At 51.3% G+C, this 193,276-nt stretch carries 184 protein-coding genes, 2 riboswitches and 1 other annotated feature; of the genes, 124 read left to right on the top strand and 60 right to left on the bottom strand.

The window, feature by feature from the left end:
• Window positions 1–961: 961 nt before the first annotated feature.
• Window positions 962–1,207 (top strand) — a binding site (T-box leader).
• A gap of 112 nt (window positions 1,208–1,319) precedes the next feature.
• Entirely contained in the window at window positions 1,320–2,306 is a 987-nt protein-coding gene (gene trpS, locus AC0YOB_RS30590) for a tryptophan--tRNA ligase (RefSeq protein WP_475795987.1), read from the top strand.
• A 57-nt stretch (window positions 2,307–2,363) separates the two neighbouring features.
• Here trpS and AC0YOB_RS30585 read toward each other — a convergent pair whose 3' ends face one another.
• Window positions 2,364–2,540 (bottom strand): DUF5325 family protein, encoded by a 177-nt coding sequence (locus tag AC0YOB_RS30585; protein ID WP_210038372.1) that lies wholly within the window; start codon window positions 2,538–2,540, stop codon window positions 2,364–2,366.
• A 115-nt stretch (window positions 2,541–2,655) separates the two neighbouring features.
• Here AC0YOB_RS30585 and AC0YOB_RS30580 point away from each other — a divergent pair, with 115 nt between their 5' ends.
• Window positions 2,656–2,880, top strand: coding sequence for an alpha/beta-type small acid-soluble spore protein (locus AC0YOB_RS30580; protein ID WP_210038373.1), 225 nt, complete (start codon window positions 2,656–2,658; stop codon window positions 2,878–2,880).
• Window positions 2,881–3,027: 147 nt separating this feature from the next.
• On the opposite strand, the gene AC0YOB_RS30575 is transcribed toward AC0YOB_RS30580, so the two are convergent.
• Complete coding sequence (locus tag AC0YOB_RS30575) at window positions 3,028–4,014, bottom strand: metal-dependent hydrolase (RefSeq protein ID WP_210038374.1); 987 nt, start codon at window positions 4,012–4,014, stop codon at window positions 3,028–3,030.
• A 489-nt stretch (window positions 4,015–4,503) separates the two neighbouring features.
• Between AC0YOB_RS30575 and AC0YOB_RS30570 the strand changes: the two genes are divergently transcribed.
• The gene (locus AC0YOB_RS30570; protein ID WP_475795986.1) at window positions 4,504–4,794 is read left to right on the top strand and encodes a hypothetical protein; all 291 of its coding nucleotides are present in this window, start codon (window positions 4,504–4,506) and stop codon (window positions 4,792–4,794) included.
• On the opposite strand, the gene gerQ is transcribed toward AC0YOB_RS30570, so the two are convergent.
• Together gerQ and AC0YOB_RS30560 are read right to left on the bottom strand one after the other, a co-directional pair.
• On the bottom strand, window positions 4,778–5,533 hold the full coding sequence (gene gerQ, locus AC0YOB_RS30565) for a spore coat protein GerQ (protein WP_475795985.1): 756 nt from the start codon (window positions 5,531–5,533) through the stop codon (window positions 4,778–4,780). The genes AC0YOB_RS30570 and gerQ overlap by 17 nt on opposite strands.
• Window positions 5,534–5,603: 70 nt before the next feature.
• A complete protein-coding gene (locus tag AC0YOB_RS30560) occupies window positions 5,604–6,026 on the bottom strand; it encodes a cell wall hydrolase (RefSeq protein ID WP_475795984.1) in 423 nt (140 codons plus the stop codon).
• A 271-nt stretch (window positions 6,027–6,297) separates the two neighbouring features.
• Between AC0YOB_RS30560 and cyoE the strand changes: the two genes are divergently transcribed.
• Genes cyoE through AC0YOB_RS30545 form a run of 3 tightly spaced genes read left to right on the top strand, consistent with a single transcriptional unit; the run spans window position 6,298 to window position 8,748 of the window.
• Window positions 6,298–7,161, top strand: a complete 864-nt coding sequence (cyoE, locus tag AC0YOB_RS30555) for a heme o synthase (RefSeq protein WP_475795983.1) — start codon at window positions 6,298–6,300, stop codon at window positions 7,159–7,161.
• A gap of 40 nt (window positions 7,162–7,201) precedes the next feature.
• The gene (locus AC0YOB_RS30550) at window positions 7,202–7,816 is read left to right on the top strand and encodes an SCO family protein (RefSeq protein ID WP_475795982.1); all 615 of its coding nucleotides are present in this window, start codon (window positions 7,202–7,204) and stop codon (window positions 7,814–7,816) included.
• A gap of 5 nt (window positions 7,817–7,821) precedes the next feature.
• Entirely contained in the window at window positions 7,822–8,748 is a 927-nt protein-coding gene (locus AC0YOB_RS30545) for an AEC family transporter (protein WP_475795981.1), read from the top strand.
• A gap of 9 nt (window positions 8,749–8,757) precedes the next feature.
• Here the strand turns inward: AC0YOB_RS30545 and AC0YOB_RS30540 are convergent, their stop codons facing one another.
• The 3 genes from AC0YOB_RS30540 to AC0YOB_RS30530 all read right to left on the bottom strand — a co-directional run bounded on the left by AC0YOB_RS30540 (window position 8,758) and on the right by AC0YOB_RS30530 (window position 10,756).
• A complete protein-coding gene (locus AC0YOB_RS30540) occupies window positions 8,758–9,126 on the bottom strand; it encodes a DNA primase (protein ID WP_475795980.1) in 369 nt (122 codons plus the stop codon).
• A 221-nt stretch (window positions 9,127–9,347) separates the two neighbouring features.
• Window positions 9,348–9,458, bottom strand: coding sequence for a YjcZ family sporulation protein (locus tag AC0YOB_RS30535; RefSeq protein WP_379113948.1), 111 nt, complete (start codon window positions 9,456–9,458; stop codon window positions 9,348–9,350).
• A gap of 119 nt (window positions 9,459–9,577) precedes the next feature.
• Complete coding sequence (locus tag AC0YOB_RS30530) at window positions 9,578–10,756, bottom strand: MFS transporter (protein WP_475795979.1); 1,179 nt, start codon at window positions 10,754–10,756, stop codon at window positions 9,578–9,580.
• Window positions 10,757–11,015: 259 nt separating this feature from the next.
• On the opposite strand from AC0YOB_RS30530, the gene AC0YOB_RS30525 reads away from it, so the two are divergent.
• The 13 genes from AC0YOB_RS30525 (at window position 11,016) to AC0YOB_RS30465 (ending at window position 25,443) form a co-directional block, all read left to right on the top strand.
• Window positions 11,016–11,459 carry a hypothetical protein gene (locus AC0YOB_RS30525; protein ID WP_475785867.1) on the top strand — a complete coding sequence of 148 codons (444 nt, stop codon included), beginning with the start codon at window positions 11,016–11,018 and terminating at the stop codon, window positions 11,457–11,459.
• Window positions 11,460–11,601: 142 nt separating this feature from the next.
• Window positions 11,602–12,762, top strand: a complete 1,161-nt coding sequence (locus tag AC0YOB_RS30520; protein WP_475795978.1) for a transglutaminase domain-containing protein — start codon at window positions 11,602–11,604, stop codon at window positions 12,760–12,762.
• Window positions 12,763–12,789: 27 nt separating this feature from the next.
• Window positions 12,790–14,811 (top strand): peptidoglycan D,D-transpeptidase FtsI family protein, encoded by a 2,022-nt coding sequence (locus AC0YOB_RS30515; protein ID WP_475795977.1) that lies wholly within the window; start codon window positions 12,790–12,792, stop codon window positions 14,809–14,811.
• A 139-nt stretch (window positions 14,812–14,950) separates the two neighbouring features.
• Entirely contained in the window at window positions 14,951–15,703 is a 753-nt protein-coding gene (locus AC0YOB_RS30510; protein WP_475795976.1) for a Cof-type HAD-IIB family hydrolase, read from the top strand.
• Between the two features lie 6 nt (window positions 15,704–15,709).
• A complete protein-coding gene (locus AC0YOB_RS30505) occupies window positions 15,710–16,186 on the top strand; it encodes a DUF456 domain-containing protein (protein ID WP_475785871.1) in 477 nt (158 codons plus the stop codon).
• 21 nt (window positions 16,187–16,207) lie between these two features.
• The gene (locus tag AC0YOB_RS30500) at window positions 16,208–16,930 is read left to right on the top strand and encodes a ThuA domain-containing protein (RefSeq protein WP_475768666.1); all 723 of its coding nucleotides are present in this window, start codon (window positions 16,208–16,210) and stop codon (window positions 16,928–16,930) included.
• A 33-nt stretch (window positions 16,931–16,963) separates the two neighbouring features.
• The gene (locus AC0YOB_RS30495; protein ID WP_475795975.1) at window positions 16,964–18,631 is read left to right on the top strand and encodes a putative polysaccharide biosynthesis protein; all 1,668 of its coding nucleotides are present in this window, start codon (window positions 16,964–16,966) and stop codon (window positions 18,629–18,631) included.
• Window positions 18,632–18,707: 76 nt separating this feature from the next.
• Window positions 18,708–20,342, top strand: a complete 1,635-nt coding sequence (locus AC0YOB_RS30490; RefSeq protein WP_475795974.1) for a copper amine oxidase N-terminal domain-containing protein — start codon at window positions 18,708–18,710, stop codon at window positions 20,340–20,342.
• Between the two features lie 36 nt (window positions 20,343–20,378).
• A complete protein-coding gene (locus AC0YOB_RS30485; RefSeq protein ID WP_475795973.1) occupies window positions 20,379–20,735 on the top strand; it encodes a thioredoxin family protein in 357 nt (118 codons plus the stop codon).
• A gap of 404 nt (window positions 20,736–21,139) precedes the next feature.
• On the top strand, window positions 21,140–22,069 hold the full coding sequence (locus AC0YOB_RS30480; RefSeq protein WP_475795972.1) for a COX15/CtaA family protein: 930 nt from the start codon (window positions 21,140–21,142) through the stop codon (window positions 22,067–22,069).
• Window positions 22,070–22,072: 3 nt separating this feature from the next.
• Window positions 22,073–23,839, top strand: coding sequence for a UbiD family decarboxylase (locus AC0YOB_RS30475; RefSeq protein WP_475795971.1), 1,767 nt, complete (start codon window positions 22,073–22,075; stop codon window positions 23,837–23,839).
• A gap of 77 nt (window positions 23,840–23,916) precedes the next feature.
• Entirely contained in the window at window positions 23,917–24,627 is a 711-nt protein-coding gene (locus AC0YOB_RS30470) for a Cthe_2314 family HEPN domain-containing protein (protein WP_475795970.1), read from the top strand.
• Between the two features lie 30 nt (window positions 24,628–24,657).
• Window positions 24,658–25,443 carry an SDR family oxidoreductase gene (locus tag AC0YOB_RS30465; RefSeq protein ID WP_475795969.1) on the top strand — a complete coding sequence of 262 codons (786 nt, stop codon included), beginning with the start codon at window positions 24,658–24,660 and terminating at the stop codon, window positions 25,441–25,443.
• Between the two features lie 208 nt (window positions 25,444–25,651).
• On the opposite strand, the gene AC0YOB_RS30460 is transcribed toward AC0YOB_RS30465, so the two are convergent.
• Window positions 25,652–25,897 carry a NifU family protein gene (locus tag AC0YOB_RS30460; RefSeq protein WP_210038394.1) on the bottom strand — a complete coding sequence of 82 codons (246 nt, stop codon included), beginning with the start codon at window positions 25,895–25,897 and terminating at the stop codon, window positions 25,652–25,654.
• A gap of 92 nt (window positions 25,898–25,989) precedes the next feature.
• On the opposite strand from AC0YOB_RS30460, the gene AC0YOB_RS30455 reads away from it, so the two are divergent.
• Entirely contained in the window at window positions 25,990–26,262 is a 273-nt protein-coding gene (locus tag AC0YOB_RS30455; protein WP_475795968.1) for a YuzB family protein, read from the top strand.
• Between the two features lie 20 nt (window positions 26,263–26,282).
• Here the strand turns inward: AC0YOB_RS30455 and AC0YOB_RS30450 are convergent, their stop codons facing one another.
• Both AC0YOB_RS30450 and mqnE read right to left on the bottom strand, forming a co-directional pair.
• Window positions 26,283–27,350, bottom strand: coding sequence for an NAD(P)/FAD-dependent oxidoreductase (locus AC0YOB_RS30450; RefSeq protein ID WP_475795967.1), 1,068 nt, complete (start codon window positions 27,348–27,350; stop codon window positions 26,283–26,285).
• 70 nt (window positions 27,351–27,420) lie between these two features.
• Window positions 27,421–28,524, bottom strand: coding sequence for an aminofutalosine synthase MqnE (gene mqnE, locus AC0YOB_RS30445; protein ID WP_210038397.1), 1,104 nt, complete (start codon window positions 28,522–28,524; stop codon window positions 27,421–27,423).
• Window positions 28,525–28,803: 279 nt separating this feature from the next.
• Between mqnE and trhA the strand changes: the two genes are divergently transcribed.
• The 3 genes from trhA (at window position 28,804) to AC0YOB_RS30430 (ending at window position 30,734) form a co-directional block, all read left to right on the top strand.
• Window positions 28,804–29,445, top strand: a complete 642-nt coding sequence (gene trhA, locus AC0YOB_RS30440) for a PAQR family membrane homeostasis protein TrhA (protein WP_210038398.1) — start codon at window positions 28,804–28,806, stop codon at window positions 29,443–29,445.
• A gap of 102 nt (window positions 29,446–29,547) precedes the next feature.
• A complete protein-coding gene (gene erpA / locus AC0YOB_RS30435) occupies window positions 29,548–29,901 on the top strand; it encodes an iron-sulfur cluster insertion protein ErpA (protein ID WP_210038399.1) in 354 nt (117 codons plus the stop codon).
• A 575-nt stretch (window positions 29,902–30,476) separates the two neighbouring features.
• Complete coding sequence (locus tag AC0YOB_RS30430; protein ID WP_210038400.1) at window positions 30,477–30,734, top strand: hypothetical protein; 258 nt, start codon at window positions 30,477–30,479, stop codon at window positions 30,732–30,734.
• A 100-nt stretch (window positions 30,735–30,834) separates the two neighbouring features.
• On the opposite strand, the gene AC0YOB_RS30425 is transcribed toward AC0YOB_RS30430, so the two are convergent.
• Together AC0YOB_RS30425 and AC0YOB_RS30420 are read right to left on the bottom strand one after the other, a co-directional pair.
• On the bottom strand, window positions 30,835–31,599 hold the full coding sequence (locus AC0YOB_RS30425) for an SDR family NAD(P)-dependent oxidoreductase (RefSeq protein WP_475795966.1): 765 nt from the start codon (window positions 31,597–31,599) through the stop codon (window positions 30,835–30,837).
• Between the two features lie 31 nt (window positions 31,600–31,630).
• A complete protein-coding gene (locus AC0YOB_RS30420; RefSeq protein ID WP_475795965.1) occupies window positions 31,631–32,581 on the bottom strand; it encodes an aldo/keto reductase in 951 nt (316 codons plus the stop codon).
• A gap of 352 nt (window positions 32,582–32,933) precedes the next feature.
• Here AC0YOB_RS30420 and AC0YOB_RS30415 point away from each other — a divergent pair, with 352 nt between their 5' ends.
• The 10 genes from AC0YOB_RS30415 to sda all read left to right on the top strand — a co-directional run bounded on the left by AC0YOB_RS30415 (window position 32,934) and on the right by sda (window position 40,954).
• The gene (locus AC0YOB_RS30415; RefSeq protein WP_475795964.1) at window positions 32,934–33,596 is read left to right on the top strand and encodes a hypothetical protein; all 663 of its coding nucleotides are present in this window, start codon (window positions 32,934–32,936) and stop codon (window positions 33,594–33,596) included.
• On the top strand, window positions 33,586–34,110 hold the full coding sequence (locus AC0YOB_RS30410) for an accessory gene regulator B family protein (RefSeq protein WP_475795963.1): 525 nt from the start codon (window positions 33,586–33,588) through the stop codon (window positions 34,108–34,110). The genes AC0YOB_RS30415 and AC0YOB_RS30410 overlap by 11 nt, the downstream gene beginning before the upstream one ends.
• The gene (locus AC0YOB_RS30405; protein ID WP_210038405.1) at window positions 34,107–34,238 is read left to right on the top strand and encodes a cyclic lactone autoinducer peptide; all 132 of its coding nucleotides are present in this window, start codon (window positions 34,107–34,109) and stop codon (window positions 34,236–34,238) included. The genes AC0YOB_RS30410 and AC0YOB_RS30405 overlap by 4 nt, the downstream gene beginning before the upstream one ends.
• Window positions 34,239–34,625, top strand: a complete 387-nt coding sequence (locus AC0YOB_RS30400) for a LytTR family transcriptional regulator DNA-binding domain-containing protein (protein ID WP_210038406.1) — start codon at window positions 34,239–34,241, stop codon at window positions 34,623–34,625.
• A 317-nt stretch (window positions 34,626–34,942) separates the two neighbouring features.
• Window positions 34,943–35,659 carry a response regulator transcription factor gene (locus AC0YOB_RS30395; RefSeq protein WP_475795962.1) on the top strand — a complete coding sequence of 239 codons (717 nt, stop codon included), beginning with the start codon at window positions 34,943–34,945 and terminating at the stop codon, window positions 35,657–35,659.
• A gap of 11 nt (window positions 35,660–35,670) precedes the next feature.
• On the top strand, window positions 35,671–36,825 hold the full coding sequence (locus tag AC0YOB_RS30390) for a sensor histidine kinase (protein WP_475795961.1): 1,155 nt from the start codon (window positions 35,671–35,673) through the stop codon (window positions 36,823–36,825).
• A gap of 108 nt (window positions 36,826–36,933) precedes the next feature.
• On the top strand, window positions 36,934–37,710 hold the full coding sequence (locus AC0YOB_RS30385; RefSeq protein ID WP_210038408.1) for an ABC transporter ATP-binding protein: 777 nt from the start codon (window positions 36,934–36,936) through the stop codon (window positions 37,708–37,710).
• Entirely contained in the window at window positions 37,685–39,631 is a 1,947-nt protein-coding gene (locus AC0YOB_RS30380; protein WP_475795960.1) for an FtsX-like permease family protein, read from the top strand. Before AC0YOB_RS30385 ends, AC0YOB_RS30380 begins: the two co-directional genes overlap by 26 nt.
• Before the next feature lie 216 nt (window positions 39,632–39,847).
• Window positions 39,848–40,522, top strand: coding sequence for a YheC/YheD family protein (locus AC0YOB_RS30375; protein WP_475795959.1), 675 nt, complete (start codon window positions 39,848–39,850; stop codon window positions 40,520–40,522).
• Between the two features lie 288 nt (window positions 40,523–40,810).
• Window positions 40,811–40,954 (top strand): sporulation histidine kinase inhibitor Sda, encoded by a 144-nt coding sequence (gene sda, locus AC0YOB_RS30370; protein ID WP_210038411.1) that lies wholly within the window; start codon window positions 40,811–40,813, stop codon window positions 40,952–40,954.
• A 252-nt stretch (window positions 40,955–41,206) separates the two neighbouring features.
• On the opposite strand, the gene AC0YOB_RS30365 is transcribed toward sda, so the two are convergent.
• Window positions 41,207–42,181, bottom strand: coding sequence for an NAD(P)/FAD-dependent oxidoreductase (locus AC0YOB_RS30365; RefSeq protein WP_475795993.1), 975 nt, complete (start codon window positions 42,179–42,181; stop codon window positions 41,207–41,209).
• Window positions 42,182–42,504: 323 nt separating this feature from the next.
• Between AC0YOB_RS30365 and AC0YOB_RS30360 the strand changes: the two genes are divergently transcribed.
• Both AC0YOB_RS30360 and AC0YOB_RS30355 read left to right on the top strand, forming a co-directional pair.
• Window positions 42,505–43,698: an NAD(P)/FAD-dependent oxidoreductase gene (locus AC0YOB_RS30360; protein ID WP_475768683.1), complete on the top strand. Its 1,194-nt coding sequence runs from the start codon at window positions 42,505–42,507 to the stop codon at window positions 43,696–43,698.
• Complete coding sequence (locus AC0YOB_RS30355; RefSeq protein WP_210038413.1) at window positions 43,698–43,955, top strand: hypothetical protein; 258 nt, start codon at window positions 43,698–43,700, stop codon at window positions 43,953–43,955. Before AC0YOB_RS30360 ends, AC0YOB_RS30355 begins: the two co-directional genes overlap by 1 nt.
• A gap of 161 nt (window positions 43,956–44,116) precedes the next feature.
• On the opposite strand, the gene hemQ is transcribed toward AC0YOB_RS30355, so the two are convergent.
• Window positions 44,117–44,860 (bottom strand): hydrogen peroxide-dependent heme synthase, encoded by a 744-nt coding sequence (hemQ, locus tag AC0YOB_RS30350; RefSeq protein ID WP_475795958.1) that lies wholly within the window; start codon window positions 44,858–44,860, stop codon window positions 44,117–44,119.
• Between the two features lie 173 nt (window positions 44,861–45,033).
• Here hemQ and AC0YOB_RS30345 point away from each other — a divergent pair, with 173 nt between their 5' ends.
• The 16 genes from AC0YOB_RS30345 (at window position 45,034) to AC0YOB_RS30270 (ending at window position 60,542) form a co-directional block, all read left to right on the top strand.
• Window positions 45,034–45,339 carry a YuiB family protein gene (locus tag AC0YOB_RS30345; protein ID WP_379113955.1) on the top strand — a complete coding sequence of 102 codons (306 nt, stop codon included), beginning with the start codon at window positions 45,034–45,036 and terminating at the stop codon, window positions 45,337–45,339.
• A gap of 138 nt (window positions 45,340–45,477) precedes the next feature.
• Complete coding sequence (locus AC0YOB_RS30340; protein ID WP_210038415.1) at window positions 45,478–47,028, top strand: replication initiation and membrane attachment family protein; 1,551 nt, start codon at window positions 45,478–45,480, stop codon at window positions 47,026–47,028.
• A 25-nt stretch (window positions 47,029–47,053) separates the two neighbouring features.
• The gene (gene dnaI, locus AC0YOB_RS30335; protein ID WP_210038560.1) at window positions 47,054–48,007 is read left to right on the top strand and encodes a primosomal protein DnaI; all 954 of its coding nucleotides are present in this window, start codon (window positions 47,054–47,056) and stop codon (window positions 48,005–48,007) included.
• 203 nt (window positions 48,008–48,210) lie between these two features.
• Window positions 48,211–48,573: a hypothetical protein gene (locus AC0YOB_RS30330; RefSeq protein WP_475795957.1), complete on the top strand. Its 363-nt coding sequence runs from the start codon at window positions 48,211–48,213 to the stop codon at window positions 48,571–48,573.
• A 286-nt stretch (window positions 48,574–48,859) separates the two neighbouring features.
• Complete coding sequence (locus AC0YOB_RS30325; RefSeq protein ID WP_475795956.1) at window positions 48,860–49,354, top strand: cation:proton antiporter regulatory subunit; 495 nt, start codon at window positions 48,860–48,862, stop codon at window positions 49,352–49,354.
• Window positions 49,355–49,358: 4 nt separating this feature from the next.
• A complete protein-coding gene (locus AC0YOB_RS30320; RefSeq protein ID WP_475795955.1) occupies window positions 49,359–50,597 on the top strand; it encodes a cation:proton antiporter in 1,239 nt (412 codons plus the stop codon).
• 59 nt (window positions 50,598–50,656) lie between these two features.
• Entirely contained in the window at window positions 50,657–51,121 is a 465-nt protein-coding gene (locus AC0YOB_RS30315) for a hypothetical protein (protein ID WP_475795954.1), read from the top strand.
• Window positions 51,122–51,470: 349 nt separating this feature from the next.
• Complete coding sequence (locus AC0YOB_RS30310) at window positions 51,471–52,610, top strand: sulfate ABC transporter substrate-binding protein (protein ID WP_475795953.1); 1,140 nt, start codon at window positions 51,471–51,473, stop codon at window positions 52,608–52,610.
• A gap of 25 nt (window positions 52,611–52,635) precedes the next feature.
• Window positions 52,636–53,481: a sulfate ABC transporter permease subunit CysT gene (gene cysT, locus AC0YOB_RS30305; RefSeq protein ID WP_210038420.1), complete on the top strand. Its 846-nt coding sequence runs from the start codon at window positions 52,636–52,638 to the stop codon at window positions 53,479–53,481.
• A 13-nt stretch (window positions 53,482–53,494) separates the two neighbouring features.
• Window positions 53,495–54,382: a sulfate ABC transporter permease subunit CysW gene (gene cysW, locus AC0YOB_RS30300; RefSeq protein ID WP_475795952.1), complete on the top strand. Its 888-nt coding sequence runs from the start codon at window positions 53,495–53,497 to the stop codon at window positions 54,380–54,382.
• Entirely contained in the window at window positions 54,379–55,443 is a 1,065-nt protein-coding gene (locus tag AC0YOB_RS30295; RefSeq protein WP_475795951.1) for an ABC transporter ATP-binding protein, read from the top strand. The genes cysW and AC0YOB_RS30295 overlap by 4 nt, the downstream gene beginning before the upstream one ends.
• Before the next feature lie 43 nt (window positions 55,444–55,486).
• A complete protein-coding gene (locus AC0YOB_RS30290) occupies window positions 55,487–55,732 on the top strand; it encodes a YezD family protein (protein ID WP_475795950.1) in 246 nt (81 codons plus the stop codon).
• 229 nt (window positions 55,733–55,961) lie between these two features.
• Window positions 55,962–57,017: a FecCD family ABC transporter permease gene (locus AC0YOB_RS30285; protein ID WP_475795949.1), complete on the top strand. Its 1,056-nt coding sequence runs from the start codon at window positions 55,962–55,964 to the stop codon at window positions 57,015–57,017.
• The gene (locus AC0YOB_RS30280; RefSeq protein ID WP_475795948.1) at window positions 57,018–58,049 is read left to right on the top strand and encodes a FecCD family ABC transporter permease; all 1,032 of its coding nucleotides are present in this window, start codon (window positions 57,018–57,020) and stop codon (window positions 58,047–58,049) included. It begins immediately after the preceding gene.
• Between the two features lie 36 nt (window positions 58,050–58,085).
• Window positions 58,086–59,804, top strand: a complete 1,719-nt coding sequence (locus tag AC0YOB_RS30275; RefSeq protein ID WP_475795947.1) for an ABC transporter ATP-binding protein — start codon at window positions 58,086–58,088, stop codon at window positions 59,802–59,804.
• A 156-nt stretch (window positions 59,805–59,960) separates the two neighbouring features.
• Window positions 59,961–60,542 carry a hypothetical protein gene (locus AC0YOB_RS30270; RefSeq protein WP_475795946.1) on the top strand — a complete coding sequence of 194 codons (582 nt, stop codon included), beginning with the start codon at window positions 59,961–59,963 and terminating at the stop codon, window positions 60,540–60,542.
• Window positions 60,543–60,575: 33 nt separating this feature from the next.
• On the opposite strand, the gene rsgA is transcribed toward AC0YOB_RS30270, so the two are convergent.
• The gene (gene rsgA / locus AC0YOB_RS30265) at window positions 60,576–61,667 is read right to left on the bottom strand and encodes a ribosome small subunit-dependent GTPase A (RefSeq protein ID WP_475795945.1); all 1,092 of its coding nucleotides are present in this window, start codon (window positions 61,665–61,667) and stop codon (window positions 60,576–60,578) included.
• Between the two features lie 533 nt (window positions 61,668–62,200).
• Complete coding sequence (locus AC0YOB_RS30260) at window positions 62,201–62,347, bottom strand: YqzM family protein (RefSeq protein ID WP_210038428.1); 147 nt, start codon at window positions 62,345–62,347, stop codon at window positions 62,201–62,203.
• Window positions 62,348–62,556: 209 nt separating this feature from the next.
• Between AC0YOB_RS30260 and uvrC the strand changes: the two genes are divergently transcribed.
• Entirely contained in the window at window positions 62,557–64,611 is a 2,055-nt protein-coding gene (gene uvrC / locus AC0YOB_RS30255; protein ID WP_475795944.1) for an excinuclease ABC subunit UvrC, read from the top strand.
• Here uvrC and AC0YOB_RS30250 read toward each other — a convergent pair.
• Window positions 64,580–66,217, bottom strand: coding sequence for a CPBP family intramembrane glutamic endopeptidase (locus AC0YOB_RS30250; protein ID WP_475795943.1), 1,638 nt, complete (start codon window positions 66,215–66,217; stop codon window positions 64,580–64,582). The genes uvrC and AC0YOB_RS30250 overlap by 32 nt on opposite strands.
• 243 nt (window positions 66,218–66,460) lie before the next feature.
• Window positions 66,461–66,663: riboswitch (cyclic di-AMP (ydaO/yuaA leader) on the top strand.
• Between the two features lie 77 nt (window positions 66,664–66,740).
• On the opposite strand from AC0YOB_RS30250, the gene AC0YOB_RS30245 reads away from it, so the two are divergent.
• From AC0YOB_RS30245 to AC0YOB_RS30235, 3 genes are read left to right on the top strand one after another with little or no spacing between them, the layout of a single operon-like run.
• Window positions 66,741–68,093: a TrkH family potassium uptake protein gene (locus tag AC0YOB_RS30245; RefSeq protein ID WP_475795942.1), complete on the top strand. Its 1,353-nt coding sequence runs from the start codon at window positions 66,741–66,743 to the stop codon at window positions 68,091–68,093.
• 16 nt (window positions 68,094–68,109) lie between these two features.
• Window positions 68,110–68,772, top strand: a complete 663-nt coding sequence (locus AC0YOB_RS30240) for a potassium channel family protein (RefSeq protein WP_210038432.1) — start codon at window positions 68,110–68,112, stop codon at window positions 68,770–68,772.
• A gap of 47 nt (window positions 68,773–68,819) precedes the next feature.
• Window positions 68,820–70,061, top strand: a complete 1,242-nt coding sequence (locus AC0YOB_RS30235) for a cation:proton antiporter (RefSeq protein ID WP_475795941.1) — start codon at window positions 68,820–68,822, stop codon at window positions 70,059–70,061.
• A 108-nt stretch (window positions 70,062–70,169) separates the two neighbouring features.
• Here the strand turns inward: AC0YOB_RS30235 and AC0YOB_RS30230 are convergent, their stop codons facing one another.
• The gene (locus tag AC0YOB_RS30230; protein WP_210038434.1) at window positions 70,170–71,072 is read right to left on the bottom strand and encodes a LysR family transcriptional regulator; all 903 of its coding nucleotides are present in this window, start codon (window positions 71,070–71,072) and stop codon (window positions 70,170–70,172) included.
• A gap of 220 nt (window positions 71,073–71,292) precedes the next feature.
• Between AC0YOB_RS30230 and AC0YOB_RS30225 the strand changes: the two genes are divergently transcribed.
• From AC0YOB_RS30225 to AC0YOB_RS30210, 4 genes are all read left to right on the top strand, one after another.
• The gene (locus tag AC0YOB_RS30225; protein WP_210038435.1) at window positions 71,293–71,964 is read left to right on the top strand and encodes a succinate dehydrogenase cytochrome b558 subunit; all 672 of its coding nucleotides are present in this window, start codon (window positions 71,293–71,295) and stop codon (window positions 71,962–71,964) included.
• Between the two features lie 24 nt (window positions 71,965–71,988).
• Complete coding sequence (sdhA, locus tag AC0YOB_RS30220; RefSeq protein WP_475795940.1) at window positions 71,989–73,731, top strand: succinate dehydrogenase flavoprotein subunit; 1,743 nt, start codon at window positions 71,989–71,991, stop codon at window positions 73,729–73,731.
• A gap of 15 nt (window positions 73,732–73,746) precedes the next feature.
• Window positions 73,747–74,511: a succinate dehydrogenase iron-sulfur subunit gene (gene sdhB, locus AC0YOB_RS30215; RefSeq protein ID WP_210038437.1), complete on the top strand. Its 765-nt coding sequence runs from the start codon at window positions 73,747–73,749 to the stop codon at window positions 74,509–74,511.
• 180 nt (window positions 74,512–74,691) lie between these two features.
• Complete coding sequence (locus tag AC0YOB_RS30210) at window positions 74,692–75,795, top strand: citrate/2-methylcitrate synthase (protein ID WP_475795939.1); 1,104 nt, start codon at window positions 74,692–74,694, stop codon at window positions 75,793–75,795.
• Window positions 75,796–75,861: 66 nt separating this feature from the next.
• Here AC0YOB_RS30210 and AC0YOB_RS30205 read toward each other — a convergent pair whose 3' ends face one another.
• On the bottom strand, window positions 75,862–76,140 hold the full coding sequence (locus AC0YOB_RS30205; RefSeq protein WP_475795938.1) for an ArsR/SmtB family transcription factor: 279 nt from the start codon (window positions 76,138–76,140) through the stop codon (window positions 75,862–75,864).
• A 79-nt stretch (window positions 76,141–76,219) separates the two neighbouring features.
• Entirely contained in the window at window positions 76,220–76,528 is a 309-nt protein-coding gene (locus AC0YOB_RS30200; protein WP_379113961.1) for a winged helix-turn-helix transcriptional regulator, read from the bottom strand.
• A 276-nt stretch (window positions 76,529–76,804) separates the two neighbouring features.
• Here AC0YOB_RS30200 and AC0YOB_RS30195 point away from each other — a divergent pair, with 276 nt between their 5' ends.
• Complete coding sequence (locus AC0YOB_RS30195; protein ID WP_475795937.1) at window positions 76,805–77,641, top strand: DUF695 domain-containing protein; 837 nt, start codon at window positions 76,805–76,807, stop codon at window positions 77,639–77,641.
• Window positions 77,642–77,657: 16 nt separating this feature from the next.
• On the opposite strand, the gene AC0YOB_RS30190 is transcribed toward AC0YOB_RS30195, so the two are convergent.
• The 4 genes from AC0YOB_RS30190 to AC0YOB_RS30175 all read right to left on the bottom strand — a co-directional run bounded on the left by AC0YOB_RS30190 (window position 77,658) and on the right by AC0YOB_RS30175 (window position 81,481).
• Window positions 77,658–78,572 (bottom strand): EamA family transporter, encoded by a 915-nt coding sequence (locus tag AC0YOB_RS30190; protein ID WP_475795936.1) that lies wholly within the window; start codon window positions 78,570–78,572, stop codon window positions 77,658–77,660.
• Between the two features lie 37 nt (window positions 78,573–78,609).
• A complete protein-coding gene (locus tag AC0YOB_RS30185) occupies window positions 78,610–79,560 on the bottom strand; it encodes a cation diffusion facilitator family transporter (RefSeq protein WP_210038442.1) in 951 nt (316 codons plus the stop codon).
• A gap of 196 nt (window positions 79,561–79,756) precedes the next feature.
• A complete protein-coding gene (locus AC0YOB_RS30180) occupies window positions 79,757–80,566 on the bottom strand; it encodes a histidinol-phosphatase (RefSeq protein ID WP_475795935.1) in 810 nt (269 codons plus the stop codon).
• 12 nt (window positions 80,567–80,578) lie between these two features.
• Window positions 80,579–81,481, bottom strand: a complete 903-nt coding sequence (locus tag AC0YOB_RS30175) for a LysR family transcriptional regulator (protein WP_210038444.1) — start codon at window positions 81,479–81,481, stop codon at window positions 80,579–80,581.
• A gap of 193 nt (window positions 81,482–81,674) precedes the next feature.
• On the opposite strand from AC0YOB_RS30175, the gene AC0YOB_RS30170 reads away from it, so the two are divergent.
• The gene (locus tag AC0YOB_RS30170) at window positions 81,675–82,970 is read left to right on the top strand and encodes an MFS transporter (protein ID WP_475795934.1); all 1,296 of its coding nucleotides are present in this window, start codon (window positions 81,675–81,677) and stop codon (window positions 82,968–82,970) included.
• 168 nt (window positions 82,971–83,138) lie between these two features.
• On the opposite strand, the gene corA is transcribed toward AC0YOB_RS30170, so the two are convergent.
• On the bottom strand, window positions 83,139–84,074 hold the full coding sequence (gene corA, locus AC0YOB_RS30165) for a magnesium/cobalt transporter CorA (protein WP_210038446.1): 936 nt from the start codon (window positions 84,072–84,074) through the stop codon (window positions 83,139–83,141).
• A gap of 467 nt (window positions 84,075–84,541) precedes the next feature.
• A riboswitch (SAM riboswitch) is annotated at window positions 84,542–84,649 on the top strand.
• Window positions 84,650–84,766: 117 nt separating this feature from the next.
• Between corA and metA the strand changes: the two genes are divergently transcribed.
• The 4 genes from metA (at window position 84,767) to mqnC (ending at window position 89,420) form a co-directional block, all read left to right on the top strand.
• Window positions 84,767–85,684 carry a homoserine O-acetyltransferase MetA gene (metA, locus tag AC0YOB_RS30160; protein ID WP_475795933.1) on the top strand — a complete coding sequence of 306 codons (918 nt, stop codon included), beginning with the start codon at window positions 84,767–84,769 and terminating at the stop codon, window positions 85,682–85,684.
• Between the two features lie 40 nt (window positions 85,685–85,724).
• Window positions 85,725–86,885 (top strand): aminotransferase class I/II-fold pyridoxal phosphate-dependent enzyme, encoded by a 1,161-nt coding sequence (locus tag AC0YOB_RS30155; protein ID WP_475795932.1) that lies wholly within the window; start codon window positions 85,725–85,727, stop codon window positions 86,883–86,885.
• Between the two features lie 8 nt (window positions 86,886–86,893).
• A complete protein-coding gene (locus tag AC0YOB_RS30150) occupies window positions 86,894–88,078 on the top strand; it encodes an aminotransferase class V-fold PLP-dependent enzyme (protein WP_475795931.1) in 1,185 nt (394 codons plus the stop codon).
• A gap of 205 nt (window positions 88,079–88,283) precedes the next feature.
• Window positions 88,284–89,420 carry a cyclic dehypoxanthinyl futalosine synthase gene (mqnC, locus tag AC0YOB_RS30145; RefSeq protein ID WP_475795930.1) on the top strand — a complete coding sequence of 379 codons (1,137 nt, stop codon included), beginning with the start codon at window positions 88,284–88,286 and terminating at the stop codon, window positions 89,418–89,420.
• A gap of 84 nt (window positions 89,421–89,504) precedes the next feature.
• Here mqnC and AC0YOB_RS30140 read toward each other — a convergent pair whose 3' ends face one another.
• Window positions 89,505–90,617, bottom strand: coding sequence for a GGDEF domain-containing protein (locus AC0YOB_RS30140; protein WP_475795929.1), 1,113 nt, complete (start codon window positions 90,615–90,617; stop codon window positions 89,505–89,507).
• Window positions 90,618–90,784: 167 nt separating this feature from the next.
• Between AC0YOB_RS30140 and AC0YOB_RS30135 the strand changes: the two genes are divergently transcribed.
• The 7 genes from AC0YOB_RS30135 to AC0YOB_RS30105 all read left to right on the top strand — a co-directional run bounded on the left by AC0YOB_RS30135 (window position 90,785) and on the right by AC0YOB_RS30105 (window position 97,785).
• Window positions 90,785–91,789, top strand: coding sequence for a putative sporulation protein YtxC (locus AC0YOB_RS30135; RefSeq protein ID WP_475795928.1), 1,005 nt, complete (start codon window positions 90,785–90,787; stop codon window positions 91,787–91,789).
• Between the two features lie 365 nt (window positions 91,790–92,154).
• Window positions 92,155–94,092, top strand: a complete 1,938-nt coding sequence (thrS, locus tag AC0YOB_RS30130) for a threonine--tRNA ligase (RefSeq protein ID WP_475795927.1) — start codon at window positions 92,155–92,157, stop codon at window positions 94,090–94,092.
• Window positions 94,093–94,281: 189 nt separating this feature from the next.
• Window positions 94,282–94,908 (top strand): 3D domain-containing protein, encoded by a 627-nt coding sequence (locus AC0YOB_RS30125; protein ID WP_475795926.1) that lies wholly within the window; start codon window positions 94,282–94,284, stop codon window positions 94,906–94,908.
• A 121-nt stretch (window positions 94,909–95,029) separates the two neighbouring features.
• Window positions 95,030–95,575, top strand: coding sequence for an RNA polymerase sigma factor (locus AC0YOB_RS30120; protein WP_379113962.1), 546 nt, complete (start codon window positions 95,030–95,032; stop codon window positions 95,573–95,575).
• Window positions 95,576–95,639: 64 nt separating this feature from the next.
• Window positions 95,640–95,780, top strand: coding sequence for a hypothetical protein (locus tag AC0YOB_RS30115; protein ID WP_210038455.1), 141 nt, complete (start codon window positions 95,640–95,642; stop codon window positions 95,778–95,780).
• Window positions 95,781–95,907: 127 nt separating this feature from the next.
• On the top strand, window positions 95,908–97,308 hold the full coding sequence (locus AC0YOB_RS30110; RefSeq protein ID WP_475795925.1) for a methyl-accepting chemotaxis protein: 1,401 nt from the start codon (window positions 95,908–95,910) through the stop codon (window positions 97,306–97,308).
• A gap of 99 nt (window positions 97,309–97,407) precedes the next feature.
• Window positions 97,408–97,785: a hypothetical protein gene (locus tag AC0YOB_RS30105; RefSeq protein ID WP_210038457.1), complete on the top strand. Its 378-nt coding sequence runs from the start codon at window positions 97,408–97,410 to the stop codon at window positions 97,783–97,785.
• Window positions 97,786–97,827: 42 nt separating this feature from the next.
• Here the strand turns inward: AC0YOB_RS30105 and AC0YOB_RS30100 are convergent, their stop codons facing one another.
• Window positions 97,828–99,123, bottom strand: coding sequence for an ammonium transporter (locus tag AC0YOB_RS30100; protein WP_475795924.1), 1,296 nt, complete (start codon window positions 99,121–99,123; stop codon window positions 97,828–97,830).
• Window positions 99,124–99,377: 254 nt separating this feature from the next.
• On the opposite strand from AC0YOB_RS30100, the gene liaF reads away from it, so the two are divergent.
• The 12 genes from liaF (at window position 99,378) to serC (ending at window position 112,979) form a co-directional block, all read left to right on the top strand.
• Entirely contained in the window at window positions 99,378–100,538 is a 1,161-nt protein-coding gene (gene liaF / locus AC0YOB_RS30095; protein ID WP_475795923.1) for a cell wall-active antibiotics response protein LiaF, read from the top strand.
• Between the two features lie 8 nt (window positions 100,539–100,546).
• Window positions 100,547–101,593, top strand: coding sequence for a sensor histidine kinase (locus AC0YOB_RS30090; protein WP_210038459.1), 1,047 nt, complete (start codon window positions 100,547–100,549; stop codon window positions 101,591–101,593).
• Window positions 101,580–102,248: a response regulator gene (locus tag AC0YOB_RS30085; protein ID WP_210038460.1), complete on the top strand. Its 669-nt coding sequence runs from the start codon at window positions 101,580–101,582 to the stop codon at window positions 102,246–102,248. Before AC0YOB_RS30090 ends, AC0YOB_RS30085 begins: the two co-directional genes overlap by 14 nt.
• Window positions 102,249–102,310: 62 nt before the next feature.
• On the top strand, window positions 102,311–102,724 hold the full coding sequence (locus AC0YOB_RS30080; RefSeq protein ID WP_475795922.1) for a YugN family protein: 414 nt from the start codon (window positions 102,311–102,313) through the stop codon (window positions 102,722–102,724).
• Between the two features lie 177 nt (window positions 102,725–102,901).
• Window positions 102,902–104,533 (top strand): S1C family serine protease, encoded by a 1,632-nt coding sequence (locus AC0YOB_RS30075; RefSeq protein ID WP_475795921.1) that lies wholly within the window; start codon window positions 102,902–102,904, stop codon window positions 104,531–104,533.
• A gap of 178 nt (window positions 104,534–104,711) precedes the next feature.
• On the top strand, window positions 104,712–105,404 hold the full coding sequence (locus tag AC0YOB_RS30070) for a response regulator transcription factor (protein ID WP_210038463.1): 693 nt from the start codon (window positions 104,712–104,714) through the stop codon (window positions 105,402–105,404).
• Between the two features lie 5 nt (window positions 105,405–105,409).
• Complete coding sequence (locus AC0YOB_RS30065; RefSeq protein ID WP_475795920.1) at window positions 105,410–106,909, top strand: sensor histidine kinase; 1,500 nt, start codon at window positions 105,410–105,412, stop codon at window positions 106,907–106,909.
• A 217-nt stretch (window positions 106,910–107,126) separates the two neighbouring features.
• Window positions 107,127–108,077 (top strand): 4-hydroxy-3-methylbut-2-enyl diphosphate reductase, encoded by a 951-nt coding sequence (locus AC0YOB_RS30060; protein ID WP_475795919.1) that lies wholly within the window; start codon window positions 107,127–107,129, stop codon window positions 108,075–108,077.
• Complete coding sequence (locus AC0YOB_RS30055) at window positions 108,074–108,610, top strand: DUF2062 domain-containing protein (protein ID WP_475795918.1); 537 nt, start codon at window positions 108,074–108,076, stop codon at window positions 108,608–108,610. Before AC0YOB_RS30060 ends, AC0YOB_RS30055 begins: the two co-directional genes overlap by 4 nt.
• Window positions 108,611–108,734: 124 nt before the next feature.
• Window positions 108,735–109,796 carry a 3-deoxy-7-phosphoheptulonate synthase gene (gene aroF / locus AC0YOB_RS30050; protein WP_475795917.1) on the top strand — a complete coding sequence of 354 codons (1,062 nt, stop codon included), beginning with the start codon at window positions 108,735–108,737 and terminating at the stop codon, window positions 109,794–109,796.
• A gap of 359 nt (window positions 109,797–110,155) precedes the next feature.
• Window positions 110,156–111,580, top strand: a complete 1,425-nt coding sequence (glnA, locus tag AC0YOB_RS30045) for a type I glutamate--ammonia ligase (protein WP_210038467.1) — start codon at window positions 110,156–110,158, stop codon at window positions 111,578–111,580.
• A gap of 310 nt (window positions 111,581–111,890) precedes the next feature.
• Window positions 111,891–112,979, top strand: coding sequence for a 3-phosphoserine/phosphohydroxythreonine transaminase (gene serC / locus AC0YOB_RS30040; RefSeq protein WP_475795916.1), 1,089 nt, complete (start codon window positions 111,891–111,893; stop codon window positions 112,977–112,979).
• A gap of 91 nt (window positions 112,980–113,070) precedes the next feature.
• Here the strand turns inward: serC and AC0YOB_RS30035 are convergent, their stop codons facing one another.
• A complete protein-coding gene (locus AC0YOB_RS30035) occupies window positions 113,071–113,796 on the bottom strand; it encodes a response regulator (RefSeq protein ID WP_210038469.1) in 726 nt (241 codons plus the stop codon).
• A gap of 135 nt (window positions 113,797–113,931) precedes the next feature.
• Here AC0YOB_RS30035 and trmL point away from each other — a divergent pair, with 135 nt between their 5' ends.
• The 3 genes from trmL to AC0YOB_RS30020 all read left to right on the top strand — a co-directional run bounded on the left by trmL (window position 113,932) and on the right by AC0YOB_RS30020 (window position 116,716).
• Window positions 113,932–114,396, top strand: coding sequence for a tRNA (uridine(34)/cytosine(34)/5-carboxymethylaminomethyluridine(34)-2'-O)-methyltransferase TrmL (trmL, locus tag AC0YOB_RS30030; RefSeq protein ID WP_475795915.1), 465 nt, complete (start codon window positions 113,932–113,934; stop codon window positions 114,394–114,396).
• A gap of 195 nt (window positions 114,397–114,591) precedes the next feature.
• Window positions 114,592–114,843: an AbrB/MazE/SpoVT family DNA-binding domain-containing protein gene (locus tag AC0YOB_RS30025; protein ID WP_210038471.1), complete on the top strand. Its 252-nt coding sequence runs from the start codon at window positions 114,592–114,594 to the stop codon at window positions 114,841–114,843.
• Between the two features lie 676 nt (window positions 114,844–115,519).
• Window positions 115,520–116,716 carry an aminotransferase-like domain-containing protein gene (locus tag AC0YOB_RS30020; RefSeq protein ID WP_475795914.1) on the top strand — a complete coding sequence of 399 codons (1,197 nt, stop codon included), beginning with the start codon at window positions 115,520–115,522 and terminating at the stop codon, window positions 116,714–116,716.
• A gap of 84 nt (window positions 116,717–116,800) precedes the next feature.
• Here the strand turns inward: AC0YOB_RS30020 and AC0YOB_RS30015 are convergent, their stop codons facing one another.
• Both AC0YOB_RS30015 and AC0YOB_RS30010 read right to left on the bottom strand, forming a co-directional pair.
• Complete coding sequence (locus AC0YOB_RS30015; protein WP_475795913.1) at window positions 116,801–117,139, bottom strand: Rieske (2Fe-2S) protein; 339 nt, start codon at window positions 117,137–117,139, stop codon at window positions 116,801–116,803.
• The gene (locus tag AC0YOB_RS30010) at window positions 117,120–117,884 is read right to left on the bottom strand and encodes a DUF2161 domain-containing phosphodiesterase (RefSeq protein ID WP_475795912.1); all 765 of its coding nucleotides are present in this window, start codon (window positions 117,882–117,884) and stop codon (window positions 117,120–117,122) included. Before AC0YOB_RS30010 ends, AC0YOB_RS30015 begins: the two co-directional genes overlap by 20 nt.
• A gap of 578 nt (window positions 117,885–118,462) precedes the next feature.
• On the opposite strand from AC0YOB_RS30010, the gene AC0YOB_RS30005 reads away from it, so the two are divergent.
• The 5 genes from AC0YOB_RS30005 (at window position 118,463) to AC0YOB_RS29985 (ending at window position 125,128) form a co-directional block, all read left to right on the top strand.
• Window positions 118,463–120,358, top strand: coding sequence for a PrkA family serine protein kinase (locus AC0YOB_RS30005; RefSeq protein ID WP_475795911.1), 1,896 nt, complete (start codon window positions 118,463–118,465; stop codon window positions 120,356–120,358).
• Window positions 120,359–120,569: 211 nt separating this feature from the next.
• A complete protein-coding gene (locus AC0YOB_RS30000) occupies window positions 120,570–121,583 on the top strand; it encodes a protoglobin domain-containing protein (RefSeq protein ID WP_475795910.1) in 1,014 nt (337 codons plus the stop codon).
• A 182-nt stretch (window positions 121,584–121,765) separates the two neighbouring features.
• Window positions 121,766–123,223: a circularly permuted type 2 ATP-grasp protein gene (locus AC0YOB_RS29995; RefSeq protein WP_475795909.1), complete on the top strand. Its 1,458-nt coding sequence runs from the start codon at window positions 121,766–121,768 to the stop codon at window positions 123,221–123,223.
• A 34-nt stretch (window positions 123,224–123,257) separates the two neighbouring features.
• Window positions 123,258–124,262: an alpha-E domain-containing protein gene (locus tag AC0YOB_RS29990; RefSeq protein ID WP_210038478.1), complete on the top strand. Its 1,005-nt coding sequence runs from the start codon at window positions 123,258–123,260 to the stop codon at window positions 124,260–124,262.
• Window positions 124,259–125,128, top strand: coding sequence for a transglutaminase family protein (locus AC0YOB_RS29985; protein ID WP_475795908.1), 870 nt, complete (start codon window positions 124,259–124,261; stop codon window positions 125,126–125,128). The genes AC0YOB_RS29990 and AC0YOB_RS29985 overlap by 4 nt, the downstream gene beginning before the upstream one ends.
• Window positions 125,129–125,312: 184 nt before the next feature.
• Here the strand turns inward: AC0YOB_RS29985 and AC0YOB_RS29980 are convergent, their stop codons facing one another.
• Window positions 125,313–125,654 carry a hypothetical protein gene (locus tag AC0YOB_RS29980; RefSeq protein WP_475795907.1) on the bottom strand — a complete coding sequence of 114 codons (342 nt, stop codon included), beginning with the start codon at window positions 125,652–125,654 and terminating at the stop codon, window positions 125,313–125,315.
• Between the two features lie 168 nt (window positions 125,655–125,822).
• Window positions 125,823–127,259: a SpoVR family protein gene (locus AC0YOB_RS29975; protein WP_475795906.1), complete on the bottom strand. Its 1,437-nt coding sequence runs from the start codon at window positions 127,257–127,259 to the stop codon at window positions 125,823–125,825.
• 371 nt (window positions 127,260–127,630) lie between these two features.
• Here AC0YOB_RS29975 and AC0YOB_RS29970 point away from each other — a divergent pair, with 371 nt between their 5' ends.
• A complete protein-coding gene (locus AC0YOB_RS29970; RefSeq protein WP_475795905.1) occupies window positions 127,631–128,368 on the top strand; it encodes a DUF1906 domain-containing protein in 738 nt (245 codons plus the stop codon).
• Between the two features lie 38 nt (window positions 128,369–128,406).
• Here the strand turns inward: AC0YOB_RS29970 and AC0YOB_RS29965 are convergent, their stop codons facing one another.
• The 12 genes from AC0YOB_RS29965 to AC0YOB_RS29910 all read right to left on the bottom strand — a co-directional run bounded on the left by AC0YOB_RS29965 (window position 128,407) and on the right by AC0YOB_RS29910 (window position 143,576).
• A complete protein-coding gene (locus tag AC0YOB_RS29965; RefSeq protein ID WP_475795904.1) occupies window positions 128,407–129,033 on the bottom strand; it encodes a C40 family peptidase in 627 nt (208 codons plus the stop codon).
• 153 nt (window positions 129,034–129,186) lie between these two features.
• Window positions 129,187–131,037, bottom strand: a complete 1,851-nt coding sequence (locus AC0YOB_RS29960) for an LTA synthase family protein (RefSeq protein WP_475795992.1) — start codon at window positions 131,035–131,037, stop codon at window positions 129,187–129,189.
• 126 nt (window positions 131,038–131,163) lie between these two features.
• Complete coding sequence (locus AC0YOB_RS29955; protein WP_475795903.1) at window positions 131,164–131,712, bottom strand: GDYXXLXY domain-containing protein; 549 nt, start codon at window positions 131,710–131,712, stop codon at window positions 131,164–131,166.
• On the bottom strand, window positions 131,699–132,931 hold the full coding sequence (locus tag AC0YOB_RS29950) for a DUF2157 domain-containing protein (RefSeq protein ID WP_475795902.1): 1,233 nt from the start codon (window positions 132,929–132,931) through the stop codon (window positions 131,699–131,701). Before AC0YOB_RS29950 ends, AC0YOB_RS29955 begins: the two co-directional genes overlap by 14 nt.
• Before the next feature lie 286 nt (window positions 132,932–133,217).
• Window positions 133,218–134,063: a carbohydrate ABC transporter permease gene (locus AC0YOB_RS29945; RefSeq protein WP_475795901.1), complete on the bottom strand. Its 846-nt coding sequence runs from the start codon at window positions 134,061–134,063 to the stop codon at window positions 133,218–133,220.
• Between the two features lie 24 nt (window positions 134,064–134,087).
• Window positions 134,088–134,990 carry a carbohydrate ABC transporter permease gene (locus AC0YOB_RS29940; protein ID WP_475795900.1) on the bottom strand — a complete coding sequence of 301 codons (903 nt, stop codon included), beginning with the start codon at window positions 134,988–134,990 and terminating at the stop codon, window positions 134,088–134,090.
• A 102-nt stretch (window positions 134,991–135,092) separates the two neighbouring features.
• Window positions 135,093–136,487 carry an ABC transporter substrate-binding protein gene (locus tag AC0YOB_RS29935; protein WP_475795899.1) on the bottom strand — a complete coding sequence of 465 codons (1,395 nt, stop codon included), beginning with the start codon at window positions 136,485–136,487 and terminating at the stop codon, window positions 135,093–135,095.
• A 138-nt stretch (window positions 136,488–136,625) separates the two neighbouring features.
• Window positions 136,626–137,921 carry an extracellular solute-binding protein gene (locus AC0YOB_RS29930; protein WP_475795898.1) on the bottom strand — a complete coding sequence of 432 codons (1,296 nt, stop codon included), beginning with the start codon at window positions 137,919–137,921 and terminating at the stop codon, window positions 136,626–136,628.
• A gap of 14 nt (window positions 137,922–137,935) precedes the next feature.
• Window positions 137,936–139,714: a cache domain-containing sensor histidine kinase gene (locus AC0YOB_RS29925; RefSeq protein WP_475795897.1), complete on the bottom strand. Its 1,779-nt coding sequence runs from the start codon at window positions 139,712–139,714 to the stop codon at window positions 137,936–137,938.
• 1 nt (window position 139,715) lies between these two features.
• Window positions 139,716–141,338 carry a response regulator transcription factor gene (locus AC0YOB_RS29920; protein WP_475795896.1) on the bottom strand — a complete coding sequence of 541 codons (1,623 nt, stop codon included), beginning with the start codon at window positions 141,336–141,338 and terminating at the stop codon, window positions 139,716–139,718.
• A gap of 359 nt (window positions 141,339–141,697) precedes the next feature.
• On the bottom strand, window positions 141,698–142,852 hold the full coding sequence (yhbH, locus tag AC0YOB_RS29915) for a sporulation protein YhbH (protein ID WP_475795991.1): 1,155 nt from the start codon (window positions 142,850–142,852) through the stop codon (window positions 141,698–141,700).
• A gap of 277 nt (window positions 142,853–143,129) precedes the next feature.
• Window positions 143,130–143,576 (bottom strand): hypothetical protein, encoded by a 447-nt coding sequence (locus AC0YOB_RS29910; RefSeq protein ID WP_475795895.1) that lies wholly within the window; start codon window positions 143,574–143,576, stop codon window positions 143,130–143,132.
• A 112-nt stretch (window positions 143,577–143,688) separates the two neighbouring features.
• Between AC0YOB_RS29910 and AC0YOB_RS29905 the strand changes: the two genes are divergently transcribed.
• Window positions 143,689–144,042, top strand: a complete 354-nt coding sequence (locus tag AC0YOB_RS29905) for a DUF423 domain-containing protein (protein WP_475786621.1) — start codon at window positions 143,689–143,691, stop codon at window positions 144,040–144,042.
• Between the two features lie 157 nt (window positions 144,043–144,199).
• Window positions 144,200–146,113: a putative bifunctional diguanylate cyclase/phosphodiesterase gene (locus tag AC0YOB_RS29900; protein ID WP_475795894.1), complete on the top strand. Its 1,914-nt coding sequence runs from the start codon at window positions 144,200–144,202 to the stop codon at window positions 146,111–146,113.
• A gap of 66 nt (window positions 146,114–146,179) precedes the next feature.
• Here the strand turns inward: AC0YOB_RS29900 and AC0YOB_RS29895 are convergent, their stop codons facing one another.
• A complete protein-coding gene (locus AC0YOB_RS29895) occupies window positions 146,180–146,698 on the bottom strand; it encodes a hypothetical protein (RefSeq protein WP_475795893.1) in 519 nt (172 codons plus the stop codon).
• A gap of 186 nt (window positions 146,699–146,884) precedes the next feature.
• Between AC0YOB_RS29895 and AC0YOB_RS29890 the strand changes: the two genes are divergently transcribed.
• Window positions 146,885–147,190 carry a YunC family protein gene (locus AC0YOB_RS29890; protein WP_475795892.1) on the top strand — a complete coding sequence of 102 codons (306 nt, stop codon included), beginning with the start codon at window positions 146,885–146,887 and terminating at the stop codon, window positions 147,188–147,190.
• 106 nt (window positions 147,191–147,296) lie between these two features.
• On the opposite strand, the gene mtnA is transcribed toward AC0YOB_RS29890, so the two are convergent.
• Together mtnA and mtnK are read right to left on the bottom strand one after the other, a co-directional pair.
• Entirely contained in the window at window positions 147,297–148,352 is a 1,056-nt protein-coding gene (gene mtnA / locus AC0YOB_RS29885; protein WP_475795891.1) for an S-methyl-5-thioribose-1-phosphate isomerase, read from the bottom strand.
• An 18-nt stretch (window positions 148,353–148,370) separates the two neighbouring features.
• Complete coding sequence (gene mtnK, locus AC0YOB_RS29880; protein ID WP_475795890.1) at window positions 148,371–149,591, bottom strand: S-methyl-5-thioribose kinase; 1,221 nt, start codon at window positions 149,589–149,591, stop codon at window positions 148,371–148,373.
• 313 nt (window positions 149,592–149,904) lie between these two features.
• On the opposite strand from mtnK, the gene AC0YOB_RS29875 reads away from it, so the two are divergent.
• The 6 genes from AC0YOB_RS29875 to sufB all read left to right on the top strand — a co-directional run bounded on the left by AC0YOB_RS29875 (window position 149,905) and on the right by sufB (window position 155,828).
• Complete coding sequence (locus tag AC0YOB_RS29875) at window positions 149,905–150,483, top strand: DUF1802 family protein (RefSeq protein WP_475795889.1); 579 nt, start codon at window positions 149,905–149,907, stop codon at window positions 150,481–150,483.
• A 162-nt stretch (window positions 150,484–150,645) separates the two neighbouring features.
• On the top strand, window positions 150,646–151,425 hold the full coding sequence (sufC, locus tag AC0YOB_RS29870) for a Fe-S cluster assembly ATPase SufC (protein ID WP_475795888.1): 780 nt from the start codon (window positions 150,646–150,648) through the stop codon (window positions 151,423–151,425).
• Window positions 151,426–151,443: 18 nt separating this feature from the next.
• A complete protein-coding gene (gene sufD, locus AC0YOB_RS29865; RefSeq protein WP_475795887.1) occupies window positions 151,444–152,751 on the top strand; it encodes a Fe-S cluster assembly protein SufD in 1,308 nt (435 codons plus the stop codon).
• Entirely contained in the window at window positions 152,748–153,974 is a 1,227-nt protein-coding gene (locus tag AC0YOB_RS29860; RefSeq protein ID WP_475795886.1) for a cysteine desulfurase, read from the top strand. Before sufD ends, AC0YOB_RS29860 begins: the two co-directional genes overlap by 4 nt.
• On the top strand, window positions 153,961–154,389 hold the full coding sequence (gene sufU / locus AC0YOB_RS29855) for a Fe-S cluster assembly sulfur transfer protein SufU (RefSeq protein WP_210038500.1): 429 nt from the start codon (window positions 153,961–153,963) through the stop codon (window positions 154,387–154,389). The genes AC0YOB_RS29860 and sufU overlap by 14 nt, the downstream gene beginning before the upstream one ends.
• A gap of 41 nt (window positions 154,390–154,430) precedes the next feature.
• Window positions 154,431–155,828 (top strand): Fe-S cluster assembly protein SufB, encoded by a 1,398-nt coding sequence (gene sufB, locus AC0YOB_RS29850; protein WP_210038501.1) that lies wholly within the window; start codon window positions 154,431–154,433, stop codon window positions 155,826–155,828.
• A 58-nt stretch (window positions 155,829–155,886) separates the two neighbouring features.
• Here the strand turns inward: sufB and AC0YOB_RS29845 are convergent, their stop codons facing one another.
• From AC0YOB_RS29845 to AC0YOB_RS29835, 3 genes are all read right to left on the bottom strand, one after another.
• Entirely contained in the window at window positions 155,887–156,942 is a 1,056-nt protein-coding gene (locus tag AC0YOB_RS29845; RefSeq protein ID WP_475795885.1) for an HD-GYP domain-containing protein, read from the bottom strand.
• Between the two features lie 171 nt (window positions 156,943–157,113).
• Window positions 157,114–158,205: a ThiF family adenylyltransferase gene (locus AC0YOB_RS29840; protein ID WP_475795884.1), complete on the bottom strand. Its 1,092-nt coding sequence runs from the start codon at window positions 158,203–158,205 to the stop codon at window positions 157,114–157,116.
• Window positions 158,206–158,377: 172 nt separating this feature from the next.
• On the bottom strand, window positions 158,378–159,103 hold the full coding sequence (locus AC0YOB_RS29835) for a molybdenum cofactor biosynthesis protein (RefSeq protein ID WP_475795883.1): 726 nt from the start codon (window positions 159,101–159,103) through the stop codon (window positions 158,378–158,380).
• 100 nt (window positions 159,104–159,203) lie between these two features.
• On the opposite strand from AC0YOB_RS29835, the gene moaA reads away from it, so the two are divergent.
• The 12 genes from moaA to AC0YOB_RS29775 all read left to right on the top strand — a co-directional run bounded on the left by moaA (window position 159,204) and on the right by AC0YOB_RS29775 (window position 170,803).
• Window positions 159,204–160,205 (top strand): GTP 3',8-cyclase MoaA, encoded by a 1,002-nt coding sequence (gene moaA / locus AC0YOB_RS29830; RefSeq protein ID WP_475795882.1) that lies wholly within the window; start codon window positions 159,204–159,206, stop codon window positions 160,203–160,205.
• Window positions 160,206–160,256: 51 nt separating this feature from the next.
• Window positions 160,257–160,730 carry a molybdopterin-dependent oxidoreductase gene (locus AC0YOB_RS29825; RefSeq protein ID WP_475795881.1) on the top strand — a complete coding sequence of 158 codons (474 nt, stop codon included), beginning with the start codon at window positions 160,257–160,259 and terminating at the stop codon, window positions 160,728–160,730.
• Between the two features lie 24 nt (window positions 160,731–160,754).
• Window positions 160,755–162,221, top strand: a complete 1,467-nt coding sequence (locus AC0YOB_RS29820) for a bifunctional metallophosphatase/5'-nucleotidase (protein WP_475795880.1) — start codon at window positions 160,755–160,757, stop codon at window positions 162,219–162,221.
• Window positions 162,222–162,258: 37 nt separating this feature from the next.
• On the top strand, window positions 162,259–163,104 hold the full coding sequence (locus tag AC0YOB_RS29815; protein WP_210038508.1) for an undecaprenyl-diphosphate phosphatase: 846 nt from the start codon (window positions 162,259–162,261) through the stop codon (window positions 163,102–163,104).
• Between the two features lie 181 nt (window positions 163,105–163,285).
• Entirely contained in the window at window positions 163,286–164,401 is a 1,116-nt protein-coding gene (locus AC0YOB_RS29810) for an HD-GYP domain-containing protein (RefSeq protein ID WP_210038509.1), read from the top strand.
• A gap of 226 nt (window positions 164,402–164,627) precedes the next feature.
• The gene (gene yfkAB, locus AC0YOB_RS29805; RefSeq protein WP_475795879.1) at window positions 164,628–165,764 is read left to right on the top strand and encodes a radical SAM/CxCxxxxC motif protein YfkAB; all 1,137 of its coding nucleotides are present in this window, start codon (window positions 164,628–164,630) and stop codon (window positions 165,762–165,764) included.
• Between the two features lie 27 nt (window positions 165,765–165,791).
• Window positions 165,792–167,138, top strand: a complete 1,347-nt coding sequence (locus AC0YOB_RS29800) for a hemolysin family protein (RefSeq protein ID WP_475795878.1) — start codon at window positions 165,792–165,794, stop codon at window positions 167,136–167,138.
• A 337-nt stretch (window positions 167,139–167,475) separates the two neighbouring features.
• Entirely contained in the window at window positions 167,476–167,694 is a 219-nt protein-coding gene (locus AC0YOB_RS29795) for a spore coat associated protein CotJA (RefSeq protein ID WP_210038512.1), read from the top strand.
• An 8-nt stretch (window positions 167,695–167,702) separates the two neighbouring features.
• The gene (locus AC0YOB_RS29790; RefSeq protein WP_210038513.1) at window positions 167,703–167,963 is read left to right on the top strand and encodes a spore coat protein CotJB; all 261 of its coding nucleotides are present in this window, start codon (window positions 167,703–167,705) and stop codon (window positions 167,961–167,963) included.
• A gap of 66 nt (window positions 167,964–168,029) precedes the next feature.
• A complete protein-coding gene (locus tag AC0YOB_RS29785) occupies window positions 168,030–168,599 on the top strand; it encodes a manganese catalase family protein (protein WP_210038514.1) in 570 nt (189 codons plus the stop codon).
• A gap of 247 nt (window positions 168,600–168,846) precedes the next feature.
• Window positions 168,847–170,004 (top strand): phosphodiester glycosidase family protein, encoded by a 1,158-nt coding sequence (locus AC0YOB_RS29780; RefSeq protein ID WP_475795877.1) that lies wholly within the window; start codon window positions 168,847–168,849, stop codon window positions 170,002–170,004.
• Window positions 170,005–170,113: 109 nt separating this feature from the next.
• Complete coding sequence (locus tag AC0YOB_RS29775; protein ID WP_475795990.1) at window positions 170,114–170,803, top strand: HAD family hydrolase; 690 nt, start codon at window positions 170,114–170,116, stop codon at window positions 170,801–170,803.
• Window positions 170,804–170,881: 78 nt separating this feature from the next.
• Here AC0YOB_RS29775 and AC0YOB_RS29770 read toward each other — a convergent pair whose 3' ends face one another.
• From AC0YOB_RS29770 to AC0YOB_RS29745, 6 genes are all read right to left on the bottom strand, one after another.
• Complete coding sequence (locus tag AC0YOB_RS29770) at window positions 170,882–172,024, bottom strand: YheC/YheD family endospore coat-associated protein (RefSeq protein ID WP_475795876.1); 1,143 nt, start codon at window positions 172,022–172,024, stop codon at window positions 170,882–170,884.
• A gap of 11 nt (window positions 172,025–172,035) precedes the next feature.
• Window positions 172,036–172,581, bottom strand: coding sequence for a GNAT family N-acetyltransferase (locus AC0YOB_RS29765; protein WP_475795875.1), 546 nt, complete (start codon window positions 172,579–172,581; stop codon window positions 172,036–172,038).
• A 175-nt stretch (window positions 172,582–172,756) separates the two neighbouring features.
• A complete protein-coding gene (locus AC0YOB_RS29760; RefSeq protein ID WP_475795874.1) occupies window positions 172,757–173,914 on the bottom strand; it encodes a YheC/YheD family endospore coat-associated protein in 1,158 nt (385 codons plus the stop codon).
• Window positions 173,914–175,290 carry a YheC/YheD family endospore coat-associated protein gene (locus tag AC0YOB_RS29755; protein ID WP_475795873.1) on the bottom strand — a complete coding sequence of 459 codons (1,377 nt, stop codon included), beginning with the start codon at window positions 175,288–175,290 and terminating at the stop codon, window positions 173,914–173,916. The genes AC0YOB_RS29760 and AC0YOB_RS29755 overlap by 1 nt, the downstream gene beginning before the upstream one ends.
• Window positions 175,287–176,516 carry a YheC/YheD family endospore coat-associated protein gene (locus AC0YOB_RS29750; protein WP_475795872.1) on the bottom strand — a complete coding sequence of 410 codons (1,230 nt, stop codon included), beginning with the start codon at window positions 176,514–176,516 and terminating at the stop codon, window positions 175,287–175,289. The genes AC0YOB_RS29755 and AC0YOB_RS29750 overlap by 4 nt, the downstream gene beginning before the upstream one ends.
• 19 nt (window positions 176,517–176,535) lie before the next feature.
• Complete coding sequence (locus tag AC0YOB_RS29745; protein ID WP_475795871.1) at window positions 176,536–177,903, bottom strand: YheC/YheD family endospore coat-associated protein; 1,368 nt, start codon at window positions 177,901–177,903, stop codon at window positions 176,536–176,538.
• 430 nt (window positions 177,904–178,333) lie between these two features.
• On the opposite strand from AC0YOB_RS29745, the gene AC0YOB_RS29740 reads away from it, so the two are divergent.
• Window positions 178,334–178,669: a YlbF family regulator gene (locus tag AC0YOB_RS29740; RefSeq protein ID WP_210038522.1), complete on the top strand. Its 336-nt coding sequence runs from the start codon at window positions 178,334–178,336 to the stop codon at window positions 178,667–178,669.
• A gap of 115 nt (window positions 178,670–178,784) precedes the next feature.
• Here the strand turns inward: AC0YOB_RS29740 and AC0YOB_RS29735 are convergent, their stop codons facing one another.
• Complete coding sequence (locus AC0YOB_RS29735; protein WP_475795870.1) at window positions 178,785–180,137, bottom strand: sensor histidine kinase; 1,353 nt, start codon at window positions 180,135–180,137, stop codon at window positions 178,785–178,787.
• Between the two features lie 208 nt (window positions 180,138–180,345).
• Between AC0YOB_RS29735 and AC0YOB_RS29730 the strand changes: the two genes are divergently transcribed.
• Window positions 180,346–181,641 (top strand): DRTGG domain-containing protein, encoded by a 1,296-nt coding sequence (locus AC0YOB_RS29730; protein WP_475795989.1) that lies wholly within the window; start codon window positions 180,346–180,348, stop codon window positions 181,639–181,641.
• A gap of 32 nt (window positions 181,642–181,673) precedes the next feature.
• Here AC0YOB_RS29730 and AC0YOB_RS29725 read toward each other — a convergent pair whose 3' ends face one another.
• The 3 genes from AC0YOB_RS29725 to AC0YOB_RS29715 all read right to left on the bottom strand — a co-directional run bounded on the left by AC0YOB_RS29725 (window position 181,674) and on the right by AC0YOB_RS29715 (window position 183,016).
• The gene (locus tag AC0YOB_RS29725) at window positions 181,674–181,970 is read right to left on the bottom strand and encodes a YtpI family protein (protein ID WP_475795869.1); all 297 of its coding nucleotides are present in this window, start codon (window positions 181,968–181,970) and stop codon (window positions 181,674–181,676) included.
• Between the two features lie 203 nt (window positions 181,971–182,173).
• On the bottom strand, window positions 182,174–182,686 hold the full coding sequence (locus AC0YOB_RS29720; RefSeq protein WP_475795868.1) for a sporulation membrane protein YtrI: 513 nt from the start codon (window positions 182,684–182,686) through the stop codon (window positions 182,174–182,176).
• A gap of 3 nt (window positions 182,687–182,689) precedes the next feature.
• Window positions 182,690–183,016 (bottom strand): YtrH family sporulation protein, encoded by a 327-nt coding sequence (locus AC0YOB_RS29715; protein WP_210038526.1) that lies wholly within the window; start codon window positions 183,014–183,016, stop codon window positions 182,690–182,692.
• A 137-nt stretch (window positions 183,017–183,153) separates the two neighbouring features.
• Here AC0YOB_RS29715 and AC0YOB_RS29710 point away from each other — a divergent pair, with 137 nt between their 5' ends.
• The 8 genes from AC0YOB_RS29710 (at window position 183,154) to AC0YOB_RS29675 (ending at window position 192,947) form a co-directional block, all read left to right on the top strand.
• Entirely contained in the window at window positions 183,154–186,867 is a 3,714-nt protein-coding gene (locus tag AC0YOB_RS29710; protein ID WP_475795867.1) for a DNA polymerase III subunit alpha, read from the top strand.
• 216 nt (window positions 186,868–187,083) lie between these two features.
• Entirely contained in the window at window positions 187,084–187,569 is a 486-nt protein-coding gene (locus tag AC0YOB_RS29705) for a phosphatidylglycerophosphatase A family protein (protein WP_475768776.1), read from the top strand.
• A gap of 332 nt (window positions 187,570–187,901) precedes the next feature.
• Window positions 187,902–188,090 (top strand): glutamate decarboxylase, encoded by a 189-nt coding sequence (locus tag AC0YOB_RS29700; protein WP_188993185.1) that lies wholly within the window; start codon window positions 187,902–187,904, stop codon window positions 188,088–188,090.
• A gap of 41 nt (window positions 188,091–188,131) precedes the next feature.
• Window positions 188,132–189,004, top strand: a complete 873-nt coding sequence (accD, locus tag AC0YOB_RS29695; protein ID WP_475795866.1) for an acetyl-CoA carboxylase, carboxyltransferase subunit beta — start codon at window positions 188,132–188,134, stop codon at window positions 189,002–189,004.
• Window positions 188,994–190,004 (top strand): acetyl-CoA carboxylase carboxyltransferase subunit alpha, encoded by a 1,011-nt coding sequence (locus AC0YOB_RS29690; RefSeq protein ID WP_475795865.1) that lies wholly within the window; start codon window positions 188,994–188,996, stop codon window positions 190,002–190,004. The genes accD and AC0YOB_RS29690 overlap by 11 nt, the downstream gene beginning before the upstream one ends.
• A gap of 104 nt (window positions 190,005–190,108) precedes the next feature.
• Window positions 190,109–191,863 carry a pyruvate kinase gene (gene pyk, locus AC0YOB_RS29685; RefSeq protein WP_210038531.1) on the top strand — a complete coding sequence of 585 codons (1,755 nt, stop codon included), beginning with the start codon at window positions 190,109–190,111 and terminating at the stop codon, window positions 191,861–191,863.
• A 174-nt stretch (window positions 191,864–192,037) separates the two neighbouring features.
• On the top strand, window positions 192,038–192,553 hold the full coding sequence (locus AC0YOB_RS29680) for an acyl-CoA thioesterase (RefSeq protein WP_475795988.1): 516 nt from the start codon (window positions 192,038–192,040) through the stop codon (window positions 192,551–192,553).
• Window position 192,554: 1 nt separating this feature from the next.
• Window positions 192,555–192,947: an FxsA family protein gene (locus tag AC0YOB_RS29675; RefSeq protein ID WP_210038533.1), complete on the top strand. Its 393-nt coding sequence runs from the start codon at window positions 192,555–192,557 to the stop codon at window positions 192,945–192,947.
• The last annotated feature ends 329 nt before the right edge of the window (window positions 192,948–193,276 follow it).

Raw genomic sequence — 193,276 nt, 5'->3', positions numbered from 1 at the left:
CAGATGCCCCTTCGGGGCCGGAATAACGTGGGAGGGACACAGCCGCGCGTTAGTTGATTCATGCTAAGCTCGTTTTCGTCCCTACGGGACACACTCTAATACTGGTGCACCGTGGCACCAGATGCCCCTTCGGGGCCGGAATAACGTGGGAGCGACACAGCCGCGCGTTAGCTCATTTGTGCTAAGCTCGTTTTCGTCCCTACGGGACACACTCTAATATTGGCGCACCCGTGGCACCAGATGCCCCTTCGGGGCCGGAATAACGTGGGAGGGACACAGCCGCGCGTTAGTTGATTCATGCTAAGCTCGTTTTCGTCCCTACGGGACACACTCTAATACTGGTGCACCCGTGGCACCAGATGCCCCTTCGGGGCCGGAACAACGTGGGAGGGACACAGCAGCGCGTTAGCTCATTTGTGCTAAGCTCGTTTTCGTCCCTACGGGACACACTCTAATATTGGCGCACCCGTGGCACCAGATGCCCCTTCGGGGCCGGAATAACGTGGGATGGACACAGCCGCGCGTTAGTTGATTCATGCTAAGCTCGTTTTCGTCCCTACGGGACACACTCTAATACTGGCGCACCCGTGGCACCAGATGCCCCTTCGGGGCCGGAACAACGTGGGAGGGACACAGCAGCGCGTTAGCTCATTCGTGCTAAGCTCGTGTTCATCCCTACGGGACATAAACGCAAATATTGTTGCTGGCAGTGACTGAAGACGGATCTCTGATCCGTCAACGTTATTCAGGGATGAAGTCCACCAGGTACCACGCGAGCGTGGCAAGGAAGTGTGTCCCGCGAGGGACGAAAACGCTCCTACGCAAAAAGCAGCTAAACAACGTTCCTCTTCGCCTCCCACGTTATTCCATTCCGGGAGTCCAGAGGGGCGGCCCTCTCTGGGGTCCCCCTCAGGGGGATTTAGGGGGGATTGACATTCATTAAGGGAAGAGTATAATCATCATAAATGCAATGAAGGGAACAAGTAAGCATGAGATGAGCGCTTCAGAGAGCCGGTGGGTGGTGCGAACCGGTGCAAGCGTCTGTGTCGAATGGGTCCTGGAGCCGAGATGAGGAAAGCGAGCGTACGATCGTCCGTATGCATCTCCGTGTCGTTCCGCGTTAGGGAACTTGAAGGCTTGTTCTGCGCGGATATTTTCAGGCGCTTACAAGCAAATTAGGGTGGCACCACGGTCCTTCGTCCCTTTCGGCGTAGGGTCTTTTTTGTGTTCATTTTGAGGCTGCCGACCCATGAATAAGTTGATAAAACAATGAAGGAGCGCATAGCAGCGCTGATTTGAAATAACAGGAGGGTATAACGATGCCGCGAGTCCTATCAGGTATTCAGCCGAGCGGCCAATTAACGCTCGGAAACTACATTGGCGCCATACAAAATTTTGTGAAGCTGCAGGAGACCCATGAATGTTTCTTCATGGTCGTCGATCTGCATGCCATTACGGTACCGCAGGAGCCAGCTGCGCTTCGCGAGCATATTGAATCCGTAGCATCGCTGTTTGTTGCGGCCGGGATTGATCCGTCCAAAGCGAGCATTTTTGCGCAATCGCAAGTGCCCGCCCATGCCGAGCTGGGCTGGTTGATGACGACGCTGGTCTCGATGGGCGAGCTGGAGCGGATGACCCAGTTCAAGGACAAATCGGCCGGCAAGGAATCGGTTGGAGCGGGGCTGTTTGTTTACCCGGCGCTGATGGCGGCCGATATTCTGGTGTATAATGCCGATCTTGTACCGGTGGGCGATGACCAGAAGCAGCATTTGGAGCTGACACGCGACTTGGCCCACCGCTTTAATGGGCGTTTCGGAGATTATTTTACAATTCCGGAGCCGTATATTCCAAAACTTGGCGCCCGCGTGATGTCGCTTGACGACGTATCGAAAAAAATGAGCAAAAGCAATCCGAATCCGGCCAGCTATATCGCTTTGCTGGATCCTCCGGATGTGATCCGCAAAAAATTCAGCCGGGCTACAACAGATTCCGGCCGCGAGGTGCAGTTCAACCCGGCCGAGAAGCCGGAAGTGAGCAATCTGATGACGATTTACTCCTATTGTGCGGACATTTCACTTGATGATATCGAAGCGCGCTACGAAGGACAAGGGTATGGAGCCTTCAAGAAGGATCTGGCCGAGCATGTGGTTGCGAAGCTTGAACCGCTCCAGAAGAAGTATGCGGAGATCCGCAGCTCGGGAGCGATTCACGATATTCTGAAGCAGGGAGCAGAGCAGGTATCGGTGATCGCGAACCAGACAGTGCGCGATGTGAAGCAGCGGATGGGTTTCCTTCTGCCCCGCTGAAGGAAGCAGGCAATAAGGGAAGAAGATAAAGACAGATAACGCCGCCAGCCAGGGCTCTCACCCTTGCTTGCGGCGTTTCATTTTGGCGCTGACGACGAATCCGAGGCCGATACTGCCAATCATCAGGACAAACAAGAGAGCGGCTATCCATCCATTATAGCTGATGGCGATAGCGGTAGCGCTCATAAGCAGCACCGAAAAGACGGCAAAAAAAAGGGCTAGCGATTTGGGCATTGTGTCATTCTCCTTGGAAAAAAAGAAATTCTTAAAAGTAAGCATATTCTTCTCACTATCGTATCATAATAAGTTTGCAACACACCATTGTTAGAGGACGAAAGGAGAAATTCACATGGCAGGACAATCTCGCAGCAGCAATACATTGGTCGTACCTCAAGCAAGCGCAGCTTTGGATCAAATGAAATATGAGGTAGCGCAAGAGCTTGGCATCCAAATCCCGCAAGACGGTTACTATGGCAACATGGCGACTCGTGACGCTGGTTCGCTGGGTGGCTACATCACCCGCAAGCTTGTGCAAATCGCTGAACAACAACTGTCTGGTGGTCAAGGCCGCTAGGTCCGAAAGGTCTTAGCTGATTTCGATCTCCACAAAGTATCAAGCTCAAGGGAAACCTTGAGCTTTTTCTTTTGTGTTTCTTTCCTCGAACATCAGCGTCCCGCAAAACAAGGACCCCTCCTATTGTGCAAGAAGGGGTCCGTCCCGTCAATACGTGTTCATCCGCAGCCGCTTTTGCAGGCGCTCTTCGCTAAGCCAGCCCACATAGGAGCCCAGTGTGCGATAATCATTGTCCATCAGCAAAACGCCGACAAAAGGATATTGTTTGCGATGGCGGTAACGAACATCGCACCAGCGTACTTCATACCCCCAGGAGTGCTCCTTCACCTCTGCACATGCGTAAGAGGTGAAGTAAAGGAAAGCATCAATGGACGGATCGTTCCGCGAAGCGTCAACCGCCGGATGCTCGGTACCCTTGGCCCGGTCAACCCAACGGAGCTGGCCGCGGCGGAAGTCGCCGATCATGTAACAGCCGTCAGCCCTTTTCTTGACCACATTCCATTCATGTATGGAAACCGTTGGAATCAGGGTGAAACGATCGCCTTCATGACAATCGGTATCGATTTGCCGCATTCGTTTCGTGAGAAGGCGATGGGCTACGGTACGCCAAATGTAGTAAATAATCAGAACCCCGTAAAGAAAGGGGAAAATATAAGCGGGATCGGCCAACTGCAGCGCCCAGATCAGAATAGCGATGACATGCGTTGTGAAAATAAATGGATCGAATATATGGATGATGTTCCATGATATCCATTTTTCCGTAAACGGACGCATCGCCTGCGTGCCGTACGTATTAAACAAATCTACAAAAACATGGACTACAACAGCCAGCAGCACCCAGCCTCCCAGATGAAGCCATGGGATGTTGAAGCTGAAGAATGATTGTATCAACAGGGTAATGAGAATCGTCCAAATCGCGATCGCCGGCAGGGAATGGGACATTCCGCGATGATTTTTAATATAAGTGGCATTGTTTTTGAGTCTGAGAAATCCATCGAAATCCGGTGCTTGCGACCCGACTACCGTACCGATGAGAACGGCGGCATAAATCGTATGATCGGAGGCGACGACCGGGTCGATGGAAGCGAGCCCGGCAAGTCCGAGTCCCATGACCAAATGCGTCCCACTATCCATGAACATTCCTCCTAAAAGGTTTCTGCGTGACTTCCAGGGTGGCAAACTTTGTAAGAGCAGAAAACTACATCGGAAGCATAAACTAAGGTTTCTGCGTGACTTCCAGGTCATTTCATCTCTGTGAGCAGAAAACTGGCATCGGAAGCATAAACTAAAGTTTCTGCGTGACTTCCAGGTCACTCATTTCATCATTATTGAATGGTCATTGTGAATTCCAAAGACAAGAAGGTTTAGGCGTCTACTCCCCTGTAGCATACACTAAGTTTCCAGCAAATGCATCTATCCCCTGGCAAATTGGGCGACAGCGGAAGGCGGATGCTTTTTAAATATAAGTAATATACGTTGCTTATATTTATGAAATGAAGAAACCTGGTTTAGCCGCCAAAGTACGGAATCCGCTGTTTCTTCTTTGAGAAGTGGTATACTTCTATATTGTACGTATTAGTATTTTCTGAATCTGTAGTTCTTATAACGAAGGGACGAAATTTTATGCATATTTGTTTCGTGGAGTATCAGATTTCTGAAGAATTTATTACGGACTACCGGTCATGGGCAGCCGTTCAACAAGCGGAATTCAATGATTTTCAGCTGTATGAGGGTACGGATCAGCCGCTGCTGTTTGTGGAAGTGTGGGAGGCTCCGAACGAGGAGGCTGCGCTTGCCATAAAAAAAGAACGCTGCAGTGAGCGTTCTTCATGGTTTACAATGTCGCAATGGGTACAAGGCGGAGCTGCCCGTATCCACGCATGGACGTTTCGGCCTGTTAACGGTCGCCTGTAAGGGTGCCGGACGATGTTTCGATTCTTGTAGCCGTTGCGGGAGTGGTGTTCGTAATGGTCTGACCCTGGAAGGTATAGGCATAATTTATGGGACCGTCAAAGGTAACGTAGTCGAGATTGAGCGTCAGGAGCAAGTAACGCATACCCGTTGCGGGATCGCTAATAATGATATGATCGCGGCCAGCCGCCTCGATAATGCCTTTGAAAATCTTTGCGTTCCATTCCGAGTTGTTTTCATAGGTCATGTAGATGGTCGCCATTTTGCCGCGGTTCATCCTAATAATGTTTTCTACATAGGATTCCTCATTAATCGGAACCGTTATTATATTACCTCCGGCCGGTGTCACAATTGATCCGCTGGGGACATTGGGAGTCGTTGGCGCAGATGCCATTTGCATCTGGGCGGTCATGGGAGCCATCGGCATTTGCATTTGGCCGGTGGTCATGGGCATCATCGGCATTTGCATCTGGCCTGCAGTCATGGGCATCATGGGCATTTGCATTTGGCCGGAAACCGGCATGGTTTGTGTACTTGGTTGGTAAGGATAATTATAGTTATAGCCGGGGTAGCCGCCTGTGCTGGCTGGGCTAACCGCCGTGCTGCCGTAGCCGCCTGTGCTGGCTGGGCTAACCGCCGTGCCGCCATAACCGCCTGTGCTGGCTGGGCTAACCGCCGTGCTGCCGTAGCCGCCTGTGCTGGCGGGACTTACAGCATTATTATAGTCGTAACCGTAGGACATGTCTCATTTTCCTCGCTTTCATCACTTCTTCAAACCATTCAGGAGCATCTTTCGCTCCGTCAAATCTTCATCAATAAACGGATGGACAATTCTCGGGGGTTGGGGCATAAAAACAGTGCGCCTTGAACCTGCCGACGTGTTGCTGATCATACCAGGTGTTTGGACAGTCTGCGGCAGGACGAAAATACCAGAGGGCATTTGTCGCCGGCCACCGGCGTTCGCCGTTGATCACGCGCTGGGCCAGCCTGATTTCGCTGTCGCGGGCCTTCTGGTAGAAATATCCTTTTTGGGTCGCTTCAAATCCCCCCGGACTTTGGTACACCATCTGGGACATTGTGCGAATATTTCGAAAATCGATGCAATTGCCTAAAATTCGATTGACTCCGACATTGCCGACCATCAGCATGCCAAGGTCGCCTTCACCCTCCGCTTCTGCGCGTATTAGCCGGGCCAGCAGCCTGGCATCTGAGGAATTCGTTTTAATGACTGCCATATCTGAACCATCCCACTTCCTTTCGCAAGAGCTGGGCGTTTAACCACAATCACAGTGTATTGAGCAAAAGGCGAAAGGGTTCCATTTTTTTCGAAAAGGGCAAGCCTCTGTGAGAGAATCGATGAGGCGTTTTGTCAAGCGGTGTCAATATAATGAACAAGGGCCGCGAACATTGTCAACTGCTTGTTTTTTCGGTATGATTAGGACGGTTTTAAAACACAGATGATGGGTAGTATACGCCCATAATGGGATCGGAACGGGGAGGCAGGCTGTGCTTAAAGAATATGTGGCCTTAACAAAACCGGGCATCATTCGCCTTAATGCGTTTGCGGCGTTCGGTGGGTTTTGGGTCGCTTCCAAATGGGATCATATTGATTGGTTGCTTCTGATTTATATGCTGATCGGCTCGGCGCTCACGATGGCGTCGGCTTGTGTCATTAACAATTATTGGGACCGCGAGCTGGACAAGAAAATGGAACGTACCCGGAACCGGACACTTCCCATGCAGCGGATGAATCCGACCAAGGTGCTCATCTATGGGATCGTGCTGGGGATTATCGGGATTGCGGTGCTGTTCACGCTTGTTAATCCGCTTACCGGCTGGCTTGGGCTGCTTGGGTTCTTTGTTTACGTGATTGTGTACACCATGTGGCTGAAACGCACCTCAACCTGGAGTACCTCCATTGGGGGGATATCCGGGGCTATGCCTCCTGTTATCGGCTATTGTGCCGTTACGGAGCAGGTCGATGCGGGAGCCTGGCTGCTGTTTGCCCTGCTGTTCCTGTGGCAGCCTGCGCATTTCTGGTCGCTTGCCATCAGGCGCGTTGACGAATACCGGGCCGCCGGTTTTCCGCTGCTGCCGGTTTTGAAGGGAATCCGCCGCACCAAGCTGCAGATGATTCCTTATACGCTGCTGCTGATTCCAACGGGCATCCTGATGTTCACCTACGATTACGCCGGTTATTTTCTGCTTGTTATTTCCATCGCCGGGGGTGTCCTCTGGACAGTGCATACGGTAATGGGACTTACAGCGAAGGACGACACGAAGTGGGCCAAGACGAATTTCTTTATTTCCATCAATTATTTAATGATTATCTTTTTTGTGATGATCCTGGATACCAACGGCATCGGATAACACGTCCTGGGATTGCGTAAACAAGGGGGAACGTAAGCGGATGGATTTTGTACGAAAACATGCCTTCAAGATTGCGGTGCTGGCGCTTTGCGCGGCGATGGGCATTTATTTATATGTCTCTTCCAATAAAGAAGCCGGACCTAATCTGGATCAGAACTATAAAGCGCCGAGCTTTGAGCTCACGGATCTGGATGGCAATAAAGTGTCGCTTGAGAACACCAACGGCAAGGTACGGGTTATTTATTTCTTTTACTCCAATTGTCCGGATGTTTGTCCGCCGACGACCTATCTCATGAGCGAGGCCCAGAACGAGCTGAAGAAGAAAGGGACATTCGGCAGCGATGTCGAGTTTCTGTCGATTACGTTCGACCCGGTGCGGGATACAACGGAGACCATCAGGAAGTTTGCAGGTAAATTCGACGTGGATGCAGCCGGCTGGAAATTCCTGCGCGAGGACAGCGAGGAAGATACCAAGCAGCTGATGAAGGATTTTGGTCTTGGTCTGGTGAAAGATGAGAACGGTTATTTCACGCATGCGGATGCCATTACCTTCGTGGACCGTACAGGCAACGTGCGCAAAGCCATTACGGGATCCATCACGGACACGCAGGCAGACGATGTTGTTAAAATTGTCAACGCGCTTGTGAAAGGCTAGGCGCCATGACAATTTTCTGGTCCGTATTAGGAAACAATGTGCTCCCGCTGTCGGTCATGATTGCCATTGGCGTCACGCTGCAGCGGGCTTTTTCTTTGGATATCAAGACGCTCTCCAGACTTAACTTCTATCTGTTCTCGCCCGCCATTATCTTCAAATTATTATATACTACGGAAATTTCGCTTGGGGTAATCGGTACGGTTCTGCTTTTTTTTGTCATTTTTATGGCGCTGATGTTTGCTGTCGTGGAGGCCGTAGTGCGTCTTCGAGGACTTAAGGGCGGCATGCGGGGGGCGATGCGCAACAGCGTTCTGTTCTATAACAGCGCGAATTATGGTATTCCGCTGAATCAGCTCGCTTTTGCCGCCAATCCGTTTACGCTCTCGGTGCAGGTGCTCATTATGATGATGCAGTCCCTGCTGCCCAATACATGGGGGATATACAGCGTTAATGCCCATAGGAGCAGCGGCCGCAAGATTGTGAAAACGATAATCAGGCAGCCGGTTATTTATGCGATTCCGCTTGCCTTTCTTATGCGCGGCTTCGATATTCCATTGGCCGGATTTCTGCAAACGCCGCTTGATTATTTGGCTAACGCGTTTACAGGAACGGCGCTTATTACGCTTGGCGTTCAGATTGGCAGCATGCGATGGTCCTACAAGGATCTGATGCTTAAGGATGTTCTGCTTTCCTGCGGCGTAAGGCTGCTTATCGGGCCTTTGCTCGCTTTACTGGTGGTATGGATGCTCGGAATAGATGGCATTATGGCAAAGGCGCTCATTGTATCCTCGGCTGTTCCGACCTCGCTTTCAAGTGTCCTGCTTGCCGTCGAATTCGATAATGAGCCGGAGTTCGCTTCGCAGGTCGTGTTTGTTTCCACTGTCCTGAGCATCATCACCGTGACATTTGTTATCTTTATGCTGCATATTTGATACATGCAATCATTGGTCTTCTTTTCGCCAGGGAGCGGGGTTTGGGGCAGGGTAGTGAATGTACGCCTCCAATCCCGCTTTTTCGAATTGCTCGATCAAATATTCCTCTGGGGTTTTCTCGACACCGTGGTAGCCTCTGCGGGTGTGAATATGTTCGGCATCGGGAAATGCGTCCCGCAGCATGCCCCGTATACGTTTGCCGGAGGAGTCGTTATCGGTGAAAATATAAGGCTGCTTGTCCCCCACCTGGCGGCGCAGCTTTTCTAATTGACCGGTTCCCGGGGTGCCATAGGTGCAGTATATGGGGACGTCCGGGTTAAGCACCCGGCGGATCCGGCTGCGGTCGTTTTTTCCTTCTACAATGATCGCGATATGCATGCGGCGAACATCACCTCTTCCGACATTGTAACCGATTCTTGATGGAAAATAAAAAGAAGGCTTTGCCTGGCTGGCAAGCCTTTTTTTATAATATATAAGAATTCATGAAATTCTCCACCATACCTTGCTTAAACTTCCAAAGGAAGAAACTTGCTGCGCCAAAGGACGGCGAAGTTACGTTTCTTCTAATGGGAAGTGATCTGAAAGGGCAAATGGCAGTTCTAGTACCAAGAACCGCAGATGATAATGACAAGCAGGATGAAAAGGACAAGAATAATGCCGGTTGAGGTAAATGCGCCGCCGACGTATCCGCGTTCCAAGTTTTCAGACATTGAGAAGTCACCCCTCTTTCAGTTCATATCCTTAGGAGATCGGCTTCGCCTGGGTGAAAGGACGTAAGCCATCTGCCACGATGTATCTTATGCCTATGGTCTTTACGGGCTCTGTGCCTTTACCCAGTTCTTGAAAAATGGGCAGGGTTCTTCCCCATTCGCAATGTATAGAAAGGCAGCACGGACACAGCGATCATCAAGGCAATGAAGGCGATGTAATACGGGGATACATAGCTCCGAAGCTGACCGGCAAGCATAGGACCGAGAAATGCGCCGACGGAGAAGGCAATCGACAAAATGGAAAAGGTGCGCCCGTATCTCACACCGCCGCTCAGCTCGATGAGAAGAGAGGAGATGGCCGGAAATATAACCCCTTTAGCCATTCCCAGCAGCAGAAGCAGCATGAAGAAAGGCAACGGCGCACCGGCTGCTATGGCGAAATAAACCAGAGCCAGTGCAAAGGCTCCCCATAAAGAGCGCATAAACGGTGATAAACGGTTCAGAAAAAGCATGCTGAGCGTAATTAACGCCCCCAGACTCACAACGGAGAACAGCAGGCCCGTTGTCATCATCGCTTCCTTCGTCGTTCCCATTAGCGGCAGTTCGAATGAAAGAATCCCCTGAGCGCATGCCATGGCAACCGGGAGTGTGTAGATCAGCCAGGGGACCGGCGTCATGAGAGGTTCATCTGTTCCTGCCGTTACTGCAGAAGGAGAGGAATCCGGAGGCGAAGAAGCCTTTTTCCAGCTTGAAGGCAGCTCGCGTATGAATATCAGAGCGCAGGTGGCAGTTCCGATCAGGATCCACCCGAGTACATAAAAGGCGGTCGTAAAGCCGATTTGTGCGACCAGATATGCCCCCACTGCCGGTGAGATGACGGAAGCCAGGGTATGGACCAGCCCATTGCCGGCCATCAGTTTGCCCTGCTTGACCCGGTCGGTTGCGATCCTCGCAAGCAGGGACATGCAGGCAGGTGAAAGAAACGCGAGCACAAAACCGCTTATAGACCGCAGGACGAGCAGCTGCCAGGGATCGGTGACCTTTGATTGAAGCAGCAGAATGCCTCCCGCCGCCGCAAGGCTGAATACAATGAACAGCCGGCTCCCGTACCGGTCGACGCCATAGCCTGCAATCACATTGCCCGGAAGATGCGTGAGCGAATACATTCCCATCATCAGCCCGATAAAGGAAGGCGCTGCGCCAATGGATACGGCAAATGGAGTCAGGATTGGATATTGGGCATGCAGATCGAAAAAAGCGACGAACAAAAACAGATAAAGCCATATTGCGGTTTTCAAATTGTTACCCTCCTTCGAGTCGCGCGTGCGTAACCATATGTTACTACTTGTACGCTTGGATAAGCCTCGTTATGTCAGAAGCAGGGAGGAGGGCTTGATTTGAAACTTTTTTCGGTATTATTCGTCTTAAACTAAAGATGGAACAACCGTGCCGATGATGGGAAATCCATTGTAAATACTCAGGTTTACGCCTATATACGCATAGGGTATAATATTTTATGTTCGGACTTTTCAAGGTATATAATGGGGGAATCGGCGTATGGCGTTTGATTTTAATTACGATACGGATACATGGATCCAATTTTTGAAGGATAACTGGGTCATTCTTCTGATCGGGCTTGTGGTATTATTTATCGTTGTTCGTATCGTCAAGACCGTGGTCAAATGGCTGATTGTAGTGGTGATTTTAGTGGGCCTGGTCGTGTACAGCGGCTATTCGCTGGAGGATCTGAAGTCAATTGGCACGACAGTGACCGAGAATGTCAAGCAGGAAGCCATTACGGCGATGGCCGGAGAAGCCAAGGACGCGACCTATACGTCCAATAGCGACGGCACATTTACCATCACCACGAAGAATTTAAGGATGGACGGCAAGCCTGGCGACAACGAAGTGAAGGTGTCCTTCAGAGGGGCTCCGCTTGGCACCTGGAAAATCGATGAAACCATTCAGACATTAATTGAGACAGCAAAGAAAAACGCTTAGCATGTGTGCTGCATACCGAATTATTGAGTCTATGCTATTTGCAAAAAACGCTGAATGTTGCACATAAAGCTGCGTTATTTCAAAATGTTTTTGAATATGCTTATGAAGCAGCGTTGTTTCAAAACGCTTTAGGAGGAAGCTCATGAACACATGGGTTCACGCCTTGTTGGAGCCGGAACCGGTGGCTATCATGGTTCTGCTCGTTTTGCTCGGCTCGCTAATTCAAGGCATGAGGAGAGGTGCGTCCGGTTCTGCGAGGCGCCTTTTCTTTTTTATATGGCAGGCGGCGGCTGTCGTTTTGTCTTTACTGCTCGCCGGGAGGGCCGCCAACTGGCTCTCTCCCGTGGTAAAGGAATGGTTGGTCCAAAGCGGGATTCAGGTGCCGCAGGGGGAGCTCAGCTCCTGGAAGCAGCTGTGGTACACCATGGTGACCAGCCTCCGGGATTTTGAACTTCTGCGCTTCGGAGTGCTTTTCCTGGTGTGCTATCTGGTGTTCCGCACGATGCTGGGATGGCTGGAGCCTGTATACGGCCTTGTTTTCCATAAGCTCTCGGACTCCCGGGAGCACCCGGACGACAGAGGGGAGAAGCTGCTCTCGAAGACGGCAAGCCGTACCACGGGAGCGGCGATTGGAACGCTGCTTGGAGCAGGCCGGGCATTTATTATTATCGCAGCGCTTTTCGTATATGTAACCGCGATTCCCGGGGGGCCGCTGACCGAATCCATCCGCGCGTCGGCATTCTATAACAAGACCGCAGACGAGCTGCTTGATCCCGTAGCCGGCGATGTGCTCCGCAGGGGACCGGTCTTCACAGAAGCGGTAGGGGTGGAGTTTCGCCGTATTCTGCAGCGCAAGTACGAGGTAATCGACTCCAATGTACCGGCCAATATCGAACAGGCGGCGGCAGCCGTCACGGCAGAGGCCAGGACGGACCGGGACAAGGCACGGGCCTTATACGATTGGGTTGGCTCGCGGATAGCTTATGACTGGGACAAAGCGGACAACTACGAGCAGAACGGCGTATGGAAGGAGCAGACGCCCGTTGAGACCTTTAACAGCCGTCTCGGGGTATGCATCGATGTAGCTCGCCTGTACGCGGTCATGGCCCGCTCAGTAGGTCTCGAGGTGCATGTTGTCACCGGTCAGGGCGCTACCGGCGCTGGCTATGGACCGCATGCCTGGAATGAGGTCAGACTCGCGGATCAGGGCGGAGCATGGATTCCGCTTGACGCAACATGGGCCTCGTCAGGCGATTGGTTTAATCCGGACGATTTCGCAAGCACCCATATTCGCGATGTTTAAACAACCTTGAGAGGAGGCATAACGGCCATGCAAGAAGATCCGAAGAAGCGGGCGATTTCGAACCGGCGGCATTTTGCCTTCCGGTTGAACTTATTCTTTTTTGCTACTTTTTTCCTGTTCAGTGTACTTATTGTGCGGTTGGCTATTCTGCAGTTCGTGGAAGGACCTTCGCTGAAAGAAGTAGAGACCAGCGGAGAGACGACTGAGGTCAAAATCCCGCCTATCCGGGGCAATATCTATGATTCCGGCGGAGCGCCTATCGCCTATTCGACCTCCACCCAGTCGCTCTACTACACCATTGAGTCGGGCGATGAGAAGAAGGTCAAGGAGAAGGCGATTGCCTCGGCCAAAGAAATGCTGAAGGTGTTCAATGAACATGGGGATCCCAAGGTGGCCATGACACTTGCTCAAATCGAGGAAAACATGGATCTGGACCACAAGAAGAACACCTATGCAGTGCCAAGACGGATTAAGGCCGGTTTAACCAATGAAGAAATCGCTATGTTTCTGGAGAATAAAGACAAGTATCCCGGAATCGATATTCTCGAGGAAAGCATCCGTCATTACGATACTTCAACCTTTGCCGTTCAGCTTGTGGGCTATTTGAAGAAGTTCAGCGGCGGAGCGGAAAATAATTTGTACAAAGACAAAGGAGACATCACCGATCCGCTGCTGGAATATCTGCCGCAGGAGGATGTTGGTTTTGACGGGTTGGAATATATGTACCAGGATGAGCTGCGCGGCAAGAACGGCCTGAAGCTGTATCCCATCAATGCAGCCAGACGAATTATCGGTCCGCCTACCATTACCAAGCCTGAGAAAGGCGACGATCTCTATTTGACGATCAACCGGGACGTGCAGGAGAAGACCGAGCAGGCGATTATGGATCAGCTGCATTATCTTCAAACGACTTCTTCCTCTGAACATGCAGCTAACGCCAAGACCGGCTATGCGGTGGCGATGGAGGTAAAGACGGGCAAGGTCATCTCCATGGCCAGCATGCCGGATTACGATCCCAACATATGGGAGGGCGGACGGATAGGAACCGACGATTACGACAAGATCAGCGCAGTGCTTCAGAATGGAACGATCAGTCCGGTCATCGGGCCTTACAAGGATAAGAAGGAGCAGAACAAGCATCCGTCCTCGGTCGTCTTCCTGGGTTCCACCCAGAAACCGTTATCCATCCTGATCGGACTTAATGAGAAGCTGTTTACGACCTCATCTACTTATCAGGATACGGGGGCATTCTATTACGGCCAGGAGGGCAAGTACCGGCGGAAAATTGGTAATGCCCATGGTCACGCCTACGGAACGCTGGATCCTGCGCTTGCCATTACCAGATCTTCCAACCCTTTCATGGCCAAGATGGTCGGGAATGCCTTATATGAAAAGGACGGCAAGAAGGGCGTCGATATATGGGACAGCTACGTGAAGCAGTTCGGGCTTGGCGTGTCTACAGGAAGCGGATTGCTGAATGAGAACACCGGCGTTATCGGGTATTATCACGAGCTTGAGGCGGCAAGTGCCCAATCGGCTTTGATTTTTGCTTCCTTTGGCCAGATGGGACGTTACACAACGCTGCAGCTGGCACAGTATACGGCAACCCTTGCCAGCCACGGCAAACGGATGAAGCCGCAGTTTGTAAACAAGATCACTGACAGCGAAGGCAAGCAGGTGCAGGGGTTTAAACCGGAAGTGTTGAACACGATTGACATTCCTAAAGCGTATTGGGACGAAGTGGAACGGGGCATGGCAAATGTCGATGTTCCCGTCTTCAAGGATACTCCCTACAAGGTCATGAGAAAAACCGGTACGTCCGAGCAGCAGGTCAGCGGGGGGAAAGTAGTCGATAACGCGGTATTTATCGCCTACGCCCCGGCCGAGGATCCTGTTCTGGCTGTTGCGGTCGTCGTGCCGGAAGGCGGATTCGGGTCCGCAGGAGCGGCGCCGATCGCCCGCAAGATTTTTGACGCGTATGATGAAGCGATTGGTCTGGATGGTGTCCCCAAGAAACAAAGCAACACGACAGATACAACAAAAGATTAACAAGATGCAACAACAACTGTACAAGAAAGAATAGCGCAGTCATGCCTTGAACACGTTATAATGAATATTGCGGGTATTTTTACAAGGGGCGCCGGCAGGCCCCCCGATGGTTGGGATGCAGATGGTTTAGGAGGTAAGGATGGGAACAATCAAACTGATTGCGCTGGATATGGACGGTACGCTGCTTAACGAAATGCAGGAAATAAGCAATGAGAATGCGGAATGGATCCAAAAAGCGCTGAATGCGGACATCATGGTGTGCTTCGCCACCGGCCGCGGCTTCCAGAGCGCGCTGCCTTATGCGGAGCAGCTCAAGCTCGATATGCCGATGATTACGGTCAACGGCGGTGAAATATGGCGCAGGCCGCATGTGCTTCACAAGCGCTCGCTTATGCCGGCAGCGACAATCAGGAAGCTCCATGAAGTCGCGCTGCGCCATGAGGAAACCTGGTTTTGGGCCTATGCCGTAGAAGGGATTTTCAATAAAGAGCGGTGGATCGAACCGGCGGACAGCTATGACAGTCAGCACTGGCTCAAATTCGGCTATTTTACCGAGGATGCGGAAATGCTGGACCGGATTTATAAGGAGGTTTCCTCATGGGGCGGCATGGAGATTACCAATTCCTCACCCTCCAACTGGGAGCTTAATCCGGAAGGCGTGACCAAAGCCAGCGCGCTCCGCGAGCTGTGCGGCGTTCTGGGCATTGACATGTCGCAGGTGGCTGCAATGGGGGACAGCTTGAATGATATTGCCATGATCCGCGAGGCGGGTCTGGGTGTGGCCATGGGAAATGCACAGGATGTTGTCAAAGACGCGGCTGACGCCGTTACGGTGACTAACAATGAGCATGCCGTAGCGCATCTCATTCGGGATTATGTGCTGAAGGGGTGACAAGCTGTGGACATCGCCGGTTGGATAATCGTAATCATTTTGTTTGTGGTGGGGATGGCCGGTGCCATTTTTCCCATCCTGCCTGGCGTGCTCGCGATCTATGCAGCTTTTTTCGTGTACGGCTTCTTCCTTTCCTTTGAGCCCTTCGGGTTCTGGTTCTGGACGATCCAAACACTGATTCTGGCCGCATTGATTCTGGCGGATTATGCGGTCAGCGCCTGGGGCGTGAAGAAATACGGGGGCTCGAAGGCATCCGTCATCGGCAGCACGATTGGCATTATTGCCGGGCCCTTCGTTATTCCGGCTTTCGGACTGCTTCTTGGTCCTTTGCTTGGGGCCGTCATCGGAGAGCTGATTGTCGGATCCACCTTCAATAAAAGCTTGAAGGTCGGATTCGGTGCAGTCGTGGGGCTGTTCTCCAGCATGGTTGTCAAAATCATTTTGCAGCTTGCCATGATTATCTTGTTCTTTATCTGGATCTAAAACATTTGGGAGGCGAGAGGAATGTTGAAAGTAACGGTTTGGAATGAGTTTCTGCATGAGAAGGAAAGCGAAGAGGTAAGGTCGGTTTATCCGGATGGCATACATAATGCGATCGCGCAGGGAATAGGAACGGACGGCTTCGAAGTCCGCACCGCTACCATGGATCAGCCGGAGCATGGGCTGACGGAAGAGGTGTTGGCCGGAACGGACGTGCTGGTCTGGTGGGGCCATAAGGGACATGATCAAGTGGCCGATCACATTGTTGACCGCGTACAGGCGCGCGTACTTGGCGGCATGGGACTGATCGTGCTGCATTCCGGGCATTTCTCGAAAATCTTCAAGAAGCTCATGGGAACAGGCTGCAATCTGAAATGGCGCGAAGCCGATGAGAAAGAGCGTATCTGGGTTGTCAATCCGGCTCATCCGATCGCTGCCGGAATTCCCGAGCAGTTTGTGCTTGAACGCGAAGAGATGTACGGGGAGCATTTTGATATTCCCGCGCCGGATGAGCTCGTGCTTGTCAGCTGGTTCGAAGGCGGAGAAGTATTCCGCAGCGGCTGCACGTTTTTCCGCGGACAAGGCAAGATTTTCTATTTCCGTCCTGGGCATGAGACATATCCGACCTATTACAATGAGAATGTGCTTCAGGTTATCCGGAATGGAGTCCGCTGGGCTGCGCCTACCCATGCAGCAGCGCCGATCCGGGGCAACCACAAGCCGCTCGAGGAAATTAAAGCGAAATAAATTTTTACTTGCGGGGAGATTTGAGAGCAGCTCATGGTTAAAAAAGACTCCTTGATCAAAGGAACCATTATTCTGGCGGCCGCTGCGCTGGTAGCCCGTTTTCTGGGGATATTCCAGCGTATCCCGCTGGATAATATGCTCACCGTTGACGGGGGAAACTATTTCAACGTCGCCAATAACATTTACCTGATGCTTCTTATTATCGCGACAGGCGGAATACCCAGCGCCATCAGCAAGATGGTTTCGGAGCGTTATGCACTGGGGCGTCCAGCCGATGCGCAGCGCATATACCGGGCGGCGTTATGGTTCGGGGCTGTAACAGGACTGGTGGTCGCCAGTCTGCTGTATATATTCGCACCTTTTATTGCTACCCAGATATCACAGCATCCCGGAGCGGATATTTCCATTCGGGCAATTGCCCCTGCACTGCTGCTGTTTCCTGTTATTGCGATGATGCGTGGTTATTTTCAGGGCCGCCAATTTATGATGGCCGGCGGAATATCGCAAATCGTGGAGCAGTTTATGCGGGTATTGACGGCAATTGGACTTGTCGTGCTGCTGCTGGCTTGGGGCTGGAGCGACCGCTGGGTTGCCGGAGCGGCTACTTTCGGCAGCGTACTGGGCAGCGTAGGGGCTTTTCTGGTCATGCTGTTTTACGCCGGAAGGCTCAGGAAGCAGGATGCCGCAGAAAGTTCCGACCGGTCGAACCAATCACGGAAGGCGCCCGGCAAAGCCTCAAACGGCGCGATGCTGTCTTACCGATCCATTTATAAAGAGCTGTTTTCGATTTCGGTGCCGATCGTAATTGCAGCTATGACCGTCCAGTTTATTTATAACTTTGATATTTTGTTGTTCAGCCGGCTGACGGATGCTTTCTATGCATCGGATGATGTGGGGAAGCTGGCCAGCAAATGGCTGGGCTTCAGGGCGCAAGGGATTGCCGGCATACCGCCGATTCTTGCCATTGCCCTGAGCTCATCGATTATTCCGGTCATCTCCTCGGCTTATTCCATCCGTAACATGAATGAAGTGCAGCGTCAAACCTCACTGGTTATGCGCATTGTTGTATTTACCGGCGTACCGGCAGCGCTGATGCTGACGATAGCATCCATTTCAGTAACAGGCTTTCTGTTTGACGGTACGGGCGGAAGCGGGCTCGTAGCGGCTCTGACAGCGGGTACGATTTTTCAAATTACGATGATGACGAGCAACTCGGTCCTGTTCGGCCTGGGAAAACCGCGTTTGCCTATGCGCCATACCCTGATCGGATTGGCATTGAAGGTGGTGGCCAGTCTGCTGCTTGCGCCTCTTATGGGGGCGTATGGATTGATTCTGTCCTCCACGTTATGCTTTGTCGTGATTGCATATCTCAACCTGAGAGCAATCCGCAAGGATGTTCCGCTCAAGGTTCTGGGCAGCAGCTGGACAGGCTACAGCATCACAATTGTCCTGTCGGCAGCAGCGGGGTGGCTTGTCGATTTCGGCGGCAGACATCTGCTGGATGCCCTTCCTGCGAAGCTGATGTATCTGATTTCGGCTGGAGCCGCAGGAGTTGTGTCGCTCGGTCTTTATGTTGTTTTGCTGGTTCTGCTGCGTGTGGTAACAGCTGAGGATGTCCGTCAATTTCCTGGGCCGCTGCGCAAGCTGTTAAACCCGCTAATGCGCATAATGGCGCGCTCCAAGAGTGTTGGAAGCAAGTGAAATAATCTTCCATTATTCCCCTCTCCATGGTAGAATAGGCATTAGTCTTTTTACCCATGGAGAGGGGTTTTTTGAGTTGAAAAAGTGGAAGTGGAGTGGGAAAGCAATAGGTTTGGCTATGCTTGCGCTGACATTGGTCATCGTAGCGGGCTGCCAAGCGCTTGGCGGTGTGGATTTCAATCAAATGCTCAAGCAATCTATTAAAGTCTCTACCATGGAAGGCAAGCAAAATATTGAATTCAAGCTGCTTCTTGCCGACGGCGCCCTGGATGGTGCGGACGAAGATGAAACGGAGCTGCTGAAATGGATTTCGCAAATTAATCTTCAACTGGATGATATAAAAATATCGGACAACGGCCGTATGTCCGCAGAAGGTAAGCTTATACTGAACAGCAAAAGCATAGGCTTCTCGCTTAAAGCCGACGAGAAGCTTGTTGAACTGGATCTCGAAGGTGCCAAGCAGCCGTTCGTCATTCACTTGGATGGTGAACTGCTGAGTGAATTTACCGGTACTGAACTTGATTCGCAGGTATCCGGCACTCCGGCTGACAAAGAGGCTCTGGCAGAGACGGGCAAACAAATTATTGATATTTTCAGCGGTTATGCCATTGATAATTTGCCCAATCCAAGCTCGCTGACGGTAGATCCAGGCCAGGAGCAGGTGAATGGTGAAACCGTAAGCGGCATGCGCGTCCACGCCGAATTGAACGGCAAAGAATTGTGGAGCTGGGCTAAATCCTACGTTGACGCCTTGTTGAATGACGAGGAAGGTCTGAACACGATGATTACGGGCGTGCTGGATACGCTCGCGGAGCAGACGGATCTTCTGGAATCGCAAGCCGGAGAGAGCATATTTGGAAGCCTTCCGGAGGAAGATGAGAAGACAACGGCTGTCGAGGAAGCGTCGGCAGGTATCCTTGATCTGCTCACTGAATTGAAGGATGAAATGGATCAGGCTGATCCGGAAATGCTGGCGGAGATTCTCAATGAAGAGACCTATATCAAAACCGATCTGTTCGTGGACACCAAGCTTGATATCCGTAAATCAACCATGGAGGCTTCAATTGTCCCGCATTTTAGCAGTCCTGCTGCAGCTGATACACAGACTAACGACGAGCTTGCGGGCGTTGAGGACGAACTTGCCGGTTCTCCTCTGAAAGGAATCTGGATCAAGATGTCGGGTGAAACGTGGAATGTCAATGGAACGGTAACGCCTGCTGCTCCTGTGGATTCCGATACTGCGATCAGTGAAACGGACCTGGGAGAAATGGAAGGCTATCAGTTGCTCCGTCAATTTGACAACAAGTCCGTCATGTATGATCTGCTTCGCAATAGTGCGCATATAACCAGACAAACCGTAGAATTCAATCCGGATTACAGTGATAATCTTGCCATCAGGACTCCTGCCGGTGTGACAATCATACCACTGCGCGATACAGCGTCGGAGCTGGGAGCGACTTTGACTAAAGACGCTGCGACAGGTAAAATTACTGTATACGACGATGCGACCCAAACCACAGTGATTTTGAAAGTAGGAAGCAATCAAGCCGTCGTGAATGGAAAAACGTTAAAATGGGCTTTTCCGGCAACAGTCATCCAAGGGGTCACTTATGTATCAGCCCGTGATCTTGTGAAGGCCTTGGGCGGAGAGTTGAGCTGGCAAAGCTGGTACGAAGATAATGACATGCTGGTTATTAACCGCGAGCCATAAAGGTTATGCTTGCATGAAGAAAGGTGTGCTTAAACAATGGAGATCATAAAAACCGATGGGGCGTTCCGAGAGGCTGTTGCTTCAACAGCCCCGATCACTGTGGCTGTGTTCAAGACGACCTGGTGCCCGGATTGCCATTATATCGAGCCTTTCATGCCGGATATCGAGCAAAAGTATGCGGACAGCATTCACTTTATACAGATTGACCGCGACGAGCTGCCCGATTTGTGCGGGGAATTGAATATTCTTGGCATTCCGAGCTTTATTGCTTTTCAGAATAATCGCGAACTCGTGCGTTTTGTTAATAAGCTCCGCAAATCGCGTGAGGAGATCGAGCAGTTTCTGGACCGTGCACTACAGGTGGCAGGAGCCTTGAACAGCTCACAAGCGTAACAAACATTGCCCGCAAGCTAGCCGGATTATCCGGCGGCTTGCGGGCTTTTTCTTTGTCCGCTTTCACCCCTGTCGCCACGGGAAGCAGTGTTGCTGCCTGGGCACCCAAGAAGAGGGGTGAAATCGTCCTCGAATCATGACTTATTTGTTTTTCTTGCCTTGCTGTGCTGATTCGGATTATTCTGGTTAAGCTTTGTAAAGCCTGTTAATAGCTTCATTTCGTTGTGTGATTCAATAAATGAAGCACGGCCGGCAAAAGGTGAATAATAACCCTGTGAAGCACGATACATAATTGGTTTTGCATAAATGATGTCGGACCAAAACGGTCACATTTTCAACATGGTATTTGGCCAATGAGTCCGCTATAATTGGGAAGTTGATTGAATTCTTTTGGAAGCAAGGTGATGAGATTGACCCCAAACCGTTACCGTGCAATTGCTATCGCGGCGTGCATTGGAATGTTTCTTGTACTGATCGCAGGTTCTTTGGTAACCAATACGGATTCCGGGAGAGGCTGCGGAACGGATTTTCCACTATGCAACGGCAAGTTTATTCCGGCTTATACATTGGAATCATTAATTGAATATTCACATCGGCTGATCAGCGGTCTGGTGGGCTTGCTGGTGCTGGCCGTCTTTATCGCCACATTGATGCTTTACCGCCGAAGAACAGAGGCTGTTATTTATGCCAGTCTGGCTGGATTCTTTACGCTGCTGCAGGCTGTTCTTGGGGCTATTGCGGTTGTGTGGGAGCAGTCCGCAGCCGTACTGGCGATGCATTTCGGATTTTCCATTCTGGCTTTTGTCAGTACGCTGCTGCTGGTATTTTGGACAGGCAGAGTTCGGCGTGGCACGATTGAGGACAGGCCGCTTGCAGCGGTGCCCCGTTTGGTTTTCCGGTTCGTGCTTACTGTGCTTGTCTACAGCTATGTTGTCGTGTATCTGGGCGCCTTTGTCCGGCATACGGACTCTTCAGGAGGCTGTCAGGGGTGGCCGCTATGTAATGGAGAATTTATCCCTGCGATGGAGGGGGCGACCCGGATAGTATTTATCCACCGCCTGGGAGCACTCGTGCTGCTGATTTTAATTGTGTGGCTGTGGAGATACGTGAGCCAGGCTTGTTCCAGAAATCCGGAGCTCCGCCGTTCGGCCACATGGGCTTTCGTTTTGATTTGCGCGCAAGTCGTCAGCGGCGCAGTATTGACGGTTACCCTGACGAACGCGGATTTATTGGTGTTTACGAGTATCCTTCATAATATTATTGTTTCCTTCTTGTTCGGCATATTGGCCGACTTGATGATTCGTGCTTGGAAATGGCGGGAAGGACGTGGCTAAAAAATGAGTTTTGCTGACTTAAGAGGCTTAATTGAGACGCTGCGCCGGGAAAATGATTTGGCGGTGATCGATGCGCCAGTTGATCCCTATCTGGAAATTGCTGAAATTCACCGCCGCGTGATTGATCAGGGCGGTCCAGCGCTGCTTTTCACAAATGTGAAAGGCAGCGCTTTTCCCGTTGTGACCAATTTATTCGGTACGATCCGAAGGGTGGATCTTGCTTTTGGCCCTCGCCCGGAGGCTTTTATGAAGCAGGCCGTAGGGGCTTTGGACCGAGTGCTGCCTCCAACGCCCAAAGCCATCTGGGGCGAACGTTCGCTGATCTGGGATGCGATGAAGGTTGGTCTCAAGCCGACCCCGGCATCATCCGCTCCCGTGCTGGGTGCATGCAGGCGGGAAAGACCGCTTGAGGGATTGCCGGCGCTGACAAGCTGGCAGCTTGACGGAGGGCCTTTCGTCACGCTTCCTCTGGTGTATACGGAGCATCCCGAGCATCGCAAGCAGCATAATCTGGGTATGTACCGGATGCAAATATTCGATGATTCGACAACAGGCATGCACTGGCAAATTCATAAGGGCGGCGGATTTCATTATCATGAGGCGGAGAAGCGCGGAGAAGCGCTGCCTGTCTCTGTTTTCCTTGGCGGACCGCCGGCATTGATTGCGTCGGCTATCGCTCCGGTGCCCGAGCATTTGCCTGAGCTTCTGCTGGCTTCTTTGATTACAGGGAGCAAGCTGCCGGTTGTGCAGGATCCTTATGGCAGTCATCGTATTCCGGCGAATGCTGAATTTGTCATTAGTGGAAGCGTTGCCCCGCACACCAGACGGCCGGAGGGGCCGTTTGGCGATCATTATGGCTATTATTCCTGGACTCATGATTTCCCGGTGTTCGATGTCAGTCACATGTGGCATCGGAAGGATGCCATATACCCGGCAACAATTGTAGGCAAGCCGCGTCAGGAAGATTATTATCTGGGTGATTTCCTGCAGCGTCTGCTCTCACCGGCTTTTCCGCTGGCGATGCCGGGCGTGAAGGATTTGTGGACCTATGCGGAAACAGGATTCCATGCGCTGGCTGCAGCGGTGGTACGGGAGAGTTATTCACGCGAGGCTCTGACAACGGCGTTCCGCATACTCGGAGAAGGACAGCTTACTTTGACCAAATTTCTGATGGTAACGGATCGGCCGCTTGATCTGGCTCAATTCGACCTTCTTCTCGAGACTGTGCTGGAACGGTTCAGGCCGGAGACGGATTTGTACATCTTTGATAAAACCTCGCATGATACGCTGGATTATACGGGCGGCCAGCTCAACCACGGCAGTAAAGCCGTCATGCTGGGCGTTGGCGATCCTGTAAGGGAGCTGCCCGGGGATTATGATGAAGGTCCTCTGGATGAGATTGATGGCATCGAGGTATACTGCCGTGGCTGCCTGGTCGTATCAGGCGCGTCGTTCGTGGAAGAGCCGAAGCTCGCCGAGCGGCTGCTGGAGCGGCTTCGGGAGCGCGGAACGAGGTGGCCCCTGGTCATTTTGGCTGACGATGCCGCTATCGCCACTGCCCAAACACCGTTCCTCTGGACGGTATTCACGCGCTTCAATCCGGCAGACGACATCTACGCTGGGACAGTTGTTCGGCGGCATCATATCGGATATGAGCTGCCGCTTGTTATTGATGCGCGTATGAAGCCGGGATATCCGGATGAGCTTGTGGCGCGTGAGGATATTGTGGAGCTCGTGGACCGCAGGTGGAAAGAGTATTTCCGCTCATAAGTTGGCTGCTTGAGCAGAGCATTTTCGGGGAAACCTACTGACTCCGGCAATTGAACTACTCTAGGAGGATTCAAATCATGCTGCGGATGCTGTTTGATGACCCTCCACGGAAAGCGGAGGGAAAGCTTCACGAATCGATGCTGCTAATGAAGCGCTTTGCTTCAATGCTTCACGATTCCATTTCCAAAGGCAAAGACAGCGAGCAAAAGCTGCGGAAATATGAAATATGGACCCTTGGCCTAATTGTATCGCTTGATGAATTGGAGCAGAGCCAATATGCAGCGAGAAAATTCGCAAATAAGGTGAAATCCACTTCCATGGAGAGTATGTCTCCGGATGAATTGCTCGATTATCACCGGCATGTTTATTTTGACAAAAATGCCTTTATCCGTTTGTTTGCACTGCTCGACAAGCTGGGGACCCTGATGAATGAATTTCTTAATCTGCAAACGGAGCGGATTAAAGTACATTTTTCTTATTTTACGGTCTTGCGCGGCATGCGCCAGCGTAATCTTCATCCTTTGCTTATATCCAGACTTGACGCCCTTAAAGAACAATACAAAGAACCGCTTGGAAGACTGCGGAAACGGCGCAACACTGAGATTCATTACATGAATTCAGAAATGCAGGATGATTTGCAGCAGAGCTATCTGTCATACGGCGAACATCACCGATTGGAAAATTTGCAGGAGCGCTGTGATGATTTGACTCAAGGAATGGAATTAATATACGATACCCTGCTGCTTGCTTTTGATCATGCTTGCAAACATATGAGGAAACGAATTTAATATGCTATACTGCACATGGGAGGGTTACCCATGGATCTTATCGGAAAAACAGCTTTAATAACAGGCAGCGCCAAAGGCTTGGGCAAAATGACCGCACTAACTTTGGCCCGCATGGGCTGCGATCTTGTGCTGAACTACGTCAACAGCAGGGATGAGGCTTTGCAGCTTGCTGCCGAGATCGAACTGCTCGGCGTGCGCGCTGCAGCTTTTCAGGCCGATATTTCGCTGCGCTGCGATGTAGAACGGTTGGCAGAGCAGGCGCAAAGCTGGTCATCCAGCGGCTGTGTGGATATTTTGATCAATAACGCCGGACCCTTTATCAGGGAACGCAAACGCTTTGCCGATTATGGGGTTGAGGATATTATCAATCTGGTCAACGGCAATCTGCTCGGCGTTATGCTCCTGGACCATAAATTGCTTCCGGGGATGCGAAGAAGGCAGTGGGGACGTATTATCCACTTTGGCTTTGGGCATGCCGGAGAAGGCAGGGCCTGGCCGCACAGATCCGTGTATGCGTCTGCCAAGACAGGTCTTGTTTCCTTCACCAAGACGCTTGCCGTTGAGGAAGCAGGGGATGGAATTACGGTCCATATGATTTGTCCCGGCGATATTAAAGGGCTTAACAAGGAACGTACCATCGCGGAGGTGCTTCATGAGCGCGATGAAGAGTCGCCGCGCGGCCGGCCGGGAAGCGGGGAAGATATTGCCCGTGTCATTGGATTTCTTTGTTTGCCGGCTTCGGATTATTTGACTGGAAATATCATTGATGTCACCGGTGGCTTCGATCCCATTAAAAACAGTATTCCCAGTACATAATTTAAAGATGAGGTCCAGGCAAGCGGGTTGAACTGGCGGCAGCAGCCATATTTTTCGATTCTTTATGCTTTCGGATATAACCTTCATTTAATCAGAAAAAGAGTCTTGCCGGACCCTCATCTGCCCATAAGGCGATGATAGCGGCAAGACTCTTTATTGCAGAAGAAACGCGGACGTTCTTCTTTAAGACTTTGGCTTGGGTTATAACTTAGAATACCTGCATAACCTCTTGTACGCCTTCAACTTCTTCAAGCAGGGCACGTTCGATACCCGCTTTGAGCGTGATTGTCGAACTTGGGCAGCTGCCGCAAGCTCCCATCAGGCGAAGCTTAACGATTCCGTCCTCTACATCAACGAGTTCGACGTCGCCGCCATCGCGCTGGAGGAAAGGGCGAAGCTTATCAAGAACGTCCAACACTTCATCATACATTGTGGTGCTTTGTGTATCACTCATTGCAATCCACTCCTTTCTCCCCTATTATAATACAAAGTAGAACAATTGAAAATGGATATCATCCGATATCATCAAGGTAAGGTGAAAACATCATGTTAAAACCAATTATTGAATTTTGCGCGAGCAATATGCATCATGGCACCGATCGTGTTATGAAACAGCTTGAAGAGAATCAGGAGCTGGAAATTATTGAATACGGCTGCCTCGGCAACTGCGGCGAATGTTATCTGTTTCCGTTCGGTATGGTTAATGGTGAAATCGTCGCGGCTCCATCAGCAGATGAATTGTTTGATGAAATCATGAAAGCTGTCGGTGAGCAGGATGCTGAGCGGGAAGCGCTCGACCGGCTGATTGACGATTTATAAATAAAAAAAGTCTTGGCGTGCTAACCCAAATGATGCTTGGACATCCATAGCACGCCGCTTTTGAGCACACGCGGCACACGGCCCATAATCGGTGTACGGCCCATCAGGCCAAAGCCTGATTTTTTGCCAAGCGAACCGAGAACGCCCTTGAGCTTGATTTTGGACAGCTTCGGTGTCTTGCCGTTCCACTGCGCCTGCATGACCTCCGCAACCTGTTTGCCCTGCGCTTCCGCTGCTTGGGCACTGGGTGCGAAAGGTATGGAAGAGCAGTCGCCAACAATGAATACATCCGTATGGCTTGGCAGCTGATGGTACTCATTCACAATCAGCCGTCCTGTGGGATCCTTGGGAAGATTAATCTTCTGGACCAGCGATACGGGCTGAATTCCGGCAGTCCACACGATGACATCCGTCAGCAGGGGGCTTGTATTGTTCTGATCGTACAAGACCCCCTGCTCCACCTTGTGGATGGACACATTTCCGCGCATCTCCACCTCATGCTCAATAAACCAGGAAGAAACATACTGCTGCAGCTTATTGGGAAAGGCTGATAAAATACTCGGTCCCCGGTCTACAATACGGATGTTGATATCGGGCCGGCCTTCTCTCAGCTCTGAGGCGATTTCAACGCCGCTGAGCCCGCCGCCGACGATCGTCACCTGACCGTAAGGCTTGACATCATTGACAGCCTGGTACGTCTTGCGCGCCGCTCCGAAGGTTTGGATGCTGTTGGAATACAGCTCGGCCCCTTCGATGCTGTGGTATTTGTCGGTACAGCCAAGAGCAATGACCAGCCACTCGTAATCAAGCGGATCCTGTCCGGCAATACCGACCTGTTTAGCCTCCAGATCAACCGACATCACTTCGCCGTACATGACCAGCAATCTCGGATCGGAGGGAAAATCGACCCGTAGATCAATGTCCGCAACCGTTCCGGCGACGAGTGAATAATATTCCGTCTTGAGTCCCTGGTAGGGCATGCGGTCGATCATAACAATAATGGTGTCGTCGGGCAGCTCGCCCTCTAACAATTCATGGGCAACGGTTAAGCCTCCGTAGCCGCCGCCGAGGATAACAAAACGTTTCATTGGCAACCCCAACCTTCTTTATCATCTGCAATTCTGATGATGCTTAGTATGCGCGTGAATGTCCTCTTCCTTACTCATAAACCTTTACTTCGTTATAGAAAGTATCCCGTTCAATGGGAATACGTCCAGCCCCTTTAACCAGCCAGATCAGATCCTCGCGCGTAATGCCCTCGGGAGTAAGCGCGCCGGCAGCATGACTGATGCGCTCTTTGAGTATCGTGCCGTGAACATCCGAAGCGCCCATCGTAAGAGACACTTGAGTCAGCTGTGTGCCAATATTTATAAAATAAGCTTTTATATGCTGAAAGTTATCCAGCATGAGCCGGCTGATCGCGATGGTCTTCAAATCCTCAAAAGCCGAGTTGCGGCGGCGTATGCCGGCCCGCGGGCTGATGGGCTGCATGGAAAGGGGAATAAACACCAAAAAGCCGTTCGTCTCATCCTGCAGCTCGCGGATTTGCAGCATATGATTGATCCGGTCTGCATGCTTCTCAACGGAGCCGTAAAGCATCGTTGTATGTGTGCGGAGTCCAAGGTTGTGGGCGGTACGGTGAACCTCAAGATATTGCGATACATCCGCTTTTTCCACGCGCATTTTTTTGCGGTATTCATCGGAGAGAATTTCCGCTCCGCCGCCGGTCAGGCTTTTCAGACCTGCTTTCATCAGCTCTTCAAGTACCTCGCGGTAGCTCAGTCCGCTGATTCGCGAGAAGAAATCAATTTCGGCGGCCGTGTAGGCTTTGAGCGTCACTTCTGGAAAACGCTCATGTAATGCTTTTAACGAATCCACGTAATATTGAAACGGCACATGGGGATTATGACCGCCGACAATGTGAAATTCCCGGACACCCGGGTGAAAATGCTGCTCCACATAAGCGATCATTTCGGCCCCGGAAAGTGTGTACGAGCCTTCTTCGCCTTCATCCTTGCGGAAATTGCAAAAAGCGCAGTGCGCTTCGCAAACATTGGTGAAGTACAGACTCATATTCTCAATAAAATAAACCTTGCGGCCATTTTTCTTCATGTTGACTTCATTCGCCAACTGCCCAATGGTCAAGAGATCATCGGAACTGTAAAGAAATTCCCCATCTTCCCGGGAAAGGCGTTCGCCGGAGCGAACTTTCTCAATAATATCTTGCATCTGCTTGTCTTCTGTAGGTACGGCTACATTCATGACGGCTTCCTCCTAGTCCGCCGGGCGCTGTTTGCATAGGTCCGGATGATATGGGTAAGACATGAAAAGATACTTTGTGAAAAAAGTCACTTACGCATACTGTAGTGACCCCAATCGAACATTAACTGACCTTATTATAAACCTACATCCGTCGAGCGGCAACCACAAAGTCAAGCGAGGTACGCCTGAGGTTGTTAAATTATCCTGCAAACCGCTCTGGTCTTATTATCGTCTTGACGGATGTTGGGGTATAATAGAAGAAGGAAAAGAGGTGTTGAATTGGCAAATACGCATACGTATTCACGCAGGGAAGAAATGGCCAACGCGCTGACCCATGGTGTTGGGGCCGTGCTGAGTGTGGCGGCGCTCGTGCTGCTTATTGTTTTTGCCGCGCTCAAGGGGCAGGCATCCCATGTGGTTAGTTTCACGATTTACGGTACAATGATGCTGCTGTTATATACCTGTTCGACGCTGCTGCACAGCTTTCCGGCCGGCAGAGCGAAGAATGTTTTTGAGAAAATGGACCATGCCTGCATCTATTTATTTATAGCGGGAACTTACACCCCCATTCTGCTTCACCTGGTGAAGGGAGCAGAGGGCTGGACATTTTTTGGCATCATTTGGGGAGTAGCGATTTGCGGGGTTGTATTCAAATCGTTTTTCGCTTCCAGATTCCTGTTTACCTCGACGATTCTCTATTTGCTGATGGGGTGGATGATCGTATTCGCCTGGGGGCCGCTCAAAGAGCATTTCGCGCCGGGAGGCCTGCATCTGCTGATCATCGGCGGGCTCTTGTACAGCTTCGGCACAATCTTCTACATGTGGCGGAGTTTCCCTTATCACCATGCGGTGTGGCATTTGTTTGTACTAGGCGGATCGGTGCTTCATTTTTTCGCCATTCTCTATATTCTGCCTCATTAAAAGGGATGGCTGCATATTGAGCCGCAGCGTAAAGTGGAGTATACTAAATAAGTAAGTAACACAAGAGTTGTACCGACTATTTTGGATTGGGAGGGATTATGAATGATTAACATTAGCGAAACTGCAAATGAAAAAATAAAAGAAATGCTCAGCTCCGAGGAAACGCCGAATCTGTTTCTGCGCATCGGTGTGAAGGAAGGCGGCTGCAGCGGATTCTCATATGGCATGGGCTTTGACGACGAGCAGCATGACGACGACAAAGTGATCGAATACAGCGGACTTAAAGTTGTGGTCGATAATGAAAGCATGCAATATCTGAACGGCCTTGAAATCGACTTCAAGGAGTCGGCCATGGGCGGAGGCTTCACCATCAACAATCCCAATGCATCGGCTACATGCGGCTGCGGATCTTCTTTCCGCACGGCAGTGGCGGCAGGTAAGCCCGGCGATTGCTAAGCTGAGTTCATTTTTCTAAAGAGCTATCATCAACCTTCTGGGGTTATGTAGATTCCATACATAATTCTGGAAGGTTTTTATGCGAAATATGTTCCTCTAATCAAATCTGATTGTATTTAATGTCCAACTATTAAGACGACATCCTTCATATCGGAGAGATGATTTTTGTAAGGTTTTTGTAAGAAGTAGTCCCGGGACCATTTAATGCTTGATGACTACGATATGCTATAATTTAGTCTCCTTCGCCTAGATCTTTACTGATCCCTCATTTTTCTGTCCTATGTACCACTTCCAACCTCTTTTTATTTCTCATTTTTCTCATAATTTCTTTTTTTCAATTCGGGTGATCTTCAATTTCTCAGAATTATCAAGCATTTGGGACGGTTTTGAATGCGACTCCAAAAGTGATAAATACCTTACAAAAATGTTCCTTATTTCTTATAATTGTCGACAAAAAGAATCCCTAAAACCCGGGATTCTAAAATTTCTTTAATGTTACAGGTTTCGACAGCCTCCTTTGGCCTGATCGCCTATAATTTAGGTATAGATATATAGGAGTAAGGAGGAAATATACTTTGACTGTTCTTAATGTGAATTCACCTTTTGAATTAGACATTCTGCATATTGCTCAGGCTCTTGATCTTGACAAGGAACGGATGCTCGAATTTATTTCCAGCGGGATCGTATCTATTCCAACCCAGCAAAATGATGAATTGCAAAAGCAAAACGCCGATGAATATACTTTAACTCCGCAAAACCACCGGACCGGAAAATTCCGCCTGACACGCTTTCCCAATCTCCAGCATATCCAGCTTGGGAAATCGCGTCATTAGCACAAGGGCTGCGGAGGTATAATGCTTGCAGCGAGACTTCAATACAAGGAAAACAGCCCTGCACAATACGTGCAGGGCTGTTTTTGTATGCTGGTAAAGATTATATCGTCGCCATTACATTGCCGCCTGCTACCGGAATATATGCTCCGGTGATGAAGCTGGACAAATCGGAAGCAAGGAAGGCAACCACATTGGCGATTTCCTGATCCGTGCCCCGGCGTTTGAGCGGCACCGTGCTTTCGTAGCTTTCGCTGCGTTCGGTATTGTTCAAGCGGTCTTTCTCGCTGATGGTCCATCCGGGTGCGACCTGATTTACGGTGATTTGATGCTCGCCAATTTCTTTTGCCAGCACCCGGTAGACGCCATCCATGCCGCGCTTGCCGGCTACATAAGCCGATTGGTTAGGGAAATTCTGCATGGCGCATTCCGTATTAATGGCGACAACCCGGCCAGCCTTGCGCTCAATCATGGCAGGAACGAAAACTTTGGACAGATGGACGGCCTGCAGGACGCAGGAATTAAATTGATCGACATAATCACTGGAATCCTGCTCCAGGACGGATGTCCAGGAGTATTGGGACACAGCGTTTGCAACCACGATATCAGGGGAGCCGAATCCGGCATCCAGAGCAGTTTGCTGCATTTGTTTGACTGAATTCAAATCCGCCACATCCGCCTGGACGGTAATGGCTCTACGGCCAAGAGCTTCGATCTGCTGCTTGAGCTGCTCGGCTTTGGCGGCATTTTGATGATAATGAACAAGGATGTCCGCACCGCATTGTGCCAGAGTGCCTGCGATCACTCTTCCGAGCTCTCCGGTCGCGCCTGTTACAAGCGCTGTTTTATTGGATAAATCAATTTGCATGAGATTCTCGTCACCTTTCCTGATTGAAATATTATGATTCGGCGGAGGCAATAGCGCGGATTTCCGCCAGAGTTGCATCATCCAGCGCAACATCCGCTGCGGGAAGCACACCGAGAATATGGCTTGGCTTGCGGACTCCTACGATTGCACTGGTAATGGCGGGATGAGCGAGATCGTAAGCGACAGCCAGCTGCGGAAGCGTAATCCCGCAGCGTTCGGCAACCGCTTTCAGCTTCTCCGCCTTGTCCACATTGCTGCGCAGGCCCTCGCCGGTATGGGCTTTGTTGCGGGAGCGCCAATCTCCTTCCTCAAAGGTTGTATCGTACGTATAATTGCCTGACAGCAACCCCGAGGTTAGAGGACTGTAAGCGACAACGCCGATGCCGTTCTCCAGACAGAAAGGCAGCAGTTCTTTTTCGGCTGCCGGCCGCAGAATGGAATAAGGCGGCTGAAGGGAATCGACATGACGGACGGCAAGCGACTGCTTGAGCAGGGGAACATCATAATTGCTTACACCGACATAACGGACTTTGCCGTCCTGTACAAGCTTGTCCAGGGCACGCATCGTCTCTTCGGCGGGAACCTCGGCATCCGGCCAATGAACCTGATATAAATCGATATAATCGGTTCCGAGGCGGCGCAAGGAGGCTTCTGCTTCCTGCAGGACGGAATCGTAGGCAGCGCTCCGTGCAGGATTGCGGTTCTCATCCCAGACAAGGCCGCATTTGGTCGCAAGAACAATACGGCTGCGGTCGGATTTCAACGCTTGACCCAGCACTTCCTCCGAATGACCCAGTCCGTATACGGCTGCCGTATCAAAAAAAGTGACCCCTGCATCCAGCGCGGCGCGGACGCTGTCGATGGAGGACTGATCGTCCTGGCTTCCCCAGGCGCTGGCCCAGCCTCCACCGCCGATTGCCCATGACCCAAAGCCGATTACGGAAATGTCGGGGCCATTCTTGCCCAACTTGCGGTATTTCACAAATGGTCACTCCTTTAAATTAGTCATCAATCTTAACGGCAGGCACGGCTGTTTCTACCTGCTTCCTTATCCATAGTATAGTTAAACAAATAGAATAGGAGAAGAACTGAAAATATTATTACCTAGTTACCTGAGGTTTACTAAAGCGCAGGCCTAACAGCAAAGAAAACGCTGACACTCGGAGCGGGAAATGCTTTTTTTTGGCGTCTTCTATATATGAAAGTTTATATTTTTTATATTGAAAATCTCTGCTATACTGAGGTAAAAATAGACAAATAACGTTCAGGTTCGTCTTAATGAGGGATGAATCATTCATCATTGTAGAATTTATCATCCAAAGGGGCGTTAGTGCGTGTCCTATGCGCTGTTTGTAGCAGGGTCTATCATTGAGTACTTCTCTTATTTCATCTTTATGTTCGCCTTGTTTCGTTTCCGGTTCAGAGATCGCATGTTTTATCTCGTTTTTGTATCCTTTATCATGAGTCAGGTTTCCTATTTTACACGGCTTAATCCCGAAATCGGCGAATTGTCCTCGTACATTCAGCTTACTTTATTAATTATCGCGATGTGGGTTCTGTTCCGGGTTCCTTTATACTATTCAATCGTCATGAACGGTGCGGGATTTGTATTCGGATTTGCGGTGCAGGGGCTGGTCATATTATTTCTTTGGCAGTCAGGAACGCCGCTTGGAACGATACAAGATAATGCTTTAGCCAGCGCAGCGACACAAGCGCTATCCGCTCTGCTTGTCATCGGGTTCAGCCGTTTGATTTTTATCAAAAACTGGGGATTTGATTATGTTCCGACCTCACATCGCGCATATGTAAGAATTTCCGGCGTGAATGCTTTACTGCTTGTCATTATCGTCATTGCCGCTGTTGCCGCATGTTTAACCGCCTTCTTATTTAAAAATGAGTTCAAGGATTACATCATACTCTCCAATGCCATATTTATTATTTCGGTACCTTTATTTTTATATTATTCATTCAGAAAGGATCATGAGGATGCTTCATAAAGCAGCCGAGCAATTGCATGCACGGATAGCAGCCAGCGGCAACGAGCCGCCATCGGTCCCTGTTATTTCTTATGTACTGCATATTCTGGTGAATACGGTTTCAATAATTCTGCTGGCTTCCGTACTGGGAATTGTTACAGGGGAGCCTGCAAAAACGTCGGTTGTTATTGTCTTATTGGCGGTCATCCGGTTTCTGACCGGAGGTTATCACCTTCCAACCAGCCTCGGCTGCATTGCCGCTTCTTCGATCGTACTCGCCGCGATCCCGCACATTCATGTAGCCAGCTTATGGGTCTATCTCATTACTGCAGCGGCATTTGTCATGATGGTATTATTTGCTCCCTCCAACTATGATCAGCACGCCAGAATCCCAGAGCGGTATTATCCTCTATTGAAGGTAGTGGCTTCCGCCATTGTGGCATCAAACTTTTTTATCGGCTCCGATTTGCTTGCTCTCACCTTTGCGACCCAGTCCATCCTTTTACCAATTAAAGGGGGTGAAAAAAATAAATGAAAAAGCGGGCTTATAAATTATTGGGAGCTATTATTGTTTCAGCTGCGTCGCTTTTTGTTTTTACGGGCTGTCTTTTCTATTTGTACAACCCGCCAATTCCAGAAGAACTTAGAAGGAAGGGAGTTTAAATGCAAATTCCCGTAGTAAAGCGGTTGAACAGGAAAGAGTACGAGATTGAAATGATCGACGTAGCAGACGTTCTCTACACCTTCATACAAGACCGCACATTGATGTACCAAACAAAGGAAGAGACGTACAGCCAGATTTCGACACTGGAGGAACAAGAGCGCTTCTTAATGACTAACGGGTTCCAGAAAGTCGAACGCGGTTATCTCGTGCAGATGAACAAAATCGAATATTTTGATGAAGAGCGGTCCTGCGTGTTTTTCGAGCAGCACCCGGCCTCCAAGGATGCGCCCAACGCGCCCGTATCGAGAGTTCACAAGAAAAATGTTGAAATGTTCAGCAAGCCTGCTGCAATTAAAGATAAACGCATTAATTTCTCAAACGGTTAAAGAAGCGCACCTCTGGGCAGAGATGATAGTATCTCTCGTCGGTGGTGCTTTTTTTATGTAGGTTGTTCAAAAAGCCATATTTGATCATGAAGCAGTTCAAGAAGCATAATCGACATCGAATATTGAATTCAGCCGGGACTTCCGGCGCTCACGTAGGTTTGGCCTACGCTCCGCTCCTCTTTCCCTAGCTTTATTCAATATTCTCGATGCTGAAAACCTGATCTTTTTGAATTTACATTATATATACCCAAGATGACGAATGCTCCTGCCTGTGATAGGATTTGCAGTAAATACCGGGTGGAAGGAGGAGCTCATGAATGTACAATATATTCATTGTTGAGGACGATGACAAAATCAGCGGTCTGCTCATGCAGTCGCTTGTAAAATATGGCTTCGGTGCGGTGCGCGCCGAGCGGTTCCATGATTTAAAGCGGGAAATGGCCGAGGCGCAGCCGGATCTGATTCTGCTTGATATCCATCTCCCTCATTTTGACGGTTATTATTGGTGCAGGCAATTCCGTACGGTCACAAGCGCGCCCATCATATTCGTCTCAGCCCGTGCCGGTGAAATGGACCAGGTGATGGCGATTGAGAATGGCGGCGATGATTATGTGACCAAGCCGATTCCGCTGGATCTGCTGCTGGCCAAAATCAAAAGCCTGCTGCGCAGGACCTATGGTGAATATGCGATGGCGGCCGTGCCCAGTATGGAATTGGAAGCCGGCGGACTAAAGCTGCATATAAGCAGAGGCGAGCTGGAGTGGCAGGGGAAGCTGTCCCCGCTTACCAAAAACGAATGCCAGCTGGCCGAAATTCTGATCGGTCAAGCCGGACGGATTGTAGCCCGGGAGCGACTGCTCGAAACCTTATGGGATGACGTACAGTTTGTCGATGATAATACGCTTAGTGTCAATGTGACAAGACTGCGCAAGAAGCTCGAGGAACTAGGGCTGATTGGCGTTATAGAAACGGTCAGGGGACAGGGTTATAAATTCGAGCTGAAAGCCGCCCGTCAGGAATCAGTCCAGGAATGAGGGATAACATTATGCATGAGGAGGAAGAGATAACAGGCGGCCATGAACAAGGGAAGCATTCTTATCAATCTGCCGGCGCTCTTATGTCCGCGGCTTCACCGCTGCGTTATTTCCGCGACCGCTTGTCCTATATAGCCGCCTTCATTGTTTCTTTATTCCTTGCAGGAGCGGCTCTTGTTCTTGGTCAAATTTTTTATCCGACCCATTTGGATCCGGCTACCGTCGTTTATGCGGGGGTGCTTGTTTTATGCTGCTTGTCCGTATGGCTATTGCTGGATTACATCCGGCAGCGTGCCTATTATCGCCAGCTGGATGAAGCAATTCTGCATGCCTCGGAGCTTGATGCCGCGCTGCGGGTCCGCTCGGGCGTGACAGGGGACCAGCTCGCCGTGCAGCGTCTCCTGCAGGCACAGCATGAGGCATACATGAATGAGCTGAGCCGTTACCGCAAGCAGCAGGAGATTCATCAGCATTTTATCCATCAATGGGTGCATCAGATGAAGACGCCAATTTCAGTCATTGATCTGATGATTCAGTATGAGGAGCAGGCGCAGGAAGAAAATAACCGCCCATCGTCCACTCCAAGCCTCAGCAGCATCCGGGAGGAAACGGAACGTTTGACCAGAGGGCTTGATATGATGCTCTACACGGCAAGACTGGATAAATTCGAGCTGGATGTCCGCATTCGCACCGTGCCGCTTCATGAAATTGCTAGACGGGTCGTGAATTCCTACAAGCGTCTATGCATCAAATATTCCATTTATCCGCAGATTACGGGGGAAGCGCTTGTTCAGACCGATGAGAAGTGGATCGCATTTGTCATTAATCAGCTGGTAGGGAACGCGATTAAATACAGCAAGCACAAGCAGAGTACAAAGAAGCTGCTGCTGCTCATTGAGACGGAGAACGGGAAGACCGCGCTGAAGGTGAAGGATGAGGGCATCGGCATTCCGGCACATGATTTGCCGCGGGTGTTCGATCCTTTTTTTACGGGCGATAACGGCAGATTGGTGGAAGAGTCTACGGGAATGGGGCTGTTTCTGGCCAAGAGCGTATGCGGCAAGCTTGGACATGGACTTGCGGTCGAATCCGTGCCGGGAGGCGGTGGGACGACCCTGACGATCTCTTTTGCTTCGCAAAGCTTGTTCAAGTTCAATGGAAAGTGACATTATTGTAAGAATAGGCCGGACTTTGAAAGCGAAATCGATGGAGAGCGTGCCTCCAATAGCTTTATACTTGGACTATCATCGAATATGTTTTTGGAGGGAACGGCTATGAGTGTATTGAAGACGGAAAACTTGAGCAAAACATACAGCTCCAAAGGAAACGTGACCTATAAAGCGCTGGAAGACATTGATTTTGAAGTGGCGAAGGGGGAGTTTGTCGGTATTATGGGTCCTTCGGGCAGCGGCAAAACGACGCTTCTCAACCTGCTCGCCACCATCGACAAACCCACCTCCGGCCGGATTGTGATCAACGGCACGGAGCCGGCCCGTCTTGGGAATAAAGAGCTTGCCTTGTTCAGGCGCCGGCAGCTGGGCTTCGTGTTCCAGGACTTCAACCTGCTCGACACCTTGTCGATCAAGGAAAATATCGTTCTGCCGCTTGTGCTGGAGGGACTTGCGCCGCGCAAAATTGAAGAAGCACTGGCTCCTTATGCCGAGCTTCTGGGCATAACAGATATTCTTGGCAAACGGACTTATGAAATATCGGGAGGCCAGAAGCAGAGGGCGGCTATTGCCCGGGCAATGATTCATCAGCCCTCGATACTGCTTGCCGATGAATTAACGGGAAACCTCGATTCCAAAGCGGCCAAGGATGTCATGGAATCCTTGAAGGATCTGAATGAAAATGCAGGCGCCACGATTGCGATGGTTACGCATGATCCGTTTGCCGCCAGCTACTGCAAGCGGATTGTGTTTATCAAGGACGGCAAATTTTATTCGGAAATCCGGCGCGGCGCCAGCCGCCAGATGTTCTTTCAGCAAATTCTGGACTCGCTCAGTCTGCTGGGAGGGAACTTCGATGACATTCCGCTCGCTCGCGATTAGCAGCATCCGGGGAAATTGGCGGGCTTACAATGCCTTCTTTCTGAGCAGCGTATTTTCGGTCATTGTCTTTTATATGTATGGCGCGTTTATCTTTCATCCCGATGTTGTGAACGGCCATATCGAGGCAGCGGAGAAGGTAAGATCGGGAATGGAAGCCTGCCAGTACATTGTCGTGATTTTTTCTTTCTTCTTCGTGCTGTATGCCAATTCGGCTTTTCTGAAAACCCGCAAGAAGGAATTTGGCCTGTATACCCTGTTCGGCATGACGGGAAATCAACTGCGCCGCATGCTCATCATCGAAAGTGTCATTATCGCTGTCCTCGCAATTGCGGCAGGATTAGGGATCGGAATGCTGCTCAGCAAGCTTTTTTTCATGGCGATGGCCTCGCTGCTTGGCGTTGAGAGCCCCATCCGTTTTGCTGTGCCGCTGAAAGCCGTACTGCTGACGGCAATAGGCTACTTTGCTCTGTTTAATGTATTGACCTGGCTTACAAGCATTCGCGTCGGACGTTCGGAGATCATTGAGCTGCTGAAGGAAGCCAACCAGCCGAAGCGCCAGCCCTTATATTCCATGTGGCTGACTATTCTGTCGGTCCTCTGCCTTGTTTTGGGCTACATGCTGGCCTATGTCATGGATACGTCAAATTTTTTGCTCGTGATGTTCCCGATTCTGGGACTTGTCGTTATTGGAACGTATTTTCTGTTTACGCAGTGCAGTGTTGCCCTTGTCCGGATGGTGCAGCGGAGCAAATCGATTTTTTATAACCGTACCAACATGATTATATTCTCGCAGGTTGCTTACAAGCTGAAGGATAATGCCCGTATCCTGTTTATGGTATCGATCCTCAGCGCGGTTATTCTGACGGCCTCCGGTACGGTCTACGCCTTCCAGCAGGAAGGGGAGAAGCAGCTTCTTTCCCATACCCCGCAAACGATCGGCTTTGTGGAAAATGGACTGAATGCCCGTAATGTGCTGGATCCGGCCAAGCTCAAAAGCATTCTTAAACAGGATGGACGGAAGCTTGCCTATGAGACCAGAGTTGTCGGTATACCCGGCGAAGAGGTGACTCCGGCAGAAGGGCATAAGACATTGCGGGCCCAATACGACTCCGCTATCGTGTCCGAATCCGACTACAACCAGGTGGCGGGACTGATGAACAGGCCGCGGCTTTCCATTGATACAGGTCATGCGAGGGTTGTTTTCCCCTATATCGAGCAGGAGACGCTGCCTCCTTTTGAAGGCCCTTCGGTAACCATGCAGGTCAACGGCACAGAGCAGTCGTTCAGCGTTGACGGCTATCTGTTCGGAGCCATTATTAGCCCGATTGATTATTTCACTACACTGATCGTCGTGGATGATACGCAGTATGGGACATTGCTCGCAGCGACTCCGGAATCCAGGCAAATTGTCAACTACGGCTTCGAAATCAAGGACTGGCAAACCGCGCTGCCGACGGTGGAAAAGATCGAGAAGCTTATACCGAAATCGGAGTCGGATCATGCCATGACCTATCGCGTCAGTTCGTTCCTTCAGACCCATCAATCTTCATCCTTGACCTTATTCGTAGGATTGTTTGTCAGCCTGCTGTTCTTTATCGCTTCCGGAAGCGTGCTGTACTTCAAGCTGTTCACGGAAATGAAAGAGGATCAGCTCCAATTCCGCGCGCTCACGAGAATCGGAATGACAGCGGGCGAAATCAGAAGAATCGTAGCTACGCAGGTAGGCATTATTTTCTATGTGCCCGTCGTCGTCGGCATCATTCACATGTGCTTTGCGATGAAGGCGCTCAGTACGCTGATGCAGGCGGATATCTGGATTTATGCCGGGACTGTAATCGGGATCTATGTCATCATGCAGAGCATATATTTTTCGGTGGCCTGCTCCGGTTATACGAAGCGGATGCTGAATCCCGCTGTTTAGTAAAAAGCAGAAGCCAATATCCGCGAATATGCGCGAACTTTATCTATAATCAGCCTGCGGCTGCCGTGAGGATCCCTTTATCAGGGGGCCTCCCGGCAGCCTCTTTTTCTATCAGGCTATTAAATAAGGCGAGTTGCCCCGTTCAATCATCCAAGAGAGACCTGTCTTTGAGGCATATATTGTTAGTAGACTCACAACAGAAAAGGAGATGGCTTTATGGGTGAAGGTCAGGGAAGGCAGTTAGCCAGCAAGTGGGCCAAGACTTCGGCACTGCTCTCGCAAAATGAAATTGCATCGCATATTCCGCCGACCCGCATGTTTTCTTCAGACAATCTGAGAAGCATGCTGCAGGCGCACGGAATGGTCGTCATTAAGCCCGTCGTCGGGGCGGGAGGGCACGGCGTCATCAAGGTAACAAGAGAAGGCAGCGGCTACGCGTATACGTATTATGCGAAAAAAAGACATTTCGGCTCCTTCGACGGACTCTATCATTCTCTTAACGGGATGCGTAAAGGCCGCAGATATTTGATTCAGAAAGGGATACGGCTGGCAACTATTAAAGGCCGGCCAATTGATTACAGAGTGAAACATGTGAAACAGGCCGATGGAAGCTGGGCCATTACCGCTATTGTGGGCCGGTTGGCGCGTCAAGGACTGTTCGTGACCAATTTATGCCGCGGAGGCACGCGCTTGAATGGTTCGGAAGGAATCCGGTTATCCGTCTCCTCGAATGCGGTAGCAGTCAAGAAGCAGCAAATGAGAAGGTTAACCCGGTTGGCGACGGAAGTGCTGGAAAGACAATTTCCAGGAATCGGCCAGCTTGGCTTTGATTACGGCATTGATAAGAATGGTAAAATATGGATTTTCGAAGTGAATACACGCCCCGAATAATCAATCGCCTTCGGGGCGGTTGCTTCTGTCCAAAATGGTTAACAGGATTTAATATAATTGGTTAATAGGTTTATAGAGTACCATCAAACTTTTTTATTGAGGTTTTGTGAATGAGGGCTGTGTATAACCCTATCCACATTATCCTCGTTGATATTCCTGTTTTTTCGACGTTTACCCACAAGTTACACACATGCTGTCCACAACTATCTGTGGATAATCGGAACGCTTGTTCTGCCTATTGGGACATGCTAAGATGACAAGGAAGAATTTAGGAAAGGAGGGTGGACAATGGATATGCTGTCTGATGAACTTCTTGTGGATGCCTATCTTTCGGCCATTCAATTCAACCTAGATCCGGAATTTATCAAGCTGTTGACTGTTGAAATGATACGCAGACAGATTAATCCTGAAACATACCGAATAACCGCTTGACTTCCCGAAAGTCCCAGTACATCCTCGTGAATGAAATATTTCATTTTTCCATACCTCAGAGGCTACTCTCACACTACAATTTCTTAAATAGCAAGCTCCTCTATTTAATAGCCATGACATACGACAAAGTCAAGCAAGCCGTTTATTGCAGGCCGGACGCAGCAAAAAAGGGTATCCCTCTTATCCCGGGAACCATCGCATACGATGCCGCCCGCTTAAGTCCGGATACCCTTATACAAGGATTTGAAGGCTCTACAACTTCATGTTGCTGCTGTGGCCAGGCGAAAGCTTCGCGTTCGGATCAATGTACACCTTCGCATTGTTAATGGCTGTGGGGGCTTCTCCGAAGCCTACCGCGATCAATTTGAGCTTGCCGGGATAGGTAGTCACATCGCCTGCGGCAAAGATGCCGGGGACGCTCGTTTCCATGCGGGAATCGACGACAATCGAGCCGCCCTCGATGTCGATGCCCCAATTTGCAATGGGGCCCAGCGAGGAAATAAAGCCGAAATTGACAATAACGGAATCGACAGGCAGTTCTCTGATTTCCTTGGATTTCACATCCTGCAGTGTAATGCGCTCAATTCTGTCTGCGCCGTGCAGAGCGGTAATTTCATAAGGAGTCAGCACCTTGACTGTCGAATTCATCAGATTGTCCACACTATGCTCATGGGCTCGGAATTTGTCGCGGCGGTGAATGAGTGTAACGCTGGCTGCGACCGGCTTCAGCATGAGCGACCAATCCACAGCAGAGTCGCCGCCGCCGCTGATCAGCACATGATGTCCCTTGAACTGGTTTAAGTCGCTGATGAAGTAATGAAGATTATTTTTTTCATATTTAGCCGCTTCAGGCAGTTCCAGCCGGCGTGGTTCGAATGCTCCGACTCCCGCTGTAATGATGACGGCTTTGGCGAAATGGGTTGTTTTGTCCGTGACAATTTCAAACAGCCGCTCCTCGCGTTTGATCACTTCCAGCACTTTCTCCTCCAGACAAACAGAGGAACTGAAATGGCTCATTTGCCTTTTGAGCTGCTCGACGAGCTCTCCCGCCGTAATTTTGGGAAATCCGGCAACATCATATATATATTTCTCAGGATAAAGCGCAGCGAGCTGGCCGCCGAGCTGTGGCATGCTCTCAATGATTTTGACTGATGCCTGGCGCATTCCGGCATAGAACGCTGCGAACATACCCGCCGGACCGCCGCCAATGATGACGATATCGTTCATTTGTTCGGTTTCAATAGCTTGAGACAATGTTTGTCACCTCCAGATTTAGTTTGTCCATTCAATCATTATAGCTTTTCGTAAAGAAGGATGGAAATAAAAAAATTGTATGTTATTCTAAAGTTTTTCGTATATTTTACCCTTGAAAACTTGTTAAATAATTTGTATCATGTGAGGTATTAATAAACGAATTGTCGAATTCATGAAAACTGTCATAAAAGCGTCTCTCAGTCAGCAAACTAAAGCAGGAAGAAATTTTAACTTTTGACTGGGTTTGTGTGATTTTTCACAAAGTAAAGAGAAATAAGAATGGATGGGATTTTGCGATGAGTAACATACCTAAGATTGTGATTCTGGGGGCGGGGTATGGTGGGATTTTGACCGCTCTGCGTCTTCAGAAAGAATTAAATTATAATGAAGCTGACGTTACGCTTGTGAACAAGCATGACTATCACTATTTTACAACGCATCTGCATATGCCGGCTGCCGGAACGGACAAAACGGAGAACGCGCGCGTGAGCATCTCCAAGCTTATTGATGAATTCAAGATCGATTTCGTAAAATCGACTGTCGTGCAAATTCGCACACAGGATAAAAAAGTAATTCTCGAGGACGGGACCTTGTCGTACGACTATCTGGTCATCGGTCTCGGCGGAGAGCCGGAGACCTTCGGGATCCCAGGCATGCTTGAGTATGCCATGAATATCCGCAGCATCAACTCGGTTCGTCTGATCCGCGAACATATCGAATATCAGTTTGCACGCTACAAACGGGAGCCGCACCGCACCGATTATTTGACGTTTGTTGTCGGCGGAGCAGGTTTTACCGGGATCGAATTTGTCGGCGAGCTTGCGGACAGGCTGCCGGAGCTGTGCAAGCAGAACGATGTCGACCCGTCGCTTGTGAAGCTGTACAATATCGAAGCGGCTCCTACCGCGCTGCCGGGCTTTGATCCGGAGCTGGTGGAGTACGCAATGGAAGTGCTGACGAAGAAAGGGGTCACCTTCCGGATCGGTACGCCGATCAAGGAATGTACGGCTGATGGCGTCATTGTCGGCGAGGGCGAAGAAATCCGTGCGGCAACGGTCATTTGGGCCGCAGGCGTAAGAGGCAACCGGCTGATCGAGGAAGCCGGCATCGAGACCATGCGCGGACGCGTGAAGGTGGACGAGTCCCTGCGTGTCGTGAGCCATGAGAATATTTATGTGATCGGCGATAATTCCTTGATATTTAACGAGGAAGGCCGTCCTTATCCGCCAACCGCCCAAATTGCGATGCAGCAGGGAGTTGCCTGCGCGCATAATCTGGTTGCCTCCATCCGCAACCAGCCGCTCAAGAAGTTTGAGTTCAAGAACAAGGGAACTGTCGCATCGCTTGGCAAGGGCGAGGCTGTCGGCATCGCTTTCGGCAAGAAGTACAAAGGCTCCTATGCAGCTTGGCTGAAAAAGATGATCGATATCCGATACTTGTATATAATCGGCGGAATTCCTCTTGTTCTCCGCAAAGGGAAGTTTCTGTAATGCGCCACTGCAGCGTACAGGTTCGCGGGCTGTTGACGCGTGAGGAGCTGGATCGTTACAACGCGCTGATGGAGGTCGGTTCTTTTCTGGAATCGCAGAGCCGGCATGATTTGTCCTATACGGTGCAGAAAGAAGTGGACCTGCTGATTCTTCCGGCCATTGAACGGCTGAAGGAGAAGGGGCGGGAACGCGACCGGCAGACAGAGGCTTATCTGGAGGCGAAGCGGATTCTCGAAGAGGACAATGACGAGGATTGACCCAGGTGACCGCATAGCGTACAAGGTCTGATGAATATTGAAACAGCAAAGCGGCCAGTGCATCTACTTGATGCAGCTGGCCGCTTTTATAATGGTTTAAGGACAAGGCTTGCAAAGGCGATAGGGGCGGCGGTCGCCTGCTCTTATCGCTCCTCTGGCCGCTATTTGAGCAGCTGGCCCAGTTTTTCTTCAGTGAGCAGGTTGCCGACATAGAAATCGCCAAAGTCGCCGTAGCGCGCGCTGACCTCGTCGAAACGCATTTCGTAGACCAGCTTCTTGAACTGCAGCGGATCTTCCGCGAACAGCGTCACACCCCATTCCCAGTTGTCGAAGCCGACAGAACCGGTAATGATCTGCTTGACCTTCCCGGCGTACTGGCGGCCGATCATGCCATGGCTGCGCATCATCGTGCGCCGCTCATCCATGCCAAGCATGTACCAGTTGTCATTGCCTTCGCGGCGTTTGTTCATCGGATAGAAGCAGATGTGGTTCCATTTGGGCAGAATGGGCTTGAGGCGCGCCATAATGTCAGGATTTTGCATAGGATCAGTGCCCGGAGGCGCCATGTAGTTGCTCAGCTCGACAACGCTGACATACGAATACGCAGGGTACGTAAACTGGGCAAAAATTGATTTGTTGAACGCCGTCTCAATAGTGTTCAGCTCTTCCAGCGTCTCGCGGAGATGCATAAATACCAGATCGGCCTTCTGTCCGATAACGGAATAGAAAGCGGTGCTGCCTGTTTGGGCATCCTCCAGAGCCTGCCATTCCTTCATATACGAATGCAGCTCGTCCATTGCCACTTGGCGCACGCTCTCATCCGCAGCTTCCCAGGCCGTCCAGTCGATCGAACGGAAATCATGCAGCGCATACCAGCCTTCCAGCGTTTGGGCTACTTCACTCATCGTCTATCCACTCCCTCAAAGGTTGTCTATAACTTCAATAAATAGTCGTGTTCATTGTATCGTACCGCATCAAAGGAGCGCAAATGACGGACTTGTGACAACATGGCGAATCAAATTGACTTCCTGCGGGCCATCTACTACACTAATCGTAGCGAAAGGGGAAGACGACTTATATGAACACAGATGTGGATATTCTTCAGCTCGTCATTGCAACCGTATTATTCCTTGTAATGATGTTCGGAATCGGATTCATTTTAAATATGCTGCTCAAGACGACATGGTTTCCCATTTACATGTATGTGATCGTGCTCATTCCGATCTTTATCTGGCAGACCTGGGATGATACGAAGTCGTTTGCAGGCAACTTTTCCGCCTTTACCTTCGTCGATATCCTGCCCGCAATCGGGGCGCTCATCGGCGCTTATGTGAGCGGTGCAACGATCAGGGCGCTGCGGCGGGGCGGATATAAAATGTTCTAGAATTCCCTCATTCGGGGGAATTTTCTTTTTTTAGCGTCCCTAAACCGGTCCTTAGATGTGTTAAAATAAATGAAAGTCTACTAGTGATGTTCAAAAAGATTTTGAACTCGCACTATAACTCGGATGGAGTCGAAAAAAATGCGGATGGGAAGCTTACATCAATTTACGGAGCATCATCGCTATTACATTTTTCGCGATTTTTCACTGAGCGCGGTGGATCGCAAAATGATCGGCCTGATCTATCAGCCGATGATCGGCGCATTTGCTGCAGGTCTCTATCAACAGCTCTATCAGCAGGTAGCCGACGATCGCGTCGGCTATTCGCCCCTTGAGCCGCAGCGCAAGCTGTTTCTGGGCCTGGGACTGGATATGAATGAACGCGGACGCCAGGAACTGGTCATTCACTCCTCTCGCCTGGAGGCGGTCGGACTTCTTCAAACCTCTCAGCTGGGCGTTGTGGACAACGACGATGTGGTATATGAATATGAGCTGATCAAGCCTTTGTCGCCGGATGAGTTTTTCGGAAGTCCCCATCTGACGATGCTGCTGCGCGACAAGGTCGGGAAGCATTCCGTTATTGCTCTGCGCGAGTCGTTTTACGCCAAGGAAGCGGACGAGCTGGCGGGAACGGAGCTGCAAAGAGAGAATTTGACGGTTCCCTTTTACGAGCTGTTTCGTTTAAATACACAGGGTATTGATCTGGAGCTGGAGCAGGCGCTTACGGAAGTGGCGCCGACCCGGCAGGCGCAGCCCAAGGCCGCTCCGGAAACGGCGGGCATCCAGTACGGGGAAATTATCATGAGATTCCCCCGCAACTCCTCCAACAGGGGCTTCGTGGAGCGCCTGCGCGGAGATGAGGAGAAGCTGGCGCAGCTGAACTACATCGCCTACAAATATGGCTTGACTGTGGTAGATCTGTGCAGGCTGCTGGATGAGGACGATGTGTTCGGCCAGCGCGGCGAACTGATGATCGATGAGCTGCAGCTGCGGGCGAACCAGATGTACCGCCAGGACCGCAAGCGCAATGAGGAGCGTCAGCGTATTTTCGGACGTTCCCAGCCCTCGGAGGCGGCAGAAACGGAGCAAAGCAGACAAACGGGCGACGATGCGGCTGGAGATGAGCCGCCGGATGAAATCGGCGTCCTGGCAGAGTTTTATATGGAAGTGCCGGTGCAGCTGGAAGGCCGCTGCGATATCCATCAATATAATATGCTGATGCGTAATGAGCCGCATACCCGCTTTATTGCCCGCTTCTTCCCCGGGGCGGTGCCGGAATGGATTATTCGCGTTTTTGAGGTAATCGATCTGAATTATCGGCTGCACGGATCAGTCATTAATGTCCTCATTCATTATGTACTGGGAATGAACGATTCCCAGCGGGTTACGAAGACCTACATAGACGCCGTCGCTTCGAATATGCTGATGAAACATGTCGATTCATTCGAGAAGGCGGTTCGTTACGTGCAGGAGCAGATCAAGCTGGAAGCGGACAAGGAACGCAGGCGGGATAATGGCGCAGGCGCGCCTTCGGGCGGCGCACGGGGCGGTTCGCAGACCGGGATACGCGGAGGGGGAAGGCGTAAGCCCTCGATATCGATTATTCAGGACACGCCGGATTCTGAGGCTATATCGCAAGAGGAGCTTGAGGAGATGCGGAAGCTTGCGCGGAAGCTGGACGGCAAAACGTAAGTGAAGAGGTGAGTAGACAATGGCAATGGAATCGCTAGGCGACCTGCTGGGCCAGTGGCCCGGCGGAAATGAGGCGCTGCAGCAGGCGGACCGGTTGATGAACGATCTGCTGGAGGAGCCTCTGGTGCAGCGGCTGCAAAGCAAATATCCGGAGCTCAGCCGCGAGGTGCTGCGGCTTAACCTGAACAAGGTATATCAATATACGACGGAATACCGGAACTGCTCGAATTGCCCGGGACTTGAACGCTGCCCGAACGATTTTGAAGGGCATTATACACTGCTTTCCTGCGAAACAGCCGGGAATCTGGTACAGCTGAACGAACGCAAGGTAACCTGCAAGAAGCTGCTGGCGAAGCAAAGCCAGGATTTGATCCGCAGCCGGGTCCGCAGCTTCTATGTGGACCAGACAGCCTTGTCGCGCGGCTACTCCGCTGACGAGATACTAACCAATGATCTGGAGCGGATGAAAGCTGTCGGCCAGCTGATGAAATATATCGATCTGACCAAGGAGCAGGGTCTGCAGAAAGAAGGATTATATTTGGCAGGCATGTTCGGCACCGGGAAAACCTTTCTCATGTGCTACATGCTGTATGAGCTGGCCAAGGCGGGCTACTCCGGAGTCATCGTCTATATGCCTGAATTTGTCGAGGATTTGAAGTCGCTGATGCATGAGCCCGGCAAGCTCAAGGAAACGGTCGACGTGATGAAGGAGACGGACCTGCTGATCTTCGATGATATCGGGGCGGAGAATCTGAATCCATGGGTCAGGGACCATGTGATGGGGGCTATTCTCAACTACCGGATGGACAGAAAGCCGACTTTCTATACCTCCAATTATAATCTGGACGCGCTGGAGCAGCATTTCAGCTTCACCAACAAGGATGGCGATGAGCTGCATAAGGGACAGCGGATCATGGACCGGATCAGGCATTATGTTCAAATTGTTCATGTCAAGGGCCATAACAAGCGGGCAAAATAAATCTAAGTAAGCCGGAAAGCGGGCCAAACCGTTTTCCGGCTTTTTATTATAGTGATATCAGGCGGCACAACCTGTCGATAATAAGAAAAATATATAGCATAGTTTTGAAAAGTTATCAATATCAATAAAGCTTCAAAATTTGAAAATTTGACTGATTTATGCTATAATTACGCTGTATTCTGAATAAAAGGAGGTGAAGTTGTATGTTCTCTCAATATATCTCGATGAAACGCTGGATTTCACTAATTTTCCTCGTTATTTTCACCATTTTTTCAATGCCTACCACCATCACGGAATCCACGGCAGGGGAAACGACGCGAACAGTTGTATCCGCAGGCATGGAGAATAAAACAAACCGGATCTCGGTCAGCCATAATCATATCTCCTTAGGGGAGAAAATGCGTCTTTCTGCGCTTGTATCCGCCTTGTTCTTTGCTGTGAGCTTGTTCCTCAAATCGACCGTTCGCGTACCCCTCGGGACACATGTCTCCTTCCACCCTCTGATTGCTCGATATTTAACCCGCATGCTGCAGTTCCCCATCAAAAAGACATCGCTTATTGCGTAAGGCAGCCCCAAGTATATCCCCCTATTAACGATGGAATTCTTCAGCCTGTTCAATCAGTGTCCAACATGTTAAAAAAATGGCTGCATCATGCCGTATTATTTGCTGTGCCCGGAAATCACTCCATTTCACAGGAAGCAATTTCTTCCCTTTGCTTGTCCGTTTATTAAAAAACGGTGACCGGGGGCGTGTTTGCTCATGCCCAAAACCAGGACCATAACATTCAGCGGCAAGAGTGCCGCTTTCCGATAAGCATTTTGATCAAATTAACAGGAGGGGCCCATCGATTATGAATATACGTGAAACCGATCTTCCCGGTATAGGGAAGAAATTTCAATTGTCCACCCGTGACGGAGATCAAATGATTATTATCGTGCACGATGACGGAAGAAGAGAATGTTACCATTTTCAAGGTGGAAATAGGGATGAAGCGCATTCCCTGATAACGCTCGATGATGACGAAGCGCGACTGGTTGCGGCGATCATCGGCGGGGTGACTTATAAGCCGACAGCAGTCGAGACGATGGAAATGGCATTGGATGATCTGATCATTGAATGGTACCGGATAGAGCACGACCACAAATGTGTTGGCAAATCGATAGGTGAACTGAACGTGCGCCAGAACTCGGGTGCAACCATCCTTGCAATCGTCGGGAAAAACCGTGCAAAATATGTGAATCCCGGACCGGATATCGTACTTCAAGCCGAATCCATGCTCGTTGTGGCAGGAGAGAGGGGGCAGCAGAAATTATTCAAAAAAATGATAAAGAATGGATGTGAATGAACCTATGAACCATCTGGTATTTGAGGTAGGAGTCGCGATTGCGCTCATTGCGTCGGCGGGATTATTGTCTGCGAAGCTGCGGTTCTCGGTGATTCCTTTTTATATTTTGGTAGGTATGGCAGTCGGCCCCCATGCCATTCAATTCTGGCATATTGATTTAACCTTTATTTCAAGTGCGCCCTTGATTGAATTTTTAGGGCGTATCGGCGTCCTGTTTCTGCTGTTTTACCTGGGGCTTGAATTTTCCGTGGGACGCCTGGTTAAATCGGGCAAATCGATTGCAATCGGTGGAACGATCTATATACTGATCAACTTTACGCTTGGTCTGCTGTTTGGCTGGGCGGCGGGTATGCCGCTTCTTGAGGTGCTGATAATCGCCGGGATTACGACGATTTCCTCCAGCGCCATTGTGGCCAAGGTGCTGGTCGATTTGAAACGGACGGCCAACCCCGAGACCGAAATGATTCTGGGAATTATTATGTTCGAGGATATTTTTCTGGCGGTTTATATTTCGATATTATCGGGCCTTGTACTCAGCGACTCGTCTTCAATCGGCGGCATTGCACTCTCTGCCCTGATCGCGCTTGGTTTTATGCTGCTTGTATTGGTGGTGGGACGCAAGGCGGTTCCGCTGCTGAACAAGCTGCTGAATATCCGCTCCAACGAGGTATTCCTGCTTGTTATCTTCGCCATTCTGTTCCTGGTCGCGGGTTTCTCCGAGACGATCCATGTGGCGGAAGCGATCGGCGCACTGCTTGTCGGTCTGGTGCTTGCGGAGACGGAGCATATGAAGCGGATAGAGCACATGATTTTGCCTTTCCGCGATTTCTTTGGCGCCATCTTCTTCTTCAGCTTCGGTCTTACGATTGATCCTCTCTCATTGGGCGGGGCATTCTGGTTGTCGCTGGGAGCGGTTCTGGTGACGCTCGCCGGGAATTTCGCAGCCGGCATGTGGGCGGGATACAGCGCGGGACTCTCACCCAAGGCCTCGGTGAATATCGGTCTTACGATTGTGGCGCGCGGCGAGTTTTCTATTATAATGGCGAATCTGGCGAAGGCAGGGGGACTGCTGCCCATCCTGCAGCCGTTCGCAGCGTTATATGTGCTGATATTAGCGGTTCTGGGACCGCTGCTGACGAAAGAAACCAAATGGATATACGGCCTGCTGGAACGGACGTTTAAGCTATTCGGCATTCGCCTGGGTAAAGAAAGAACCAAGAAAAGAACCACGCAATCACGTTAATCTTTCAATCTGCCCGTGTGAACATTTTTCTTAACCACCTTAATAGGGAGGAAACAAGAATGAGACATGAGACGGTAACGATGAGATGCGGGGAAAAAAAGACCATCCGGCAGGACAACATTCAGCTGACTGCCGCCGCCATGGGAATATTCATCAGTATAACGGCCATAACAGCAAAGCTGCAGATAATGTTTTTTGATCCTGGCTGGGCATTGTTGTTCACGGTAGTATTCCTGCTGTCCTATCCGCGTTCGCATCGTTCCATGTATACCCGTATGATGTGGATCAGAAGCAGCCGCGCCAATGAGATTGAGGATGCCATTATGGAGGCGGTTGGACGCGAAGTGATCCGAATTCCTATGGACAGCGGGGGGGATCAAAGCATACAGCGGATGAAACTGGTGATTTACCGGCTGGAGGAGAGAACGCTGAAGGATCTTGTGTATTCCATTGATTCGGCAGCTGAGTGCGGGGTCGTCCCGGTTTATGAATGGAAGAGGGGAGAACGTCAGGATTTGCGTTAGGCTCCCGTCTGAATACTTGAGAACAAGCGCGCAGGATTCTGGAGCCTTCCATAACTTCATGATCCAGAAGAGACTTCAATTACCCATTAATCAGGTATTGAAGTCTTTTTTCGTTTCCATTAGGGCAGGGAACCAAAAGTTTGGACGCTTAGACAGGTATAAGCAAATATTATCGATCATATCAGAAGAACAGAAAATTAGTCTTGACACATAAGGGTGTCCGTTGTTATCATTTCATTCATAACCAACTAAACAGGTAGGAATAGATTTGATTTTGCGACCGGAACAACCGGAGTGAAACGCCTTTTTCATTTATCTGTCAGTTTGAAACCAAGGGGAGTGCTTTAACATGACGAACATGACAAAGAAAAAACGTTTACCGGTACAGCTATTATTTATTTTGGTCATTCTGGCGGTTGCGCTGGCTGGCTGCGGAGGCAACTCCAACACGGGGAATACAGAGAATAATACAAACACTCCGGCAGCAAATACCCCTGACAACACGAGCGCAGCTCCTGGCAATACAGACACCGCGGCTGCTGAGCCCAAAGAGCCTGTAGAATTATTGAATGTCTCCTACGACCCTACCCGCGAGCTTTATGAAGCTTATAATAAATTATTCGCCGATCACTGGAAACAGGAAACCGGCCAGGTCGTGACGATCAAGCAGTCGCATGGCGGTTCAGGCACACAAAGCCGCTCCGTAGTCGATGGGCTGAAAGCCGATGTCGTTACACTTGCTCTTGGCTATGATATTACCGCTATTCAGGGTGCCGGACTCATCCAGCCCGACTGGCAGAAGGAATTCGAAGAAAACAGCTCACCATACACCTCCACGATTGTATTCCTGGTTCGCAAAGGCAACCCGAAGGGGATCAAGGATTGGAACGATCTTGTTAAGGACGGCGTCTCCGTTATCACACCGAACCCGAAAACAAGCGGTGGCGCACGCTGGAACTTCCTTGCAGCATGGGGCTATGCGCTGAAACAAAACAATGGCGATGAAGCCAAAGCGAAGGAATTCGTAACCAAATTGTTCAAAAATGTTCCGGTATTGGATTCCGGCGCCCGCGGATCGACCACAACCTTCGTTGAGCGCGAAATCGGAGACGTTCTGCTGGCCTGGGAGAATGAAGCGCAGCTCTCCAAAAAAGAATTCGGCGATGACAAATTCGAAATCGTCTATCCATCTCTCAGTATTCTGGCCGAACCGCCGGTCGCCATCGTAGACAAAGTAGTCGATGACCACGGAACACGCGAAGTATCGGAGGCCTATCTGAAATATCTGTACACCGAAGAGGCTCAGAAGCTGGTTGCCGAGAACTACTATCGCCCTCGCATGGCTTCCGTTGCCGAGCAGTTCAAGGATAATTTCCCTGCAATTGAAATGCTGACGATCGACAACGATTTCGGCGGATGGGATGAAGCACAGAAGAAATATTTTGCCGACGGCGGTGTATTCGATCAAATATATACACCGGGCTCATAAGCCGCATGACAGGAGCTGACTTCACATGAAAGGTTCCAGGAGAAGAACGAAATCGAGAAGCGTGCTGCCGGGCTTTGGACTATCGCTCGGCTTCACGATCCTTTACTTAAGCATTATTGTGCTGATTCCGCTGGCGAGCATCTTTATCAAGACTTCGGGTCTAAGCTTGGGCGAGTTCTGGCAAACGGTGACGAATCCAAGGGTGGTTGCTTCCTATAAGATCAGCTTCTTCACCGCTTTTTTCGCAGCCCTGATTAATCTTGTTTTTGGCCTGCTTGTGGCCTGGGTGCTGGTACGGTATCGTTTTCCGGGAAAAAAGCTGATCGACAGCCTCCTGGATCTTCCGTTCGCCCTGCCGACCGCTGTTGCGGGCATCGCTCTGACCACGATCTATGCTCCGAACGGCTGGATCGGCTCTCTCCTTGGGCCTTTGGGCATTAAGGTGGCCTACACGCCGATCGGTATTACGATTGCGCTGATCTTCATTGGCTTGCCCTTTGTCGTCAGAACCGTTCAGCCGGTATTGCAGGATATGGAGAAGGATACGGAGGAGGCGGCCGTAATGCTGGGCGCCCACCGATTCAGAACCTTCAGAAGGATCATATTGCCTGAATTGGTGCCGCCGATGCTGACGGGCTTTGCGCTGGCATTTGCAAGAGGCATCGGGGAATATGGGTCGGTCGTATTCATCTCCGGCAATATGCCGCTCAAGACCGAAATCGCGCCGCTTCTGATCATGACGAAGCTGGAGCAGCATGATTATACAGGAGCAACCGCAATTGCACTGGTGATGCTCGTCGCCTCGTTCCTGCTGCTGCTGCTGATCAACTACCTGCAGTGGCGCAGCAACCGCCACGTTACGGCAGCATAAGGGGGATGGGAAAATGGCAGGAGTCGTTACCGCGCATTTGTCGGATAAAGCGTCCGTTCGTCCGAAGCATATCAACGAGCCGCCGGTTGTCCGGTGGATCCTGATCAGCATCGCATTATTGTTTCTGGCTCTTATTGTTCTGCTGCCGCTGGTCACGATATTTGTTGAGGCCTTCAAAAAAGGCGCCGGAGTGTATTTCGCTTCCATCAATGATCCGGACGCCTTGTCGGCGATCAGGCTGACCGTCTTAACGGCGCTCATTGCCGTACCGCTTAACACGATATTCGGCATCGCTGCGGCATGGGCTATCAGCAAGTTCCGTTTCCGCGGGAAAAATGTGCTGATTACGCTGATCGATTTGCCCTTTGCGATTTCCCCGGTTATTTCCGGATTGATCTTCGTCCTGCTGTTTGGAGCCAGGGGATGGTTCGGTCCCTGGCTGGACGATCATAACCTGCAGATTATATTCGCGCTGCCGGGTATCGTTCTTGCGACAACGTTCGTCACCTTTCCCTTCGTGGCCAGAGAGCTGATTCCGCTTATGCAGGCTCAAGGCGTGCAGGAGGAGGAAGCGGCGGCGAGTCTCGGGGCCAAAGGCTGGCAGATCTTCTGGCGCATTACGCTGCCCAATATCAAGTGGGGGCTGCTGTATGGCATCATTCTCTGCAATGCCAGAGCGATGGGCGAATTCGGAGCGGTTTCCGTCGTGTCCGGCCATATACGGGGCGAGACCAATACGCTGCCGCTGCATATTGAAATTTTGTATAATGAGTACCACTTCTCGGCGTCCTTTGCAGTTGCGTCTCTGCTGCTCCTCCTTGCGCTGGTCACGCTGGTCGTGAAGAGCTTCATTGAATGGAGAGCAGCCAGAGAGCAGTCCGATGGGGAGGGTACGATATGAATATTGAAGTCCGCCATTTAACCAAAACCTTCGGCTCTTATGAGGCTGTATCGAATGTCAGCTTCTCGATCAACCGCGGCAAGCTGATCGGTCTGCTTGGACCAAGCGGCGGCGGCAAATCAACGCTGCTGCGCATGCTGGCAGGACTTGAGACGCCGGATTCCGGCGACATCTTCATCAACGGACAGCGGGTCAATGACGTCGCGCCGCAGAACCGGGGAATCGGCTTTGTCTTTCAGAACTATGCATTGTTCAAGCATATGACGGTGTTTGACAATATTGCGTTCGGGCTCACGATCGGCCGTTCCGATAAGACTCAGATCAAGAGCCGCGTCAATGAGCTTCTGGATCTGACGGGACTCCGTGGCTTCGAGAAACGGTATCCCCATCAATTGTCAGGGGGCCAGAGGCAGCGGGTGGCATTCGCCCGCGCATTGGCCCCGCGGCCGGAGCTGCTGCTGCTCGATGAACCCTTCGCGGCGATTGACGCCAAGGTGCGCAAGGAACTGCGCACCTGGCTCAAGCAGCTGATAAACACTCTAGGCATCACATCGATCTTCGTTACACATGATCAGGATGAGGCTGTCGAGGTGGCCGATGAGATGCTGATCGTACAGCAGGGAAAGCTGGAGCAGCAGGGCTCGCCAATCGATATCTATACGAACCCGCAGACTGCTTTTGTTGCCGGATTTATCGGGCATTCCACCTTGGTGGAGCAGCCTGCGCTGCTGAGGGGCTTTAATTTGGCGCAGGTTCCGGAAGGCTCCCGCGCCATTGTCCGCCCGGAATTCGTAGAGGTCGGATATGAGCGCGAGATCGCTTTTCCTTCCGCGGCGGAGACAGGAAATGTGCGCCATGTTTTCTTCCGCGGGGCGCATCTGGAGCTTGAAATACAGGTTGGCGGCAACCGGCTGCTTGCTCATCGTTCGCTGGATCAGGAGCCGCTGCAGCCCGGAGATGAAGTATCTGTTCTCATCCACCGTTTATATGTCGTTTCGGAGCATTCAGCCGTCATGGTGGAGAATCCGCTTAAAATTGATCCGCTGCCGGTTCATATTTAACGGCCGGCAGTTGATTGTATAAAAGAATTAGGAGGAATGGATAATGGCAAAGCCTATCGTACTTGACCAGGAGTGGCTGGACCGCATTTCAGCACAGGTGAACGGCTTGGAATATGGTTCGGTTCTCATCACTGTGCATGACGGCCGTGTCGTACAGATCGACCGTACCGAGCGGCGGAGGTTTGATGCCGCAAGCGCGAAGCAGCAGACAGGACAGACGCAGCAGCCACAACAGCAGCAATCACAGCAGCAGAACAGCAGTGACAAGCTGAAGGCTGTGAACGGTTAACTGATGAGCGAATCCGGATGTATGAACTCTATAGGCCCGTGCTTACTCTTTGCAAAAGGAGCAGCAGGGGTCTTTTCATGTCCAGCGAATTTTAATTTGAGAGAATGACAGAAAAAAATCCATGTAAACTATTGAATTGCTGGAGCAATCACGTTATGATTGTTGATAATGATTATCACTATCATGATATGTGCAGGATGTACATAAAAAAGGAGCAGGCTGACCTGTAATGACGAATTCGACAACATCCCCCCAGAAAACCGCCGATACCACAGAAACCAAAATTCGCACAAGACCGCTGGCAGCTTCCGTCATCCTGATTGCTGGGATTATCGCCCTGGCATTCAGTCTGGCGCTCTCCGTTTCTGTCGGGGCAGCCGATATTAAGCTGGCTACCGTATGGAATGCGATCTTTCATTTCAATCCCGATTTGACGCCTCATCAGATTATTCAGGAGCTTCGGCTGCCGCGCGCGATTATGGGGGCCATGGTCGGAGCCTGTTTCGCCATTTCCGGAGCCCTTATGCAGGGCATGACCCGCAATCCGCTGGCCGATTCGGGTCTGCTCGGTCTCAACGCGGGAGCGGGCTTCGTGCTTGCCTTATGCTTCGCTTTCTTTCCGGGCATGTCCTATATGAGCCTTATCCTCTATTCCTTCCTTGGTGCCGGGGTCGGCGCTCTGCTTGTATTCGGCGTTGGATCGCTGGCGAAGAACGGGCTCACGCCCGTCAGACTTGCTCTTGCAGGTGCGGCAGTCTCGGCCCTGCTGTACGCCTTGAGCGAGGGGATTGCCCTCTACTTCAGAATCGGACAGGATCTGGCGTTCTGGACGGCAGGCGGTGTAGCCGGAGTCAAATGGTCGCAGATTAAAATTATGTTCCCCTGGATTGCAGCAGCAATGGTTGGTTCCATGATCCTGTCCAGATCCATCACGCTGCTCAGTCTGGGCGAGGATATTGCCACCAGCCTGGGCCAGCGCATACGCTTGGTAAAGTTCGCCGCCATGATTATTGTGCTTGTACTGGCTGGAGCCGCGGTTTCGGCTGTTGGGGCCGTCAGCTTCGTCGGACTGATAATTCCGCATCTGACGCGCTATCTGGTAGGGGTTGATTACCGCTGGATCATTCCCTGCTCCGCCGTGCTGGGGAGTCTGCTTATCGTACTGGCGGATATTGCGGCGAGGATGATCAATCCGCCATATGAAACGCCTATCGGCGCCTTGATCGCCTTGATCGGCGTTCCGTTCTTCCTCTATCTGGCCCGGAAAGAGAGGAGAGAACTGTAGATGAAAACAAACCATCTGAACAATGAGCAAGCACGGAACAGACGAGGCGTTCTCGTAATTTTTATATTTGTGTTATTGATAATCGCCACTTTTATTATTAGTATGAATACAGGTTATACACGCCTGACGCCCATTCAGGTTCTCAAGACTTTGTTTGGCGCAGGAGATGCGAAGCAAAGCCTGATTCTCTTTGATTTCCGCCTGCCCCGGATCGTGATCTCGATTCTGGTTGGTGTGGGGCTCGCTGTTTCAGGCTGCATCCTGCAGGGCTTATCCCGGAATGCGCTGGCAGATCCGGGAATTCTGGGGATTAATGCCGGAGCGGGACTTATGGTCATGCTGTTTATTTCGTTTTTCCCGAGCACAACGGCTGCACCCATCTTTATGCTGCCTTTTCTGGCCCTGTTCGGGGCCGGTTTAACCGCCGCTTTAATCTATACGCTTTCCTTTAAAAGGCATGAGGGCATCTCGCCCATACGGCTCCTGCTGGTGGGGATTGCGGTTGCCGCAGGGATTAGCGCAGTGACGATCGTGCTTACCCTCCGGCTTGATCCGGAGAACTACCAGTTCGTGGCGAACTGGATGGCAGGCAGTATCTGGGGGTCCAACTGGAAATTTGTTCTCGCCCTGCTGCCATGGATTGTGGTTCTGCTCCCTTATGTCATTATGAAGGCCAGAGTGCTTAATGTGCTGAATCTGGGCGACCAGATGGCAACCGGCCTGGGTACTCCCGTCGAGAAGGAGCGTGTGCTGCTGCTGGCCGCGGCGGTAGGTCTTGCAGGTTCCTGCGTCGCGGTGAGCGGCGGTATCGGCTTCGTGGGACTCGTTGCTCCCCATCTGGCGCGCCGCCTTGTCGGGCCCAAGCACCAGCTGCTGCTGCCGACCGCGGCGCTTGCCGGTGCGCTGCTGCTTGTCGTAGCCGACACGGTAGCCCGTGTAGTTGTGCAGCCCTCGGAAATCCCGACGGGCATTGTGGTAGCCGTCCTGGGGGCGCCATATTTTCTCTATTTGCTGGCCCGTTCCAAAGCATAACGATTTGCAAGCAAGGAATCAGGAGGTCATTTTCAGATGCTGCGTCGTTTTTTTTCCTACTATCGGCCTTATAAAGGATTGTTTATTCTTGATTTTACATGTGCGGTTGTTGCGGGGCTGCTGGAGCTGGGATTCCCGCTTGTCGTCAATCAGTTCATCGATAAACTGCTGCCGAGCGGAGACTGGACCTTGATTGTCCTAGCCTGCTTCGGGCTGCTGTTCATCTACTGTCTGAATACGGGGCTTCAATATGTCGTTACATATTGGGGACATAAGCTTGGCATCAATATCGAGACCGATATGCGCAGGCAGCTGTTTAATCATATTCAGAAGCTATCCTTCCGTTTCTTCGACAATAACAAGACAGGCCATCTGATGTCGCGGATTACCAATGATCTCAATGAAATCGGCGAAGTGGCCCATCATGGGCCGGAGGATGTGTTCATCGCGGTTATGACCCTGATCGGGGCTTTCATTATGATGATGCTGATCAACTGGAAGCTGGCTGTGCTGACATGCGTTATCGTGCCCTTGATGATCTATCTGGCGATTTACTTTAACCGCAAAATGACGTCCGCCTTCCGCCAGATGTTTTCGGACATAGCGGATTTCAACGCCCGCGTGGAAGACAATGTCGGTGGGATCCGCGTCGTTCAAGCCTTCGCCAACGAGGAGTATGAGAAGGAGCAGTTCGCCGTCAATAACGGACGGTACCGGATGACGAAGCTGCTGTCGTACAAAATCATGGCGAAAAACATCTCCGTCAGCTATTTGCTGATGAGACTGGTCTCTTTGTTCGTAATGATCTGCGGAACCTGGTTCGTTCTTCATGAGCAGCTCACCTATGGTGAATTTATCGCGTTTCTGCTGCTCTCCAATGTGTTTCTGAGCCCGATTCAAAAAATCAATTCCGTTATCGAAACCTACCCGAAGGGTATTGCAGGCTTCAAACGCTATATTGAAATTTTGGAAACCGCCCCGGATGTCGCGGATACGCCAGGAGCCATTGAAGTTGCGCATCTGCAGGGGGAGATCCGTTTCAGCAAGGTAACCTTCGGCTACGAGAATGAGGCCAGGGTACTGCAAAATATTGATCTGAACATTAACGCAGGTGAAACCATCGCTTTCGTCGGACCTTCAGGTGCTGGCAAAACAACATTATGCAGCCTGCTCCCGCGTTTCTACGAAATCGAATCGGGCGGCATTTCCATTGACGGCATCGATATCCGCGATATGAAGCTGGCATCGCTGCGCAGGCAGATCGGCATTGTGCAGCAGGATGTATTTCTGTTTAACGGCTCGATCCGGGATAATATATCTTACGGCAAGCTGGGTGCTTCCGAAGAGGAAGTCTGGGAGGCTGCAAGGCGCGCGAAGCTGGAGGAGCTGATTCGTTCTCAGCCTGACGGGATGGATACCATGATCGGGGAGCGCGGCGTCAAGCTGTCTGGCGGTCAGAAGCAGCGTCTGGCGATTGCCCGCATGTTCCTCAAAAATCCGCCAATCCTGATTCTCGACGAAGCGACGTCGGCTCTGGATACCGAAACGGAAATGGCGATTCAGCAGGCGCTGGCCGAGTTATCGGAAGGCCGCACCACGCTGATCATTGCCCATCGCCTGGCGACAATCAAGAATGCGGACCGGATCGTTGTCGTGACGGAGGAAGGCATCAGCGAGCAGGGCCGCCATCAGGAGCTGGTTACCGCCGGCGGCGTGTACAGCCGGCTTCACCGGGCTCAGTTTGGAAGCATCTGATCTATTATGGGATCCGCTACGATTGCTATTGCAGTCATAGCGGGTTTTTTTATCGGGATAGCCAGCCCTGATTCTTCCAAAATGCGTAACTATTTCCGGTTTACTCCGTCTTTATAAGCAGGAGATCAACTGCCCGCAGATAAAGGGGGGACGATTATGGAAAAGAGAGATCGGCCTGTGCCTGCGATATGGCAGGGGATGGTTTATGCATCCAGCATGATGGCTTATATTGTGATTTATGTGGTTATGAACTTTGGAATCGATTATTATGCCATTGTGCTTTCGGCGGGAAGCCTGATTTTGGCTTTGATACCTGTGACCTGCTGGGTGTTATTTGTTATCATTTGCTACAGGAAAGGCTTGCTTGGATACATGTCCAAGGCGTTTATGATTAACGCGGTCATTATCGGCGCATTGATCGCTTCCCTATGCGTATATAAGCTGGAGAGAAATGAGCGCCGCTCTCATTTTGACTACAACATATGGGTCAGCCAGCCGCAAAGCCGGGGCAGAATGGTTGACGATTTGCTCCGGCACAACGAGCTGCAAGGCTTAACGAAGGCGGAGGTCATTGAACGGATCGGTCTCCCCGATGCGAATTCTCCTTATCAAGCCGATAACCAAATGGTGTATGAATTGGGTCAGGAGGGAGCTTACATCAGTCTCAACAGGCAATGGCTGCTTATTGATATGAATGAGGCTCAGACCGTGACCGGATATGAGATTTATACGGATTAAGGGAATCGACAATGCGTGCGGATTTGAAATGACCTATTCATCCAGCTGGCTATACTTTCTTCTGTCGCTGTTTGTACCCAGCCGCTTCTCTGCACTTTTCTTGAGCCGTTTGCTGACCGTTTGCTCCTTGCGGTTCATGTATTCGAGCTCGCGCCCTGTTTTGCGGTAGCTGGCGAATCTTCGCGCATCAAGCGTCCCGTCTGCGATAGCCTGCTTCACGGCACAGCCGTCCTCGGCTTCATGCCGGCAATCGCGAAACCGGCATGAAGCCGCTACCGCTTCAATATCCGCAAATGCTTCCTGTCTGCCTTCCCCGGCATCCCACAGCTGGAGCTCCCGCATACCGGGCGTATCCATCATAACGGCTCCGCCGGGCAGCGGAAATAATTCGCGGTGAGTGGTCGTATGGCGGCCGCGCGCATCATCCTCGCGGATGCCCTGGACACGCTGCAGATCCCCGCCGGCCAGCCAGTTGAGCAGGGTGGACTTGCCTACACCGGAGGATCCGGTCAGCGCAACGGTACAGCCGGGCTGCAGGTAGGGAGAAATCCCATCTCTTCCCATATCCTGCAGGGCGCTGACCGCATGGACAAATACGCCGGGAGCCGCTGCTTCAACAACCGCAATCTTCACGGCTACGTCATCGCATAAATCGGCTTTGGTGAGCAGAACGACAGGAACAGCGCCGCTCTCCCAGGCCACAATCAAATACCGCTCAATCTTGCGGATATTGAAATCCTCGTTCAGAGCGTTGACGATCAGCAGCGTATCGATATTGGCGCCAATGACCTGCTCCTCGGGGATGCTTCCAGCCGCTTTTCGAAGCATCACCGTCGTTCTGGGCAGAACGGCTTGAATAACGACCCGCTTCTCACCGGCGAGCGGTTGGACCGCTGTCCAATCCCCCACTCCAGGAAAGTCGCTGCGCCTGGTTGCCTCAAACTGAAATTTGCCGCTTACCGCAGCCATACATTCGCCATGCTGCGTAATAACGCGGTACTGGTTGGCGAACTGCGCAATGACGCGCGCTGGAATCATTTCCTTATACTCATCGGCAAGGAATCGTGTCTGCCAATGTTCATTCCAGCCAAATGCCTGCATTTGTTCATTTTCATTCAGGTTCAAATTGGTTGTTCTCCTTTGTTTTTACAATTGGGTTGGCTCGTGTGACAGGACAATGGACAATGCGCATCAGTAAAAAACAGCACAAAAAAACCGTCAGTACCCTCCGGGGGTCTCTAACGGTTTGTGTGCCTGATTCAAATAAAACCAAAGAAGAAAGGCTGCGTTTGTCTAGCACCTGCAAGTTTCTTCCCGCAAAATATCAGAATAGTCATGTGTGACATGCAGCTTTTCCGATATTTGGACAAAAGCGCGCGGCTTCCCGCAATGATGACGCTTCTGTGTTAACTTGAATAAGGATCCGTAGAGACTGATGCGCATGCAACTTGGAAACGAACATTTCGAACGATTATAGTCACCATATCACATCAGTCTCCTTTCCTTTTTCGTAATTGTCATTCTATAGTGTAGAACTGGCTGTTGTCAAGCAGAGAATGCCAATGGCGTTAATGCTACGGTGTAGACGAGCCATTAGTCAAGGATAGAAAGTAAAAAGGCTCCATGCGGCGAAGCTCGCCGGCATGAAGCCTTAACCATTACGAAATCATGAATTTAATAATGACCGCAACGATAAAAATGATGGTCATTACACCGAAAAAACCGGCAAAGCCCATTGCGGTATCCATAAAGTCGTCGCGGGGTTCTTCGTTTACATGATCGCGCGGATCTCTGACATTTTCCATTTGTGTAACTCCTCCTTGAAGGGCGACGATTGCTCCTCTTAGTATACCCAACTTTCAGAATAATTGTAAAGCCGCCGTTCGTGACAATTGTGAGGCAACTTGCAGGATTGGGACGAACGGCGCAGCGGAGGAGAAAATCAACATAGCCGCATCGTGGGAACAGATGTGCTACAATAGAGGAGTGAAGAAATGGCCAGGAGGAGTACGGGATGGAAGAACAATTGAAAGCCGAGTCTGCCGTGGAGCGGCGGCTGGCGGATGAACGAATCCGCAGTAAGCTTGCGCTGCTGCCGGATCAGTCCGGCTGCTATTTGATGAAGAATGCCGACGGCATCATAATTTATGTTGGTAAAGCGAAGGTGCTCAAAAACCGCGTCCGCTCGTATTTTAACGGCAGCCATGACGGAAAGACGCAGAAGCTTGTATCGGAAATCCGCGATTTTGAATATATTGTGACTTCCACCAATATGGAAGCTCTTATCCTTGAATGCAATTTAATCAAACAATATCATCCCCGTTATAATGTTCTGCTTAAGGATGATAAGACCTTTCCTTATATTAAAATAACCAATGAAAAGCATCCCAAGCTCGAAGTCACGCGCCGCGTCGTGAAGGATAAGGGAAAATATTTCGGGCCGTATCCCAACGCTTATGCCGCGCAGGAAACGAAGAAGCTGCTTGACCGGCTGTATCCGCTGCGCAAGTGCAATACGCTGCCTGACAAGGTATGCTTATATTATCATTTGGGCCAATGCATAGCGCCATGCGAGTACGATATCGCTCCCGGAACCTATGAGGCGATGACCCAGGAAATTACGCGTTTTTTGAACGGCGGCCACGATGAGGTGAAGAAGACGCTTCAGGCCAAAATGGCCGCAGCCGCCGAGGAGCTGGAATTTGAGCGGGCCAAAGAATTCCGCGATCAGCTGGTGGCGATCGATGCGGTCATGGAGAAACAGAAAATCACATTAGCAGACGCCATGGACCGCGATGTGTTCGGTTATTTCACCGACAAGGGCTGGATGTGTGTGCAGATCATGTATATGCGCCAGGGCAAGCTGATTGAGCGCAGAGCGACCTCATTTCCTTATTATGGCGAGGCTTATGATGACTTTATGACATTCGTGACTCAATATTACAGCGATAATCCGGCGCTGCCGAAGGAAATCCTGCTGCCCGCTCCTGAAGTGGCGGCTCTAATGCAGGAACCGCCGCAATTTGACAAGATTGACGCCCCACAGGAGCAGGACACTCTGAACGGGGATGGAGAGATGCCTGATACAGCTCCGGAGCAGACTGGCAAAGACGATAATGATGAGGCTTTGCCGGCATCCGTAAGAGATGTGACGGGCACCTCATTGCAGACGTCGGGAGAGGCTGAGGAAGACGAAGCGCTGCCGGCAACCGTGGCCGATGAGGTCGGCTCATCTCTGCAGAAATGGCTCAAGGTCAAAGTATTCGTTCCCCGGCGCGGGCGCAAGCGCGATGTTGTCGCGATGGCTGTCAACAATGCCAAGGTCACGCTGGATGAGAAATTCCGGTTGATTGAGCGGGATGAAGAGCGCACCCTGAAGGCTTCCGAGAGTCTGGCCGCCGCGCTTGGACTTTCTGAGATACGCCGCATTGAGGCGTTCGACAATTCCAACATCCAGGGCACGAATCCGGTTTCTGCAATGATCGTGTTCACGGACGGGAAACCGGATAAGAAGGAATACCGCAAATACAAGGTGAAAACGGTCCAGGGGCCGGATGATTACGAAACGATGCGCGAGGTGGTCAGGCGGCGTTATGAGCGGGTGCTCAAGGAAGGGCTGCAGCTTCCCGACCTGATCGTTATAGACGGCGGCAAAGGCCAGATATCGGCGGCGCTCGATGTGCTGGAGAACGAGCTTGGCCTGTACGTGCCGGTCTGCGGCCTGGTGAAGGATGTCAAGCATAAGACGGCTCAGCTGATGATGGGGGACCCTGCGGAGATTGTGCCCCTTGCGCGCGACAGCCAGGAGTTTTATCTGCTGCAGCGCATTCAGGATGAAGTTCACCGCTTCGCCATATCCTTCCACCGGGAGCAGCGGGGCAAGTCCATGATCGCGTCCAAGCTGGACTCCATCCCCGGTATCGGGGAGAAACGGCGCAAGCTGCTGCTCAAGCATTTTGGCTCGATCAAAAAAATAAAAGAAGCCGGAATTGAAGATTTCCGGCCTCTGTCCATCGGCGAAAAGCTCGCCGCACAAATCATTGAAGCGTTGAGGGAGGAGCCGCAATAAGCGGTCTCGTCCTTTTTTTCTTGTCATGCAGGTAGCGCAGTCCCCATGCGATGGGAATAGGCAGCAGGATGTAGACGATGCCCATGATGATATTGCCCGGCGTTCCCGTGAAGATCAGGGAAATAGCCATCATGATGCTGTCGAATACGGCATGGGCGAATACGACCGTGAGAAAACCGTACCGCAGAAACATGAAGCTGAAGATAAGCCCGATAACGGTCAATTCAAGCAGCCGTGTGGTGGAAGGGAAAATGGGATATGTAACATGGCCAAGCGCCCATATAATAGTGGGAATAAGCGAAGCGACGAACGTATTGTTGAACCATTTTTTGAAAAGGCCGATTCCGAAAAAACGGTACAAAGCCTCCTCCGAAATGGCGGCGCACCAGGCCAGCATGGGGAAGATCCACAAAATGCCCAGGTTGTATGGAGACTGCGTGACATCCGAGGTTGACCATGCGCCGGTAACATTCACCAGCACGATGAAGATGACGGTCTGCAGTCCCAGCAGCAGGAAAGCAATCAGATAACCGAGCCACATGCTGCGCCATACATGATCGCCATAACCCTCCTCTCCCATTCGCGGCCACATCCGTTTGCCCATTGAGTTCCACAGGGCGTCGCCGCCGACAAGGGAGAAATAAACGGCAATGCCCATCACAATCGTGACGACACAGGTAATGCCGACATTAATGGCCGCGTAGGCCATCGCATTAGGGTCCTCGCCGGCACTCGCCAGCAGACCGTCCATGAGATTGAAGTCATTCGCCAAATACATGACGAGGAACAGCAGAGTCAGTACAATACCGCGTGTAAACGAGGAATGCTTGCGGTAAAGCGCGGCATAGACGATTGCAATGACGAACAGGACAAAGGAAAGCAGAATGCTGCCGAGGAGGGACAGGAAAGAAGCAAGCTTCTGCTGGGCCTGGACATAGCTCGAATAACTGGCCGGAACCGTGAAGCCGGGCTTGTATTCGGCAATGATGAGCGTTCCATCGCTTGTTTTCTCTGTTCTCATCGCAAGCATCAGCTGCGATTCTCCGATCGTATAGCCGTTAACCTTGTACGAGATCCTGCCTGTTTCCGGGTCTGCCTTGGTCATGCTTAGTTCATTCGCTTTAAATCCTTGGGAGACGGCATATTTCATAGCAGCGTCGCTTATCTGGGTCGCTTGCGGGATAGTGGTATGGATCTCCTTGTATTGGTTCCAGCCGACAACCTTGGCTTCCTGCATATGCACATAAATAAAAATCTGGCTGCCGTCAGGCATCGCCGCCGTGACCTGGAATGTGTCGGTGGGGAAGCGGCTGTCATATTTCTTGTCGTAGGTCTCGGTCTGCTTTTCCTTGGACAGATAACCGTAAAGCATCGAATCGGATTGGTGAACCGCATGGATGCTCTCCGGCAGCTGCTTGAATTGCTGCAGGGCAAAATCCTCAGCAATCTGCTCGGCTTTGCTTTTGGCGATTACCTTCTTGCTGCCCGAGTCAAAAAAAGACTCCGAGGTTTGCGGTACAACTTGTACGAGCAAATAAATAACAATGCCAATGACGCCTAACCATGCATAGAATTTCCAGTTGGGCCGCAGCTGATAAACATTCATGTTTGCACCTCTAATCTCAATATACAAGCAGTAAACCGCATACATCTACCTTATCATAGTTGTCTCGATAATTTCCATGCGAATGCTCGCAAATACGTTTTGTGGTCGAGTTAAATGGACAATAATGAACAGGATGTGCCGATTTGGGCCCGAGGGTCGTCTTTTTTGCCTGAAAACGGTTCCTTTCCTCCTTAATTGTCGTTTGTTTTTTCCAGAACAATGCAATTATAATGTGTATCAATTGCATATGAAAAGCCGAATTTCGAAATGAAAACGGGGGAACCATACAGCTGTCTTGAACGGGTCGCTTAAGCTTATGCGATTTCATTAAAGGACAGCACGGGGTGAATTTCAACAAGCAGCGTAATTTTGAACTGCTTGTGAATAGGGCAGCTGTTCAAGCCCGAATCCGTCAGCTAACCTCGCAGGCTTCGTGGAACAGGACTCAAACGCATTGGCACTTGGGCTTCCAGTGCTTTTTTTGTGCGCGCAAACAGCCAGGAGGGGTGGGACAAATCCTACGATGCTATCTTTTTTCAATATTTCCAAATGGTCGCCGCCCCGTATATTGGTAACGGGCTTTGCGCTCATTATTTTGCTTGGAGGCTTGCTGCTCTCCATGCCCTTTGCCTCGCGGGATGGCTTACCGACGCCATTTATCGACGCGGTATTTACAGCAACAACGGCAACGTGCGTGACGGGGCTCGTGACTGTGGATACAGGCAGCCACTATTCGGTTCCCGGCCAAATCATTATTATGATGCTGATTCAGCTTGGCGGTCTCGGCTTTATGACCATGGCCACTTTGTTTGCTCTTGTTCTGCGCAAGCGCATATCCCTGAAGGAACGGCTCATTCTGCAGGAGGCGATGAACCAGACCAGCATGGAAGGCATTGTGCGTCTCATACGCAAAGTGATTTTGTACTCGTTGACCATTGAGCTCGTTGGCGCTGTCCTTTTTGCCATCCGCTGGTCGTTTGATATGCCGCTTGGCAAGGCAGTTTATTTTGGCATTTTTCACGCGATTTCATTCTTTAATAATGCGGGCATCGATTTATTCGGCCAGTTCGGGGTTCCGTATGTAAGCCTTACGGAGTATGTTAATGATCCTTTGGTCAATATCGTGACGATGCTGCTGATCATAACAGGCGGGATCGGTTTTATTGTTATCTCGGATCTCGTAGAATATCGCAATAATAAGAAACTTTCGCTTCATTCCAAAGTAGTACTGTCTATGACCGGCTTTTTGATTGTATTCGGAACGGTTGTTGTTTTTATATTCGAGTTCACCAATGCCAGGACACTCGGTTCCCTTCATTGGGGCGGCAAAATATTGGCTTCCTTCTTCCAGTCGGTTACTCCGCGTACAGCTGGCGCCAATACGCTTGACCTTGCCTCACTCAGGCAGGCCACACAGTTCCTGACCATTATCCTGATGTTCATCGGCGCTTCGCCGGGTTCTACAGGAGGCGGAATCAAGACCACAACCTTCACGACTCTAATCGGTGCGGTTATTGCCATGATCCGGGGCAGGGAAGATATTGTGCTGTTTCGCTACCGTCTTGCCCGTGAGCGCATTTTCAAAGCATTGACCATTACCTTGTTATCGCTTTCCCTTGTCATTGTCGTCACCATGGTGCTCTCCACGACTGAGGATCAGGCCTTCTTGAAAATCCTGTTCGAGACTACCTCAGCCTTCGGGACAGTAGGCTTGACGCTTGGCATTACACCGGAGCTCTCCACGGTCGGCAAGATTATTATCTGCTTGACCATGTTTGCCGGCAGGCTGGGTCCTCTGACACTCGCCTATGCGCTTGGGCCGCGTTCGGAGAAAGAATTATATCGTCATCCGGAAGGCAAAATTATTATTGGATAGGGGAAATTATTACACGATGAAGAATCATCAGTTCGTCATTATCGGACTTGGCCGCTTCGGTTCAAGTTTGGCCAGGGAATTAGTGGAGCTTGGATATGAAGTGCTCGGCATTGATAAGGACGAGGAAGCCGTTCAGGATATGAGTCAGCATCTGACGCATACCGTCGTGGCGGAATCAACGGACGAGGAAGTGCTGCGGTCGCTTGGCGTACGCAATTTTGACTGTGGTGTTGTCGCTATCGGCGATGATATTCAAGCGAGCATTCTGACGACTATTTTGCTTAAGGACCTGGGCGTGAAGAAGGTCGTGGCCAAGGCGATGAGCGAGCTGCATGGTCGGGTGCTGGAGAAAATCGGGGTGGACCGCGTAGTCTATCCGGAGCGGGATATGGGCATTCGTGTCGCGCATCAGCTGGTGTCGCCTAATCTGCTTGATTATATTGAATTGTCAAAGGATTATACGATTGCCGAGCTGGCGGTGCCAAAATGTCTTAACGGCGTATCCCTGCAGGATCTTAATCCCAGAGCTAAATTCGGCTGCAGCATTGTTGCAATCAATAAGCCCAGAGGAATCATTATTGCTCCTACTGCAACCGATGTGCTCGCTGAGAAGGATGTCATGGTTGTCATCGGGACCAACCAACAGATTGAACAATTCGAGGAGTCCGTTACCCGTTAGGGGAAATCAGCGACTGCTTCATTATGAAACGGGCGTGAAAGCGGCAAATGGAGACATCAACTACAGAAACAATTCATCACTTGTTTTTACTGCTGCTCACGATTGTGACGGCTGGCATGATCGCAGGAACGCTGGCATCCAGACTGCGGCTACCGGATGTTGCCATGTATATAATCGTGGGAATGGCAATCGGACAGGGTTTCCACTGGATTAATGAGTCAAGCGGCTCGCTGATTAATCAATTGATCCTTGTAGCCGGTTCTTCCATCATTTTGTTCGACGGCGGGAGAAATATCGGTTTGAAGGGTCTGAAGCAGGTGGGCTGGACGGTTGGTCTGCTCAGCGTACCCGGCGTGCTGATCACAGTTGGCATTGTCGGGGCGGCGGTGCATTTGCTGTTTGGCATTGATTGGCTGTATGCGCTGCTTGCCGCATCGGTCATCGCTTCCACAGATCCTGCTTCTATCATACCTGTGTTCCGGCAAGTGACGATTCGCAATCGGCTACGCGAAACGGTTGAGAGTGAATCAGCCTTTAATGATGCGACAGGATCGATTATTACGTTCGCTCTCCTGAGTGCGGCTGTAGGGGATTCAGCGCTTTCTGCCGGCGTCATAACATGGGATTTTATCCGGACGGCATTCGGCGGCATTGCCGTTGGATTGGCTTTGGGGATTATTATAGTCGGTCTGGTTGCCCACATCCGCATTGGTGTGCTGCGCGATTACACAACCATCGCCATGATCGCTACTGCGCTTGGCGCGTATCTGATTGGCGACATGCTGCATGTGAGCGGATTTATGGCTACCTTTGTAGCGGGACTGATCTGGGGGAATTCGAAATCCTTCGGAATGGATATGGCGGGCAAAAAGGAAGAAATCAATCATTTTTCCAATAATATAACCGTTATGATGCGGATGCTGATCTTTATCCTGCTTGGCAGCCAGGTGGATTTCAGGCTGCTGGCCGATTATTGGTGGCAGAGCCTGCTTGCGGTGCTTGTGCTGATGTTCATTGCCCGTCCAGCGACCGTGCTTGCTTCCGCGCTGCCGGACCGCAAGTCCCGGTGGAGCCTGAAGGAAATGACCTTCATGATGTGGGTGCGGGAGACTGGCGTTATACCGGCCGCTTTATCCGGCATGCTGGCGGGAATGGGGGTCAAGCACGCCGATATTATTGCATCGGTAACCTTTATGGCCATTATGCTGACGATTCTGCTACAGGCAAGCACCACTGCCTGGGTGGCCCGAAAGCTCGGAATGGATTCGGAAGCGGAAATTGGCAAATAATAAGGAGAGGGCGCCGAAGCTGCCTTCTCCTTTTGTTTTATTTAACTTATTGACCAGGTCCGCTCCACGATCTATGTTCTCAATTATCGTAGGAGCATCGGGGCAGCATCAGCCGTTTCTTCTCGGATTGTAGAGCTTGGCAATCTCATCAATCCACAAGCGGACGGCAGGACTCAAGCTGTCCGTCTCGGCATGAATCAGGGAGGTGGTGCGCTTGGATTCCTTGAGCTCGCGGATCGTGACACTGATCAGGTCATTGTCGCTCAGCATCTGCTCGCGCAAATATGATTTGGGCAGAAGCGTTCCGGCGCGGCATGTGTGGAGCAGGCGCAATATCGCTTCGAAGGAGTCAATTTCCATTCTGACGTCGGGCAGGAGATGATATTTTTCAAACAGCTCGTCCGTAAGAATACGGTACCAGGTGCCTTTGGAGAACAGGATCATCGGCATGCCGTTCAAATCGCCAATGACGGGCTCGCCCTTGTCCATTACAAAATGATTGCGCGGCAGCACCAGCACCAGGTGATCCTCGAATAGGGGGACGCAGCGCAGCCCCGGATCGTCGATTTGAGAAGCAACAATGCCGAGATCCGCTTTGCGGTCGCGGACAAGCGAAACAATCTCATGCGTTTTGCCGGTGATGGCCTTGATATCCAGCTCCGAGCTTTGCTGCGTCAGCGCCTGAATCAGATCGGGCAGCGTCGTCTGCAGGGTGGTCAGGCTCGCGCCGATCGTCAGGGAGGAGCGGCCCGCAGTCTTGTATTCGGCAAGCATCTTCAGGAACCTGAGATGCTGCTGTCTGGTCTCGATGGCGTAATCATAGGTAAGCCGGCCGATCCGCGTCAGCTCCAATCTTTTGCCGACCCGCTTGAACAGCTCGACTCCCAAGTCCTGCTCAAGCTTGGAAATTTTCCGCGACAGAGCGGGCTGGGATAAATTAAGCGCGGTTGAAGCCTTGTTCATGCTGGATTGCTCTACAATGATGGCAAACACATTCAATTCTTCAAGCATTTCCTCAACCCTTTCCTTACATATGTGTATTTGTTATAAGTTTTAATGAATAATAAGCAATTCCATTATAAGTGTAAAAGGAGTATTATGTGAACTGTGAATAAAATGTGTCATGCTAATTGTTGACGCATAATTGGGCGGGAGTTACAATGGAGAATGGTTTTGGCGAAGATTGGCGAATGTTAGCAACTCACAGTTGCGAAAGGAGAACGCACACGTTATGAAAGGAAATTCGTATTTATCGCGCAAGATTCACTCTTTGCTTGGAGTGATACCGCTCAGCTTGTTCATTGTTGAACATATGCTGACCAATTATGCAGCTTTTGAGGGCGGCCCGCAGGGATTTAAGGACAGTGTCAAGTTTCTGAATGACCTGCCGCTTGTTTTCTTCCTGGAGCTGTTCGGCATCTGGCTGCCGCTGCTGTTCCATGGCGTGTACGGCCTGTACGTTGCGTACCAGTCCAATATTAACACCGGGCGGTTTCAGTATGGACGCAACTGGGCGTTTGCGGCACAACGGATTTCGGGGGTTATCACATTTATCTTCGTTTTCTGGCATCTGTATCAAACGCGCTACCAGGTTATGATCGGCGAAGTCACTCATGAACAGCTGGGCGGTCTGATGCACGATATTACCAACAACGGCTTCTATCTTGTTTTTTACATTATCGGCGTCGTTGCGGCGACATTCCATTTTAGCAACGGAATGTGGGCTTTCCTTGTGAGTTGGGGCATTACGGTCGGACCTCGTGCGCAGCGCATCTCCTCCAGAATATGGATGGGTGTATTCGTTCTCGTATCGCTGTTGTTTCTGCTATCGCTCTTCTCCTTCCGTGGGGATGAGTTCAAGGAAGCGGCTTCTCTTGCTTCATATATGACGAATCTCGTTTAGCTTTAGGACAAGGAGCGAATAAATATGGCTAAGAATAAAGTTATTGTCGTCGGAGGCGGACTCGCCGGTCTGATGGCTACAATTAAAGCGGCGGAAGCCGGACTTCATGTCGATCTCTTCTCGGTTGTTCCTGTTAAACGGTCTCACTCCGTATGCGCGCAGGGCGGTATTAACGGCGCGGTGAATACGAAGGGGGAGGGCGACTCCACCTGGGAGCATTTTGACGATACGGTATACGGCGGCGACTTCCTTGCGAACCAACCGCCGGTTAAAGCGATGTGCGATGCGGCGCCGGGTATTATCCACTTGATGGACCGGATGGGCGTTATGTTCAACCGTACACCTGAGGGACTGCTTGATTTCCGCCGTTTTGGCGGCACTCAGTATCACCGCACGGCTTTCGCAGGCGCAACAACCGGCCAGCAGCTGCTGTATGCGCTGGATGAGCAGGTGCGCCGCTGGGAAACAGCCGGGCTCGTTACGAAATTCGAACACTGGGAATTCATGGGCGCCGTATTGGATGACGATGGCGTCTGCCGCGGCATAACCGCGCAGGATCTGCGCTCCATGGAAGTGCATACCATTGCGGGCGATGCGGTTATTCTGGCATCCGGCGGCCCAGGCATCATTTTCGGCAAAACGACCAACTCGGTCATCAACACAGGTACCGCAGCAAGCGCTGTGTATCAGCAGGGCGTGCATTACGCCAACGGCGAATTTATCCAAATCCATCCCACAGCCATCCCCGGCGATGACAAGCTGCGCCTGATGTCGGAATCGGCCCGCGGCGAAGGCGGCCGGATCTGGACTTATAAAGATGGCAAGCCATGGTATTTCCTTGAAGAGAAATATCCTGCCTACGGCAACCTGGTTCCCCGTGACATTGCGACCCGGGAAATCTTCCACGTCTGCGTTGACGAGAAGCTGGGCATCAATGGCGAGAACATGGTTTATCTGGATCTGTCCCATAAGGATCCGAAGGAGCTCGATGTCAAGCTCGGCGGAATCATTGAGATTTACGAGAAGTTCATGGGTGATGACCCGCGTAAAATTCCGATGAAAATCTTCCCGGCGGTTCATTATTCCATGGGCGGATTATGGGTTGATTTCAACCAAATGACCAATATTCCCGGCTTGTTTGCCTGCGGAGAATGCGAATATCAATACCATGGCGCGAACCGTCTGGGCGCGAACTCGCTGCTCTCGGCGATTTATGGCGGCATGATCACAGGACCGAAGGTCGTAGAATATATCAAGGGCTTGAAGAAATCGGCGGATGATATTTCATCTACCGTATACGATCGCGAGAAGAAGCGCCAAACCGATAAATATGAAGGCATTTTGGCCATGAACGGCACAGAGAACGCATATGTGCTGCACAAGGAGCTTGGCGAGTGGATGACCAACAATATGACGGTCGTTCGTTTCAACAAGAAGCTGGAAGAGACAATCGGGAAAATCAAGGAACTGAAGCAGCGCTACCGCAACATCAATATCAATGATACTTCGCGTTGGAATAATGCAGGCGTGGCGTTCACCCGTCAGCTGTGGAATATGCTGGAGCTGTCCGAGGCGATGACGCTGGGCGCTCTTATGCGCAACGAGAGCCGCGGCGCGCATTACAAGCCGGAATTCCCGGACCGCAATGACGATTATCTGAAAACGACCAAAGCGACGTGGACGGTTGAAGGTCCGACAATTTCGTATGAAGATGTGGATGTCTCCCTGATCAAACCGCGTAAACGCGATTACTCGAAAGAAAAATAGAAAGGAGAATGAACAATGGCTGAAACGACTGTTGCAGCAAAAACAGTAAAGCTGAACATTACGCGTCAGGATTCTCCGGATTCTCAGCCGTACACGGAGCATTTTGAAATTCCGTATCGCCCGAATATGAACGTAATCAGCGCGTTAATGGAAATTCAGCGTAATCCGAAGAAGCAGGATGGACAAAATACGGCCCCGGTATGCTGGGAATCCAACTGTCTGGAAGAAGTGTGCGGCGCATGCTCCATGGTAATCAACGGCAAGCCGCGTCAAGCGTGCAGCGCCCTGATTGACAAGCTGGAGCAGCCGATTTCACTCGCTCCGATGAGCACATTCCCCGTTGTGCGCGATTTGGTCATCAACCGCGAGCGGATGTTCAATGCGCTCAAACGGGTGAAAGCCTGGATTCCCATTGACGGCACCTACGATCTGGGTCCTGGTCCGCGGATGGCGGAAACCAAGCGCCAGTGGGCGTACGAGCTGTCCAAATGCATGACCTGCGGCGTATGTCTGGAAGCCTGTCCGAACGTCAATGAGCGCAACAGCTTTATCGGACCTGCGGCAATCTCGCAGGTGCGGCTGTTCAATGCGCATCCAACCGGCGAGATGAATCAGGCGGAGCGTTTGGAAACCTTGATGGAGGATGGCGGTATCGAGGGCTGCGGCAACTCGCAGAACTGTGTGCGCGCCTGTCCGAAAGGTATTCCGCTGACGACCTCCATAGCGGCGATCAACAAAGACACCACCAAACAATTGTTCAAAAAATGGCTTGGAATTTAATTCATATCCATATAGACAAGCACATCCGGCAGGCAATTACGCCGGATGTGCTTTTTTATTAGCTTTCTGATAGATATTATTTATATAGTCGATATAATTATTGATGTTTTGTTTATCAAAAAATGCTGATAAGCTGGATATAACGTAAAAGCTCAATCGATATCGAGGAGGATATTAGTGATGAAAAAGCCAAGTGTAACTGGCCTTGAAGATGTGGTAGCCGCAGATACTCTGATCAGTTATGTAAATGGATTGGAAGGTCAACTGGTCTATCGGGGTTATTGGGCCAAGGAGTTGGCCGTTCATTATTCGTTTGAAGAGGCCGCCTGTCTGCTGTGGCGGGGCCATCTGCCGGACGCGGCTGAATTAACGAACTGTAAAGAACAGTTCGCAAGGGACAGGCGGCTCACACCGGAGCTCAAGACGCTGCTCGATGCAATACCCAGAGCGGCTCCACTCATGAGCACTGTCATGTCAGCGGTTGCTGCGCTCACACCGGAAGAAGACGGCTCCGGCTGGCCTCCCGGGCTCCGTCAGGCAGTTCGCATTACAGCGCTGCTGCCCACCGTGATCGCTTACCGGTATCATTCAATCATGGGCACACAATGGCCCGGGGAAGCTGATGAGAAAGACCATGTTGCCTATTACCTGCATGTCTTGTTCGGCCGCCCTGCCACAGCAGCCCATATTCGTGCAATGAATGCCTATATGATCCTGGCAATGGAGCACGGGTTAAATGCCTCGACATTTGCCGCCCGTGTTGTCGCATCCACAGAATCGGATATTTACTCGGCCGTAAGCGCTGCAATTGGCGCCATGAAAGGACCTCTGCACGGCGGAGCGCCTTCGGGAGTTATCAAGCTGCTCGAGAGGGTGGGTTCCAAGCCCCAGGCAGAGCCTGTCATCCGGAATATGCTGGAGCAGGGCGAGCGGCTGATGGGGTTCGGTCACCGGATCTACAGGAGGCTTGACCCAAGAGCCGAAGCGCTACGGGAGGTGACTGGCGCGATGGCGGGTATCGATGAATGGTTCGACCTGGCCTTATACACGGAAGAAACCGCCATCAGGCTGCTGGCTGAATATAAGCCGGGACGAGGGTTATATACAAATGTTGAATTTTACGCTGCTGCGCTCATGCGTTCGCTGCAAATGCCGGATCTGCTCTTCACGCCTACTTTTACGGCCGCGCGGGTGGTAGGGTGGACGGCCCATGTTCTGGAGCAATCCGGGAATAACCGGATTTTTCGTCCACAATCCAACTATGCAGGGCCCATGCCCACTTAAATAATCACATAAACAAAAATCCCGGAAGTCCCTGCAGAGGTTCCGGGATTTTTGTCTGTTTTATATTTAAATGTTCGATAGCTGCTCCAGGTAGGCTCTCAGAACATCACGCTGGACAATGAGGCTCATGAATTTGCCTGTGCGAATCGTCTGGACCAAGCCAGCCGTCTCCAGTTCTTTCACATGGTGAGAGATCGTTGCGGCGCTCACGGGATGGGTTTCATGCAGGATGCTGCAGGGCAGCGGGTCGCCGCTGGCCCCGATCTCCCTAAGCATCTGATAGCGCCGTGGCTCAGCCAAGGCGCGGGATATCCGCGTAAACTGCTGCTCTGTCAATGTCATCATGCTGATCTTCCTTTCCTCGTGTCTTGTACGACTTTTAATTATATATAGATAAAAAAAACCGCCCGTTGTCCGGGCAGTTTTAATACCAATGCTCTCCCCAATCCTGAATCGATTGGATAACAGGTTCAAGACCGCGTCCTTTTTCGGTTAACTCATATTCAATCCGGACAGGCATTTCCGGGTAAACGTTGCGTTTGATGATTTGACAATGCTCCAGTTCTTTCATCCGATCCGTCAGCATCTTGTCGCTCATATCTGGAATTTGTTCTTTAATGGCTTTGAAGCGTTTGGGACCGCCGAGCAGAACCCGAACAATCATACCTGTCCATTTCTTGCCAAGCATTTCTGCCGCATGCTCGTATTTTGGACACATTTTGGAATAATCCACAGTTCAATCACCCCTCTTGTTAGTTCTATTGTAGCACATGACGTCGCAAAAGAGAGCAGATTTTCTAACTGATCTTAATTGCTATACAATGAATATGAACTATATTATAGTTAGTATCAATTATAGCACTATTTGATTCCATATGTCACCCGGACGTTAAATAAATCAAAGAAACCTGCAAAAATGCTTGGTTATGGCCGGAAAACCGTTATAATGAGGGATGAGCACTAGGCTGTACTCATTCTATGCAAATTTCAATTTTCGAGGTGCTGCAGTATGACAGACAACTGGGGATTTTATGAACGCCGATCAGAATCGGAGCAGATGCGTGTCCTGGTCAACACGGGCTATAAAAATTCCGCCCCGTTGGCTGAGTTCGAGGATCTGCTTTCCATTACTATAAATTTATATCCGGTACGGGAACATAACCGTTCGAAGGGCGAATTCGTCAAACAGCTGGAGCAATTGGAAGGCAAGCTGGAGCATTGGCTAAACGATAGCGCGGATGCCATTTATGTCGGGAGAATTAATGTATCGACCCGTCTGGAATTTTATTATTATGCGCAGAAGGGCCGGATCAGCAGCAGCGTAATCCGGGATTGGATGAAAGATCAATGGGAATTCAGAGCCCAGCACTATATAAAAGAAGACCCGCAGTGGACGTTCTATTCCTACATGCTTCCTGACCCGCTGGAGGAATTATTTGTACATAACGCCCAGATGATCTACGCCCTCATCCATAAAGGGGATAATATCAGAGAGCCCAGACATGTCTATCACTGGCTGTTATTCCGTGAGGACGAGGACAGACGCGAGATGGAGACTATGCTCGAGGAGCTTGGATACCGGATTGAAAGGGAAAAGGAAGGCAGCCCGGATAACGGATACCCCTATCCGCTCGTCATCAGCAAATTCGAGGATGTCCGCCTGGATACGGTCAACGACAGAGTCAGAGAACTCTACAGGCTGATGTCCGGCAATGGAGGGCGATACGACGGCTGGGGCTCCGTGATGAAGCTGACGACGGTCAAACGGTTCCGGTACCAGATCCGCAAATTTATCGACTCTATACAGTCGCTGATTTTTAAGAAAAGCGATTCCAGGCGTCAATAAGCGCCTCGGCGCCGGTTTATACCCGAATCAGAATCAGCCCCGCGAACATAAAGGCAAACGCCGTCCACTGCAGAGCAGTCAGCCTTTCCCGGTACAGAACAATGGAGCCGGCTGCCACGACAAGACTGTTGGCGGCGAAGATTGGCCCGGCAATGTTCGCTTGTCCGGTTTGCAGCGCGACTGCATACAACTGCAGGCCGCCGTATGAGAATAAGCCGGCAACCAGCCCCCAAAGCAGCCCCGTCCGCGATGAGCCTCTCGAAGAATCCGCCAGTGCGCGCGCGGCTGCCGCTGGCGCTGATATTGCGGCAGGGGACTGAACCCGTCTCTGCTCCAGGAGCGCAGCATATGCGAACCACAGAATAGACAGCGCATAGGAAACGAACAGGACCGGTGCGCCTGCAAGACCCAATCCCTCCGTGACTTTAAGTCCCCCGTTGCGAACAGCAAATAATACGATGCTCACACCCACATAGAGGAACCACTTCTTTTGTTTCACGGACAGTTTCTCTCTGCCGCGGATCGAAACCAATACGACGGCAAGCAGCAGAAGCAGAACCCCCGTGAATTCCGTTCCCTGAAACGGCTCATTGTAGATAAAGGTTCCGAGCGCGACAACGAGAACGATATTCATATTGGTCAAAGGGGAAGTCAGGCTGGCCGGCCCGTATTCCAGCGCTTTCATAAACAGCACGTTGCCAAAAGCGGAGCCTGCCCCAATCAACAGTCCCGCGGTCCACACCCTGACGTCCGTCAAGGAAGCGGCCAGGTTTTGCTCTACTGCTGCATGCAGACCGAAGCCTGCCGTTCCGGAGATATACAGTCCCAGAAGCAGATACGTGGAGGAGCCTCTTCGCATCTGGGATACCTTCATCCACCAGCCCGCAAGGCCGAATAATATTGCGCTGCCGACAGCTGCTGCAAACCACATGAGAATTCATCCTTCTTTCAAAGAGGTTGTTCAGGTATTACGGGCTATCCGGCTTTTGTTCGGCATGCTGCCTGAGAAATTCTTGTCCGTATTCCCCATGAGGGAGTATGGAGGCATGCTCGGTTTGAATGGTTGAATGGGTAATGCCGTATTTGCCCCGCAGCAGCTCGTTAATGGCCAAAATGACATAGAACGGCTGTGAGTGCTTGGGGATGAACACATGTGCGGTGAGTGAATAATGGTCCGTCGAAATCGCCCACAGATGCATCTCGTGCACATCTTCAATGCCGTCAATGGTGAGCAGGCTGCTCCGCATTTCTTCAAGGTCGAATTTCTCCGGCACCGATTCCATAAGGATCAAATACGACTGGCGGATAATCCGATACCCTCCGGCGAATATAATGCCGCCGATGACCACGCTGATGATAGGATCCGCTATGTACCAATTTGTAAAATAAATCAGGACAGCCGACAGGATCACGCCGACCGAGCTGAGCAAATCGCCGATGAAATGCCACAATGCGCTTTGAATATTTAAATTATCTTCTTCCTTCATGCTGCGGCTAAGCACCACCGTCAGTACGATATTGACGATTAATCCGATGACCGCAATGATCAGCATCATTTGGAAGTTGATGGCAACGGGCTCGATAAAGCGCCGGATGCCTTCAATAAATATGCCGACTGCGATCACGGCTAGCGCCAGTCCGTTCAGGAACGAGGCAATGATCTCGAATCGCAGATACCCGAAGGTGAATTTGGAATTGGATGGACGCCGCGACAGATAGATTGCGGTCATGCTCAAACCAAGTGCTATTACATCCGATATCATATGCGCCGAATCAGACAGAAGCGCAAGAGAATGGCTCAGCACGCCTCCGGTAATTTCCACGATCGTGAAGAAAAGTGTAATCCAGAGTGTGATCCAAAGCGTACGCTTGGACGTTTCCTGTTCCTTGGCGTGGCGAAGATGGTGATAATCATGCATGTCGTTCACCCCTAATCATTTGTTACACAAATGAAATGATTCTGTTATCGTCCTTTTACATTCCTGGGCTATTATAATAAACAAGACCCCCTTTTACTTATATATAACATGGGACCTGCCGCTGGCAGGTCCACTTTTTTTGTTATGCTCCAGTTTTCGAATAATGATATTGTGTCCACCCGGGCGGATATAACCGTTATAGAGGCACAACAACCGGCTGCTTCTGCCTGTAATACACCCATTCCCGGAAACCAATCTCCTTCAGCTGTCTTCGCACAAGCTCCCAATCGTCGCCTACCCGGCTTGGAACATGCGCATCCGATCCGAAGGTCACCTGGACGCCGAAATGCAGGGCCCGCTCCAGTATGGCATCCGAAGGATACCAGCCGCCGACGTCCTTGGTCTTGCCTGAAGTATTGATCTCAATGGCCACGTTGTTCTGCGCAATAATCCTCAGCGTGTCGTCAATCGCATCCTCTGCTTCAATTTCGGAGAAGGCTGGATAATAGCCTTTCATGGCATCAATATGCCCCAGCACCTGGAAGGCTCCGCTGCGCGCCGACTGGGAGATCAGATTGTAATATTCGCGCTTTTCGTCGATTTTCTTGCTTTTCGACATGCCTTTCCACCGGTTGCGGTTAAAAATGCTGATTCCCCGCGTATGGTGGACGGAGCCGATAATATAGTCGAAGGGATGCGGCTCGTACATGCTGCGGTACAAGTTGATGGATTCGGGATAGAAGTCGGATTCCATTCCCAGCAGCACATCGATTTTGCCTTCGTATTTGGCTTTGAGCCGGAGAACTTCATTGATATAGTTGAGCAGATCACTTTTGGCCATGGCGATTCCAGGATGCGGTTGATCCTGTTCGCTGGCAAAGTAAGGGGAATGGTCGGATATGCCGATAACCTGGAGTCCTACCGTAATACCGGCCTTGATATACGATTCGATATCCCCGTCGGCATGGCCGCACCGGTAATGATGCGTATGTAGATCGAATTTCATCGTTCACATCTCCTATTCGCTGCTAATAAATTGATCCTCGGGCATGCCTTTCAAGTCGCTGAGAAACTGCTGCATGGCGGAATTGAGATAACGTCCGGATTTGAAGACGACACCGACGGGATGGCTCATGTCGAGTTCGTTTACACTGATTCGTTTCAGGGTTCCCAGTCTGACTTCATTGGCGATGGACAGCTTGGAGACGACAGCGGCTCCCAGATTGATTTCAACCATGCGTTTGACCTCTTCGCTGCTGGACAGCTCCATCACGATGTTGGGCTCGATATTGAATTTGCGGAATATTTTATCCAGAAAACGTCTTCCCAGCGTGTCTGGCGACAGCATAATCATCGGAATGTCCTTGAGCGCTTCAACAGGCATGTGCTTCAAGCCGCTTAGCGGATGCTCGGGCGACACGACGAGATCGTACGTATCATAATATAAGACCGAAGTTTCGACATTGGGATTTCGTTCGGACAAATAAGTAATGCCCAGATCAACGGAGCCGTTCTCCACACTGGTCATGACCTGTGCGGAAGGCATGGAATGAATGGTTGTTTTAATCAGCGGAAATTGATCTTGAAAATAAGACAAAACGCGCGGCAGGATTTGAATCGCGATCGAGGAGGTCGTCCCGAGCAGAATATGCCCCTGCGGCGTCTCATTCAGGTCGGAGAGCTTCTGTTTCAGCTCCTCGACAATGGATAAAATGCGCGAAGCATGCTCCAGGAATACCTGCCCGCGGTCTGTCAGGGTGACAGGCTGGTTCCGGTCAATCAGCACGGTCTTGAACTCGTCCTCCAGGCTCTTGACCTGTGCGGAAACGGCCGGCTGCGTCAAATTGAGCAATTCTCCGGCTTTGCGGAAGCTCATGGTCTTGGAGATGGTAAGCAAGGTCTCAAGCTGGCTGATGTTCACGGAAACCCTCCTTTGTCGATTAAAGATTTTTATCACTTATCGTACTATTATAAATGAAAAGCGGGAATACGGCAAAAGACCATGCAGCCCTTTGCAAAAACTTTAAGAAGGAATCATGTGGTGCCTGTCGAAAGGTTGAGCAGAGATATGGTGCCGATCAGAAGCGGTGCCTAGAAGAAGGAGCGAAAAGCAGATGAATCGTAAAGTGGTTCGCGGATGGCTGATGTATGACTGGGCGAATTCCGCTTTTGCGACGACGATAATGGCCGCGGTGATGCCCGTGTTCTATAACACCGTCGCAGGATCAGGGCTGACGGGCAATACGGCCGAAAATTATTGGGGATATACCCAGACAATCGCGATGATCTGTGTCGCGGTGCTCTCGCCCATCATGGGCGCAATCGCAGACTACTCTGGCATGAAGGTACGGTTCCTGTCCTTCTTTGCTGTTATAGGAGCAATCTCATGCGGAGCTATGGCTTTCATCGGCGAAGGAGATTGGCTGCTCGCATCCGTGCTTGTTGTGATCGGAACGATTGGCTATTCGGCGGGAAATACTTTCTATGACGGCCTGATCACGGATATCGCGCCGCCGCAGGAACGCGCTGCGATCAGCTCCAAAGGATACGCTGCCGGCTATTTGGGCGGGGGGCTTCTGCTGGCGCTGAATATTGTGATGATCGAAGGCTGGGAAATGCTCGGGTTTGCGGATAAAACAACGGGCACCCAGGCAGCATTTGCAACAGTCGGCATCTGGTGGCTGTTATTCTCCATCCCACTTATGAGGAATGTCAAAGAGCAGGCCAAGGGGGCCTCGAGCGGAGCGGGCCATGCGGTCAGAAACGGATTTGTGCGCATTGGCCAAACCTTGAGGTCAGCCAGAAAATTCCCTGAGCTCCTCAAGTATATGCTGGCATTCTGGTTTTTTAACGACGGCATTAACACGGTTATTGTCATGGCTACCATATACGGCAGCGGCATCGGCATCGAGACTACTCACTTGATTATTGCGCTGCTGATTACCCAATTTGTAGGCTATCCAAGTACGCTGCTGTTTATCAGAGCGGCGGCGCGTCTTGGAACCAAGCGATCCTTGAACATGTCCCTGATGATCTATATTCTGATTGTGGTTCTGGGCTTCTTTATGACCAATGCGGTGCATTTCTATATCTTGGCATTCATGGTTGGGCTTGTGCAGGGAGGAAGCCAGGCGATTGCCCGGAGCATCTATGCCAATCTGGTGCCGCCATCCCGGACCGCGGAATTTTTCGGCTTCCTCAGTCTGTCCAGCAAATTCTCTTCGGTCATGGGCCCGCTGATTTTCTCCATTGTGGGAACCATTACCGGCTCCAGCAGGCTGGCGATACTATCGCTTGTCGCCTTCTTCGTCATCGGCATCGTACTTCTGGCCAGAGTGGATCTGGAGAAGGGAGCGCGCGAATCGCTGGCTAATGATGTGGATGACGGAGGAAGCACGATTGCATTGTGAAAATTCCCGTTATTGCCCTTCGGAGCGGGCGGAAGACTGGTTTTGTACGCGCAGCGGGATTCTGCCTGGATTAGGGACATTCGATTAGTCCAAAACAGCAAAAAAATAACGTCTTTCCCGGTAGAGGGGGACGTTATTTTTGTTGTTATTCGAAGCTCCCGCTTACAGTCACAGCCAATCCTTCTTGCGGAAAATATAGAACATCCCGCAGCCGAGAAACAGCATGATAAAGAGCAAAATATAGGAGCCGCCATGCAGATGCAGGCCGGGAATATAATCAAAATTCATTCCGTATATACCGGTTATGAAGGTAAGAGGCATAAAGATCGTGGTCAGTGCCGTAAATACGCGCATGATTTCATTGGCGCGGTTGGCCAGACTGGATTGATAAGCCTCGCGCAAGTTGCCCATGAGGTCGCGATAGGTCTCGAAGGTCTCGGCGATTTTGACCGCATTCTCATAGATATCGCTGAAATATTTCTGCAGCTGATCGTCGATCAGCTTCAGATCCTTTTTGTTGAGCGTGAAGATGACGTCCTTCTGCGGACCCAGCACCTTTTTCAGCCACAAAATTTCACTTCGCAGACCGATGATTTCAGTCAGATGGGATTTCTTCGTATGCATGAGGATATCTTCTTCCAGGCTTTCAATGCGCGCTTCAATCCGGTCGCCGACCAGGAAATAATTGTCAACGACAAGATCGACCAGATGGTAGAGGAATCTGTCCGGTCTGCCGACTTCCTCTTCCCACAGAATCGGCTTTAAAGTGCGCAGCTCGTTGATTTTTTGCTTGGTCACCGTAATAATATAATGCCGTCCGAGGAAGATGTTCAAGGCTCTGAGAAAGATCTCCTCGTCATCAAACCGGATGCTGTTGATCACGATGAAATAATGGCCCTCATGAATTTCAATCTTCGGCCGCTGCTCTTCCTCGCTGAGGCAATCCTCGACGGCCAGGTCGTGGAGGGCGAATATCGGCTGCAGCACAGCCAGATCGTCGACGTCCGCGTCAATCCAGTAAAAGCCCTCAGTGGGCGGAATAGTGGCAGTATGAATATCCTCAATTGTCGTAAAAATGCCCTGATTAACCAGACGGATTTTCATCCGCATCCCTCTCCTCTCTTTCCTTAATGATGGTTTTTCCCGGATGCCGGTAGAATGGAGGGAGGCATTTATCAATACGTTACGCTGACCATAGCGATGCAGACCGAACCTGTATCAGGAAGGACGGCGTTGAACGATATGGACGGCTGTATCGTAAGCAGACATGCGCTAAGTTCCAGTACCGGTAATCAATGCGGTTGCCCGCAGGCCTCGGGTCGCCTTCCATATGCGTCAACACCCCTTTTTGGAATCCATTTGGGATTTAATCATGCAATCCTTGTCTAGTATACTCTGACAGTGTCTTTCCATTCAAGAAGAAACTAGGCGGGCCGCATGATACTGTAATTTATGCGCTGATACCTCATGGGGTGAACATCACAGCCTGCCTGTTATTTTACTCATACTTGACGGGAATAAGGGAATGATTTAAAGTAAACATAAGTCGACCGATAATTAAATAGCAAGCTTTCTTATCAAGAGCAGGCGGAGGGACTAGCCCGATGAAGCCCGGCAACCGGCGTTTATACGCACGGTGCTAATTCTTGCGGAAACATTTTGTTTCTGACAGATGAGAGGCGCATGAACGATATTTTTTATGCCCCTACTCTGACACCAGAGCGGGGCTTTTTTCGTTTCCCGCCTGCCCGGCGAGGCGATTAAAGGAACCCGCAACATGAGGAGTGAACGAGAAGATGCCAATCAAAGTACCTGATCATTTACCTGCCAAAGACATTTTGTCGGGTGAGAACATTTTCGTAATGGATGAAAGCACCGCCTTCCATCAGGACATCCGGCCGCTGCGGATCGCCATATTGAACCTGATGCCTACCAAGGAAACGACCGAAACGCAGCTGCTTCGTCTGATCGGCAATACCCCGCTGCAGGTTGAAGCGGTACTGCTTAACCCGAGAACGCATACGTCGAAGAATACCTCGGCGGAGCATTTGGAAAGCTTCTATAAATCGTTCGACGATATTTCCCACGAATATTATGACGGAATGATCATTACCGGCGCACCCATAGAGCATCTGCCGTTTGAAGAAGTGACGTACTGGGAAGAGCTCAAGGATATTATGGACTGGAGCGCCCGCAGGGTCACATCGACCCTGCACATCTGTTGGGGCGCTCAGGCTGGATTGTACCACCACTACGGCGTGCCGAAGTATGACCTGGACAAAAAGATATTCGGCGTTTACCCGCACACGCTCGAGAAGCGCAATGTTCCGCTGCTCAGAGGCTTCGACGAACAGTTCTACGTGCCGCAATCGCGCCACACCGAGTTTCGCCGGGAAGATATCGAACCGATAGCCGACCTTGAAATTCTGTCTTCGTCTCCCGATTCCGGCGTTTACCTCGTGGCTTCCAAGGACAAAAGACAGATCTTCGTAACGGGTCATTCCGAATACGATCCTCTGACGCTGAAATGGGAATATGACCGCGATCAGGCCAAGGGGCTGCGGATCGATGTTCCGCAAAACTATTTTCCAAACAATGATCCTTCATTAATACCGCTTTCCAGCTGGCGGGCGCATGCGAACCTGCTGTTCTCGAACTGGTTGAACTATTACGTGTACCAGCAAACGCCCTACGATTTGGGAGCAGGCATCTAAAACATACCATTATACGAGCTGAAAAGGAGCTTATCCTACGATGAAAATTGAAAGCCGATTAGCCCAGATAGGTTCCCAAAGTGAGCCGGTTACCGGAGCGGTGAGCTTCCCGATTTATCAAGCCACCGCTTTCCGTCATCCGCAGCTTGGCCAAAGCACGGGGTTCGATTACGCAAGGACGAAGAGCCCGACGCGCAAGGTGCTCGAGGATGCCGCGGCAGAGCTGGAATCCGGAGATGCCGGATTCGCCTGCAGCACCGGCATGGCCGCGCTGCAAACGGTATTCGCGATGTTCAGCCAAGGCGATCATCTGCTGGTGTCGCTGGATCTGTACGGGGGCACCTACCGTCTGCTGGAGCGGATCATGAGCCGTTTTGGCGTGACGGCTTCTTATGTGGACACGAACGATATTGATGCGCTGTCCCAGCATTATACGCCGAGTACGAAAGCGGTTCTGATCGAAACGCCGACGAACCCGACGATGATGATTACTGATATTGAACGGGTATGCGCCTGGGCCAAATCCAAGGGGTTGCTGACGATTGTGGACAATACGCTGCTTACGCCCTTCTTCCAACGGCCGATTGAGCTGGGAGCGGATATTGTCATTCACAGCGCGACCAAATATCTTGGCGGACACAATGACGTGCTGGCCGGACTGATTGTCACCAAAGGCAAGGAGCTGTCCGAGCAGATGTTCTTCCTGCATAATTCCATCGGAGCCGTTCTCGGAGCACAGGATTCATGGCTGCTCATGAGGGGGATGAAGACGCTCGCGCTGCGGATGGAGCGCCATCAGGAGAATGCGATCCGTCTGGCTGGCTGGCTGTATGAGCATGAGGCTGTGGAAGAGGTCTACTACCCGGGCCTCTCCCATCATCCGGGCCACGATATCCAGAGCCGTCAAGCCTCGGGCAATACCGGGATTTTCTCCTTCCGTTTGAAGGATGCCAGGTATGTCGAGCCGATTCTCCGCCATATCAAGCTGATTGCTTTCGCGGAAAGCCTCGGCGGCGTGGAATCATTGATGACATATCCGGCTGTGCAGACGCATGCCGATATTCCGGAGGAAATCCGCCGTCAGGTCGGTGTTGACGACCGGCTGCTGCGCTTCTCGGTGGGCATTGAGCATGCCGATGATCTGATTGCGGATCTTGGCCAGGCGCTTGAAGCGGCAGCGCGCGAAATCGGGAAGGAGTAACGATACTTATGGCAGAACAGGAACAGCAGCAGGATAAAGGCGCCAGGAAAACGGACAAGCAGTTCGCCACGAAGCTCATTCACTTCGGCGCAGAGATCGATGAGCATACAGGAGCCTCCAGTGTGCCGATTTACCAGGCGTCGACTTTTCATCACCACGATATTTTTAACCCGCCGGATTATGATTACAGCCGCTCAGGCAACCCGACCCGGCAGGCGCTTGAGGATTATATTGCGCTTTTGGAGGGCGGAGAGCGCGGCTTTGCTTTCTCCAGCGGAATGGCAGCCATCTCCACGGCCTTTCTCCTTCTCTCAAGCGGGGATCATGTTATTGTCACAGAGGATGTATACGGCGGGACTTATCGTCTGCTTACAACCATTCTTGACCGGCTTGGAATTGAATCGACCTTTGTGGACATGACCCGTTTTGAAGAGGTGAAGTCGGCACTAAAGCCGAACACGAAAGCGGTGTTCATGGAAACGCCGTCGAATCCGACGCTCAAAATCACCGATATTGCGGAGATCACCGCATGGGCCAAGCAGCGCAATCTGCTGACCATGCTCGATAATACGTTTATGACCCCTTATCATCAGCGGCCTATTGAGCTTGGAGTGGATATTGTGCTGCACAGTGCGACAAAATTCCTCGGCGGTCATAGCGATGTGTTGGCCGGTCTGGCCGTAGCTGCTAACGAAAGCCTTGGCCGCAGGCTCAAACAGCTGCAGAACGGTCTGGGCACTGTGCTCGGCGCGCAGGAATCCTGGCTGCTTATTCGCGGGATGAAGACCTTGCAGGCGCGGATGGAGCACAGTGAGAAGAGCGCGCGCAAACTGGCCTCCTGGCTCCTTCAGAACGATGGTGTCGTACAAGTGTTCTACCCGGGTCTTGAGAATCATCCGGGACGGGAGATTCACGAGAAGCAGTCGCTCGGTTATGGCGCGGTGGTGTCCTTCGACGTTGGCGATGGCGACCGGGCGAAGGCGGTGCTGAGCCGCGTGAAGCTGCCGATCGTGGCGGTCAGTCTTGGTGCGGTTGAAAGCATTCTGTCGTATCCGGCGATGATGTCCCATGCGGCTATGCCGCGCGAGGTGCGTCATGAGCGAGGCATCACGGACGGCTTGCTCCGGTATTCCGTCGGTCTGGAAGACATAGACGACCTGATTGCCGATCTTGATCAGGCGCTGCGTCAATAATTAGACATATTTGCGCATAAATACCGGAAAACATGATAATGGACGATACGCGGCAGTCCTGACGGACCAGCCGCGTTTTTCGGCATTCAGGCATGCTTTTGCTTAAAGCTGCGGTTAATGACGCGTTTGTACGCTTTATGTTAATATGAATGATAGGCAGGACTTATAGCGTACGGTATTGATAATAAAGGAGGTATTTCGCAGAATGCAAAATATAGATCGTATATTGGAAAAAGCGCTGCAGGGCGAACGGGTTGGACTGGAAGATTGCGTGACATTGTTTGAGTCCGATGAAATTGAAAAAATGGGGCATGCCGCCAACATTTTGATGGAGCGCCGTCACCCGGAGCCCATCACGACTTTTGTTGTGGGACGCAACATCAACTATACGAATGTGTGTGATGTGTACTGCCGCTTTTGCGCCTTTTACCGCGCTCCCGGATCGCCGGAAGGCTATGTTCTTCCCGATGAGACGATTCTCCAGAAAATCCAGGAAACCATGGATGTGGGCGGAACTGAAATTCTGATGCAGGGCGGTGTGAATCCGACCTTGCCTTTCTCCTATTACCTGGATCTGCTGCGCAAAATCAAGGTGCATTTCCCGGGCATCACGATGCATTCCTTCTCTCCCGCAGAGATTCATAAAATGCGCGAAATTTCAGGCGGCTTAACGATGGAAGAGACCATGCGCGAGCTGAATGCGGCGGGGCTCGATTCGCTGCCGGGCGGTGGCGGCGAGATTCTCGATGACCGCACGCGCCGCAAGATCAGCCGGCTTAAGGGCTCCTGGACCGATTGGATGGACGTGATGAAGACGGCTCACCGCATCGGGATGAACACGACCGCAACGATGGTGATCGGGTTCGGGGAAGAGATGGAGGAGCGGGCGCTTCACCTTCTGCGGGTGCGCGAAGCGCAGGATGAATGTATTGCGAACGGCTATGACTCGCGCGGCTTTCTGGCCTTTATTCCATGGACCTTCCAGCCTGAGAACACGAATATGAAGCGTGAGAAAGCAACGCCTGAGGAATATTTGAAGACACTGGCGATCAGCCGGATCACCTTGGATAATATTGATAATTTCCAATCCTCATGGGTTACAATGGGACCTGATGTAGGCAAGCTTTCTCTGCAATACGGCTGCAACGATTTTGGCAGCACGATGATCGAAGAGAATGTTGTCTCTGCCGCGGGAACGACCCACAAAGTCAACATCGAGTCCATTCTCCGGCTTATCCGCGAATCGGGCAAGATTCCAGCACAGCGTAACACGAAATATGAAATATTGAAGATGTATCAAGAGTCGGATGGGGTCGAGCATGATTTTATTATGCAGAACTAAAGACTTTGGCTTTCAATATTAAAATATAAAGAAGCTCCCTGCAAAGCGATCTATCCATCGCACTGCAGGGAGCTTCTTCCTGTTTTACGCAAGCTGCGTTTCAGCTAAATCTGCTGCTGCAATAACAGTCTTGTTCTTACCGGAGTTCTTGGCTTTGTACAGCGCGGCATCCACCCGGTTGAAGAACCGTTCCTTGCCGTCGCTGGCCGAATATTCTCCCACTCCGATGCTGACTGTTACGGGTTTGCCTCCCAGCGATTCGTGAGACAGCCGGGAAATCTCCAGCCTGATTTTATCCACCATTTCAAGGGCTTCAGCCATGGGCTTGTCCGTAAACAAGATGGCGAATTCCTCTCCGCCGTAACGGGCCACAAAGTCGTTCTGATAGGCTTTGCTGCTGATTAGTTTGGCTACCCTTTGCAGTACGACATCACCGGCGCGATGTCCATACGTATCATTGACATGCTTGAAATTATCAATATCAATCAATGCCAGCTGAAGCGGCAAGCCGTTATCCTCATGCTGTTCAATCAGCTTTTCAAAATACTCATGAAATGTCATGTGATTGTACAGCTCGGTTAACGCATCGGTTTTGGCCAGCTTATCCATCCAGATAGTCTTGACGAGAAGCTCCTGATTGGATTCGAAGGAGGACTTCAAATGGCTGATCAGCTCGCGCCCGCGGCGGATAACGCCCCAGCCGACCAGTGAGAAGCAGGAGAACATGACTGTAATCGTTACCAAGCCAACCAGCGTAATGTCATGATTCATGAAATTATTGGTCCAATACATCAGGTAAACCGAAGCCATTGTTATAACGTAGGCAAAAATCATTTTTTTGGGATGGAAGTAGAATATGGAAACCATGACAGGCAGGAAAAGTCCGAGCAGCAAATAGTTAATGGAGTTGTGGATGTAAACAATAATGTAGGCCAATAAAGACGAGGTGATGATTAGAATATAATCCTGATACTTGCCTTTTAATGCCCGGAGTCCCGTTTCGGCAAGCAGAAGCGTCGATAATTGAAAAACGGTGGGCCTCACCATATATTTGAGAATAAATTCCCGGGATGAAATCTCCGTTATCGTTAAATACAAGCATTCCAGAAAAATAGAGAACAACAAAATGAACCAGAATCCGCTAAGAAGCATGCGATTCCAGCGGTAACGGTTATAATCCAGCGATTCATAATCCATGATATTCACTCCAGCGGCCAGCTTCGTTCAAAACTCAATATACCACGAATACTCATTCTTTCCAATCCCTAACCATTTACCCACTCGATGCATCGTATATATGCTCTGGCAGGACCATATACTGATATAAGAAGAAAAAACACGTAAAAATATGTAGGAGTGAGCCTATGGAATTGTTCACCGTATCTCTGATGTCGGCTTCAGGCGAAGCGCTTGGACGGCTGCGCGAATATTTGCAGGAAGAATTCCTCGATTTACATAACAATGCCGGATCCGGCGGCGAATATGTGATCATACATTGCACCCCGGATCTTCAATATGGAGCCATAACCTGCAGTGCGGAAATGAAGGATTTCAACCTTGCTTTGCACGGCCCACTTGTTTACCGCCGGGCGGCAAACGCTTTTGCCCGGTATATATTGACCGAGATGGAGCCGACGCTGCTCCATTCGATCATCCGGAAGCAATTTCATTATGAAGAGCCCCGTGAAATTGAATCGGTGGAGCAGTACTGCAAAAATCTGCTATTTGGGGGAGAGTCCAGCTCCCATGAAGCTGTCAGTGCGGATCTGGAGATGCTGCGGGTCGACCGGGACCGCCGGAAAAATAAAGTTGCTGCCGAGCTCGAAGAGTTCCTGGGCAGCAATACCCGCATCCATCTGGATGGATATGTCACCTTCCGTCTTGCTTCCTATTGGGAGGAGCTCAGGGAAATCGCGGCCTTCGCAGTCGATGAGTACGTCATGGATAAGCAGTATCAGGAATTTATCTCTTTATTGAAATATTTCGTTCGCATGCAGGAGGTAAAGCTGCCGATCGTTCATGTTGTCCATAAGGGCGGAACGGAATTCGTCCTCTATAACGAGGAATTTCAAATGCTCGAAGCGGTGCCGGCTGACCGGATTGTTGCAGAGATGCTGGAAACGGAAATGAATATGGAGGATATGATTGTAAGCACATTGATCACGATATCGCCGGAGAATATCGTCATTCATACCAGGCAGCCGGAGCTTCAGGTTATGCGGACGCTGGAGACGATTTTTGAACAGCGCGTTCAGCTTTGTGTGGAATGCACAAGCTGCACCTTTTATTTCGAGCAGTTTCATGATCTCCAGCAGCATGAACCGGTCTCGGCCCCGCGGATGATTACCGCCAAACGCAAATGGACTTGACCGCTGCGCAAAGCTCGGATTATAATGTTTGCATATAAAGCTTTGAGAAAGACATGTATCTGCCTCACAATACGCACGTTCCAGAGAGAGGGACCATCAGGCTGCAAGCCCCTCACGCCTGCGTTGGCGGATATACCCCTTTTTAGCTGCCCAGTTGAAGCCGTTACAGACGGTAGTAAGCTGCGCCGGTTTCGTTCCCGTTACCGAACGCTCACAAGGATTGGCTCCAAGGCGCATATATGGCCCTTGCGTCAATTGAACCAGGGTGGAACCACGGGTCTGACAGGCACTCGTCCCTTTTACGGGATGTGTGCTTTTTTTGTTGTCTGCATTCCACCATACAACATATCTGCAGGAGGTTGAAGATGTCGATTCAAGTGAAATTTCCCGATGGGAATGTACGGGAGTATGACGGGGGAACTACGGTTGAGGATGTGGCCGGCTCCATTAGCAGCGGTCTTAAGAAGAACGCCATTGCCGGTAAGGTCAACGGCAAGGTGGTCGATGTATACACGCCGCTTGAAGAGGATGCATCGCTTGAGATCGTGACGCTTGAGACTGCGGACGGACTTGAAGTATACCGCCACAGCACAGCGCATTTGATGGCCCAGGCGATCAAGCGCCTGTACGGCAGGACAGAAGTCAAGCTTGGCATCGGACCGGTAATCGAGGATGGGTTCTATTACGATATTGATCTGGAGCAATCCCTCACTCCGGAGGACCTGGTTAAGATCGAGAAGGAAATGGAAAAGATCGTGCAGGAAAATCTGCCTATCCGCCGCCGTGTTGTCAGCCGCGAGGAGGCAATCGCGATTTTTACGGAGCTGGATGATCCGCTGAAGCTTGAGCTTATCCGCGATCTGCCCGTTGAAGCAGAGCTGACGATTTATGATCAGGGCGAGTTCTTCGACCTGTGCCGAGGTCCGCATCTGCCGTCGACCGGCCGCATCAAGGCTTTCAAACTGCTGAGCGTGGCAGGAGCCTACTGGCGCGGGGATTCCAAGAACAAAATGCTGCAGCGTATATACGGCACCGCGTTTCCCAAAAAAGCGCAGCTGGACGAGCATCTTCACTTTCTTGAAGAAGCCAAGAAACGCGATCACCGCAAGCTCGGCCGCGAGCTGAAAATGTTCACCTTCTCGCGAGAGGTGGGTCAGGGACTGCCGCTTTGGCTTCCCAACGGCGCGACTGTAAGACGTACCATGGAACGCTACATCGTCGATCTCGAAGAACGCCTTGGCTACCAGCATGTCTATACGCCGGTGCTGGCTAATGTGGAGTTGTACAAGACGAGCGGCCACTGGGAGCATTACAGCGAGGACATGTTCCCCAAAATGATAATGGATAACGAGGAGCTTGTTCTTCGTCCCATGAACTGCCCGCATCATATGATGGTTTTCAAAAGCGAAATGCGCTCCTACCGGGATCTGCCTGTTCGTGTGGCAGAGCTTGGCACGATGCACCGTTATGAGATGTCAGGGGCGCTGACGGGGCTTCACCGCGTGCGTGCCATGACGTTGAATGACGCGCATATTTTCTGCCGTCCCGATCAAATCAAAGAGGAATTCGGCCGTGTTATCAAGCTGATCCGCCAGGTATACGAAGATTTCGGCATCAAAGATTACCGTTTCCGGTTATCCTACCGTGATCCGAAGGACACAGAGAAATATTTTCCAAATGACGAGATGTGGGAAATGTCCCAGCGAATGCTGCGCGAGGTTGCCGAGGAGCTGGAGTTATCTTTCTTCGAAGCCGAAGGAGAAGCCGCATTCTACGGCCCCAAGCTGGATGTCCAGATCAAAACGGCGCTGGGCAAGGAAGAGACGTTGTCCACTGCACAGCTCGACTTCCTGCTGCCGGAGCGCTTCGAGCTCGAATATGTCGGAGATGACGGCAAGAAACACCGGCCGGTCGTTATACACAGGGGGATTATCAGCACGATGGAGCGGATGACCGCTTTCCTGCTGGAGAATTTTGCGGGGGCGCTGCCGCTCTGGCTATCTCCGGTGCAAGCCAAAATCCTTCCGGTCTCCACGGCTTATGAGAGCTATGCACGGGAGGTTGAAGAGAAGCTTCGCGCTTCAGGAATCCGTGTGGAATCCGATCTGCGCAATGAGAAGCTGGGCTATAAAATACGCGAGGCGCAGCTGGAGAAAGCTCCTTATATGCTTGTTGTCGGCGATAACGAAGCGCAGTCGGGCACAGTATCGGTGCGTAAACGCGGCGAAGGCGATATCGGAGCCAGACCGGTGTCAGAACTGATCTCCTTGCTTCAGGAAGAAATCAGCGCCAAGCAGATATAGAAATCAGCAGCAATTGCTGGACTTTACGGCGGAACTGCCTGTTTTGGAGGGGAAGAAATGGACTTATCCGAGCTTAATCGACGGCGATGTGAAATTCTTCCTCTCTATTAAACTATCTTCCAATTGATAGAATCGTGAATAAAGCTTGCTCTATATGGGTAACCTCCTCATAGGGGGGACTACATCCAAATGAAGACAAGCATGCCCATCTTCCGTTTCCTGCTCGCAGCTTTACTTGCAGGGGCGGTAATTGTAACAACGATTTCGGGAAACAGCACGTCCAGCAAGAAGGAGACAGCCGATGCTCCTGCTGTTGAAGTTATCAAGCCGTTAAACCTTGCAAACGCGGTTATGGATCAGGAGAAACCTGCCCGCAAGGTGAAAGAAGCCAATAAGAAGACTCAGGCAAGGAAACATATTAAGGTGGTCGCAACCGGTTATACAGCAGGCGTCGAATCGACTGGGAAAAAGCCGGGCCATCCCTTGTACGGAATCACGTATTCCGGAGTTAAGGTGAGACGGGATATCGTTTCGACCATTGCGGCGGATCCCAAGGTTTTTCCTATCGGGACCCTGCTTTATGTTCCGGGTTACGGCTATGGCGTAGTAGCAGATACGGGTTCAGCGATCAAGGGTCATAAAATCGATTTATATTTTGAGACCCGTAAGCAGGTGTACAAGCAATGGGGCAAACGGACCGTTGAAGTGCAGGTTATCAAGCAGGGTGACGGAAAAGTGTCGGAATCATGGCTGAGGTCCTTAAATAAGTCGGTTACTGCAGAAGGACCTATACCGGCAGCTCTTTTGGAATCTTGAAAAATATGTAGAGGGTTGTTCAACAAACTTGAAATTTGTTGAATCGCCTTCTTTTTTTTATTGGAAAAATATGATATTATGGCTGTAAACGCTATCATCAAAATAAGCGGGGCGGTTACCTGTGGGTATTAATTACCATTTTTTAGAAGATGATGGAGAGAAGGATCTTGACCTTGAGCAGGTTGAAGATCGACTGCGGGAACTATATAACCAAATGATTCGAGTGGCCTATTCCAAAGTTATTAATAAATCAGACGCCCAGGATGCCGTCCAGGAAGCTTGGGTAAGCATTCTGACGAAGCAGGATACTCTGCGGGAACAAAGCAAACTTTATTCCTGGGCCAAAACGATTACGGCCAACGCGGCGATTAATATCAACAGACAGGCAAAGCGCTCCCAAGGCTACGGCTGGACTGAAGCGCAGGAAGAACAGGCGCAAGCGGGCTATCAGGATGAAGCGGGACTGCAATTTGAAATTTCCGAGCTGCTGGCATTGCTGGACCCCCGCTCCCGTACTATGCTGCTTTACAAGTTTTATTACGGATTCAAAGACCAGGAAATCGCCGATGCGATGAACGTGCCGCTAGGGACGGTAAAGGCCAGAATCCATCGCAGCAAGCTGCAGCTCAAGAAGCTGGACAAGCAGTCTGACGCCCAGGGAATGTGAAGTTTTTGGTTACATAAATGACTTTCCGCTATGCCATACTAAAGGCGTACGGGGGGTGAGTACAATGGCGAAAAACAAAAACAACAAAACAAAGGCAGCCTCCAACCAATTCAACTCGGAGTTTGCCCAAGATAACAATTCAGCGGCTGCAGCAAATACTGCGAATACGCTCAACAAGTCAGCTTCACAAAATGCACAGAAATAACACTGTTTATAAATAAATGACTACGGTCATGACAAGAGGAGCCGACAAGGTTCCTCTTTCTTTTTGCCAAGTGCTGCATTATAATGTTACTAATTCTGACATATTTCCTCTGAGGGTGGTTACCTGAATGAATCGTTTGCAGCGCCTTTGGTCACGCGGGGCAGAGGCTGAGAGCTTGACTTTGCCTTTGCAGCAGAATCAGGAAAGTGAAGTTATGGAGCAATTAATTAACGAATCAATAGTCATTTCGGACCAGCTTACGGCAGCGGTTGAGGAAGTAAATCAATCCATAGGCGAGTTGACTCAAATTGCGGATCAATCGGCAGAGACCGAAGGTCAGCTGCGTGAGGCCGGCATTAAAGCCATGGAACGGATTGAAGAGACCTTCTCCACGCTGCAGGAAGTGGCAGCCTCGGCTGAGCATATCAGTGAAACGGCGGAGCAGCTTGACCGGCAAAGCAAGTCTGCCAATGAAGATGTGCTGCAGGCTCGCCGTCTGCTTACGAATACAGATCAGGTTATGACTGATTTACATACGTACAATAGGGCAGTGGATAGGCATATCCGTGATTTGATTGAACAAACCTCGCGCATTAATGAAATCAATGAGTTCATTCAGGAAATCGTTTCCCAAACCTCGCTGCTTGCGCTTAACGCTTCCATCGAAGCGGCGCATGCCGGAGAATACGGCCGGGGGTTTGCTGTTGTAGCCCAGCAGATCAAGAAGCTGGCGGAGCAGAGCCATGAGGCGGTGAGGCGTTCAAGCGGGCTGGTCCAGGAAATCGAGAGCGGGGTTCGTCAGGTTGTCATTTCCGTTGATTTGGAAAAATCGGCGGTTGAGCGCGGCATTCTGGAAATGGCGCAGACCAAGGAACGGATGGATTATGTTTTTACCCGGATCCAGGAGGTGGATACGCTGATTGGCAGGAGCAGCATTGCGAGCAGGCGGCAGACGGAGCATATGACACATACCACATCAATGCTCAAGGAAGTCGTGGATGCGGTCAATCATACGATGGGCAACGTGGATGAAACATTGGAGCTGACGCATCAGCAGCGCCGCCAGATCGGCAAATTGAATCATGTCCGGGTGAATCTGGGGCGGTCATCGGATGCTTTCTCGCACGCCGTGCAGAAGGTCGGATTCAAGAGCAAGACGGCTATTATACCCGAGAGCGTAAGCGGGATTATCGATCAGTTGGCTTTGCTGGCGAAGGATTCTGGGTTCATCGTGGATGAGAACAGCCATCAGGCGAAATTAACGCAGCTCATGCAGCGGGATTCCGGGATTGAGGCAATATGGTCCAACCGCGGCGACGGTGCTTTTATCTTCTCGATGCCGGAAGCGGGATTGCTCAATGCCAAAGGACGTGAATGGTGGAGACGTGCTATGGAGGGGAATGTTTATACCTCTGAGGTCTATATTTCGGCTATTACGAAGAAGCCATGCTTGACGGTCTCGGTCCCGGTTGTTTCGGATCATGGCCAGGTACTGGGAGTGATTGGAGCTGACGTCGGAGTCAAATAATGGACACGAATTGTGCATGAAAAGGGTTTTCAAATAGCAGTCAATCGTGTACTATTAATGGTGTGACAATTGATAACATGCAGAGATAGGAGAATTCTCATGACTGATCCGATTGTTTCCACCTCGCCATCCCGGTTGAAGCATCGCAAGGCTGCGGAGGTCATTCCGTTTCTGGAAGCCTATATCTCAAAAAAAGAACAAGAAATCGCCGAAATCGAGCAGATGGTCGAGCGTTATGAAAAACGCCGTTTGATCGAAGAACGTTCGTATCAGTCGATGTCGACTCTGCGCAGGCTGCTTTCCGGCAAGAAGCCGGATCATCATCTTGCAGTAGAATACATTCATTATGTGAAAAAACCAATGGAAAAGGTTCGTGCCCTTCGTATTGAAGTGGAGAATGCCCGTTCAATTCTCAGAAGCTCCGGTACGTCCGATATTATTGCCGTTTCCGATGAATTAGCCGATGAAATGAATTAAAAGCCGTCCCGGTCCGGGGCGGCTTATTCTTTGACTTCATATCTATTTTCTGGCTTTGAGAAGCTCCAGGTCGAGGAAGTCATGGTCCTGATTATAGGCTGGAACACCATGGATGCCGACATCGAGGCCGATCAGTTCTTCATCCTTGGAGACGCGCACCGGCATAACCCGTTTGATCAGCCAGAGAGAACCCCAGGTCAGGGCAAAGCCCCATAGGCTGATGATGGCCAGTCCAAGAGCTTGAACGCCAAGCAAATGCCAGCCGCCTCCATAGAACAGCCCGTAATATTCCTGGCCGATTCCTTTGGTCAGCTCCGGCTTGGCAAACAGGCCGACGGCAAGCGCACCCAGACTTCCGCTGATTCCGTGAACAGCAAATGCCCCAACGGGATCGTCAACCCGTCTGCTTTCCAGAAATTCAGTAGCCAGCACCATCATGACGCCGCAAAATGCTCCGATGAGGATAGCGGCCTGGTCGGACACGAAGGAGCAGCCAGCCGTAATCCCGACAAGACCTGCCAGGGAACCATTGATCACCATGGGAGGGTCGGCTTTCTTATAGCGGAACATGGTGAACAAGATACAGGCCGCGCCGCCTGCGGAGGCTGCCAGCATCGTAGTGACGGCGATATGCCCGATGGAGCCGTTGGTGGCGCTCAAGGTGCTGCCGGAATTAAAGCCGAACCAGCCGAACCAGAGGATAAAGGCGCCTACGGAAGCCAGCGGCAAATTGGACGGGGGAACAATATTGCTTTTGCCGTCCGCTGTGAATTTGCCGATTCGCGGACCGATGAAAATCGCAGCAGCCAGAGCCGAAAAGCCGCCAAGCGCGTGAATGACGGCTGAGCCTGCAAAATCGATCATACCGAGCTTGCCCAGCCATCCGCCAACGGACCATACCCAGTGTCCGGCCAGCGGATAAATCAGACCGGTCATTGCAATGGTATATAAGATATAGGCCCGAAAATGGATTCGTTCCGCTACTGCCCCGGATACAATGGAAATGACCGCGATAACAAATGCGCATTGAAACAGCCAGTATGTATCATGGGTAATATTCAGGCTGATGTGGGACAGGTCCCCGCCCAGCATGAATCCGGTGGTGCCGATGAAGCCGCCAGCATCTTTGCCATACATGAGTGCGAAGCCGATAAAATAAAAAATTAAGGCGCCGAACGTAATGTCGACGAATACTTTCATTATAATGCTGACTGCATTTTTCTGCCTGACAAACCCGGCCTCAAGCAAAGCGAAGCCGCCCTCCATAAGCAGTATCATGGCCGCCGTCAGGACCACCCAAATGGTGTCAAGCCCCGTGGACAGTGTGGCCACATCCATACGTTCATCTCCTGTCTATAAATTTCATGTAAGGTTTTATCTCTAACTCCTGGTCCGTTCATCATTATATAAGCGCCGTGTCAATCATGTCAACGCAGGAAGTGATGAGAGATCACACATAGCTTTCGCTCCTCAAACAGGTCTCGGTCTCTGGTCGTAGTGAAGCTTCAATCGGGAGACCCTTTTAGCGATAAAAACCTTACGTTATACTGGGTATACAAACTTGAGAATAGCGATTGGAGCTGAAGGTGCTCATGAATGGAAATTTTTTAGGCCGTATGATGTGGGGACTGTTCATTGTAGTCATCGGGATAGCGCTGCTGCTTGATCAAGGCGGCGTCGTGAACTTTGATCTAGGGGATGTTTTCAAAGTTTTCTGGCCCGTCCTGCTGCTGATTTTTGGTTTGCAGGAGCTGGTGAAGCACCGGACGAGCGGCGGGGGATCCTGGGGCGGCGCTATTATTATGATCGTCGGTTTTGTCTTCCTCGGGCGGAATCTGAACTGGTTCAATTGGTCGATGGGAGAATTGATCCGCTACGCGGTTCCCTTCGTGATCATACTGGTCGGCATCCGGCTCATTGTGAAGCCCAAGCCAAAGGAGAAGCCGACCCCGCCGGATGACTGGAAAGCCTATAATTACCCGCCAAGCGATCGGCCGGTTCCTCCCGCGCCGCCGCTTCATCCGGATCCGACCAAGCCGGCCGAGCCGAAGTCCACATTTGATCTAACCAAGAATCCAGCCCCGCAGCAGGGGCAGACGCCGCCCGATCCCTTCGGCCCGGATGCGCAGAGCGGTACCGGCGCCAACCCCGGCAGCGAGCCTGGCACCGATCCTGGCACCGATCCTGGCAGAGATTATGAGAGGCCCAGGAATCCGCATGAACAGCAGTATTACCATGAGAAGATGGAGCGGTGGGCGAGGAAAGCCGAACGGCTGCGCGAGCGAATGGAGCATCGCGCCCATCGGGTCCATCGTCATCACGGACGGGACAGCGAGCGGCATGACCGGGTTGAGTGGTGGAATCAGGATCCGAATGCGCAGAATCGCTCCGGTTTTATCGGAGATATATATGTCGGGCAGGATTACTGGGAATTAAAGCCGATGAATATCTCCCATTTTATCGGGGATACGGTGTTGGACCTGACCAAAGCGCAGATCCCGTTCGGTGTAACCAAAATCAATATTTCTTCATTTATTGGCGATGTAAAGGTGTTTTTGCCCAATGATTTTGAAGTCGGCTGCAATGTGATCTCGAGCGCTTTTATCGGGGACGTTGCCGTGCTCGACCGCAAAGAGGGAGGGATTTTTAAAAATATGAATGTAGAAACGGCGTATTTCCAGGAAACAGATAAAAAAATCAAGCTTGTCGTCAGCACCTTTATCGGTGATGTTCGCGTGACAAAGGTAGGTTGATTCCGCTTATGATGGTAAGATTGTTTCGAAACAGCAAATGGGACATGATTCTGATGTTCGCGGCCGCCTCCTCGATCTCTGTACTGTTATGGAATATTGGCAGTAAAATTGCCGATCCAAAGGTCAATAACAATGACCTTTGGATCGGTATTACGGCGTTATTCCTGCTTATCAGCGCTGGCTTCGGCTATTGGGCGGCCCAGCGGATTCAGCGGCGGATGGATATCCTCCATCTGGGGCTGAAACAAGCATCGCATGGCAATTACACGGCAAGGCTGCCGGAGGAGGGAGCTCGTAATTTTACGGCTGTATTTCGGGAATTCAACGATATGCTGGAATCGCTTGATCAGCGGACTCAGCTCATCCAGCAAACAGGCGAGGAGCAGGTCATGCGCGAGGCTGCTTCCAATGAAGCTGCCGTACTTGAAGAGCGCAAGCGTCTGGCCCGTGATCTGCATGATACTGTCAGCCAGCAATTGTTTGCTATTCATATGTCGGCCTCATCCCTGCCCAAGCTGCTGGAAATAAACCAGGAGCGTGCTGCTTCCGTTATGGAGCAGCTTATCTCGATGTCGTCGCTGGCCCAGAAGCAAATGAGGGGCTTTATCGCCCAGCTGCGGCCCATGGAGCTTGAAGGCCGTTCGCTTCAGGAAGCGCTCGACAAATGGTTTCCCGATTATTGCCGCCAGAACGCCCTGCAGGGCGTTCTGGAATGGCGGATCAAGGAGAAGCTTTCCGAGGCCAAGGAGCATCAGCTGTTCCTGATTATTCAGGAGGCCATGGCCAATATTGTGAAGCATGCAGGGGCGCAGACGGCTTTCCTTACCCTTGCCGAGACAGAACGGCAAATTGTGATGACGCTGCAGGACGATGGAGCAGGCTTTCGGGCCGATATGGTGAAGCGGGGATCATACGGCTTATCGACGATGCGGGAACGCTCCAACAAGCTTGGCGGGGATACCTCAATTATCAGCAAGCCGGGAAGTGGAACACGGGTGCGCGTGACGCTGCCGAATTATGTGAATAAAGGAGCCGGTCCGGATGAACTCGAGTAATCAATGGAAAATTATGATCGTGGACGATCATGACATGGTGCGTGCAGGACTTCGCACTTACTTAATGCTGGAGTCCAAATTTGACGTGGTCGCGGAGGCTGCCAACGGCGCTGAAGCGCTGAAGCTGCTGCGCGGGTTGAGTGCGGAGGAACGTCCCGATCTTATACTTATGGATCTGATGATGCCGATTATGGATGGCGTCGAGGCTACAGGCGCTATTATGAAAGAGTTTCCGGAGATGAAAATCGTCATGCTGACGAGCTTTCTGGAGGACGAGAAAGTGGTCGCGGCCGTTGAAGCCGGGGCAGTCAGTTACGTGCTCAAGACCGTGTCCGCAGAGGAGCTGATCTATGCGATCAGCGGGGCGGTCAAAGGGATGCCCGTTATGACGGCGGATGTGTCGCAGGCACTGACCCGCGGCCTGCGCCAGCGGACAACCACGCAGGGAGAGGACGAGGGACTGACCGAGCGGGAGAAGGAAGTGCTGCTGTTGATTGCCGAAGGGCGCGCCAATAAAGAAATCGCCGAAGAGCTGCATATCAGTATCAAGACTGTTAAAACCCATGTCAGCAATCTGCTGATGAAATGCGAGCTCGAGGACCGGACTCAGCTGGCTGTGCTTGCGCACCGCAAGGGTTGGGTGAAGACGGGATAAAAGAGGGAAACGGCGGGCATTGTAAAGGCATTAACCTATATCAAAAGGAGAATGCAACCCTTATGATCCCACTTTCATCCAAACTGGAATCCCGCGAGCATGAATTTAGCCAGATGAAGAACGCGCTGGAGGAGCATGAATTTGCGCTTGGCGGCAGCTGGAGCTATGAGGGCGGTTCATTTGACCGTTTTCTCGATGAAGCGCATAAAGTATGGCTGCGGCTTCCCTTCGACGTGGTCAGCGGCAACGTGGACAGCGAGTCGGATGATAATCATGCCCGGATAAGGATGGGGCAGCCGTTTGTGCTCAGGCATGTATACAATGAGGGACTGGATGAAGATACCGTGCCGCGGGTGATGGGAGGCCTGATCAATCAATTTCAGGGCCCGACAGATCCCGATGCCGAAATCGATTCCAAATGGATCGACAAGGCGAAGCATGTGCTGGGCGAGGTTGAGCAGATGTTTCCCCATTAAACGATTAAAAAAAGTCCGGAGCGTCTATTTATACATAGATGATCCGGTTTTTTTATTTCCTTTTATATGATTTTTAAGTTTGATTTAAGGTAGATTGTGCAAAATAGTCTTAAGACGATAAGCCGCAACTTAATAATAGCTATCATGGGGAACCATTATACTTAGGAGGAGATATACATGGACGATCAGAACAAAAAGAATTCTTTCGACGATTTCTTTCAACCGCGCAGAGATGAAGACAACAAGGAGCGCAATAACGGGGAGCGAGAAAATGACGCTGAGCCGTTTCAACCGCAAGCGGCGGATGAGCCGGCGCCATCGACAGGACCGAAGTCTTCTTCCTATTATTATTCCTACGGCCCTTTCAAGGCAAACAGCTCGGAGCAATCAGAAGAATCGATGAGCAGCCCGGACCAGAATAATGTTCCCGGCTCATCCATCCCGGATACCCAACCGGTGGAAATGACGCCTCCGCAGCAGCTGCGCGCGTTCGCGCCAACACAGTCGGCCAGAGGCGGCTGGCAGGTCAAGGAAAAGCGCCGTACTTCATTCAAGGCGATTTTTGCATCGTTCATGGTCGGTGTGGTCGCGGTCGGAGCATTGATGTTTGCCTCGGATTCGCAGAACTGGTTCACCGGGGCGCAGACAGCTCTCTCGCCTGCATCCAATCAGGCAGCGGCGGCAGTCACGAAATCCGGTGATGACGGCAAAGTATCGACGGCAGCCGATGTGGTCCGCCCGAACAATATTGCGCAAATCTTCGAACAGGCAAGCCCGGCTGTCGTCAAAATCGAAACCTTCGTGAAGCAGAGCGCTTCCCAGGGCGGCGGACTGAATGATGACTTCCTGCGCCAGTTCTTCGGGGATCAATTCGGGGGAGCCCCGGATGAGAACGGCCAGGGCGGCGGCGGCACCGATCAAGGCGGGGGCAGCGGCGATATGACGCCGGAAGGTCTGGGAACCGGCTTCTTCTTCGACTCCACCGGCTACATTTTGACCAATCAGCATGTCGTGGGAGATGCAGACGAAATTAAAGTCACGGTTCAGGGCCGCGCAGAACCGCTGGTGGCCAAAAAACTCGGCTCCGACTATAATCTTGATTTGGCTGTGCTGAAAGTGGAAGGAACCGACTTCCCGACGCTTCCCATAGGCGATTCCGATTCCATCGACATCGGTGACTGGGTTGTGGCTATCGGTAACCCATACGGCTTCGATCACACCGTAACCGTGGGAGTCCTCAGCGCCAAGGAACGTCCGATCAGCATTCAGGATACGGAAGGCACACGCAACTATGAGCATCTGCTGCAAACCGACGCTTCCATTAACCCGGGCAACTCCGGCGGACCGCTGATTAACCTGGAAGGTGAAGTCGTAGGAATCAATACGGCCGTCAGCTCGCAGGCGCAAGGCATCGGATTCGCGATTCCGACGAGCACGATCAAGGAGAACCTGGAAACCCTGAAGTCCAACAAGGAAATTCCAAAAGCGCCGGTGCCGTTCATTGGAGCGGAGCTGGCCGAAATTACAGACTCCATCGCCAAGCAGCTTGGACTGAGCAGCAAAGATGGGTCGATTGTCTCCAATGTTTACTACAAATCGCCGGCTTACGAGGCGGACTTGAGACAATATGATGTGATCACAGGACTTGACGGCACCAAATATAAAACACGCGAGGACTTGATTGCCCAGATTCAAAAGAAAAAAGTGGGCGATGAAGCGACGCTGAACATTATCCGCAATGGCAAGACGATGGATTTGAAAGTTACCATCGGCGATAAGAACGAGTTTCAATTCACCGGCGAACAATAATCCACTTGAAAAAAGACGCAGGCAGTGAAATGAGCTGCCTTGCGTCTTTTTTATGACCATTTTTGTAAAATAGTCTTTTCCATATTCATCATGCATTCTTACGTTTTGATAACCATCTGCGTTATACTATTAGTTGGAATAATACACAAAGCGATTATCAATTGACGGGGGAAATAAGATGAGACCGCATATATTGGTTGTAGATGACGATGAGAAGATTACATCCCTGCTCCGCAGAAGCCTGGCCTTCGAGGGCTACGAAGTGGTAACGGCGAATAATGGCCTGGAGGGTCTCAAATTAATGCTGACCAGCGACCCCAATTTGCTGATTCTCGATGTGATGATGCCGCAGATTGACGGCTGGGAGGTATGCCGCCGGGTACGTGAAGGCGGAAGCAGCGTGCCTATCCTGATGCTGACGGCCAAGGACGATATTCAGGACCGGGTGAAGGGGCTGGATACGGGAGCGGACGATTATCTGGTCAAGCCCTTCGCGCTTGAAGAGCTGCTGGCCCGGGTCCGGGCGCTGCTGCGGCGCAAATCCGACAAGCTTGAGGATTCCTCAACCCGTCTGCAGTATGAGGATTTGACGCTGGATCTGGATTCGCGCGAAGCCATCCGTTCCGGCCGGAGAATCGATTTGACCGCCAAGGAATTTGATCTGCTGCTGCTGTTTATGCAAAATCCGCGCCGCGTGCTCACGCGCGATGCAATTATGGATAAAATATGGGGATACGATTACAGCGGGGAATCCAACGTACTTGAAGTGTACATTGCAATGCTCAGACAGAAAACCGAGGATAAGACCGATAAACGGCTTATTCAGACTGTTCGGGGAACGGGTTATGTGCTCAGAGGAGAAGGAGGCTGACCGAAATGACGATTCGGTTGAAACTGACCCTTTGGTATTCCGTTGTGCTCGCAGCAACACTGATTGCATTCGGAGTGGCGATTTACTTCTTTGTCAATTATAACGCCTACAGCGATATGAGAGGCCGGATCAATAATCAGACGGCCAAGCTTGTAAAGAACATTAATTTCAATGGAATGGATTTAGGTGTCAATGGTGGCGCTTTGATCGATAATCAGTTGTATATTCAGCTGATCAATTATACCAACGGTGACCAGATAGCGGCACAATCTGCGAATTTATCAACGATTTCCATGAAACTGCCTTTCCCAAGGAGCGAAGAGATGCAGGGGAAGGTAGGCTACTACGATGATATCGATGTTTCGGGGAATCCGTTCCTGGTTTACCAGCAGCCGTTATACAGCACCGGCAACACGCTGGTTGGCCTGCTTCAGGTAGCGGCCTATTCCGGCCGTGAAGAGGCGCTTCTGAGCAATCTGCGGACGATTCTGGTCTTCTCCTCTATCGTTGCCCTGCTGATTGCCTTTACGGTGGGGCTGTTCCTTGCCCGTCAGGCTTTAAGGCCGATTGAGAATGTTATCCAGGCCAGCAACAAAATCCAGCACAGCTCCGATCTCAGCGTCCGGATTCCGCGGGAAGCGCCTAATGATGAGATGGGCCGGCTGACGGATACCTTAAACAATATGTTGGGCCGGCTGGAGACCACCTACAACGTGCTTGATGATGCCTATAAAGCGCAGCGCCGCTTTGTTTCGGACGCCTCTCATGAGCTGCGCACCCCGCTCACGACCATCCGCGGCAATATCGAGCTGCTGGAGCGGATGTGGCTTCCGGCACTGGAGGCCGCGCAGGCGGCGGATAGCCCTGTTGAGGCAGAAGCGGCGCTGGACCGCCTGCAGAGCGACGCGCAGCGCATAGCGCTGAGCCGGGAGGCGATGCAGGATATTGCCGGTGAAGCCAAGCGCATGTCCAGCCTTGTGAACGACTTGCTGGCGCTCGCCCGTGCGGATGCAGGCTATGAGATGGAGAAAACGATTCAGCCGCTGCTTCCGCTCGTAGAGGATGTTGCCCGCCGGGCCCAGCTGCTGCCGCGCACGGCAGAGTGGCGGATCGGCAATTTGATGCCTCTTGATGGGGTGGAAGTAGCGGGACATGCCGACTTTCTTCGCCAGCTGTTTTTTATTTTTGTCGAAAATGCGTTCAAGTACACACCGGCCGGTTATGTCGAAATCAGCGCGGTTCGGGCCTCCAATCAGGCAGGGGTTGTCATCAGAGATACCGGCATTGGCATGGACAGCAAGGCTATCCCCCATATCTTCGAACGCTTCTATCGCGCGGATGAATCCCGGGGAGAAACAACCGGAACGGGGCTTGGATTGTCAATCGCCAAGTGGATTATCGATGAGCACAGCGGATCCGTTGAGGTATCGACCCGCGAAGGCGAAGGAACGACCTTTATTGTATGGCTGCCAATCGCTTTCCTCGACAAGCCGAATCAGGTATAATAGAGCGAAACCGTCTTTTGAAGGAAGTGCTTGCTGCGCCGTCTGAGGCAGCCGTTTCTTCTTACCCTTAACAGCATGTATAAGTTACACACCTATAAATGTCGGTAAGGTCTAGGGGAAGAAACTTGGTATGCCGCCAGAGAATGGCGAGAGCCGATTCTGATTGAGCGGCAGATGTTTCTTTTTTGAGCTTGAGGAAAGAAGGCAGGTGTACGGTATGGAAATTGTCAAAATTTCACCAAGGGGATATTGCTATGGCGTAGTCGATGCCATGGTGCTGGCGCTCAAGACCGCTCAAAACCTGGAACTGCCGCGCCCCATATATATTTTGGGCATGATTGTGCATAACAGTCATGTGACCGACGCATTCGAGCGGGAAGGCGTCATCACGCTCGATGGCGAGAACCGCATGGAGATTCTCGAGCAAATCGAGAGTGGAACGGTCATTTTCACCGCTCATGGCGTTTCTCCGGAGGTTCGGAAACGCGCGCGTGACAGAGGGCTTACGGTCGTTGATGCGACATGCCCGGATGTGACCAAAACCCATGTCCTGATCCGCGAGAAAGTCGCCGAAGGATATGAGATCATCTATATCGGCAAGAAGGCTCATCCTGAACCTGAAGGCGCCATCGGAATTGCACCCGATCATGTTCATCTGATCGAGAGAGAGGAAGAGATCGATCTTCTGGACCTGCAGACCGGGCGCATTATCATAACGAACCAGACAACGATGTCGCAATGGGATATTAAACATATTATAAGCAAGCTGATTGCCAAATTTCCGACGGCGGAAATTCATAATGAAATTTGCCTCGCCACACAGGTCAGACAGGAAGCCGTCGCGGAACAGGCGGGCCAGGCCGAGCTTTGTATCGTGGTTGGCGATCCGCGAAGCAACAACTCCAACCGATTGGCGCAGGTGTCGGAGGAAATCGCCGGGGTGAAGGCATATCGGGTATCTGACGTAACGGAGATCGATACTGCTTGGCTCAAAGGCAAGACAAGAGTGGCTGTGACCTCAGGCGCTTCCACGCCCACGCCAATCACGAAGGAAGTTATTGCTTACCTGGAGCAGTACGACGAAGCAGACGACAAAACATGGGAAGCGCGGCGAACCGTTAATATCGATAAATTATTGCCAAGGCTTAGAACGAAGACTTCTGTATGATTAAAAAGAGCGCTACCCCCATGATTGCATCGCGAAAACCGCGCTCGATCAAACGTTGGCTGAAGCTTAAGTATACGCAGCTGTTGAGGGCTCCAGGCGGCCCTTCTTTCGTAGCTTTGGGATTTTCAATCGGAATGGCTGTTGAAATGTTTACATTGCCTACCTACGGACTTGCCTTCTTTCTTATTTTTCCATTGATATACTGGCTGAGGGCAAGCTTCGCAGGCGCGTTGATCGGCTTTGTTGTCGGGAAGATTATATTTATTCCGGTGGCCTTCATCAATACCTTGGTCGGTGGATGGGTGTTGCCGAGGCATATAAGCATCAATATTGAGTTTCTGCCCCAATGGATAAATCATGCTTTGCTCACGAATTTGAAGCTTATCGTCGGCGGCGTTATTGACGGCATCATCCTTGGAGCCATTTTCTACTTTCCCGTAAGACTTGCTTTGCAATTCTTCGCCAACAAGCGCCGCGAGAAGCGAAAATTGAAACGGGTGCAATTGGAGTCCAAGCCGATTTCGGAAATTTGATTTTGCATGTGCCGGCCTCTTGACGGGGCTGGCACATTCATGTATATTTACTTTAGCGATTAAAAGCATAAAAGCTTAAAAGCATAAAAGCGAACACGCGTTGAAGCGGGAAAAGGGGTATCTTATGATCGTCATTACAAACAGCCATGTTACAGAAGAGCGGATTAGTGAAATCGTCGAGCATATCGAGAAGACAGGCGTGCAGGCTCATGTATCAAGAGGAGTGGATCGTACTGTGATCGGAATTATCGGAAAAGCCGAGCCTACGCTGGCGGAGCATTTGCGCCAAATGACGGGTGTAGAGAATGTAATTAAGATTTCAAAATCCTATAAATTGGCAAGCCGGGATTTTCATCCGGACGATACCATTATTGAAATCAAGGGCGTTAAGATCGGCGGCGAGCATCTGGCCATTATGGGCGGTCCCTGCGCGGTTGAATCGCCGGAGCAGATTGATGAAATCGCCCGTTTGGTAAAAGCGGCAGGCGGACAGATCCTTCGCGGCGGCGCATTCAAGCCGCGTACCGGGCCTTACAGCTTCCAGGGTGTCGGCGTTGAGGGGCTTGTAATGATGGCGGAAGCAGGCAAGAGGCATGGTCTGCTGACGATCACGGAAGTAATGACACCGGAATATGTGGATGTCTGTGCAGAATATGCGGATATTTTACAAATAGGAACACGCAATATGCAAAATTTCGATCTCTTGCGCAAGCTTGGCACGATCAAGACGCCTGTTCTGCTCAAGCGGGGATTCAGCGCTACCTACGACGAATTGCTTAATGCCGCCGAATACATCCTGGCAGGCGGAAATCCGAACGTTATGCTTTGCGAACGGGGAATCCGCACATTCGAATCCTACACGCGCAATACGCTTGATCTGGCAGCCATCCCTGTGCTGCAGCAGCTCAGCCATCTGCCGGTCATATCTGATCCGAGCCACGGCACTGGGCGGCGTGAGCTGGTCGAGCCGATGGCCAAGGCATCGGTTGCAGCTGGCGCTAACGGCCTGATTATCGAGATGCATACCGATCCTGACAACTCGATGACAGGCGACGGCGTTCAATCGCTGTTCCCGGATCAATTCGCCAACCTCCTGAAGGAGCTGGAACAGCTTGGGAATCTGGTCGGAAAGAAATTTGACACTCCCAAAGAGCCTGCGGACTATTTCGCCAGCTGGAAGATCTAAGCTAGGCTAAGCTGACATATCAAGGAAAGTAATGGAAGCTGCAGAACCTTGCCAAGCAAGGCTTCTGCAGCTTTTTTGAAATGAAAAAAGCAGTATGGGACTGGCTCGTTTCTCATACATGAAGAACCTGAATCCGCCGACAAATGACAGCATTTTCCGTTTATTCTTATGTGTCAATCGTCTTATTGAAAACATTCCAACAAATGTGTGAAGATACCTGACAAATGCGTTAAAAATATCTGACATAAGTATTGACGGGTGCTAGGCTTAATTCTATAATTACCTCATGGTTTCGGTGAAAAATTGAACATTCAAGGTTCAATACTAAGCAAACGTTCGGAAATGGAGGAAATTTTCAAATGTCAGCACAAAACGTATTAAACACAATTAAAGAAAACGAGATTCAGTTTGTCGATTTCCGTTTTGTCGATTTATCTGGTCGCGCTCATCACATTACGCTTCCTTCGACAGAAGTAGAAGAGGAAACTTTCGAGAATGGCGTCGCATTCGACGGTTCTTCGATCCCGGGCTTCCGCGGTATTGAAGAATCCGATATGGTGATGATGCCTGACACGGAAACTGCCTATGTGGACCCCTTTACGGAGCATCCGACGCTGAACATCATGTGTAATATTCATACGCCTGACGGCGAACGTTATGACCGCGATCCGCGCAGCATTGCGCACAAAGCGGAAGAGTTTCTGAAAAAATCCGGTGTAGGTACGGCGGCATTCTTCGCACCGGAATCCGAATTCTTCATTTTCGACGATGTTCGCTACGAAAGCTCCATGAATTCTTCTTCTTACTTCGTGGACTCCGAAGAAGCGGCATGGAACACCAACCGCAAGGAAGAAGGCGGCAACCTGGCTTTCAAAGTTGGCGTTAAAGGCGGTTATGTTCCGGTTGCTCCGGTTGATTCACAGCAGGATATCCGCAGCGAAATGGTTCGTTTGATGCAGGAAACCGGCCTTCGCGTCGAGCGTCATCACCATGAAGTTGCCACAGCGGGCCAAGCAGAAATCAACTTCCGCTTCGACACGCTGACCAAAACAGCAGACAACCTGATGAAGTACAAATACATCGTGCACAACGTAGCCCGCATGAGCGGCAAAGTAGCTACATTTATGCCTAAACCGCTGTTTGGCGATAACGGAAGCGGGATGCACGTTCACCAATCCATCTTCAACGGTGATTCACCGTTGTTCTATGAGAAAGGTGCCTATGCAAACCTGAGCCCGATGGCTATGCACTACATCGGCGGAATTCTGCACCATGCTCCAGCGCTGATCGCATTGTCCAACCCATCGACGAACTCGTTCAAACGACTCGTTCCTGGATACGAAGCTCCGGTCAATCTGGTATTCTCCAAAGGTAACCGTTCCGCTGCTATCCGTATTCCGGTTGCGGCTGTAACACCTAAAGGCTGTCGAATTGAATTCCGTACACCGGATTCCACGGCTAACCCATACCTCTGCTTCGCAGCTATGCTGCTTGCAGGACTCGACGGCATCAAACGCAAAATCGATCCAGTCGCTCTCGGTTATGGTCCTTTCGACAAAAACATCTATGAGCTGTCTGATGAAGAGAAGAAAGAAATCCGTTCGGTACCGGGAACGCTTGACGAAGCGCTCGACGCTTTGGAAGCCGATTCCGAATTCCTGACAGAAGGCGGCGTGTTCTCCAAAGACTTCGTTGAGAACTACGTAGCATTCAAACGCCAGGAAGCCAAAGCTGTATCCATCCGTGTTCATCCGCACGAGTACAGCCTGTATTTCGACTGCTAATCAGCTAATCATTACGCACTTATTTCGATCACGAACCCTTCCGACGTGGAGGGTTCGTTTTTATGTCTGACTTGTTCCCGGATCAATGGGAAACAGAGGGATGAATATGCGTTCCTCCCGAGAGGAGAGCCATTTTTTCAACATTGAAGGAAGCATAAGCTTCCACTGTATGTTGCTTCTATTTATGAAGGAAGCTGCGCCGCAAATGGGCGGCGTTAGCCGATTCTTCTTGTGCACTATTTTACTTGATGCCAATACTCAAACTTGTTATAGTTAGCCATATGTGAAAAGAAGACTGGAGTGGGTAAGGGTGACCAAACGCGCATATAATTTCAATGCAGGACCGGCTGCGCTGCCGCTGGAAGTACTGCAGCAGGGGCAAGAGGAATTTATCAATTTTGCAGATTCAGGCATGTCGATTATGGAAATGTCGCATCGCAGCGCGATCTACGAAGAGGTTCATAATGAGGCGCAATCCCTGCTTCGCGAATTATTAGGGGTACCGGATTCCTATAAAGTATTGCTTCTGCAAGGCGGAGCAAGCACGCAATTTGCCATGGTACCGATGAATTTGCTTCCGGCCGGCAAGGTTGGGGCTTATGTAATGACAGGAAGCTGGGCGGAGAAGGCGGTCAAGGAAGCGCAGCTGTTTGGAGAGACAGCGGTGGCTGCCTCCTCGGAAGCGGACAAGTTTAACCGGATTCCGGATTTGTCCAACATCCAGATTCCGGCTAATGCGGCTTATCTGCATGTTACCTCCAACGAAACGATAGAGGGGACGCAGTATAAAGCTTTTCCGGAGACCGGCGATGTGACGCTGATTGGAGATATGTCCAGCGATATTATGAGCCGTCCGGTAAATGTGGGCCAGTTTGGCATGATTTATGCAGGGGCGCAGAAGAATTTGGGGCCATCCGGGGTAACCATTGTAATCGCCCGGGAGGATCTGGTCGCTGCAAGTCCCAAGAGTGTTCCGACCATGCTGCGTTATGATACCCACGTGAAAAATAATTCCCTATATAATACACCGCCATCCTTCTCGGTCTATCTTGCCGGGCTTATGCTCAAATGGGTGAAGGGCAAAGGCGGCGTTGCGGCCATCGAACAGATCAACCGCGACAAAACCAGACTGATTTATGATACAATCGACCAAAGCGGCGGTTTTTATCGCGGATTCGCAGACCCGTCCAGCCGCTCGGATATGAATATTACATTCCGGATTCATACCGAAGAGCTGGAGAAGCGGTTCGTCCAGGAATCGGAGCAGCATGGTTTCGTAGGTCTGAAGGGCCATCGCAGTGTTGGCGGCCTTCGGGCATCCACCTATAATGCCGTGCCGGTAGAGAGCTGCAGAGCGCTGGCCGAGTTTATGAGCGACTTCCAGAAGCGTAACGGCTAAGGAACAGGGCATAAGCCTGATGGCATAAATAAATAGACCGCCCGGTCTTCGTATGATGTCGAAGATGGGGCGGTCTATTGTTATGCAGGGATTAATCTGCTGTTTGGTGGAGGTTTTCCATAGCGCTTGGGCCGGTCAGCTTGTAGCCTACATTGCGTACTGTCATAATGTACTCAGGCGTCCGCGCATTCTTCTCGATTTTGTCGCGGAGATGGCTGACATGGACGTCAACGATCCGCGTATCGCCGAGAAAATGATAATCCCATACGCCATAGAGAAGCTGCTGGCGGCTGAGCACTTTTCCGCGATGGCGGCAAAGAAACAGCAGCAGCTCAAACTCCTTGGGTGTTAAATCAATGCTTTTTCCATCCTTTTGAACCTCACGCTGCTCTGTGAATACAGTCAGCTGGCCGATCTCATGTACAACGTTCTCGCTAGCGCCCGGCAGGACCAGGGTACGGCGGAAAACGGCTTGTATACGGGAGAGCAGCTCTTGCGGCGAGAAAGGCTTGGTCATGTAATCGTCTGCGCCATTGTCAAGGCCCGTGATCTTGTCGGTCACATCCTGCAGTGCCGTCAGCATCACGATCGGAACCGCGTTGTTCTGCTTGCGGAGCTCGCGGCAAACCTGAATGCCGTCCATTTTGGGCAGCATCAGATCGAGTACAATCAGATCGGGTCGAAATGGTTTTAATATGTCAAAAACGGCTTCGCCATCTTGGACACAGCGTACGTCATAGCCAGCCAATTTCAAATTAAATTCGATCAACTTGGAGATGGAAGGTTCGTCATCAACGACTAAAATTTTCTTCTTCATCGTCCTGTTCTCCTTTACTCACGTTATGGCTCCATTATGACAAGTAACATTTCTCATAAGATTAAGGCTACGTAAACCCTGTGTTAAATGTTTGGAAGTCGTAAGATAATTGTAAAATTGAAAGGGGAAGTTATAATGGCTTTTCACATCGTGCTTGTCGAGCCGGAAATTCCGGCCAACACAGGCAATATTGCCCGAACATGCGCTGCTACGGGCACACATCTGCATCTGGTGCGTCCGCTGGGTTTCAATACGGATGACCGGACCTTGAAGCGGGCAGGGCTGGATTATTGGCATGCGGTAAAGGTTCATTACCATGATTCATTTGACGAACTGACGGAGTTATTTCCGGAAGGCCGATTTTTTTGCGCCAGCACGCGGACTCATACCCGTTATTCGGATCATACGTTCCGGGATGGCGATTTTTTTGTTTTCGGCAAAGAGACCAAGGGGCTGCCTTCATCGATTCTGGATGCTTACCCGCAAACGGGTATGAGAATTCCGATGACGGACAAGGTCCGTTCGCTGAATTTGTCGAATTCGGCGGCAATTATTATTTATGAGGCATTCCGGCAGCTGGATTTTGCAGAATTGGAATAACAGAATTAAAGTGAATGTAAATACAAGGTAATTTACCTTTATATGGGATAATTAATGATGAGATTCGACATTACTTGCAGGATATTAAGAAAATATTGATAAGGGAAGGAAAATGACCCTTCTTAACGAAAGCTTATAGATGCGTATGTTTATATATGGACTCGCAATTATTAATGACAAGAAGAGGTGAAGACGTTGAAACCGGCAGGCGTAGTGCGTAAAGTCGATCAACTGGGCCGAATTGTACTGCCCAAATCGCTGCGCAAAAGATATCAGATGAATGAAGGCGATCCCGTGGAAATTCTTGTCCAGGGTGACCATATTATTTTAGAGCGCTACCGTCCTCGCTGCGTATTTTGCGGTTCGATAGACGATGTCCGTGAATTTAAAGAGCGTTATTTATGCTCCGCATGCATCACAGAAATGAATGCCTTGCGCCGCTCCTGATGAACAAAGCGGCAGCATGATCGTCAGATAAAACTGAAGTTGGCGCCGATGCTGCGGCGGGGCTTGGCGGGCTGAGCCTTCCGCACCTGACATAGGCGAATTGCTGCCATGCGCGTTTTTGGATGTGGATCAACAAAAAGAAGCTTCGGGCGGTTGATGATCAATCGCCCGAAGCTTCTTTTTTTGTTTAAAACTTATAGAATGTTTAACGTCTCATATCGATAAATTTCTACAAGTTCAGAGGGAAGAAAATTGCTTCGCCGCCACAAGACGGCGTCAGCCGTTTCTCAACTCAGACAAAGCTAAGTATGCTGTATAAGTCTCTTGATTAGCTTGCGTTGGTTCTTATGCTGCTTACAAGCCTTCGGTCTTATCATCGTTGTAGGACGAAGTGACAATGGCGACCAGGAACAATAGAAAGACAACTATCACGATCAGGAACTTTATCGTCATCCTGCACACCTCCAATACGCTTCTTCTATTATACCCAACCCTGCTGGAAAAGAAAATTGCAAAGTTTGAACAAGTTGTTACAACCTTAAATAGACATAAAACAGCAAGAAAGCTGCAAAAGACAGGATCCGATTCTTTTTTCACCAGCTGTCGATGGTGTTGCCCATCCGCATAATTGCGCGTAAAATGTAAATAGCGGTTTAAGACAGGGGGCGAAAGCAAAGTGGACTACCGGTTCTCAAGTCATGTGGAGCGGCTGCAATCTTCAGCGGTTCGGGATATCTTGAAGTTGACGCAAGGCCAGGAAATCATTTCCTTTGCAGGCGGTCTGCCCGCCGAGGAACTGTTTCCACTGGAGGCAATCAGCGATGCTGCTCAGCGCGTATTTGCTGCGGGCAAGGGTTCTTTGCAGTACGGGCTGACTGAAGGCTATCTGCCGCTGCGTGAGCAGTTATGCGGCCGTATGGCTGCCAAGGGTATGCAGGTTGAGCCGGATCAGATGATTATGACCACTGGCTCCCAGCAGGCGATCGATTTGATTGTCCGTGTTCTGATGGAGCCGGGCGACGTGGTGCTTGTGGAAAATCCGACTTATTTGGCGAGTTTGCAGGTATTTAATCTGGGCGGTCTACGGATTGTTCCGGTGCCAAGCGACAAGGACGGCATGATCATGGCCGATGCGGAACGCCTGATGCGTGAGCATAAGCCAAGAATGGTCTATGTCGTGCCTACCTTTGGGAATCCGACGGGCCGGGTATGGAGTCTGGAACGCCGCAAAGGATTGCTGGAGCTGTGCAGCCGATTTGGTATCCCTATACTTGAGGATGACCCATATGGGGAAATTAAATTCAACGCAAACGATTATTTTCCAACGCTGTTTTCTCTGGCAGGAGCAGCGGACGGAGGCGGCGTTCTGTATACGAGCACATTTTCCAAAACCGTCGCTCCCGCGCTTCGCACCGGCTGGGCCATCGGCGACCGCCGTGTTATCCAGATGCTGGCCAAAGCGAAACAGGCGGCTGATCTGCATTCCAGCACACTGGATCAGCAGACGCTTGACCAGCTGCTGCGGGAATTTCCGCTGGATGAGCATATCCGGAAGATCGGAGATGCCTACGGCGCGCGCCTGGGACAAATGGAAAACTTGCTGAAAAGCCAGAATTGGCCGGATGTGAAATGGATTACGCCCCAGGGCGGGATGTTCCTGTGGCTGGAGTTTCCCGAAGCGCTCGACACGCAGGCTCTACTGCGATCTGCGGTGACCAAGGGAGTTGCCTTCGTACCAGGGGCAGCCTTCTATGCAGCGGCTCCACAGCGCCATACAGCGCGGCTCAACTTCACGTATACCGAAGGGGAGCGAATGGCGCTTGGCATTTCGCGTTTAGCGGAGGCGCTTGGAGAGTTCACGGCCCGACTTTAAAAAACCAAAGCCCCGATCGCCGCAATCTATGGTGATCGGGGCTTTTTTTTTGGAGATGGAGAAGATAAGTGCGCAGCCGGATTTTTACGAAGAAACCGCAATCGTAAACTGCCCTTCATGGATCTGGATGGGACGGCAGTCAAGCTGCTCGCCGGGTACGTTGGTGGATTGGCCGGTTGTCGAATCAAACGACCAGTAATGCAGCGGGCAGATCAATTCATTCTCCCAGGGCCGCACAACGCCGCCTGCATGAGGGCAGATGGCGGATACCAGCTTATATTCCGAAGGGGCATCTTCTTGGCTAGTCGTTTGTATAATAAAATAAGGATCACGGTCAATGGTAACGGATGCAGGAAAACTTGTAAAATCGTCAACACTGCCAATGACACGGTATCCGACGGATTCAGGTAATTGTTCGCTCATTTCTTTCTCCTCCTTGAATTTGGTTCTGCCGCTGTCCGCTTGACAGCCAGGCATTAATCACATCGGCATATTCCACGACAGCGGCAGTGCCGCTTTCTTTTAAACGGTATACACCGCGTTCGACCCGCTCGAACCAGCCGTAATAATCTTTTTGCATAATAAAGGCGGCCCGCTGCACGCCGGTAAGCTCTGCCGCTCTGCGCGGAGGGAGCTGGCCGTGCAGGCTGAGAGCCCAGGCAATACGAAGCGCCTTCTCACGGTAAGCGGTAACAAGTTTGCGCCTTGTGCTTCCTCCCGTGTTATAATCACCGCTTCGTTCGCGAAATTCATGAAGCAGACGCGTCTGACGCAAGGGGCGCTGACCGCGGACCGGCGGATCGCCCGGCTCGCAGAGCACATCGAGCACCGGCGCTTTGGTCTTGAAGAAGGTAACGGTCATCAGGCCGAGGCCCAGCATCCGGCACAGCTCGGTCAAATCGCCGAAGCGCTGATTGTGAGCGCCGCTTTTCTTGCGGTTGCGTTCAATCGCAAGCATGACCTGGCCGTTCAGCCGCAGCCGTTCAATCCCCTGCAGAAGAAGAGGGAGCGTAAAGGTTTTTTTCATTTCAACAAGAATGGTCTCGCCGCTCAGCGGATGGATGGCGACAAGGTCACAATGCATGATCTCGCTTTTCACTTCGAAGCCCATGGCTTCAAAGTAGGTTTTGACTGGCTTGTAGAGTTCGGTTTCATGCTTGACTGCCATGAGTGGCGCTCCTTTCCCTTAGCGTCTTTGGCGATTATAACATATTCGGGCAGGGTACTCAGCCATTAATTTTGATTGTTCAAATTTTTAGGGAAGCGCCTTCATTCGACCTTAATGCCCCCGGAGATTGACCTGCTTTTTGTCATCTTAGTCTGGTTTTATCAGAATTTGACGAATGAAAGGCAGTCAATTTTGCGTTATTGCAGTTATAGCGTATTCCTTGTACCCTTTTGCAAATTTAGCGGATTGACATGCGAATGATGCAGATTTTAAACGTCCGACCAAATGGCTTCATATTCGCAGGCGGCTGCTGGTCTTTACCGGAAAAAAACATAGGGCGCAGGCATCTTTGGCCTTCTTGAACCTGACATCGTTGCGGGGTTTTCTGGAGCTGATGGGAAAGAAACACGAAAGATGATGAAATCTCGTTTAAAATATAGGGCAACTTCCCCCGTACAGATGCATAGAAATGTAGTACTTCAACAAATTGCCGGTCAGTGGGAACAACGGATAGATGGTCACCCCGTGGTCGAAATAATGGCAGGCAGCATCCCGGGATGGACGAGAGGAGGTACGGCATGGATATTTTGAAACGTATATCGGCGTACAAGGCGGAGAGTGAAAAGCTGGCATGGACCGGAACGTTTAAGGAATACATTGAGCTGCTGAAGCAGAATCCGGCACCTGCTATGACAGCGCATGCTCGTGTCTACGAAATGATTGAATCATATGGGGTGGTGGAGGACAACGGCCGCAAGAAATACAAATTTTTCGAGCAGGAAATCTTCGGGCTGGACCGGTCAGTGGAGCAGTTGGTTGAAGAGTATTTTCATTCCGCGGCCAGACGGCTTGATGTTCGCAAACGGATTCTGCTGCTCATGGGTCCTGTCAGCGGGGGCAAGTCGACGATTGTAACCATGCTCAAGAAAGGACTCGAGCAGTTCTCCAGGACGGAGCGGGGGGCCGTCTACGCGATCAAGGGCTGCCCGATGCATGAGGACCCGCTTCATCTTATACCGCAAGAGCTTCGGGCGGAGGCGGAAAGCGAGCTCGGAGTTCGGATTGAAGGGAATTTATGCCCGTCCTGTACAATGAGATTGCGTACCGAGTTTGAAGGCGATATTGAAAATGTGCTAGTGGAGCGCGTGCTCATCTCCGAGGATAACCGGGTCGGTATCGGGACTTTCAGTCCTTCGGATCCCAAGTCGCAGGATATTGCCGATCTTACCGGCAGCATTGATTTTTCCACGATAACGGAGTTTGGCTCCGAGTCGGATCCAAGAGCCTACAGGTTCGACGGGGAGCTGAATAAAGCCAATCGGGGAATCATGGAGTTCCAGGAAATGCTCAAATGCGATGAAAAATTTCTGTGGAATTTGCTCTCGCTCACCCAGGAGGGGAACTTCAAAGCCGGCCGCTTTGCCTTGATCTCCGCCGATGAGCTGATCATCGCGCATACGAACGAGACGGAGTACCGGTCGTTTATCAGCAACAAGAAGAACGAAGCTTTGCAATCACGGATGATTGTCATGCCGGTGCCTTACAACCTGAAGGTGTCGGAAGAGGAGAAGATTTACAGCAAGCTGATTGGCCAGAGCGATATGAAGCATATCCATATTGCGCCGCATGCGCTCAGAGCCGCCGCTATTTTCTCCATACTTACACGTCTCAAGGAGACGAAAAAGCAGGGTATGGACCTTGTGAAGAAAATGCGGATGTATGACGGCGAAGAGGTGGAAGGCTACAAGGAAGCGGATCTCAAGGAGATGCAGAGCGAGTTTATGGAAGAGGGCATGACGGGCATTGATCCCCGGTATGTCATCAACCGCATATCCAGCGCGCTTATCAAGCAGGATCTGGAATGCATCAATGCCCTGGATGTGCTGCGCGCGCTCAAAGACGGGCTGGATCACCACCCTTCCATCACGAGAGAGGAGCGGGAACGGTATCTGAACTTCATCTCCATCGCCCGCAAGGAATACGATATGCTCGCCAAGAAGGAAATCCAGAAGGCGTTTGTGTATTCCTATGAGGAATCGGCCCACACCCTGTTTGAGAACTATCTGGATAATATCGAGTCCTACTGCAATTGGACCAAAATCAAGGATCCGCTGACCGGCGAGGAGATGGATCCCGACGAGCGTCTGATGCGTTCCATAGAGGAACAAATCGGGGTCTCGGAGAATGCCAAGAAGGCATTCCGCGAGGAGATATTAATCCGGATTTCCTCCTATTCGCGCAAAGGCAAGAAGTTCGATTACAACAGCCATGACCGTCTGCGCGAGGCGATCGAGAAGAAGCTGTTTACCGATTTGAAGGATGTTGTCAAGATCACCACATCGACCAAAACGCCGGATGAGCGTCAGCTCAAGCGGATCAATGAGGTGACGACGCGTCTGATTGACGAGCATGGCTACTGCCCGGTCTGCGCCAATGAATTGCTCCGTTATGTGGGAAGCCTGCTTAACCGTTAAATGAGCTTGAATTGCACAGCCGAAATAAGGCGAGGATCAGAAAACCCGACTATACGGTCGGGTTTTTGTCTGCCTACAGGTTCAGGGAATGGTGAAAGGCAGCGCTTGTCCGGCCAGACGAAAAAGGTTAAGCGCATGGCAGGCACCATCCGATAATAAGAGGAGGGGATCGATTCATAAATGGCTCAACATAAGGAAAGAAGGCTGAAAAATGATTACATTATCGGACCAAAGAGCCCGGCAGCTCGATTACACGGGGATTAAGGAAGAAGACCTGGTACTGCTTGCCGGGCATCGTGAAATTTTCGCCAAGGTTGTTACGGAAGTCGTTGACCGGTTCTATGACCGGATTACGCAGGAATCGGAGCTGACGGCGATTATTGCCCGATTCAGCACCATTGACCGCTTGAAGGAAACGATGCATGTCTATTGGATGTCGCTTGCCGACGGACGGATCGATGAGCCTTTCGTGGAGAACCGGATCAGGATCGGAGCAGTCCATTCCCGTATCGGACTGACGACGCACTGGTATCTGGGAGCCTATATGATCTATCTGGATATGGCGACGCAGGTTTTCCGCCGGGTGCTGCCCGATCAATGGCAGAGCGTGATTCATTCTTTGTCGAAGATTTTCAATTTCGATTCCCAGCTTGTGCTTGAAGCTTATGAGCGGCAGGAAAGAGAGCAAATCGTTTTGTTGGCCAATAAACAGGAGCATGTGCTGAAGTCGGTCGCGGAGGCCGTTCAGGAGCTGGCCGGCATGATTGTCGAGCTTGACCAAAGCGCGCAATCCATCGCGCAATCGGCAGTTTCCACAGCGGGATCGCAAAACCATGCCAATGAGCTGCTCAGCGATCTGCAGCAGGATATGAACAATATCGGCGAGGTGGGTACATTGATCCGCGGGATTGCCGATCAAACCCATCTGCTGGGCTTGAACGCCGCAATTGAAGCGGCGCGTGCCGGTGAGCAGGGAAGAGGCTTTGAAGTCGTGGCAAACGAAGTCCGCAAGCTTGCGGGCTCATCCCGTGAAGCGATGGAAAGCATCCAGGACCGGCTCGAGGAAATCGGACGCAAAATGGTCTATGTCCGCCAGGAATCCGAGCAAACGACGCTGCAGGCCAAAGCGCAGGCTGAAAGCTCGGAAGAGCTTTCAACGTTCATTCAGACCATTGAGAAGGTCGTGGAGGATCTGAAAAGCCTGAAAGCGCAGCCAACAGAATAGTCTTAACAAGGAAACAAGGCCTGATTATAAAGGCCTTGTTTTTATGTTATATAAGTTGACATGTAATGAAGCTTTAGGTATGATTTAGGTAGCGATAACCAGCGTGAATCCTCTGGTTTTGAGGGTTTTTCGGCCTAATACTTACATGAAAGTAACACTTATGGTCTTTGGAGGCGGTAAGTATGTCAATGGCGATTCAATCGCAGTTCGATTCTTATGATTCCCAGTCCTTTTACGATGAAATGTTCGAGAGCGATGGATTGGTCCGTCCCCATTATGACGGCGCACACCGGGCGTTTACACGCATGAAGCCGTCTGAGCTCGCTGCCAGACATACCAAGCTGCAGCAGAGAATGCTGGAAGAAGGAATTACGTTCACGCTCTACTCTCCGAACCAGTCGGAGCCGCTCGAGCGGACCATTCCTTTTGATTACATTCCGCGTATTATTCCAAAGCATGAATGGGATACAATCGAGAAGGGGATGAAGCAGCGGGTTAAAGCGCTGAACAGCTTTCTTCGTGATATCTACCATGAACAGCAGATTGTCCGTGACGGGGTAATTCCGAGACAGATGATTATTGGAAACACGTATTTCCGCCCGGAGATGGCCGGGCTTGAAGTTCCGCATAACGTATATATGACCGCTTCGGGGATCGACCTGATCCGGGACGAGAACGGCCGTTATTTTGTACTGGAAGACAATTTGCGCACGCCTTCGGGCTTTTCATACCTGTATAAGGGCAGAAGTCTGATGAGCGAGCTGTTTCCCGATCTATATCTGTCGAGCAAGGTGGCTGACATTGAGCGCAGCTTGAATGTGTTCCTGAGCTCCCTGCGCAGTCTTGCTCCTTCTGGCAAAGCCAATCCGCTTATTGTGCTTCTGACGCCAGGTGCCTATAATTCGGCTTATTTTGAACATACCTTTCTGGCTCAACAAATGGGGATCCATCTTGTAGAGGGGCGTGACCTTGTTTACAAGGATCACAAAATCTATCTGCGCGATCTTCGCGGACTGCGGCAGGTCGACGTTATTTATCGGCGTCTGGATGACGAGTATCTCGATCCGCTTGCTTTTCAGCCTGATTCGCTGCTTGGCGTGCCTGGGCTGATGAATGCTTACCGTGCCGGCAATGTGGCCATAGCCAACGCTCCGGGGACCGGTGTGGCAGACGATAAAGCAGTATATGCCTATGTTCCGGATATGATTCGTTACTATTTGGGAGAAGAGCCGATTCTGAATAATGTGCCCACTTTTATTCTGGCACGCAAGGAAGACCGCGAGTATGCCTTAGCCAATCTGGCTCAGCTTGTTGTGAAGGAGACCTCCCTGTCGGGAGGCTACGGCATGTTGATTGGTCCGGCTGCCTCCCAGAAGGAGATAGCCGCTTTTGCCGATGCGATCCGGCGGGATCCCGGGCGTTATATCGCCCAGACGACCATGCAGCTGTCCCGTGCGCCGGTTATGCTTGGCGGGGCGATGACTCCGCGTCATATCGATTTGCGCGCATTCGTTCTTATGGGGAAGGAAACCCACGTGATACCGGGTGGTTTGACCAGAGTCGCACTGACGGAGGGGTCGTTGGTTGTGAACTCTTCGCAGGGCGGGGGCGTCAAGGATACATGGGTGTTGAGTCGTTAGCCGTAAATTTATTTGTAAACGGAGGGATGCACTTATGATGAGTCGCAATGCGGAGGCCCTGTTTTGGATCGGACGTTATATGGAACGGGCGGAGAATCATGCGAGGCTGATCGATGTCCACTACCACCTTCTTTCGGAAGAGACGCAGTCCTTCCCGGATGCGGATGAGGATGACAAGGAGCAAAGGCTGTGCAAGTGGGGGCGCATAGTCGATGTTCTGGGCAGCCGCGCGGCTTATGAGCAGCAGTACGGCACGACTTACAGCGAGCACGATGTCGTGCATTATGTGACGCTTGACCGTGATAATCCCAATTCCCTCGTGACCTGCGTCAACCACGCCAGAGCCAACGTCCGCACCCTCAGAGAGAAGCTGCCGAGCGAGCTGTGGGATGCAACCAACGGCTTCTATCTGTGGCTGAGAGACAAACAGCAGAGCGATCTGGGCCGGGAATCGCCGCATCAGTTCTTCGGGCGAATAAAGGAATGGACCTCGCTGTTCAATGGAATCTGCCAGTCCGTAATGCCGCGCGAGAATGAGTGGCATTTTATGGAATGCGGCCGCTATCTCGAACGTGCCGAGAATACGCTGCGCATTCTGCAATCGGTGGGAGCGAATGGCTACGGCACCTCGTCCCCCGGCGATGAGACTTACGATGTGTACCCATTCCTGCAGGCGGTGCTTCGTTCGGTAAGCGGGTATCAGGCATTCCGCAGATATTATGCCGATGGTCTCTCGCAGGAAGCGATTGTGGAATTCCTCGTGCTGAGCACCGTGTTTCCGCGATCCGTGCATTTTGCTCTGCATGAGCTTGATCATCATCTGCGCGGCATTGAGCTTCAGGAGAGTAAAATGCGCGTGGCGCATGACCGGATAATCCGTCAGGTGGGCAAGGTGAAGGCCGAGCTTGCATGCCTGGAGCGGGAGGATCTGGCGCTGGAGAAGGAAGGGCGCGCTACGGGGCATCTGCTGCAGTCGTCCCAGCAGCTCGGCGTAACCTTCGCGCACACCTTTTTTCGAGTCGAGGAGGCCAGCGCATGAAGCTACGCATCTCGCACACGACCGATTATTATTACAAAAGCCCGGTAACGGACAGTGTCAATGAGCTGCGGCTTACTCCCTTTACCAATGAACAGCAGTCCTGTTATCAGCATTCCATCTCTATCGAGCCGGGCGCTTCATTATTCAGCTATGATGATTTTTTCGGCAACCGGGTGCATGCATTCTCGGTCAATGATCCGCACCGCAAGCTCAGGATCCGCACTCAGATGACGGTGGTAACCAAAGAAGCCTTCATCCCCGGTCCCGAGGAGGAGGGCATGCCCCGCAAGCTGACATGGGAGTGGCTGGCAAGCGATGAGGCGCAGAACCGGTTTTCCGAGTACCTGCTGCCGACAGACTATACGGGAGTGACCCCCGAGGTCATTGCTTTTGCAGAAACGGGCTCTGAAGAAGAGCAAGGCGTGCACGGCTGGCTTTCCGGCATATCCAGGCGCATCCAGACGGAATTCGTCTACGATCCCTATGCCACGGATGTGAATACGATCGCAAGCGATATGATTCATAAGCGCCGCGGCGTTTGCCAGGATTTTGCCCACTTGATGATTGCCGCCTGCCGTGCAAGAGGAGTGCCTGCAAGATATGTGAGCGGCTACCATTTTGTATCGGATTTGCAGGGAGGGAGCGCTGATTTCGAGCAGGCTTCGCATGCATGGGTAGAGGCGTATGCGCCGGGTCTTGGCTGGTGCGGCTTTGATCCGACCAATGAATCGCTGGTGGGCGAGCGCTATGTGAAGATGGGCCATGGCAGAGATTACAAGGACATTGTCCCCGTCAAAGGGGTTTACCGCGGCTCCAGTCAGGCGGAGCTGAAGGTTACGGTGGACGTGGTGAAAATCGATGATTAACTCCGCCGGCGCAGCCTTGCCCGCGTTGTCAGTATAAGAGCAGGTAATCGCGATGTGAAGCGACACCTGCTCTTATTTGATGTTTCCTTTTAGCGCTGATTTTCCTTTGTCTGGATGCAATAAAGCCGCGAACCCTCGATGTTCGCGGCTTTATTGACTTTATGAATCATTGCGTCGGCAAGCTTTACATGATCGGCGTTTGTCTCAGGACACGATCACGCTCAAAACGATCCAGCGCTTCGGCAGCTTTTTTCATGTCTTCCTCATGCACCTGGAGCTTGGTGAGGCCTCTTCTGTATCCGCCCTCTCCTGCGTTGACGCTGGGGATGCCCGGATTCGACTGCCCGTCGTCGGTGCGAATTCTGACGCGGAAGCCTTCATTATTCAGATAAGCATGCTTCTCCTGAAGTTCATTTGCGGAATCGCCTGACGCCGATTGAATCGTTTTCCACCGGTTGGATCTGAGAAAGAAAGCAGCCAGGAACAAAATCAGCGCGACACCAACGACAATAAGCACAATCATCATGGTCATTCACCTCATCGTTCCGGGGAGAACCTCCCTCTTGAAACACTCGGGCTGTGGCTCCCCTATTTAGGTATACCATAACCTCAGCTCTACCGCATTGAAACACTTTTGTTGTGAAATGTATTTAAATCCTTCAAATTGGGCTTGCCTCAAGGGCATTCAATGGATTCAAAGAAACTTCCGGCTTGTTTTCTTCCCGTCGCAGCTGAACACAATCGGCTTATCCTCTACAACAGTCTCCAAATGGACGGATTTGCCCCATAGCTGGACGACATGCGGCAGGGTGCGTTCCACATATTTCAGATCCAGCTCCACGCCTTCATATTGATGATTCAGATACAATTCGCCGTTTCGATTGAAATTTCCATCCGAGACAATAATGCTGGGGAAGCCTCCGTTAACCCGGGAATAGACGAGCTGCTCGCGGATGGTTTCCCATGTTTTATCGGTAATCTTCCATTCCGCGCCTTTCTTCTCGAATACATATAGATCGAGATCCTCGACCAGCTTTTTGGTCAAGTAGTTGCGGAGGAAGGATATATCGGAATCATTCTCCCGCACCTCGAACATTTTTTCCCGTCCTGTACCGGGCTTGCGTCCATAGCGTTCCTGCTCTTCCTTCGTCGGGGCATCCCATCTCCGCTCGATATCCTCGAAAATTTTCAGTCCCAGATAATAAGGATTCAGGCTGTTCCGGGAAGGCTGGACCACAGAGGAATTGAGCTGGGCAAATTCGATTGTCTCGTCGCTCGTCAGGTCAAGCTCGCGGATAATGCGCTGATGCCAGTAGGAGGCCCAGCCTTCATTCATGATCTTGGTTTCGATTTGCGGCCAGAAATAAAGCATCTCGTCGCGCAGCATCGACATAATATCGCGCTGCCAATCCTTCAGGCCAGGGGAGTATTCCTCAATGAACCAGAGGAGGTCCTTCTCCGGCTTGGGCGGGAACCGCTTGGTCTCCGGCTCCTCCTGCTGGGAATCCGCATCGGCGGGCTTGTCATCGAGCGACCATAAATCCTCATATCCGTATTGGGGCGTATAGGTATTCGGTTTCTCCTTGTTAAGCAGCTCGATGTAGCGGGTTTTGTCAAGCTGATAGGGCTTGATCAGCGTAGGGTCGATATGCTCCTGGATCGCCAGAACCGCATCGATAAATTTCTCCACCGCCGGTGTTCCGTATTCCATCTCGTACTGGCTGACGCGGTCGGCCGTAGCGGACATGCTCTCCACCATATTGCGGTTGGAGCCGCCAAAGCGCGAATTGTTTTTGAAGAAATCGCAGTGGGCCAGCACATGGGCTACAATCAGCTTATTCTGGATAAGCGAATTGCCGTCCAGCAGGAAAGCGTAACAAGGATTGGAATTAATGACTAATTCATATATTTTACTTAAACCAAAGTCATACTGGGTCTTCATCCGGTGGAACGTCTTGCCAAAGCTCCAGTGATTGAAGCGGGTTGGCATTCCATACGCACCGAAGGTGTATATAATGTCAGCCGGGCAAATCTCGTACCGCATCGGATAGAAGTCAAGACCGAACCCTTGAGCGATTTCGGTTATTTCTTCAATGGCCCGCTCCAGCGCTTTTATCTCATCCTGCCGCAAATGTCACTCCCCCATGCCAAGCAATTTTTTTTGAAATTGAGGATAAAAATAGAAAGATTAAAGATCGGTTCATAACTATATATATGGGGGAGCGTGCGTTGTTATGCGGGGAAAGGGACGGTGAGCCGCAGTTCGCTCTGAAATGCAGCTGTCCTGTCATAGGCAGGCCGTTCTATAAAGAACTAGCGTTAAAAATAGCTCTCTATAGGCTGTCTAGGTTTTTTGTGGCGCTTTCTGCTGCTTCAAGATTGGAAAACGGTTAAAATGAGCACTTGCCGGGGTCGTATGCCAAGCTGGCATCATTTAATAATACAGGCCGTTAATTTGACGGTGCCTCTAAGCGAATGTGCACAGGAGGTGAATAGTCGAGGATGAAAGGATTTGATTGTGCGATCCCGCTTACAGCGGCGCAGGCCAAAGCGCTGGCGAATGCGGGGATGATGTTTGCGGCCAGATATCTGGTGCCGGAGAATTTGGCATGGAAACGGCTGACCCGGGCGGAGGCGGAAGCCATCACCGGAGCAGGCATGCAAATTGTATCTGTATTCGAGACGACGGCGAGCAGGGCTGCCAGCGGCGAGGCTGCGGGTAGAACAGACGGTGAGGCAGCACTGAGGCAGGCCAAACTAATTGGCCAACCGCAGGGAAGCGCGATTTACTTTGCTGTCGATTATGATGCGCAGCCCGCTGCTTACCGGTCGATCGAGGAGTATCTCCGCGCTGCGGCCGCTCAAATAACCGGCTATAAATCCGGAGTATACGGCTCTTATGCCGTTGTGGAGGAGATGGCCAGGCGCGGTGTTTGCGAGCATTTCTGGCAGACGTATGCATGGAGCCGGGGCGAGCAGAGCGCGCACGCCAATCTTTATCAATACCGGAACGGCGTTACCGTCGCAGGAGTACTGCTCGATCTGAATGATTCGTTTGGCAATGAGGGCTGGTGGTCGACCAGAAAGGAGGAAGAGCCCGGGATGACAAAGGCGGATGCAGAGAAAATTATCAGTTTCTTGTCGGCGGGATGGTTTGTCGCAAAAACCAAAACAGATAAAGCGGAGTTTCAACGTCTGGCTAATGAAATCCGCAAGTCGGCAGGAATGCCGACGGAATAGGGGAAAAGACAGGGCAGTCAGCGGGACTGCCCTCTTACTTAATACAGCCTTCGTGCGCCTGCATAACGGGGAGCCCAATAAGAACTGCCAAGCCGCTGTACATATATGCCGCGTGAGCTGGTTGCGGAGATAAAGGAATCGCCGCCCAAATAGAAGCCGACATGGTTGATGGCCCCCGTTGTCAGGCTCCGGAAGAAAACGAGGTCTCCCTGGCGGAGCATGGATCTGTTTACCGCCCAGCCCTGTCTGTACAGCTCTGAGGCGGTCGTTCGCCGCTGCGAAATGCCGAATTTGTTCAGCATAAAGTATACAAATCCCGAGCAGTCAAATCCGACAGAAGGCCTGGTGCCGCCCCATACATAGGGGGTTTCCAGATAATTAAAGGCATCCTTCACCAGCGCCTGCTTGATAGAGGCGGACGACCGATAGGTTGCCCTGGCTGCTGCGATCTTGTCTTTTCCATCTGTGGACCTCGCCCCGTCGTGCAGATGATTATTGGCCTGCTCACCGCCTGCTGGGCTATAAACTTCTGCAGCCCGGGCCAATTGCCCCGGTTCCGGGCAGAATAATGCCGCCGTACCCGCTGTAAGGCTGGCGGCTGCAGCTAATAGGACGGCTTTTCTCACTTTCCTGAGGGAATAGTGAAAGCCGTTGATTGTGTTCATGCCGAACCTCCGTCATGTAAGGATCCCATCCCATTCAAACGGTATTGGGAAATTCTTTTTTAATATTGGTAAATTCATCATTCATTATTCCGGAAAAAAACAGACGCCGACCAGAGGCCGGCGTCTGTTAATGGAGGACGACGAATAAGTGCATTATTCCAGATTGGGAAGCTGACTGACATAACTGTCCGAGAGCAGGAGCAGCTCCAGCGCCCGGTCAAACTGATCGGAGGTGGCTGCAGAATCCTGCTGACCAAGTCCCGGCAGCGGATAATTGGAGCCGTCCTCGAAGCCGGTGCCCGGCAGGAACATCGCGTTGTCCGTGATCAGGGAGCCTGATGGCAGATAGTAACGCTGCGGCAGCAGGTTGGAGGTCTGATTGAGCAGATCCTGTCCAAAATGAATATGATCCTCGAGCGACACGCCAAGCAGATTGGTGACGGTAGGAAGAACATCGACCTGAGCTCCGGTTTGCTTGAATTCCTGAGGCGTTGTAATTCCAGGGGATGCGATGATAAGCGGTATGTTCATCATGTCCGCATAACCGTATTCATGACCGTAAATCTCTTTCATCAAATCCTTATCGTCGCGGTGCAGGGAATAGATCGGCAGTCCAAGATGGTCGCCATATACGACGAGCATGCTGTTATCCCAGATTCCCCGTTTCTTGAGATCGTCAATAAACAACCCGATGGCAAAATCGGCATAGTTTTGTGCGCGGATATAATCCCCGACGAATGTTCCCTCATAACGTTCAGGCAGTTTCATTTTATATTTACGCTCGGGGATGGTGAACGGGTGATGAGCTGTCATGGAAATCACCTGAGAGTAGAAAGGCGGTTCGCCTTCGCGATCCATCCGGTCAAGCTCTTCGGCGGTTTTTCTGTACAATACCTCATCAGCGGGACCGAAAAAGACCGTATCATCCGTTCCGAAAAATTCCTGATCATAATACTTGTCAAAGCCAAGCGCCTTGTACAGGCCGCTGCGGTTCCAGAATTCCACCACATTGGTATGGAAGGTCGCTGTTTTGTAGCCGTTCTTGCCCATCAGGCGCGGCAGACTCGGCAGCACCTTGCCGGCATATACCTGCGTAGCGGCGCCCTGCGGCGGAATATAAAATGAGGTATTGACAACGAATTCGGCATCCGAGGTATTGCCTTGACCTACCTGCTGGAAAAAGTGGGAGAAGTAAAAATTTTCCTTGGCGAGCTTGTTCATATTCGGCGTTATTTCCTGGCCGTCAATCTTAAGCCCGATCAGGAAGTTTTGAAAAGCCTCCAGCTGCAGGACGATCAGGTTCTTGCCGGCGGCGGCATTCCAATATTTAGGCTCCGCAGGCTCGCTGATGTTCTTGAGTGTATTAATGGTACCCTGCGAGATTTCGTCCGGATGGATCAGATCTTCGTTGTTGTTCTTGAACAGGGTATAGAGCTCGTAATTCAGAATCCCCATGTCTTCCGCTTTTACGATCTCATTCATGCTTGCGCGATTGGGATAAATACTGAAGAAGCAGAGCACGAGAGAAAAGACGAGCAGAGCGGTTACCACTTTCCGGTTGGCTTTCCTCATGCTGATTCTCTTCCAGTGCAGACCCGTCTGCTTGCGGAAGATTACAAAGCCCAGGACAATGACATCCAGGAATATCAATAGATAATAGGGATCAAGCAAGGAGAATACGCTGTTTTTGACTGCCGTTACCTGATTTACTTGCTCCAGCGCGTGATAGGTTACGATAACGCCGTAATATTTGTAATACATGATGACCGCAAAGATGATGGCGGTGACGAATAAATTAGCGGCCAGATAAAGGCCGAGTTTGCGTTTGGTGGCGAATAGTTCAATCAGACAGAACAAAAGCCAGAAGAAAGGGATTTCCGTTACGAGCATGGTCCAGGAAAGGCCGCCGTCAAATATGACGAAATAGGCGAGGGCGCTTTTAACTAGCAATAATAGAGTGAAGAAAAAAAATGGTCTCATGCGCAGCAAACGCGCAGGGTGCATGAAAGACACTGTGAGCTACCTTCCTTTCAGTGCCGGTGCGGGCAGATTTTTAGAGTTAACGGGATGTGTAAAACTACGACCAAATTACCAAATTTACAAACTATCAATAGATTCAATTATGCCGTTTTAGCGGGGCTGTGTCAAAGGTTCGATCTCTTCAATTACGGCGTTCCCCCAGGGGGCGATTCTGACTTTCACAACCAGACTGTCCGCCTGTTCTTCGAGCTGTTTGCCTGTATTCTCCGGGATATAATATTTCTCTAAGCCATAGTTTATGAAGATTCCTGTATTTGTTGCGTAACGGATTCTGCCCTTTATAATAAGCTCGCCTCCGGATGGGGCGGGTTTGCGGGAATAAAGAGACTTTGCCTGATAAACATCGCTGTCCGCCGCAAGCTGCAGCACCACATAGACTTTGTCGCCTTCTTCGGGCAGATTGCCCGCTCCTCTCCAAAGGCCGGGATCAAGCTGACTGATCTCATAGTTCAAAGTCACATAATCTCCGTACAGGAGATCGCGGGGATCAATGGGAGTGGTCGCAAGCCTGGCCTCCTGGCCAAACCATAAAGAAGCATAGTGGTAGCTGACAAGTCCGCCAAGAAACAGAATCTGCGCCGCGACCAGCACGATAAACAGCTTGGTGCGGTGCCGCTGCATGAAATCAATTCGGGTCATGATGCTCATCCTCTCTGATGCCGGATAATACCTGCTGCCTGCGGCGGTTGAGGAACCAGCCGAGTACAAGCAGAAGAATGCCGCCAAGAATGAAAAACAGCGATTTGTCCATGAAATCCCATGCGAGCTTTCCGTATGCGGTCATGGTGCTGATCAGGAACAGCAGGGTGCCGAGATTGATTTTGAGCCGCCATTCCTCGAGATAACCGTTCCATAATAAATAGAGCGAGAAGATAAACAGGGATAGCAGGGTTAGCAGACCGGTCCCGTTAGCCAAATAGAAGAAGGGAATGGCAAGAATCCAGTCCGGACTGGACGATAAACGGCTATTTTGCCATTTGCCGCCAAGCGAGAGAAGCAGCAGGATGGCCAGCAGAATGATATAGGGAAGAGGCTGGGCCGCCGCGTCTTCTCGAAAGCTGCTGTAGTCGTTCTCCCAGAACAGGACGAGAAACCAGTTGAAAATAAAAGCTGCAATGAGCGCCACGGCTTGAAACGGGTAGAACATTTTGCGGTCTCCGGGCAAGTCTGCTGCAGCATACAGCAGCCAGACGGGTATGAAGAACCAGGTAAACGCCCAGTCATTCCCGATGATGGCAAGCAGCGCCTGCAGCACGAAGCTTCCGGCCAGGCACCAGCCCAGCAGCGCATCTTTTCTTCGCCACCAGTAGGCGCCGAAGCCGGCGATTGTGATGGCCAGGACAGCGTAGCTGAATGTATGAAATTCCGTCGAGCTGTACCATTGCGTCAGCGTACAGATCAGCAGGCTGAGAATATACAAATAACGGCTTCGAAACAGGAAGGCGGTGAACAGGCCCGCGACGCTCCAAATGGTAAAAGAAGCCGCGTTGTAAGCGACCAGATGGAACATTTGGCCAATCAGCACAATGCTCGCTCCGAAGCTGATCAGCCCAAGGCTGATCAGGGCAATTCCAAGCTTGTCATGTTCTTTCCTATCCAGCAGCCAGCCGGATGCATATAAACCGGTCATGATCAGCATCATCAGCGCCAGTCTGACAAGCTGGGGGATGTCCTGCCAATTGGCAGCTACGAAGCTGAGAATCCCAAGGCCGACGAGGATGCTGCCCAATATGGGAATCAAACCGGCAGCACGTTTTTGTTCCGGGTACAGCTCCAGAATGCGCCTGTATTGTTCGTCCGTAATAATCCCCTGCTTCGTCCAGGCAGCGCCTTCCTGCTCCAGCCATCTTCTGCTCATATGCAAGCACCTCAACTTTCATGGAACTATCAGAATGTATAAAATTGACTCTGCTTGATCTGATATTTTGAGGAAGAAATTTACTTTTCCGCTAAAAGACGGAATCGGCCGTTTCTTCTTACTGTCTCTTATTATAATGACGGTAGAATGCGTGAATAGTACTATCTTTATGTGGTACCCTGCAAAAGCAAATTAGAATCTTTGGCTTTGGGGAAAATAAAAAAGGCCACCGCCCTGTTGAACTCTTCAGGGTGATGGCTTTTTTCGGGCAGCGCGAGCCCTCTTGTTATTTGACAGCGCCTGCTGTAATCCCGCTGGCAATCCGCCGTTGGAAGAACATATACATGATCAGGACGGGAACAATCGTGATGAGCAAAGCGGCAAACAAAGGCCCCCATTCCGTACGGTATTCCATTTCCTGCCGCAGGACGCCGATCTCGACAGGCAGCGTATAATGGTCCGGGTCGTTGATCAGAATGGTGCCGACAATATACTCGTTCCAGATATTGAGCACGTTGATGATCGCCACGGTTATGAGTCCGGGCTGCGACAGCGGGAGCATGACCCGGAAGAAGGTGCCGTAATGGGAAGTGCCGTCGACGACTGAAGCCTCCTCCAGCTCCTTGGGCAATGATTTGAAGAAGCCGACCAGCACGAATATGCCGAAGGCCAGCACGCTGGACGCATATACCAGAATCAATCCCAGCTCCGTATTGATCAGATGCAGCGAATCCATCAGGAAGAACAGCGGGATCAGGGCCAGACTGAAGGGCACCATCATGGAAGCAATGTAGAGCAGATAGAGCGCCTGGCTGCCTCTGAACTTGTAGCGGGCCAGCACATAGGCCGTAGCGGCGGCCAGCAGCAGTCCGAGCAGTGTAGAGCCGCTGGTTACGACGATGGAATTGACGAAGTATCTGCTGAAATTATATTTGCTCCATACATAGGAGAAGTTGCTCCACAGCAGTGGAAATTCCGGCAGTGACCAGGGTGCATTGCTGAAGAACTGTTCATTATTCTTGAGCGAATCCAGCAGCGTCCACAGCAGCGGATAAAGCACGGATACGCCCCATATGAAAAGTATGGCGTAAGCCATTATTTTGGTGACCGGATTTTTGAGGCCCGAATTCATGATGAATGCCCCTTCCTTTAAACATTAGCTGACTTCGATGGTTTCCTGGCGAAACAGCCGCTGAAGAGTAACAGTGGTGATAAGCGACAGGACCAGGATAAGTACGCCGATGGCGGCGCCGTAGCCGAAGTGATACTGCCTGAACGCCATCTGGTACAGATAGGAGCCCATAACCTGGGTGGAATTGTCGGGTCCGCCCTCCGTCATAATCCACACGATTACGAACGAGCCGTTCAGGGTGGTCATCATGATATTGATGATAGAAACCTTCATCTGCTCCCAGATCAGCGGGACTGTAATATGGCGGAATTGATGCCACTGTTCGGCGCCTTCAAGGGCCGCTGCTTCATAGTACGAGACCGGGATGTTCTGTATCGCGGCAATGAGCAGGATCATATAAAACCCGATGCCGGCCCAGATGGCGGGGGGCAGCAGCATCCAGATGGTATGCTTGGGGAAGCCGAGCCAGGTAATATCCACTTTATTTTCCGTAAACAGCGACAGAAATCCGTTCAGAAAACCGATCTGGGGATTATAGATGAAATTCCACAGCACCCCGATGACTACAACCGAGATGACATTCGGGATGAAAAAAATCGAGCGGAAGAAAGCGGCAAGCTTAAAATTAAACCGGGTAAGCGCCACGGCGAAGAAGGTGGCGATGATCATAATGCCGATGATTTTGCCGATAACCAGAAAATAATCGTTTTCGATCGACCGCCATATGATGGGGTCCCGGAACATCTCCTTGAAATTGTCCAGTCCGATAAAGGTTTTGTTCTGCGACATGCCGGACCAGTCGAAGAAGGAATAATACAGCGCCTGGATTACCGGATAGATCATGAATAGACAGAAGAACAGGAAAGTAGGGATGATGAAGGCAGCGATAAACAGATTGCGCTGCCGCTTTGCCGTTCCGGAATTCATAAGCATTCACCGTCCTGATGGAATAAAGTTAACGGGGAATGAGGAGGCAAGGCTGATCCCTGCCTGTCATTCCCATTCCCCGAATGTTGATGCCTCACCGGTTTATTTGGCTGCTTTTTTCACGGCATCGGTTACGCGGGTTACCCATTCTTCAGGCGTAATCGTGCTGATCGTAAGCGCATCGGTTGCATCCTGCATCGCTTTATCCACATCGGCGTTGAACGTGATGGTCGGAATGACGATCGTATCGGGCGAGGTCAAATATTTGGCTGCATCCTTAACGAAGCTTGGCGCATTCGAGCTGCTGATGTCGCCTTTGATGTTGGAAGGCGCACCGCTGAGCTCTGCCCACTGCGAAGCCTGCGCTTTGGAGAAAACGAACTGCAGGAACGCTTTGGCCGCTTCTTTGTTTTTGGCGTTTTTGGCAATGGCCACGGTTGAAGTTGACGTATTGGCCACGACTTTGCCGCCTTTATCCTGCGTGACTGAAGGAATAAAGCCGAAGCTGAAGCCGCCTGGAATATCCTTGGACATTTCATTGGGCAGCCACAGACCGTTCGGGATGAACGCGTCCTTATGCTGCAGGAACAGCATTTGCGAATCGGTATGATTGATTTGAATCGACGCTTTGTCGATAAAGCCTTTGTCGCGCAGCTGCACGATTTTGTTCAGAGCCGTCAGAACGGCGGGGCTTTGGAAGGCTTCGACCTTGTTGGCGGCCATATCCTGAAGAATTTTATAGTCATTATTGTTGGCTGATACGATAGCGGGATAAAGAATAGCGCCATTAATGTAATACGGATATTTGCCGGTATGAATGAAAGGCGTTACGCCGGCTGCCTTGATTTGGTCGCTGACTGCGAGGAACGAGTCAAAATCCGTTGGCTCAGCCCAGCCTTTCTCCGTGAACAGCGCTTTATCCCAGAACACGCCCCATGAATTGAGCACGAGCGGAATGTTGTAGACTTTGCCGTCATACAGCTGCGGAGGCTGCGCCAAAATATCGGAGATCAGTTCGCCGTCGATGTTCTTGGCATCCTTGATCCATTCCGTCAAATCCTCCAGCTGTCCGTCTTCGACCATTTGGCGGTCGTTCAGACCCGGTCCGTCAATGTAGACGAAATCCGGCGGATTGCCGCCGATCCAGCGAGGCTTGTTCTGATCATTGATTTTGGGACCGGCCTGTTCCTTGATATTCAAATCCGGATTGGCCGCCTGAAAGTCGGCAATGACCTTCTTCCACCATTTGTCGCCATAACCGCCTACAAAATATTGAATTTCAAAATCGCCGGTTAATTTGGTTTCCGCTGCCGGAGCCGGCTCCGGATCCGCAGTTGTACCCGCATCCGTATTGGTGCTTGTGTTTGCAGGCGTTTCATTCGCCGCCGCAGGCTTGTTCCCTGTCGCATTTCCATTCGATGAGCCGCAGCCTGCGAGGGGCAGGACGACCAGTAAAGCGGCAATACCAAGTGCAGCCATTTTTCTCTTGAAAATCATACAGCAAACCCTCCCTAGTCATGTGTGTCGCTTGGAGAAGATCCGGCATCGGATCTTTTGCGCCTGACATCATCATAAAGGGAGTAAGCCTTCGCCACTATCGATTATCTTCCCTGAATTCTTTGTTATCTTCTTTTCTTATTGTCCGCTTCGATCCTCGGCGAATTTCTGCAGCTGATCCAGCGCAGCTTCGGGAGAGAGATGGTCATAGAGCACGGCATCCCCCATTTTGCGCGCAGTGTCCATAACCGCCTGCCAGGCGGACTGCTGGATGGGATAGAATTTGGCCTTCTGCATGGCATCCAGATTGCGCTTCATTACATTGTCGGTCCCGGACAGCTTGTCGCCGATCGGCCGGGTAACCGGGACGAATCCCTCTTTGAGCACCATCTCCTCATACACAGGGTCCTGGTAGAGAAAATCGATAAAGGCGGACAAGGCTTTCTTGTCGGTATGATCGGTTTTGAAAGAGACCAGCACATCCTGGACACCGAATGAAATGGCGGGAACTCCTTTCTTGACGGGGATCGGACCGACTCCCCACTTGAGCTTGGGGAATTCCCGGGGCATTACCGAGCTGAAATAGTTGCCGGATATCATCATAGCGAGCTTGCCGTCGCCCAGTATCCGCTGCTTTTCGTCGCGTGTGGTGATCGTCGGTTCCGGATCAGTCAGCCCCTGGTCGAATAACTCCTTCATAAAGCGGAGTCCTGCGATATTCTCCGGCGAATTGATGGTCCATTTCCCGTCCTTGATCCAGCCGCCGCCTGCCCCGAAGAAGAAATAAGAGAGGTAGGCTTGTATTTCATTGTCGGTCAGATCGACGCCGAACCCGTGCGCAAGTCCCGTTTTCTTGATCAGCTGAGCATCTTTCCGTAGCTCCTCCCATGTTGCCGGAGGAGAGGCGATGCCGGCGCTCTGAAATAATTCCCGGTTATAGTAGAGATTGCGGTTTGTCGTGACATAAGGGAGCGCATATTGATGTCCGTCCACCTCATCCATACCAAGAAGGTTCGGATAGAATTTGGCCTTCAGCTCCGGGGACAGCAGCTCATTGAAATCATTCAGCAGACCATCCTTGGCAAAATGGGCATATACATTCGTATTGAGCAGATCCGGGGGCTGGCCCTGGCTGATCATGGCTGTATAGATGCCATCCAGAACGTCCCAGTTGGCAACCTGAAGCTCGATGTCGATATCAGGGTGCATAGCGGTGAATTGTTTGACAAGCTTCTCCAGCAGGGGCCGGGTCTCCGAGCTGTATTCAGAAGCGACAAAGCGGATTAATGAGCGCTTTTCAGGGATTTGAACAGACAAGGCTTGTTCGGATGGCGTGCAGGCATTGAGCAGCAGCGGAATGATCAGGAGCGTGACAGACAGACACCAACACAGTGACTGCCTCATGTGGCTTGATGCGGTTTGCCGAATACGCATGGGCCTTCTCCTTCCTAGACCATTTTGGGAATCGTAATCATAACGCAGGTTCCTTCTTCCAGCTCACTGCGGATATGAACGCCGTACCCGTCCCCGAAATAAAGCTTGATGCGTTCATTCACATTGCTGATCCCGATGCCGTTATCTCCCCGGTCGGGGCCGCCTGCCCAAATCTGCTCCAGCTGCTGCGGCGTCATGCCGTTTCCATTGTCCTCCACCTCAAATACAATCCGGTCCTCCATTTCCCTTCCGCGAATGGTAATGAGGCCGATATCCGGCAAATGGCGGATGCCGTGATAAATCGCATTTTCAACGAACGGCTGCAGCAGGATTTTCAGTGAAAGATAATCCCGCAGCGTTTCCGGCACCTCAATGACATAGTCGAGCTGATTGTCGTATCTCATCTTCTGAATAAGCAAATAATTGGTAATATGCTCGATTTCCACGCCGATAGGCACCAGTTCCTTATCCTTGGTGATGCTGGCGCGAAAAAGCTTGGCTAATGCGGAGGTCATCAGCACCACCTCCTCGTGCTGCTTCTGCTCAGCCATCCAGACGATGGAGTCGAGGGTATTGTATAGAAAATGCGGATTAATCTGGGCCTGCAGCAGCTGCAGCTCGCTTTTGCGCTTGTTTTCCTGGGTTTGCAGCATTTCCTGCATCAAATTCCGGGTTTGCCCCACCATCATATTGAAGGTCCGTCCGAGCTGGCCGATTTCGTTCATCGCTCCGATTTCCGTCTGGATCTCGAAATTTCCTTTCTCCACCTTCTTCATATCCCGCTGCAGGTTCTTGATCGGCCTGGAGAGCCTGTGCGAGAGCAGGAGGGAGAGCAGGAGGCAGATCGCGAGGCCAAAAACAGAGTAAAGCACAATCGAATTGCGGATCGTTCCTTTGTTGGCGATCAGATCGTCCGTATACGCGACGCCGACGATTTTCCAGCCAAAGTTGGTATCCTGCACGGTGTACATGCGGTTGCCCTCATTGTCATCCACCATGAAGGAGCTGCCGCTTGCAGTGGCCAGCACCTGCGGAATCGGCTCGACCGGCCGCGGGTTTGCGCTCTGCCGCTCCGGATGATAAACGATGCGGCTGTCGTTATCCACAATAAACACATAACCCTGTTTGCCCAAATTGATGGTGCTGCATATATCGTTGATCACGCTGAGGTTCAAATCAACCAGAAAGATGCCTTCGGCTGTAATGCCGTCCGTGCTTTTCAATTCCCTGCTCAAGGAGACGACCGAACGGGATTCGTTCAGGAGCAGATATTGCACATGCGGGGCGGAGATAACCGACTGCCCGCCCTGCTTCTGCGCGTTGACATACCAGTCCTGGGTCTGAGGCTTGACGCCCGGATCAAGCGTTGTAATTCGTCTGTCCGATACATAACGGCCGTTATAGCCGAAGACCATGATGGAGGCGATGTCCTTGCGGGTGTACAGAATGGCCTGGAACAAATCCGAAATCCGTTTCTCGTAAGGCCTGCGGTCCTCGTCACTGATGAAGCTGTTGCTGGAAATGTAGTATTTCACATCTTTATTGGTCATGGCGAGCAGCGAAATATTTTCCATGTTGTCAATATAGGATTGAATATTGCCGTTGACCTGCTTGATGACCTCTTCGATATAGCTCTGGGAATTGATTTCCACAGAACGGACGGAAAGGCGGTAGCTGATCAGACTGGTTACGGCAATGGTTGCAAGAATGAGCAATGAGAAGGCAAGCGATATGCTGGATTGAATGCTTTTGAAAGGGAGAATCGGGAAGAAGGGCCTCCGCTGTCTGAACATGTCAGCCCGCCCGCTCCTTTGCCAGGCGGTCGCGGTACTCCCGCGGCGATACGCCGGCATGCTTCTTGAATAAAATACTGAAATAATTGGGATCCCCGTATCCGATCCGGTCAGCAATCTCATAGAATTTAAGAGAAGTGAACTGGAGCAGCTCCCTGGCTTTCTCCATGCGGACTCTGGTGAGATACTCCACGAAGGTTTCGCCCGTATACTGCTTGAAGACAAGGCTGAAATAGCTGGTGCTCATCAGAACGTGGCGGCACAGCTCCTGCAGAGATATTTTCTCATTGGCATAATGGGTGTCGATGTATTCGACCGCCCGCATAATCTGCATGTTGGTAAACTGGGCACGGTTTTCGGAGATTGCCGTCATAATCGATTGGACAAGCTGTTTGAACCACGCTTCTATATCATCGAGCGTTTTGTAGCGGTACAGCTCATTGATTTGATTATACAGCGCTGTGGTTTGAGGGGGAGATCCAAGCTCTTGAACGGTATTGAGCAGGGAAAGCACCACCTTGTGTATTTCCAGCACGCACGCTTCCATAGGGGCATGCGAGGCGCGCAGGTCATTGACCCGGCAGGAGACCAGCTGCTGAGCCTCCTGACAGGAGTTCATCCTGACGGCGGCGACAAGCTTGCGGTCCCAATCGAGAGCTGGCTGCAGAGGAAAGGAAGGCTTGCCTTCCATATCAAGAATGCTGTGAATCCGGTTCTTGCCCAGCAGGAAACGATATTCAAGTGCGGACAGGGCGCTGCTATAGGAGCCGGGGAGCCCGGACGCGGAGGAGCAGACGCGGCCGATTCCGACCGTCACCGTGAATTTAAGAAATTTCTCAATCCGATGTCTGGCTTCCTCGGCGAGGCGGAAGGTCTGCTCATAGAGGGCGCTCTCATCCTGCCGGCCGAAAGCGATGACGACCATCCGTTCCTCCCGGGTGCGAAGCAGCACGCCAAACCCGTCGCTTACTGTTTCATTCACCATGTCGAAGGCCGCAAGCCGGAGAATTTCTTCATCGTAATTATGGGATTCAGGGCTCTGCCCGCTGCCGAAATCGTCGATATCGATAACCATGACCAAATACAGCGGCGGCATCGGCGGCAGCCCGAAGTATGCGAAGCGCTCTGCGATTTCCGTTTCATCCAGGCCGGAAATAACAAGCCTTTCAAGAAAACGCTCCTTCAGCAGCGGCAGGCTTTGAGTCAGCTGCGCCTGCAGTCTGCCTAAATCCTCCAAGCGTTTTCTTTCATCATCCATTTCGTTTCTGGCTTTATCAAGCAAATCCCGTATTTCCTGAGCGGTAATAGGCTTCAACACGAAATCGGACACCTTCAGGCGGATAGCCTGCTGGGCGTATTGAAATTCATCGAAGCCGGTCAGAATGATCATTTTGATGTAAGGATAAGTGCTGGCGATGGCCCCGGCAAGCTCGAGGCCATCCATGAAAGGCATGCATATATCGGAAATGATGAGGTCCGGCTTATGCTCCTCGACGGCCTCCCACGCCTCGCGTCCGTTGGGGTAATCGCCTATTAATTCAAACCCGTGGCGAGCCCAGTCAATGGTATGCTTCAAGCCATGCCGGACGACCGCTTCATCGTCAACCAGAATCACCTTGTACATCGATGTTCACTCCTTGTTACTAACATGTTATTTTATATAACGTGTGAATCTTGTTTATACCCAGTATAAAGGAAATTGAAATGAATAAAAACAAGATAATGTCATTAAATGTGACATAAAATTCGGCGGATTAGAAGGGTCCTAGATACGCAAATCCTTCCATTTGCCCAGCAAATAGGCGAATTATCTGAAATGTAAGCGTTAACTATATTTTATATGATTCTGAACGAACAAACACAGGGAAAAGGCCGATCATGGAAATTTCCCCTCTGCGATAAGAGAATAGTATCCCTTCCTGCCATTTAGTGGAAAATATGAAAAAATCCCGCTCGTCCGGGAAGACAAGCGGGATGGGAACATTAGCTGCTACTCGCAGCCGGATTGGAGAAGAAGGTTTTGAGCGCCTTGTATACTTCTCCTTTGTCCTTGATTATGGAATACATGAACTTCTTATTGGCGATGTTCTTATAGGCTGACATCAGCGTGCTGCTGCGGTTGTACTGGTTGACCTCCCCATATCCGAAAAGATTGGTCCGCTCCAGCAACTGTTCGATCAGCTTTACGCATTTTTCGTTATCAGAGGTCAGATTGTCGCCGTCGGAGAAATGAAACGGATAGATGTTCCAGTTCGACGTGGGATATCTTTGATCGATAATATCCAATGCCTTTCTGTAGGCGGAAGAGCAGATCGTTCCTCCACTTTCGCCGCGGGTGAAGAATTCCTCCTCTGTCACTTCTTTGGCTTCCGTATGATGGGCAATAAAGACGATTTCCACATGCTCGTATTTTCGCCGGAGAAAGCGGGTCATCCAGAAGAAAAAGCTGCGTGCGCAGTATTTCTCAAAGGAGCCCATGCTGCCGGATGTATCCATAAGCGCCAGCACAACAGCGTTGGACTGGGGCTTGATGACCTCGTTCCAGGTTTTAAAACGCAGGTCATCCGGGGAGATGCCGCCGATCCCGGATTTGCCGGCATTGGCGTTGCGTTTTATATTTTCAATCAAGGTCCGCTTCTTGTCGACGTTGGACATGATGCCTTTCTTGCGGATATCCTGAAAGACAACATCCGTCGTTTCCAGGACATCCTTTTGCTTCTGCTCCAGATTGGGCAGCTCCAGTTCTTCAAACAGCATATCCTCGAGCTGATCGATGGTAATCTCCGCTTCGACGTAATCCTCGCCTGCCTGATCGCCAGCCCCCTGGCCTTTGCCGGGGCCTTGGGCGGATTGCGGGTCGGTGCCAAGCACATCTCCAACCTGGGAATCGCCGTCACCTTGTCCCACATGCTGCTTTTTGTTGTAGTTGTAGACAAAATGAGATTCGTCGATGCTTTTGATGGGGATCTTCACCGTTTGCTTGCCGTTGGAGAGCACTATGCTCTCGTCGGTTACGATATCGGGAAGGTTCTGCTTAATGGCCTCCCGAACCTTCTCCTGATGTCTGGCCTGGTCCTCATGTCCTTTGCGGTGCAGGGACCAATCCTCGCGCGAAACAATAAATGACGGTCCATTCATAGCCTCCAAGTCTTACACCTCCAACCCTCTCTTGCTTGTTGTTATTCATTGTATTCAAGTCCGGGGAGGTTATGTGAAGCAAAATAAGTCCAATCCTATTAATCTTGAAACCGCGCAGACAAGAAGAAACGGCTGTGCCGTCCTTTTGGCGGCAAAATTAATTTCTTCCCTCAGAAATATAAGCAAAATAAGATGGAATTTTATACTTTCTTATATTTGCAAAAAAGACTGCAAATGCCCCTTCTTGGCAATTGCAGTCTTTGGGATTCGTATCTGGTCAGGCGCTCATCTGCGTAATCAAAGCAGCAGCGAACAAGGCGGCAAAGCCAAAGGAGAGAAGGCCGTTCAGTACGATTCCGACAATGGAGAACGCTTTGCGGGTATTTCTCATGCATGCTCCGACGATGCCCAGAATAAGCCCGATCAAGCTCAGGCCAATGCTGACAATCATGAATAAAATGGATAGCAGAAGAGGGGCGTCCTTCGCGATTTCTTCCGAGAATTTTTCAATATTTTGAACAGTCTTGCCGTCAGCCGTGATGTAGTCCATAATAGACGAAGCTGCGATGATGGAACAAATAATGAAGCCGACAATACTTGCGAGGCCAATGATAAAAGAAGCGATTCCAAGCTTCGATTGGCTCCTGACCGGCTCGGGTTCAAAGGCCGGTTCCGGATTAAATGTATCCTTCAGGTGATAACTCTGCTCTTCGTTATCATTCATACGGGTACATACTCCTCCACTCCAATTGATTTTCGTTCATTGTAACTGATTTTTCACATATTTGGAAAGGTCGTGATTGGATTTGTTTAACAAATACGGAGCGTTTGGCGCGATGCATGCGCTGCTTGCGGTGGCCCTCGGCGCTTTTGCGGCGCATGGCCTGAAAAGCCGCCTCACGGCGGAGATGCTAAATGTCTTCGAAACTGGCGTCCGGTACCATATGTATCATGCGATCGGGCTGTTTCTGCTCGCTTTGGCCTCGACGCGGCTTGGCTCTCATATTACCACCATGCGCTGGGCTGCCCGATTTATGCATATAGGGATCTTTTTGTTCTCGGGAAGTTTGTACGCGCTCAGTCTCAGCGATGTCAAATGGCTTGGGGCCATAACGCCGCTTGGCGGGTTGGCCTTCATTATTTCCTGGGGATTGGCCGCTTATGCCCTCTGGAAGGCCAAGAGCGAATAATCGCCTTCATTCGACTGCCGGCTTCTTTCACGATCCGTGAAAGAAGTCGGCTGTTGTCGTTTAATTGGATAAATCCTCCATAGGGAGTATCCATATATGACCATTATCGTTTATAATAGGGTTCAGATAAGACTCAGAATCAGAAAGGAAGATATTCGTGTCCAATGATGCGGCGGAGACCTCAGGAAAGAACGCCAACCATCGAATTGTAAGCGTTCGCATTTATTGGGCAGTAACGTTTGGCGTCGGTATGGCTGCACTGGTTTGGATGGCGGCAAGCTTTTGGTGGCTGTCTTCTTTTGATTATTGGTGGAGCACGCTGGCGGTAACGGCGGCTGCGGGTGGAATGATCTATGGATTCATCATTCCTTTGATCAGACGTAATCAATTACCGGGAACGAATGATTTTTATACCCGGATTGCGGAGTCCTTGCTTACCTTCGATGCGGTTGCACTGATGGTGCTTGACAGATCGGGGCGGATTGTCGAGCTGAACGAATCCACCAGCGAGCTTCTCGGATACAAGAAAGAGGAGCTTTTGGGCAGGATGTTCTTGCCGTATGTTGATCCGGCTCACCGTCGGCAGATTGTAGACAATTTCAGGCAGACGCTGCGAGGGAAAGTCAAGGAAATGACGGTCAGCACGATTCACAGCCGCGGACATTTCTTTGATATTCATGTGAAAACGGCACCGGTGCTGAACAACGGCCGGATTATCGGAACCGTGATAATCAGTACGGATCTCAGCGACCGCAAGCGGAATCTCGAGCGAATCCGTTATATGGCCTATTATGATGACATGACGGGCCTCCCGAACAGACGATCCTTTATGATGCAGTTGAACGAGAGCCTGAGTGGAGCCAAAGCCTCGGGGAAGCGGCTGGCGATTCTGTATCTGGATGTCGACCGCTTCAAGCTGATTAACGCTTCGTTCGGAAGAGATTTCGGGGATATGCTGCTGATGCAGATGGCTGAACGGCTCAACCGCGGTCTGCCCGAGCCTGATCTTGCGGCACGCATGGAAGGCGATGAGTTCGCCATTCTATATACAGATGCAGGTACGGAGGACGAGCTGCTCTGTAAAGCCAAAGCAGTGCTGCACCTGATCGAGGAGCCCTTTGAACTGCAGGGAGTTCCGCTGCATGTAACAGTGAGCATCGGTATCGCCACAAACAATCTGGACGACGATGATGCAAGCGTGCTGCTCAGGAAAGCGGATATGGCGCTTGCCCGGGTGAAGGACAGCGGGAAGAATAACTGTTTCATTTATTCCGAGGAATGGGATAACAGTTCGCTTGCGCGTCTGACGCTACAGCATGAGCTGAAGCGGGCGGTTCAGCGGAAGGAATTTATTTTATATTATCAGCCTCAATATCATTTGGTTACGGGTGAAATTGTGGGCGTGGAGGCTTTGATCCGCTGGGAGCATCCTGAGCGGGGAATTGTGGGACCGGGGCAATTTATACCTCTGGCAGAGGAGAGCGGGCTCATTGTGCAAATTGGCGATTGGGTACTGGAGGAGGCATGCCGGCAAAATAAAGCCTGGCAGGCTGCGGGGCTTCCTCCCATCCCGGTCTCCGTGAACTTGTCGATCAGGCAGTTCCTGCAGCAGAATTTAACAGAAAGAGTAGCGGATATTCTGGACCGGACGGGGCTGGAAGCCCGATATCTCGATCTGGAGATTACGGAAACGATGACGATGGATGTCACGCATGCCTCCAGCTGTTTGCTGGAGCTTACCAAGCTAGGCGTGCATATCAGCATTGATGATTTTGGAACCGGGTACAGCTCCTTTCATTATTTGAAGAATTTGCCGATCGGCCGTTTGAAGATTGACCGGTCATTCGTGAGCGATATCGAGCATGATCCCGGGGATGCGGCCATAGTCGCTGCGATAATTGCAATGGCGCATAGTTTGCAGCTTCAAGTGATCGCCGAAGGCGTCGAGACTGAAGTCCAAATGAAATTTTTGCAAAAGCATCTATGCGATGAGATGCAGGGCTTTCTGTGGAGCCCGCCTGTTACCGGCTATGAGATTACAGAAATGCTGCATACCATGAGCTTCAAATAAAAAAGGGAGCCTTCCTTATCGGGGAGGCTCCCTTTGCTTGCTTGGCAGTCAATCGTTTGTTCCGTGTCAAATCACAAAATCATCGATCTCATTCAATGTAAACGTGTATACCTGCTTCTCATCCACATGATAGACAGTGAGCATTTGGCTGCTTTCATCAAGCTTGATTATTCGGCATGGAATGTTCAAGCGCACGCCAAATCCCTTGTTCACCGAGAGGCGGATCAGCCGGTTCTCGGAAATACTGGTGCGTACCCGGTCAATAATTTGAGGCACTTCTTCGATAGTGGCCGTCGCTGCTTCAGTACGTTGCTCCGGAAGTCCCGCAGGATTGCCGCCCGCCGTCGGTTCAGCTATGTAAGGGCTGCCAATTGCGGGTTTGCCCGACACGGCGGATTCCAGCGCTTCAATAAGCCTGCCCAGTTCGATTCCTGATTTAATGCGATAGTCAGCAAATCCGCATTGATTAAGCAGATGCAGGAGACGCTCTGCTGCAAGCGCATTCGTATTGCCTTCTACCAATATATCTACATTAAACAAGTAGGCGGACTGTTCTATGCTGTTTGTTTTACCTTTAGTATCCATAATGCCTCCATGACTAACATAAGTAGAATCACTATACCACTAAAGGACCAATAAATGTAGTCCTAATTTCACTTGTTATCTGGTTGAAATCCGTCAATAAACTTGAGTCATATGTCCTATTCCAGATGGCTTCGGCAGACATATAGTAAATAAGCCAATGGTTCCTTATTAAGGAGGCGGTATTGAATGATGCGCATGGTTCCGATTTCGCTGGATGGCGGCATTCACGTGCTTGGTGTGGAAGTGAAGCTGCCCAAAACGACGCTGCTTGCAGTAACGACAGACACGGGCTACATTATGTGCGGCGCGCTTGATGTGGCGCTGTTAAATGAAAGGCTGAAGGATCGGGGAATTATCGCTGGCCGTGCGGTTGGCGTGCGGACGCTGGAAGAGCTGATGGATGCTCCGCTTGAGTCCATTACCGAAGCTGCAGAAACACTTGGCATTGTTCCCGGAATGAAGGGTTCAGACGCCATTCGGCTGATGCTGTAGATTACAAAATAACAGAGGATTGTCCGGCATCCGCCTCAAGAGCGCAATGCTTCAATTGACAATCCTCTGTTATATTTTGCTGATTTATTCGTTTATTGAATTTGGCTTACAGCGTTTCAAACAGTTTCTTCAAATTGACGTCATACGGAGGTTTAATGACACCCTTCTCCGTAATAATGGCTGTTACATAATCGTGAGGCGTAACATCGAAGGCCGGGTTATATACCTTGATGCCTCTTGGGGCGGTGCGTTTGCCGAAGCCTTCCGTAATTTCCTCCGCATCCCGCTCCTCGATGGGAATTAGCTCTCCGCTTGCCGTATTCAAATCAATAGTGGAGAGCGGACAAGCAACATAAAACGGAATATTATGCGCTTTGGCCAGAACCGCGACGCTGTATGTTCCGATCTTGTTGGCAACGTCACCGTTTGCCGCAACGCGGTCTGTTCCGACAATAACGGCATCGATCCAACCTTTATTCATGATCATGCCGGCCATGTTGTCGCAGATCAGCGTGACGTCGACACCCGCCTGCTGCAGCTCGAAGGCCGTCAGTCTGGCGCCCTGCAGGACAGGCCGCGTTTCATCCGCGAAGACTCGCAGCTTGATGCCTTGTTCCAGCGCAAGATAGAAGGGAGCTAACGCCGTGCCGTACTTGGCCGTAGCCAGGCTGCCGGCATTGCAGTGGGTGAGAACGCCCATGCCATCCTCAAACAAGCCAAGCGCATGCTCGCCGATCATCCGGCATGTTTCCTCATCCTCGCTTTGAATCGCTTTTGCTTCATCCAGCAGCGCTTCTTTGCAAGCCTCCAGGTTAAGCCCGCTTGCTTCGAGCTCTTTGGCCCGGGCCCTCATGCGGTCAAGTGCCCAGAATAAATTGACTGCAGTCGGCCGGGAGGTAGCCAGGTGGGCAGATACCTGATTAACCGCATCCAGCCACTCCGCTTTATTTGACTCCGGCCGGCTGCCAAGAAATACGCCGTAGGCGGCGGCTATTCCGATCGCCGGCGCTCCGCGCACCTTGAGATGTCGAATGGCTTCCCACACATCCTGGCCGGTTGTGAGGGGCAGATGAACAACCTCCTCGGGCAGCAAGCGCTGGTCCAGCAGATCAAGATGATCCCCCGCCCAGACAACGGACTGAAGTCCTTTATAATTTTCCATGAATGATTGTTCCTTTCTTTAGGCCTTTACCGATGCAGCCGCTGTTTGGGCGACCTCAATCAGATCCTCGATAGCGGCTGTTTTACGGTTCCGTTTGATTAGCTCCTTGCCGATTGACAGCGCGAGGCGCTGCGCATGCTCCCTGGCGGCAGGATCCGGAATTTGGTCAATATCCGCAACGTGGGCAAGACCTACAATCCGGCGGACCATCTTGCTTCCTGCATACCCTACCGTATCCTGAAGCAGGCGGTTCATATAATTGTCCTTGTAGCCCGGAGCGGTCATGCTGATCCGGTCAACACCGTTCTTCTCCCACAAGGAGCGGAATTTAGCGTCGAACTTGATCCATATCTCACGAATGGTCTCAATCAGGTAGGAGCGGTACTCCTGCCGTGCCGTCTCATCGGAATCCCAATGATCGCGTGCGGCAAAATTCAGCAGCAGGTTCGCAATGACAGCTCCGATATCAAAGCCCATTGGCCCGTAATAGGCAAACTCGGGATCGATTACCTGCGTCGAATCCGGCTTGATAAAAATACTTCCGGTATGCAAGTCGCCGTGCAGCAGCGCTTGTGCCTGCGTCAGGAATTTCTCGCGCAGCAGGGCGACCTCAAGATGAAGCTCGCCGTCGTTCCACAGCGCCTCTGCTTCATCGCGGATCGCTTCGTCAAAGCTGTTGGTGTCGGCATCCGTGTAGGGATGATCGAATATGAGGTCCTCCGTTATTTTGCACAGCTCCGGATTGATAAACTCGCGAACACGAAGCTTCTTGCTTTGCTGATTCATTCCGAGATCGGATGTGAAGAACAGCGTATTGGCGAGAAAGGTTGAAATATGCTCGGCAAACAGTGGGTATCGTCCGTTCTCGATCAGTCCGCGGCGCATGATCACATGATCGCTGAGATCCTGCATAATTGTCAAAGCAAGCTCAGGATCGTATTTGTAAACGGTCGGAACGAGTCCCGGAGCCAATTTTCCCTGCTGGATCAGCGCCTCGCTCTCGATCCGGGCACGGTCTAGCGTCAGCGGCCAGGATTCGCCCACCACTTTGGCATAAGGCAGGGCCTGCTTCAGAATCAGGCTTGTTCCTTCCTTGGGGTCCGAGATATGAAACACCAGATTCAAATTGCCATCGCCGATTTCCCGGCTGACAAGATGGGCTCCCGGTGTGAAGATACCCTCCAGGCCGCGGGCAATTTCAATAGCTTCTTGTTCGTTCAATGGATGATAAGCAGACATCTCTTGTCCACCTTTCGACTGTGATTATGGAAATGATAGTTTATTATATCGCCGTTGGCCGGCTTAGTAAAATCAATAGAACGATTGGCATCCAAATAAGTATAACGAATATTTTTTCGCGTTGGAATAGCACCTTTGTTATAATAGTAGCAAAAGGTATTGAACCCGGTCGATTTTTGCAACCGTTCGAGTGAGGAACTACTATATAGAGGACTCACGTTCATCAAGCACCTTCAAGGACATAAGAGTGGATGCAGCCTGCCTGGCCGGCTGGCAGCAGCGGCGAAGGCAAGAATTTTAGGAGGTGTAAACATTGAACGACATCAATAATCCGCAGCCCGTAGCGCTCAAGGAATGGGCCGTTGCGGTTAAAGCACTTGCTGAAGGCAGACAGATCATTGTGCTTCGCAAAGGCGGTATCGCTGAGGAAACAAGGGATTTTCAACTCGTCAGCCGGAGATTCTATCTGCTCCCTGCTTACGAGCATCAAAGAGTGGAGCTTCTGAAGGATGATTATCAGGACCGTTTAAGGGATACGCTGAAGGAAGCGAGTCCGGATCGCGTTCGAATCTCTGTTTGCGCCGAAGTTGTGGAGGATATTGAAATCTACGATATGGAGACTCTGGACAGGATCCGGGAATGCCATATATGGACCGATTCTTTTGCAGAGGAGCGTCTGAAATGGAAAAAGAAAAAGCCGCTTCATCTGCTTATACTGCGCATCGGCCGGCTCGAGCATCCTGTTGACATCCCAATGCGGGATGCTTATACGGGCTGCAAGTCATGGGTTACTTTGGAGGACGGGCTTCAGGAGAATCAAATCTCGCCTGTACTTTCTGACGATGCTTTCCAGGAGCAGGCTTCCCGGATTCATCATTTACTAAATCTTTAAGAACCGGAGCGGTTGGCCCGTGAGGGCGGTATTGTTGATTTATAACGAAACTTAGACTAAAATGATTATTGAGAATCAATGAGAATCATTTTGGAATCATTACAAATGAGACCATGTTTCTAACAAATATAGGAACATCGAACTTTGGAAGGGGTAGTTTAAATGGCAACACATTTCAAGATCGACGGCTTGAAGGCTGAGATCGAAGGCAAGGAGATACTGAAAGGTATCAACATTGAGATCAATGGTGGCGAAATTCATGCCATCATGGGACCGAACGGTACAGGAAAAAGTACGCTGGCATCGGCGCTTATGGGGCATCCTAAATATGAAGTGACGGAAGGGGCCGCCACGCTTGATGGTGAGGATCTGCTTGATATGGCCGTAGACGAGCGCGCCCGCGCCGGTCTGTTTCTCGGCATGCAGTATCCAAGCGAAATTACCGGCGTTACCAATTCCGATTTTCTGCGCAGCGCCATTAATGCCCGCAGGGAAGAAGGAAAAGAGATTTCACTGATCCGTTTTATCCGTCTGATGGAAGGCAAGATGAAGGATCTGGAAATGAACCCCGAATTTGCCCACCGTTATTTGAATGAAGGCTTCTCGGGCGGAGAAAAGAAACGGAACGAGATTCTGCAAATGATGCTGATCGAGCCCAAGATTGTCATTCTGGACGAAATTGATTCCGGACTTGATATCGATGCGCTCAAAATCGTAGCCAACGGCGTCAACGCCATGCGCTCCGAGGATCGCGGCTTTCTGATCATCACTCACTATCAACGGCTCCTGAACTATATTACACCGGATTTTGTTCATGTTATGATGCAGGGCCGAATCGTGAAATCAGGCGGACCGGAGCTTGCGGCGCGTTTGGAGAGCGAAGGTTACGATTGGGTTAAAGAAGAACTGGGCATCGTGGACGAAACGGTCGGACAGGTTTAGCGGAGGAGGAAGAGCAATATGAGTACACAACTAACTACTCCGGTGAACCGCCAGTCTGCCGAAGCGTTATCACGAGACAAAGGCGAGCCGGCCTGGCTTGAAGCGCTGCGCATCAAGGGCGCTGAGCTTGCGGAAACGCTGGAATGGCCGAAACCGGAAAAAACGCGTATTGACCGCTGGGAACTGACAGCGCTTGGCAGTTACAAACGGGAGGCTGAGCTTCGCTCGGCAGACGAGCTGCCTGAATCATTGAAGGAGCTTTCGGGTAATGCTCCTTCAGGACTCGTTGTTCAACGCAACTCGAGCAGCGTGTTCAAGCAGCTTTCTCCTGAGCTTCAGGCAAAAGGAGTTATCTTTACCGATCTGGAGACGGCAGCGCGGGATCACGCCGATCTGGTGCAGAAATATCTGTTCCAGGCCGTAAAGCAGGAGGAGAGCAAGCTGACTGCCCTGCATTCGGCAATATGGAACGGCGGCGTATTTTTATACGTGCCCAAGAATACAGAAATCGAGCTGCCGCTCCAGGCTTTGTTCTACAGCGACGATGCAGAAGCGACTTTTGCGCCCCATATTCTAATCATTGCGGATAACAACAGCCGCGTTACTTATGTGGATAATGTGGTTTCTGCCTATACAGCGGAGCAGCAGGCGCTAACCAAGCAGGCCGTAGTTGAGGTGTTTGTAAATCCAGGCGCTCATGTAAGGGTAGCAACGGTTAACCATATGGCTGACAGTATTATCGATCTGACGATACGCCGTGCGATCATTGAGAATGATGCCAGCATTGAATGGGTGATCGGTGATTTGCATGACGGCCATATTTTGTCGGATACGCAATCTGTGCTGAAGGGCAATGGCTCTTCATCGGATGCGAAGGTCATCAGTATCGGCAAGAACTCGCAGCAAATGAGCTTGACGACGGGTGCCGTTCATATCGGGCGCAGCTCCGAGAGCAACATGGTTACGCGGGCTGTTATGAAGGACTCATCGAGAGCCATCATCAACGGCATCACGAAGATCGAGAAGGGCGCAACCAAGGCCAATGGCGTACAGACCGAGAAGGTGTTGATGCTCAGTCCCAAAGCCCGCGGCGACGCCAATCCGATTCTGCTGATCGATGAAGATGATGTTAAAGCTGGGCATGCGGCCAGCGTTGGACAAGTAAATCCTGAACAGGTGTACTACCTGATGTCGCGAGGCATCTCAAAAAAGGACGCGGAGCGGCTCATTATTCACGGATTTCTGGCCCCGGTGGTTTCGGAGATTCCGATCGAGGCTGTTCGTGAACAGCTCAAGCGTCTTCTTGAAAGGAAGCTGGAAGGATGAATGTGCAGGCGATTCGGGAACAATTTCCGATCCTGCATCAAGAGGTAAACGGGCACCCGCTCGTATATCTGGACAACGCGGCGTCTTCACAGAAGCCGCGTTCCGTCATTGATGCCATGGTTCGGTATTATGAAATGGACAATGCCAATGTTCACCGCGGCGTTCATACGCTCGGCTCGCGTGCAACAGACGCATATGAAGGCGCCCGCGAGAAGACGGCGGCATTTCTCCATGCAGCCAGTCCCCAGGAAATCATCTTTACCCGCGGGACGACCACAGCGCTTAATCTGGTTGCCTCCGGTTATGCCCGTACGGTATGCGGCGAAGGCGACGAAATCGTGATAACGCCTATGGAGCATCACTCCAATTTAATACCGTGGCAGCAGGCCGCCAAAGCGACCGGAGCCACGCTGAAATATATTCCGCTCCAACCGGATGGCTCCATTAGATTGGAGGATGCGGAGAAGACGATTACGAGCCGTACCAAGGTTGTTTCTATCTCCCATGTGTCCAATGTGCTGGCAGTCATTAATCCAATTAAAGAAATTGCCGAAATTGCACATCGCAATCATGCTATAATGGTAGTAGACGGCGCGCAAAGTACGCCGCATATGCGGGTGGATGTTCAGGATTTGAATTGTGATTTCTATGCTTTCTCCGGACATAAGATGTGTGGTCCTACGGGAATTGGAGCATTATATGGCAAGAAGGCTCTGCTCGAAGCCATGGAACCGATCGAATTCGGCGGTGAAATGATCGATCACGTTGATTTGTATGAATCCACATGGAAAGAGCTGCCTTACAAGTTTGAAGGAGGAACGCCGATTATCGCCGGAGCTGTCGGGCTTGGTGCGGCAATCGATTTTCTTCAGGAAATTGGCATGGATGCGATCGAGCAGCATGGGCAAAAGCTTTCTGCATATGCGTATGACCGGCTTCGTGCAATGGATGACATAACGATATATGGTCCCGAGAAGAATCGGGCTGGGCTTGTCACCTTCAATCTCGATGAGGTTCATCCGCATGATTTAGCAACTGTTTTGGATACCAAAGGGGTTGCCATCCGTGCCGGACATCATTGCTGCCAGCCGCTTATGCGCTGGTTGAATGTTTCTTCTACGGCCAGAGCAAGCTTTTATTTATACAACACCGAAGAGGACGTTGACCGGTTGATTGACGCCCTCCACCAGACAAAGGAGTTCTTCGGTTATGCAATTGGATGATTTGTATCGCAGAGTCATTATGGATCATTACAAAAATCCGCGCAACCGCGGTACGCTGGATGAAGATGCCGTGACGGTAAACCTGAATAATCCGACTTGCGGTGACCGGATTACGCTGCAGATGGAAATTCAGGACGGGATTGTAAAACAAGCCAAATTCACCGGCGAAGGCTGTTCGATCAGCATGTCTTCCGCTTCCATGATGACCGAAGCGGTCCAAGGCAAATCGCTTGATGAAGCTCTTGCGCTGGCTGAGAAGTTTTCCAGTTTTATCAAGGGCGAACCAACGGAGTTTGATGAGCTTGAAGATATTGAGTCGCTGGCGGGCGTGAGCAAATTCCCGGCGCGCATCAAGTGCGCGACACTTTCCTGGAATGCGCTGCGCAAAGGAATTGAGTTGGAGAAACGACAATAAGCGCGCTTTAATGCGCGTTCGAGAGATGGGAGGCCTTTACAATGGCTAAGCAAATGCCCGATTTGGAAGATTATAAATACGGTTTTCGTGACGAGCATAAGGCGATTTTTGAATCCGGTAAAGGTTTGACACCCGAAGTTGTGCGTACAATTTCGGAAATCAAGAACGAACCGGAATGGATGCTGGAGTTCCGTTTGAAGTCGCTGGAGCAGTTTAACAAAATGCCGATGCCGCGTTGGGGCGGCAATATGGATGACCTTGATTTCAATGATATCCAGTACTATGTAAGAGCATCGGACAAACAAGGGAAAACGTGGGAGGAAGTTCCGACCGAAATCAAAGAAACCTTTGATAAGCTTGGTATTCCTGAAGCGGAGCAGAAATTTCTTGCAGGGGTATCCGCCCAATACGAATCCGAGGTTGTTTACCACAGCATGCAGGAGGATCTGGAGAAGCAGGGTGTTATTTTCACCGATACCGACACCGCGCTTCGTGAATATCCGGAGATTTTCCGTAAATACTTCGGTACGATCATTCCTCCGGCGGATAACAAATTCGCCGCTCTCAATAGTGCAGTATGGTCAGGCGGAAGCTTTATCTATGTGCCAAAGGGTGTGCAATGCGAAGTTCCGCTGCAGGCATACTTCCGTATCAATTCGGAGAACATGGGCCAATTCGAGCGTACTCTCATCGTAGCCGATGAAGGCAGCATGGTTCACTATGTAGAGGGCTGTACGGCTCCAATCTACAGCACGAACTCTCTGCATAGCGCCGTGGTTGAAATTCTTGTCCTTAAGGACGCCCGTGTCCGCTACACGACGATTCAAAACTGGGCGCCGAATATTTATAACCTCGTGACCAAACGTGCCGTTGCCGAAGAAAATGCAACCATGGAATGGGTCGATGGAAATATCGGTTCCAAGCTGACGATGAAATATCCGGCTGTTGTTCTAAAAGGCCGCGGCGCCAAAGGCATGGTCCTCTCCATCGCCGTTGCCGGTAAAGGGCAGCATCAGGATGCCGGTGCCAAGATGACTCACCTGGCTCCGGATACCACATCGACAATCGTGTCCAAATCGATCAGCAAGCATGGCGGTAAAGTAACCTATCGCGGTTTGGCTTCATTCGGACGCAATTCCGAGGGCTCCAAGGCAAACATCAAATGCGATACGCTCATCCTTGATAATGAATCGACTTCAGACACGATTCCCTATAACGAAATTATGAACGACAACATTACGCTTGAGCATGAAGCTACGGTATCCAAAGTATCCGAGGATCAGCTCTTCTATCTGATGAGCCGCGGACTGACCGAAGCGGAAGCGACGCAAATGATCGTCATGGGCTTCATCGAGCCGTTCACCAAAGAACTGCCGATGGAATACGCTGTTGAGATGAACCGTCTCATCAAGTTCGAGATGGAAGGCAGCATCGGTTAATCGATTGAAACAAGAAAAAGAAGCCGGCATGGTCTGTAAAGACGATGCCGGCTTCTTTTTACATAAAAACTTGCTTTACTTCAAGGGAGCGGTCTACGGTGAGATCAATAAACTGATCGTTGATCTGGATAAGAGGACGGAAAAATTCGGATGGATGTGTCATCACAATCGTTCCGTATTCGCCGCTCACAAGCTCGATCCGCTTGCCGATGAAGTTGGGTATCATATGTTTGATAAAGGTGTGGGTTGTGAAGGGATCCAATTCAATGAAGCTCATGCGGTACAGCTCTTTCAGAACAAACAGCAGATCGCGTTTTTTCTGATAGACGCGAGAAGAAATCATCGCGCTGTAGACATCGGAGACAGCTACGATTTTGGAGACGGGGTGCATTTTATCACCGGTAATGCGGTAGGGATAGCCTGAACCGTCAATACGTTCATGATGCTCAAGCGCTACGATTGCCGGTATAGATTGGCCAAAGGATTTTAAAATAATTTGATTGCCGTAAATGGTGTGCTGTTTGATTTCTTCAAATTCCTGCTCGGTCAGACGATCAGGCTTATTCAGGATTTTTGCCTCAATCCGGCACTTGCCGATATCATGAAGAAATCCGGCTTGGCCGACTTTCACCGCCTGCTCCTCATCATAGCCGAGCCAGGAAGACAAATAGTAGGACAGCATGCCCACCTGAACGGAATGCTGGTAAGTGTAATCATCCTTCGTGTTGAGCAGCAGCAGCATGGACACGACATCGCGTTCTGTTTTGAAATTGTCTACAAGCGGCTGAAAGGTCTCGACAACATCCTCTTCAGCTATTTTTCCATTCTGAAAAGCATCCATGAATAACTGCTCGCAACCGTTTACAACTTCCTGATAGACGGGTTCAACTGTTGGCAGCCACCTGGGGTTGATGCTGGATTCGATCGTTCTTTCCGGTGGATGTTCAGTGATGCGTCTTTCGATCTCGACATAATCAAGCTGGTGCTGGAACAGCCTGGATATTTCCCTGGCGCTCAGCTCGGTCCCTTTGGAAAGCACATTCAGCCCGTAGGAGTTGAACGTATCATGGGTTAACCGATCTCCCTCTTTTAGCTCCGTCAGATGTACTCTCATGCTCCACCTCAAGTAACAGTTGTCCAATCAATTGTTATGTCTATGGTAGCAACAAAAAGTGGAATTGGCAATAACAGCAAATCGAATTATAAAAATTTATATGAATATATGAGCAAATATATAGGTATATCAGATTATTTTTGATTGCGGAAGCGGAAGCAGACTGAATCTTTATATTCCATATATTTCATTGTAAATGCGCTTGGCGACAACAAGATCCTCTGTCCCTTGAATGAGGGCTCTTCCATCCGGGAACAAAACGGCTGTTATATGCTCATCCCGCCGATAACGGACAAGAAACGGATTTTGCTCGACCTTACCGGCCTGCCTGAGCCTTGCGGCTAACGCATCCATATTGATTTTGCTGTTTTGTCGCGGTGAAATCTGCATCGTGTTGCGTCCGCACAGCGAAACAGCTGCCGATTCCAGCTCGTTGTCATCCAGATAGCTGTATTGATGCCGGGAGCAAGCCGGGCAGTCGCTGCGCTTGGATTTGGAGACATTCAGGGGGGTGTAGCGGTGCTGCCACAGGTCTGCCTGGAACAAAGTGCCGTGCATGGCCGCAGCATTGCCGCTAAGCCACTTGATCGCTTCCGCTGCCTGCATGGAGGCGATCAGATCGACGGCCGGGGAAATAACGCCCGCCGTTTCGCACGTGTCTACAGAGCCTGCAGCAGGCGGTACAGGGAACAGACAGCGGAAGCATGGCGTCTGTCCCGGAATGAAGGACATGGTCATGCCGGATGCGCCGACGACTCCTCCGTATATCCAGGGAATCTCCAGCTTCAAACTGATATCGTTAATCAAATAACGAACGGAGAAATTATCGGATCCGTCTATAATAAGATCGACTCCGTCCAGCATTTCTTCCGCGTTTGCGCTTGTCAGATCAAGGATCATCGGTTCGATGCGTACAGAGCTGTTGATGCTTCTCAGCCGTTCAGCCGCCGCCGCCGCCTTGGGCAGCATGCGCTGCACATCCTCTTCTGTGTACAGCATCTGCCGCTGCAGATTGCTCCATTCCACTACATCGCGGTCAATGATTCGGATTCGGCCAATGCCTGACCGTACAAGATGCTGGGCTGCAACGCTTCCGAGCGCGCCCATGCCGACTACGGCAGCGCTGCTCTCACCGATGCTTCGCTGACCCGCTGCCCCGATAGGAGCGAAGCGGATCTGTCTGGAGTAGCGGTCAGCAGGAGCGGGGGGCTGCTCCGCCGACCCGGAATTGTAATCTGTGCTGTCCTTATCGTGAAAAGTCATACGGAGCCTCCTAAAGTTTTTCTGCGCGCTGCCCGAAACCGTTTCCCTGACAAAGCAGAAAAACGGTTTCGGAATCATGGACTGCGTTTTTTCACTGCACTGCCGATACAGCATCTCCGACAGAGAGAACAACTTCATCGGATGCAAAGCTACGTTTTTAGCCGCAGCTGCTTTATAATGGCGGGGCGATGGGATTCCAGGGTCCCTGCTGGTGGCCTTTCCATTCCGAGCCGTCTTCCCATATCTCCCGTTTCCATATCGGCACTATTTCCTTAAGCCGTTCAATGGCGTATCTGCTTGCTTCATAGCAGGCATCCCGATGGGGTGTCGAGATCGCGATGACAACGCTGATCTCGGCAATGGCGACTACACCGATGCGATGCCCGATTGCACAACGCGCGCCCGGCCATCTCTGCGACACTTCATCGCCGATTTGCCGAAGCATTTTGAGCGCCATGGGTATATAAGCCTCATACTCCAAACGGACCGTCCGCTGCCCCTCGGTCCACTCTCTTGTGGTGCCCGTAAACGTCAGGGTGGCGCCATTCTCGGGCGCGATGACTTTAGCCGTGATCGCCTCAACGGACAGCGGCTGCTCCGTGACGGCAAACAAACCATTGTCCGCATCTGCGGCAGGCTCCGGCTCTCCGCCGGAGACGGGGGGGAGCAGCGCAAGCTCGTCCGTGCATTTCACAATATCGTCATCAGCGGCATAGGACTGGTTGGAGGCCATGAATGAGGCTGTTATTAACGATTCATGTGCGGGATATCGGACAATCAGAGCTTGTTTCAACGCACTGACAGGGATTTGGTCTTCATCAAGCTGCAGACGGATTGCCGGTTCCGCCAATCGCTCAGCCAGGCCAGCGAACAACTGAATATTCCATTGATTGCTCATGTTTTAACCTCTCGTATCTTCGTTAATGATCTCTACAGCATACCATAATCATTTGAAAAATGTTATGCTAGAAACAGCTACATGAAGGGGAGTGCGGACTATGCCGGGGTTAACGGATCGGTTCGAACGTGTTCATGATTATTTGCGAATATCCGTGACGGACCGTTGTAACTTACGCTGTTTATACTGCATGCCGGAAGAAGGCGTTGAATTTGCTCCTTCCTCCGATATGCTGTCTTATGATCATATAGTTGAGGTTGTTGAGGTGGGCGCGAGCCTCGGTATTTCAAAGCTGCGCATCACAGGGGGAGAGCCGCTTGTGCGTCCGGGCCTGGACGGACTGGTGCGCCGGTTGGCGGCAATTCCCGGTATTCGCGATATATCGCTGACAACCAACGGTGTTCTGCTGGCGGATCAAGCCGGGGCGCTGAGAGAAGCCGGGGTCAACCGGGTAAATATCAGTCTGGATACGCTCGATCCGGCACGGTTTCAGTTTATTGCCAGACGAGGGGATCTGAAGAGGGTCATGGCCGGCATTGAAGCCTCGGCGAAAGTGGGTTTCAGCCCGATAAAGCTCAACTGCGTGCTGCTTAAGGGTGTCAATGAGGATGAGATCGGTGATTTTCTTCAGATGGCTTATGAGCATCCGCTGCATGTCCGTTTTATTGAGTACATGCCGATCGGGCACGCCGACGAAAATTGGAAAAACCATTATTTGCCTTTAACGCGTGTTCTGGAAATTGCCCGGGAACGCAAACTTGATATAGAACGCCTGGACTCTATTATCGGGAACGGTCCTTCTGAGGATTATCGCATTGCAGGCGGACTGGGCTCGTTCGGCCTGATTCATCCCGTCAGCGATCACTTCTGCCAAAGATGCAACCGTCTGAGATTGACGGCGGATGGGAGCATTAAGCCCTGCCTGTACTGGGTGGATGAGCTTAGCGTGAAGCCCGCGCTTGGAAATCCGGAGGCGCTGCGTGCTGTATATATGCGGGCGATGGATATCAAGCCGCTTAATCATGAGATGGCAGCCAAGCTGTCTGACGAAGCCCAAAGCCACGAGCCTACCGCAAGGAGAATGTCCCAAATCGGCGGTTAGGGTCTCATAATTGCGAAAGTAGAGTACGGACAATAGCTGGAGGAATAATAAATGAGTAATTCCCGAACGATAATGATTGACCATTTCGGACAACCGCTGCGTGAAACGTCCCCGGAGCAGATGGCTTTGCTTGCGGGGAATGTTTTTGCCTTGTCGGATCGTGTGCCGGAAGCAGGCGGAGATGCCTTTGATTTTGCAGCATGGTATGCCGCTTGGCGCACCCTGCAGGGAATCGGGCAGCAGACTCCGGAGCCCAGTCACCTTAAAGTGGAAGGTGCGGATTCCTTTGAAGCGGTTATTCCTTGGGAACAGCTTGCGGAAGCTGCCGTTCAATATGCGATAGAGGGGCAGCCGCTGCAGAAGGGCGGGCCTATCCGGCTCTATGTTCCAAACGGCTCAAGCGCATGTCTGAACGTAAAAAGCGTGGTCATGTGCCGTTTTCTGCATGAGGAAGCAAGCAGGGGGGAAGTCTCGTATGGATTCAAAAGCACGTTTTCTCCGCAAGATATGCGAATAAAGCGGTAATCCCTTATAACCCGGGAGGCAGGCATGAAAGAAACATCGACTGGTGCGCCTGAAGTCGTTCTGTTGCACAGCAACGACGTTCACAGCCGCTTGGAACTGGCGGCAAAAATGTCCACTTACATTGCAGAAACAAGGCGTACATATGGAAGCGACCACGTGCTCGCTCTGGATATCGGCGATCATATGGACCGCATGAGAATTGAGACGGAGGCCAGTGACGGCCTTGTGAATATAGAGCTTTTGAATGAGGCGGGTTATGAGGCGGTAACTCTTGGAAACAATGAGGGTTTAACCTTTACGCATGAGCAATTGGATGACGCTTACCGCGAACATGCGCGCTTTCAGACGATCTGTGCCAATATGCACCAAAAATCAAGCGGCGAGAGGCCTTCATGGCTGCAGCCTTCCACGATTATCCAAAAAGGACGTCTCCGGATTGGAATTATTGGGGTTACGGCTGCCTTTGCCGATTTTTATGATCTGCTGGACTGGAATGCCGGCGATCCCATTGACGCGGTAGCGGAGCAGGCAGCCGCCCTGAGAGGGCGCGTCGATGTGCTGGTCGTCATGTCGCATCTGGGCCTGGCCTCTGACCGGCAGATGGCGCAGAAAGTCGAAGGTCTCGATTTGATTCTTGGCGGACATACGCATCATCTGCTCGAGGAGCCGGAAGTGATTGGCAGGACCTATATCTGTGCCGCCGGCAAGTTCGGCGATTATATAGGGCGCATTGAGATTGGTCTGGATCCTATCTTTAAACGTCCATTCTTCCATGTCGAATGCATACCGATGGCCGCATACGAAGAGAAACCCGAAGCCGCCGCCATAATCGGCGGCTTCAAAGCGGCTGGGCAGCGTCGTCTCAGCAGAGTCATTACAAGATTGTCCGAACCGCTGCCGGCAAGAGTCGAGCAGGAATCGCCGCTTTGCAATTTGCTGGCTGCCGGTCTGAGGCGCTGGACGGACTCGGAGATTGGCATCGTCAACACGGGACAGCTTCTGGGCGGACTCGCCGAAGGAGACGTAACGGCAGGGGAGCTGCACGCGCTGTGCCCTTCTCCTATCAACCCCTGCCGGATGAGATTGGCCGGTCCGGATCTCCTGCGCGCATTGGAAGAGGCCCTTCTTGGGGAATTCATCGATAAGCCGATCCGCGGGTTCGGATTCCGGGGCTATGTTCTTGGCACCTTGGCCGTTGACGGTCTCGAAATAAGCTGGGACCCGGAGGCACCTCCTTATGGCAAGATCCTTTCCCTGACGGTAAACGGGCAGGACTTTGACCCTGATCGTGAATACGTGGTAGGGACGATAGACATGTTTACGTTCGGTGTAGGTTATGAGACAATCAAAAACGGCAAGGACATTCAGTACTTTTTGCCCGAGTTCATTCGGGACGTGCTGGCTTTGGAATTGCAGCATACACAAGCTCTCTTGGATTGCAGAAAGACCCGCTGGACCATGACGGGTACAAATCATGGAACGACCGGTTGACAACTGCCAGAGATGAAGGAGGGAGAACCAGGCTTTTATGGGAGATATTATTAATGCTGTTATTTTAGGAATTGTTGAAGGGCTGACTGAATTTTTGCCGGTATCTTCGTCCGGACACATGATTTTGACCAATAAGCTGCTTGGTTACGCCTCGGATAATCAGATGATCGTTACGTTCGAAATCGTCATTCAACTGGCTGCCATTCTGGCAATTGCCCTGATTTACCGCAAGCGTATCGCCAATCTGTTCGGCCTGTCCCGGCAGACGGAAAGTCTGGGAAGGATTTCCGCTTACCCCAGAGCAAGACGCAAGCTTAATCTTATTCATATCGCACTTGGCATTGTGCCCGCAATGCTGTCCGCATTCTTCCTGAGGGATGTTATCAAGGGGGAAGGATTTAACCAGACCCCGGTCCTCTATGCGCTCGTGGTGGGCGGCGTCTACATGATTATAGCCGAATGGCTCTCAAGTACGAGACGGATTCGCGTCGTATCGGAGACCATTGACGATATTTCCTATAAGCAGGCGTTTATGATCGGAATTCTGCAATGCTTGTCATTATGGCCGGGCTATTCGCGCTCAGGCTCGACGATTGCCGGCGGGATGCTGGTGGGAACCAGCTACAAGGCTGCTGCCGATTTCTCTTTCCTGATGGCGATTCCGATCATGGCGGTGGCGACCGGCTACGAGCTGCTGGACAATTACAAGTTTATTGAAGGGGACAACCTGCCGTTCTTTATTACCGGATTTATTGTATCCTTCGTGGTGGCATGGCTTGTAATCGTATTGTTCCTGAAGCATATTCAAAAGGTGAAGCTGACTCATTTTGCTATCTACCGGTTTATATTGGCAGCTCTGTTCTGGTTCTTCATTATGCGATAAGCGGAAAAAAACAGTTGTTTCTTCCTGCTTGACTTTTATCATTCCATGAAAAAGATGATTTTTGTCGATAATTGGCGAATCTGTTATTGCTCTTTTTTCCAAAATAACTTACATTAAAATTACGAGGTCGATTGACATGCCCTCATGATTAGGAAAATTGAAGCAAGCAGGGGTCGATCCGATGCGATTATTGCCCATACATCTATGCCGAGCAGGCATGAAACTAGCCAAAAAGATCTACTCAGAGGAAGGTCTCGTCCTGCTTGCCGAGCAAGTCGAGCTGACCGACAAGCTGATATCCAGACTGCGGGAATGCGGCATCAACTTTGTTTATATTCATGATCCCAAAACGGCTGATATAGTTGTTCCCGATCTGATCAGTGATGCGACCAGACATCGGGCGCTTCATGAAATCCGGACTAATTTCCGGGCTATGATGGACAAGCCCAATCGCAAATCCGGGGTTACCTACCCCTACATAGCGAAGCCCTTCCGGCAGGTTATGAATATGGTGATCGACGATCTCACCAGCCAGAAGGATGCCATGCTGATGCTGATGAACATGGGGATCGTAGACGATTATCTGTTTCAGCATTCGCTTAATGTCTGTGTCTATTCCACGATACTGGGCATTGCCAGCGATTATTCGCGCGACGAATTAATGAACATTGGTCTTGGTGCGATGCTCCATGATATCGGCAAAACCCAAATCAGAACCAATGTATTGAAAAAATCGGGTTCTCTGACCCGCGATGAATACGAGGAAATGAAGCGCCACGCTGAACGCGGGTATTATCTGCTGAAGGATGAGCCGAATATCCCGCTGCTGGTCGCCCACTGTGCCTATCAGCACCATGAGAGACTGGATGGCAGCGGCTATCCGAGGGGAATCAAAGGAGATCAAATTCACGAATACGCCAAGTGGATTGGACTCGTGGACTCTTACGATGCTATGACCTCAACCCGCATTTATAAATCTCCGATGCTTCCCCACCAAGCGGTGGAGGCGCTCTATACCGGCACGGGAACATTGTATGAGCAAAGCATGCTCCAGACGTTCCGGGACAAGGTCGCGATTTACCCTATTGGCGTTACCGTAAAGCTCCAAACCGGTGAGACCGGTGTTGTGGTGGACATTAACGCTTCCTGTCCGCATCGGCCCGTTGTGCGCGTCCTGGAGGACGAACATGGCACGGAGCTGAAGGCGCCGTATGAAGTTGATTTGTCAACCAAGCTGACAATGATGATTACCGGAGTCAATGAGGATCCCCAGCTGGCGGAAGTAACCGGGGCTTAGGACCCGGGAGGGGCAATAGCTGGGAAAAAGAGCCGATAGGGCTCTTTTTTTTAACAACTTTACCTGCCCGCCAGAGGACCTTGAAGTTATTTTTATATCAATAATTACAAAGATATCCATATTGCGAAATGACGAAATTTGCTGAATTGTTGTTAATTATTTGCAACAATACGCGGCGAATATTACAATGATGGAAATACGAATGATAAAGTCAGGTGCTGAAACTATGCAAAATGTTATACATACAGATCGTACACAGGGTGTTCGACCCACTTCGCCTGCGGATGATCCGTGGGATCCGATCGTTGCGCTGCGCCAGTTTGGAAGGCATCGTCTGACAAGCGTGGAGATGACAATTTCCAATCTATGCAATATGCGATGCGAGCATTGCGCGGTGGGGGATACGCTCGTAATGGCTGAGCCAGGCAAGCTGCCTCTGGAGATGATGCTGCACAGGCTGGATGAAATCGAGCATTTGCAGACGATCAGCATTACCGGCGGAGAGCCCACTTTTTCCGGCAAAACGGTTAAGGAATATCTGATTCCACTGCTCAAATACGCCCGCAGCCGGGGGATCCGATCGCAAATCAACTCCAATATCACATTGGATTACAGCCGTTACGAGGAGATTGCCCCGTTCCTGGATGTGATGCATATTTCTTTCAATTACACCAATGCCGACGATTTTCACGAAGTCGGCTTTGCCAAAAGCGGTCATCCCGTTGCCCGTGAAACGGCTGCCAGGATGTATGAGCGAATGCTCAGCAATGCAAGCAAATTAAGCAAGGGCGGTCTCTTCGTCTCCGCTGAATCCATGATCAATTTTCGGACGCATGAGAAAATGGCCGAGATTCATCAGCTTATTGTGCAGATGGGCTGCCAGCGTCACGAGGTACATCCGATGTATCCAAGTGCTTTCGCTTCCGATTTACCGGTTATAAATAAAGAGGAGATGCGCAGAGCTATCCTGCATCTGCTGGATCATCGGGATTCTTCCCTGTGGATGCTGTTTGGCACCCTGCCGTTCTTTCACTGCAGTGAGGAGGCCGAGGACCGCAATCTGCTGGCAAGACTTGCGGCGGAACCAAACGTAACGGTTCGCAATGATCCGGACGGGCGGAACCGTCTCAACGTGAATCTGTTCACGGGAGATGTATTCGTGACAGATTTCTCTGATGTACCGGCTTTCGGCAACATCCGCACAGACCGGCTCGATGTATTGTTCGAGCGCTGGCTTGCCCATCCGCTGGCGGGCAGCGTTAACTGCCACTGCCCGGCTGCAGCCTGCTGCGGACCGAATTTACTGGTTAAAGACATGTACTACAGGGAAGTGGATTTTCTGGCTCGAAAAGCTATCCTTTAGATTGGATGAGAGGAGCGGACCACCCTATTGGGACATTTTGACGCAGGCGAGATTGTCTGGAATTTAATTATTGTTTTTGTCCTTGTTCTGTTGAATGGTTTTTTTGTGGCAGCGGAGTTTTCGCTCGTGAAGGTCCGATTGTCCAGACTGACGCAGCTCTCCAATGAGGGGAATAAGCGCGCAAAATATGCCCTTAAAGTGAACAGCAGGCTTGACACTTACTTATCGGCAACGCAGCTTGGGATTACCCTTGCTTCTCTTGGACTTGGCTGGGTAGGCGAGCCTGCCATATCCGATCTGATTGTGGAGCCGCTGCTTCACGAATTCGGGCTGAGCGATTCAACGGTTATTTCCTCCGTATCCGTCGTTATCGGCTTTCTTGTCATTACCTTCCTGCATATTGTGCTTGGCGAGCTTGCGCCCAAGACGCTTGCCATTCAGAAGTCGGAGTCCACTTCCCTGTGGGCATCGATGCCGCTGCTGCTGTTTTATCGTATTTTTCTCCCGGCAATCTGGCTGCTCAACGGCTCTGCCAACCGATTGCTCAGGCTGATTGGTGTGAAACCGGCAAGCGAGCATGATTCAGCCCATACGGAAGAAGAGATCCGTATTCTGATGAATCAAAGCGCCGTCAGCGGCATCATCGACAAGGATGAGCTGAAGCTGTTTGACAATATTTTTGAGTTTTCCGACAGGCTGGCCCGCGAAGTGATGCTGCCTCGCACCGATATGGATTGTCTCTATGCCGATATCGATTTTGCCGAGAATATGAAGACGGTCTATGCGACCAAACATACGCGTTTCCCGGTCTGTGTCGAGGACAAGGACCAGCTGATCGGATTTGTACATATTACGGATTTGCTGACAGCCGATCCGGATGAGGACCATACCCTTCACAAGTTTCTTCGTCCCATCCTGAATGTTCCTGAATCGATGGAAATCAGTCATGTGCTGAAGCTGATGCAGCGCAAGCATTCGCAGCTGGCGATTGTTGTGGATGAATATGGCGGAACGGCGGGCATGCTCACAACTGAACTGATTCTTGAAGAGATCGTCGGAGAGATTCATGACGAGTTCGATACGGAACAGCCAAGTGTTGTAGTCAAGGGGGATGTGACCTCTGTAGATGGCCGGATGCTGATTGAAGATGTGAATGACATGTTTAATCTGGATATCGAGGATGATGATGTCGATTCCATAGGAGGCTGGTTGTTCACCCGTCTTGAGGGCAACCCCGTCAAAGGAAAGAAGGTCGAGCATAAGCACTATGTGTTTGAAGTAGCGGAAAGCGAGCGGCTGAGAGTGCTGCGCGTCAATATTTTTCGTTTACAAAGGGATGAACTGCTGGAGATCGAAGCTCCAGTTGAAGAATGATCCTGCTGGGCTCGGCTTACCTCAGCTGCTCTTCTTAATTCATGGAGATGGCAGCGTGATTGTTGAGTTACAGTTTGCGCCGCCATGAATGGCAAGCAATCTGCATTTTGAATGCAGATTGCTTTTTTTTTGTTTTTTTCACTCTCATGGAGGCAATCAACAAGGCGGATGGATATGAAAGAAATGGACAGCTTATGCAAATTTTTGGTGAAAAAACAGAATTAATCTTCCTGAATGAGAACAAAATCTGGGCTCTTGTCATATGCTTACTAAAGGAATGCCTGAAAAATGGGCTCTCGAAGGACGAATCCGAAGGCAGAAAGAAGGAGGAGCCAAGGTGAATTTGAAGCAAACCCGAGAATGGTATCCGTTTGTCGGCCCGTTTGATCCCTGTCCCCCAAAATATGTGAAAACCTATGTCGTGCCGCCTAATCAGTATTTTACCTACCAGCCCATGAATTTACCGCAATTTTCATTGTCCGAGGCATTGAAGGTGGGAACGCTGTGGCCTGCTTTCTTCAGTCCCTATGAATCCAGATGCGGGAAGGGAGCCTAGCAGAAGCCATGAATAAACCGGATGAGAATTATTACCGCAAGCTGCTCGAGCTTCAGCAGCTGGATTTTGCTCTGGTCGAATTAACACTTTATTTGGATACCCATCCCAATGATATGCAGATTTTGCAGCAGTTTAACCAGCTTGTCCAGCAGAGGCAGCACTGCGCCCATGAGTTTGAGATGCAGTATGGGCCTTTGCTCCAGTTTGGCCACAGTTATTCCAAATATCCATGGCAATGGATTGAGACTCCATGGCCCTGGCAGGTGTGATCCATCTCGCCCATTGCGTGTAAAAGCACCTCAAAAGCGTTTAACCGGTCAGGAGGGATGTACGGAATGTGGATTTATGATAAAAAGCTACAATACCCGGTGCGGGTCAGTAAATGCGACCCGAGGGTGGCGAAATATCTTGTCGAGCAATATGGGGGCGCGGATGGGGAGTTGTCGGCAGCGCTGCGATACTTAAATCAAAGGTATACGATACCGGATAAGGTTGTCGGATTATTAACGGACATAGGAACCGAGGAATTTGCCCATCTGGAAATGATTGCCACAATGATCTATAAGCTCACGAAGGATGCTACTCCTGCGCAGCTGGAGGCAGCGGGGTTAGGGGAGCATTTTGCCAATCATGACAGCGCGCTGTTCTATAACAATGCATCGGGGGTCCCTTGGACTGCTGCCTATATTGCTGCCAAGGGTGATCCCCTTGCGGATTTGTATGAGGATATCGCAGCTGAGGAGAAGGCCAGGGCTACTTATCAATGGATTATCGATATGACTGACGATGTGGATCTGCAGGACAGCCTGAAGTTCCTGAGAGAACGGGAAATCATTCATTCTTTGCGCTTCAGGGAAGCGGTGGAAATCATCAAGATGGACAGGGATACGAAGAAGGTCTATTAAATTTATATGACCAGGCTGCGCGCGCTGGAAAGCTTTGCAACCGGAGAATCCTGCCTACTTAGGCCGGGTTCTTTTTGCGATGATCAAGGGAGTCGATAGATGACTGCTGACGCCTGCCTTATCGAGATCGCATGCTGTTGGAATACCACTGCTATTGGCATGTGAAGTCGATAATCGAAACTTTTGCCTCTCCCGCTTCGTCAAGTATGAAGTGCGGCAACAGCAGAAAAGAGGCGATTAAACGCAGATGAATACGAGGATTTCAACTTCAAGGGCATCAGCCAGTAGAAAAACATCACCAACACGCTCTGCTGCACCTTCGCGAAAGCGTGCCAGGAAGCGTAAATCCCGCTTTGCGCGGATTGCGGGATATTTGCTGCTAACTGCGTTTCTGGCAGGGATCACCGGACTTGGCTGGATGTTCTTCACGGAATCAGGCAATAATTTTCGCTACTTGGTAGCCGATACGTTAATCACTACGCAGCATCGGCATTGGGCCAAATATATAATCGGTCAGAAGGCTCTGGATCAGAGAGTTCAGGATTACCAGAACCGGTTTAACCAAATGGGAGAGGAACGCGACAGCCATACTATCCAGCTTCCTGCAGGCACAGCGGATCAATCCGGACAGGCGGAGCAGAAACCGCTGGTTCAAATTGAAACCATTTCCGGTCCGAGCTACAAAGGCTATTTGATGATCGTAAATGATCCCACCAAAATCCGTCTCGGCGTACCGGAAAAGGCCGGCAAGGGGGAGAAAGTGACCAGCATGGTGAAGCGGACCGGAGCAATCGCCGGTGTGAACGGCGGCGGATTTGCCGATCCCAACTGGCAAGGAAACGGATTTCAGCCGATCGGGCTTGTGATTTCGCAGGGGAAGGTGTACTACGAGGATTTGGGCGGCAAGAAATCGACGCAGATCGTCGGCATTGACGGGAAGGGCAAGATGATAGCCGGCAAATATTCGCTTGCTGAAATTCAATCCATGGGAGTCAAAGAAGCCGTTACGTTCCAGCCGCGGATCATCGTCAATGGCAAGGGCTTGATCAAGAATGCCAAGGACGGCTGGGGAATCGCGCCGCGTACAGCGATGGGGCAGCGTGCGGACGGAGCCATAATGTTTGTCGTGATTGACGGAAGGCAGCCGGGCCACAGCATTGGCGCGAACCTGTACGATGTGCAGCAAATCATGCTGAAGCATGGCGCGGTCATAGCCGCAAATTTGGACGGAGGCTCCTCGACAGTGCTTGTGAAGGACAATCAAATCTTAAACAAGCCTTCCTCCGAGCATGGCGAGCGGTATCTGCCGACGGCATTTCTGGTCTTTGATCACCCCGAGCAGGTAGATATCCCTAATATTTGGAATGGATTAGGACCAGAGGATATCGACCCGGCCAAGTGGTAGACCGGGATGGACAACTTGGTTTCGAGCTTGCACGATTCTGCTCTTTTCCATTATCATTATGGGAGACTTGGAAGGAGAGCGAAGGAACTTGCCAAACGAAAGCAGATTGATGAAGCCGCAGGCGCTTATATTTGATATGGATGGTACTTTGTTCGAGACGGACACGCTGCTTCTGGGCGTTCATGAACGGATTTTCCAGACTTTGCGGGAGGAAGGGTTGTTCCACGAGCCCACGCCCCCGGTGGAGCGGCTGCTTGGCTGTCTGGGAATGCTGCTGGAGGATATATGGAAATCGGTTATGCCGGGCAGCTCGGAAGCGGCCAGAAAACGTGCGGATGTGCTGCTGCTGCAGTATGAAGTGGAAGGTCTGGAAGCAGGCGAGGGTTCACTCTACCCGCATGTGGAGAACACTTTGCGGCAGCTGAAGGCCAATGGATACAAGCTGTTTGTTGCCAGCAACGGGCTTGAACGGTATGTCAGGGAAATTGTCCGGCTAAAATCGCTAACTGAGCTGTTCGACGGCTTGTACAGCGCTGGCGAATATCAGACGTCAACGAAGGTTGATCTGGTTGCCCGCCTAATGGAGGATCATGGTCTTGATTATGCCTGGATGGTTGGCGACCGCTCCTCCGATGTGGAAGCGGGCAGAGGCAACGGGCTGGGAGTGGTTGGCTGCGCTTATGCCGTGTACGGCCGCCAGGAGGAGCTGAGCGGGGCGGATGCGCTCATCGGAGATTTCCGCCAGCTGCTGGAGCTCGTAGGCAATGCGGAATCCCGTACCGCCGAAGCGGGGGCCTAGAAGCGGGAGCGATACGTTCTGACTCTGGTGGCATGGTATGATACAATCAAAAGTTCAAAGGAAATCCCGGAACTGTTATCAGGTTCCGGGATTTTCTGGTTGATAGGTCAATTTGTCCTTCCGCCGCTTTTTCTGTTCATGCAGCCATACCGCATACTCCAGAGGTCTGGTAATCGCGCGGCGGTATGTTTCCCGTTCCCCGGCCTGCAGGAATACTTCCCTGGCGGGTTTGGGATTCACCTCCAGAAGCCAGATTTGTCCCTTCCGGTCAATGGCCAGATCAAGCGCGAGCTCGCATAATCTGCCGTAGGATTCCTCCAGAAACGCCGCCATCTGTACGCCCAGCTCACCGGCTTTGTCGGTAATCTGCTGGACGGTCTCCTCGTTTTGGATCCACTGCTTAAGCAGCTTCTGCATGGTAATGGCATGCCCGCCTCCATGCAGATTGGAGGTGATGCTGCGGGATGCCCCGATTCTCCCGGCACAGCCGGTGACTTCCCAGTTCCCGCTGCTATTCTTCTGCACGAGCATCCGGTAGTCATGAACCCGCCCATTCGGCAGCTTCAGCTGTATGCCCTGCTGGACCAGATAACGGTTCCCCTTCAGATTCCACCCGGCAAGCCTGCCGTGCAAACCGGAGAGAGGTACGCGCTGTGGAGTGATGATGCGCCGCGATTGATCACGGCCTTGAATGAGATAGGTTCCTCCCTGCTGCTTCTCAATGCGCAGAATCCCGCGTCCGCCGGTGCCGTTGACAGGCTTTAAATAAATCAGCGGATATTTATTGACCATTTCCGTCAGATCTCCAGGGTTTTCATATAAGCGGGTAAGCGGCAGATGGGGCCGGAAGCGTTCCTCCATGCGCATGGTCTTGTATACCGTCCATTTGTTTCGCAGCACCCGGTTGAGGAAGGTCAGGTGGCCATACTGCTTGCGGAACCGGCCCAACTGTTCGAATCTGTGACTTTTCTGGATACGGCATCTGTCATAAATCATATGGGGAAAAGAACGCCATTTGCGGGTCCAGGTTTTTTTGCCGGGATCGAATATATGCGCAAAAATCCGGTTCTGCTTGTAATTGACATCCTGCGGTGTAAAGACGAACACATCCAGATCCAGCTGACGGCCTGCAGCGGTCATTCTTTGATAGACAGCTTTTTCTTCAAGCAATCCATTCTCGTTCAAATAAAGCGTTAATATGCCAAGCACGGGCTGGCCCATGCGGACTCCTCCTAGCATTCGAATCGAAGCGTTGGTTTGCCGGTGGGACCTGTAAACAGTTCGACGGCCTTCATTCCGGCATGAAAACACATTTGCATACTTGCGGGATTGTCAGCGGCAACGCTGCACATAAGTCCGCCAAAGTGGCCGCGCAGCTCTGACAGCAGAGAACTTCCGATCCGGCGGCCGCGATGATCGGGATGAACGACCACCAGGCAAGCCCGTTTGCCGGCATCTGCAGCAAAAGCGACGGCGGCCAGTTTGCCGCCCTCCAGGGCGATGGCTACAGCCGCAGGCGGCACATCTGCACTCAAATGCGCCGCTTTAGCTGACAAAGCCTCAGCAGGGGCTGCAGGGCCCATACTGCTCCCGGCGGTGTATATCATCCCGTCAGAATCGCTGTAATCAAACTTGAGTGCAGCAGGACCGGATGCAGAAAAGGATAGGCGGTGTTCAAGCCCTGCCAGGGATTCGGCGGGGAGTCTTCGCAGCTCGCTCAGGCCTGCGGCAGACAGCCGATTGCCGCCGAAGCGGGAAGCGAAGTCGATAATTTTCATCCTGACTCTGCCCCATTCATCAGGCGAAAGCCGTTTGATTTGTATGATTTGCACCTCCTAAAAGTTTTCCGGAGGAAAACTTGCTTCGAAAGCATAAGCTTAAGTTTTCCGGAGGAAAACTTGCTTCGAAAGCTCCAATGGAAACTCGCTTCGAAAGCTTAAGCGGCTTCCGGCTTTAGCCGGGAGCCGCCTTTTTACCCGCTTTTTTCCGCAGTAAAAACTGGCTGTACTGAAAAATACGATCGAGCGACTGCTTGCGGATATCGGGCTCGTCGAACTTCATCGGCTTGGAGTTGGCTTCGAAGAACCAGATGCCGCCGGAATGGTCGATTCCCAGATCCATCGACATTTCGACCAGGCGATGGCGGGCCCCCCGTTCGATTTGCCGGGCAATAAGCAGCGCAGTGGTGCGGGTCTTATTTAGAATCTTATGAGCCGCTTCTTGGCCAAATGCGCTGACGAGCAGTCTTTCCGGATCATCGATGCTGCCGCCGCGGGGCACATGCGTCGTAATACTGAGCGATCCGGCTACCCGGGCGCCAATGCCGGAGATATCCCATTGGCCCCGTTGGTTTTTTTGAACAAGCGCCCGCAGATCAAAGGAACGGTCGTTGATGGCGGCCAGTTTTATGCCCTGCTGGACGATGTAGCGTTCACCGGAACACTCCTTTCTGACCCGCAGCCAAAGCTTGCGCAGCGATCCGCAGTTATAGGTGATGCTCTTCTTATCCGTCTGGATTTTTAGCCGGTAAGGGAATGTCTTCTCCGGCTGAAGCAGAATGGTCATGATGCCCTTGCCTGCTTTGCCGCTTACCGGCTTCAAGTACAGAAATTTATACTTAAGCATCATATTGCCCAGACCCTCCTGGCTGAGCAAACGCCTTGTTGCCGGAATAAAGGGCCTTGTATGAGGTGTCTTCCGCAGCCATTTGAAAAGACTCCATTTATTAAAAAAAGCAGGGTTGAACAGGATGACGCGCGGATTTCGCAAGCAAGCGGCAATTTTGCGCTTTACCTCCGGAAGCAGCTCATCCTCCCGCAGCGGAATCCGATTATAAATCAGATCGGGGAACGGCAGCTTCTGCTGAATCCAGCTGTCCGTCCCCTCCTCATAGATAAAACCATCCAATGAATTGCGCGTCAGCTTGAGCTGGCTCACCGTCAGTACATAGACGATGAAGCCCTGCTCGCGTCCTGCCGTGATGAGATCGGCAAAATTGTTGCGGTTGCCCCGAAACAGCTGAATCTCATCATCGATCGTAAGAATAGCCAGAACCGGCCGTTTGGTTTGAATGTCAACGACAGATGCAAGCTCATGGTGAACGCCGTCCATCAGTCATTCCCCCTGCGGAAATTACTGAGGTACATGCAGTGATCCAGAATGTGGCTTAATGAAGCGCGGCCTTCAGAACGCAGCGCCGGGTGACTGAAGATCGATCGGCCCGGCTTTGCGTTCGCTTCGAACATCCAGACCTCGCCGTCCTTGTCGATGCCCAGATCAAGACCCAGCTCTCCAAGTGTATGAGGGAAGTTGCGCTCAATGGCCTCCGACAGCTTAATCGATACCCTTTTGGCTTTTTCCAGGATTTCTTCATCCTGGTCACCAAAAGTTTTGCTAAGCGCCTGTTTCGGTGTCAGCAGCGATCCGCCGTTCTTGATGTGGGTGGTAACACTGCCGCGGCCGGCCTTTTTGGCGCCGATGCCTACAGGAACCCACTCATTGTCGCCATTCTTGTGCATATGAAACCGGAAGTCGATCGGGCAGCCGTCGATTTCAATCAGACGCACGCCCTGCTGGCAGACGTAGCGCTCCAGACCGCTGTTCCCATGACGTGCCTGCAGCATGCGCATCAGGGAGTTGAAGCTTGTAAAACGGAGCAGAACGTTTGTATTGTTCCGGCGGTATCTGGCGAAATAACCGCGCTTCGGATTATAAGTGAGCCTGTAGATCCCGATACCCAGGCTGCCTGCGGTTGGTTTGTAGTATATGAACTGATGTTTTTCCAGCATTTCCTTTATTTTTTCCGGACGCGGATTGTTCGCGGATTCCGGCATATGAACCAAAGCTTCCACATCCTGGTCAAGCAGTTTATATACATCGGATTTATTAAAGAAGCTCCAGTTGAAAAACGGGATTTGCTTGCGGATAAAGCGCTCGCGCAGGGAAGTGATCGTCGATGTGGTTTCCGCCCTCCGGCTTGGCAGACGGTTATAAACCACATCCGGGAGCGATACCGTTCTACGGTACCACCCGCCTTGGCTGTTCAGAAAATAGCCGTTGACCTTCTCCTGCTGCCAGTCAATATCACGCGGGGTAAAAGCGAAGAAATAAGCCTTTCGCTCCCCCATTCGCAGCAATTGGCGGATATATCCGGTCCGGGAACCAAACGGCGAGCCGGTGGAGCCGAGCCCGGAGTCGGTCAATACGCCGATCAGCGGCCCGATCTGCACCTCGTTATCCTCATCCTGCAAAAGTGAGATCGTTCCGGCTTTCGGGACGCGAATCGAATTTCGGACACCGGCTGATAAATATAAGTGGGATCCCTGCCGGTTTATGGTTCTGATAGCTGCGGTAATCGTTTGTTTGCCAAGCTTCAGATGAACCGACTTTTTGCCGGCCAGCTTCAGCGATTTGAGGAGCGAGCTCGACAAGTAGACGATTCTCTCGCTTTGCGGTGAGAAATGTACATGGCACGAAGTCAAACTCATGGATGAACCTCCTGGACGTATCTCCTTTGGATTGCATCAACGGTAATCATAGGATCAGTGTCACGGCGCAAGAAGCGCGCTCTGGTTGTCGGTTTGAAAAAAGGATCCTGGCAGTTTGCCAGCCATACGGCATAATGAAGAGGCTGAAGCACGGCGCTTCTTTCCGTTTGTTTGTCGCCGGCAAAAGCTGCGCGGCCTGGCTTGGCATTTGCTTCGAGCAGCCACAGCCGGCCATCCGGCTCAATGCCAAAGTCAAAGCCGATCTCGGCCAGACGTCCGCAGCTTTCTTCCAGCCGAACGGCGGCGCGCTGACTTATCCGGCGAATATCCGCAAGCAGCCTGGCTGCGGTATCCCCGCCAAAACGGTGAGCTAACGATTCGCTGGCCCCCACAGCTTTCCCGCCTCCATGCAGATTGGAGGTGACGCTTCCGCGCTCGCCTTCGCGAAGCGCAGCTCCGGTGAAGGACCAGTGTCCACGGTTATTTTTCTGAATCAAGGCTCTTACATCAAACGGTCGGCCATTATCCCCGATTAACCGCAAGTACGGTTGAACGAGATAAGAGGTACCGAAGGCGAAGCGCTGGATCCAGTCTGCAGCTTCCTGCAAATGATTGAATTCGCAAGCAATTATGCCGTTATGCCGGTCCCGGCCTTCAATACGGTATTTTCCGCCGTAACGGAATAAATGAAGAGCTCCCTTGCCGTGGGTTCCGGCGGAGGGCTTGAGGAACAATCCGTAAGGATGCTGCTGCTCAAGCATGATGAGCTGCCCGGGTCCCTCGTAACGGGCGCTGGGCACAAGCCACGGCTGCATTTCTTCATCCTGCTGCAGCAGAGTATGCACATTCCATTTGTCAGGCAGCGAGCCATTCATCAGAATGAAAGATTTTTTTTGCTTTAATGCGGCAAGTGTCCTGGAGCGCAGCTCAATCTGTCCGGCGGTTCTGCACATGGTGCGGTCGTAGACAATATCCGGAAGCGGCATGCTTACCCGTTCCCATACGCCATGATTCAGGGTATAGCCGGAAATTGCGCTGGCATGCTGCGGACATGAGGCGTCGAACAGGTAGGCGTTGATGCCAAGCCTGCGGCCAAACTTGCATAACTGACGGCAGAACGGGTCCTCCGGCATTTGAAGAGGCGGAGAATCCACACACGCTCCTTCATCAGCCTGCCTCTGGCTAATCATAATTCCAAGATGGATCGGTTCTTGCGGGTAAGCCATCGCCACTTCCCCCTTTGCTTTAAAATTCGGCTAAATGTCTGGCATATCTGATCATATTGCGTACGGAGGGTCGGATCTTCTGGTCAGGCAAAGGTGTATTATCATTTTTTGACGGCTTGGAGTTGACCTCGATCAGCCATACGCGTCCGCTCGAATCCAGTGCCAAATCTATACCCAGCTCGCCGAAGTGGGCGGGGATGTGGGTGTCGATTCCTTTGGCAATTTCCAGAGCGGCCCGCTGTAGGCGCGCCGGAGCGTCCTGTGCCTGGGTTCCGTTTAAATTCGACTTGGAGACCGCTTCTCTGGCCGTGCTGAGGGTACCTCCCCGCGCCAGATTGGAGACGAAGTGATTCGTACCCGCGGTCCGGGCGACAATGGATGTAATAGTCCATTTACCGGTTTCATTCTTCTGGACGAGCGCACGAAAATCAACGGGTCTGCCGCCAATTTGAATGAGATTCAATCCCTGCTGGATTTGATAACGGACCGTCTTCATTTTGCCGGAGATGGAGCTGAACAGCTTGAGCAGGCTGGTAAAATGCTGTCTGCGCGTACCGCCTACCGTTGCATATAGCGCCTGGTACGAATCTTTATCGAGACGGGATATGCGGATAATGCCCTTGCCCAGACTTCCGCGCACCGGCTTCAGAAATACGGTGGAGTACTTTGAGCACATCGCCACAAGCATTTTTTGATTGCGCAAAACATGTGACTCCGGCAAATATTTGATCAGCGCGGTATCCTTCTTCAGCGCTTCAAAAACCTCCGACTTATCGAGAAACTTCTCATTGAAAATAGCCGTGTTGTGGCGGGATTTAACTTCCCTCAAAAATTGCTGCACGCTGGATTTGTTCTCAAGCTTACGGGATGTAAGCCGATTGTTGACCACATCCGGAGCGGGAACGGTGATTTTCCTCCAGCCTCCTGCATAGACCCAGCCCTCGACGGTGCTGGAATTGTCGACAATGTGATTTGGGGTAAAGAAGTAAACATGGGCACCTTGAACGGCGCATGCGTCGACGAGCTCCTTGCAGAACAATGTAATCGAGCCGAATGGCCGGTCTCTCGCTGTGGGATCGTCGCGGCTAATCAGTACGCCGATGAGCGGCCCCAGCGATAGCGTAGAGGTTTCGCTGCGGTATTGAATCCGCAGGGACGTACTGGCGAGAATTCCCATGCGTCTGGCCAGATTTTGCCCGATTCGCATACCGTCAAACCGTTCGACCGAAACGACTTTGACCGGCTGGCGGAAAGCACCGAATTTGAGCATAACCGGCTGGACATGCGGAATTTTCCACTGTTTCAAATAAGTCTCGCCCAGCATGATTGCATCATCCGGCAAGATGCCTGAGCTGATCACCTGAACGGCGACTTTCGATTTCAGCATCGCGGATCTCCTTCCAAGCTGGAGGATGATGGAATGCGGCTAGTGGTTTTTGGATGTTTGCACGAATTAATTCATCATATGAGGACATCTATACCTTGGTGATTAGCCTTCATGAACAGATTTCCGGCGGCGGCTTGGCTTTTGAGGGGAAATGGACAACAGGCATACGTAAGATCCGTGATGAACGACAGCCCGGACATCACAGGAGGATTGCCGGATTGCTGCGGGTACAGGCGGATTGCATATGAGAATGGGGTCAGGCAGCCTCTCTGACGGACAGAGATCCAATATTTGGGCGGCAGCCGACTCCTGGTATCCGCGCCGGATAAGGGGGGGACTTGACTTCCTGTACCGGGGTATATAGGATATAGGGATATGTTTCAGTAACATGCTGTCAAGAGCAATCATATTGAAGGAGGCGTTATGTAACATGAATGTATATGACCAGGCGCATGAGCTTACACGGGCGTTGAAAGATAGCGAAGAAGCCAAGGAATTGCACGCTGCACTGAAGGAAGCGCGGAGCAATCCCGATGCCAAGCGGATGATGGACGATTTTCGCGAGAAGCAGGCAGGATTGCAGCAAAAAATGGCGGCCGGTGAACAGCCATCGCCCGCAGATGTGGAAATGATGGATAAGCTGTATGAAGTCGTTACGCAAAACCCGCTGCTGCAGCGCGCCTTTGATGCGGAAAGACAATTCAGCATTGTGTTCGACGATGTGACCAGGATCGTTACAGAATCGCTTCGCGAAATCATGGAATAGAAGCAGCAATAAAGCCCGATGCCGGTGATTGAAGCCGATTTCGGGCTTTATTTGCATATAGGTTGGCATTCAATGTTTGTTGCTACGTGTCATTCCCTGGGCTTCCTTGTGGAAATCAACTGGCTCGCACATTATGAAGCGGCAGCTTGATCGTGAAGACAACGCCGCGTTCAAGATCCGACTCCACCGAAAGCTTCCCCTTATAATGGGAGCAGCGTTCCATGACAATGGACAGGCCAAGTCCCGAGTGGTTTCCTTTTTTTGTTGTGTAGCCCGGCTCCAGTATCCGCTTCATCTCTTCCTCCGACAAGGTATGCTTGCGGTTGGTTACCGTTATATACAGCTGCTGATCATTGGTAAACAGCTCCAGTATAACTTCACGCTCGGTTTCCGGCAGCTTCATTACTTCATCAAAGGCATTATCGACCAGATTTCCGATAATTCGTACAAAATCAATGCTGGAAACAGCCCGGAAGGTCAAGGGGGTTTCGGGAATCTGATAGGAAAATTGAATGTGATTGCTCTCTGCAATCGTCATCTTGGCTTGAATGAGCGCGGCCAGCGCCGGTGAAGGCAGGTCATTGCTTGCCAGAGTCATAGACTGGATTTCCTTGACCATGTCTTCCATATAGCTTCGCAGCTGATCATATTTCTTCATCGACAGCATGGCGTACATGACCTGGACATGATTGATGAAGTCATGGCGCTGGCCGCGGATGGAGGTGAACATTTGGATGAGATCGCCGATGTAAGCTTCCTGTGTCGTATGAATGGCTTCCTTCCGGATACGTGCGAAGAGCCGGATCAACACAAAATTAATGGCGAAAAAAACAAGGAAAGCCAGGAAAGCCCAGATTTGATGCTGCTTGATGTCTCCTTTTTCCATCAGAGGAGGAAAGAAGACCAGCCCGAATAAACATGTCTCTACCATAAACAGCACAATCAGACTCAAAAAAGGCTTGGACCGGGCGTGAATGAGAAAAGGCAGCAGATGCTTTCCCGGGTGAATCTGCTTCTTCTGCATCAAAACTGTCAATAGGGCAAGGATGACAAAGGAAGGGCCGAAGAACATCACCATGAAACCGAACGAGCTGTCGGTAACGCTGTCCATGCCGCCAAAGTAGCTGGAAACCCAAACCAGAACGAGCTGGTGCAAAAAAGCAACAATATTAAACATCACCAGCATCAAGATTTTGGAGCGCGTCTTGATTTCCTTGTAGAAGAGTGAGAACCAGAAATAAAAACCGATGGAGGTATTAATTAAATTGGCCCACTTCGGCAAAATATAATAAGCGGCATCGATATATACCGAGCTCAGTATGCTGAAGAGCAGCAGCCGTCTCACTACGTTCCTGGGAATGATGCCAAGCCACATAAAGCCGAACCACGTATAAAAGAAAGCCTGGGGAATCGTGAGGGCAATCAGCTGTTCAAGCATGGACAATAGAGGTTCCCAAGATACCGGCATAAGAAAGACTCCTTCGCTACATAAATCAGATGGTGACAGCATGCTGCAGGACTCGCCTTGCCTGTAGTTGCAGATTATCCATGCTCTACTTTACTAGCTTTTTTGTTAAAATGGAAACATCTATTATTATATTAGCACCGGAGAGGGGGCAGCACAGGTGACTTCCGGGGAAAAAGGGCAGGACACGCCGACGAAGCATGAGCGGCTAATGCACTATATTGAACAATTGAAAGTAGGTACCAAGCTGTCTGTGCGCAGGATGGCGGATGATCTGTTTGTCAGTGAAGGTACGGCCTATAAAGCGATCAAGGAAGCGGAGACGCTGGGTCTGGTCAATACCAAAGAGAGAATCGGAACGGTTCGGATTGAGCGTAAAAAAAGAGGCGCGCAGAACAGGATCACCTTTGGCGAAGTCGCGGAGATTGTGGAAGGCGAGCTGTTCGGGGGCGCGGCGGGACTTGATAAAACGCTGCATAAGCTGGTCATCGGGGCGATGGAGCTGGCTGCCATGATCCGTTATATCGATACAGGCAGCCTGCTGATCGTCGGCAATCGGGAAGGAGCCCACAGGATCGCGCTGGAGCAGGGCGCAGGCGTTCTGATCACGGGCGGCTTCGGCACCAGCGATGAAGTCACCCAGCTGGCCAATAAGCTCGGATTGCCCATCATTTCTTCCAAGCATGATACGTTCACTGTCGCGTCCATGATCAATCGGGCGATGTTTGACCGGCTTATCCGGCAGAAAGTCATGCTGGTCGAGGATATCGTCACCTACAGCAGGCCGGTCGTGACGATGCGCCTTGGCGAAACGGCTGCGGATTTCTACCGGCTCTCCAAACGGACGAGAGGCTCCCGTTTTCCCGTACTGGATGAACGCGGTCGCGTCGTGGGCATGATGACGGCTAAAGATGCAGAGGGGGCCATGGATACGCAATTGGTGGACAAGCTGATGTCGCGCAGCCCCATAACGGCCGCGCCGAATATCCCGATCGCATCCGCAGCGCATACGATGGCGGCGGAGAGCATTGATCTGCTGCCGATAGTGGACAAGAACCGCAAGCTGCTGGCCGCGATCAGCCGCAGCGAGGTGCTGGAGGCGATGAGGTACACCGGGAAACAGCAGGAGTCTGGAGATACCTTTGACGATCTGATCGGTGCCGGGTTCGAGAAGCTGCTGAAGGGGTCGGGAGGGGACTGGAGCTGCAAGGGGAGAATTACTCCGCAGATGTCGGGGGCGCTTGGAACCATCTCCGAAGGCGTACTCGTCACGCTCATGACGCAGGCGGCCCGCAGTCTTATCCGCGAGCTTGGCAAGCATGATCATGTGATCGAGAGTATGACGAGCTATTTTGTCCGTCCGGTTCAGCTTGAGAGCGAGGTTGTAATTGTTCCCCGCTTGCTGGAATTAAGCCGTAAAAGCGCCAAGCTCGAAGTGGAGGTCGATGATCCGGGCGGTCTGGCCGCAAAGGCTATGCTGACGGTACAGCTGATTGATCCGTACTGATGGACTTTTTTAAGTTGAAGCCGTTCAATTGGTCAGGACTTCATCGAGCGGTATACACTGTGATTGCGCAGACCGGCAAACAGATTGAACAGCCCCAGCACGATAAACAGCGCGCCGAACACCACCTTGATCGTGGAGCCGCTGTAAGCCAGCATGAAGAATAAGGCAATCAGTACAAGCATGATCCCCATGCAGATATTGGTGCGTGCGGCGTTCATCCCTCTTGTCCGCGGGTCGGCTGACCGGCGTGATTTGAAGCTGAAGGTGACGGAAAGCACCGAGGTAAATACAATCAAAGCAAGCAACAGCCAATGCAGGGTAGCAACCATAGCGGGTTTAAGCAGCTCCTTTTAAAAACGATAGAATAGTAGCCCCATTGTATCATAAGCAAACCGTGCTTGCGAAATGTGCGAGCCTGGGGTTTGGCAGAGAGCCCGCAGCAATATCAGCGCATGGGGAGTCAAGATTTGCGAAAGAAAAACAGGCATGCAAGTGCTGCTCATTTCAAGATGGCCGCCCGTGTTCATGGGCTTTATCCTGGCGGCAGCGCGAGCTGCCTGGCAACGAACCAGACCCTCAGGACATTATCCACAACGAGCATGGTCTTGATTTCAACTTTATAATTGCTTCCGTGAACGCCCATATAGACCTTTCTTTCGAGCAGCAGGCGGGCCAGCTTGGCATCGGAGTCAATATCATAGATGCTTCGTCCGATCAAGACGCTAAGATCCTCCTTGATCCGTTTTTTCAGTTCGTTTTTCGTTAATTCATCCAGCGGCGGGGAAACCGGCTTTTCCCTCGCTTCCTCGAGGACGGGCTGGATGCTTTTGATAACGGTATGCTGGTCCTTGAATTGATTGAGTCTTTTAATATCATCCTCGTATTGCTGCAGCTTATCTTCCATCTCCATCGTTACGTTCTTTAAAGAATTGAAGCTCGTAAAAAAAATCGATTGATATACGGCCGCTCCGATAATCGCTCCGACAACAAGCAGGGCAGCCCCCTGCGAGAATCTGACATAACGCTCGAATGGGGGGACTCTCATGCCTTAGACCGCCCCTCTGCACATCCATCTGATAAGCTCGGTTCCCAGGTGAGCGCCGAGAAAACCGCACATAATAAAAGCGATTTGCTGGGCGACCGGCGAAAGATGGCCCTCCATAAAATTGCTCTCGATTACACGGAGCGGATCGATGGAGCCTCCAACGGCAGCTACCAGGGCCCATATTTTAAGCTGGGAGGCGGTTTTCAGCATGATCGCGGCGGGCGGCATGAGTACGAAGACAGACCCGATGCCCGCCAGCATCGAGCCGCCGAATACAACGCCGAAAGCGATAAAGAAATCTATGATGGCTTTCGCTAATAGAGGATTCATCGTTGACGCTACACCTGCCTCTGGCGGATTCGGGAGGAACGCTCGTCCCCCCTACTTCATTGTATGGGCGTGCACGCCTTCAATATGATAAAATGATATAAAATGATGCATCGACTAACGGGAAGGAATAGATGGCGATGAGCGGCGAAACGAACTTTGTACATTTACACGTTCATAGCGAATACAGCCTGCTGGATGGTGCGGCTCGGATTCGGGATCTGGTTAGACGGGCCAAAGAGCTCGGCATGAAGGCGCTGGCATTGACCGATCACGGGGTCATGTACGGCGCCATTCCATTCTATAAAGCCTGCAGGGAGCAGGGAATTCAGCCCATTATCGGCTGTGAGGTCTATCTGACCACAGGCTCGCGCTTTGAGAAAGGCGCGCGCAAGGATAATCCGACCTACCATCTGATCCTGCTGGCGAAGAATGAAACAGGCTACCGCAATTTGATGAAGCTGACATCGATCGCCCATCTGGAAGGATTTCATTATAAACCGAGGGTGGATCTGGAATCACTGGCGAAATATTCACAGGGGCTGGTTTGTCTGAGCTCCTGCCTGAGCGGGGAGGTCTCGCAGCACCTGCTCCATGACCGGCCGGAGCAAGCGATGAAATCGGCGCTTCGCTACCGGGATATATTCGGCGATGATTTCTATCTGGAGCTGCAGGATCACGGCATGCTGGACCAGAAGAAAGTGGTTCAGGAAATGATCGCCTTGTCGAAGACAACAGGCATTCCGCTGGTTGCGACCAATGATGTCCATTATATTCTTCCGGAGGACGCAGCCGTACAGGATGTGCTGATTTGCATCGGAACCGGCAAGACAATGGAAGATACCGACCGGATGAAGATGCTGACCAATCAGATGTACCTCAAGAGCGGCGACGAGATGGATTCGCTGTTCCGCCAGGCGCCCGGGGCAGTTGCGCGGACATTGGATATCGCCGATAAATGCAAGCTGGAGCTGACATTCGGCCGGGCGCTTCTGCCTTCCTTCAGTCCGATTCCGGAAGGGATGACTTCGGCCTCGTACTTGTCCCTGCTGTGCTCGGAAGGTCTGGAAACGCGTTATAATGCGCAGCCCCGGTGGGAATCCGATCCCGAATACCGGAAGCGGGCTGAAGATCGTCTTGCCTATGAGCTCTCCGTTATTGACAGCATGGGCTTCAGCGATTATTTCCTTATCGTATGGGATTTTATCCGCTTTTCCCATGAGCAGGGCATCCGCACCGGCCCTGGCCGCGGCTCCTCTGCGGGGAGTCTGGTTGCCTATACCCTGCGGATTACGGATGTGGATCCGCTGAAATACAAGCTGCTGTTCGAGCGTTTTCTCAATCCCGAACGGATTTCAATGCCCGACATCGACATCGATTTCAATGATGAGCGCCGGGATGAAGTAATTGGCTACGTGTCGGCGAAATACGGCGAAGATCATGTTGCGCAAATTATTACCTTCGGTACCATGGCTGCGAAGGCGGCGGTCCGCGATGTCGGACGCGCAATGGCGGTGCCGTTCGCCGAGGTGGACCGCGCCGCGAAGCTGATACCGCATCAGCTTGGCGTAACGCTCGCCGAAGCGCTTCGCGTCAGCTCCGAGCTGCGGGAAGCCAGCGAGCGGCAGCCCAAGACGGAGGCGCTGCTGCAGATGGCTATGAAGGTCGAAGGCATGCCTCGCCATGCTTCCACCCATGCGGCAGGGGTCGTGATATCGGGGGAGCCGCTGACGCATTATGTACCGCTGCAGACGGGAAGCGAGCAGGCGGCGCTGACGCAGTATTCGATGGAGCATCTGGAAGCTATCGGCCTGCTGAAAATGGATTTTCTTGGCCTGCGTACCTTGTCGATTCTGGAGCGCGCCCTGAATTGGGTTAAGCTCCAGCATGGCATTACGGTGGATTTTCGATTTATTCCGGATAACGATCCCGCTACCTATGCGATGCTGACGCGCGGCGAGACGACAGGCATCTTTCAATTGGAGTCCTCCGGCATCAGACGTGTACTGCGCGATCTGAAACCGACGGAATTTGAAGATATTATATCCGTCGTGGCGCTTTACCGCCCGGGACCTATGGAATTTATCCCCAAATATATACAAGGCAAGCACGGTGCGATTATGGTGGAATATCCGCATCCTGACTTGGAGCCGATACTGGCCGATACGTACGGCATTATTGTCTATCAGGAGCAAATCATGCAAATTGCCTCATCCATGGCCGGTTTTTCCCTTGGCGAAGCCGATCTGCTGCGGCGCGCTGTCTCCAAGAAGAAGCGGGAGGTGCTGGACGAACAGCGGGCGCATTTTGTCGAAGGCAGCTTGAAGCAGCGCTATACGGCTGAAGAAGCGAATCTTGTCTACGATATGATTGTCCGTTTCGCGGATTATGGATATCCGCGCGCCCATGCGGCAGCCTATGGCGTGCTGGCCTTTCAGACCGCGTGGTTGAAAGCCAACTACCCGGTCATTTTCATGGCGGCCATGCTGGCTTCCGTAACGGGAAATCTGCGGAAAACGGCGGAATACGTCGATGAGAGCCGCCGGATCGGGATCGAGGTGCTCACTCCCGATGTCAATGAAAGCCATGTCAGCTTCACGCCGGTGGGCCAAGCGATCCGCTTCGGTCTTGCCGCGATCAAGAATGTCGGAACGCAGGCGATCGAATCGCTGCTGAAGGAGCGTGCCGACCGTCCCTTCGACAGCCTGCTCGACCTTTGCCGGCGCGTCGACCTTCGCGTCGTCAACAAGCGGGTGCTTGAATCTCTGATTCAGGCCGGAGCCTGCGACAGTCTTGCCGACCATAGAGCGCAGCTGGTAGCTGCTCTTGATGAGACCGTTGAGGCGGCGCTCAAATGGCGCAAGGAGCGGGAAGAGCTGCAGATCGAGCTGTTCGGCTTTGACGAGGTCCAGAACTGGGATGTGGAAATGCCCCAGGTACAGCCGTTTACAACCGGTCAGCTGCTGGCTTTTGAGCGGGAGCTGCTGGGACTGTATTTATCCGGCCACCCCCTTGATGATTATGAGCAGCAGCTGTCGGCGCTTCCGCTTGACCGGCTCGTCGAGCTTGCGGAAGCCTCCGAAGGCGGAAGCGCCCTGATCGCGGGCATGATTGTGTCTGTCAAGCCGTTCACAACCCGCAAGGGTCAGGCAATGGCTTTTTTGGAAATAGAGGACCGGATAATGCGGGTGGAAGCGGTCGTCTTCCCCACCTCGTGGAAGCGGTATGCCCAGCAAATCAGCCCGGGCGGTCTTGTGATTATGCTGGCGACCGTGCAGCATCAGGATGATGATTTTAAGCTGATTGTGGAGGATATGATTCCGCTCGAAGGCCATACGGACGGCGAATTGGCCGGACAGGTCCAGCGGCTGGAGCTTCAGGGGCGCAGCAAGTCATCCCGCGGAAGCTCCAATGCGGCGGCACGCACTGCACCCTTGACAAGAACCGGGGGGGGCCAGACGCCACCCGCGGCGAACACCACGAAGGCGTCCACGAATTTTGCTTCGGCGAAGCCGGCAGCTCCATCAGGCGCATCCGCTGGCAGGGAACCGCGGATGGATTCTGCAAGAGGCGGATCGGCAGGCAGTCCCGTCGCGCGTCCGGCTGTGCAGGCTGCTGAGAAGAAGCAGCAGCGGGTGTATATCAAGATAGCGTCGGGACGCGAGGCGCCCGATGCGCTTGAGCGGCTCAAGTCGCTGCTTGCGGGCAGTTCGGGACCGCTTGAAACGGTCCTGTTCTATGAACGCGAGCAGAAGACGGTTGCCTTGAGCGCCTCATACCGGGTGAAGCCTTCTCCGCAGCTGCTCACGCAAATTGAATCGCTTTTTGGCAGAGGCTCGGCGGTCGTGAAGTAAAAAGGGCTGCAATCTTCTTAAGAAATTCATGCACATGTTATTTTCCGCCCGCATACATTTAGGAGACATGGAGCTTCGCTGGTTTGCTCGACGCATGATGAATGCCCGTGGCGCGAAGCACCTATTTAGCTGCTTGACGACGCAGGGAATACACGCCTGTTCTGGCCAGGCGGCCGTTGCTGCATTTCGTACAAGCTGACCGCGGGGGGATCATCAATGTCATCCGATATGGAAAAATGGCTGCTTAAACGAGGCGTATCCACAATGGACATTGCAGAAATTGTCCTGTCCCTGCAAAGTCCGTACAACCCGCAGCTGACCATTCAGGAATGCGAAGAAAGCGTGGAGACGGTGCTGTCCAAGCGCGAGGTGCAGTATGTGCTGTTTACGGGCATTGCATTGGATGAGCTGGCAGAGCGCGGTCTCCTGCCGGAGCCGCTGCAGGCCATTATGGAAGCGGATGAATCGCTTTATGGCGTCGACGAAACGCTGGCTCTTGGCATTACCAATGTTTACGGGATGATCGGGCTGACCAGCTTTGGCTATCTGGACAAAGTAAAGCCTGGAATTATCAAGAAGCTCAATGAGAAAGGCCAGGGCATTCATGTGTTTCTCGATGATCTTGTCGCGGGCCTGGCCGCGGCCGCATCGGCCCGAATCGCCCACCAGGACACCAAAGCCAACCGGTATGATATTCCATGACCGCAATGAAATTTACAGGAATTGAGGCACGGGGGAACTGCTTCCCCCGAAGCGCCGTTGCGGTGAAAACTAAACATATGCTATCATTATGAGATCATATGCCCAGGTGACGTGGTATTACCAAGTGAATGATGCGCTAGGCCAGCATATAGAAGCAGGATAATAGAGCAGGGATTGCGCAGGTGCATGTTTTGGCGAAAATGGATTTATCGGATTGAATAGGTTTAGAGTTTGCAAATTTGCTTAACCCATGATTTATTGAGGGAAGAAACCTGACATCGCCGGAAAACGTTGCCAGATATTCTTCTTACCCAAGTTCAGGAGGTTCCTTCATGTGGACGGTTATCTATATCGCGCCTACGGCAAAAATTGCGGAGAGCATCAAAAACCGGCTGACGCAGGAAGGGTTTCTCGTAAAGATCCGACCGATTAACGTGTCCAAACAACAATACGAAATCTTGGTCCCGTCCGGAGAACTGGAAGAAGTGCAGGAAATGTTAAACAATATTTTGAACTCGTGAGCGATAACATAAACTACTGCGCCCCCAAAGAGGTGTAATCTGTGTTCAAGGACTTATTTCATAAAAGAAAATATGCAACAATCCCATCTGGCGGGCAGCGTACCAAACCGGACATTCCCGAAGGTCTGATGTCCAAATGCCCCAAATGCGGAAACATTCAGTTCAATAAAGAAATCGAGAAGAATTTCAAAGTATGCCAAAGCTGCGGCCATCATTTCCGCCTGAACGCCTGGGAGCGTATCGCGATCACGCTGGATGAAGGCAAGCTGACGGAATTCGACGCCGAGCTGGAGTCGGTCGATCCGCTGGGCTTTCCCGGCTACGCGAGCAAGCTTGAGGCGCAGAAGAAAAGCTCCGGCCTGCGGGATGCCGTTGTTACCGGCGAAGGCACGATTGGCGGATTCCCCGTCGTTGTTGCCTGTATGAGCTTTGATTTCTTCGCAGGCAGTATGGGTTCGGTTGTCGGTGAGAAAATCACCCGCGCGATCGAACAAGCCCATGCGAAGAAGCTGCCTGTTATCATTTTCTCCACGTCCAGCGGAGCCCGGATGCAGGAGAGCATATTGAGCCTGATGCAGATGGCCAAGACCAGTGCGGCATTGGCCAAATTCCAGGGAGACGGCGGTCTTTATATTTCCGTTATGACCGATCCCACGACAGGCGGGGTGTCTGCAAGCTTTGCCATGCTTGGCGACTTCAATTTGGCCGAGCCCGGCGCGCTTGTCGGATTTGCCGGCCGGGTCGTCATTGAGCAAACCATTCGTCAGAAGCTGCCTGATAATTTTCAGACGGCGGAGTTCAACCTTCAGCACGGTCAGCTCGATAAAGTCGTGCACCGCAAGGATATGAAAACGACGCTGAGCAAGCTGCTTGATATGCATGCTGTTAAAGGGGGGGACACCCATGGCGGTTGATTTGCCATTTGAGAAGCCGCTGAGCGAGCTGCGCAAGAAGATTGATGAGCTGAAGAAAATCGGCATCGATTCGGGAATTGATTTCAGCGAGGAAATCTCCCGTCTGGAGGAGCGCTGCGCCAAGCTTCAGGAGGATCTCTACAGCGAGCTTACTCCGGCACAAAAAATGCATCTGGCCCGGCATCATCAGCGCCCGACGTCGCTTGATTACATACAGGCGATCTTCACCGATTTTATGGAGCTTCACGGTGACCGCCTGTTTGCAGATGATCTGGCTGTTGTCGGCGGGTTGGCCAAGCTGGGCGGCATACCGGTTACAGTTATCGGCCACCAGCGCGGCAAGGATACGAAGGACAACATTGCCCGTTTCTTTGGCAGTCCGCATCCCGAAGGCTTCCGCAAGGCGCTGCGCCTTATGCAGCAGGCCAACAAATTCCGCCGTCCGATCATAACCTTCATTGACACGAAGGGCGCTTATCCAGGCAATACCGCCGAGGAACGCGGCCAATCCGAAGCGATTGCCCGCAACCTGCGCGAGATGGCGACGTTCGGCGTACCAATCATTTGTGTCGTGATTGGTGAAGGCGGAAGCGGCGGAGCGCTTGCGCTGGGAGTCGGCAATCGCGTACTGATGCTCGAGAATGCCATTTATTCCGTCATCTCGCCTAACGGCGCAGCATCCATTCTTTGGAAGGATGCAGCGAGAGCGGATGAAGCGGCATCGGTGATGAAGATCACAGCCGATGACCTGGTCGGGTTCGGCATTGTGGAAGAGATCATCCCTGAGCCGCAGGGCGGGGCGCATCGTGATCTGCATGCACAGTCCGAGTTCATTAAAGACGCGGTTACGCGGCATTTGCAGGAGCTTAGCAGCTTGACTGCCGAACAGCTGATTGATGACCGTTATGAGAAATTCCGCAGAATCGGGCAATATCAGGAGCGTACGTCCGAACCGGACTTGGAAACAAAGGTTGAAACGGTGGAATCTGCCCAGATCTGAGGGGCTTAATAATAAAAATGTGTAAATTATGTATAACATCGGTGGTCAGATACCGATATTTCTAAAATAAAGCAAATGGATTATACGGAGGATGGAATTTACTTATGCGTAAAACAAAAATCGTTTGTACGATCGGCCCTTCCAGCGAATCACTGGAAAACACCAAGAAGCTTATCAATGCAGGAATGAACGTAGCCCGTCTTAATTTCTCCCATGGAGATTTTGAAGAGCACGGAAACCGGATCAAAAATATCCGCCAGGCTTGTCAGGAGCTTGGGGCTACAGTTGCGATTCTGCTGGACACGAAAGGTCCGGAAATTCGGCTGGGCAAATTGAAAGAGGAACCGATTGAGCTTAATCAGGATGATACCATCACCCTGACGACCGAGGAGATTCTTGGCGACCGCAATCGTATTCCCGTAACTTATGCGGACTTGCCTTCCGATGTCCATATAGGCTCGACTATACTTATCGATGACGGTTTGATCGGATTGACGGTTGAAGGCGTACATGGCACGGAGATTCAATGCCGGGTTGTCAACAGCGGCTCCATCAAAAGCAAGAAAGGCGTCAATGTTCCAGGCGTTCACATTTCATTGCCAGGCATAACGGAGAAAGACGCCAATGACATTATTTTTGGAATCGAACAGAATGTAGACTTCATTGCGGCATCATTTGTGCGTAAAGCAAGCGATGTGCTGGAGATTCGCGAACTGCTGGAGCGCCATAATGCCAGCCATATTCAGATCATTTCCAAAATCGAGAATCAGCAGGGCGTTGACAACCTGGACGAGATCCTCGAAGTATCCGACGGCCTGATGGTGGCGCGCGGAGACCTTGGTGTCGAGATTCCGGCTGAAGAAGTGCCGCTCGTTCAAAAAGATATGATTTTCAAATGCAACCGCGCAGGCAAACCGGTTATTACCGCTACGCAAATGCTGGATTCGATGCAGCGCAATCCGCGTCCGACGCGCGCGGAAGCAAGCGACGTGGCAAATGCGATCTTTGACGGCACGGATGCGATCATGCTCTCGGGTGAAACGGCAGCAGGCAAATATCCGGTAGAGTCGGTGCAAACGATGGCCCGCATTGCCGTTCGTGCGGAATCGGCGCTGGATCATCGCGAAATGTTCACCAAACAGGCCAATGCACAGCAAACAACCGTTACAGAGGCGATCAGCCAGGCTGTGGCCAATGCGGCACTGGACTTGAATGCCAAAGCGATCATCACCTCGACGGAGAGCGGCTATACGGCAAGAATGGTATCCAAATATCGTCCAAAATCTCCGATTATCGCCGTTACGCCTATTGAGCAGGTGCTGAGGCGCTTATCGCTCACTTGGGGCATCATCCCTGTCAAAGGAACTCCCGCCACAACGACTGACGGCATGTTCGATATCGCCGTTCGCGGCGGAATCGATTCCGGGCTGGTTAAGCTGGGCGATACGGTCGTCATTACGGCTGGTGTGCCGGTAGGACGTTCCGGTTCCACGAACCTGATCAAAATCCATACGGTTGGCGAGCTGCTGGCCAGAGGACAAGGAATCGGCAGCCAGAGCGCAACCGGTAAAGTCGTTACGGCGCGCACCCCCCAGGAAGCGATCGCCAAAACGACAGAAGGCTCCATTCTGGTCACCGTTTCGACTGATAAGGAATATATGCCCGCCATCCAAAAAGCGGCAGCAGTCATTACCGAGCAAGGCGGTGTAACCAGCCATGCGGCCATCGTGGCCCTCAACCTTGGACTTCCGGTGATTCTTGGTGTCCATAACGCTCTGGAGACGCTGCATGATGGCATGGAAGTAACCGTCTATGCCGAGGTAGGCGTAATTTACTCCGGTCAGGCGAAGGTGCTGTAAATTTAAAATCTGTTATATAATAGGAACTTAAAGTAAAAGCGATGGTGCGCAGGCACCATCGCTTTTGTTTAAATGGAAGAAAGGTTAAAATGGGCCTATGCTAGGCCTGCAGCGATCATTCGATAATTGTTACCTTTTGCAGTTTAACAACGTAAAAAAGGTTGTGATTACATGATTACATTGCCAGAGAACCGACCGGACAAGCTGTGGCATTTGCATCCGCTTCGGGTGAGATATCAGGAAACCGATCAGATGGGCGTTGTTTTTCATAGTAATTATGTAACATGGATGGAGATTGGACGAACCGAGCTGATCCGATTTTTCGGTTATCCATACAAAAAAATCGAAGAACAGGGAATGCTTTTACCGGTAGTGGATTTGACATGCAGTTACGTGGCGCCTGCGCGGTATGACGACCTGGTCCTGATCTGTACCACCATTGAAAACTTTTCACCGGTCCGTCTATCCTTTCGTTCAGAAGTCCGCAGAATAAAGGAAGGGGATGCATCAATCCCGCAAACCATGTGGGGGACGGATCTGCCCGGAGAACTGCTTCTAAGGGGTGGCACGCGCCATGTGTGGGTCAATGCGGAAATGAGGCCTTCAAGACTGGACAAGGCTTTCCCGGAGCTTTATAAGCTGCTTGCTGCCGCATCCGGCACCAGGACTGATCAAGAAGAGGGGAATTAGAATGCTAAAATGGATTATTGCTGCTATCATCATCATTCCGGCCATAGAAATATGGGGAATCATTAGGGTGGGCCATTTGATTGGAGGGTGGCTGACTTTTCTGCTGATTATAATAACGGGATTTGCAGGAGCATATTTGTCCAGAATGGAAGGGCGCAAAGCGCTGGTGGATGTGCAGCGTCAGATGCAGGCGGGCCAGCCTCCGGGCCATGCGATGTTAAACGGTCTTTGTATTCTGATTGGTGGAGTGCTTCTTCTGCTTCCGGGCTTCCTGACAGATATAGTAGGCATCACGCTTCTGCTGCCGCTCACCCGCCCATTCTACCGCATGGCCATTCTCCGGTGGCTGGAACGCAAGCTCCGCGGCGGCGCATTAACTATCCATAGAAAATAAAGAAAGTCTCTCCATAAACAAAAACGATCCAAGCGGGCAGTAACAACAGAGTGTTTCTGTTCAGCCCCAACTTTATCCAATCCAGGTGTCCAAAGGGCCGGGAGCCCTTGGAGTCCCACCTCCGGAGGGATTTAGGGAGGGAGTAAGCCTCCAGCAAGCAGTTACCTGAAGGTAGACTCAGTTACTCCCACGTTACTTAGGGACGAAGTCCACCAGGCATCCCGGGTGCGCCAACAGGCAAGTGTGTCCCGCAAGGGACGAAAACGATCCAAGCAGGCAGTAACTACAGAGCGTTTCTGTGCAGCTCCAACGTTAATCAATCCGGGTGT

It is taken from the genome of Paenibacillus sp. JT31N17, assembly GCF_056269255.1.
Note: the sequence above shows the minus strand (reverse complement) of the source record. Positions and strands in the feature narration are given on the sequence as shown.

Bases quoted from the DNA above. Each gene is read 5' to 3' on its own strand.
- trpS (WP_475795987.1), top strand. From the start codon at position 1,320: ATGCCGCGAGTCCTATCAGGTATTCAGCCGAGCGGCCAATTAACGCTC.
- AC0YOB_RS30585 (WP_210038372.1), bottom strand. From the start codon at position 2,540: ATGCCCAAATCGCTAGCCCTTTTTTTTGCCGTCTTTTCGGTGCTGCTT.
- AC0YOB_RS30580 (WP_210038373.1), top strand. From the start codon at position 2,656: ATGGCAGGACAATCTCGCAGCAGCAATACATTGGTCGTACCTCAAGCA.
- AC0YOB_RS30575 (WP_210038374.1), bottom strand. From the start codon at position 4,014: ATGGATAGTGGGACGCATTTGGTCATGGGACTCGGACTTGCCGGGCTC.
- AC0YOB_RS30570 (WP_475795986.1), top strand. From the start codon at position 4,504: ATGCATATTTGTTTCGTGGAGTATCAGATTTCTGAAGAATTTATTACG.
- gerQ (WP_475795985.1), bottom strand. From the start codon at position 5,533: ATGTCCTACGGTTACGACTATAATAATGCTGTAAGTCCCGCCAGCACA.
- AC0YOB_RS30560 (WP_475795984.1), bottom strand. From the start codon at position 6,026: ATGGCAGTCATTAAAACGAATTCCTCAGATGCCAGGCTGCTGGCCCGG.
- AC0YOB_RS30550 (WP_475795982.1), top strand. From the start codon at position 7,202: ATGGATTTTGTACGAAAACATGCCTTCAAGATTGCGGTGCTGGCGCTT.
- AC0YOB_RS30545 (WP_475795981.1), top strand. From the start codon at position 7,822: ATGACAATTTTCTGGTCCGTATTAGGAAACAATGTGCTCCCGCTGTCG.
- AC0YOB_RS30540 (WP_475795980.1), bottom strand. From the start codon at position 9,126: ATGCATATCGCGATCATTGTAGAAGGAAAAAACGACCGCAGCCGGATC.
- AC0YOB_RS30535 (WP_379113948.1), bottom strand. From the start codon at position 9,458: ATGTCTGAAAACTTGGAACGCGGATACGTCGGCGGCGCATTTACCTCA.
- AC0YOB_RS30525 (WP_475785867.1), top strand. From the start codon at position 11,016: ATGGCGTTTGATTTTAATTACGATACGGATACATGGATCCAATTTTTG.
- AC0YOB_RS30520 (WP_475795978.1), top strand. From the start codon at position 11,602: ATGAACACATGGGTTCACGCCTTGTTGGAGCCGGAACCGGTGGCTATC.
- AC0YOB_RS30515 (WP_475795977.1), top strand. From the start codon at position 12,790: ATGCAAGAAGATCCGAAGAAGCGGGCGATTTCGAACCGGCGGCATTTT.
- AC0YOB_RS30510 (WP_475795976.1), top strand. From the start codon at position 14,951: ATGGGAACAATCAAACTGATTGCGCTGGATATGGACGGTACGCTGCTT.
- AC0YOB_RS30500 (WP_475768666.1), top strand. From the start codon at position 16,208: ATGTTGAAAGTAACGGTTTGGAATGAGTTTCTGCATGAGAAGGAAAGC.
- AC0YOB_RS30495 (WP_475795975.1), top strand. From the start codon at position 16,964: ATGGTTAAAAAAGACTCCTTGATCAAAGGAACCATTATTCTGGCGGCC.
- AC0YOB_RS30485 (WP_475795973.1), top strand. From the start codon at position 20,379: ATGGAGATCATAAAAACCGATGGGGCGTTCCGAGAGGCTGTTGCTTCA.
- AC0YOB_RS30480 (WP_475795972.1), top strand. From the start codon at position 21,140: ATGAGATTGACCCCAAACCGTTACCGTGCAATTGCTATCGCGGCGTGC.
- AC0YOB_RS30475 (WP_475795971.1), top strand. From the start codon at position 22,073: ATGAGTTTTGCTGACTTAAGAGGCTTAATTGAGACGCTGCGCCGGGAA.
- AC0YOB_RS30470 (WP_475795970.1), top strand. From the start codon at position 23,917: ATGCTGCGGATGCTGTTTGATGACCCTCCACGGAAAGCGGAGGGAAAG.
- AC0YOB_RS30465 (WP_475795969.1), top strand. From the start codon at position 24,658: ATGGATCTTATCGGAAAAACAGCTTTAATAACAGGCAGCGCCAAAGGC.
- AC0YOB_RS30460 (WP_210038394.1), bottom strand. From the start codon at position 25,897: ATGAGTGATACACAAAGCACCACAATGTATGATGAAGTGTTGGACGTT.
- AC0YOB_RS30455 (WP_475795968.1), top strand. From the start codon at position 25,990: ATGTTAAAACCAATTATTGAATTTTGCGCGAGCAATATGCATCATGGC.
- AC0YOB_RS30450 (WP_475795967.1), bottom strand. From the start codon at position 27,350: ATGAAACGTTTTGTTATCCTCGGCGGCGGCTACGGAGGCTTAACCGTT.
- mqnE (WP_210038397.1), bottom strand. From the start codon at position 28,524: ATGAATGTAGCCGTACCTACAGAAGACAAGCAGATGCAAGATATTATT.
- erpA (WP_210038399.1), top strand. From the start codon at position 29,548: ATGATTAACATTAGCGAAACTGCAAATGAAAAAATAAAAGAAATGCTC.
- AC0YOB_RS30425 (WP_475795966.1), bottom strand. From the start codon at position 31,599: ATGCAAATTGATTTATCCAATAAAACAGCGCTTGTAACAGGCGCGACC.
- AC0YOB_RS30410 (WP_475795963.1), top strand. From the start codon at position 33,586: ATGCTTCATAAAGCAGCCGAGCAATTGCATGCACGGATAGCAGCCAGC.
- AC0YOB_RS30405 (WP_210038405.1), top strand. From the start codon at position 34,107: ATGAAAAAGCGGGCTTATAAATTATTGGGAGCTATTATTGTTTCAGCT.
- AC0YOB_RS30400 (WP_210038406.1), top strand. From the start codon at position 34,239: ATGCAAATTCCCGTAGTAAAGCGGTTGAACAGGAAAGAGTACGAGATT.
- AC0YOB_RS30395 (WP_475795962.1), top strand. From the start codon at position 34,943: ATGTACAATATATTCATTGTTGAGGACGATGACAAAATCAGCGGTCTG.
- AC0YOB_RS30390 (WP_475795961.1), top strand. From the start codon at position 35,671: ATGCATGAGGAGGAAGAGATAACAGGCGGCCATGAACAAGGGAAGCAT.
- AC0YOB_RS30385 (WP_210038408.1), top strand. From the start codon at position 36,934: ATGAGTGTATTGAAGACGGAAAACTTGAGCAAAACATACAGCTCCAAA.
- AC0YOB_RS30380 (WP_475795960.1), top strand. From the start codon at position 37,685: ATGACATTCCGCTCGCTCGCGATTAGCAGCATCCGGGGAAATTGGCGG.
- AC0YOB_RS30375 (WP_475795959.1), top strand. From the start codon at position 39,848: ATGGGTGAAGGTCAGGGAAGGCAGTTAGCCAGCAAGTGGGCCAAGACT.
- sda (WP_210038411.1), top strand. From the start codon at position 40,811: ATGGATATGCTGTCTGATGAACTTCTTGTGGATGCCTATCTTTCGGCC.
- AC0YOB_RS30365 (WP_475795993.1), bottom strand. From the start codon at position 42,181: ATGAACGATATCGTCATCATTGGCGGCGGTCCGGCGGGTATGTTCGCA.
- AC0YOB_RS30360 (WP_475768683.1), top strand. From the start codon at position 42,505: ATGAGTAACATACCTAAGATTGTGATTCTGGGGGCGGGGTATGGTGGG.
- AC0YOB_RS30355 (WP_210038413.1), top strand. From the start codon at position 43,698: ATGCGCCACTGCAGCGTACAGGTTCGCGGGCTGTTGACGCGTGAGGAG.
- hemQ (WP_475795958.1), bottom strand. From the start codon at position 44,860: ATGAGTGAAGTAGCCCAAACGCTGGAAGGCTGGTATGCGCTGCATGAT.
- AC0YOB_RS30345 (WP_379113955.1), top strand. From the start codon at position 45,034: ATGAACACAGATGTGGATATTCTTCAGCTCGTCATTGCAACCGTATTA.
- AC0YOB_RS30340 (WP_210038415.1), top strand. From the start codon at position 45,478: ATGCGGATGGGAAGCTTACATCAATTTACGGAGCATCATCGCTATTAC.
- dnaI (WP_210038560.1), top strand. From the start codon at position 47,054: ATGGAATCGCTAGGCGACCTGCTGGGCCAGTGGCCCGGCGGAAATGAG.
- AC0YOB_RS30330 (WP_475795957.1), top strand. From the start codon at position 48,211: ATGTTCTCTCAATATATCTCGATGAAACGCTGGATTTCACTAATTTTC.
- AC0YOB_RS30325 (WP_475795956.1), top strand. From the start codon at position 48,860: ATGAATATACGTGAAACCGATCTTCCCGGTATAGGGAAGAAATTTCAA.
- AC0YOB_RS30320 (WP_475795955.1), top strand. From the start codon at position 49,359: ATGAACCATCTGGTATTTGAGGTAGGAGTCGCGATTGCGCTCATTGCG.
- AC0YOB_RS30315 (WP_475795954.1), top strand. From the start codon at position 50,657: ATGAGACATGAGACGGTAACGATGAGATGCGGGGAAAAAAAGACCATC.
- AC0YOB_RS30310 (WP_475795953.1), top strand. From the start codon at position 51,471: ATGACGAACATGACAAAGAAAAAACGTTTACCGGTACAGCTATTATTT.
- cysT (WP_210038420.1), top strand. From the start codon at position 52,636: ATGAAAGGTTCCAGGAGAAGAACGAAATCGAGAAGCGTGCTGCCGGGC.
- cysW (WP_475795952.1), top strand. From the start codon at position 53,495: ATGGCAGGAGTCGTTACCGCGCATTTGTCGGATAAAGCGTCCGTTCGT.
- AC0YOB_RS30295 (WP_475795951.1), top strand. From the start codon at position 54,379: ATGAATATTGAAGTCCGCCATTTAACCAAAACCTTCGGCTCTTATGAG.
- AC0YOB_RS30290 (WP_475795950.1), top strand. From the start codon at position 55,487: ATGGCAAAGCCTATCGTACTTGACCAGGAGTGGCTGGACCGCATTTCA.
- AC0YOB_RS30285 (WP_475795949.1), top strand. From the start codon at position 55,962: ATGACGAATTCGACAACATCCCCCCAGAAAACCGCCGATACCACAGAA.
- AC0YOB_RS30280 (WP_475795948.1), top strand. From the start codon at position 57,018: ATGAAAACAAACCATCTGAACAATGAGCAAGCACGGAACAGACGAGGC.
- AC0YOB_RS30275 (WP_475795947.1), top strand. From the start codon at position 58,086: ATGCTGCGTCGTTTTTTTTCCTACTATCGGCCTTATAAAGGATTGTTT.
- AC0YOB_RS30270 (WP_475795946.1), top strand. From the start codon at position 59,961: ATGGAAAAGAGAGATCGGCCTGTGCCTGCGATATGGCAGGGGATGGTT.
- AC0YOB_RS30260 (WP_210038428.1), bottom strand. From the start codon at position 62,347: ATGGAAAATGTCAGAGATCCGCGCGATCATGTAAACGAAGAACCCCGC.
- uvrC (WP_475795944.1), top strand. From the start codon at position 62,557: ATGGAAGAACAATTGAAAGCCGAGTCTGCCGTGGAGCGGCGGCTGGCG.
- AC0YOB_RS30250 (WP_475795943.1), bottom strand. From the start codon at position 66,217: ATGAATGTTTATCAGCTGCGGCCCAACTGGAAATTCTATGCATGGTTA.
- AC0YOB_RS30245 (WP_475795942.1), top strand. From the start codon at position 66,741: ATGCTATCTTTTTTCAATATTTCCAAATGGTCGCCGCCCCGTATATTG.
- AC0YOB_RS30240 (WP_210038432.1), top strand. From the start codon at position 68,110: ATGAAGAATCATCAGTTCGTCATTATCGGACTTGGCCGCTTCGGTTCA.
- AC0YOB_RS30235 (WP_475795941.1), top strand. From the start codon at position 68,820: ATGGAGACATCAACTACAGAAACAATTCATCACTTGTTTTTACTGCTG.
- AC0YOB_RS30230 (WP_210038434.1), bottom strand. From the start codon at position 71,072: ATGCTTGAAGAATTGAATGTGTTTGCCATCATTGTAGAGCAATCCAGC.
- AC0YOB_RS30225 (WP_210038435.1), top strand. From the start codon at position 71,293: ATGAAAGGAAATTCGTATTTATCGCGCAAGATTCACTCTTTGCTTGGA.
- sdhA (WP_475795940.1), top strand. From the start codon at position 71,989: ATGGCTAAGAATAAAGTTATTGTCGTCGGAGGCGGACTCGCCGGTCTG.
- sdhB (WP_210038437.1), top strand. From the start codon at position 73,747: ATGGCTGAAACGACTGTTGCAGCAAAAACAGTAAAGCTGAACATTACG.
- AC0YOB_RS30210 (WP_475795939.1), top strand. From the start codon at position 74,692: ATGAAAAAGCCAAGTGTAACTGGCCTTGAAGATGTGGTAGCCGCAGAT.
- AC0YOB_RS30205 (WP_475795938.1), bottom strand. From the start codon at position 76,140: ATGATGACATTGACAGAGCAGCAGTTTACGCGGATATCCCGCGCCTTG.
- AC0YOB_RS30195 (WP_475795937.1), top strand. From the start codon at position 76,805: ATGACAGACAACTGGGGATTTTATGAACGCCGATCAGAATCGGAGCAG.
- AC0YOB_RS30190 (WP_475795936.1), bottom strand. From the start codon at position 78,572: ATGTGGTTTGCAGCAGCTGTCGGCAGCGCAATATTATTCGGCCTTGCG.
- AC0YOB_RS30185 (WP_210038442.1), bottom strand. From the start codon at position 79,560: ATGCATGATTATCACCATCTTCGCCACGCCAAGGAACAGGAAACGTCC.
- AC0YOB_RS30180 (WP_475795935.1), bottom strand. From the start codon at position 80,566: ATGAAATTCGATCTACATACGCATCATTACCGGTGCGGCCATGCCGAC.
- AC0YOB_RS30170 (WP_475795934.1), top strand. From the start codon at position 81,675: ATGAATCGTAAAGTGGTTCGCGGATGGCTGATGTATGACTGGGCGAAT.
- corA (WP_210038446.1), bottom strand. From the start codon at position 84,074: ATGAAAATCCGTCTGGTTAATCAGGGCATTTTTACGACAATTGAGGAT.
- metA (WP_475795933.1), top strand. From the start codon at position 84,767: ATGCCAATCAAAGTACCTGATCATTTACCTGCCAAAGACATTTTGTCG.
- AC0YOB_RS30155 (WP_475795932.1), top strand. From the start codon at position 85,725: ATGAAAATTGAAAGCCGATTAGCCCAGATAGGTTCCCAAAGTGAGCCG.
- AC0YOB_RS30150 (WP_475795931.1), top strand. From the start codon at position 86,894: ATGGCAGAACAGGAACAGCAGCAGGATAAAGGCGCCAGGAAAACGGAC.
- mqnC (WP_475795930.1), top strand. From the start codon at position 88,284: ATGCAAAATATAGATCGTATATTGGAAAAAGCGCTGCAGGGCGAACGG.
- AC0YOB_RS30140 (WP_475795929.1), bottom strand. From the start codon at position 90,617: ATGGATTATGAATCGCTGGATTATAACCGTTACCGCTGGAATCGCATG.
- AC0YOB_RS30135 (WP_475795928.1), top strand. From the start codon at position 90,785: ATGGAATTGTTCACCGTATCTCTGATGTCGGCTTCAGGCGAAGCGCTT.
- thrS (WP_475795927.1), top strand. From the start codon at position 92,155: ATGTCGATTCAAGTGAAATTTCCCGATGGGAATGTACGGGAGTATGAC.
- AC0YOB_RS30125 (WP_475795926.1), top strand. From the start codon at position 94,282: ATGAAGACAAGCATGCCCATCTTCCGTTTCCTGCTCGCAGCTTTACTT.
- AC0YOB_RS30115 (WP_210038455.1), top strand. From the start codon at position 95,640: ATGGCGAAAAACAAAAACAACAAAACAAAGGCAGCCTCCAACCAATTC.
- AC0YOB_RS30110 (WP_475795925.1), top strand. From the start codon at position 95,908: ATGAATCGTTTGCAGCGCCTTTGGTCACGCGGGGCAGAGGCTGAGAGC.
- AC0YOB_RS30105 (WP_210038457.1), top strand. From the start codon at position 97,408: ATGACTGATCCGATTGTTTCCACCTCGCCATCCCGGTTGAAGCATCGC.
- AC0YOB_RS30100 (WP_475795924.1), bottom strand. From the start codon at position 99,123: ATGGATGTGGCCACACTGTCCACGGGGCTTGACACCATTTGGGTGGTC.
- liaF (WP_475795923.1), top strand. From the start codon at position 99,378: ATGAATGGAAATTTTTTAGGCCGTATGATGTGGGGACTGTTCATTGTA.
- AC0YOB_RS30090 (WP_210038459.1), top strand. From the start codon at position 100,547: ATGATGGTAAGATTGTTTCGAAACAGCAAATGGGACATGATTCTGATG.
- AC0YOB_RS30085 (WP_210038460.1), top strand. From the start codon at position 101,580: ATGAACTCGAGTAATCAATGGAAAATTATGATCGTGGACGATCATGAC.
- AC0YOB_RS30080 (WP_475795922.1), top strand. From the start codon at position 102,311: ATGATCCCACTTTCATCCAAACTGGAATCCCGCGAGCATGAATTTAGC.
- AC0YOB_RS30075 (WP_475795921.1), top strand. From the start codon at position 102,902: ATGGACGATCAGAACAAAAAGAATTCTTTCGACGATTTCTTTCAACCG.
- AC0YOB_RS30070 (WP_210038463.1), top strand. From the start codon at position 104,712: ATGAGACCGCATATATTGGTTGTAGATGACGATGAGAAGATTACATCC.
- AC0YOB_RS30065 (WP_475795920.1), top strand. From the start codon at position 105,410: ATGACGATTCGGTTGAAACTGACCCTTTGGTATTCCGTTGTGCTCGCA.
- AC0YOB_RS30060 (WP_475795919.1), top strand. From the start codon at position 107,127: ATGGAAATTGTCAAAATTTCACCAAGGGGATATTGCTATGGCGTAGTC.
- AC0YOB_RS30055 (WP_475795918.1), top strand. From the start codon at position 108,074: ATGATTAAAAAGAGCGCTACCCCCATGATTGCATCGCGAAAACCGCGC.
- aroF (WP_475795917.1), top strand. From the start codon at position 108,735: ATGATCGTCATTACAAACAGCCATGTTACAGAAGAGCGGATTAGTGAA.
- glnA (WP_210038467.1), top strand. From the start codon at position 110,156: ATGTCAGCACAAAACGTATTAAACACAATTAAAGAAAACGAGATTCAG.
- AC0YOB_RS30035 (WP_210038469.1), bottom strand. From the start codon at position 113,796: ATGAAGAAGAAAATTTTAGTCGTTGATGACGAACCTTCCATCTCCAAG.
- trmL (WP_475795915.1), top strand. From the start codon at position 113,932: ATGGCTTTTCACATCGTGCTTGTCGAGCCGGAAATTCCGGCCAACACA.
- AC0YOB_RS30015 (WP_475795913.1), bottom strand. From the start codon at position 117,139: ATGAGCGAACAATTACCTGAATCCGTCGGATACCGTGTCATTGGCAGT.
- AC0YOB_RS30010 (WP_475795912.1), bottom strand. From the start codon at position 117,884: ATGGCAGTCAAGCATGAAACCGAACTCTACAAGCCAGTCAAAACCTAC.
- AC0YOB_RS30005 (WP_475795911.1), top strand. From the start codon at position 118,463: ATGGATATTTTGAAACGTATATCGGCGTACAAGGCGGAGAGTGAAAAG.
- AC0YOB_RS30000 (WP_475795910.1), top strand. From the start codon at position 120,570: ATGATTACATTATCGGACCAAAGAGCCCGGCAGCTCGATTACACGGGG.
- AC0YOB_RS29995 (WP_475795909.1), top strand. From the start codon at position 121,766: ATGTCAATGGCGATTCAATCGCAGTTCGATTCTTATGATTCCCAGTCC.
- AC0YOB_RS29990 (WP_210038478.1), top strand. From the start codon at position 123,258: ATGATGAGTCGCAATGCGGAGGCCCTGTTTTGGATCGGACGTTATATG.
- AC0YOB_RS29985 (WP_475795908.1), top strand. From the start codon at position 124,259: ATGAAGCTACGCATCTCGCACACGACCGATTATTATTACAAAAGCCCG.
- AC0YOB_RS29980 (WP_475795907.1), bottom strand. From the start codon at position 125,654: ATGATGATTGTGCTTATTGTCGTTGGTGTCGCGCTGATTTTGTTCCTG.
- AC0YOB_RS29970 (WP_475795905.1), top strand. From the start codon at position 127,631: ATGAAAGGATTTGATTGTGCGATCCCGCTTACAGCGGCGCAGGCCAAA.
- AC0YOB_RS29965 (WP_475795904.1), bottom strand. From the start codon at position 129,033: ATGAACACAATCAACGGCTTTCACTATTCCCTCAGGAAAGTGAGAAAA.
- AC0YOB_RS29960 (WP_475795992.1), bottom strand. From the start codon at position 131,037: ATGCACCCTGCGCGTTTGCTGCGCATGAGACCATTTTTTTTCTTCACT.
- AC0YOB_RS29955 (WP_475795903.1), bottom strand. From the start codon at position 131,712: ATGACCCGAATTGATTTCATGCAGCGGCACCGCACCAAGCTGTTTATC.
- AC0YOB_RS29950 (WP_475795902.1), bottom strand. From the start codon at position 132,931: ATGAGCAGAAGATGGCTGGAGCAGGAAGGCGCTGCCTGGACGAAGCAG.
- AC0YOB_RS29945 (WP_475795901.1), bottom strand. From the start codon at position 134,063: ATGAATTCGGGCCTCAAAAATCCGGTCACCAAAATAATGGCTTACGCC.
- AC0YOB_RS29940 (WP_475795900.1), bottom strand. From the start codon at position 134,990: ATGAATTCCGGAACGGCAAAGCGGCAGCGCAATCTGTTTATCGCTGCC.
- AC0YOB_RS29935 (WP_475795899.1), bottom strand. From the start codon at position 136,487: ATGATTTTCAAGAGAAAAATGGCTGCACTTGGTATTGCCGCTTTACTG.
- AC0YOB_RS29930 (WP_475795898.1), bottom strand. From the start codon at position 137,921: ATGCGTATTCGGCAAACCGCATCAAGCCACATGAGGCAGTCACTGTGT.
- AC0YOB_RS29925 (WP_475795897.1), bottom strand. From the start codon at position 139,714: ATGTTCAGACAGCGGAGGCCCTTCTTCCCGATTCTCCCTTTCAAAAGC.
- AC0YOB_RS29920 (WP_475795896.1), bottom strand. From the start codon at position 141,338: ATGTACAAGGTGATTCTGGTTGACGATGAAGCGGTCGTCCGGCATGGC.
- yhbH (WP_475795991.1), bottom strand. From the start codon at position 142,852: ATGAATGGACCGTCATTTATTGTTTCGCGCGAGGATTGGTCCCTGCAC.
- AC0YOB_RS29910 (WP_475795895.1), bottom strand. From the start codon at position 143,576: ATGAATGATAACGAAGAGCAGAGTTATCACCTGAAGGATACATTTAAT.
- AC0YOB_RS29905 (WP_475786621.1), top strand. From the start codon at position 143,689: ATGCATGCGCTGCTTGCGGTGGCCCTCGGCGCTTTTGCGGCGCATGGC.
- AC0YOB_RS29895 (WP_475795893.1), bottom strand. From the start codon at position 146,698: ATGGATACTAAAGGTAAAACAAACAGCATAGAACAGTCCGCCTACTTG.
- AC0YOB_RS29890 (WP_475795892.1), top strand. From the start codon at position 146,885: ATGATGCGCATGGTTCCGATTTCGCTGGATGGCGGCATTCACGTGCTT.
- mtnA (WP_475795891.1), bottom strand. From the start codon at position 148,352: ATGGAAAATTATAAAGGACTTCAGTCCGTTGTCTGGGCGGGGGATCAT.
- mtnK (WP_475795890.1), bottom strand. From the start codon at position 149,591: ATGTCTGCTTATCATCCATTGAACGAACAAGAAGCTATTGAAATTGCC.
- sufC (WP_475795888.1), top strand. From the start codon at position 150,646: ATGGCAACACATTTCAAGATCGACGGCTTGAAGGCTGAGATCGAAGGC.
- sufD (WP_475795887.1), top strand. From the start codon at position 151,444: ATGAGTACACAACTAACTACTCCGGTGAACCGCCAGTCTGCCGAAGCG.
- AC0YOB_RS29860 (WP_475795886.1), top strand. From the start codon at position 152,748: ATGAATGTGCAGGCGATTCGGGAACAATTTCCGATCCTGCATCAAGAG.
- sufU (WP_210038500.1), top strand. From the start codon at position 153,961: ATGCAATTGGATGATTTGTATCGCAGAGTCATTATGGATCATTACAAA.
- sufB (WP_210038501.1), top strand. From the start codon at position 154,431: ATGGCTAAGCAAATGCCCGATTTGGAAGATTATAAATACGGTTTTCGT.
- AC0YOB_RS29845 (WP_475795885.1), bottom strand. From the start codon at position 156,942: ATGAGAGTACATCTGACGGAGCTAAAAGAGGGAGATCGGTTAACCCAT.
- AC0YOB_RS29840 (WP_475795884.1), bottom strand. From the start codon at position 158,205: ATGACTTTTCACGATAAGGACAGCACAGATTACAATTCCGGGTCGGCG.
- AC0YOB_RS29835 (WP_475795883.1), bottom strand. From the start codon at position 159,103: ATGAGCAATCAATGGAATATTCAGTTGTTCGCTGGCCTGGCTGAGCGA.
- moaA (WP_475795882.1), top strand. From the start codon at position 159,204: ATGCCGGGGTTAACGGATCGGTTCGAACGTGTTCATGATTATTTGCGA.
- AC0YOB_RS29825 (WP_475795881.1), top strand. From the start codon at position 160,257: ATGAGTAATTCCCGAACGATAATGATTGACCATTTCGGACAACCGCTG.
- AC0YOB_RS29820 (WP_475795880.1), top strand. From the start codon at position 160,755: ATGAAAGAAACATCGACTGGTGCGCCTGAAGTCGTTCTGTTGCACAGC.
- AC0YOB_RS29815 (WP_210038508.1), top strand. From the start codon at position 162,259: ATGGGAGATATTATTAATGCTGTTATTTTAGGAATTGTTGAAGGGCTG.
- AC0YOB_RS29810 (WP_210038509.1), top strand. From the start codon at position 163,286: ATGCGATTATTGCCCATACATCTATGCCGAGCAGGCATGAAACTAGCC.
- yfkAB (WP_475795879.1), top strand. From the start codon at position 164,628: ATGCAAAATGTTATACATACAGATCGTACACAGGGTGTTCGACCCACT.
- AC0YOB_RS29790 (WP_210038513.1), top strand. From the start codon at position 167,703: ATGAATAAACCGGATGAGAATTATTACCGCAAGCTGCTCGAGCTTCAG.
- AC0YOB_RS29785 (WP_210038514.1), top strand. From the start codon at position 168,030: ATGTGGATTTATGATAAAAAGCTACAATACCCGGTGCGGGTCAGTAAA.
- AC0YOB_RS29780 (WP_475795877.1), top strand. From the start codon at position 168,847: ATGAATACGAGGATTTCAACTTCAAGGGCATCAGCCAGTAGAAAAACA.
- AC0YOB_RS29775 (WP_475795990.1), top strand. From the start codon at position 170,114: ATGAAGCCGCAGGCGCTTATATTTGATATGGATGGTACTTTGTTCGAG.
- AC0YOB_RS29770 (WP_475795876.1), bottom strand. From the start codon at position 172,024: ATGGGCCAGCCCGTGCTTGGCATATTAACGCTTTATTTGAACGAGAAT.
- AC0YOB_RS29765 (WP_475795875.1), bottom strand. From the start codon at position 172,581: ATGAAAATTATCGACTTCGCTTCCCGCTTCGGCGGCAATCGGCTGTCT.
- AC0YOB_RS29760 (WP_475795874.1), bottom strand. From the start codon at position 173,914: ATGGACGGCGTTCACCATGAGCTTGCATCTGTCGTTGACATTCAAACC.
- AC0YOB_RS29755 (WP_475795873.1), bottom strand. From the start codon at position 175,290: ATGAGTTTGACTTCGTGCCATGTACATTTCTCACCGCAAAGCGAGAGA.
- AC0YOB_RS29750 (WP_475795872.1), bottom strand. From the start codon at position 176,516: ATGGCTTACCCGCAAGAACCGATCCATCTTGGAATTATGATTAGCCAG.
- AC0YOB_RS29745 (WP_475795871.1), bottom strand. From the start codon at position 177,903: ATGCTGAAATCGAAAGTCGCCGTTCAGGTGATCAGCTCAGGCATCTTG.
- AC0YOB_RS29740 (WP_210038522.1), top strand. From the start codon at position 178,334: ATGAATGTATATGACCAGGCGCATGAGCTTACACGGGCGTTGAAAGAT.
- AC0YOB_RS29735 (WP_475795870.1), bottom strand. From the start codon at position 180,137: ATGCCGGTATCTTGGGAACCTCTATTGTCCATGCTTGAACAGCTGATT.
- AC0YOB_RS29730 (WP_475795989.1), top strand. From the start codon at position 180,346: ATGCACTATATTGAACAATTGAAAGTAGGTACCAAGCTGTCTGTGCGC.
- AC0YOB_RS29725 (WP_475795869.1), bottom strand. From the start codon at position 181,970: ATGGTTGCTACCCTGCATTGGCTGTTGCTTGCTTTGATTGTATTTACC.
- AC0YOB_RS29720 (WP_475795868.1), bottom strand. From the start codon at position 182,686: ATGAGAGTCCCCCCATTCGAGCGTTATGTCAGATTCTCGCAGGGGGCT.
- AC0YOB_RS29715 (WP_210038526.1), bottom strand. From the start codon at position 183,016: ATGAATCCTCTATTAGCGAAAGCCATCATAGATTTCTTTATCGCTTTC.
- AC0YOB_RS29710 (WP_475795867.1), top strand. From the start codon at position 183,154: ATGAGCGGCGAAACGAACTTTGTACATTTACACGTTCATAGCGAATAC.
- AC0YOB_RS29705 (WP_475768776.1), top strand. From the start codon at position 187,084: ATGTCATCCGATATGGAAAAATGGCTGCTTAAACGAGGCGTATCCACA.
- AC0YOB_RS29700 (WP_188993185.1), top strand. From the start codon at position 187,902: ATGTGGACGGTTATCTATATCGCGCCTACGGCAAAAATTGCGGAGAGC.
- AC0YOB_RS29690 (WP_475795865.1), top strand. From the start codon at position 188,994: ATGGCGGTTGATTTGCCATTTGAGAAGCCGCTGAGCGAGCTGCGCAAG.
- pyk (WP_210038531.1), top strand. From the start codon at position 190,109: ATGCGTAAAACAAAAATCGTTTGTACGATCGGCCCTTCCAGCGAATCA.
- AC0YOB_RS29675 (WP_210038533.1), top strand. From the start codon at position 192,555: ATGCTAAAATGGATTATTGCTGCTATCATCATCATTCCGGCCATAGAA.